The 225,214-nt window shown below is 70.7% G+C and carries 207 protein-coding genes, 1 pseudogene and 2 riboswitches (2 of these 210 cut by a window edge); of the genes and pseudogenes, 83 read left to right on the forward strand and 125 right to left on the reverse strand.

Translation table 11 applies throughout. From position 1 onward, the window contains the following. From ACFXJ8_RS00545 to ACFXJ8_RS00555, 3 genes are all read left to right on the forward strand, one after another. Positions 1-1,272, forward strand: the 3' portion of a protein-coding gene (locus ACFXJ8_RS00545; protein WP_379641651.1) for a UDP-glucose dehydrogenase family protein. Its footprint begins 42 nt before the window's first position; only the last 1,272 of its 1,314 coding nucleotides appear in the window; its start codon lies off the left edge, out of view; it ends in the stop codon at positions 1,270-1,272. A 278-nt stretch (positions 1,273-1,550) separates the two neighbouring features. After that, positions 1,551-2,171: a DUF2975 domain-containing protein gene (locus ACFXJ8_RS00550; protein ID WP_379641652.1), complete on the forward strand. Its 621-nt coding sequence runs from the start codon at positions 1,551-1,553 to the stop codon at positions 2,169-2,171. Continuing rightward, positions 2,171-2,392 carry a helix-turn-helix domain-containing protein gene (locus tag ACFXJ8_RS00555; protein WP_379641653.1) on the forward strand — a complete coding sequence of 74 codons (222 nt, stop codon included), beginning with the start codon at positions 2,171-2,173 and terminating at the stop codon, positions 2,390-2,392. The genes ACFXJ8_RS00550 and ACFXJ8_RS00555 overlap by 1 nt, the downstream gene beginning before the upstream one ends. A 40-nt stretch (positions 2,393-2,432) precedes the next feature. Here ACFXJ8_RS00555 and purE read toward each other — a convergent pair whose 3' ends face one another. Together purE and ACFXJ8_RS00565 are read right to left on the reverse strand one after the other, a co-directional pair. Further along, entirely contained in the window at positions 2,433-2,915 is a 483-nt protein-coding gene (purE, locus tag ACFXJ8_RS00560) for a 5-(carboxyamino)imidazole ribonucleotide mutase (protein ID WP_379642051.1), read from the reverse strand. A gap of 11 nt (positions 2,916-2,926) precedes the next feature. Next, a complete protein-coding gene (locus ACFXJ8_RS00565) occupies positions 2,927-4,078 on the reverse strand; it encodes a 5-(carboxyamino)imidazole ribonucleotide synthase (protein ID WP_379641654.1) in 1,152 nt (383 codons plus the stop codon). 170 nt (positions 4,079-4,248) lie between these two features. Here ACFXJ8_RS00565 and ACFXJ8_RS00570 point away from each other — a divergent pair, with 170 nt between their 5' ends. Next, complete coding sequence (locus ACFXJ8_RS00570; RefSeq protein WP_379641655.1) at positions 4,249-4,740, forward strand: GtrA family protein; 492 nt, start codon at positions 4,249-4,251, stop codon at positions 4,738-4,740. On the opposite strand, the gene ACFXJ8_RS00575 is transcribed toward ACFXJ8_RS00570, so the two are convergent. From ACFXJ8_RS00575 to ACFXJ8_RS00595, 5 genes are all read right to left on the reverse strand, one after another. Beyond that, entirely contained in the window at positions 4,737-5,390 is a 654-nt protein-coding gene (locus tag ACFXJ8_RS00575) for a maleylpyruvate isomerase family mycothiol-dependent enzyme (protein WP_379641656.1), read from the reverse strand. The genes ACFXJ8_RS00570 and ACFXJ8_RS00575 overlap by 4 nt on opposite strands. A 201-nt stretch (positions 5,391-5,591) precedes the next feature. Further along, a complete protein-coding gene (locus ACFXJ8_RS00580; RefSeq protein ID WP_379641657.1) occupies positions 5,592-6,866 on the reverse strand; it encodes an ATP-binding protein in 1,275 nt (424 codons plus the stop codon). A gap of 3 nt (positions 6,867-6,869) precedes the next feature. Continuing rightward, entirely contained in the window at positions 6,870-7,538 is a 669-nt protein-coding gene (locus ACFXJ8_RS00585; RefSeq protein ID WP_043620820.1) for a response regulator transcription factor, read from the reverse strand. A gap of 403 nt (positions 7,539-7,941) precedes the next feature. Then, positions 7,942-8,352, reverse strand: a complete 411-nt coding sequence (locus ACFXJ8_RS00590; protein WP_379641658.1) for a DUF2871 domain-containing protein — start codon at positions 8,350-8,352, stop codon at positions 7,942-7,944. Further along, positions 8,349-8,591 (reverse strand): DUF4267 domain-containing protein, encoded by a 243-nt coding sequence (locus ACFXJ8_RS00595; protein ID WP_379641659.1) that lies wholly within the window; start codon positions 8,589-8,591, stop codon positions 8,349-8,351. Before ACFXJ8_RS00595 ends, ACFXJ8_RS00590 begins: the two co-directional genes overlap by 4 nt. A 212-nt stretch (positions 8,592-8,803) precedes the next feature. On the opposite strand from ACFXJ8_RS00595, the gene ACFXJ8_RS00600 reads away from it, so the two are divergent. Beyond that, entirely contained in the window at positions 8,804-9,997 is a 1,194-nt protein-coding gene (locus tag ACFXJ8_RS00600; RefSeq protein ID WP_379641660.1) for a sensor histidine kinase, read from the forward strand. Next, positions 9,994-10,674, forward strand: a complete 681-nt coding sequence (locus tag ACFXJ8_RS00605) for a response regulator (RefSeq protein ID WP_379641661.1) — start codon at positions 9,994-9,996, stop codon at positions 10,672-10,674. Before ACFXJ8_RS00600 ends, ACFXJ8_RS00605 begins: the two co-directional genes overlap by 4 nt. Before the next feature lie 147 nt (positions 10,675-10,821). On the opposite strand, the gene ACFXJ8_RS00610 is transcribed toward ACFXJ8_RS00605, so the two are convergent. From ACFXJ8_RS00610 to ACFXJ8_RS00645, 8 genes are all read right to left on the reverse strand, one after another. Beyond that, entirely contained in the window at positions 10,822-10,953 is a 132-nt protein-coding gene (locus ACFXJ8_RS00610) for an excalibur calcium-binding domain-containing protein (protein ID WP_379641662.1), read from the reverse strand. Positions 10,954-11,309: 356 nt separating this feature from the next. Then, entirely contained in the window at positions 11,310-11,789 is a 480-nt protein-coding gene (bfr, locus tag ACFXJ8_RS00615) for a bacterioferritin (RefSeq protein WP_379641663.1), read from the reverse strand. Positions 11,790-11,806: 17 nt separating this feature from the next. Then, a complete protein-coding gene (locus tag ACFXJ8_RS00620; protein ID WP_379641664.1) occupies positions 11,807-11,986 on the reverse strand; it encodes a bacterioferritin-associated ferredoxin in 180 nt (59 codons plus the stop codon). A gap of 186 nt (positions 11,987-12,172) precedes the next feature. Continuing rightward, positions 12,173-12,769 carry an MBL fold metallo-hydrolase gene (locus ACFXJ8_RS00625; RefSeq protein WP_379641665.1) on the reverse strand — a complete coding sequence of 199 codons (597 nt, stop codon included), beginning with the start codon at positions 12,767-12,769 and terminating at the stop codon, positions 12,173-12,175. After that, the gene (locus ACFXJ8_RS00630) at positions 12,766-13,851 is read right to left on the reverse strand and encodes an S-(hydroxymethyl)mycothiol dehydrogenase (protein WP_379641666.1); all 1,086 of its coding nucleotides are present in this window, start codon (positions 13,849-13,851) and stop codon (positions 12,766-12,768) included. The genes ACFXJ8_RS00625 and ACFXJ8_RS00630 overlap by 4 nt, the downstream gene beginning before the upstream one ends. A gap of 16 nt (positions 13,852-13,867) precedes the next feature. Next, positions 13,868-14,824 carry an adenylate/guanylate cyclase domain-containing protein gene (locus ACFXJ8_RS00635; protein ID WP_379641667.1) on the reverse strand — a complete coding sequence of 319 codons (957 nt, stop codon included), beginning with the start codon at positions 14,822-14,824 and terminating at the stop codon, positions 13,868-13,870. 13 nt (positions 14,825-14,837) lie between these two features. After that, positions 14,838-15,350, reverse strand: a complete 513-nt coding sequence (locus tag ACFXJ8_RS00640) for a PH domain-containing protein (protein ID WP_379641668.1) — start codon at positions 15,348-15,350, stop codon at positions 14,838-14,840. 33 nt (positions 15,351-15,383) lie between these two features. Continuing rightward, a complete protein-coding gene (locus tag ACFXJ8_RS00645) occupies positions 15,384-16,259 on the reverse strand; it encodes a biotin--[acetyl-CoA-carboxylase] ligase (RefSeq protein ID WP_379641669.1) in 876 nt (291 codons plus the stop codon). Between the two features lie 275 nt (positions 16,260-16,534). Between ACFXJ8_RS00645 and ACFXJ8_RS00650 the strand changes: the two genes are divergently transcribed. The 5 genes from ACFXJ8_RS00650 (at position 16,535) to ACFXJ8_RS00670 (ending at position 22,686) form a co-directional block, all read left to right on the forward strand. Continuing rightward, the gene (locus ACFXJ8_RS00650) at positions 16,535-18,760 is read left to right on the forward strand and encodes an FdhF/YdeP family oxidoreductase (protein WP_379641670.1); all 2,226 of its coding nucleotides are present in this window, start codon (positions 16,535-16,537) and stop codon (positions 18,758-18,760) included. Positions 18,761-18,770: 10 nt separating this feature from the next. Beyond that, positions 18,771-19,598: a formate dehydrogenase accessory sulfurtransferase FdhD gene (gene fdhD, locus ACFXJ8_RS00655; RefSeq protein ID WP_379641671.1), complete on the forward strand. Its 828-nt coding sequence runs from the start codon at positions 18,771-18,773 to the stop codon at positions 19,596-19,598. Positions 19,599-19,683: 85 nt separating this feature from the next. Beyond that, positions 19,684-20,097, forward strand: a complete 414-nt coding sequence (locus ACFXJ8_RS00660) for a peptidase inhibitor family I36 protein (RefSeq protein WP_379641672.1) — start codon at positions 19,684-19,686, stop codon at positions 20,095-20,097. A gap of 137 nt (positions 20,098-20,234) precedes the next feature. Next, positions 20,235-21,347 (forward strand): epoxide hydrolase family protein, encoded by a 1,113-nt coding sequence (locus tag ACFXJ8_RS00665; protein WP_379641673.1) that lies wholly within the window; start codon positions 20,235-20,237, stop codon positions 21,345-21,347. A gap of 196 nt (positions 21,348-21,543) precedes the next feature. Then, positions 21,544-22,686, forward strand: a complete 1,143-nt coding sequence (locus ACFXJ8_RS00670) for a DUF418 domain-containing protein (protein WP_379641674.1) — start codon at positions 21,544-21,546, stop codon at positions 22,684-22,686. Between the two features lie 19 nt (positions 22,687-22,705). Here ACFXJ8_RS00670 and ACFXJ8_RS00675 read toward each other — a convergent pair whose 3' ends face one another. From ACFXJ8_RS00675 to ACFXJ8_RS00690, 4 genes are all read right to left on the reverse strand, one after another. Continuing rightward, complete coding sequence (locus ACFXJ8_RS00675) at positions 22,706-23,137, reverse strand: GNAT family N-acetyltransferase (protein WP_379641675.1); 432 nt, start codon at positions 23,135-23,137, stop codon at positions 22,706-22,708. Next, positions 23,134-25,758 (reverse strand): phosphoenolpyruvate carboxylase, encoded by a 2,625-nt coding sequence (locus ACFXJ8_RS00680; RefSeq protein WP_379641676.1) that lies wholly within the window; start codon positions 25,756-25,758, stop codon positions 23,134-23,136. Before ACFXJ8_RS00680 ends, ACFXJ8_RS00675 begins: the two co-directional genes overlap by 4 nt. A gap of 64 nt (positions 25,759-25,822) precedes the next feature. Further along, positions 25,823-27,382, reverse strand: coding sequence for a hypothetical protein (locus ACFXJ8_RS00685; protein WP_379641677.1), 1,560 nt, complete (start codon positions 27,380-27,382; stop codon positions 25,823-25,825). After that, positions 27,358-28,128 (reverse strand): ABC transporter ATP-binding protein, encoded by a 771-nt coding sequence (locus ACFXJ8_RS00690; protein WP_379641678.1) that lies wholly within the window; start codon positions 28,126-28,128, stop codon positions 27,358-27,360. The genes ACFXJ8_RS00685 and ACFXJ8_RS00690 overlap by 25 nt, the downstream gene beginning before the upstream one ends. An 85-nt stretch (positions 28,129-28,213) precedes the next feature. Here ACFXJ8_RS00690 and ACFXJ8_RS00695 point away from each other — a divergent pair, with 85 nt between their 5' ends. The 3 genes from ACFXJ8_RS00695 (at position 28,214) to ACFXJ8_RS00705 (ending at position 31,059) form a co-directional block, all read left to right on the forward strand. Continuing rightward, complete coding sequence (locus ACFXJ8_RS00695; RefSeq protein ID WP_379641679.1) at positions 28,214-29,812, forward strand: acyl-CoA carboxylase subunit beta; 1,599 nt, start codon at positions 28,214-28,216, stop codon at positions 29,810-29,812. After that, the gene (locus ACFXJ8_RS00700) at positions 29,809-30,009 is read left to right on the forward strand and encodes an acyl-CoA carboxylase subunit epsilon (RefSeq protein ID WP_379641680.1); all 201 of its coding nucleotides are present in this window, start codon (positions 29,809-29,811) and stop codon (positions 30,007-30,009) included. The genes ACFXJ8_RS00695 and ACFXJ8_RS00700 overlap by 4 nt, the downstream gene beginning before the upstream one ends. 105 nt (positions 30,010-30,114) lie before the next feature. Next, positions 30,115-31,059, forward strand: coding sequence for an NYN domain-containing protein (locus ACFXJ8_RS00705; protein ID WP_379641681.1), 945 nt, complete (start codon positions 30,115-30,117; stop codon positions 31,057-31,059). Between the two features lie 143 nt (positions 31,060-31,202). On the opposite strand, the gene ACFXJ8_RS00710 is transcribed toward ACFXJ8_RS00705, so the two are convergent. Beyond that, positions 31,203-34,634 carry a BTAD domain-containing putative transcriptional regulator gene (locus ACFXJ8_RS00710; protein ID WP_379641682.1) on the reverse strand — a complete coding sequence of 1,144 codons (3,432 nt, stop codon included), beginning with the start codon at positions 34,632-34,634 and terminating at the stop codon, positions 31,203-31,205. 65 nt (positions 34,635-34,699) lie between these two features. Between ACFXJ8_RS00710 and ACFXJ8_RS00715 the strand changes: the two genes are divergently transcribed. Next, positions 34,700-35,119 carry an NADPH-dependent FMN reductase gene (locus ACFXJ8_RS00715; protein WP_379641683.1) on the forward strand — a complete coding sequence of 140 codons (420 nt, stop codon included), beginning with the start codon at positions 34,700-34,702 and terminating at the stop codon, positions 35,117-35,119. 2 nt (positions 35,120-35,121) lie between these two features. Next, positions 35,122-36,660 (forward strand): MFS transporter, encoded by a 1,539-nt coding sequence (locus tag ACFXJ8_RS00720; protein WP_379641684.1) that lies wholly within the window; start codon positions 35,122-35,124, stop codon positions 36,658-36,660. 348 nt (positions 36,661-37,008) lie between these two features. Here ACFXJ8_RS00720 and ACFXJ8_RS00725 read toward each other — a convergent pair whose 3' ends face one another. Beyond that, positions 37,009-37,878 (reverse strand): DUF5937 family protein, encoded by an 870-nt coding sequence (locus tag ACFXJ8_RS00725; protein ID WP_379641685.1) that lies wholly within the window; start codon positions 37,876-37,878, stop codon positions 37,009-37,011. A gap of 143 nt (positions 37,879-38,021) precedes the next feature. Between ACFXJ8_RS00725 and ACFXJ8_RS00730 the strand changes: the two genes are divergently transcribed. Genes ACFXJ8_RS00730 through ACFXJ8_RS00745 form a run of 4 tightly spaced genes read left to right on the forward strand, consistent with a single transcriptional unit; the run spans position 38,022 to position 41,746 of the window. Further along, positions 38,022-39,230, forward strand: coding sequence for an MFS transporter (locus ACFXJ8_RS00730; protein ID WP_379641686.1), 1,209 nt, complete (start codon positions 38,022-38,024; stop codon positions 39,228-39,230). Between the two features lie 10 nt (positions 39,231-39,240). Then, positions 39,241-40,608, forward strand: coding sequence for an AlkA N-terminal domain-containing protein (locus tag ACFXJ8_RS00735; RefSeq protein ID WP_379641687.1), 1,368 nt, complete (start codon positions 39,241-39,243; stop codon positions 40,606-40,608). Continuing rightward, positions 40,605-41,105: a methylated-DNA--[protein]-cysteine S-methyltransferase gene (locus tag ACFXJ8_RS00740; RefSeq protein ID WP_379641688.1), complete on the forward strand. Its 501-nt coding sequence runs from the start codon at positions 40,605-40,607 to the stop codon at positions 41,103-41,105. The genes ACFXJ8_RS00735 and ACFXJ8_RS00740 overlap by 4 nt, the downstream gene beginning before the upstream one ends. A 20-nt stretch (positions 41,106-41,125) precedes the next feature. Beyond that, complete coding sequence (locus ACFXJ8_RS00745; RefSeq protein WP_379641689.1) at positions 41,126-41,746, forward strand: AAA family ATPase; 621 nt, start codon at positions 41,126-41,128, stop codon at positions 41,744-41,746. Here ACFXJ8_RS00745 and ACFXJ8_RS00750 read toward each other — a convergent pair. The 12 genes from ACFXJ8_RS00750 to ACFXJ8_RS00805 form a co-directional block, all read right to left on the reverse strand. Further along, a complete protein-coding gene (locus tag ACFXJ8_RS00750; protein ID WP_379641690.1) occupies positions 41,733-42,653 on the reverse strand; it encodes a hypothetical protein in 921 nt (306 codons plus the stop codon). The two genes, ACFXJ8_RS00745 and ACFXJ8_RS00750, sit on opposite strands and share 14 nt — an antisense overlap. Beyond that, the gene (locus ACFXJ8_RS00755; protein WP_379641691.1) at positions 42,650-43,267 is read right to left on the reverse strand and encodes a hypothetical protein; all 618 of its coding nucleotides are present in this window, start codon (positions 43,265-43,267) and stop codon (positions 42,650-42,652) included. Before ACFXJ8_RS00755 ends, ACFXJ8_RS00750 begins: the two co-directional genes overlap by 4 nt. Beyond that, positions 43,264-46,134: a BTAD domain-containing putative transcriptional regulator gene (locus tag ACFXJ8_RS00760; protein WP_379641692.1), complete on the reverse strand. Its 2,871-nt coding sequence runs from the start codon at positions 46,132-46,134 to the stop codon at positions 43,264-43,266. The genes ACFXJ8_RS00755 and ACFXJ8_RS00760 overlap by 4 nt, the downstream gene beginning before the upstream one ends. Positions 46,135-46,358: 224 nt before the next feature. Beyond that, the gene (locus ACFXJ8_RS00765) at positions 46,359-46,778 is read right to left on the reverse strand and encodes a pilus assembly protein TadG-related protein (RefSeq protein WP_379641693.1); all 420 of its coding nucleotides are present in this window, start codon (positions 46,776-46,778) and stop codon (positions 46,359-46,361) included. Beyond that, positions 46,775-47,164, reverse strand: coding sequence for a TadE/TadG family type IV pilus assembly protein (locus ACFXJ8_RS00770; protein WP_379641694.1), 390 nt, complete (start codon positions 47,162-47,164; stop codon positions 46,775-46,777). The genes ACFXJ8_RS00765 and ACFXJ8_RS00770 overlap by 4 nt, the downstream gene beginning before the upstream one ends. Continuing rightward, positions 47,161-47,583, reverse strand: a complete 423-nt coding sequence (locus ACFXJ8_RS00775) for a TadE/TadG family type IV pilus assembly protein (protein ID WP_379641695.1) — start codon at positions 47,581-47,583, stop codon at positions 47,161-47,163. Before ACFXJ8_RS00775 ends, ACFXJ8_RS00770 begins: the two co-directional genes overlap by 4 nt. Next, entirely contained in the window at positions 47,580-47,813 is a 234-nt protein-coding gene (locus ACFXJ8_RS00780; RefSeq protein ID WP_379641696.1) for a hypothetical protein, read from the reverse strand. The genes ACFXJ8_RS00775 and ACFXJ8_RS00780 overlap by 4 nt, the downstream gene beginning before the upstream one ends. Then, entirely contained in the window at positions 47,813-48,733 is a 921-nt protein-coding gene (locus tag ACFXJ8_RS00785) for a type II secretion system F family protein (protein WP_379641697.1), read from the reverse strand. The genes ACFXJ8_RS00780 and ACFXJ8_RS00785 overlap by 1 nt, the downstream gene beginning before the upstream one ends. After that, the gene (locus ACFXJ8_RS00790; RefSeq protein ID WP_379641698.1) at positions 48,726-49,583 is read right to left on the reverse strand and encodes a type II secretion system F family protein; all 858 of its coding nucleotides are present in this window, start codon (positions 49,581-49,583) and stop codon (positions 48,726-48,728) included. Before ACFXJ8_RS00790 ends, ACFXJ8_RS00785 begins: the two co-directional genes overlap by 8 nt. Continuing rightward, positions 49,583-50,881 carry a CpaF family protein gene (locus ACFXJ8_RS00795; RefSeq protein WP_379641699.1) on the reverse strand — a complete coding sequence of 433 codons (1,299 nt, stop codon included), beginning with the start codon at positions 50,879-50,881 and terminating at the stop codon, positions 49,583-49,585. Before ACFXJ8_RS00795 ends, ACFXJ8_RS00790 begins: the two co-directional genes overlap by 1 nt. Beyond that, positions 50,878-51,612, reverse strand: a complete 735-nt coding sequence (locus tag ACFXJ8_RS00800; protein ID WP_379641700.1) for a hypothetical protein — start codon at positions 51,610-51,612, stop codon at positions 50,878-50,880. The genes ACFXJ8_RS00795 and ACFXJ8_RS00800 overlap by 4 nt, the downstream gene beginning before the upstream one ends. Before the next feature lies 1 nt (position 51,613). Beyond that, complete coding sequence (locus ACFXJ8_RS00805) at positions 51,614-52,291, reverse strand: hypothetical protein (RefSeq protein WP_379641701.1); 678 nt, start codon at positions 52,289-52,291, stop codon at positions 51,614-51,616. Between the two features lie 352 nt (positions 52,292-52,643). Here ACFXJ8_RS00805 and ACFXJ8_RS00810 point away from each other — a divergent pair, with 352 nt between their 5' ends. Continuing rightward, positions 52,644-57,128, forward strand: coding sequence for an FtsK/SpoIIIE domain-containing protein (locus ACFXJ8_RS00810; RefSeq protein ID WP_379641702.1), 4,485 nt, complete (start codon positions 52,644-52,646; stop codon positions 57,126-57,128). Between the two features lie 24 nt (positions 57,129-57,152). Here ACFXJ8_RS00810 and ACFXJ8_RS00815 read toward each other — a convergent pair whose 3' ends face one another. Together ACFXJ8_RS00815 and ACFXJ8_RS00820 are read right to left on the reverse strand one after the other, a co-directional pair. Further along, on the reverse strand, positions 57,153-58,490 hold the full coding sequence (locus ACFXJ8_RS00815; protein ID WP_379641703.1) for a hypothetical protein: 1,338 nt from the start codon (positions 58,488-58,490) through the stop codon (positions 57,153-57,155). Continuing rightward, the gene (locus ACFXJ8_RS00820; RefSeq protein ID WP_379641704.1) at positions 58,490-58,852 is read right to left on the reverse strand and encodes a hypothetical protein; all 363 of its coding nucleotides are present in this window, start codon (positions 58,850-58,852) and stop codon (positions 58,490-58,492) included. The genes ACFXJ8_RS00815 and ACFXJ8_RS00820 overlap by 1 nt, the downstream gene beginning before the upstream one ends. A gap of 109 nt (positions 58,853-58,961) precedes the next feature. On the opposite strand from ACFXJ8_RS00820, the gene eccB reads away from it, so the two are divergent. Then, positions 58,962-60,383, forward strand: a complete 1,422-nt coding sequence (gene eccB, locus ACFXJ8_RS00825) for a type VII secretion protein EccB (RefSeq protein WP_379641705.1) — start codon at positions 58,962-58,964, stop codon at positions 60,381-60,383. Beyond that, positions 60,367-61,302: a TAXI family TRAP transporter solute-binding subunit gene (locus ACFXJ8_RS00830; protein WP_379641706.1), complete on the forward strand. Its 936-nt coding sequence runs from the start codon at positions 60,367-60,369 to the stop codon at positions 61,300-61,302. The genes eccB and ACFXJ8_RS00830 overlap by 17 nt, the downstream gene beginning before the upstream one ends. Here ACFXJ8_RS00830 and ACFXJ8_RS00835 read toward each other — a convergent pair. Both ACFXJ8_RS00835 and ACFXJ8_RS00840 read right to left on the reverse strand, forming a co-directional pair. Beyond that, complete coding sequence (locus tag ACFXJ8_RS00835; protein WP_379641707.1) at positions 61,226-62,620, reverse strand: sensor histidine kinase; 1,395 nt, start codon at positions 62,618-62,620, stop codon at positions 61,226-61,228. The two genes, ACFXJ8_RS00830 and ACFXJ8_RS00835, sit on opposite strands and share 77 nt — an antisense overlap. Before the next feature lies 1 nt (position 62,621). Then, on the reverse strand, positions 62,622-63,293 hold the full coding sequence (locus ACFXJ8_RS00840; RefSeq protein WP_379641708.1) for a response regulator transcription factor: 672 nt from the start codon (positions 63,291-63,293) through the stop codon (positions 62,622-62,624). An 87-nt stretch (positions 63,294-63,380) separates the two neighbouring features. Between ACFXJ8_RS00840 and ACFXJ8_RS00845 the strand changes: the two genes are divergently transcribed. Beyond that, complete coding sequence (locus ACFXJ8_RS00845) at positions 63,381-63,686, forward strand: hypothetical protein (RefSeq protein ID WP_379641709.1); 306 nt, start codon at positions 63,381-63,383, stop codon at positions 63,684-63,686. Beyond that, positions 63,683-65,002 (forward strand): LysM peptidoglycan-binding domain-containing protein, encoded by a 1,320-nt coding sequence (locus tag ACFXJ8_RS00850; RefSeq protein ID WP_379641710.1) that lies wholly within the window; start codon positions 63,683-63,685, stop codon positions 65,000-65,002. Before ACFXJ8_RS00845 ends, ACFXJ8_RS00850 begins: the two co-directional genes overlap by 4 nt. Here the strand turns inward: ACFXJ8_RS00850 and ACFXJ8_RS00855 are convergent. The 6 genes from ACFXJ8_RS00855 to ACFXJ8_RS00880 form a co-directional block, all read right to left on the reverse strand. Next, on the reverse strand, positions 64,999-65,760 hold the full coding sequence (locus tag ACFXJ8_RS00855; protein ID WP_379641711.1) for a hypothetical protein: 762 nt from the start codon (positions 65,758-65,760) through the stop codon (positions 64,999-65,001). The two genes, ACFXJ8_RS00850 and ACFXJ8_RS00855, sit on opposite strands and share 4 nt — an antisense overlap. Positions 65,761-65,762: 2 nt before the next feature. Then, the gene (locus ACFXJ8_RS00860) at positions 65,763-66,926 is read right to left on the reverse strand and encodes a hypothetical protein (protein ID WP_379641712.1); all 1,164 of its coding nucleotides are present in this window, start codon (positions 66,924-66,926) and stop codon (positions 65,763-65,765) included. A 50-nt stretch (positions 66,927-66,976) separates the two neighbouring features. After that, on the reverse strand, positions 66,977-68,416 hold the full coding sequence (locus ACFXJ8_RS00865) for a WXG100 family type VII secretion target (protein WP_379641713.1): 1,440 nt from the start codon (positions 68,414-68,416) through the stop codon (positions 66,977-66,979). 26 nt (positions 68,417-68,442) lie between these two features. Beyond that, positions 68,443-68,865, reverse strand: coding sequence for a hypothetical protein (locus tag ACFXJ8_RS00870; protein ID WP_379641714.1), 423 nt, complete (start codon positions 68,863-68,865; stop codon positions 68,443-68,445). 74 nt (positions 68,866-68,939) lie between these two features. Further along, a complete protein-coding gene (locus ACFXJ8_RS00875; RefSeq protein ID WP_379641715.1) occupies positions 68,940-69,290 on the reverse strand; it encodes a WXG100 family type VII secretion target in 351 nt (116 codons plus the stop codon). Between the two features lie 11 nt (positions 69,291-69,301). After that, positions 69,302-69,616, reverse strand: a complete 315-nt coding sequence (locus tag ACFXJ8_RS00880) for a WXG100 family type VII secretion target (protein WP_379641716.1) — start codon at positions 69,614-69,616, stop codon at positions 69,302-69,304. A 624-nt stretch (positions 69,617-70,240) separates the two neighbouring features. On the opposite strand from ACFXJ8_RS00880, the gene ACFXJ8_RS00885 reads away from it, so the two are divergent. Both ACFXJ8_RS00885 and ACFXJ8_RS00890 read left to right on the forward strand, forming a co-directional pair. After that, positions 70,241-71,329, forward strand: coding sequence for a hypothetical protein (locus ACFXJ8_RS00885; protein WP_379641717.1), 1,089 nt, complete (start codon positions 70,241-70,243; stop codon positions 71,327-71,329). A gap of 4 nt (positions 71,330-71,333) precedes the next feature. Then, the gene (locus ACFXJ8_RS00890; protein WP_379641718.1) at positions 71,334-72,050 is read left to right on the forward strand and encodes a hypothetical protein; all 717 of its coding nucleotides are present in this window, start codon (positions 71,334-71,336) and stop codon (positions 72,048-72,050) included. 98 nt (positions 72,051-72,148) lie between these two features. Here ACFXJ8_RS00890 and ACFXJ8_RS00895 read toward each other — a convergent pair whose 3' ends face one another. From ACFXJ8_RS00895 to ACFXJ8_RS00910, 4 genes and pseudogenes are all read right to left on the reverse strand, one after another. Continuing rightward, entirely contained in the window at positions 72,149-72,592 is a 444-nt protein-coding gene (locus tag ACFXJ8_RS00895) for a YbaB/EbfC family nucleoid-associated protein (RefSeq protein ID WP_379641719.1), read from the reverse strand. Positions 72,593-72,667: 75 nt separating this feature from the next. Further along, the gene (gene eccD, locus ACFXJ8_RS00900; RefSeq protein ID WP_379641720.1) at positions 72,668-74,104 is read right to left on the reverse strand and encodes a type VII secretion integral membrane protein EccD; all 1,437 of its coding nucleotides are present in this window, start codon (positions 74,102-74,104) and stop codon (positions 72,668-72,670) included. 100 nt (positions 74,105-74,204) lie between these two features. Then, complete coding sequence (locus tag ACFXJ8_RS00905; protein WP_379641721.1) at positions 74,205-75,056, reverse strand: RNA-guided endonuclease InsQ/TnpB family protein; 852 nt, start codon at positions 75,054-75,056, stop codon at positions 74,205-74,207. A gap of 145 nt (positions 75,057-75,201) precedes the next feature. Beyond that, positions 75,202-75,354, reverse strand: a pseudogene (locus ACFXJ8_RS00910) (helix-turn-helix domain-containing protein); the annotation flags it as partial. Positions 75,355-75,404: 50 nt separating this feature from the next. On the opposite strand from ACFXJ8_RS00910, the gene eccCa reads away from it, so the two are divergent. Next, complete coding sequence (gene eccCa / locus ACFXJ8_RS00915; RefSeq protein WP_379641722.1) at positions 75,405-79,376, forward strand: type VII secretion protein EccCa; 3,972 nt, start codon at positions 75,405-75,407, stop codon at positions 79,374-79,376. Here the strand turns inward: eccCa and ACFXJ8_RS00920 are convergent. The 5 genes from ACFXJ8_RS00920 to ACFXJ8_RS00940 are packed head-to-tail and all read right to left on the reverse strand — an operon-like array spanning position 79,364 to position 84,595. Continuing rightward, positions 79,364-79,621, reverse strand: coding sequence for a hypothetical protein (locus ACFXJ8_RS00920; protein ID WP_379641723.1), 258 nt, complete (start codon positions 79,619-79,621; stop codon positions 79,364-79,366). The genes eccCa and ACFXJ8_RS00920 overlap by 13 nt on opposite strands. Next, positions 79,618-81,813, reverse strand: coding sequence for a DUF3626 domain-containing protein (locus ACFXJ8_RS00925; protein ID WP_379642052.1), 2,196 nt, complete (start codon positions 81,811-81,813; stop codon positions 79,618-79,620). Before ACFXJ8_RS00925 ends, ACFXJ8_RS00920 begins: the two co-directional genes overlap by 4 nt. A 37-nt stretch (positions 81,814-81,850) precedes the next feature. Beyond that, the gene (locus tag ACFXJ8_RS00930) at positions 81,851-84,115 is read right to left on the reverse strand and encodes a hypothetical protein (protein ID WP_379641724.1); all 2,265 of its coding nucleotides are present in this window, start codon (positions 84,113-84,115) and stop codon (positions 81,851-81,853) included. Continuing rightward, the gene (locus ACFXJ8_RS00935; RefSeq protein WP_379641725.1) at positions 84,112-84,402 is read right to left on the reverse strand and encodes a hypothetical protein; all 291 of its coding nucleotides are present in this window, start codon (positions 84,400-84,402) and stop codon (positions 84,112-84,114) included. The genes ACFXJ8_RS00930 and ACFXJ8_RS00935 overlap by 4 nt, the downstream gene beginning before the upstream one ends. A 28-nt stretch (positions 84,403-84,430) precedes the next feature. Next, on the reverse strand, positions 84,431-84,595 hold the full coding sequence (locus ACFXJ8_RS00940) for a hypothetical protein (RefSeq protein WP_379641726.1): 165 nt from the start codon (positions 84,593-84,595) through the stop codon (positions 84,431-84,433). Between the two features lie 68 nt (positions 84,596-84,663). Between ACFXJ8_RS00940 and ACFXJ8_RS00945 the strand changes: the two genes are divergently transcribed. Beyond that, complete coding sequence (locus ACFXJ8_RS00945; protein ID WP_379641727.1) at positions 84,664-84,975, forward strand: hypothetical protein; 312 nt, start codon at positions 84,664-84,666, stop codon at positions 84,973-84,975. Further along, entirely contained in the window at positions 84,972-86,108 is a 1,137-nt protein-coding gene (locus ACFXJ8_RS00950) for a WXG100 family type VII secretion target (RefSeq protein ID WP_379641728.1), read from the forward strand. The genes ACFXJ8_RS00945 and ACFXJ8_RS00950 overlap by 4 nt, the downstream gene beginning before the upstream one ends. Here the strand turns inward: ACFXJ8_RS00950 and ACFXJ8_RS00955 are convergent. The 5 genes from ACFXJ8_RS00955 to ACFXJ8_RS00975 all read right to left on the reverse strand — a co-directional run bounded on the left by ACFXJ8_RS00955 (position 86,105) and on the right by ACFXJ8_RS00975 (position 91,378). Then, the gene (locus ACFXJ8_RS00955) at positions 86,105-87,064 is read right to left on the reverse strand and encodes a hypothetical protein (protein WP_379641729.1); all 960 of its coding nucleotides are present in this window, start codon (positions 87,062-87,064) and stop codon (positions 86,105-86,107) included. The genes ACFXJ8_RS00950 and ACFXJ8_RS00955 overlap by 4 nt on opposite strands. Beyond that, positions 87,061-87,438 carry a hypothetical protein gene (locus ACFXJ8_RS00960; protein WP_379641730.1) on the reverse strand — a complete coding sequence of 126 codons (378 nt, stop codon included), beginning with the start codon at positions 87,436-87,438 and terminating at the stop codon, positions 87,061-87,063. Before ACFXJ8_RS00960 ends, ACFXJ8_RS00955 begins: the two co-directional genes overlap by 4 nt. Before the next feature lie 105 nt (positions 87,439-87,543). After that, positions 87,544-89,694 carry a protein kinase gene (locus ACFXJ8_RS00965; protein WP_379641731.1) on the reverse strand — a complete coding sequence of 717 codons (2,151 nt, stop codon included), beginning with the start codon at positions 89,692-89,694 and terminating at the stop codon, positions 87,544-87,546. Positions 89,695-89,802: 108 nt separating this feature from the next. Beyond that, complete coding sequence (gene mycP, locus ACFXJ8_RS00970; RefSeq protein WP_379641732.1) at positions 89,803-90,945, reverse strand: type VII secretion-associated serine protease mycosin; 1,143 nt, start codon at positions 90,943-90,945, stop codon at positions 89,803-89,805. Between the two features lie 160 nt (positions 90,946-91,105). Next, entirely contained in the window at positions 91,106-91,378 is a 273-nt protein-coding gene (locus ACFXJ8_RS00975; protein WP_379641733.1) for a WXG100 family type VII secretion target, read from the reverse strand. 122 nt (positions 91,379-91,500) lie between these two features. Between ACFXJ8_RS00975 and ACFXJ8_RS00980 the strand changes: the two genes are divergently transcribed. From ACFXJ8_RS00980 to ACFXJ8_RS00995, 4 genes are all read left to right on the forward strand, one after another. Then, entirely contained in the window at positions 91,501-92,220 is a 720-nt protein-coding gene (locus ACFXJ8_RS00980; protein ID WP_379641734.1) for an SDR family oxidoreductase, read from the forward strand. A gap of 45 nt (positions 92,221-92,265) precedes the next feature. Further along, positions 92,266-94,011, forward strand: a complete 1,746-nt coding sequence (locus tag ACFXJ8_RS00985) for an acetyl/propionyl/methylcrotonyl-CoA carboxylase subunit alpha (RefSeq protein WP_379641735.1) — start codon at positions 92,266-92,268, stop codon at positions 94,009-94,011. Between the two features lie 73 nt (positions 94,012-94,084). Then, positions 94,085-95,461 (forward strand): hypothetical protein, encoded by a 1,377-nt coding sequence (locus tag ACFXJ8_RS00990; protein WP_379641736.1) that lies wholly within the window; start codon positions 94,085-94,087, stop codon positions 95,459-95,461. 333 nt (positions 95,462-95,794) lie between these two features. Then, positions 95,795-96,751, forward strand: coding sequence for a pentapeptide repeat-containing protein (locus ACFXJ8_RS00995; RefSeq protein WP_379641737.1), 957 nt, complete (start codon positions 95,795-95,797; stop codon positions 96,749-96,751). 43 nt (positions 96,752-96,794) lie between these two features. Here the strand turns inward: ACFXJ8_RS00995 and ACFXJ8_RS01000 are convergent, their stop codons facing one another. After that, positions 96,795-98,189: an NAD(P)H-quinone dehydrogenase gene (locus ACFXJ8_RS01000; RefSeq protein ID WP_379641738.1), complete on the reverse strand. Its 1,395-nt coding sequence runs from the start codon at positions 98,187-98,189 to the stop codon at positions 96,795-96,797. Positions 98,190-98,247: 58 nt separating this feature from the next. On the opposite strand from ACFXJ8_RS01000, the gene ACFXJ8_RS01005 reads away from it, so the two are divergent. After that, on the forward strand, positions 98,248-98,700 hold the full coding sequence (locus ACFXJ8_RS01005; protein ID WP_379641739.1) for a gamma-glutamylcyclotransferase: 453 nt from the start codon (positions 98,248-98,250) through the stop codon (positions 98,698-98,700). Positions 98,701-98,704: 4 nt separating this feature from the next. On the opposite strand, the gene ACFXJ8_RS01010 is transcribed toward ACFXJ8_RS01005, so the two are convergent. Next, positions 98,705-100,006, reverse strand: a complete 1,302-nt coding sequence (locus tag ACFXJ8_RS01010; protein ID WP_379641740.1) for an MFS transporter — start codon at positions 100,004-100,006, stop codon at positions 98,705-98,707. Positions 100,007-100,115: 109 nt separating this feature from the next. On the opposite strand from ACFXJ8_RS01010, the gene ACFXJ8_RS01015 reads away from it, so the two are divergent. Genes ACFXJ8_RS01015 through ACFXJ8_RS01030 form a run of 4 tightly spaced genes read left to right on the forward strand, consistent with a single transcriptional unit; the run spans position 100,116 to position 104,842 of the window. Then, positions 100,116-101,081 (forward strand): Lrp/AsnC family transcriptional regulator, encoded by a 966-nt coding sequence (locus ACFXJ8_RS01015; RefSeq protein WP_379641741.1) that lies wholly within the window; start codon positions 100,116-100,118, stop codon positions 101,079-101,081. Continuing rightward, positions 101,078-102,382, forward strand: a complete 1,305-nt coding sequence (locus tag ACFXJ8_RS01020; RefSeq protein ID WP_379641742.1) for a M20/M25/M40 family metallo-hydrolase — start codon at positions 101,078-101,080, stop codon at positions 102,380-102,382. Before ACFXJ8_RS01015 ends, ACFXJ8_RS01020 begins: the two co-directional genes overlap by 4 nt. A gap of 1 nt (position 102,383) precedes the next feature. Beyond that, on the forward strand, positions 102,384-103,178 hold the full coding sequence (locus ACFXJ8_RS01025) for a purine-nucleoside phosphorylase (protein ID WP_379641743.1): 795 nt from the start codon (positions 102,384-102,386) through the stop codon (positions 103,176-103,178). Between the two features lie 41 nt (positions 103,179-103,219). Further along, positions 103,220-104,842, forward strand: coding sequence for a phospho-sugar mutase (locus ACFXJ8_RS01030; RefSeq protein ID WP_379642053.1), 1,623 nt, complete (start codon positions 103,220-103,222; stop codon positions 104,840-104,842). 6 nt (positions 104,843-104,848) lie between these two features. Here the strand turns inward: ACFXJ8_RS01030 and ACFXJ8_RS01035 are convergent, their stop codons facing one another. From ACFXJ8_RS01035 to ACFXJ8_RS01065, 7 genes are all read right to left on the reverse strand, one after another. Further along, the gene (locus ACFXJ8_RS01035; RefSeq protein ID WP_379641744.1) at positions 104,849-105,682 is read right to left on the reverse strand and encodes a MerR family transcriptional regulator; all 834 of its coding nucleotides are present in this window, start codon (positions 105,680-105,682) and stop codon (positions 104,849-104,851) included. Between the two features lie 47 nt (positions 105,683-105,729). Then, positions 105,730-106,335, reverse strand: a complete 606-nt coding sequence (locus ACFXJ8_RS01040) for a PH domain-containing protein (RefSeq protein ID WP_379641745.1) — start codon at positions 106,333-106,335, stop codon at positions 105,730-105,732. Next, the gene (locus tag ACFXJ8_RS01045; protein WP_379641746.1) at positions 106,332-107,402 is read right to left on the reverse strand and encodes an adenosine deaminase; all 1,071 of its coding nucleotides are present in this window, start codon (positions 107,400-107,402) and stop codon (positions 106,332-106,334) included. The genes ACFXJ8_RS01040 and ACFXJ8_RS01045 overlap by 4 nt, the downstream gene beginning before the upstream one ends. A 50-nt stretch (positions 107,403-107,452) precedes the next feature. After that, on the reverse strand, positions 107,453-107,806 hold the full coding sequence (locus ACFXJ8_RS01050) for a cupin domain-containing protein (RefSeq protein WP_379641747.1): 354 nt from the start codon (positions 107,804-107,806) through the stop codon (positions 107,453-107,455). A 5-nt stretch (positions 107,807-107,811) separates the two neighbouring features. Then, on the reverse strand, positions 107,812-108,414 hold the full coding sequence (locus ACFXJ8_RS01055) for a hypothetical protein (protein WP_379641748.1): 603 nt from the start codon (positions 108,412-108,414) through the stop codon (positions 107,812-107,814). Between the two features lie 19 nt (positions 108,415-108,433). Continuing rightward, a complete protein-coding gene (locus tag ACFXJ8_RS01060) occupies positions 108,434-109,459 on the reverse strand; it encodes an NAD(P)H-dependent flavin oxidoreductase (protein WP_379641749.1) in 1,026 nt (341 codons plus the stop codon). Between the two features lie 65 nt (positions 109,460-109,524). Next, positions 109,525-110,943 carry an MFS transporter gene (locus ACFXJ8_RS01065; RefSeq protein WP_379641750.1) on the reverse strand — a complete coding sequence of 473 codons (1,419 nt, stop codon included), beginning with the start codon at positions 110,941-110,943 and terminating at the stop codon, positions 109,525-109,527. An 87-nt stretch (positions 110,944-111,030) separates the two neighbouring features. Here ACFXJ8_RS01065 and ACFXJ8_RS01070 point away from each other — a divergent pair, with 87 nt between their 5' ends. Both ACFXJ8_RS01070 and ACFXJ8_RS01075 read left to right on the forward strand, forming a co-directional pair. Next, a complete protein-coding gene (locus tag ACFXJ8_RS01070; RefSeq protein WP_379641751.1) occupies positions 111,031-111,405 on the forward strand; it encodes a MarR family winged helix-turn-helix transcriptional regulator in 375 nt (124 codons plus the stop codon). Positions 111,406-111,481: 76 nt separating this feature from the next. Continuing rightward, the gene (locus tag ACFXJ8_RS01075) at positions 111,482-112,300 is read left to right on the forward strand and encodes an NAD(P)H-binding protein (protein WP_379641752.1); all 819 of its coding nucleotides are present in this window, start codon (positions 111,482-111,484) and stop codon (positions 112,298-112,300) included. Between the two features lie 59 nt (positions 112,301-112,359). Here ACFXJ8_RS01075 and ACFXJ8_RS01080 read toward each other — a convergent pair whose 3' ends face one another. From ACFXJ8_RS01080 to ACFXJ8_RS01105, 6 genes are all read right to left on the reverse strand, one after another. Continuing rightward, positions 112,360-113,637, reverse strand: a complete 1,278-nt coding sequence (locus ACFXJ8_RS01080; protein ID WP_379642054.1) for a thymidine phosphorylase — start codon at positions 113,635-113,637, stop codon at positions 112,360-112,362. Positions 113,638-113,639: 2 nt separating this feature from the next. Further along, on the reverse strand, positions 113,640-114,035 hold the full coding sequence (locus tag ACFXJ8_RS01085) for a cytidine deaminase (protein ID WP_379641753.1): 396 nt from the start codon (positions 114,033-114,035) through the stop codon (positions 113,640-113,642). Then, positions 114,032-115,330: an ABC transporter permease gene (locus ACFXJ8_RS01090; RefSeq protein ID WP_379641754.1), complete on the reverse strand. Its 1,299-nt coding sequence runs from the start codon at positions 115,328-115,330 to the stop codon at positions 114,032-114,034. The genes ACFXJ8_RS01085 and ACFXJ8_RS01090 overlap by 4 nt, the downstream gene beginning before the upstream one ends. Next, on the reverse strand, positions 115,327-116,469 hold the full coding sequence (locus tag ACFXJ8_RS01095) for an ABC transporter permease (RefSeq protein WP_379641755.1): 1,143 nt from the start codon (positions 116,467-116,469) through the stop codon (positions 115,327-115,329). Before ACFXJ8_RS01095 ends, ACFXJ8_RS01090 begins: the two co-directional genes overlap by 4 nt. Continuing rightward, positions 116,466-118,058: an ABC transporter ATP-binding protein gene (locus ACFXJ8_RS01100; protein WP_379641756.1), complete on the reverse strand. Its 1,593-nt coding sequence runs from the start codon at positions 118,056-118,058 to the stop codon at positions 116,466-116,468. The genes ACFXJ8_RS01095 and ACFXJ8_RS01100 overlap by 4 nt, the downstream gene beginning before the upstream one ends. Positions 118,059-118,140: 82 nt before the next feature. Next, positions 118,141-119,214 (reverse strand): BMP family protein, encoded by a 1,074-nt coding sequence (locus ACFXJ8_RS01105; protein WP_379641757.1) that lies wholly within the window; start codon positions 119,212-119,214, stop codon positions 118,141-118,143. A 292-nt stretch (positions 119,215-119,506) separates the two neighbouring features. Here ACFXJ8_RS01105 and ACFXJ8_RS01110 point away from each other — a divergent pair, with 292 nt between their 5' ends. Next, complete coding sequence (locus tag ACFXJ8_RS01110) at positions 119,507-121,372, forward strand: Xaa-Pro dipeptidyl-peptidase (RefSeq protein WP_379641758.1); 1,866 nt, start codon at positions 119,507-119,509, stop codon at positions 121,370-121,372. A gap of 122 nt (positions 121,373-121,494) precedes the next feature. Further along, on the forward strand, positions 121,495-123,540 hold the full coding sequence (locus ACFXJ8_RS01115; RefSeq protein WP_379641759.1) for a beta-galactosidase: 2,046 nt from the start codon (positions 121,495-121,497) through the stop codon (positions 123,538-123,540). Positions 123,541-123,590: 50 nt separating this feature from the next. Here ACFXJ8_RS01115 and ACFXJ8_RS01120 read toward each other — a convergent pair whose 3' ends face one another. Genes ACFXJ8_RS01120 through ACFXJ8_RS01130 form a run of 3 tightly spaced genes read right to left on the reverse strand, consistent with a single transcriptional unit; the run spans position 123,591 to position 126,810 of the window. Then, entirely contained in the window at positions 123,591-124,949 is a 1,359-nt protein-coding gene (locus ACFXJ8_RS01120; RefSeq protein ID WP_379641760.1) for an ABC transporter substrate-binding protein, read from the reverse strand. A 53-nt stretch (positions 124,950-125,002) separates the two neighbouring features. Next, the gene (locus ACFXJ8_RS01125; protein ID WP_379641761.1) at positions 125,003-125,917 is read right to left on the reverse strand and encodes a carbohydrate ABC transporter permease; all 915 of its coding nucleotides are present in this window, start codon (positions 125,915-125,917) and stop codon (positions 125,003-125,005) included. A gap of 2 nt (positions 125,918-125,919) precedes the next feature. Continuing rightward, on the reverse strand, positions 125,920-126,810 hold the full coding sequence (locus ACFXJ8_RS01130; protein ID WP_379641762.1) for a carbohydrate ABC transporter permease: 891 nt from the start codon (positions 126,808-126,810) through the stop codon (positions 125,920-125,922). Between the two features lie 175 nt (positions 126,811-126,985). Between ACFXJ8_RS01130 and ACFXJ8_RS01135 the strand changes: the two genes are divergently transcribed. Next, on the forward strand, positions 126,986-128,122 hold the full coding sequence (locus ACFXJ8_RS01135; RefSeq protein ID WP_379641763.1) for a LacI family DNA-binding transcriptional regulator: 1,137 nt from the start codon (positions 126,986-126,988) through the stop codon (positions 128,120-128,122). 56 nt (positions 128,123-128,178) lie between these two features. On the opposite strand, the gene ACFXJ8_RS01140 is transcribed toward ACFXJ8_RS01135, so the two are convergent. Continuing rightward, complete coding sequence (locus ACFXJ8_RS01140) at positions 128,179-128,466, reverse strand: type II toxin-antitoxin system Phd/YefM family antitoxin (RefSeq protein WP_379641764.1); 288 nt, start codon at positions 128,464-128,466, stop codon at positions 128,179-128,181. 176 nt (positions 128,467-128,642) lie between these two features. Between ACFXJ8_RS01140 and ACFXJ8_RS01145 the strand changes: the two genes are divergently transcribed. The 4 genes from ACFXJ8_RS01145 (at position 128,643) to ACFXJ8_RS01160 (ending at position 129,944) form a co-directional block, all read left to right on the forward strand. Then, a complete protein-coding gene (locus ACFXJ8_RS01145) occupies positions 128,643-128,765 on the forward strand; it encodes a hypothetical protein (RefSeq protein ID WP_379641765.1) in 123 nt (40 codons plus the stop codon). Positions 128,766-128,810: 45 nt separating this feature from the next. Next, positions 128,811-128,918 (forward strand): hypothetical protein, encoded by a 108-nt coding sequence (locus tag ACFXJ8_RS01150; protein WP_379641766.1) that lies wholly within the window; start codon positions 128,811-128,813, stop codon positions 128,916-128,918. 310 nt (positions 128,919-129,228) lie between these two features. Then, the gene (locus tag ACFXJ8_RS01155) at positions 129,229-129,615 is read left to right on the forward strand and encodes a type II toxin-antitoxin system RelE/ParE family toxin (RefSeq protein ID WP_379641767.1); all 387 of its coding nucleotides are present in this window, start codon (positions 129,229-129,231) and stop codon (positions 129,613-129,615) included. Beyond that, the gene (locus ACFXJ8_RS01160) at positions 129,612-129,944 is read left to right on the forward strand and encodes a helix-turn-helix domain-containing protein (RefSeq protein ID WP_379641768.1); all 333 of its coding nucleotides are present in this window, start codon (positions 129,612-129,614) and stop codon (positions 129,942-129,944) included. The genes ACFXJ8_RS01155 and ACFXJ8_RS01160 overlap by 4 nt, the downstream gene beginning before the upstream one ends. A gap of 284 nt (positions 129,945-130,228) precedes the next feature. On the opposite strand, the gene ACFXJ8_RS01165 is transcribed toward ACFXJ8_RS01160, so the two are convergent. Beyond that, positions 130,229-131,464 (reverse strand): amidohydrolase, encoded by a 1,236-nt coding sequence (locus ACFXJ8_RS01165; RefSeq protein WP_379641769.1) that lies wholly within the window; start codon positions 131,462-131,464, stop codon positions 130,229-130,231. A 461-nt stretch (positions 131,465-131,925) separates the two neighbouring features. On the opposite strand from ACFXJ8_RS01165, the gene ACFXJ8_RS01170 reads away from it, so the two are divergent. Then, a complete protein-coding gene (locus ACFXJ8_RS01170; protein WP_379641770.1) occupies positions 131,926-133,269 on the forward strand; it encodes a peptide ligase PGM1-related protein in 1,344 nt (447 codons plus the stop codon). Here the strand turns inward: ACFXJ8_RS01170 and ACFXJ8_RS01175 are convergent. Beyond that, the gene (locus ACFXJ8_RS01175) at positions 133,244-134,308 is read right to left on the reverse strand and encodes a class I SAM-dependent methyltransferase (protein ID WP_379641771.1); all 1,065 of its coding nucleotides are present in this window, start codon (positions 134,306-134,308) and stop codon (positions 133,244-133,246) included. The genes ACFXJ8_RS01170 and ACFXJ8_RS01175 overlap by 26 nt on opposite strands. A 61-nt stretch (positions 134,309-134,369) precedes the next feature. After that, positions 134,370-134,579 carry an SCO4848 family membrane protein gene (locus ACFXJ8_RS01180; protein ID WP_379641772.1) on the reverse strand — a complete coding sequence of 70 codons (210 nt, stop codon included), beginning with the start codon at positions 134,577-134,579 and terminating at the stop codon, positions 134,370-134,372. A 71-nt stretch (positions 134,580-134,650) separates the two neighbouring features. Here ACFXJ8_RS01180 and ACFXJ8_RS01185 point away from each other — a divergent pair, with 71 nt between their 5' ends. Beyond that, positions 134,651-135,802 (forward strand): D-alanyl-D-alanine carboxypeptidase family protein, encoded by a 1,152-nt coding sequence (locus ACFXJ8_RS01185; protein WP_379641773.1) that lies wholly within the window; start codon positions 134,651-134,653, stop codon positions 135,800-135,802. A gap of 107 nt (positions 135,803-135,909) precedes the next feature. Here ACFXJ8_RS01185 and ACFXJ8_RS01190 read toward each other — a convergent pair whose 3' ends face one another. Both ACFXJ8_RS01190 and ACFXJ8_RS01195 read right to left on the reverse strand, forming a co-directional pair. Further along, entirely contained in the window at positions 135,910-136,851 is a 942-nt protein-coding gene (locus ACFXJ8_RS01190) for a YihY/virulence factor BrkB family protein (protein ID WP_379641774.1), read from the reverse strand. A gap of 151 nt (positions 136,852-137,002) precedes the next feature. Continuing rightward, positions 137,003-138,223, reverse strand: coding sequence for an amidohydrolase family protein (locus ACFXJ8_RS01195; RefSeq protein WP_379641775.1), 1,221 nt, complete (start codon positions 138,221-138,223; stop codon positions 137,003-137,005). A gap of 59 nt (positions 138,224-138,282) precedes the next feature. Here ACFXJ8_RS01195 and ACFXJ8_RS01200 point away from each other — a divergent pair, with 59 nt between their 5' ends. Beyond that, a complete protein-coding gene (locus ACFXJ8_RS01200; RefSeq protein ID WP_379641776.1) occupies positions 138,283-138,786 on the forward strand; it encodes a MarR family winged helix-turn-helix transcriptional regulator in 504 nt (167 codons plus the stop codon). A gap of 72 nt (positions 138,787-138,858) precedes the next feature. Here the strand turns inward: ACFXJ8_RS01200 and trpS are convergent, their stop codons facing one another. Next, positions 138,859-139,866: a tryptophan--tRNA ligase gene (trpS, locus tag ACFXJ8_RS01205; RefSeq protein ID WP_379641777.1), complete on the reverse strand. Its 1,008-nt coding sequence runs from the start codon at positions 139,864-139,866 to the stop codon at positions 138,859-138,861. Positions 139,867-139,880: 14 nt separating this feature from the next. Next, complete coding sequence (locus ACFXJ8_RS01210) at positions 139,881-141,191, reverse strand: hemolysin family protein (RefSeq protein WP_379641778.1); 1,311 nt, start codon at positions 141,189-141,191, stop codon at positions 139,881-139,883. A 105-nt stretch (positions 141,192-141,296) separates the two neighbouring features. Here ACFXJ8_RS01210 and galE point away from each other — a divergent pair, with 105 nt between their 5' ends. After that, positions 141,297-142,256, forward strand: coding sequence for a UDP-glucose 4-epimerase GalE (gene galE, locus ACFXJ8_RS01215; protein ID WP_379641779.1), 960 nt, complete (start codon positions 141,297-141,299; stop codon positions 142,254-142,256). A gap of 197 nt (positions 142,257-142,453) precedes the next feature. Further along, on the forward strand, positions 142,454-143,701 hold the full coding sequence (locus tag ACFXJ8_RS01220) for an MFS transporter (RefSeq protein WP_379641780.1): 1,248 nt from the start codon (positions 142,454-142,456) through the stop codon (positions 143,699-143,701). On the opposite strand, the gene ACFXJ8_RS01225 is transcribed toward ACFXJ8_RS01220, so the two are convergent. The 3 genes from ACFXJ8_RS01225 to ACFXJ8_RS01235 all read right to left on the reverse strand — a co-directional run bounded on the left by ACFXJ8_RS01225 (position 143,639) and on the right by ACFXJ8_RS01235 (position 148,678). After that, a complete protein-coding gene (locus ACFXJ8_RS01225; protein WP_379641781.1) occupies positions 143,639-144,817 on the reverse strand; it encodes a hypothetical protein in 1,179 nt (392 codons plus the stop codon). The two genes, ACFXJ8_RS01220 and ACFXJ8_RS01225, sit on opposite strands and share 63 nt — an antisense overlap. A 770-nt stretch (positions 144,818-145,587) precedes the next feature. Further along, positions 145,588-146,562: a malate dehydrogenase gene (locus ACFXJ8_RS01230; RefSeq protein WP_379641782.1), complete on the reverse strand. Its 975-nt coding sequence runs from the start codon at positions 146,560-146,562 to the stop codon at positions 145,588-145,590. Between the two features lie 55 nt (positions 146,563-146,617). Next, entirely contained in the window at positions 146,618-148,678 is a 2,061-nt protein-coding gene (locus tag ACFXJ8_RS01235) for a protein kinase (RefSeq protein WP_379641783.1), read from the reverse strand. A gap of 143 nt (positions 148,679-148,821) precedes the next feature. On the opposite strand from ACFXJ8_RS01235, the gene ACFXJ8_RS01240 reads away from it, so the two are divergent. Next, positions 148,822-149,985 carry a saccharopine dehydrogenase family protein gene (locus ACFXJ8_RS01240; protein WP_379641784.1) on the forward strand — a complete coding sequence of 388 codons (1,164 nt, stop codon included), beginning with the start codon at positions 148,822-148,824 and terminating at the stop codon, positions 149,983-149,985. On the opposite strand, the gene ACFXJ8_RS01245 is transcribed toward ACFXJ8_RS01240, so the two are convergent. The 4 genes from ACFXJ8_RS01245 to ACFXJ8_RS01260 all read right to left on the reverse strand — a co-directional run bounded on the left by ACFXJ8_RS01245 (position 149,982) and on the right by ACFXJ8_RS01260 (position 154,103). Further along, a complete protein-coding gene (locus ACFXJ8_RS01245; protein ID WP_379641785.1) occupies positions 149,982-151,022 on the reverse strand; it encodes a polysaccharide deacetylase family protein in 1,041 nt (346 codons plus the stop codon). The genes ACFXJ8_RS01240 and ACFXJ8_RS01245 overlap by 4 nt on opposite strands. A gap of 360 nt (positions 151,023-151,382) precedes the next feature. Continuing rightward, positions 151,383-152,600 (reverse strand): NADP-dependent isocitrate dehydrogenase, encoded by a 1,218-nt coding sequence (locus ACFXJ8_RS01250; protein ID WP_379641786.1) that lies wholly within the window; start codon positions 152,598-152,600, stop codon positions 151,383-151,385. 52 nt (positions 152,601-152,652) lie between these two features. After that, positions 152,653-152,985 (reverse strand): DUF3017 domain-containing protein, encoded by a 333-nt coding sequence (locus tag ACFXJ8_RS01255; protein ID WP_379641787.1) that lies wholly within the window; start codon positions 152,983-152,985, stop codon positions 152,653-152,655. Next, on the reverse strand, positions 152,982-154,103 hold the full coding sequence (locus ACFXJ8_RS01260) for a citrate/2-methylcitrate synthase (protein WP_379641788.1): 1,122 nt from the start codon (positions 154,101-154,103) through the stop codon (positions 152,982-152,984). Before ACFXJ8_RS01260 ends, ACFXJ8_RS01255 begins: the two co-directional genes overlap by 4 nt. Positions 154,104-154,284: 181 nt before the next feature. Between ACFXJ8_RS01260 and ACFXJ8_RS01265 the strand changes: the two genes are divergently transcribed. After that, on the forward strand, positions 154,285-154,926 hold the full coding sequence (locus ACFXJ8_RS01265; protein WP_379641789.1) for an FHA domain-containing protein: 642 nt from the start codon (positions 154,285-154,287) through the stop codon (positions 154,924-154,926). Here the strand turns inward: ACFXJ8_RS01265 and ACFXJ8_RS01270 are convergent. Next, the gene (locus ACFXJ8_RS01270) at positions 154,847-156,010 is read right to left on the reverse strand and encodes an anhydro-N-acetylmuramic acid kinase (protein ID WP_379641790.1); all 1,164 of its coding nucleotides are present in this window, start codon (positions 156,008-156,010) and stop codon (positions 154,847-154,849) included. The two genes, ACFXJ8_RS01265 and ACFXJ8_RS01270, sit on opposite strands and share 80 nt — an antisense overlap. A gap of 5 nt (positions 156,011-156,015) precedes the next feature. Next, positions 156,016-157,539, reverse strand: a complete 1,524-nt coding sequence (locus tag ACFXJ8_RS01275) for a glycoside hydrolase family 10 protein (protein WP_379641791.1) — start codon at positions 157,537-157,539, stop codon at positions 156,016-156,018. Between the two features lie 144 nt (positions 157,540-157,683). Here ACFXJ8_RS01275 and ACFXJ8_RS01280 point away from each other — a divergent pair, with 144 nt between their 5' ends. The 3 genes from ACFXJ8_RS01280 (at position 157,684) to murQ (ending at position 160,932) form a co-directional block, all read left to right on the forward strand. Next, positions 157,684-159,099, forward strand: a complete 1,416-nt coding sequence (locus ACFXJ8_RS01280) for a glycoside hydrolase family 3 protein (RefSeq protein ID WP_379641792.1) — start codon at positions 157,684-157,686, stop codon at positions 159,097-159,099. After that, a complete protein-coding gene (locus ACFXJ8_RS01285; RefSeq protein ID WP_379641793.1) occupies positions 159,084-159,956 on the forward strand; it encodes a MurR/RpiR family transcriptional regulator in 873 nt (290 codons plus the stop codon). The genes ACFXJ8_RS01280 and ACFXJ8_RS01285 overlap by 16 nt, the downstream gene beginning before the upstream one ends. 70 nt (positions 159,957-160,026) lie before the next feature. Further along, a complete protein-coding gene (gene murQ, locus ACFXJ8_RS01290) occupies positions 160,027-160,932 on the forward strand; it encodes an N-acetylmuramic acid 6-phosphate etherase (RefSeq protein ID WP_379641794.1) in 906 nt (301 codons plus the stop codon). Positions 160,933-161,087: 155 nt separating this feature from the next. On the opposite strand, the gene ACFXJ8_RS01295 is transcribed toward murQ, so the two are convergent. Then, positions 161,088-161,939 (reverse strand): bifunctional methylenetetrahydrofolate dehydrogenase/methenyltetrahydrofolate cyclohydrolase, encoded by an 852-nt coding sequence (locus tag ACFXJ8_RS01295; RefSeq protein WP_379641795.1) that lies wholly within the window; start codon positions 161,937-161,939, stop codon positions 161,088-161,090. A 110-nt stretch (positions 161,940-162,049) separates the two neighbouring features. On the opposite strand from ACFXJ8_RS01295, the gene ACFXJ8_RS01300 reads away from it, so the two are divergent. The 4 genes from ACFXJ8_RS01300 to ACFXJ8_RS01315 are packed head-to-tail and all read left to right on the forward strand — an operon-like array spanning position 162,050 to position 165,124. Beyond that, positions 162,050-162,439, forward strand: coding sequence for a pyridoxamine 5'-phosphate oxidase family protein (locus tag ACFXJ8_RS01300; protein ID WP_379641796.1), 390 nt, complete (start codon positions 162,050-162,052; stop codon positions 162,437-162,439). Then, on the forward strand, positions 162,436-163,638 hold the full coding sequence (gene cbiE / locus ACFXJ8_RS01305) for a precorrin-6y C5,15-methyltransferase (decarboxylating) subunit CbiE (RefSeq protein ID WP_379641797.1): 1,203 nt from the start codon (positions 162,436-162,438) through the stop codon (positions 163,636-163,638). The genes ACFXJ8_RS01300 and cbiE overlap by 4 nt, the downstream gene beginning before the upstream one ends. Then, the gene (gene cobM / locus ACFXJ8_RS01310; RefSeq protein ID WP_379641798.1) at positions 163,635-164,378 is read left to right on the forward strand and encodes a precorrin-4 C(11)-methyltransferase; all 744 of its coding nucleotides are present in this window, start codon (positions 163,635-163,637) and stop codon (positions 164,376-164,378) included. Before cbiE ends, cobM begins: the two co-directional genes overlap by 4 nt. A 5-nt stretch (positions 164,379-164,383) precedes the next feature. Continuing rightward, positions 164,384-165,124, forward strand: a complete 741-nt coding sequence (locus ACFXJ8_RS01315; protein ID WP_379641799.1) for a cobalt-precorrin-6A reductase — start codon at positions 164,384-164,386, stop codon at positions 165,122-165,124. Here ACFXJ8_RS01315 and ACFXJ8_RS01320 read toward each other — a convergent pair. From ACFXJ8_RS01320 to cobG, 3 genes are read right to left on the reverse strand one after another with little or no spacing between them, the layout of a single operon-like run. Continuing rightward, the gene (locus ACFXJ8_RS01320) at positions 165,112-166,575 is read right to left on the reverse strand and encodes a precorrin-2 C(20)-methyltransferase (RefSeq protein ID WP_379642055.1); all 1,464 of its coding nucleotides are present in this window, start codon (positions 166,573-166,575) and stop codon (positions 165,112-165,114) included. The genes ACFXJ8_RS01315 and ACFXJ8_RS01320 overlap by 13 nt on opposite strands. 5 nt (positions 166,576-166,580) lie before the next feature. Beyond that, positions 166,581-167,201 (reverse strand): precorrin-8X methylmutase, encoded by a 621-nt coding sequence (locus ACFXJ8_RS01325; RefSeq protein WP_379641800.1) that lies wholly within the window; start codon positions 167,199-167,201, stop codon positions 166,581-166,583. Beyond that, positions 167,198-168,379, reverse strand: coding sequence for a precorrin-3B synthase (gene cobG, locus ACFXJ8_RS01330; RefSeq protein WP_379641801.1), 1,182 nt, complete (start codon positions 168,377-168,379; stop codon positions 167,198-167,200). The genes ACFXJ8_RS01325 and cobG overlap by 4 nt, the downstream gene beginning before the upstream one ends. Positions 168,380-168,396: 17 nt before the next feature. After that, positions 168,397-168,577, forward strand: a riboswitch (cobalamin riboswitch). A 37-nt stretch (positions 168,578-168,614) separates the two neighbouring features. Between cobG and cobN the strand changes: the two genes are divergently transcribed. After that, complete coding sequence (cobN, locus tag ACFXJ8_RS01335) at positions 168,615-172,214, forward strand: cobaltochelatase subunit CobN (RefSeq protein WP_379641802.1); 3,600 nt, start codon at positions 168,615-168,617, stop codon at positions 172,212-172,214. On the opposite strand, the gene ACFXJ8_RS01340 is transcribed toward cobN, so the two are convergent. The 6 genes from ACFXJ8_RS01340 to ACFXJ8_RS01365 are packed head-to-tail and all read right to left on the reverse strand — an operon-like array spanning position 172,169 to position 177,986. Continuing rightward, positions 172,169-173,503 carry a cobyrinate a,c-diamide synthase gene (locus ACFXJ8_RS01340; RefSeq protein ID WP_379642056.1) on the reverse strand — a complete coding sequence of 445 codons (1,335 nt, stop codon included), beginning with the start codon at positions 173,501-173,503 and terminating at the stop codon, positions 172,169-172,171. The genes cobN and ACFXJ8_RS01340 overlap by 46 nt on opposite strands. Positions 173,504-173,511: 8 nt before the next feature. Continuing rightward, the gene (gene cobO / locus ACFXJ8_RS01345) at positions 173,512-174,114 is read right to left on the reverse strand and encodes a cob(I)yrinic acid a,c-diamide adenosyltransferase (protein ID WP_379641803.1); all 603 of its coding nucleotides are present in this window, start codon (positions 174,112-174,114) and stop codon (positions 173,512-173,514) included. Between the two features lies 1 nt (position 174,115). Beyond that, positions 174,116-176,278: a VWA domain-containing protein gene (locus ACFXJ8_RS01350; protein ID WP_379641804.1), complete on the reverse strand. Its 2,163-nt coding sequence runs from the start codon at positions 176,276-176,278 to the stop codon at positions 174,116-174,118. Beyond that, complete coding sequence (locus tag ACFXJ8_RS01355; protein ID WP_379641805.1) at positions 176,275-177,033, reverse strand: histidine phosphatase family protein; 759 nt, start codon at positions 177,031-177,033, stop codon at positions 176,275-176,277. Before ACFXJ8_RS01355 ends, ACFXJ8_RS01350 begins: the two co-directional genes overlap by 4 nt. 5 nt (positions 177,034-177,038) lie before the next feature. Continuing rightward, on the reverse strand, positions 177,039-177,785 hold the full coding sequence (locus ACFXJ8_RS01360; protein WP_379641806.1) for a CbtA family protein: 747 nt from the start codon (positions 177,783-177,785) through the stop codon (positions 177,039-177,041). A gap of 9 nt (positions 177,786-177,794) precedes the next feature. Continuing rightward, entirely contained in the window at positions 177,795-177,986 is a 192-nt protein-coding gene (locus ACFXJ8_RS01365) for a CbtB-domain containing protein (RefSeq protein ID WP_379641807.1), read from the reverse strand. Between the two features lie 30 nt (positions 177,987-178,016). After that, positions 178,017-178,147, reverse strand: a riboswitch (cobalamin riboswitch). 117 nt (positions 178,148-178,264) lie between these two features. Here ACFXJ8_RS01365 and ACFXJ8_RS01370 point away from each other — a divergent pair. From ACFXJ8_RS01370 to ACFXJ8_RS01380, 3 genes are read left to right on the forward strand one after another with little or no spacing between them, the layout of a single operon-like run. Next, the gene (locus tag ACFXJ8_RS01370) at positions 178,265-182,365 is read left to right on the forward strand and encodes an NEW3 domain-containing protein (protein WP_379641808.1); all 4,101 of its coding nucleotides are present in this window, start codon (positions 178,265-178,267) and stop codon (positions 182,363-182,365) included. Beyond that, a complete protein-coding gene (locus tag ACFXJ8_RS01375) occupies positions 182,362-183,126 on the forward strand; it encodes a hypothetical protein (RefSeq protein WP_379641809.1) in 765 nt (254 codons plus the stop codon). The genes ACFXJ8_RS01370 and ACFXJ8_RS01375 overlap by 4 nt, the downstream gene beginning before the upstream one ends. Next, on the forward strand, positions 183,126-184,139 hold the full coding sequence (locus tag ACFXJ8_RS01380) for an ROK family protein (RefSeq protein ID WP_379641810.1): 1,014 nt from the start codon (positions 183,126-183,128) through the stop codon (positions 184,137-184,139). Before ACFXJ8_RS01375 ends, ACFXJ8_RS01380 begins: the two co-directional genes overlap by 1 nt. A gap of 37 nt (positions 184,140-184,176) precedes the next feature. On the opposite strand, the gene ACFXJ8_RS01385 is transcribed toward ACFXJ8_RS01380, so the two are convergent. The 3 genes from ACFXJ8_RS01385 to purN form a co-directional block, all read right to left on the reverse strand. Beyond that, positions 184,177-184,359 (reverse strand): hypothetical protein, encoded by a 183-nt coding sequence (locus ACFXJ8_RS01385; protein ID WP_379641811.1) that lies wholly within the window; start codon positions 184,357-184,359, stop codon positions 184,177-184,179. Between the two features lie 207 nt (positions 184,360-184,566). Next, entirely contained in the window at positions 184,567-186,129 is a 1,563-nt protein-coding gene (purH, locus tag ACFXJ8_RS01390) for a bifunctional phosphoribosylaminoimidazolecarboxamide formyltransferase/IMP cyclohydrolase (protein ID WP_379641812.1), read from the reverse strand. Continuing rightward, positions 186,126-186,749 (reverse strand): phosphoribosylglycinamide formyltransferase, encoded by a 624-nt coding sequence (purN, locus tag ACFXJ8_RS01395; protein ID WP_379641813.1) that lies wholly within the window; start codon positions 186,747-186,749, stop codon positions 186,126-186,128. Before purN ends, purH begins: the two co-directional genes overlap by 4 nt. A gap of 76 nt (positions 186,750-186,825) precedes the next feature. Between purN and ACFXJ8_RS01400 the strand changes: the two genes are divergently transcribed. Next, complete coding sequence (locus ACFXJ8_RS01400; RefSeq protein ID WP_379641814.1) at positions 186,826-187,242, forward strand: hypothetical protein; 417 nt, start codon at positions 186,826-186,828, stop codon at positions 187,240-187,242. On the opposite strand, the gene ACFXJ8_RS01405 is transcribed toward ACFXJ8_RS01400, so the two are convergent. From ACFXJ8_RS01405 to sucC, 3 genes are all read right to left on the reverse strand, one after another. Beyond that, positions 187,239-188,867 (reverse strand): DUF6350 family protein, encoded by a 1,629-nt coding sequence (locus tag ACFXJ8_RS01405; RefSeq protein WP_379641815.1) that lies wholly within the window; start codon positions 188,865-188,867, stop codon positions 187,239-187,241. The two genes, ACFXJ8_RS01400 and ACFXJ8_RS01405, sit on opposite strands and share 4 nt — an antisense overlap. Before the next feature lie 248 nt (positions 188,868-189,115). After that, on the reverse strand, positions 189,116-189,991 hold the full coding sequence (gene sucD, locus ACFXJ8_RS01410; RefSeq protein ID WP_379641816.1) for a succinate--CoA ligase subunit alpha: 876 nt from the start codon (positions 189,989-189,991) through the stop codon (positions 189,116-189,118). After that, the gene (sucC, locus tag ACFXJ8_RS01415; protein ID WP_379641817.1) at positions 189,991-191,172 is read right to left on the reverse strand and encodes an ADP-forming succinate--CoA ligase subunit beta; all 1,182 of its coding nucleotides are present in this window, start codon (positions 191,170-191,172) and stop codon (positions 189,991-189,993) included. Before sucC ends, sucD begins: the two co-directional genes overlap by 1 nt. 217 nt (positions 191,173-191,389) lie before the next feature. Here sucC and ACFXJ8_RS01420 point away from each other — a divergent pair, with 217 nt between their 5' ends. From ACFXJ8_RS01420 to ACFXJ8_RS01430, 3 genes are all read left to right on the forward strand, one after another. Beyond that, a complete protein-coding gene (locus ACFXJ8_RS01420; RefSeq protein ID WP_379641818.1) occupies positions 191,390-192,214 on the forward strand; it encodes a hypothetical protein in 825 nt (274 codons plus the stop codon). 259 nt (positions 192,215-192,473) lie between these two features. Beyond that, entirely contained in the window at positions 192,474-193,319 is an 846-nt protein-coding gene (locus tag ACFXJ8_RS01425) for a hypothetical protein (RefSeq protein WP_379641819.1), read from the forward strand. Between the two features lie 76 nt (positions 193,320-193,395). Then, on the forward strand, positions 193,396-194,193 hold the full coding sequence (locus ACFXJ8_RS01430; RefSeq protein WP_379641820.1) for a hypothetical protein: 798 nt from the start codon (positions 193,396-193,398) through the stop codon (positions 194,191-194,193). Here the strand turns inward: ACFXJ8_RS01430 and ACFXJ8_RS01435 are convergent. Continuing rightward, a complete protein-coding gene (locus ACFXJ8_RS01435; RefSeq protein WP_379641821.1) occupies positions 194,177-194,662 on the reverse strand; it encodes a pyridoxamine 5'-phosphate oxidase family protein in 486 nt (161 codons plus the stop codon). The two genes, ACFXJ8_RS01430 and ACFXJ8_RS01435, sit on opposite strands and share 17 nt — an antisense overlap. Before the next feature lie 157 nt (positions 194,663-194,819). Here ACFXJ8_RS01435 and ACFXJ8_RS01440 point away from each other — a divergent pair, with 157 nt between their 5' ends. Together ACFXJ8_RS01440 and ACFXJ8_RS01445 are read left to right on the forward strand one after the other, a co-directional pair. Beyond that, a complete protein-coding gene (locus ACFXJ8_RS01440; RefSeq protein ID WP_379641822.1) occupies positions 194,820-195,155 on the forward strand; it encodes a type II toxin-antitoxin system RelE/ParE family toxin in 336 nt (111 codons plus the stop codon). Positions 195,156-195,182: 27 nt separating this feature from the next. After that, a complete protein-coding gene (locus ACFXJ8_RS01445; RefSeq protein WP_379641823.1) occupies positions 195,183-195,518 on the forward strand; it encodes a helix-turn-helix domain-containing protein in 336 nt (111 codons plus the stop codon). Positions 195,519-195,771: 253 nt separating this feature from the next. Here the strand turns inward: ACFXJ8_RS01445 and ACFXJ8_RS01450 are convergent, their stop codons facing one another. The 4 genes from ACFXJ8_RS01450 to ACFXJ8_RS01465 form a co-directional block, all read right to left on the reverse strand. After that, positions 195,772-196,161, reverse strand: coding sequence for a nuclear transport factor 2 family protein (locus ACFXJ8_RS01450; RefSeq protein WP_379641824.1), 390 nt, complete (start codon positions 196,159-196,161; stop codon positions 195,772-195,774). Positions 196,162-196,170: 9 nt separating this feature from the next. Beyond that, positions 196,171-196,596: a hypothetical protein gene (locus tag ACFXJ8_RS01455; RefSeq protein WP_379641825.1), complete on the reverse strand. Its 426-nt coding sequence runs from the start codon at positions 196,594-196,596 to the stop codon at positions 196,171-196,173. A 287-nt stretch (positions 196,597-196,883) separates the two neighbouring features. Further along, complete coding sequence (locus ACFXJ8_RS01460; protein ID WP_379641826.1) at positions 196,884-197,333, reverse strand: iron chaperone; 450 nt, start codon at positions 197,331-197,333, stop codon at positions 196,884-196,886. 64 nt (positions 197,334-197,397) lie between these two features. Beyond that, positions 197,398-197,853 (reverse strand): carboxymuconolactone decarboxylase family protein, encoded by a 456-nt coding sequence (locus ACFXJ8_RS01465; protein WP_379641827.1) that lies wholly within the window; start codon positions 197,851-197,853, stop codon positions 197,398-197,400. A 181-nt stretch (positions 197,854-198,034) separates the two neighbouring features. Here ACFXJ8_RS01465 and ACFXJ8_RS01470 point away from each other — a divergent pair, with 181 nt between their 5' ends. Further along, positions 198,035-200,500 carry a tetratricopeptide repeat protein gene (locus tag ACFXJ8_RS01470; protein ID WP_379641828.1) on the forward strand — a complete coding sequence of 822 codons (2,466 nt, stop codon included), beginning with the start codon at positions 198,035-198,037 and terminating at the stop codon, positions 200,498-200,500. Here the strand turns inward: ACFXJ8_RS01470 and ACFXJ8_RS01475 are convergent. Continuing rightward, positions 200,497-200,757 (reverse strand): hypothetical protein, encoded by a 261-nt coding sequence (locus tag ACFXJ8_RS01475; RefSeq protein ID WP_379641829.1) that lies wholly within the window; start codon positions 200,755-200,757, stop codon positions 200,497-200,499. The genes ACFXJ8_RS01470 and ACFXJ8_RS01475 overlap by 4 nt on opposite strands. Positions 200,758-200,811: 54 nt before the next feature. Continuing rightward, the gene (gene pcrA / locus ACFXJ8_RS01480) at positions 200,812-203,064 is read right to left on the reverse strand and encodes a DNA helicase PcrA (RefSeq protein WP_379641830.1); all 2,253 of its coding nucleotides are present in this window, start codon (positions 203,062-203,064) and stop codon (positions 200,812-200,814) included. A gap of 96 nt (positions 203,065-203,160) precedes the next feature. Between pcrA and ACFXJ8_RS01485 the strand changes: the two genes are divergently transcribed. Beyond that, a complete protein-coding gene (locus ACFXJ8_RS01485) occupies positions 203,161-203,862 on the forward strand; it encodes a PIG-L deacetylase family protein (protein WP_379641831.1) in 702 nt (233 codons plus the stop codon). A 170-nt stretch (positions 203,863-204,032) separates the two neighbouring features. After that, positions 204,033-204,779 carry an ABC transporter permease gene (locus ACFXJ8_RS01490; protein ID WP_379641832.1) on the forward strand — a complete coding sequence of 249 codons (747 nt, stop codon included), beginning with the start codon at positions 204,033-204,035 and terminating at the stop codon, positions 204,777-204,779. Here ACFXJ8_RS01490 and ACFXJ8_RS01495 read toward each other — a convergent pair. From ACFXJ8_RS01495 to ACFXJ8_RS01525, 7 genes are all read right to left on the reverse strand, one after another. After that, positions 204,721-205,464, reverse strand: coding sequence for a CPBP family intramembrane glutamic endopeptidase (locus ACFXJ8_RS01495; RefSeq protein WP_379641833.1), 744 nt, complete (start codon positions 205,462-205,464; stop codon positions 204,721-204,723). The two genes, ACFXJ8_RS01490 and ACFXJ8_RS01495, sit on opposite strands and share 59 nt — an antisense overlap. A gap of 9 nt (positions 205,465-205,473) precedes the next feature. Then, positions 205,474-205,737 (reverse strand): WhiB family transcriptional regulator, encoded by a 264-nt coding sequence (locus ACFXJ8_RS01500; protein WP_379641834.1) that lies wholly within the window; start codon positions 205,735-205,737, stop codon positions 205,474-205,476. A gap of 119 nt (positions 205,738-205,856) precedes the next feature. Then, positions 205,857-206,513 carry a neutral zinc metallopeptidase gene (locus ACFXJ8_RS01505; protein WP_379641835.1) on the reverse strand — a complete coding sequence of 219 codons (657 nt, stop codon included), beginning with the start codon at positions 206,511-206,513 and terminating at the stop codon, positions 205,857-205,859. Positions 206,514-206,598: 85 nt separating this feature from the next. Further along, positions 206,599-207,999, reverse strand: a complete 1,401-nt coding sequence (locus ACFXJ8_RS01510) for a glutamate--cysteine ligase (RefSeq protein WP_379641836.1) — start codon at positions 207,997-207,999, stop codon at positions 206,599-206,601. Between the two features lie 83 nt (positions 208,000-208,082). Next, on the reverse strand, positions 208,083-209,219 hold the full coding sequence (locus ACFXJ8_RS01515; protein ID WP_379641837.1) for an FAD-dependent monooxygenase: 1,137 nt from the start codon (positions 209,217-209,219) through the stop codon (positions 208,083-208,085). Between the two features lie 57 nt (positions 209,220-209,276). Beyond that, entirely contained in the window at positions 209,277-209,909 is a 633-nt protein-coding gene (locus ACFXJ8_RS01520) for a response regulator (RefSeq protein WP_379641838.1), read from the reverse strand. Continuing rightward, the gene (locus ACFXJ8_RS01525; RefSeq protein ID WP_379641839.1) at positions 209,906-211,108 is read right to left on the reverse strand and encodes a PspC domain-containing protein; all 1,203 of its coding nucleotides are present in this window, start codon (positions 211,106-211,108) and stop codon (positions 209,906-209,908) included. The genes ACFXJ8_RS01520 and ACFXJ8_RS01525 overlap by 4 nt, the downstream gene beginning before the upstream one ends. 125 nt (positions 211,109-211,233) lie before the next feature. Here ACFXJ8_RS01525 and ACFXJ8_RS01530 point away from each other — a divergent pair, with 125 nt between their 5' ends. The 8 genes from ACFXJ8_RS01530 to ACFXJ8_RS01565 all read left to right on the forward strand — a co-directional run bounded on the left by ACFXJ8_RS01530 (position 211,234) and on the right by ACFXJ8_RS01565 (position 221,530). Continuing rightward, positions 211,234-212,754, forward strand: coding sequence for a PspC domain-containing protein (locus ACFXJ8_RS01530; RefSeq protein WP_379641840.1), 1,521 nt, complete (start codon positions 211,234-211,236; stop codon positions 212,752-212,754). After that, positions 212,744-212,962, forward strand: a complete 219-nt coding sequence (locus ACFXJ8_RS01535; protein ID WP_379641841.1) for a hypothetical protein — start codon at positions 212,744-212,746, stop codon at positions 212,960-212,962. Before ACFXJ8_RS01530 ends, ACFXJ8_RS01535 begins: the two co-directional genes overlap by 11 nt. 136 nt (positions 212,963-213,098) lie before the next feature. Continuing rightward, complete coding sequence (locus tag ACFXJ8_RS01540) at positions 213,099-213,566, forward strand: (2Fe-2S)-binding protein (protein WP_379641842.1); 468 nt, start codon at positions 213,099-213,101, stop codon at positions 213,564-213,566. After that, a complete protein-coding gene (locus ACFXJ8_RS01545) occupies positions 213,563-215,953 on the forward strand; it encodes a xanthine dehydrogenase family protein molybdopterin-binding subunit (RefSeq protein WP_379641843.1) in 2,391 nt (796 codons plus the stop codon). The genes ACFXJ8_RS01540 and ACFXJ8_RS01545 overlap by 4 nt, the downstream gene beginning before the upstream one ends. Continuing rightward, positions 215,950-216,792: an FAD binding domain-containing protein gene (locus tag ACFXJ8_RS01550; protein ID WP_379642057.1), complete on the forward strand. Its 843-nt coding sequence runs from the start codon at positions 215,950-215,952 to the stop codon at positions 216,790-216,792. The genes ACFXJ8_RS01545 and ACFXJ8_RS01550 overlap by 4 nt, the downstream gene beginning before the upstream one ends. 266 nt (positions 216,793-217,058) lie before the next feature. Beyond that, positions 217,059-217,724, forward strand: coding sequence for an SRPBCC family protein (locus ACFXJ8_RS01555; RefSeq protein ID WP_379641844.1), 666 nt, complete (start codon positions 217,059-217,061; stop codon positions 217,722-217,724). A gap of 90 nt (positions 217,725-217,814) precedes the next feature. Further along, the gene (locus tag ACFXJ8_RS01560) at positions 217,815-220,487 is read left to right on the forward strand and encodes a CDP-glycerol glycerophosphotransferase family protein (protein WP_379641845.1); all 2,673 of its coding nucleotides are present in this window, start codon (positions 217,815-217,817) and stop codon (positions 220,485-220,487) included. Beyond that, positions 220,484-221,530 carry a glycosyltransferase gene (locus ACFXJ8_RS01565; protein ID WP_379641846.1) on the forward strand — a complete coding sequence of 349 codons (1,047 nt, stop codon included), beginning with the start codon at positions 220,484-220,486 and terminating at the stop codon, positions 221,528-221,530. The genes ACFXJ8_RS01560 and ACFXJ8_RS01565 overlap by 4 nt, the downstream gene beginning before the upstream one ends. Positions 221,531-221,688: 158 nt before the next feature. On the opposite strand, the gene ACFXJ8_RS01570 is transcribed toward ACFXJ8_RS01565, so the two are convergent. The 3 genes in view from ACFXJ8_RS01570 to ACFXJ8_RS01580 are tightly spaced (at most 35 nt apart) and all read right to left on the reverse strand, a layout consistent with a single transcriptional unit that may run on beyond the window. Further along, positions 221,689-222,735: a sulfotransferase family protein gene (locus ACFXJ8_RS01570; protein WP_379641847.1), complete on the reverse strand. Its 1,047-nt coding sequence runs from the start codon at positions 222,733-222,735 to the stop codon at positions 221,689-221,691. Then, positions 222,728-223,786 carry a CDP-alcohol phosphatidyltransferase family protein gene (locus ACFXJ8_RS01575; protein WP_379641848.1) on the reverse strand — a complete coding sequence of 353 codons (1,059 nt, stop codon included), beginning with the start codon at positions 223,784-223,786 and terminating at the stop codon, positions 222,728-222,730. Before ACFXJ8_RS01575 ends, ACFXJ8_RS01570 begins: the two co-directional genes overlap by 8 nt. 35 nt (positions 223,787-223,821) lie before the next feature. Continuing rightward, positions 223,822-225,214 carry the 3' portion of a glycosyltransferase family 2 protein gene (locus tag ACFXJ8_RS01580; protein ID WP_379641849.1) on the reverse strand. 107 nt of this gene lie beyond the right edge of the window, so the window shows 1,393 of its 1,500 coding nt (coding positions 108-1,500); its start codon lies beyond the right edge, outside the window; its stop codon occupies positions 223,822-223,824.

A 225,214-nucleotide genomic window follows, 5' to 3' on the forward strand; every position in this document is an offset into this window, starting at 1 on the left:
ATCACTCACGCGGCCTGTATGGCGGACCTTGGCTTCGACGTTCTCGGCCTCGACATCGACGCCGACAAGATCCGACGTTTGCAGAACGGTGAGCTGCCGATCCACGAACCCGGGCTGGAAGAGATCCTGAGGCGAGGTCTCGCGTCGGGACGGCTGCGCTTCACCACCTCCTACGAGGAGGCGGCCGCGTTCGGCGACGTCCATTTCCTGTGCCTGGGGACACCGCAGAAGCAGGGCGAGTACGCCGCGGACGTCTCCTACCTCGACGCGGCCGTCGAGTCGCTCGCGCCGTACCTCGACAGAGAGTGCCTGGTCGTCGGCAAGTCGACCGTCCCCGTCGGCACCGCGGCCCGCCTGGCGGCCAAGCTGGCACGACTGGCGCCGGTCAACGCGGCGGCCGAGCTGGCGTGGAACCCCGAGTTCCTGCGCGAGGGCTTCGCCGTCCAGGATACGCTCAAGCCCGACCGCATCGTGATCGGCGTCGCCTCCGAGCACGCGGAGAAGATCCTGCGCGAGGTCTACGAGCCGCTCGGCGACATTCCGATGGTGGTGACCGACTACCCGACGTCCGAGCTGGTCAAGAGCGCGGCGAACGCCTTCCTCGCGACCAAGATCTCCTTCATCAACGCGATGGCGGAGGTGTGTGAGGCTTCCCACGCGGACGTGCAGCAGCTGTCCAGGGCGCTGTCGTTCGACGACAGGATCGGCGGGCGTTTCCTCAACCCGGGGCTCGGGTTCGGCGGCGGGTGCCTGCCCAAGGACATCCGCGCGTTCATGGCGCGGGCGGGCGAGCTGGGCGCCGACCAGGCATTGACGTTCCTGCGCGAGGTCGACGCGATCAACATGCGGCGGCGGGCGCGGATGGTGGACCTGGCCAGGGAGCTGGCGGGCGGCTCGTTCCGCGGGTGCACGGTCGGCGTGCTCGGCGCGGCGTTCAAGCCGAACTCGGACGACATCCGCGACTCCCCCGCGCTCGACGTCGCCGTGACGATCGGGCAGCAGGGCGGGCAGGTCACCGTCTACGACCCGATCGCGCTGGACAACGCGCGCAAGGCGCATCCGGAGCTTGCCTACGGCACGTCGGCGCTCGACGCGGTTCGCGGGGCGCACGTGGTGCTGCTGCTGACGGAGTGGCAGGAGTTCGTGGAGCTGGACCCGGAGGAGCTGGGCGCCGCGGTCGCCACCCGGAAGATCGTCGACGGGCGCAACGCCCTGAACTCCGAGGCCTGGCGGTCGGCCGGCTGGCACTACCGGGCGCTCGGCCGCCCGTAGCTCACACCTTCCCCCGCGCGCCGGCGCCCTGTCCGTCGCCGCGCGGGGACGACCCATGCACGCCTCTCGACAGGCGGCGGGCGCGCGCAGAAGCCGGGCGCGGGCGTTCGATGCGAATCCATCCCGTACGGCAAGCCTCCCCGGCCCTCCCGTGGTCACGTGGCCGGCGCCTGTCCTTCACGCTACTCCAGCGGAACTTCGCTTCCCGCCGTTACATCGCCCCTCTTATCGTTTATCGTTGTTATCGATAGACGATATCTCCCCCGAGGAGGCCGGTCATGCCCCGCGCGAAGCAATCAACCTGGGCCCTCGAAGCCGTCCTGTGGTGCGGCATCCTCTTCGCCGTCGCATTCCTCGTCCTGGGAGTCGTCCAGGTCGTCAGCAGCGACGGCATCGACACACGGGCGGTCTGGTTCAACCCGTACTCCACATCCACCCCCGCCGACGATCCACTCCAAACGTCGGCAGCGGCCGCCCCCGGCACGGTCAGCATGGTCACGCCGAGCTTCAACAGGACGATCGTCGTCGCCTCCCCCACCTTCTACCAGCGCTTCCTGCTCGCCGTCCCCGATCTGCTCACCGCGTTGATCCTCGGCGCCGTGGCCGTGGTGTTCCTGCGGGTGGTCAGGACCGTGCGCACCGACGACCCGTTCGTGATGGCGAACGTCCGCAGGCTCAATATCATCGGAGCGCTGCTGATCGCGCCGATGGTGGCCGTGCCGTTGGTGGAGAAGGTGGCCATGGCTCTGCTGGTCGACGGCAGCCCGTTGGACGGCACGACGTTCAGCGGCATGGACGAGTTCAGATGGGCGGGGGTCGTGGGCATCGCCGTACTGACGCTCGGCCAGGTGTTCAAGCACGGCGCCAGGCTGCGCGCTGACACCGAGGGTCTGGTCTGATGCCGCCGGAGGAAGCGCACCACATCTCGGTGCGGCTCGACAAGCTCCTGCTCGACAGGGGCATGACGCTCACGGAGCTCGCCGACAGGGTGGGCGTGACGATCGTGAACCTGTCCATCCTGAAGAACGGCAAGGCCAAGGCCATCCGCTTCTCGACGTTGAGCGCGATCTGCCGGGAGTTGCGCTGCCAGCCCGGTGACCTGCTCGGCTACGACCGCTGAGCCAGCACCCTTGAGGTCGTCCGGCTCGGCGGCGGCTGGGTCAGCGGCCCAGGTCGGCGGCCTCGGCGCGGAGCCTTTCGCCCTTGGCGTGGGCCTGGTCGCGCAGCGTCTCCTGGAAGGCCTCCATGCGCCGCAGCAGCCCCTCGTCGGAGGCGGCGAGGATGCGGATCGCCAGCAGCCCCGCGTTGCGCGCCCCGCCGACCGCGACGGTCGCCACCGGCACTCCGGCGGGCATCTGCACGATGGACAGCAGGGAGTCCATGCCGTCGAGGTACTTCAGCGGCACGGGCACGCCGATCACCGGCAGCGGGGTGACCGAGGCCAGCATGCCGGGCAGGTGCGCCGCGCCACCGGCGCCCGCGATGATCACCTTGACGCCGCGGGACGCGGCCTGCCTGCCGTACTCGATCATCTCGGTCGGCATGCGGTGCGCGGAGACCACGTCGGCCTCGAACGGCACGCCGAACTCGGCCACCGCCTCCGCCGCCTGCTTCATGACCGGCCAGTCGGAGTCGCTGCCCATCACGATGCCGATCACGTGTACTCCCCTGTGGTGAGGTAGACGGCCGCGTGCCTGGCACGGGCCCTGGCGTCGTCGAGGTCGTCGCCGAGCACGGTCACGTGACCGATCTTGCGGCCTGGGCGCACTTCCTTGCCGTAGAAGTGCACCTTGACGCCCGGGTCGTGGGCCATCACGTGCTCGTAGCGCTTGAAGATGGCGGGGTCGTCGCCGCCGAGGAGGTTGGCCATGACGACGTACGGCGCGGCGAGCGAGGGCGAGCCGAGCGGCAGGTCGAGCACGGCGCGCAGGTGCTGCTCGAACTGGGAGGTACGGGCGCCCTCGATGGTCCAGTGGCCGCTGTTGTGCGGGCGCATGGCCAGCTCGTTGACCACGAGACCGCTGCTGGTCTCGAACATCTCCACCGCCAGCAGCCCGGTCACGCCCAGCTCGTCGGCGATCTTCAGGGCGACGCGCTGGGCCTGGGCGGCGAGCTCGGGGTCGAGGTTCGGCGCGGGGGCCAGGACCTCGACACAGATGCCGTTCTCCTGGACGGTCTCCACCACCGGGTAGCTGACGCCCTGGCCGTGGGGCGAGCGGACGACCAGCACGGCCAGCTCACGCTCGAACGGCACGAACGCCTCGGCCAGCAGCGGGATGCCGGTCGCGACCACCTCGGCGGCCTCGGCCGCGTCGTCGCACACCCAGACGCCGCGGCCGTCGTAGCCGCCCCTGATCGCCTTCAGCACGACGGGCCAGCCGTTGTCCGCGGCGAACGCCTCGACGTCGGCGACCGTCTCCACCGTCCGCCAGGCCGGGCACGGCGCGCCGAACTCGGTCAGCCGCCTGCGCATCTCCGCCTTGTCCTGGGCGTGGACCAGCGCGTCGGCGCCGGGGTGGACCTCGATGCCCTCGTCGGCCAGCGCCTTGATGTGCTCGGTCGGGACGTGCTCGTGGTCGAAGGTGACGGCGTCACAGCCGGAGGCGAACTCGCGCAGGACCGTGAGGTCGCGGTAGTCGCCCAGCCTGGTGTCGACGATCACCTTGGCGGCGCTCTCGTCCGGCGCGTTGGCCAGGACTCGCAGCTCGATGCCGAGCGGGATGGCGGCCTGCTGCATCATGCGGGCCAACTGGCCCGCTCCGACAACGCCCACCACGGGGCCGACATGCGAAGAGGTGCTGCTCACATGCCCGAAGCATACCGGCAGCCACGCGCCCGCCGTCCGGCCGGATGGGGGTGGGGTACGGCTTCGCGGGGTCGTCGCGCCCGGCCGTACCCCGTGGCCGGTAGCCTGGTGGCGTCGGGCCTGCTCGAGGGGGTGCGGCAGGCGAACCCGGAAAGGACCGTGCAGGAGACGTGGAGTTCCTCAAAGGTGCCTACCACCGGTTCGTCCACCTGATTCGCGAGCTGGCGAAGTTCGGGACGATCGGCGGCATCGCCTTCTTCATCGACATGGGGGCGACGAACCTCTTCCGGTTCGGGTTCGGCTGGGGCGCGATGATCTCGGCGGTGCTGGCCACCTGCGTCGCGGCGACGTTCGCGTACGTGGGCAACCGCTTCTGGACCTTCCGCCACCGGGAGCAGAGCGGGCTGGCCAGGGAGTACGCGTTGTTCTTCCTGCTCAACGGGATCGGGCTGCTGATCTCGCTGATCTTCATCGGGCTCACGACCTACACACTGGGCCTGCAGGACCCGCTCAGCTACAACATCGCCAAGATCATCGGTGTGGGGTTCGGCACGCTGTTCCGGTACTGGTCGTACAAGCGGTGGGTCTTCCTGGCCCCCGAGGACCCGCCCGTCGAGCCCGCCACCGGCCTGCCCGAGGCCGTCTCCTCGCCCAGGCGCTAAGTCGCGGGGTTCCCGTCGGCCGGGGACAGACGGGACTGAAGGTCGGCAAGACCAGGTCCGGACAGTTGAGCCAGGGCGGCCCGTCGCCCGGTCAACAGCAGCAGCATGGCCGCGATCGGCCCCTCCACCTGCTTTCCCTGCCCTGCCGTCCAGGAGCAGTCGGTGGCGACGAGTTCGAGCCCGTCCAGCTTCCGCCGCGCGTGGAAGGGCGCTCCCATCGTCCAGACCCTGGTCGCGGCGGCGGCAGCGGGCCGGGCGGGCATGGGCCGGTCACGGCGGAGGGGAATGGCGATGTCCTGCCCGTGAACGAGGATGTCGATGAGCGGCTCGAAGTCGCTGATCATGGGCGCCTTCGCGCGTGATCCGACCATCGCCCGCAGCAGGACGCCGTACTCCCGCACGGGCAGCTCCGCCTGCCGGACGGCGGTGTCGTGGATCATGCGGTTCAGGTTGCCGCGCGCCCTCAGCACCGCTACCAGCGCGGGCAGCAGGCGGAAGTGGGCGAGCGTCAGGTGGGCCGCGACCTCGCGCACCCGCCAGCCCTCGCACAGGCTCGGGGTCGCCCACTCCTGGTCGCACAGGTCGTCGAAGAGGTCCGCGAGGCTGGCGCGTTCGTGGTCGATGGCCTGCCACACCTCATCGCGATCCATTCCAGCCTCCGCCAGCTTGGTCGACCCCGCCGCGCGATGGCGGGCGTCGACGACACTACTCCCGGGCGGGGCCCGGGTGTCCCGGCGGATCTACCCGAACGGCACGCGGGCCCGTGATCACGCGGCGGCCCGCCGTACGGCGGCGCGGACGTCGGTCGGGCCGGGGCGCCAGGCGGCGGCCCCGCCGTACGAGGAGAAGGGTCAGGCGGGGCCGGTGACCACGCGGCGGCCCGGGCTGTCGGCCGGGCGGAGGAAGATGGCGAACACCGCGGGCCTGCGGCGCACGAGTTCGAGCCGCCCGCCGTCGGCCGCGGTCAGCGCGCGGGAGAGCGTGAGGCCGAGCCCGGTGCCGCCGCCGCCGCTCACGTTGCGTTCGAACACCTTCGGCGCGATGTCGTCGGAGATGCCGGGCCCTTCGTCGGACACCTCGATGACGATGTAGTTGTCGCTGCTGCTGGTCGACACCGAGACGGCGCCGCCGCCGTGCTGGATGGAGTTCTCCAGGAGGGAGCCGATCACCTGGCCGAGGCTGCCGCCGGTGGCCAGGGCCTTGAGGCCGCGGGCGCCGTCGAGGGAGACGGAACGGCCGGCGCGGCGGAAGGCGGGCTCCCATTCGGTGACCTGCTGGACCAGGACGTCGTCGACGGAGATCGGCTCGGCCTGGGCGACGCGCTGGCGGCGGGCGGCGGCGAGGAGTTCGTCGATGACCGCGGTGAGGCGTTCGGCCTGGACGATGGCGGCCTCGCCCTCCTCGCGGACGACATCGGGATCGTCGGAAGCGGCGACGATCTCCTCCAGGCGCATGGTGAGCCCGGTAAGCGGGGTGCGCAGCTGGTGGGAGGCGTCGGTGGCGAACTCGCGTTCGCGCGTGATCAGGTCGGAGATGCGGGTGGCGCTGCGGTCGAGCACCTCGGCGACGCGGTCGAGCTCGGGTATGCCGTAGCGGTGTTTGCTGGGTCTGGCGTCCCCTGAGCCGAGTCGATCCGCGATCTTGGCGAGGTCCTGGAGGGGGAGGGTGAGCCGGCGGGACTGCACGATGGCAAGACCCACCGCGACCGCGAGAGCCGCGGCGGCCAGTGCCACGATGAGGAGCAGGCGAGCACGTACCTCTCGCTCGACCTGGTCCCGGTCGCGGCTCACCCTGACGTAGATGCCGCTGTCCGACTTGGCCTCCTCGTGCATGGAGTGGCCGGACGGCGGGGAGGCGCCGACGACGGTCGCCGTCGGCGGGTTGCCGTTCACATAGATCTGGATGTATCGGTCCGGATACTTCTGTTTCAGCTGTTGCGGATCGAGTGGTGTCTCCTGGATGCGGGCGTACTCCACCTCACCCACGAGGCGGGTCGCGTCCGACCTCAGCTGCTTGGTGGCATCCTCGACGATCAGGCGGCTGACCACCACGCCCAGGGGCACCCCGAGCAGGAGGACGGCGATGACCGCGACGACCAGGGTGGAGGAGAGCAGGCGGCGGCGCACTGCCTACTCTCGCTCGAATCGGAAGCCGACTCCCCTGACCGTGGTGATGTAGCGCGGCTTGGCGGCATCGTCGCCGAGCTTGCGCCTGAGCCAGGAGATGTGCATGTCGAGGGTCTTGGTCGACCCCCACCAGTTGGTGTCCCAGACCTCGCGCATGATCTGCTCGCGAGTGACGACCTTGCCGGCGTCGCGCACGAGGACGCGCAGCAGGTCGAACTCCTTGGTCGTGAGGTGGAGCTCCTTCTCGCCCATCCACGCGCGACGGGAGTCGGCGTCGATGCGGACACCCTGGACCACGGGGGTCTCTGAGGTGCCGCGCCGTAGCAGCGCCCGGACGCGGGCGAGGAGTTCGGCGAGGCGGAACGGCTTGGTGACGTAGTCGTCGGCGCCGGCGTCGAGCCCGACGACGGTGTCGACCTCGTCGACGCGTGCGGTGAGGATGAGAACCGGGGTTCCGTGCCCTTCGGCACGGATCCGGCGGGCGACCTCGAGGCCATCCATCTCCGGCAGGCCTAGGTCGAGAACGATGAGGTCGATGCCCCCCGACAGAGCCCTCTCAAGGGCCTGCGGGCCGTCGGGGCTCACCTCAACCTGGTAGCCCTCGCGGCGCAGAGCGCGCGCGAGTGGCTCGGAAATCGAGGTGTCATCCTCGGCGAGAAGTACGCAGGTCATGAAGCGATCGTAGGACCTTAAGCGATCGTTTCCCGGTCACAGCGCGCGGTTTGACTCGCGTTTGACCTATCTATTGACCTGGGCAAACGCTGATAAATGATGGCTAGTGCGAATTTAATGCCCCACACATTACCCGGCCCTCAGCGTCCGCTCTTTCCTCTTGTACGGCAAGCCCCCGCCAGCCACCATGGTCATCCGAGTGCGGCCTCCCGCGCGGCTGTCCAGCCCGGCGTGTCGCGGATTCTCCCCCAAAGCGGACGCCTCGCCCACCACCGCGGCTTCACCGGCATCGCCTCACGGCGTGCGCTCGCGTTGAAGACGATATCCACGGGCACGGCGGGACAACGTCCACGCGGCGCCTTCCGGCCAATGCCGTGGCCCGTTCTTGGATGCGTGGAGCCGGTCAGCCGGTTCTGGCGGCCAGTCGCTTGCTGAGGTTGGTGAACAGCAGAATCAGGCCGACGGTCAGCAGGATGTGGCCAAGTCCGGCGATACCGGAGATCGCCGCACTCGTCGTGGCGCCGAGCACGGTCTGAGTGCCGTGGACGGTCAGCATGAGCACGGTGAGCGCGAGCCCTGTGTTGTAGATCCAGAAGAACCAGGGGAAGAGTCTGCTGGCAGTCAGGGTGAACGCGTTCTCCAGCATCAGCACGATGAGGAAGAACAACATGCCGAGCGCGAGCAGATGCGTATGCACGACCCCGAGCTGGGTGTCGCCGGTGAAGTCGTTCAGCTTGGTGATCTCGCGGTAGTACAGGCCGCTGAGCACGCCGACAATCATGTAGATGTGGGCCGTGTACAGAATCTTCTTCATGGCGTGAGGCGCCCTTCCTCGCGTGATGGTGGGACCTGGCCGATCACGTCGGCGTCGGCGGAGCGGATCTGCTTGCTGGTTTCTCTCAGGACGAGGCACCCGGTAGCCAGCACGACCGCCGCGGTGGCCCCGTGGATGCCGATCGCGGCAGACGTCGACCCGTCGTGCGCCAGAATCGTGATCATGTCCGCTGCCGGGGTGCAGGCCTGGATCAGGAGGACCCAGGCGAGGGGGGACATGGTGCGTCTACTCCCGGGGTGGGGGTGAGATGGCGGGCGCACGACCGTCGGCGGCGCGGTGATGTTGCCGGTGTCATGGCAGATGAACCTAGAATCCCGGCGATTGGCGCCGCATCAGACCGAGGCTGACACTTGCTGCCACGCCGGCCGACTGTGGGTGTACACCCGGGGTCCGATCCGGTGAGCTCTGGCCAGCTCGCTAACCTCGCGTCATGCACCTCACACCACCCCCGCCCCTGTTGAAACGGGTGCCACCCGGCGCCTGGACGACACTGGCGTGGTGTGGGGGCCTGGCGTTCACGCTCTTGATCCGCGTCAGGCTGCCCGGCGAGACGGAGCCCGCCGTGAAGGCCGGAGTCCTGCTGTACCGGTGGGACGGCTTAACGTATTTGGCGGTGGCCACGGCTCTGGCGACAGCCGGCAGCGTTCTGCTGCGCCGGCGACCGCTGCCGGCCGTGGCCTTGCTCCTCGGTGCCTCTGTCGTCGCGACCCTGCCACTGGGCGTGGGCGAGATTCCCCTGGCCCAGTTCCTGGCGGTTGACGTCGCACTGTACGTCGTCGCGGCCGGCCAGCCGCGCCGCACGGGAATCATCGCCGCCGTCGCGGCCCTGGCCGTCCTGTCCGGATACGTGGGCACGCGGATGCTGTACGGCTTGTGCGTCGGAACCTCGGCAGAGCTGGCCGTGGCGATGACGGTGATCATCGCCTGGCTGGTCGGCTATGTCGCACACCAGGCCCACAACCACGCCGAGCGGCTGCACGCCCAGGCGGCGACCCAGGCGGTCACCGACGAACGCCTCCGGATCGCCCGTGAGCTGCACGACATGGTCGCCCACAGCATCGGCATCATCGCCTTGCAGGCCGGCGCGGCACGGCGGGTCATCGACACCCAGCCGGCCAGGGCTCAGGGCGCGCTGGCCGAGATCGAGAACGCCGGCCGGCAGACCTTGTCGGGGCTGCGCCGGATGCTCGGCGCGCTTCGCCAGCCGCAAGCGCCCCTCGATCCCACACTGGGGCTGGCCGACGTCGACCAGCTCGCCGCAACGACAACACAGGCAGGCGTCCGCGTCGACGTGGAGTGGCGGGGAGAGCGGCGTCCGCTGCCCGTGGACCTCGACATGTCCGCCTACCGCATCATTCAGGAGGCGCTCACCAACGTGGTCCGCCATGCCGGCTCCCGCTCCTGCCTGGTGTCCATCGACTACCGCGAAAGGGAACTGTCCATCGAGATCCTCGACAGCGGCTCAGGCGGCTCCAGCGGTGCCGGCGCTGAGGGCAGCGGATACGGCCTGGCCGGGATGCGCGAGCGGGTCAACCTCCTGCGCGGCACATTCTCCGCCGAAGCACGTCCTGAAGGCGGTTTCCGCGTCGCGGCGCTCTTGCCGGTACCGGCGGAAGCACGATGACCGTCCGCATCGTGCTGGCCGACGACCAGCCCTTGATCCGTGCCGCAGTGGAGATGGTCATCAGCAACGATCCCGACCTCGAGGTCGTGGCAGAGGCCGGAACGGGCGCCGAGGCGGTCGCCTTGACAGAGGAGCTCCTGCCCGATGTCGTGGTCATGGACATCCGCATGCCCGGCATGGACGGCATCGAGGCCACCCGGCTGATCTCCGAGGGCTCCAGCGGAGCACACGTCATCATCTTGACCACGTTCGACGATGACGACTACGTCTACGGCGCGCTGCGCGCCGGAGCCTCCGGATTCCTCGTCAAGGACATGGCCCTGGACGACATTCTCGCGGCGATCCGCGTCGTCGCCGCAGGCGACGCCCTGATCGCACCCAGTGTCACCCGCCGTCTGATCAGCGAATTCGCCGGCCGCCCTCCATCGACTCCGCGACCACGTCCACTCAACGGCATCACCGAGCGGGAACGCGAGGTACTGACCCTCGTCGGGCGCGGCCTGTCCAACGCCGAGATCGCCGCCGCCATGGTGATCAGTGTCGCCACCGTCAAGACGTATGTGACCCGCCTGCTGGCCAAGCTGGACGCCCGCGACCGGGTCCACCTCGTCATCCTCGCCTACGAGACCGGCCTGGCGGCGCCTGGCGGTGGGCATCCGAGCTCCGGCCCGTCGTAAGTCTCGCGCTGATCCACTCCAGGGAATGACCAGCGCCCCCGTCCCAGCGGTAACGAGCCGGCCGCCGACCGGCCAGGCACACCGGTCGACCATTTCAGCGTCACCATCACCGCCCGTGGAAGCAGAGGTGCGCCGGGTCTCGCGCCGCTAGCAGACCCGCCCGTCGCCGTCGCGGTCCTGATACCAGTCGTACTCCTCGTCGACGCCCCGCTGGTAGGGGCCGAGACCGTGGGCGTTGGCCTCACCGCACGTCCTGTACCTCGGGTCGGTGTCGTTCACCGGCTCCGGGGAGGGCTGCTCGTCGTCCTGGGCAGGCTGCTGCGACTTCCTCGGTTCCTTCCTTGGCTGGTCATCCTGGGCAGGCTCCTGCGGCTTCTTCGGTTCCTTCCTTGGCTGGTCATCCTGGGCAGGCTCCTGCGGCTTCTTCGCCTCGGCGCGGCGGCCACGGCGGGCGGGCAGGCGGATAGCTCACTGGAACGCCTCGCCCCCGAGGTCGACGTGTGTCTCGACACCGTATGTCGCCACCACCGACATGTCTGCCGCTTGCGTATCGGTTCCGTCACAGGGAGCGAGGACACGCCCCGGGCAGCGAGACGCCCGCCGGACGGAGGTCACGGCGGGCGTCTTCAGGGTCGTTATTCGGAGGGAGGCTCGGCGTAGCGGGCGAGGTACAGCTGCTCGCCCAGGCTCTGGATGAGCCCCAGCTCCGTCTCCAGGTAGTCGATGTGGTGCTCCTCGTCGGCGAGGATGTCCTCGAAGAGACGCGCGGAGGTCGTGTCGCCCTTCTCGCGCATCAGCTGGATGCCAGGCTTGAGCCGCTGCACCACGCTCAGCTCGACCTCGAGGTCGGCCCTGAGCTGCTCCTCGACGGTCTGGCCGATGTGGAGGGTGCCGAGCCGCTGGTAGTTGGGCAGTCCTTCGAGAAAGAGGATACGGTCCGTGAGCCGCTCGGCGTGGCGCATCTCGTCGATCGACTCGTCGCGCGTGTGCTTGGCCAGTCGGGTGTAGCCCCAGTTCTCCTGCATCTTCGCGTGGAGGAAGTACTGGTTGATAGCGGTGAGCTCCGCGGTCAGCTGCTCGTTGAGCAACTCGATGATCTGCTTGTCGCCCTGCATTGAACGGGCCCCTCGTGCTATGCGGTCGGAATCAGGTCCTCGGACCGCTTCAGCATCGCACAGATCTTACGGACACAAGAGGCACAGTCCCCCCCGGCGCCGGTGGTGTCGCGGATTTGCCGCGCACTCTTGGCGCCTGCGGCAATGCAGTCGTGGACCTCGTTCTCGGTCACGGCTCGGCAGACGCATACGTACATCGGGGGACAAACCTCTCGCGGGAAACGGAACCTTAAGGTTAGGCACACCTAAGATAACCCACGTTGGTAAGGCTTGCCTATGTGGAGTGCGACACAGGCACGAAACCCCCCAGAGAGGACATTCCTCCCCCAGAATAGGTTTCGTTGCGTAGTGGACCGGCCACGGCCGTCCCCGCGAGGATCTCCCTAGAAGGCGGAGCTTTCCGCGCCGATCGTGGTGGAGTCGCCATGACCGGTGTGGACGACCGTCTCGCGCGGCAGCGGCAGCAGCCTGGTCCTGATCGACTCCTCCAGCGTCTCCCTGGAGGAGAACGACCGGCCCGTCGCGCCGGGCCCGCCCTGGAACAGGGTGTCGCCAGTGAACACCGCGCCCAGCTCCGGCGCGTAGAGGCACACCGCGCCAGGCGCGTGGCCCGGCGTGTGGATGACCTGGAGCTCCACGCCGCCCGTCTGCAGCTTCTGACCGTCCTCCAGCGGTGAGTACGGCACCGCGTCGCCGTACTCCATTTCCCACAGCACCTGGTCGGCGGGGTGCAGCAGGATCGGCGCCCCGGTCAGCTTCGACAGTTCGGCGGCCGCGTTGATGTGGTCGTTGTGCGCGTGGGTGCAGACGATCGCGGTGACGGACCTGCCGCCGACCCGCTCGGCGATCTTCTCGGCGGAGTGGGCGGCGTCGATGACGATCACCGAACGCGCGTCGCCGACCAGCCAGACGTTGTTGTCGACCTCCCACGTTCCGCCGTCGAGGGAGAACGTGCCCGAGGTGACGACCCTGTCGATCACAGCGTCACCACCGAACGCAGGACCTCGCCCCTGTGCATCCTGGCGAAGGCCTCCTCGACCCCGTCGAGCGGGATCGTCTCCGACACGAACCTGTCGAGCGGGAGCCTGCCCTGCAGGAACAGGTCGATCAGCAGGGGGAAGTCGCGGGAGGGCAGGCAGTCGCCGTACCAGGAGGACTTCAGCGCGCCGCCGCGGCCGAAGACGTCGAGCAGCGGCAGCTCCAGCCGCATGTCGGGGGTGGGCACGCCGACCAGGACGACGACGCCGGCCAGGTCGCGGGCGTAGAAGGCCTGCTTGTAGGTCTCGGGGCGGCCGACCGCCTCGATGACGACGTCGGCGCCGTAGCCGCCGGTCAGCGCCTGGATGGCGGCGACGGGATCCTCCGAGCCGGAGTTCACGACGTCGGTGGCGCCGAACTCGCGGGCCCAGGTCAGCTTGCGGTCGTCGACGTCCACCGCGATGATCTTCGCGGCGCCCGCGAGCGAGGCGCCGAGGATGGCCGCATCGCCGACGCCGCCGCAGCCGATGACGGCCACGGTGTCGCCGCGCGAGACGTTGCCGGTGTTGAGCGCCGCGCCGAGTCCGGCCATCACGCCGCAGCCGAGCAGGCCCGCGACCTCGGGCGGGGCGTCGGCCGAGACCTTGGTGCACTGTCCGGCGGCGACCAGCGTCTTTTCGGCGAACGCGCCGATGCCGAGCGCGGGGCTGAGCTCGGTGCCGTCCTTCAGCGTCATCTTCTGCGTGGCGTTGTGGGTGGCGAAGCAGTACCAGGGCCGCCCGCGCAGGCAGGCGCGGCAGTTGCCGCAGACCGCGCGCCAGTTGAGGATCACGTAGTCGCCCGGCTCGAGGTCGGTGACACCGTCGCCGACCGCCTCGACCACGCCCGCCGCCTCATGGCCGAGCAGGAACGGGAAGTCGTCGCTGATCCCGCCCTCCCGGTAGTGGAGGTCGGTGTGGCAGACGCCGCACGCCTTCACGGCCACGACCGCCTCGCCCGGTCCCGGGTCCGGCACGAGTATGGTCTCGACGGAGACTTCCTGGCCCTTACCTCGGGCGATGACGCCCTGGACTTCGTACGGCATGCCGTTCATCATGTGCTCAGGACGATGATCTCCGCAAGACATACGGCTGCACCACGCCGAGACCTCTGGCGGGTCGGCGCCGAATTTTACGCAGCTCGAAGTCTTCGCCGGTCAGCCCCTCGGCCAGCTCCGCGTCGATGACGATCGTGCGCGGCCTGGCGATGGCCGTCAGCCTGGCTGCCAGGTTGACGGTCGTGCCGAACACGTCGCCCATGATCGGCAGCACGGGGCCGTAGGCCATGCCGATGCGCAGCTCGCCCGTCTCGACGAGAGCAAGCGCGATCTCGGCCGCCTGCGCCTGGGTGGGCGCGGTGAACAGCACCTCGTCGCCCAGCGTCTTGACGAGCCTGGCGCCGTGGGCGGCGACCACGTCGGCGGCGCGCGACTCGAACCCCTCCACGAGCTCGGCCAGCTCCCGCTCCGACAGCTCCCTCGACCGCCTGGTGAAGGAGACGAGGTCGGCGAAGCCCACCGCGATCGACACGCGGCCCGGCACCCGCTCGTCGTTGATGTCGGCCATCGCCAGCAGGCGGGTGCCCGCGGCGGCGAGCTGGGCCCGCCAGACGTGGACGAGCACGTGCTCGAAGTCGGGAAGCAGTTGCTGTGACGTCTCCAGGATCCTGGCGAGATCGTCGTCGGACGCCTCCTCGCCCGGCAGCATCGCCCCGATCATGATCTCGGCCTGCCACTGGGCCAGCCGCGCGGTGGTCTGGCCGAGCGCCCTGGCCAGGCGGATGACGGTGGGCTCGTCCAGCAGCCTGCTGTCGAGCATCGTGCGTACCCTACGCAGCGCCGCCACGTCCGCGTCGGAGAAGGCCACCGCGTCGTCGGCGTGCGTGGCGAACCCCAGAGCGCGCCAGATCCGCTCGGCGAGCTCCTGCGACACGCCCGCTCCCGCGGCGACCTCCGCCCTGGTGTAGCGGGCCGTGGTGCCGACCAGCAACCGTTCGATCTCCTCCGCCGTGGGTCTCATGCTCGTGCTCCGGCTACTTCCCGTCGACCGCGCCGTCGGAGATGTCCTCGACGGCGCGGAACAGGTCGGCGCGCACATCGTGGATCTTGGGGATGTCGCGCAGCGCGAGCTGCCCCTGCTCGCTGGCCGACTCGACGGTCAGCGTGCCGCAGCCGAGCATCCGCTCGGTGACCGACTGGTCGGAGCTGACCGAGTTGATCTTGGTGAGGGGGATCTCGTCGGTGGACTTGTTCAGCACGCCGGTGCTGATCGTGAAGCGGTGCGTGGTGAGCACGTAGCCGGTGTTCTTCCACTGCAGGTAGGGGATGAACGACCAGATGGTCAGCAGGATGACCGCGATCACGATGACCGCGGCCCTGCCGTACAGGGCGAACTCCCAGTCACCTGGGATCAGGTACAGCCCCGCGCCGGTGGCGGCGAGGATGAGGACGAGCGCGACCGCGGGCCCGATGAGCCGCTTCCAGTGCGGGTGGAACGACCGGATGCGCCGTTCGCCCTGCGTCAGGTGATGATCCGGGAGAGTCATGGCAGAAATCGTGGCACGGACCCTCGTCGAACGCTACGACGAAGGACGAACGTGGACCACGTCGCCCGCGCTGAGCGTCTGCCCCGCGACCTGGAGGTGCCCCAACGGGTCGATGCCCGTCGCGGTGCCGGTCAGGATCCGCTCGCCCGGCAGCTCCACCCTGACCTCGCGGCCGATCGTGGCGCTGGCGGCCTGGTAGGCGGCGCGCAGGCCGCAGGCGTCGGCGTCGCCGTCGGCCGCGATCCACTCACGGTAGTGGCTCTCGATCTCCCGCAGGATGGCCCTGATCAGCGGGTCCCTGTCGGTGCCATGCGCGCGCTCGCGGTCGGGGTCGGCGTCGGTGCCGGTGTCGGCGTCGGTGCCGGTGCCGGTGTCGGCGAGCTCGATGGCGATCGAGGTGGCGGTGTCTACGGGCAGCTCGGCGGCGCGCAACGACACGTTCAGCCCCACGCCGACCACGACGCTGCCGTTCTCGACGCGCTCGGCGAGGACGCCCGCCAGCTTCTTCTCTCCCACCAGCAGGTCGTTCGGCCACTTCAGCCGGACGTCCAGCTCGGCGACCCGCCGTACGGCCGAGGCCGCGGCGACGCCGAACAGCAACGGCAGCCAGCCCTGGCGGACGGGCGGCACCTGGGGGCGCAGCAGCACGGAGAAGGTGAGACCCGAGCGGGGTGGCGCGTTCCAGATGCGGCCGAGCCTGCCGCGGCCCGCGAACTGGCTCTCGGCGATCAGCACCGTCCCCTCCCTCGCACCGGCTCTGGCCTGCTGGGCGAGGTCGGCGTTGGTGGATCCGGTACGGTCCACGATGGTGAGGTCCGTCCACAGGCCGCCGGGCCTGACCAGGGCGCGGGTGAGCGCCGCCTGGTTGAGGGGCGGGCGGTCGAGGTCGGCGAAGCGAGAATCGGACACCTGACCATCTTCCCCCAGATTGACACCGCTTGGTGCGCGATTCGGCCGACCCAAAACCCTCTCTCACGGGAGGGCGCCCTGTCAGGTCTCTGGGAGAGCTTCAGGTCAGCGCCGGGCTGGCGTCTCTTGGAAGGAGCCGGGGAGGCTTAAGGTCAGCGGCTGGCTGGCGTCTCTTTGGAGAGGCGAAGAGTCGGTGCCCGGAGGGGGCGAGGGCTGTCGGCGAGTCGTGGCGTTCGGGTGGGTCGCAGGGCTTCCATCAGGAGGAGGATGGGGGTATGAGCAGACGTCTCGACCCGCGGAACTGGGCCAGCCTGCGGCCGTTCGGGCTCGGCCTGCGCAAGCCGAACAACTACCTGGAGCTGTGGAAGGCGTTCAGGTCCGTCAAGGGCAACAGGCGCTACGCCTGGCGCATCCTCAGGCAGGGCACGTGCGACGGGTGCGCGCTCGGCACGAAAGGCATGCGCGACTGGACGATGGACGAGGTCCATCTGTGCAACATCAGGCTCAGGCTGCTGCCGATGAACACCATGCCGGCGCTGGACGTGCGGGTCCTGTCGGACGTCTCCGCCCTGGCGGGTAGGACCAGCGCGGAGCTGCGCGAGCTGGGCCGCCTGCCGTACCCGATGATCAGGGGGGCGGGTGAGAAGGGGTTCACCAGGATCTCGTGGGACCAGGCGCTGCGTACGGCGGCGACGGCCCTCAGCGACGCGCGCTTCGGCGTCTACCTGACCAGCAGGGGCATGCCGAACGAGAACTACTACGCGGCGCAGAAGGCCGTGCGGGCGCTCGGCTCCAACAACATCGACAACGCCGCGCGGGTGTGCCACTCACCCTCGACGGTCGCGCTCAAGCAGACGATCGGCGCCGCCGCCACCACCTGCTCCTACACCGACTGGATCGGCTCCGACCTGATCGTGTTCGTCGGCTCGAACCCGTCGAACAACCAGCCCGTGGCGATGAAGTACCTCTACCACGCCAAGAAGGAGGGCACCCGGATCGCGATGGTCAACGCCTACCGCGAGCCGGGGATGGAGCGCTACTGGGTGCCGTCCAACGTGGAGTCCGCGCTGTTCGGCACGAAGATCACCGATGAGTTCTTCGGGGTCAACGTGGGCGGCGACATCGGTTTCCTGAACGGCGTGCTCAAGCACCTCATAGAGAACGACTGGATCGACGGGGAGTTCGTCGAGGCGCGCACGAACGGCTTCGACGACGTACGGCAGGCGGTGGCCGGACAGTCGTGGGAGGCACTGGAGGCGCTGTCGGGCTCGACCCGCCAGGAGATGTACCGCCTGGCCGAGCTGCTGGGCCGGGCCCGCTCGGCCGTCCTGGTGTGGTCGATGGGCATCACCCAGCACAGCTTCGGCGAGGACAACGTGCGCGCGATCGTCAACCTGGCGCTGGCCCGCGGGTTCGTCGGGCGCGACCACTGCGGCCTGATGCCGATCAGGGGGCACAGCGGCGTCCAGGGCGGCGCCGAGATGGGCGCGTACGCCACGGGCTTCCCCGGCGGCCTGCCGATCACCGAGGAGAACGCGGCGCGCTTCACCGAGCTGTGGGGTTTCGAGGTGCCGGGCGCGCCCGGCCTCACCGTGACCGACATGATCGACGCCGCGCACGCGGGCGAGCTCGACGTGCTGATCTCCTCGGGCGGCAACTTCCTGGAGGTGCTGCCCGACCCCGCCTACTCACGCCGGGCGCTGCGGCGGTTGCGGCTGCGGGCGCACATCGACATCGTGCTGTCGTCGCAGATGCTGGCCGACTGCGACGGCGACGTGCTGCTGCTGCCCGCGCAGACCCGTTACGAGATGGTCGGCGGCGTCACCGAGACCTCCACCGAGCGGCGGATCATCTTCTCCCCCGAGGTCGAGGGCCCGCGCGTCGGCGAGGCGTGGCCGGAGTGGAAGATCTTCACGTCGCTGGCCCGGCTGGTGCGGCCCGACCTGCCGCTGGGGTTCACCGGGACGCCCGAGATCAGGGCGGACATCGAGCGGGCGGTGCCGTTCTACGAGGGCATCGCGGGCCTGCGCCGCTTCGGCGACAACGTGCAGTACGGCGGGCGCCACCTCGGCTTCAGGACGCCTGACGGGCGCGGCAGGTTCTCCGTCGTGGCGCTTCCCGCGCTCGAACGTCCCGACGGGGCGTTCATGGTGGCGACGCGGCGGGGCAAGCAGTTCAACAGCATGGTCCACGAGCGGCTCGACAGGTTCAACGGCGCCACGAGGGAGGCGGTGCTGATGAGCCCCTACGACGCCGACCGGCTCGGCCTGCCCGACGGCACGCCCGTCGAGCTTGTCAACGCGGGCCCGTCTAAGAAGCGGACCTTCAGGGGGAAGGTGCTGCGCGCTCCCCTCATGCCGGGCAACCTGCAGATCCACTGGCCGGAGGGCAACGTCCTGATCGACGAGTCGCGCCACTCGCCCGATGCCCGCATCCCCGACTTCAACGCCGTCGCCACGCTGCGCAGGCTCGACCGCGGGGAGGTGACGACCTCTGCGTAATGTACAGAACGTGACAACCCCTACCACCCGCGCCCACATCATGGAAGTCTCCGGCGGCAGCGCCAGAGATCGGCGGGACTACCTGGCCACCGAAGAGCCCATGGAGATCCGCCTCACCGCGCCGGGCGGCGAGCGCAGAACCGTGGCCATCACCATGCGCACGCCGGGCCACGACTTCGAGCTGGCGGCCGGGTTCCTGCACGGCGAGGGGCTGGCCAGGCGCGGCGAGATCAAGGCGATCGGCTACTGCACCGACGAGGACGTCCCGCCCGAGGCCCGCTACAACACGGTCACGGTGGCGCTGAACCGCCCGCTACCCGACCTGCCCGCTCTCGACCGGCACTTCGTCACCTCCAGCGCGTGCGGGGTCTGCGGTTCGGCCAGCCTCGACGCGCTGCGCGACCGCTGCCACCCCCTGCCGCAGGGCGAGCTGTCGATCACCCCCGAGATCCTGTACGGCATGCCGTACCGGCTGAGGGAGGCGCAGGGCGGCTTCGGCAAGACCGGCGGCCTGCACGCGGCGGGGCTGTTCGGAGCCGACGGCTCCCTGGTGGCGCTCAGAGAGGACGTCGGCCGGCACAACGCGGTCGACAAGCTGGTCGGCTGGGCGTCGCTGTCCGAGACGGAGATCGCCGGGCACGTGCTCATGGTGAGCGGCAGGGCCAGCTACGAGATCATGCAGAAGGCCCTGGCGGCGGGCATCCCGATGGTGTGCGCGGTGTCGGCGCCGTCGTCGCTGGCGGTGGACCTGGCCAGGGAGTTCGGGATGACGCTGGTCGGGTTCCTGCGCGAGGAGCGCTGCAACATCTACGCGGGCAGGGAGCGCATCGCCCTGTAACCCGTTCACGACCTCTTCACCGGCAAGATCGAGTCATGTATCTTCGTAAAGTCCGTCGAAGAAAAGTTTCATCGAAGGAGAGGTAGTGGACAAGAAGCTTCACATGCTGGCGTTACCTGTCGCGGCCGTCGCACTGTCCATCCTGCCGACCACTCCCGCCCAGGCGGCCGACGGCTACGACCGTTGCCGCGCCGGCTACTACTGCCTGTTCTCCGGTCTCAACGGCACCGGCGACATCGTCGAGATCCAGGCCAGCACGGGCGACCTCGCCGCGCTGAACATGGACGACCGGGCCAAGTCCGACTGGAACCGGACGAGTTCCTACATCCACCTCTACTCCGAAGCCGACTTCGGCGGTTGTTCCGCCGTGACCACCCCGGGTGGCAAGGGCAACTTCTTCTCCACCTATCGGGACTTCTTCAGCTCCGTCCGTATCGGCGGGCCGAACGGTCCGTCGTGCGGCACCACCGATCCGGAGTTCCGGGTCAAGGCTCACTGACGCAGGCAGGAGGCGGCCCGGCATCGTGCGATGCCGGGCCGTTTTTCTTTGACTAATTATGGAATGAAGTGTTCCGTTCTGATAGTCTGGAACAGAACAAGCCGTTCCGCTTCTGCATAGCGATGAAAGGACTTGAGATGATTCACCCCTTCCGCATCGAGATCCCCCAGGCCGACGTCGACGACCTGCGCGAGCGGCTGCGCCGTACCCGATGGAGCGGGGAGATCCCCGGCCAGGGCTGGAGCCGCGGAGTACCCGTCGACTATCTCAAGCAGCTGGCCGCCTACTGGGCCGATGGCTTCGACTGGCGGGCGCAGGAGGCGCGGCTGAACGCCTTCCCGCAGTTCACCACCGAGATCGATGGACAGAGCTTCCACTTCGCGCACGTCCGCTCGGCCAACCCCGACGCCACGCCGCTGCTGCTCCTGCACGACTGGCCCGCCTCGTTCACGGTGTTCGCCGAGGTGATCGAGGAGCTGTCGCGCGACTTCCACGTGGTCGCGGCCAACGCCCCGGGTGTCGGCTTCTCGGGACCGCTGAGCGCCCCAGGCTGGAGCACCGGCAAGATCGCGACCGCGTTCGTCGAGCTGATGGACCGGCTCGGCTACGACAGGTACGGCGTGCAGGGCCAGGGTGGCGGTGCATGGTACGCGATCGAGATGGGGCGCCAGGCCCCCCAGCACGTGATCGGCGCCCACGTCAACGGGTACGTCACCTTCCCCAGCGGCGACGCGCAGGACTTCGCGGGGCTGACGAAGGATGAGGAGGAGCGGCTGGCCAGGCTGCAGCACTTCCGCGACGACATGATGGGCTTCAACGTCCAGCAGTCGACCAGGCCGCAGACCGTGGCCTACGGGCTGCACGACTCGCCGGTGGGGCAGCTCGCCTGGATCGTCGAGAAGTTCAAGGAGTGGACGGACCCGGCGGCTGAGCTGCCCGAGGACGCGGTCGGGCTGGACAACCTGCTGACCAACGTCAGCGTGTACTGGTTCACGGGAACGGCGGGCTCGTCGGCGAACCTGTACTACGAGAACGCGCACGACCCTGCCGCGTGGGGGCCGAAGGAGCGCAGCACCGTCCCGACGGGGGTGGCGCTGGCGAAGGGCACCGACATCACGATCCGCAGGTTCGCCGAGCGGGACGCCCCTGTGGTGCGGTGGACCGAGCTGGAGCGGGGCGGGAACTTCCTGCCGCTTGAGCAGCCCGAGGCGTTCGTCGAGGACGTGCGGGCGTTCTTCGCCGCCCTCTGACCTTTCCTTCGAGACCCCGGGCACCGGTCCTTCGAGACCCCGGGCACCGGCCGACGGTGCCCGGGGTCCTCCGTCTTCCCGGGGTCCTGGGCCTGCGAGACCGGTCCAGAGAACGAGCGCGAAAGCGACTTTGGTCGGATGCGTAAGCGTCCGAGGTTCGATGTGCGGGGCGTGGACGATCTCTAGCGTCGAGGTCATGACGCAGACCCTGGCTCCCCCGACCAGCCGCATCCACGAGATAGACGCCGTCCGCGGCTTCGCCCTCGCCGGGATCCTGGTGGCGAACATCGGCTTCTTCGCCGACCCCGGCTACGCGGCGGGCAACGGCGCGATGCCGATCACCGAGGGCCCCGTCGCCTTCCTCGTCAGCACCCTGGTCCTCACGAAGTTCTACGTGATCTTCTCGTTCCTGTTCGGCTACTCCTTCACGCTGCAGATGCGCTCGTGGGGCGACAAGGTCAAGGGGCGGATGCTGCGCCGCTGTCTCGGGCTGTTCGCGCTGGGCGTGGCACAGGGCTTCCTGCTGTGGATCGGCGACATCCTCACCCTCTACGCCGCCCTCGGCCTGATCCTGCTGGCGATGCGCAACGTCCGCCCGCGGACCGCCGTCATCACCGGCTCGGTGATCATCGGGGTGCTGACGGTGGTCTGGCTGGCGCTGGCCGGGCTGACCCTGCTCGACCCCGCCGCGGGTACGGCCGCCGCCGTCGACCACGCGGCCGTCGCCAGGGCGGAGGCGCTGGTCACCGGGAGCCCGCTGGACTTCCTCACCTACCAGGTCGAGACCTACCCGATGCTCGCCATGTTCGTCTGGCTCGGGCAGGGTCCGATGGCGATGGCGCTGTTCCTGTTCGGGATGGCGGCGGGCAAGTCGCGCCTGTTCGAGGAGCGCGAGCGCTGGGCGCATCTCGTGCCGCACATCCAGGTGCTCGGCTTCGGCCTCGGCCTGCCCGCCGCGGTGTTCTTCACCTGGTCGAACACCGCCTCGGGCGCCTGGCAGCTGGTCGGCCTCGCGGTCAACGACGTCACCTCGCTGCTGCTGTCGGCCGCCTACGTCGTCACGCTGCTCCAGCTGGTCAGGCGTTTTCCCGCGGTCGGCTCGGTGCTGTCCAGCCCCGGCCGGGTGGCCGCGTCCAACTACATCGGCCAGTCGGTGCTGATGTGCCTGGTCTTCACCGGGTACGGCCTGGCGCTCGGCGGCAAGCTCGCGCCGATCGCGGTGATGGGCGTGGCCGTGGCGATCTACGCGGTGCTGGCGGCGTTGAGCGCGTGGTGGCTGAGGAGCCACCGTTACGGCCCCGTCGAGTACGCCCTGCGCGGCCTGACGAACCTGAGGTGACCAGGCCGCGCGGACCGAGCTACAGCTCCTTGCGCATGAAGACCACCTCGCGCCCGCCGATCGGCTCCACCGTGGTGACGGTGTAGCCGAGCCGCTGGTAGAGCGCGATGTTGGGGGTCATCTTGGCGTTGGTGATGAGCCGCAGCGCGGGCAGGCCCAGCTCGGCCGCCCGCGCCTCGGCGAAGGCGAGCAGCCGCCTGCCCAGGCCCTGGCCGTGCTGGTCGGGCCGGACCGCCACGTTGTCCACGTACAGAACGCCGTCCTCGGGCACCAGCACGATCAGCCCGCGCAGGTCGTCGAGTACGAAGATGTGCCCGGCGGCCAGGTGTGCGGCGTAGTCGTCGTCCATCGGCTTGGGGCGGATGCCGATGACCTCCGCCCACGGCTGGTACGCGTCAGCGACGATCTTCTCGACGGTGGACAGGTCGTCGGGGTGAGCTGGTCTGATCATCCGGTGTTCTGCAATCCCGCGGCGACGCCGTTCACCGACAGCAGCAGCAGCGTCGACAGGCGTTCGCGTTCGTTCTCGGTCAGGTCCTCGGTGGTCCGCAGCGCGGTGAGCGCCCGAAGCTGCAGGTGGGACAGGGCGTCCACGTAGGGGTCGCGGAGCTGGACGGCCCGCGAGAGCACCTTTCTGTTCTCCAACAGCCTGGAGTGGCCGGTCACCGTCAGCACGAGCCGCCTGGTCCTGTCGTACTCCTCCAGCACCTGCGCCTCGAAGTCGGGCCGGCCGCCGAGGGCGAGGTAGCGGGCGGCGATGGACCTGTCGGTCTTGGCCAGCGACATCTCGACGTTGTCGAGCAGCGAGGCGAACAGCGGCCACTCCTTGTAGGCCGCCTGCAGCTCGTCGAGGTCCTCGACGGCGGCCAGGCCGCTGCCCAGGCCGTACCAGCCGGGCAGGTTGACCCGCGTCTGCGCCCACGCGAACACCCACGGGATGGCGCGCAGGTCGTCGAGGGAGCGCGGGGCGCCGAGCCCGCGCCGCGCGGGCCTGGAGCCGAGACGCAGCGAGCCGATCTCCTCCAGCGGGCTGACCAGCGCGAACCACTCGGGGAAGCCGGGTGCCTCGGTGAGCCCGCGGTAGGCCCGCTCGGAGGCGGCGGCCACCTGCGAGGCCAGGCCGCGGAAGCGGGCGGCGGCGGCCGCCGTGCGCTCGCCGACGACCGGGGAGGAGGCGAGCAGCACCGCGTTGGCCACCTGCTCCATGTGGCGGCGGGCGATGGCCTGGTGGCCGTAGCGGGCGAAGATGACCTCGCCCTGCTCGGTCACCTTGAACCGGCCGGCGACCGAGCCGGGCGCCTGGGCGAGGACCGCCCTGTTGGCGGGCCCGCCGCCGCGGCCGAGCGCGCCGCCGCGGCCGTGGAAGAGCCTGAGCTTGACGTCGTTGGCCAGCGCCCAGGCGGTCATCCGCTCCTGCGCCTCGTACAGCTTCATCGTCGCCGCCGCGGGGCCGAGCTCCTTGGCGGAGTCGGAGTAGCCGAGCATGACCTCCATGCGGCGGTCGTTGCCGGCCAGGCGGCGCCGCACCTGGGGCAGTTCGAGCATGCCGGCGAGCACGTCGGCCGAGTTGTCGAGGTCCTGGCCCGACTCGAACAGCGGCACCACGTCGAGGACGGGCGCGCGCTCGCCGAGCGCGTGGAAGGCCAGCTCGTGGACGGCGGCGATGTCGTCGGCGCTGCGGGTGAAGGACACGACGTAGCGGGAGCAGGCGGTGACGCCGAAGCGCTCCTGGATCCAGGCGATCACCCTGATCGTGGCCAGGACCTCCTCGGTCCGCTCCGACGGTGTCCGGCCCGCGCGCAGCTCCTCCAGCGCCGCGGCGTGCACCTGGGAGTGCTGGCGCACCTCCAGCTCGGCCAGGTGGAAGCCGAACGTCTCCACCTGCCAGATGAGGTGCTGCAGCTCGCCGTAGGCCTGCCGGGCGGCGCCCGCCCCGGCCAGCGACTCCTGCGCCAGGCGCAGGTCGGCCAGCAGGTCGGACGGCGCGCGGTAGGCCAGGTCGAGGTCGCGCCGGTGGGTGGCGCCGATGCGGGCGGCGACGAACAGCAGCCACTGCCGGTGCGGCTCGCCCGGCGAGCGGGTGGCCAGCTCGGAGACCAGGTCGGGGTGGGCGTCCTGGGCGGCGGCCAGCTCCTTGCGCAGGTCTGCGGACGGCGGTGTGATCTGGGCGGCCGCGGTGAGCGTGCGGGCGATGCGGGTGGTGGCGGTCTCCAGCGCGGCCAGCACGTGCTCGGCCTGGATGAGGACGGCCTCGCGGGTGACCTTGGCGGTGACGTTGGGGTTGCCGTCGCGGTCGCCGCCGATCCAAGACCCGTAGCGGATGAACGGCCTGGCCAGCGGGGGGCGGGTGCCGGTGCCCTCGCCGAGTGCGGCGTCGAGCGAGCGGTAGACCTGCGGCACCACGCGGAAGAGCGTCTCGTCGAAGGCGGCCATCGCGGTGCGGACCTCGTCGAGCGGGTCGAGCTTGGTGTTGCGCAGCTGGGCCGTACGCCAGAGGAGGTCGATCTCCTCCAGCAGCCTGCGCCTGCTCTCGGCCCGCTCGGACGAGCCGCGGCCCGGCAGGTTGTACTCGGTCAGCTGGCCGCTGACGCGCTGGATCGCGGTGACGATCGCGCGCCTGCGCGCCTCGGTGGGGTGCGCGGTCAGCACCGGGTGCAGTTCGAGCCCGTCGACCAGTTCGGCGACGCGTTCCCTGCCGAGCTCCTCGACGGCGGAGGCCAGCGACTCGCGCTGGACGGCGTCGCCCGCGTCGCGCTCGCGCAGGGTGCGGATGCGGTAGTGCTCCTCGGCCAGGTTGGCCAGGTGGAAGTAGCAGGTGAACGCCCGGGCGATCTGCACCGCCCGCTCGATCTCCCACTCCCCCACCATCTCCTCGACCTGTTCGTGCGACACCTCGCCGCGGCGCGCGCCGATGACCGCTTTGCGCAGGCGTTCGACGTCCTCCAGGAGCCCGGGACCGCCCTGTTCGGCGATCACCTGGCCCAGCAGCTCGCCGAGCAGCCGCACGTCGCGGCGGAGCTCGTCGGGCATCTCGCTGACGGCACTGTGGCGCGGGATGGCCTGGTCAATCATGTCTCGCACGATATCTACTCGTCTCGCATGACTGGAGACCGGTCTCACCAAATGGACTAGACCATTACGTGGGCCTGGAGACGGCGGCGACCAGCTCGGGCATGCGCGAGGCGCCCACCCTGCCCGCCAGCAGCCTGCCCGCCCATGCCATCGTGAGGCCGTACGGCAGCGCCACCACGCTCATCCAGCCGACCCCGAGAAGGACCGGCAGTGCGACGGGCAGCGCCAGCACGGCGGTGGCGATCACCGCGCCGAAGGAGGCGACGAAGGCCACCCCGCCCTGTCCAGGCGCCGCGCCGGTGAAGGCGTTGAGCCGGTCCGGCACCGTGTACGGCACCAGCACGCTGGTCACCGCGCCGACGCCGAGCCCGACGCCGAGCACGCCCCACGCCGTCAGCACGGCGGGCAGCACCCATGCGAGGCTGCCGGCGAACAGTCCGCCGATCACGCCGAGCACCACCAGGACCGGGACCGCGATGATCGCCACCGCCAGGTGCCGCCCCGCCAGGTCGGAGCGCAGGTCACGGCTGTCGCCGTAGACGACGGCGTTCATCCACAGGGAGCGGCCGTCGATGCCGAAGGTGTTGCACTGCTGCATGCCGATCATCAGCGCGCCGACGCAGGCGGGGCCGATCGCGGCGGCGGCGCCGCCAGCCGAGCCGTCCCCGTTGATGGAGAAGGCCAGCACGCCCGTCACCGCCAGGGAGGCGAACCAGCCGATGCGACCGCGCGGGTCGCGCCTGGCGTACTTCAGCTCCTTCGACACCACCGCGGCGACCCGGCCGTCGGGCAGGAGGCGGTCGAGCAGACCGCTCGACCTGCGCACCGAGGCGGCCTGGGTGGAGGCGTCGGGCGTGACGAGGGCACGGCCGAGCGCCTTGATCCACAGCCAGCCGAGCGCCAGGACGAGCAGGGCGAGCGCGGCCAGTTCGAGCGCGCCGGTCAGCCCGCCGTCGGCGATGGCGTGGGCGGCCCAGCCGGACGGCGTCCAGCGCAGCACGGAAGCGAGGCTGTGGAGCATCGCGAGCGGGTCGCCGGTCAGACCGCGATTGATGATCAGGTTGGGCAGCTGGGCCAGCAGCACGAAGACGATGACGGCCACGGCCAGCAGGTCGCGGCCCCTGCGCGAGCGCAGCAGCCCCGACAGCGCGGTGGTGATCAGCCTGGAGGTGACGATGCAGAGCGCGAACTGCAGGGCCACCGCGACGACGCCGAGCAGGAAGCCGCCCGCGCCTCGCGCGAGGCCTACCAGCACGCCGGCCGTCACGATGAGCGAGACGGTCGGCCACACGCCGGTGACGGCGGCGGCGAACATGCCGGTCGCCAGCTGTCTCGTGCGCAGCGGGAAGAGGGAGAGCCTGGACGGGTCGAGCGTGTCGTCGAGGCCGAAGGCCAGCAGCGGCACGGTCGCCCAGCAGACCAGCAGGCCGGTGTAGGCGATCACGCCGACGTCGGCGGCGACCTGCGGTGGCGCCGCCCTGAGCAGCGCCAGCAGCAGGAAGCCGCCCAACGCCACGGCGAGCGCGGCGATCAGGGAGAAGGCGAAGCCGAGGATGCGCTGGGTGTCGCCGCGCATGCCTCCGGCGATCAGCCTGATCTTCAGTTTGACGAAGAGCCCAACCACGACAGCCCCTCCTCTCCCTCTCCGCCGTGCCGTACGCCGACGAGGTCGAGGAAGGCCTGGTTGAGGCTGCGCCCCGCGCGGACCTCGTCGGTCGGGCCCTGGGCGACGATGTGGCCGCCGCTCATCACCGACACCCAGTCGCACAGCCGCTCGACCAGGTCCATGACGTGGCTGGAGAAGATGACGGTGGAGCCGGAGGCGGTGTAGCGGCGCAGCACCTCGGTGAGGGTGTTGGCGCTGACGGGGTCGACGCCCTCGAAGGGCTCGTCGAGGAAGAGCACGGACGGGTTGTGGAGCAGCGCGGCGGCCAGGCCGATCTTCTTGCGCATGCCGGTGGAGTAGTCGACGACGAGCTTGTCGGCCGAGCCCACCAGGTCCATGACGCGCAGCAGTTCCTCGGCGCGCTGCTCGACGTCGGCCTTGGGGATGCCGCGCAGGCGGCCGTTGTAGTGGAGCAGTTCGCGGCCCGACAGCCGCTCGAACAGCCGCAGGCCCTCGGGCAGCACCCCGATGCGGGCCTTGACCTGGACCGGGTCGCGCCACACGTCGACGCCGCCGATCCGGGCGAGGCCGCCGTCGGGTCGCAGCAGGCCGGTGATCATGCTGAGCGTGGTCGTCTTGCCCGCGCCGTTGGGGCCGACCAGGCCCGCGAAGCTGCCGGCGGGCACGGTGAAGTTCACCCCCGCCACCGCCACCTGCTGGCCGAACCGCTTGAACAGGCCCTCTGTTTGCACTGCCTCCGTCATGAGGACCAGTCTGGTGCCTTTGGGCAATCTTGCGCGCGGCCGGGACCGCTAGGGACCCCTTCGTCCCACGACTAGTCTTGCGGACATGAGTGCAGCACTGCCGTCCGAGCCGCCAGAGATCGACATCCACACCACCGCGGGCAAGCTCGCCGACTTCGAGCGGCGGCAGGACGAGGCGGTGCACGCCGGCTCGGCCCGCGCCGTGGAGAAGCAGCACGCCAAGGGCAAGATGACCGCGCGCGAGCGGCTGGCGGCCTTCCTCGATGAGGGGTCGTTCGTCGAGTTCGACGAGTTCGCCAGGCACCGCGCCACGGCCTTCGGGATCGAGGCCAACCGGCCCTACGGCGACGGCGTGGTCACCGGCCACGGCACCGTGGACGGCCGTCCCGTCGCCGTCTACAGCCAGGACTTCACCGTCTTCGGCGGCTCGCTCGGCGAGGTCTACGGCGAGAAGATCGTCAAGGTCATGGACCACGCGCTCAAGGTCGGCTGCCCGATCGTCGGCATCAACGACGGCGGCGGGGCCAGGATCCAGGAGGGCGTGGTCGCGCTCGGCCTGTTCGCCGAGATCTTCAAGCGCAACGTGCACGCCTCGGGCGTGGTCCCGCAGATCTCGCTGGTCATGGGGCCGTGCGCGGGCGGTGCCGTCTACTCCCCCGCCCTGACCGACTTCATCCTGATGGTTCAGGAGAAGTCGCACATGTTCATCACCGGGCCCGACGTGATCAAGACGGTTACCGGTGAGGAGGTGAGCTTCGAGGAGCTCGGCGGCGCCCACACGCACAACTCCAAGTCGGGTGTCGCGCACTTCGAGGCCGCCGACGAGGCCGACTGCCTCGACCTGGCCAGGGCGCTGCTGTCCTACCTGCCGTCCAACAACCTGGACGAGGCGCCGGTCTACGACGCCGACGCCTACCTGGCCGTCACCGACGAGGACCGCGAGCTCGACACGCTCATCCCCGACTCGGCCAACCAGCCCTACGACATGCACACCGTGATCGAGCACGTGCTCGACGACGGCGAGTTCCTCGAGGTCCACGCCAAGTTCGCGCCGAACATCGTGGTGGGTTTCGGCAGGGTCGAGGGACACTCGGTGGGGATCGTGGCCAACCAGCCGATGAGTTTCGCCGGGACGCTCGATATTGCCGCCTCCGAAAAGGCCGCAAGATTCGTACGGACTTGTGATGCTTTCAATATCCCAGTGTTGACATTTGTGGATGTCCCGGGATTCCTGCCCGGCACCGACCAGGAATGGAACGGAATCATCAGGCGCGGCGCCAAGCTGCTGTACGCCTACGCCGAGGCCACCGTTCCGCTGGTCACGGTCATCACCCGCAAGGCCTACGGCGGCGCCTACGACGTCATGGGCTCCAAGCACCTCGGCGCGGACATCAACCTGGCCTGGCCGACCGCGCAGATCGCGGTCATGGGCGCCCAGGGCGCGGTCAACATCCTCTACCGGCGCGAGCTGGCCGGGGCCGACGACCCCGACGCCGAGCGGGCCAAGCTGGTCACCGAGTACGAGGACACTCTGGCCAATCCGTTCCTCGCCGCCGAGCGCGGGTACGTCGACGCCGTGATCCGGCCGTCCGATACCCGGGTTCAGGTCGTCAGGGCGCTGCGCGCGCTGCGGAACAAGCGGGCGTCGCTGCCCCCGAAGAAGCATGGAAACATCCCGCTATGACCCCTCATCTGCGCATTATTCGCGGTAACGCGACCGACGAGGAGATCGCCGCTCTGGTGGCGGTTCTCGCCTCGCGACACGCCGAACCTGATCGTCCGGCGAAGTCGACACGCGAAACATGGCGAAACCCGGCCAGAGCCATGCGTAAACCTCTCGTACCTGGGAAGTCGGCGTGGCAAAACAGCGCCTTGCCCTAGAGGATCCTGAGAATCGGGTGTCAAGTTCGCCGGGAGTTGGGACTATCTAGAAAAGTAGGCGTATATAGTCAGCCGATCAACGAGCACCGCGGCCTGGAGGACGACATGGCCATCCCAGACCTCACGCCGCACCCTGTCGCGGCGAAGTACGCCGTCCTTGTGGACGTCGGTTATCTCTATGCCGCGGCAGGTGAAGTACTGCTCGGCGCCAAGGAGCGCAAGGAATACCGGGTTGCCGCCGATGAGCTCATCCAATCCTTGCAGAAGCATGCTGAGCAACGCATTTCCGGCGAACTCCTGCGGATCTATTGGTATGACGCCGCCCGTGACCGCGTGCCCACCGTGGACCAGCGGGTCATCGCCCAGCTCCCCTGGGTCAAGGTACGGCTTGGCAACCTGAACGCGCGTGGCCAGCAGAAGGGCGTGGACGCCCAGATCAGGAGCGACCTCGAGGCGCTGGCCAGGCACCACGCCGTGACCGACACGATCCTGCTGGCGGGCGATGAGGACATGGTGCCCGCGGTCGAGGCCGCCCAGGCCTACGGCGTGCGGATCCACCTGTGGGGCGTCGAGCCGCCGTACGGCACCAACCAGGCCGAGCGCCTGGTGTGGGAGTCCGACACCGTCGAAGTGATCTCCGCTGAGTTCCTGAGGCCGTTTTTCAGCCGTGCGCCGCAGCCCGTGGCGGTGGTGCCGCCGGTCACGGCCCCGTCGCCCGCGCAGGTCTTCGCCGGCCGTACGGCGGTGCCGAAGCCGCACGTCAAGCCGGGCCCGGTGGCCAAGCTCGGGCCGTCCAGGCCCAGGGTGGAGGACGTCGGCGAGCACGTGGCGCAGAAGTGGATACTCACCCGCGGCCGCGACAACATCAGAGACCTGCTGCCTGGGCCGATCCTGCCGACGGTCATCGACACCGAGCTGCTCATCGAGGCGGAGAAGGAGCTCGGCCACTCGCTGCGGCCCTACCCCGAGGCGCGGGTGTGGCTGCGCGACGGGTTCTGGGCGCGCGTCTACCGCGAGTTCGACCTGGGCGTGGGGGTCTCCTCGAAGTAGGGGCCTGTGAGAGGGCAGCGCGGGTGACGCGCTGGCGTGGGTGACGCGCTCAGGCCTTCGCGCCCCCGGGCGACGAGCTCGTGCTCGGTGACGCACTCAGGCCTTCGCGTCCCCGGGTGACGAGGTCGTGCTCGGTGGCGCGCTCAGGCGTTCGCGCCGCGGGCGACGAGGTCGTGCTCGCCCGTCAGCGCCTCGGGAAGCCTGGCGTGTGAGGTGTCGAACTCGGTCTGGAAGCGCTCCTGGCCGAGTGCTGCCACCGCGGCGGCGGTGATCCGGTCGACGTCGCCGCGCTCGGCGGGCGGGAGCGGCGCGCCCTCCGACTCCCTGATCGCGGCGGCGGCGCCGAGCAGGCGCGCGGCCTCGGCGGCGCGACCCTGCGCCGCGTGCGCGCCCGCCAGCCCCTCGTAGGCGAGGGCGACGCTGCGCGAGCTGCCGCTCTCCCGCGCCGCGGCCAGCCCCTGCCGGTGCAGGTCGAGCGCCGAGTCGGCGTCGCCGCGCAGCTCGGCGACGAAGCCGAGCTCGGCCAGGATCAGCGCCATGGCGATGGGCGCGCCCAACTGGCGGTTCCACTCCAGCCAGACGCGCAGGTGCGCCTCCGCCGCCTCCAGCCTGCCCTGGCGGCGGGCGCTGAGGGCCAGGCCGATCCCGGCGTACTCCTCCCCGAGCGTGTAGCCCTGCTCCCTGGCCAGGCGCGCGGCCCGCTCGTGCAGCTCGTCGGCCCTGGCATGCTCGCCCTCCAGCAGCGCGATCCGGCCGAGCTCCGACAGCTTGTCGGCGACCTCGCTCCACAGGCCGAGCTCCTCGGCGATGCGCAGGCCGTCCCTGTGCGTGCTCGCCGCGCGCGGGTAGTCGCCGACGAACTCGGCGTGCGCGCCCAGCGTCAGCGTGTTGTGCAGCTGGCCCCACCGGTCGCCGAGCGCGGTGAACATGGCCATGCTCCGCCTGCCGTCCGCCTCCATCGCCCGCAGGTCACCGCGCACGAGCGCCTGCCTGGAGCGGGTGCCGAGCGCCGCCGCCACGCCCCACTCGTCGCCGATGGCGCGAAACAGCTCCAGGATGCGTTCGAGCTCGTCCTCGGCCTGCTTGGCGTCGCCCACGCCGAGCCTGCTCAGCGCCAGGAACCACTCCGCCCTGGCCCGCCTGGCCAGCCCATCGAGGTCGCCCGGCTGTTCGCTCGCCTGCCCGTGGAGGTCGCCCGGCTGCTCGCCGGGCGCGCCGTTCAGCACCTCGCCCATGCGCAACGTGAACGCGCTCAGCCAGACCCGGGCCGTGCCCACCTCGTCGTCGGGCCCACCCGCCGCCACCGCCGCCGTCAGCTGCCTGCGGCCCTCGCCCAGCCGGCCGCGCAGCACCCAGTACCAGGCCAGGGCGGTGGCCAGGCGGGGCGCGCCGCCGTGCCGTACCGCGGCGTCGAGGGCCAGGCGCAGGTTGGCGCTCTCCGCGTCCAGCCTGGCCAGCCACTCCCGCTGCTCGGGCCCCCTCAGGTACGGCTCGGCGGAGACGGCCAGGTCGGTGTAGTGGCGCAGATGCCGCCGCTCGATCTCCTCCAGCTCGCCCGCCTCGGCCAGCCGTTCGCGGCAGTAGGCGGCCACCGACTCCAGGAGCTGGTACCGCGGTTCGGCCCCGGACGAGACGGTGACCAGCGAGTGGTCGACCAGCCCTGCCACCAGGTCCACGACGTCCAGCCCCTCGCCACCGCCGACGGCCTCGGCGGCGCGCAGCGTGCAGCCGCCCGCGTGGACGGCCAGCCTGCGCAGCACCGCCCGCTCGGCCTCGCCCAGCAGCTCCCAGCTCCAGTCGATGACCGCGCGCAACGTCCGCTGCCTGGCGGGCGCGTCGTTCCCGCCCTCGGCCAGCACCTTGAACCCGTCGAGAGTCGTCGGGGCCGCGCCGTCCTCCCCTGGCGCGGACACGCCCAGGCGGGCGGCCAGCTCGTGGACGCCGAGCGCGCGCACCCTGGTGGCCGCCAGCTCCAGCGCCAGCGGGATCCCGTCCAGCCGCTCGCAGATGGCCGCGATCGCCTTCTCGTTGCCCTCGTCGACGGCGAAGCCCGGCGTCCGCGCCATCGCCCGCGCCTCGAACAGCCGCACCGCGCTGGGCGTGGCCAGCGGCGGTACCTGCCACAGCCGCTCCCCCGCGACGCCGAGCGGCCGCCTGCTGGTGGCCACGATCCGCAGCTCGGGAACGGCTCGCAGCAGGGCCGCCGCCACCTCGGCGACGTGGCCGAGCACGTGCTCGCAGTTGTCGAGGACGAGCAGCACGTGCTTGCCGCGCAGCGACTCGGCCAGGCTGAGCGTGCCGCTCTCGTCGCGGACGCCGAGCACGGCGGCCACCGCCTCCTCGACCTGACGCGAGCCGGACGCCTCCGCAGTGGTGAGCTCGGGCAGCGAGCCTGGCCCCTCCGGTGTCGTGGGCGCGGGCAGCGGACTGGGCGCCTCCGCCGCGGTGAGCGCAGTCATGGAGCCGGATGCCTCCGCCGCGGTGGGCGCGGGCGGCGAGCCTGACGCCTCCGCCGCGGTGAGCGCGGGCGGCGAGCCTGACGCCTCCGCCGCCGGGGACGCGGGTGGCGAGCCTGACGCCTTCGCTGTCGTGGGTGCGGGCAGGGGGCCGAGCTCGATCAGCCAGGCGCCGTCGGCGAAGGACCCGGCCTGCCGCCGTGCCACCTCCAGCGCGAGGCTCGTCTTGCCGACGCCTCCCGGCCCCGTCAGCGTCACCAGGCGGCTCGCGTCGAGCAGGGCCGTCACCTCCGCGAGTGCCTCGTCGCGGCCGACGAGATCGCTCATCGGGGCGGGCAGGTTGGTGGGCGGTGGGGCGGCGGGCGCGGCGTCCAGCGACGGGTCCTGCCTGAGCATCGCCTCGTGGAGCGCGGCCAGCTCGCGGCTCGGGTCGACGCCCAGCTCGTCGGCGAGGCGCTCGCGCAGGTCGCGGAAGCCGTCCAGCGCCTCGCTCTGCCGTCCTGACCGGTAGAGGGCGCGCAGGTGGGCGGCGCGCAGGCGCTCCCGCAAGGGATGGCGGGCCACCAGGTCGCCGAGTTCGCCCGCCAGCACGGCGTGCTCGCCCAGCTCCAGCCTGGCCTCGGCCCGCTCCTCCATGGCCGTCAGGCGCAGCTCGTCCAGCCTGGCGATCTCCGGCGCGGCGAACTCCTCGTCGGCGAACTCGATCAGCGCCGGGCCCCGCCACAGCGCGAGCGCGTCGCCCAGCAGGTCGGCGCGGGCGCGCGGGGTGCCTGCCGTACGGGACTGGTCGAGCAGCGCGTGGAACCGGCCGGTGTCGACGGCGTCGGACGGGACGTCGAGCAGATAGCCGGGCGCGCGCGAGACCACCAGCCGCCGCGCCCCCTCCTCGGCGTCCTCCAGCACCCTGCGCAGCTGGGAGACCCTGGTCTGCAGCGACGCCGAGGGGTTGACGGGCAGGCTCTCGCCCCACAGGTGGTCGATCAGCCGGTCGGCGGGCACCACCCGGCCCGCCGACACGATCAGCTCGGCCAGCAGGGCGCGGACCTTCACCTCGGGGATCCTGACCGGCCTGCTCTCTGACGTCCATACGGCCAGCGGACCGAGCACCCCGAAACGCATGCGGCACAGAGTACCCAAAGCCGGTCCGAAGAGTTTCTGGAGTCCTCCCCCGCAAGGTGTGGGACATGCGACTCGCGTTCATCATCGGCGGCGGGGCCGACGGCCTGAAGGTGGCCGACTGGCTGTGGCATATCGCCTGCCCCCACGGTTTGGAGGTCGACCTGCTCGACCTCGAAGCGGCGGGGCTGCCGGAGGTGTGCTCGTCCGAGGTGCCGACGCCGCCCGCCGTCCACGACCTGCGGCCGTGGCTGGCCGCGGCCGACGCGTTCGTGGTGGTGCGTCCCGCGTGCTTCCCCGACTCGCTGGCCGACTGGTACGCGCCGCAGTGGCGGACCAGGCCCGCTGCCTTCGCCGGGCTCGGTGACGACGATGACGCCGTCGCCCGGCTGCGGCCCTTCTTCGCGACGACCGTCGCGGAGGTCATCAGGTACGGCCGGCGTGGCTCGGCCGATCGCGTGTTGTCCCTTCTGAAGAAAGAGAAATGATCATGTCTGTGGCCACCCCCCGCGCGGGAGCCAGAGAGTGGCTCGGCCTGGCCGTCCTGCTCCTGCCCACCGTGCTGTTGTTCCTGGCGATGACCGTGCTGTTCCTCGCCACCCCGCACATCGCGGCCGATCTCCAGCCGAGCGGCGCCCAACTGCTGTGGATCAACGACATCTACGGGTTCATGATGGCCGGACTGCTGGTGGCCATGGGCACCGTCGGCGACCGGATCGGGCGGCGCAGGGTGCTGCTGTTCGGCGCCGCCGCCTTCGGAATCGCCTCGGTGGGGGCGGCGTTCGCGTCCAACGCCGACCTGTTGATCGCCGCCCGCGCGGTGATGGGCATCGGCGCGGCGGCGGTCATGCCGTCCACGCTGTCGCTGATCAGCAACATGTTCCGCGACGACCGTCAGCGAGCCAGCGCGATCGGCATGTGGGCGGCCTCCATCTCGGTCGGCGTGGCGATCGGCCCGCTGGTCGGCGGGCTGCTGCTGGAGTCGTTCTGGTGGGGAGCGGCTCTGCTGGCGGGCGTGCCCGTCATGGCGCTGGTGTTGATCGCTGCGCCCGTGCTGGTGCCTGAGTACCGGGCGCCCCAGGCAGGCGGCGTGGACGTGCTGAGCGTGCTGCTGTCGATGGCGACACTGCTGCCCATCGTCTACGGCGTCAAGGAGCTGGCCAAGAGCGGCCTGTCGGTGGTCGCCGTGGGGGCGATCGTCGCCGGCCTGGTGCTCGGCACGCTGTTCGTCCGCCGTCAGCTGCGCCTGGAGCACCCGCTGCTCGACGTGAGGCTGTTCGCCAACCGCACCTTCAGCGGCGCGCTCGGCGTCTTCCTTCTCTCGGCGATCGCGCTCGGCGGCGTCTACCTGCTGTTCACGCAGTACCTCCAGCTCGTGGCCGGGCTGTCGCCGCTGGAGTCGGGGCTGTGGATCCTGCCCGCCGCGCTCATGCTGGTCGCGGTCTCCACGTTCTCACCCGCTCTGGCCCGCAGGGTACGGCCCGCGTACGTGGTGGCGGCGGGAACGACGCTGTCGGTGGTGGGTTACGTGGTGCTGACCCAGGTGGGCAGCGTGTCGGGGCTGCCGCTGCTGCTGACCGGCTTCTACATCCTCTACCCGGGCATCGCCCCGACGATGGCGCTCACCACGAACCTGGTGCTCGCCTCGACGCCGCAGGAGAAGGCGGGCGCCGCGTCCGCGGTGAACACCACGGCCAGTGACCTGGGTGTCTCGCTCGGCATCGCCCTGCTCGGCACCATCGGGACCGTCGTCTACCGGGGCGCGATGCCCGCCGGATCGGCGGACACGCTCGCGGGGGAGCTGGCGCTCGCCGAGAAGCTGCCCGCGGCGCAGGCGGAGGTCGTGGTGGCGGCGGCACGGTCGGCCTTCACCGACGGGCTGAACGTTGCGTCGGTGGCGGCGGCGGTGCTGGCGGCGGTGGCGGCACTGCTGGCCGTGACGCTGCTGCGGCGGGTGCCCGCGTCGGGGACTCCCGCTCCTGCGGCCCCTGAGGCTCCGCAGAGGGAGGAGGCACTGACGAACGCCTGACGAGCTTCCCGGCCGGGATCGGAGGACACACCGGACCCCGGCCGGGATTCCGCCTTTCTCCGGAAGAACCCCGGCCGACCTCCCCCTCCCAAAGAACCCCAGCCGGAGTCCCACCTCACCCGCTCAGCCGACCTCCCCGTGCGACTTCGGTTTGGGTTCTTCGGGGGGACGGATGACGGCGCCGTGTGAGAGTCACCCGGCCGACCTCCCCATCCCTCCGCCCCTCCCGCCCATCCCTCCGCCCCTCCCGGCTCTCCCCAAAAACCCCCGCCGAAGTCCCACCTCGCCTACTCGACCGACCTCCCCATGCGACTTCGGCTGGGGTTCTTCGAGGGGACGGATGACCGGTCATGCCGGGTTCAGGAGGGTCTCGGCGACGGCCGTGCGGGCGTAGAGGACGTAGCGGCCCGTGCGGTGCGCGCTGCACAGCCCCGCCTTCCGCAACGCCGTCAGGTGCTGGTTGGCTCCCGGCTCCGACAGCCCCACCCGCACCGCCAGATCCCGGGTCGAGGCGGGCTGGTCGAGCTCGGCCAGCAGGCGGGCCCTGGTCGCCCCCAGCACCGCGGCCAACGCCGCGGGCGGGTCCCTCCGCTCGCTCTCCCACAGCGTCGCGATCCCCCGTGGCGGATAGCGCAGCGTCGGCTGGAACGGCGGCACCGTGATCGAGAAGATCCGCGGCCACACGAAGACGGAGGGCACCAGCAGCAGCCCGCGTCCGTCGAGCGGCCTGACGCCCTGGCAGAGGCGGTGGGCCAGGTGCAGTCGCTCCCCCTGCCAGCTCACGTTCGCGTCGAGGTCGGCCAGCATCCCGTGGACCCCGCCCTCGGCCAGCATGCGAGCCCGGTAGAGCAGGTCGCCTTCCAGGAGCGTGCGGATGCGCGGCCAGTACGGCTCGATCGCGGCCTGCCAGTACGCCCTGATCTCTTCGGCCAGCCGTTCGAGCCCCCCGGAAGGGTCGTCGTGGAGGCCCCGCAACCGCGCGGTGGGTGTGACCCCCCACGCGTCGAGCTCGGCGCGCACGTCCGCGGCGCGCGAGAGCATGCCCGCCAGCTCCAGCTCCAGGTCGGGCAGCGACGTGGTGGGCGGCGGGGCGATGAAGGCGACGAGGGAGATCGTGGGCACCGGCACGAGGTCGGACAGCAGCCGCCAGTCGACGTCCGCCAGGCGGCGGCGCACCTGCTCGGCCCACGGGCGGTTGATCCCCGAGGCCTCCTTCACCACCCTGACACTGGCGACGACCTCCCACAGCGGCGAGATCGCGAAGCGTGTGTTGGCGATGTCCTGGACGGTAAAGGTGAGTTCGATTAGCTCTCTCCTTAATTCATCGCCATTAGACCATCGCGACCGGCATCGTGCCAGGCATGGATCGCGACTTCCGGCGGCTGTACGTGGCCGCGTTCGGCAGCCAGTTCGGCACGCAGCTCTCCCAGGTGGCACTGCCCCTGCTGGCCGTGACCGCGCTCGAGGCGAGCCCGGGCGAGGTCGGCCTGCTCAGCTCGCTGTCGACGCTGGTCGTGCTGGTCATGGGCCTGCCCGCGGGGGTGTGGGTCGACAGGGTACGGCGGCGCCCCGTCATGGTGACGATGGACGCGGTGCGCGCGGCGGCGCTGGCCTCCGTCACGGCGGCATGGTGGCTGGACGCGCTGACGATGGAGCAGCTCTACCTGGTCGCGGTCGTCTCGGGCGTCGGCACCCTCTTCTTCGACGTGGCCTCGCACAGCATGGTCCCCGCGCTGGTCGGGCGCGACCGGCTGACCTCGGCCAACTCGCTGCTCGTCGGGACGAACTCGGCGATGTACATCTCGGGCCGCAGCGTCTCGGGGGTGCTCACCCAGGTGTTCGGCGCTCCGCTGGTGCTGCTGCTCGACGCGGTGACGTACGTGTGGTCGGCGCTGTGGCTGCGCGGGATCAGGGCGGTGGAGCCGCCGCCTGCCGTACGGGAGCCGGTTGGACGGCAGTTGCGCGAAGGGGTGCAGTTCCTGTTCGGCAACAGGGTGCTGGTGTCGATCGCGGCGCAGGGCGCGATGGTGAACCTGGGGTTCCCGCTGGCCACGGTGCTGCTGCCGGTGCTGCTGGTGCGGGAGCTGGCCCTGCCCGAGTGGGTGTTCGGCGCGTTCCTCGCCGCCAGCGGTGCCGGGTCGCTGGTGGGGTCGGCGGGCGCGCACCTGGTCGCCAGGTGGCTCGGGCAGGGCCGCGCGGTGTGGCTGCTCGGGGTGCTGACCGCGCCGTTCTCCCTGCTGGTGCCGCTGCTGGACCAGGGCGTCTGGATCTGGCTGTCGGCCGCTGGCTTCTTCGTCCAGTCCGTGCGGACGGGCGTGAACAACGTGCTGCTGGTGAGCTTCAGGCAGCAGCTCACGCCCGACCACATGCTCGGCCGGATGACCTCGATCATGCAGGTGATCCTGATGGGCGCGGTGGGCGTCGGCGGGCTGCTGGCGGCGGGCATCGGCGAGCTGTGGGGGGTGCGCGCGACGCTGTGGGCGGGCGCGATCCTGATGGCGATGTCGTGGGCGCCGCTGATCACGGTGAGGTCCGAAATCCGCCAGTTGGGGGTACCCAGCAGGAGATAGCGTCGTGGCCATGGAAACGTTGGACTTCGACGCCTGCTACCGGGCGGTGTCCGCCCGCGACGCCAGGTTCGACGGGCGCTTCTACACGGCGGTGAAGACCACCGGCATCTACTGCAGGCCGATCTGCCCGGCGCGCACCCCCGCCTCGCGCAACGTGCGCTTCTACCGGCACGCCGCCTCGGCGGAGGCAGCGGGGTTCAGGCCGTGCAAGCGGTGCCGCCCCGAGCTGTCCCCCGGCGACCCCGGCTGGGACGTGCGCGGCGACCTGGTCGGGCGGGCGCTGCGGCTGATCGACGACGGCGCGGCCGACGACCACGGCGTCGCGGGGCTGGCCACCAGGCTGCACATCACCGAACGGCACCTGCACCGGCTGTTCGTCGGCGAGCTGGGCGTCGGGCCGCTGGCGGTGGCCCGCACCAAGCGGCTGCTGCTAGCCAAGCAACTGCTGACCGAGACCGCGCTGCCGGTGACGGAGGTGGCGTTCGCGTCGGGGTTCGGCAGCGTGCGCCAGTTCAACGCCACCATGCAGGAGACCTACGGCTTCACGCCGTCGGAGATGCGGGCCACCGCGCACCGGCCCGGGGTCCCCGCCGCGCTCAGGCTCAGGCTGAACTGGCGGGAGCCGTACGACGTGGACGGGTTGTTCGCCTTCCTGGCCGCGCGCGCGATCCCCGGCCTCGAACGCGTCGAGAACGGCTCCTACCACCGGGTGGTGCGCGGCGGCTCGATCACGTTGACGCCCGGCCAGGGACACGTCCTGCTGGAGGCCTCCCTCGACGACACCAGGCACCTGGCCAGGGTCGTGGCGCGCTGCCGCAGGCTGCTCGACCTCGACGCCGACCCCGCCGCGATCAGCGAGGCGCTCGGCTCGACGTCGCTGGCCCCGCTGGTGGCCGCCAGGCCGGGGCTGCGGGTGCCCGGCGCGTTCGACGGGTTCGAGCTGGCCGTACGGGCCGTCGTCGGCCAGCAGATCTCGGTCGCGGGCGCCCGGACACTGCTCGGCCGGATCGTGGACAGGGCGGGCGGCTTCCCCACGGCGGCGCGGCTGGCGGAGCTGGACCTGACCGGGCTCGGCATGACGACCAGGCGCGTGGCCACGCTGCGCGACCTGGCGGGCCGTGTCGCCGCGGGCGACATCGACCTCGACGGCGGTCAGGACCCGGCCGAGGCGGTCGCCGCCCTGCTCGCGGTGCCCGGCATCGGCCCGTGGACCGCCGGATACATCTCGCTGCGCGCGCTGCGCGACCCCGACGCGTGGCCCACCGGCGACCTCGTCCTGGTCAAGCGCATGGCCGCGCTCGGCATCCCCCACGACCACCTGGAGCGGTGGCGGCCCTGGCGGGCCTACGCCGCCCTTCACCTCTGGAGCTCATCATGATCGAAGCGCAGCTGCTGCCCACCCCCGCGGGCCCCCTCGCGCTGCTGGCCCGCGACGGCGTGATCGTGGCCGCGGGATTCACCGCCGACCCCACCGAGATGTTCGTACGGCTCTCGCCCGCGCTGCAGGCACTCGGCCTCGACGTCGTGGAGGATCTCGGCGCCCCCGCCGAGGCGGTGCGCGCCTACCTGGCGGGCGACCTCGACGCGCTCGACACCGTGCCCGTCGAGCAGCCGGGCACCCCCACCCGCAAGCGGCTGCATCAGGCGCTGCGCGAGGTCAAGGCCGGGACCACGGTGTCGTACGCGGAGCTGGCCGAACGGGCAGGCATGCCGAGGACCGCGGCGCGGGCGGCGGGCTCGGCCTGCGCGCAGAACCTGATCGCGCCGTTCGTGCCCTGCCACAGGGTGCTGCCGACCGCCGGCGGGTTCGGCGGCTACTACTACGGCGTGCCGGTCAAGCAGTGGCTGCTGGAGCACGAGTCCGCCAGAGCCTGAGCGGACGTATGCTGGCGCGCATGTCCGTCCGAGGGGCGATCGAGACCCTGCGCTATCCCGACAACTCACTGGTGATCGTCACCGGCCTTCCCGGCGCGGGCAAGACGACCCTCCTACGCCGCCTGTACGGCATGGACGGCACCGAACGCGTCCCCTTCACCGCCGGACACGTGACGGTGATCGACTCCCAGCAGTCCCGCGTCCGATGGACCGGCAGGCTGCGCTGGGCGCCCAAGCCGGTGCGCACCGGCGTGGTGTTCGTCACGCACGTGTGGCGGATCAGGCGCGGCCTGCGCGTGGGCGGCCCCGTGATCGCGCACAACAGGGGCTGCGGGCCCCGGGTGCTGCGGGCGTTCGCGTGGCTGGCCCGGCGCCACCGCGCGGAGCTGCACCTGCTGCTGCTCGACGCGCCGCCGGAGGTCGCCATCGCCGGGCAGCACGCCAGGGGCAGGGTGGTGGCGGCCACGACCTTCACCCGGCACCGCCGCCACTGGCACGCGCTGCTCGGCCAGGTGCGCGCGGGCGACCCGAACCCCGCGGCGGGCGCGCGCGTGCTCGACCGAGCGGGCGCCGACCGGCTGGTCCGCATCCACTTCGGCGACCATCGGGGGATGGTGGCCGACCTGGTCAGCGACGCCTGACCGTGCTCTGCACCTCGCCGACCGGCACGTCACGGGTGGCGCCCACCTCGACGGGGTCGTAGGCGAACGGCACCACATCGTCCTCCACCTCTACCGGCCAGACGGTGGTGACCGTCAGCACGTACACCTCGCGCGGCTGGTCGACGCTCGCCCGCAGGTACCTGACCCCGCAGGTGAACTGCCCGCCCTTCTGGTACGGCCGGCCCGACGTCCCGCAGTCCTCACGCACTTCCGCTCGGTCCGGCGACGTGCCCGCGTCGATCTTGATGTCCTGGAGCGAGGCGGTGACGGTCGCGCTCATGACGCCCGGGATGGACGCGGTGACCGAGCGCCTCGCCTCGCCGACGCCGCCGAGCCACACCCAGGTGGGCAGGTTGACGTAGCTCTTCGCGTCGGGGTTCAGCCGCACCTGCGGCTCTGGCACGGTCAGCGCGGCCCTGGCGATCTCCACCAGCTCGGCCAGCGTGATGCCCGCGGGCGGCGTGGTGCCCGGCGGCACCCACACGAACTGGTCGAGCCCGCCCCAGCAGGCCCTGCCCCGCGGGTCCGCCTCGTTGTAGGCGGGGACCCACCAGCGGCCCGGCTTGCCGATCCGGTCCTTGAACTGCTTGAGGAAGGCCTGGAACTGCTCCTCCGTGCCGTCCGGGTGCATCCTGAACCAGTAGTCCCTGACGTCCTCCTGGGTCCTGAGCATCTCCGTGGCGTCCGGTCCCGGCTCGTACCAGCAGGGGCGGTTGAGCTGGTAGCCGTCGCCTCTGCCGCCCTTCACGCCGTTGCCGGTGATCACGATCTTGGAGTTCTCGAGGCGGACGCCCGCCGTACGGCCGTCCTGGAAGCCGTCGCCGCGCGGGCCGCCGGGGTCGAGCAGCAGCAGGCCGGTGACCGCGGCCGAGAGGAGGCGGTTCATCGGGCACACCCTTCCTTGCCGTGTCTGAAGTCCTTGACCCGCCAGACGCCGTCCTCGCCCTCGGCGAGGACCATGGCCTGCAGGTAGGCGGCGCGCGTCCACGCCGGTTGGGTGGGTACGGCGGTGCCGCCCCTGCTCTTCAGCACCCGCATGCGCGTCTCGTCCACGCAGGCGCCCACCTCGGCGCCCCCGTCCATGACGGCGGTGACGTTCATCGCGTAGATCCGCGCGGTGCCGCGCACCGAGAGACCCTTGAAGCCCAGCACCCAGTCGACGGCCTCGCGGCCCCCCGGGTCGACCGACATGGCGAGATAGGAGTCGTCGCCGGTGACGACGGCCTTCCACATGCCCGCGTAGATGTCGGTGAACGCCCTGAGCAGCGCGGCCTGCCGCGCATCGGTGGTGGCGGGCCGTTCGACGAGCACCTTCGTCCTCGGCCCGACGAGGATCGTCTCGGTCGAGGGCGGGCGCGTGGTGCCTGACGTCGCGGACGCGGGCGCGGCGGCCTGGCGCGGCGTGAAGGGCCGGTCGGCGGCGGTGCTCGCGCAACCGGCGCCGAGCAGGGCGACGGCCAGCGCCGCGATCAGCCCTCGCGTCCTTTTTGTATGAATCATGCGGAGGACTCCCTGACCACGTGGATCCGCCAGGACGGCAGCAGGTCGTCGATGAGCGCCTCGGTCTCTGGGGCCATGCCGCCGCCGTACGGATGCGAGGCCGACCTGCGGGTCAGGCCCTCGACGACGGCGCGCAGCCGTACCTGGTCGCCGGTGGCGTGGGTGGCGCGCAGCAGGTCACGCCACAGACCCTCGTCGTCGGTGGCCAGCAGCAGGCCCGCGCGGACCGCCGACACCGCCGCGTCCGCCTCGCCGTGGGCCAGCCTGATCTCGCACAACCGGTGGGCGGCGTCGGCGACGGCCGCCGCCACGTCGTACTCCAGCTCGTCGGCGGCCAGCCACGCGTACCTGCCGCCCGGCCTGCCCGCCAGCAGCGGCCCCCTGACCAGGCCGAGCGCCCTCTCCAACAGGACAGCCCGCGCGGCCGGGTCATCGTGCGAACGCCTGACCAGCTCGCGGAAGAGCACCCAGTCGGTCCGCACCCCCGGGCCGAGCCTGAGCCGTCCCGCCTCGTCGGTGCGCAGATGCTCCTCGCCGAGCCAGCGCGCCGCCCGCGCGATCGTCGCGTCGCGCACCAGCGCCTGCACGCCGCGCGGCCACAGCACGCCGCCGAGCACGACCGGATGGACGCCGCCCGGATGCGTGGCCAGGTAGACCAGCAGTTCGGTGGCCAGCTCCATCCGCCCCTCCTCCATCGCCTCGGGGCCGCTGACCTCGATCGGGCCGAGCAGTCTGATCTCGACGGCGGGCGGGTGGAGCTCCTCCAGCGGTTCGGGGTCGGGCATGGCCTCGCCCTCGTGGCGTTCCGCCGTCTCGAACAGGTCAAGCAGCGCCTGGTAGTGGCGGCGTGGCAGCAGTTGCGCGGTCACCTCGAAGCCCAGCTCGGGGACGCGCGCGCGACCGTCCTCGGTGACCTCCAGGGTCCAGGTGGCGTGCGGCACCTCCCCTGCGACGACGAACCCCGCCGTGTCCCTCCTGGCCAGCAGCGCCAGGCGGCGGGCCTCCTCCTGGGTGGGCGCGACGGCGCTGAGCAGGTAGTGGGCCAGGTGGGAGCGGCCGTTGACCCGCCCGGTCAGCACCTCCTGGCGGGGCGCGGCGAGCCTCTCCAGCTCGGGCAGCGCCTCCGACAGGCTGCCCACCGACCTGACCCGGCCCGGCGCGATCGCGGTCAGCTCCTCGCCGAACCCGACCAGCGTGATCCGCATCTCGTCCGACCACCTGTTGGTGGCCAGCTCGACCGCCAGGGCGGCGAGCGCGGCGGTGGTGTGCGGGCCGCGGATGTTGATCAGGCCGTGGGCGGCCTCCAGGTCGACGAGGACGCGGCCGCCGCCGTCCGTGCCCAGCGAGACCAGCCCCGGGTACGGCGCGCCGCCCGCCTGCTCCTCCAGCAGCCTGCCCTCGTGGGCGGCCAGCCGCCAGACCTGCCCGCCGTCCTGCGCCTGCCACGGCGCGGGGGCGTCGGGGCTGGGCGGATGGATCCACAGGTCGAGGGTCCTGGCCGACAGGTGGGCGGCGTAGACGGTGGGAGGGACGCGCTGCTGGGCGGCCAGCTCGGCGCCCAGCACGCGCAGGCCGATGTCGAGCATGCGGGCGCCGGGGGCGTCGGCGCCGAGCCTGAGCGCGACCTCGGCCTTGGCGGCGTCGTCGCGGGGGCGGGCGATCCGGTGGCCGAAGGCGCGCCGCCAGAGCTGACGCCGCCGCCTGCCGCCGAGAGCGACGAGCAGGCCCGCGGCGGCCAGGGAGGCGCCCGCGAGATAGTCGACAAGATCGAGCCCCGGGTTCTCCTCGACCTGCCCGCCGCCCTCGCGCTGCTCGGCGCTCTCGATCTGCTTGGTTGCCTCGGCCTGCCGGGCGCTCTCGGCCTGTTCGGCGGCCTCGGCCCGCTCGGTCTCTTCGGCGCGCTTGGCCTCCTCGACCCGCTTCGTCTCCTCGGCCCGCTGCGCCTCCTCGGCCCGCTCGGCCTTCTCCTCAGCCCGCTTGGCTTCCTCCGCCCGCTCGGCCTTCTCCTCAGCCCGCTTGGCTTCCTCCGCCCGCTTGGCCTGCTCGGCGCGCTTCGCCTCCTGCCCTCGTGTGGCCTCCTCGGTGGGTTTGGCCGTCTCCCTCTCGCTCGCCTGCTCCGACGCCTGCGGCGGCCCTGGGTGCTCTTTGAGGATTTTCTCCCTCGACTGACCCGCGGGCACGATGTGCACGTTGACCGCGTCGTCCGGCATGTCCAGCACCCATCCCGGTCTGATCAGGTCGGCCATCCGCAGCCGGGACCCGTCGGGCTGCTCCTTGTGCTGGTTCAGCCGGAAGATCTCCGGATATCTCCGCCCATCGCCCAGGCACTTCTCCGCGATCTCCCACAGGCTCTCGTGGTGCCTGCCGTGCGGAGGCTGCACGGTGTAGACCTTCCTGGCCTTGTAGGTGGTCGCCTCCTCCTCGAACACCGGCGCCGCGTACGCCACCGCCGTCATCGCGGGCCGCGCGGGCGGCGCGCTCATCCCCGCGATCGGCACGGCCACCGCCCCCGCCGTGAACAGCAGCAACACCGCCGACACCAGCCGGTTGGCCAGCGCCTGCGTCGCCCCCGACAGCGGCACGCGGGCGGGCATCCCCACCCGGCGGATCCCGCCGTAGACCTCGACGACCACGCACACGAACAGCTGGAGCCAGGCCAGCCACACCAGCAGCACCAGCAGCGCGACCACGGTGCTCGCGCCGACCCGGCTGGTGACGAGGTCCAGGTCGAGAAGCTCGGCCGAGATCGGTGGCCCGGCCAGCGTGAGCAGCGCGTACGGCACGCCGCCCACGAGCGCGACCAGCACCACGAGCGCGCCGAGCCCGGCGAGGATGTCACCGGCGGTCCGCTGCGGGGCAATCCGCACAGGACCAGGCCGCGCCCGACCCCCGGGCCCACCCGGAGCCCGCCCAGCGGGTTGCTTCGCCGGTCCACCAGTGCGGCGGGCCGTACCGCCTGCGGGGTGTGCGGGACCGTCCGCGCGCGCGGGTTCTCGCGTCGGCATGGCCTCTCCCTCCTTCACCTCAAGCGTCGTCACCCGCCGCAGGCCGAGCCAGCGAGTGACGTGATTCGGTCTGGATTCCGCCCGGCTCAGCGGGCGTCGGGCGCGGCGGTGGCCTGCCCCTCCATCTCCGCGCCGGGGAATCCGAGCGCGCCGAGGAAGTACGCCGTCCAGCGCACCCGGACCGAGACCGTCACCTGCGTCTGCGCGTCGGCGACCCGGCAGTCGGCGGGCCGTACGTCATCAGAGGAGCCGGAGGAGTAGGCGTCGATCACCTCCGTGGCCCGCGCGCACACCTCGTCCTGACCGAGCAGGCGGGCCAGCCCGGTCTGGCGCAGGTGTTCCACGTCGATCCGGTCCGCGCCCGCCCTGGCCGCCTGCTCGGCGACGTCGGCCGCCCGCAGCCTGGCGTTGATCGCCGCGCCGCCGTCCACGAGCAGCCCGGCCAGCAGGAACACCACCACCGAGAACAGCACGGTGAACACCGACATCGACCCGCGCTCGGTCAATCGACCCTCCTGAACTGCTCCAGCGGGACGACCGCGGTGCCCGTCATCAGCCTGGTCGCGCCGAAGCCCAGGAACCCCAGGTCGAGCTCGCAGGTGACCGCCGCCCTGACCTGGCCGCCCTCCTCCCACCTGGTGCCCGACAGCGAGACCCGCGGCGCGGCGCACTGCCCGTCCAGCGCCGACCGCGCGCCGTCCCCGGCGGCGGCCTGCGCGGCGTCGAGCGTGCGCTGCACGGAGGCGGCCCGCGCCGCGTCCATGGCCGCGCCGTTCACCTCGCCCTGGGCCTCGACCAGCCGCCCAGCCCCCGCCAGGAACAGCAGGAAGAGCAGGAAGACCGGGGCCAGCATCACGGTCTCGACGGCCATCGAGCCTCGGTCGGCGTTCATTGACAGTCGTCGCCTCCGTTGTCGGGGCGGAAGCACTCCACCGGCCCTCCCGACGTCGCCGTGATCATGAACGTCAGGTCGGGCAGCAGCGGGATCACCTGTACGGCGCTGCCCGTCACCGTCACCCAGCGCTCGTCGCTTCCCCTGGATACGGCTGACGCGACCGCGCCGCCGAGGATGCGGGGGCCGATGGCGCGGGCGACGTCCTCGGCCCTGGAGACGGCCTCGTCCTGCCAGTTCGCCGAGTCGAACGGGGCCGACCTGGCGACCCTCGCCCCTTCCCTGGCCGCCGCGTCGGCCACCTGCCGCCCGTGGAACCACAGCGCGACCTGCACGATGAGCAGGACCACGGCCAGGACGACCGGCATGATGAGCGCCAGCTCGACGACCGTCGCCCCGCGCTGCCGGGCCGGGTTCACTCGTTCCCGCCGCCGGAGCCGCCGCCTCCGCCGAAGCTGTTCTGGAGGTCTGTCTGCTTCTGCTCGACCAGCGTCTTGATGAGCGTCGCGAGCCCGAGTGCCACCCCCGCGATGATCGCGGTGATGATCACCCACTCGACGGCGGAGGCCCCGCGCGACGGGGCGGTGCGGGCGCGGTGGAGGCGGACTCCGAGGTACGCCGTCAGGTACACGATCCACGGATGGTTCATCAGGACCCCAACATCTTCATAGCGGCGGGAAAACTGAGAAAGATCACGAACCCGGCGCACAGCAGGAGCTGGGCGACGAGCATCGACTGCGACCGCTCCCCCGCCCGACCCTCGATCTCGGCCAGTTCGCGGCGGCGCAGGGTCGCGGCGCGGGCGGTCAGCGAGGCGCGCACCTTCGCGCCGTCGTCGGCCACGAGCCCGAGCGCCGCCGACAGGTCGCGCAGCTCGTCGACGTCGATCTCCTCGCCGAGCTGGCCGAGCGCCTGCCACGGGGTGATGCCGACGATCCTCGCCCCGCTCAGCGCCTCCCTGATGCGGGACATGGCCCAGTTCGGGGCGTCGCCGCTGACCGAGACGGCCATCATGAGCGCCTCTGGCACGCCGCGCCCGCCTGCCAGGTTCATCGCGACCAGGTCGAGGAAGGCGCCGACGACGTGCCGGAAGTCGCGCCGCTTGGCCGCCGCGTCGCGCCTGATCTGCAGGTCGGGCAGCAGGAAGAACACCAGTGACACGGCCAGCGCCGCCCAGAACGGGATGGTCAGCGAGACGCCCCACTCCATCAGGACCAGCCAGCCGGCGAACACGGGGAAGGCGAGCAGCCCCGAGGCGGCCAGCAGCGCCTTGGTGGCCAGGAACCCCTCGAACGAGCGTCCGGCCAGCGCGAGGTCGGCCCTGATCGAGCGGGCCTGCCAGCCTCTGGCGGCGTAGAGCCTGGCCAGCCGTACCCCGAGACCGCGTCTGAGCGCGCCGACCTCCTCGTCCGGCAGGACCAGCTGGAGGCGGGGGGCGTCGGTGTCCTGCCTGGCGGCGTCGAGCGCCATGAGCCGGGCGACGAGCCCGGGCCTGGCGGGGAAGAGCGCCCGCGTCAGGAGGAAGACCCCGAGCCCCAGGAGCGCTCCCGCCAGCACGCTCTCAACCATGGGCACCTCCCGCGGGCGGGTCGGGCGCGAGTAGGCGGGTCGGCTGGTCGAAGCGGGCCAGCCGCCGCATCCAGGCGAACCCGGCCCCGAACAGCCCGGCCACCACCACCAGGACGGCCTGGCCCAGCCACGGCCGGTACTCGGCCACGTAGGACGGGTTGAAGACCACCAGCGCCGCCGCGAAGCCGAGCGCGGTGAGCACGACGATCTGCACCGATCTGCGGGTGGAGCGGCGCTCCGCCTCGACGCGGCGGCGCATGTCCAGCTCTTCCCTGGCCGAGACCGCCAGCGCGCCCAGCACGTCGCGCAGCCCAGGCCCGCGCAGCTTGGCGTTGAGGATGAGGGCCGCGACGACCAGGTCCGCGGACGGGTCGGCGAGCTCGTCGGCGAACAGCCGCAGCGCGTCGGGCAGCGCCATCCTCGTGTGGAGCCGGTCGACCATGGCCCGCAGGTGCGGGCGCAGCGTCGGCGCGGCGGCGCGGATCGACGAGGGGATGGCCTGCTCCAGGCCCGCCGCACCGGCGATCGTGTCGCGCAACGACTCGGTCCACGCGGCGAGCGCTTCGAGCCGCGCCATGGCCGCCCGTTCGGCGGCCGCCCCGCCTGACAGCCCGCGCCAGGCGAAGACGAGCAGCGCGGCCCCGACCGCCATCACCGGCCACTGGGTCACGACGAGGATCAGCGTGGACAGGATCGCCGCCACCGCCGTGCGCGTGGACAGGGTGCGCAGCAGGCGGCGAGGCGCGGCGGCGGGGCGGGGGCGCATGCCGTACCAGGAAAGGAAGAGCAGGAAGAGGCCGCCGCCGACGGCGGCGCCCGTCAGCAGGGCCAGCGGGTCGAGGCCGGTCATCACCAGGCTCCAGGGAGGTAGCCGTGCGGGGTGAGCTCGTCGAGGCAGGAGACGGGCGCGTGCGGTACGGCGCAGCCGTCGGGCCCCGGCGCGAAGATCTCGCTGGACAGGACGCGCCCGTCGACGCCGTTCACCTCCCTGACGCTGGAGACGAAGCGCCGCAGCGTGCCGCCCGAGGCGTAGTCGTTGCGCTTCTCGACGAAGACGACGAAGTCGATGGCACCGGCGATGAGCATGTGGGTGGCATCGACCGGCAGCCGCTCGGCGGCCTGCAGCGCGTAGGTGGCGATGCGGTTGAAGACCTCCATGCTGGAGTTGGCATGGATGGTCGACAGGGAGCCGTCGTTGCCCTGCGTCATGGCGTTGAGCATGGTGACGATCTCGTCGCCGAGGACCTCGCCGACGATCACGCGGGACGGGTTCATCCGCAGCGACCTGCGCACCAGCTCGGCCATGGTGATCTCGCCCCGGCCCTCGGAGTTGGGCAGGCGCTGCTCGAAGGCGACGACGTTCGGGTGCAGCTCGGGGAACTGGTCGAGGCCGAGCTCCAGCGCCCGTTCGACGGTGATCAGGCGCTCGTCGGCGGGGATCTCGTTGGCCAGCGCCCGCAGCAGCGTCGTCTTGCCCGCGTTGGTCGACCCGGCGATCATGATGTTCTTGCGGGCGACGACGGCGGCGGTCAGGAAGCGGGCCAGGTTCGGGCTGGCAGTGCCGTTGCCCACCAGGTCGGACAGGAAGACCTTGCCGAGCCTGGCGCGGCGGATCGACACGGCGGGCCTGACCGTCACGTCCATGACGGCCGACAGCCGGGAGCCGTCGGGCAGGCGCAGGTCGAGCTGCGGGTTGGCGGTGTCGAACGGCCTGCTGGACAGGCCCGAGTAGGCGGCCAGGATCTGGATCAGCTCGATCAGCTCCTCGTCGGACTCGGCGACGGGCTCGTGGGCGAGCTCCTGCCCGTCGGCGTAGCCCACGAAGACGCGGTCGCAGCCGTTGATGTCGATGTTCTCGACGTCGGCGTCGTCGAGCAGCGGCTGGAGGCGGCCGACCCCGAACAGCGCGGCGTGGATCCCGGCCGCGAGCGCCTCCTCCTCTTCCAGCGTCGGAGGAGTACGGCCGGAGCCGATCTCGCCGCGCGCGAACTCCTCCAGCACCTGGGAGATCAACGCCCTGGCGAACTGCCGCTCGTCCTCGCCGGTCATCGCGGGCATGCCGTTGGCCTGGTCGAGGCGGCGCTGGTGGGCCAGGCGGTCGCCGACGTCCTGCCGGAAGCGCTTCACCAGCGAGTGGTCGAGTGTCATGGCACCCTCACCTGGGCCGACAGGCGTCCGGCGAGCTCGCGGGCCGTACGGATGAGCAGGGAGCGGTCGAGCCGCCCGCCCCATTGGCCGCGCAGCAGCTCGGCGCCCTTGGGGTCGTGCGCGAGCCCCGCCACGAACGCCGCCCGGTCGCCCACGATCCTGCGGACCTCGTCGACGGAGGCGCGGTAGGCGCGCGGATCGGCGATCACGACCACCCCGACCCGCGGCTCCCGAGGCAGGATCGAGAGGCGTTCGCGCAGGTGGGCGACGTGGTCGAGGCTGGCCCTGGTGAACAGCACGAGCAGCTCGGCCTCCGCGATCAGCTCGCTCACCTGCGGATGTGCGCCGAGCCTGCCGCAGTCGGCCAGCACGTCGGCATGCGGCAGCCCGGACAGCGCGCGGCCGAGCGGCCCCCACATCCAGGTGAGCCCCGCCGCCTGCTCGCCGTGGGTCAGGCCCGCCAGGACGTCGAGCCCGCCGATGATCTTCTGGGTGTGCTCGTGGAGCTGGCCCGGTTCGAGGCCGCGCCTGGCGGTGGCTCCGAGCGTGAGCAGGCCCCTGCCCGGGTTGAGCATCCCGCCGTCGGCGGCGGGCAGCCGGTAGGCGAGGTCGCCGCCCGCGGGATCGCATTCGGCCAGCAGGACGGCGCGGGGCCAGACGGCGCCGAGCGCGGTCGCCGCGGTGGTGACACCCGGCGCGCCCTTGTCGGCGGCCAGCACGATCAGCGCCACGTCAGCGCGCTCCCGGTAGCTCGGCGACGGCGATCTCGCCGCTGGAGGCGTAGGCGGCGATCTGCGGCGACACGGTCGCGTCGACGATCACCGTGATCAGGCCGGCCGATCCCGACCTGGTGGGCTCGCCGACGATATGGACGAGGGCGTTGGGCGCCAGCACCCTGCTCTGCGCGGTCGCCGACCGTCCTGGCACGTGGATGACCTGCACGCGGTCGCCCTCCCTCAGGCCCGCGGGCGCCTGGCCCGGCTTGAGCGCGAGCCCGACCTTGGCCTTGCCGGGGCCGAGCTCCTGGCTGGCGGTGACGGTCATCTCCTCGGTGAGGAGGGTGCCGGGCAGGAGGGTCACGCTCGCGTACGTCTCGACCACCGCCAACCGGCGCGACCATGCCACATATCCGATGCCGGTATCGGCTATCTGCACTTCTTCCAATGCATTCGGGGAGATCTTCTGCCCCGCCCCGATCTGTTCGACGACTCTGATCGCGGAAATGCGGTCGCCGCTGCGCATGACGAGCAGGGTGGTGGCCAGCGCGCCACCGAGAATGAGGAGGACGGCGAGCGCGGCGAGCGCGGGTTTCCGCTCGCGGGGCGGCACGGGGAGCTTGCGGGATGCGCTGCTGGAGAGCACGCCTGCGGGCCCCGCCGCGTTGACGGCAGGCTTTTCGCTGGTCCTCATAGGTGGGGGGCTCCCATGATGAATTTGCGGGAATTCAGGCCATTATGTGCATCTGCTGGCCTGGCGCGGGGCCCGAATGCGAGGACTAATGCTCGTTTCGCAGGTAGGAGGCTGTCAACCAGACCTGTTGATTAAAGCCGCTTGAAATATCTGCTTATTCGGTGATAGCGACCACATTCGTCTCAGAATTCACACGCAACAACCCCCCTTTCACGCCCCCCGTTGTCTCGGGCGGGCTCTGCAGAGGGGGTGCGGGTTTCGTGTGTGATCGATGCCGGTGTGGTCATCTGGGCGGCGGGGACGGGAGGCAGGCGTTAGCGTGGCGGCCGGTCCGACCCCGAGGAGACGGCACATGCGGATCATGCTCACCGTGCTCGACGAGCGCGGCGACCGTGACGTCGTGATCGAGGGCGACGATGCCACCACGGTCGCCCAGGTGGCCGTGCTCCTCGCCGAGCCGTCCGAGGAGCCGCTGGCCACGGTGGTCCGTCTGCCCAGGAGCCGCGCGCCGTACGGCCTCGGCGGCCCGCCCCGCGCCCCCCTGCAGCGCGCCGAGCCCCGCCCGCCGACGCCCCCGATGAGCGAGAACGGCTGGGCGGCGGGGTCGGGGCTGGGGTTCGAGGGGCCGACGGTGTGGCGGGACGGCAGGCCCGTCGACCCGCGGGCGCCCGCGCGAGCCGTCCTGCGTGACGGCGACACGATCACCCTGCACCCCCGGCTGGCCGGCCTCACCGTGGTCGAGGAGCCTGGCGGGGTGGCCGAGGTCAGGGTCGTGGGCGGCCCCGACGCGGGCTCCGTCCACCGCCTGGGCCTGGGCGTCCACGTGATCGGCGGCGACCTGACGTGCGCGATAGCCGTACGGGATCCCGCTCTGGCGCCGGAGGCCGCGATCGTCAGGGTCACGCCCGGGGCGATCACCGTCGAACCCCCGCCCGCCAGGCACAAGGAGCCGCCGAGGAGGAAGGCGAAGGGCAGGTACGCCGAGGAGCTCGACGAGCTGGCGCTGCGGGACACGCCCCCGATGGGCGAGCCGTCCGAGATCCTCATGGACGGCGAGCCCGTCACCGCTCCCGCCGACTGGCCCGAGCACGCCTTCCTCACCGCGGGCTGCTCGATCTTCACGCTGACCGCGATCGAGCCCGCCGACGCGCACCTGGCGCCGCAACCAGGCGGCGGACTGGCCTACAACCGTCCGCCGCGGCTGAAGCGTCCAGGCACGGCGCGCAGGTTCGAGGTGCCGCAGGAGCCCAAGCGCGCGGAGGCCATGCGGCTGCACCTGCTGGCCGCGTTCCTGCCCGCTGTGCTCGGCGTGACGATGATGCTGGTCACCGGCCAGTGGTACTACCTGCTCATCGCGCTCATGACCCCGCTCATCATGGTCGGCCAGTGGTGGAGCGACCGCCGCCACGGCCGCAAGCAGCACAAGCGCTCGACCAGGCAGTACAGGGAGGACCTCGCGCTGTTCCACGAGGAGGTCGAGCGGGCGCGCAGGAACGACCAGCTGGCCAGGAGGGCCGCGGCCCCCGACCCGGCCGAGGTGCTGCTGACCGCGACGGGCCCGCGCAGGCGGCTGTGGGAGCGCAGGATCCACGACGCCGACGCGCTCAGGCTCCGCGTCGGGCTCGCCGACCTGCCGGCCGAGCTGGAGTTCGACGGCCCCTACGAAGCTCCGGTCTGCGAGCGGGTGCCGGTGGCGCTGCCGATGCGCAGGCTCGGCGTCGCGGGCGTGACGGGCCCGCGCGAGGACGCCGCGGGCCTGGTGGCGTGGCTGCTGGCCCAGGCGGCCACCCTCCACAGCCCGCGCGACCTGGCGATCGTGGTGCTCTCGGCGAGCGGCGACGCGCGGGAGCGGTGGGGCTGGGTGCGCTGGCTGCCGCACTGCGCGCCGCGCCGCGGCGAGGACTGCGTGGCACTGGTCGGCGCCGACCCCGAGTCGGCGGCCAGGCGGGTGGCGGAGCTGACCGCGCTGATCGACGAACGGCTGAGCACCTCGATCCCCGAGTTCGGGAAGGTGCCGACCGGCTGGGACGACCTGGGCGGCCCGCAGGCGGCCGACGGGCCTCCCTCCTACGACGAGCGCCCCTACGACGTACTGGTGCTGCTCGACGGCGCGCAGGCGCTGCGCGGGCTGCCCGGCATGCCGCAGGTGCTGCGGCAGGGCCCGCGCGCGGGCGTCTACACGCTGGCCGTCGACGAGGAGCAGCGGCTGCTGCCCGAGGAGTGCGAGACCGTGGCCGCCTGCGGCCTCGACGGTCTGGTACGGCTGCGCGGCGGCGGCCTCGACGCGCTCGGCGCCGCCCTGGCCGACCGGGTGCCGCCATCGTGGTGCGAGCGCCTGGCCAGGGCGCTGGCGCCGCTCCTCGACGTCTCCCGCGACGATCCCTCGGGCAGCCTGCCGGAGTCCGCGCGCCTGCTCGACCTGCTGCACCCGCCCGTCCAGTGGAACGGTCCGAGCACGCGGGCGCTGCTCGGCGTCGGCCCCGAAGGACCGTTCACCGTCGACCTGGCCGAGGACGGCCCCCACACGCTGATCGCCGGCACCACGGGAGCGGGCAAGTCGGAGCTGCTCCAGACCCTCATCTGCGCGCTGGCCGCGCGCAACCGGCCGGACCAGCTGACGTTCGTGCTGATCGACTACAAGGGCGGGGCGGCGTTCAAGGACTGCGCCACGCTCCCGCACACGGTCGGCATGGTCAGCGACCTCGACGGCCATCTCACCCAGCGCGCGCTCACCTCGCTGGCCGCCGAGATCAGGCGCAGGGAACGGCTGCTGCTGGAGGCGGGGGCCAAGGACATCGACGAGTACGAGGGCACGCTCCCCCGGCTGGTGCTGATCATCGACGAGTTCGCCGCGCTGGTCGCCGAGCTGCCCGACTTCGTGGCGGGGCTCGTCGACATCGCCCGCAGGGGGCGCTCGCTCGGCATCCACCTGGTCCTGGCAACGCAGCGCCCGGCGGGTGTGGTGACGGCCGACATCCAGGCGAACACCTCGCTGCGGATCGCGCTCAGGGTGACCGAGGCGGCCGAGTCGGCCGACGTGATCGGCGTTCCCGACGCCGCGCACCTGTCCAAGGCGACTCCTGGCCGGTGCTACGTCAGATCGGGGGCGGGGGCGGCGGTCGCCGTACAGACGGCGAGGGTGGGCGGGCGGGCCCCCGGTGACACGCGGGCGCGGCTGCGGGCGGTGGAGGTGGGCTGGTCCGCGCTGGCCAGGCCGCTGCCGTCGCCGCCCGAGTCCCTCGACGGGCAGGCGGTCACCGATCTGGCGATCCTGGCCGACACGATCGCGGTGGCGGCGTTGAGGGCCGAGGTGCCCGAGCAGCCGAGCCCGTGGCTGCCGCCACTGCCTGCGCAGGTGGTGCTCGACCCGCCCGAAGACCTGGCGTTCGGGGTGAGCGACCTGCCGTGGGCGCAGGCGCGGCGGCCGCTGACGCTCGACCTCGAGCGGGGCGGTCACCTGCTGATCGCGGGCGCGGCGCGCAGCGGCAGGTCCACGGCGCTGCGCACGATCGCCGGCGCCATCGCCGCCGCGTGCTCTCCCGCCGACGTGCACCTGCACGCCATCGACTGCGGTTCGGGCGCGCTGCTGCCGCTGGTGGCGATGCCGCACTGCGGCGCGGTCGTCACGCGCGACCAGCTCGACCGGGTCGAACGACTGCTCACCAGGCTGCGGGAGGAGGTCGGCCGCAGGCAGCAGCTGCTGGCCGAGGCGGGGCACGCCTCACTGGCGGAGTACCGCGCGGCGGGCCACCGGCTGCCGTGGCTGGTGCTGATGCTCGACAGGTGGGAGGGCTACGTCGCCGCGTTCGAGGGCTACGACTACGGCAGGCTCACCGAGGCGCTGCTCCAACTGCTGAGGGAGGGCCCCGCAGTGGGGCTGCGCGCGGTGGTGACCGGCGACCGTTCGGCGCTGCTCGGCCAGGTGTCGACGGTGTTCGACGAGCGGCTGATCCTGCGTCTGGCCGATCCCGCCGACTACGGCCTAGCGGGGCTGCCGGTGAAGGACCTGCCCGCCTCGATGCCGCCTGGCCGTACGCTCGCGATGAAGGAGCAGGGCGTCGTGGAGAGCCAGATCGCGCTGCTCGACCCGGACCCCTCGGGTCCCGCCCAGGTGGCCGCGCTCCAGGCGCTGGCCCGCACCCGCGAGCCCGAAGGGGAGCCGCCGCTGCGCGTGGACGCGCTCCCGATGCGCGTCACCGCCAGCCAGGCCGTCGAGCTCGCTCCCGTGCCGAAGGGGCCGCTGTGGGCGCTGCTCGGGGTGGGCGGCGACGCGCTGGCCCCCGTCGGCGTCGACCTGCTGGCCCACGGACCCGGCGCCGTCGTGGCAGGGCCGCCCCGCTCCGGCCGCTCCTCGGCGTTGCTGACCGCCGCCAGATCTCTGATCGCGTACGGCACGCCGGTGGTCGCCGTCGTCCCCCGCCGCAGCCCGCTGCGCGACCTGGAGGGCGCGCTGGCGGTCGTCGACGGCACCGCCACGGACCTGCGCGAACTGCTCGACGGCCGCGAACGCTACGTCCTGGTCGTCGACGACGCCGAGCTGATCGACCCCGACTCGCCGCTCGGCCGGCTCTTGGAGGAGACGCTCCGAACCGGCAGGGACGGCGAACGCGGGCTGATCATCGCGGGCGCGACCGGCGACCTGGCGACCGCCTACCGCGGCTTCGTCGCCGAGACCCGCAAGTCACGCACGGGGCTGCTGCTGTCGGTGCAGAGCCCCGCCGACGGCGACCTGTTCACCGTACGGCTGCCGCGTGGCGCGGTCGGCGGGCCGCCCGGGCGGGGGTTGCTGGTGACGCTCGGCACCGTGACCCCCGTCCAGGCCGCTCTGCCTGACTAGACCTGCCCGACTAGGCCTGCCCGACTAGGCCTGGCCGAGCGTGGGGTTGATGGCGTTGTCGTCGGCGCCGCCCCACACGCTGTCCTCCTCGAGCAGCCAGGTGGAGCCCTCCTTCTTCTGCTCTTCCTGACCGGCGGCGGGGCTCGCGCCCATCGGCATCATCGGCATGCCCATGCCGGAGCCGTTCAGGCCCTTCGCACTGGCCTGGGTGACCGACCCGTAGCCGCCGGCCCCGCCCGCGCTCGTGCCCGTGCTTGTGCCCGTGCTTGGGCTCGTGCTTGGGCTCGTGCTCGTGCCGGAGTTCGGGCCGGTGGTGGTCGGCAGCCCGGTCCTGGGGTCGATGGACTGGTTGTTCGGCAGGTTGTCGTAGTTCGGGTTCTGGAAGCTGGCCAGGTCCGTCTGGGGCTTTTCGGGGGTGTCCAGACCGGCGGTCGTGACCCTCGGGCCGTTGACGCCCGCCCCACCCGGCGGAACGTTCGGATTCTGGGAGCCGTCGCCCGAGCCGGGGAAGTCGGGGAACTTCGGGCGGGTGCCATCGGGGAAGGTCCCGTCCGGGTATTTGCCGTCCGGGTATTTGCCGTCCGGGTACTTGCCGTCCGGGTACTTGTCTTCCGGGTACTTGTCGTCTGGGTATTTGCCGTCCGGGTACTTGCCATCCGGCCAGTTCCCCCCTCCAGAGGGTCCGCCGTTCCCTGGCCCGGCGTTGCCGGTGTACGGGTCGTAGGTAGGGGGGTTGAAGGGCGGGGTCTTGGGCCCGCCGGTGGGGATCTTGATCTCGGGAGGCGGCACGTGCTGCTGCGTGATGTCGGGCAGGTCTTCCCGCACCGTCGCCGGCAGCAGATCGTGAATGATCTTGAGCTCTTTCTGGAAGTTCTTGAGGTGCTCCTTGGCCGCGGTGTTGTCGGAGGCGAACCACATCCCCCCGTCACCCTTGGTGTTGACCCAGAGGTCCGGGATGCCATGCGTCCACGAAGGACCCTCGGACCAGGAGTAGTCCCCGCCGTAGTCACGAAACGCAGGAATCACGGTCTTGCCGAGCGATTCGAGCTGGCGTCCTATCTGGTTGCAGGAGCCCGCGAGGTTCTTCATCGTGATGTAGATCGCGCGCAGGGACTGCTGGGCCTCGGCGGACGACTTGTCCCCCCAGATCTTGGCCATCGCGAAGGCGGCGTCCTCGATCGTCTTCATGACCTGAACCAGCATGGAACCGGCGTTGAGGTAGGCCGCCCCCGCCTTCTCGATGCCCCGCGCGTCGAGCCCCTCGATGATGTTCTTGACCTTCTCCACCGGCTGGTCGCCGTGAACGTCGAAGTCGGCGCCCGGCACCCTGACGGGGTATTCCTTCGACCTGATTTCCACCATCAGATCGCCGTCCCCCCCTTGTTCGCATCGTCGATGCTCATGAGGAGGCCCTCCCCATTAATGATCTTCTCAAGTGCCGCGCGATACTTGTAGTTGATCCTCTCGTATATGCCGTTGACGTAGAGATGGGCCTGGTCGGTCGCCTCGAAGAAGTCGTCACCCGCCGGCCAGTCCCCCATGATGACCGGCTTCATGAGCTTGGCACGCCGGTACAGGTCGGGTTGCGAGCCGATCTCCATGCCTTCCAGGCGCTCCAGCCCGTAGGCCAGATCCTTCAGGATGCCAACGAGCTGGTCCTTGGACTTCAGATCGATCTCACCGGGCTTCGGGTCGAGACCAGGCCACTTGTCCTCAACGGCCACCGGTTCTCTTGGCTCTGGCATATGCCCACCTCCGTATCGTGATCTCGACCTTAGTCGAACGTGACCAAGCCGTGTGGAAGTTGGACATAAGCCTCCTATGCTGGCCTCCATGCAGACCCGGAAGGATCTCTACCAGGCTCACCGGCTGATGATGCAGCGCATGAGCATGGCCCTGCTCCAGGCAGAGCCGGACGTTCCCGAGTCGCCGATGCGCCGGCAGAACGTCGCGATGTTCTGCGGGCTGCTCATCGCGGTGCTGGTCGTCGCGGGGTTCGGGATCTGGGGTCTGATCAAGCCGGGCAACGCCACCAACCTCACCGACGCGGGACAGCTGCTGGTCGAGGAGGACACCGGCGCCGTCTTCGTCTACAGCCAGGAGCAGAGCAAGCTGCTGCCCGTCGCCAACTACGTGTCGGCGCGGCTGCTGCTCGACAGCACCGACGTCAAGGTCCGCAACGTGACCGCCGCCTCGCTGGCGCGCTACGACCGCGGCGCGATGGTCGGGATCCCCGGCCTGCCCTCCTCCCTGCCGCCCAAGGAGAAGCTGGTCAAGGGGCCGTGGTCGGCCTGCGTCATGGACAACCCGAGCCTGTCGAGCGAGCGCAAGCAGTTCGTGTCGCTGCTGGGCGGCATCGACGTCGGGGGCAGGCCGGTCGGCGGGGACGCGATGGTAGTCATGAGCGACCCGAACAGCGCCTATGTGATCATGAACAACACGAAGATGCGGGTGTACCGCGAGGGCGTCCAGGCGCTGCGGGCGGGCAGGCCCAGGAAGGTGCCGGCCTCGTGGCTGAACGCCATCCCCGACGGCCCCGACTTCCGCATGCGGGACGTCCCCGACCTGGGCAAGCGGGTGAAGGGGCCGGACGGCAGGAAAGCGCGGGTGGGCCAGATCTTCACCACCCCTGGCATCGCCGGCACCCCTGACAGCTGGTACGTCCTGTACCCCGACGGCCTGGCGCCCATCACCCCGACCCAGGCGATCCTGTCGCTCGGCGACCCGCGGATCAAAACGGCCTATGGCAACGGCACGTCCAAGCCGCTCACGATCGACGCCGCCACGGCCGCCGCCAACCAGTCGGACATGCAGCCCAGGCCGTACGGCGGCGGCCTGCCCAACACGCTGCCCAAGGTCATCACGGTGCCGGGATCGACGCCGCTGTGCGCGGTCTACTCGGACACCGCCAAGGGGTCGGCCAAGGCGACGCTGACGGTCGGCAGCACGATCACCATCCAGCCGCCTTCGGCGACGGGCAGCGACCAGTACTTCGACCAGGTGATCCTGCCGGCGGGCGGGGCCGCGCTGGCGGGCCTGCTGCCGGGCGAGGGCCAGCTGAAGTCCATCAACACCTACGAGCTCATCACCGACCAGGGCCGCAGGTTCCCGCTGCAGTCGGGCGAGCAGATCGGCAAGCTGGGCTTCGACGCCGCCGACGTGACGCCGGTGCCCACCCATCTGCTCCACGCCATCCAGCCGGGGCCCACGCTCGATCCGGTCAAGGCGCGGAACCCTCTTGCCGTCGGCCAGTAGCCGCAGGGCGGTGCTGGCCGCCCTGCTCATGGCCGCGACCGGCTGCGGACGGGCGCGCAGGACGGCTCCGCTGGTGATCGCCACGGGCCAGCGCGGCGGCGTCTACTTCGATTACGGCGAGGGCCTGGCCGCGGCGGTCTCCGCGGAGGATCCCGGCCTGCGCCCGAGGGTGATCGCCACGGGCGCGTCGCTGGACAACCTCAGGCTCGTCGCGGACGGCGGGGCCGATGTGGCGTTCACGCTGGCCGACTCGGCCGCCCTGGCCGTCGCGGGTCAGGCGCCCTTCCTCGAACCGCAACCGGTGCGGGCGCTGGCCAGGCTCTACGACAACTACGTCCACCTGGTCGTACGCGCCGGCTCCGGCATCGTCATGCTCGACGACCTGCGGGGCAAGCGGGTCTCCTGCGGGGCCGCGGGGTCGGGCACCGAGATCATCGCCAGGCGGTTGCTGGCCTTGGCCAGGCGCGGACCCGCCGCCGTCGAACGGCTCGACCTGGCCGGGTCGGCGGCGGCGCTGTCGGCGGGGTCGATCGACGCCTTCTTCTTCTCCGGCGGGCTGCCCACGCAGACGATCAGCGAGCTGGCCGCGCGACGCCTGATCCGCCTGGTCGACCTACGCGACCACGCCGAGCCGATGCGGCGCAGGCACGGCGAGTTCTACAGCCCGCGCACCATCCCCGCCTCCGCGTACGGCCTGCCCGCGTGCGGTTCGATCGGCGTGCCCGACTACCTCGTCGTACGGCAGGACATGGCCGAGGACCTCGCCTACGAGCTGACCGGCCTGCTGTTCAGCGACAGGGACGCGCTGGAGCGCGCGCACCCCGAGGCGCGCAGGCTCAACGTCAGGTCCGCCTTCGCCACCCATCCCGTGCCGCTGCACCAGGGGGCGATCCGGTACTACAGGGAAAGCCGATCCTGACGTCGAGGCCCGTGGGCTCGCGGCCCAGCAGGTCGATGGTGCCGCCCGAGGCGGCCACCAGCACGGCCACGATCGACAGGCCGAGGCCGGTGCCGTCGACGTTCTGGTGCCTGGGCGAGCGCCAGAAGCGTTCCGTGGCCCGCGCGAGCTCCTCCTCCGGCAGGCCCGGCCCGTCGTCCATCACGTGGATCACGCCCAGCTCCTCGACCTGCTCCAGGTGGACGGTGACCGTACCGGCGCCGAACTTCAGCGCGTTGTCGATCAGCGCGTCGAGGATCTGGTCCATCGCATCGGGCAGCGCCAGCACCGGCGCGTCCAGCCCGCCCGTACGGCGCAGCGCCGCGCCCTGCCCCTGCCAGGCCGCCACCCGCCCGTCCACGACGTCCTCGGCGTCGACCTCGACGCGTCCGGGGTCGTCGTGCCGCTCGGCCGTGGCCAGCGCCAGCAGGCCCTCCAGGATGCGGGCGAGTCTGTCGGTCTCCTCCACGGTGAGCGCGTGCTCGCGCCGCCCGCTCTCGTCCAGGTGGTCGGCCAGGTTCTCCACCCGCAGCCGCAGCACGCCCAGCGGGGTGCGCAGCTGGTGGCTGGCGTCGGAGACGAAGGCCCGCTGGCGTTCGAGCAGGTCGGTGACGGTGTCGGCCATGTGGTTGAACGAGCGGGCCAGCCGTCTGAGCTCGGGCGGACCCTCCCTCGTCGCGGCCCTGGCGTCGAGCCTGCCGCTGGTGATGTCGTGGGTGACGGCGTCGAGTTCGAGCACCGGGCGGAGCGTCCACCGGGCCAGCCATCTGGCCGCCAGCCAGGTCAGCACCATGGCGAGCAGATAGCCGGCGAACAGCACCGCCCAGTTGCGCGCGATCCTCATGCGCAGCGGGCCCGTCGGCGCGATCGTCAGGGCGGCGCCCACTACCTCGCCCTCCTGGATCACCGGCACCGCGACGATCAGGTCGGCGGACTGCCACGGCCAGATCGTCTCGGGCTGCGACTGGTCGGCCGACAGCGCCCGCTCGATCGGCCGGCTCGCGGCGCGCAGCGACAGCGTGGGCGGGGCGACCGCGACGATCTTCCCCTCTCCGTCGATTACGGCGGCGCCGATGCCGAACAGCTCGTGGTAGCGGACCAGTTCGGCGCGCAACCGCAGGTTCTTGGCCGGGCCGAGCGCCGGGTCCGCCTGCGAGGCGAAGCGCTGGGTGTCGCCCTGCTGCGCGATGAACGACTCGTGCGTCTCGCGCACGGCGAGGTTGACCGACAGCGGCACCATGAGCGTGAGTAAAGACAGCGCGAGCAGCGACATGTAGCTGATCAGCAGGCGGCGGCGCATGTCAGGGCGTTCGCATGCGGTAGCCCATGCCGCGGACGGTCTCGATCAGGCCGGGGTCGCCGAGCTTGGCGCGCAGGCTGGCGACGTGCACCTCCAGCGTGCGCGCCCCGCCCTGCCAGGTGGTCTGCCAGACCTCGGCCAGCAGGCCGTCTCGGCCGATCACCGCTCCCTCGGCCCTGACCAGGGCGTTCAGCAGGTCGAACTCCTTGCGCGTGAGACGGACCTCGGCGCCGTCCAGCCTGACCGAGCGGCCGACCTCGTCCACGTCGAGCGGGCCGTACGAGCGGGTGCCTCGCGCGGAGTGGCGGTGGCTGCGCACCCTGCGCATGACGGCCTCCATGCGCGCCTCCAGTTCGGCGACGCCGAACGGCTTGACGAGGTAGTCGTCGGCTCCCGCGCGCAGGCCGCGTACCCGCTGCGCCTCCTCGCCTCTCGCGGTCACCACGATGATCCCGATCTGGGAGTCGGCGCGCAGGCGGCGCAGGAGGTCGACGCCGTCCAGGTCGGGCAGGCCGAGGTCGAGCAGGACGAGCTCGGCCCGCGCCGCGCAGTCGGGTACGGCCTGCGCCTCGGCCGCCGACCTGGCGCGCTCGACGTGGTGTCCGTGCCGCCGTAACGCGGTCGCCAAGGCGTCGGCGAACCTGTCGTCGTCCTCGACGAGCAGGATCCGCATGCTCAACAACTCCTCAAATTTGACAGCAAATATTTCACCACTGTTAACCCGAGTTCCTATCCTCCCCCCTAAAGCGGATAAGGAGTGATGGTGGGGCAGGATTCGCAAGGGTTCGGCTACGTCCCGGACTCGCTCCGCAAGGCCATGCGGGCCTGCGCCGACCAGGTGGACGACGTGGCCACCATGCGGCACGCCTTCGCCCCCGCGGCGCTGACCCGCCGCGACTTCGGGCTCGCCCCGGGCGCCGAGGAGGTGGCGAACGCCTACTGCGGCGACCCCGGACGCTACGAGAGCGTCGTCACCTACCTCAACGACCTCCAGCAGGCGCTGAACTACATCGCCGTCGCGCTCGACACGTCCGAGACCGTCTACGCGAAGGCGGAGCCCAGGTGACGAGAGAAGCCAGCATCAACCCGGCGACGTGGAACTGGAATCCCGCCTCGTGGGGCTGGGACTTCGACCCCGGCACGGTGCTCAACCCCGGCCCGCTGTTCAGCACGCTCTCCTCCATGTGGCACGCGCTGCCGCTGATGTTCAGCGACAGCATCGAACTCCGTCTCATGGGCGCCGCCGCCGCGCACCGCAAGCTCGACAGCGACCTGGACAAGCTGCACCAGGCGATCGACCCGGCCGTGCTCAAGATCGTCGAGGGGTGGCAGGGCGGGGCCGCCGAACAGTTCAGAATCGCGTGGGGCAAGGTGGTCGACCCGAAGGCCCGCGCCGCCCTCCGGCAGAGCTGCGTCGGTGTCGCCGAGGTCCTCGAGGCCGTCCTCAACGCCACGAACATGACCAAGCAGGCCATCATCGAACTGGTCAGGACGGCCGTGCTGTGGGCCGCGCTGTTCTTCGCGTTACGGTTCGCCGCCTCCATCTGGGCCGCCTATCTCGCCTACCTCAAGACCACCAGGCTCGTCATGGCCGCGCTGGCGTTGCTCCAGCGGCTCGCGGCCCTGTTCAGGACGGCAGGGACGCTCCTGGCGAGGCTGCCGCTCGCCGGCCGCCTCACGGTCGTGCCGAAGATCGGCAACGTGCTCAAGACGGCCGCCCTGCGGCCCTTCGACATCACGACCATGACCAAGCTGGCCTCGGCGAGCTTCAAGTCCTATGCCAAGACCTCCGCCTGGGTCTACGGAGGCGTCATCGGCACCCAGATGGCCGCGCAGGGGATGAAGGGCGAGAGCATCTTCAACCTCAACCCCATGACGTTCGCGCAGGCGGGCCGGATCACCACCGCCGCCACGCTGGCGGGCGTCTTCCTGCCCCTCGCGGGGCCGTTCAGCAAGGGCCTGCTCCAGGGCGGCTCCGCCGCCTCGTGGGCGGCCACCCTCACCAAGAGCGGTACGGCGGTCGCCGAGTCGGGCATGGCCTTCGGCGGCTTCGTCGCGGCCCGCAACTTCGTCACCTCGAAGCTGCCGTGGCTGGCCAAGCTCGGGCCTGACGCGCAGAAGCAGGCGCTCGGCTTCGCGCCGACGGCCGCGTTCAGGGTGTGGCGCCCGCTGCAGACGTCCGAGGTGCCCGAGCAGCTGCCGGCGTGGGACCGTCCGGCCGTGGAGCAGTGGTCGGTGAACGAGGGCTCGCTGTGGGAGGTCGCCGACAAGGTGTGGGGCGACGGGTCGAGGTGGCGGGAGATCTACGACGCCAACCGCGACCTGATCGGCCCCGACCCCAAGGTCCTCAGGGTCGGCCAGGTCCTCACCATCCCCGGCTAGGTCGCCACACCGGGGAAGGAATCGGGAAGATCCATCCCACCGGGCATGCCCTTGGTGTCCGGCATCTTCGGCGTGAAGCGGCCCGAGTTCTTGTCGTACTGGAGGCCGAGGCCGTCGAAGGCCGGCATCGCCTTCATGTCCTGGAACTTGGCCGCCTGCTGCTGGCTGAGCATCGTGACGCCCATGTAGATGCCGCTGATCGCGAAGCCGGCGATCATCAGCTTCTTGAGCGACATGGTGGAGGCTCGGCCGATCTGCGGGCCGACGGTGCTCGCGGCGATTTCTCCGGTCGCCCCGCCCGCCGGTCCGGCCAACCACGCGCTCTTCATGAGAATGGCGAGAGCGAGCATCGCCTGACTGACGGCCACGGCCAGGTAGGACCCGGCTTCGACCAACCCCTTGGGTGCGCCGGCCGCATCGCCCATGGCGTTGCGGTGCTCGCCCATCTTCTCGCACTCCGCGACGAACTTGTTGAGATGCTCCTCGAAGAGGTCCTTGTTCTCCCCCTCGTACTCAACACGTTCGTTCAGGTTTCGCTTGAGCTCGGTCAGCGACTCGCGCAGGGCGGCGATCTCCGTTGTCAGACCGCCCTTGTCGTCCGTCTGCCAGGACTGCTTGCACGCGTCCATGTCCTCCGTGTCGCCGGCGCATGCCGCGAATGCCAGCGGGACCGCACCTGCCCACAAGCGCCTGATCCAGATGGCGCAGAGGGTCTGGACAATGATCGCTCCGACGTACCGCTCCAGCGTAGGTCCCATGGTCACGCCTCGTGGGTCAGTGTCGGCGGAGCGATGCCGTCAGGATCCATCCAGACGCTCTCGTCCTCGCGCAGCTCGTAGGTGTCCTTGTCCCGCTCCTTGTCCTCCGTCTGACCGCCGCCGCCCATCGGCGGCATCATCGGCATCATCGGCATGCCGTTCGCGCCGTTGACGCCGCGCGCGCTCAGACCCGCGGCTGTCGCGCCACCGAGCCCCGGCCCTGTTCCCATGCCGGTGCCGGTACCCGTGCCGGTGCCCGCCCTGCCGTACGTGCTGGGGTCGCCCGTGTAGGTGGTTGGTATCTCCGGGGTGCGCACGTTCGGCGTCTGCAGGTTCGGTGTCTGCAGGTTCGAGGGGTCGTAGTTCGCCAGGCCCGTCGATCCGGGGTCGGGGGTGTTCAGCTCGGGAGTCTTGAGATCCGCGGTGTTGAGGTTGGGGGTCCTCAGGCTGGGATTGTCGAGGCTCGGGCTGTTGAGGTTTGGATTCTTGAAGTCAGGAGGCCGGTAGTCGGGGTTGTTCGGATCCGGGTACTTGAGATCGGGGTACTTGAGATCAGGGTTGGGCCGATTGGGATTCTTGAGGTGCGAATCGTCGAATTCCGGCATCTTCGGCCCCTGGAGATCCTGCCGATCGAGCCCAGACGTGTTGAGGCCGGAGCCGGTCAGATCGGTGTTGGGCAAGGACGGGCCGCCGCCCAGACCGCCCAGATTGCCCAGGCCGCCCAGACCGCCCAGGTTGCTGAGCCCCGTGGGAACGATCCCACCGGGCGGCTTGTACTCGCTGCCTTCCTCTGCCTTGCGATAGTTGTCATGTGCCGCGATCGCCGCGGACCGGAATGACTTGAGCACCTCTCCGGCCACCTTGCCGGTCTCGACGTCCTGGTCGCGGGTCTGGTCGTGGGCCTTGCCCACGTCCCTGATGGCCAGGGGGTAGTAGACGCTGATGCCGCCCGTCCGACTGGCGAGCTTTTCCGTGGTCTCCGCGTCGGTCTCAAGGCTGCTCGTCGTCGGATTGAGCTGGTCATTGACGAATCGGAAGCCTGAGGAGGGCGGGAGGTTCGCGGTCGACATGTTCGGAATGCCGGCCAAGGGATTGGTCGAACCCCCGTAAAGGGCGTTGGTCGTCCCGTCGGTCTGCGTCTGCGCCCCGGACTGGGGGGTGGTCACTCCGTCGGTCTGGGCCCCCGTGTTGGAGGGACCCGTGTTGGAGGGATCTGTCACTCCTCAGCCCTCCTGCCGATGCAATCCGTGGTCACCTCGTGCACCGAACTCCACGGGCCGCGGTCCTCTCGCAGGTTCGTCGAGCACGTGTTCTCCTCGTTCTCAGCGCCGCCGATGGGGCCGCCGAGGGTGCCCATCGGCAGGTACGGCGCGCCCGCGCCGAACCCGCCACGGGCGGCCGCCGAGGTCAGCCCGCCGGGGCCGCCGAGGGTGCCGCCGCCGATCACCGAGGGAACGCCCGGCGAACCGTTCGACGGCCCGACGAACGTGTTGGGCAGCCCCGGCGTGGTGATCGTCGGCGTCGTGGTCGTCGGGATCTGCCATGACGGCGTCGAGGTCGTCGGCATCGTGGTGGGCGTGGTGGTGGTCTGGGTCGGCTGGTACGACGCCGTCTCAGTCTGACGGGAACCGTCCTGTCCGATCACCGGTGGCGCGGTGCCGTCACCTCTGCCGTCGCCCGTGCCGTTGCCGGGACTCGCGCCAGGGCTCCCGGTCCCGCTCCCGTTGCCGCCCGGCGGGTTCGGGTCGGTTCCTGGTGGGGTGTCCGTACCCGGATTCGTCCCCGGAGGCTGAGGAGAAGGAGAGGGCCCGTCGCCGCCGGGGCGCGTCGGGTCCGTACCGCCCGAGCCGGGTCGCGAGCCGGGGTCCGACCCCGGGCTCTGTCCCGCCCCGCCGCCGCCCGGCCCACCGGCACCCCCGCCAGGCGCGTCGTCGCCGGTGTAGAAGGTGGGCATGCCGGGCGAACCGCCCCTGAAGGAGGACTGGCGACGCGCCGAGGCTGAGTGGCTGGTCTGCTGGTAGTCGCCGTCACTGGGCGGGGACGGGATTTCCAGATCGTAGGAGACGTCGGTCGGCAGCAGGCTGTAGAGACCGGCGATCTGCAGGTTGAGATCCTCGAGGACCTTCCGCGCTCGCTGGTTCTGCAGTTCCTTGAAGACTGCCGTGTTGGAGTCCTCGCCGAGGGTGAGGGGTGGCCGGGCGGGCGTGGTGCTGGACGAGGTCGTCGGCGTGGTGTCGGTCGTAGGGATCTGGTACGGCGAGAGCAAGGAGCCCGTGTTGATGGCCTCCGCCTTCTTGACGGCGTCAGGAAGGTGCGTCGCGCCGTAGGCGTTCAGCTGGGTCGACACCTGCTTCATCTTGGTGGCCAGCTCGTCGCCCGTGCTGTCGAGCTTCTGCAACCCCGCCTGGAAGAGCGCGGCGGTGGGACCGCCCCAGAACTCGCTCAGCGCCTTGGCCGCCGAGAGCAGCGAATCCCTTGCCTGGCCGACCAACGAGGCCGCGTTGGCGTAGGAGGCGGCGGCGTTCACGACGGCGGCGGCGTCGGTGTCGTTCAGCCACCTCTTGATCTGCTCGGCGGACGCGCCCCCCGCGCTGATGGCGAGAGTTTCGCACTTGTCGGCTGATTTGATCTGATAGGTGTTCGACTCGCTGGCCACACTGACCTTCCAAATGCGCGCGGGCGTCAGCCGCCGTTGAAGATGTTGGTCTTCTCGTACTCTGTCGCGTGATCCTCGAGAGCCTGCACGACCTTCTCGAACGTCGAGACGAACTTCGCGTAGACGATCTCGAAGCCACGGGAATTGCCTTCGAGGCTGATCACGCCACCGGGGTCGGGGTCGGTCGAGCCGGCCGCGTGGGCGAACGTGGCCGCCGCGGGCCAGCTGCCGATCTCGTTGTGGCTGATCCTGGTGTGCTGGTTGACGCTCGAGAGCGCACCGGTCGTGACCCTTTCACCGGGGTACGCCGGGCCGGTCGTGCCCCCGCCGTTCATGGCGGTGAGAACGCCGCGCATCTCCTTGGCGACCGCGCGCATCTTGCTGACGCTGAAGTCCACGGTGTTCTCGTCACCGTGGAGCCCCGGCCACCCACCGTCAGGTCCTGCCATGATGCCCTTCCGTCCTCATGACGACGACAAATCCGGCCACCACGCGAAGCGGTGACCGGTAAGCCGACCTACCCTCAGGACTGCCACGCGTTCACGTTGGCCCGCTCGGCGATCTGGTAGTTCTCGTTGGCGACGCGGACATGCTGCTTGGCAGCCTCCAGCTCCGCCCTCATCTGCGCGGCCTGGCCCATCCACTTGACCTTCTTCTCCTCGAAGAAGGTCTTCGCGCCACCGCCCCAGGCGTCCTCGTCGCCGGCCTGGTCCTGGCCGTCCCCGGTCCCCAGGATCAGCTGGAGGTCCTTCAGGAGGTCGCCGATTCTGGTCTCGAACCTCCTGACGATCGCGTCCAGGTCGCCGACCGTGAGGTCCATCTGCTGGAAGTTGACCGATACACGGTCGCTGTAGTGCTGCGGAGCAACAGCCATGCTGATCTCTCCTAGTGGTCGTTGATCTGGGACTGGATGAAGTTCGCGCCCTTTTGCTCGTCGTCGACCCGCTGGTAGACCTGAGCGTTCGCGCCGAGCGTCTCGGAGACCCTGAAGAGGTCGTTGAGGACGATCTTCATGTTGTCGTCCCAGCCGATCATGGCCTGGCCGAAGGAGGCCGCCGCCCCACCTCTCCAGGTCCTGGCGAGCGTCTCACCCGTCATGATGACGGCCTGGCGCATGCCTTCGATCTCCTCATGCGCTTCCACCACCTTCAGCGCGGCCCGGTCCAGCTGGGATTTGCTCGCGTTGTAGAACTCCGCCACCAGTACCTCCTGTGCCGTGTGGCCCTGTCGAAGCGCAGCGCCTCCCCCGTACGGCCTCAGCCGTCAGAAGACGGGGAGCGATCACCGCATCCAACATCAAAGGGCACATAGGTCCCTTGCCGCAACATAACTAACAAGCATGTAGATCACAGATCAATAACATCAGCGTGGCCGGAAGGCAAACTCGCAGGTAGTTGAATTGAGCACCGTTGACCCCGGCTGTCGATTCGGAGTCAACGACAACCAGGAGCGCCGTCAGCGTCTGCCCGGAGTGCCCTGAGTTGGGCTACTGTTGCGGATCACTATGTGCCGGGGGACGGAGGCCTGGTGAGCGAGCAGAGCAGCATGGACAGCCTTCTCAACTGGGGGCTGACCGCCGAGTCCGATCGCTTACGCGACATCGACGACGCGCCGCGAGGCGGAGGTGACGGTGTCGTGCCGTTCACCACCTCCGGCGACTCCTCGGTCGCGCCGATCGGTGATATGCGCGACCAACCCGTTGACACGCCCGTCACGGGGCCCCCCGAGGGGAGCGACCCGCAGGCGTCGGATGCCGCCGACACGGAGCTGGTCACCGTCGATCCCGGCGAGTCCGATGAGCCCGTCGACACCGAGCCCGGGCTCGTGGAGCCCGAGGCCGCCGAGGGCGACCCCGACTGGGACCCGTCCGGCAGCGACGTCGGCGCCGATCCCTCCGCCGACGAGGCGGCGGACGCGGAGGCCGAGGAGGGGCTGGTCGCCGAGCAGGTCGAGGGCAGCGGCGACGCCGACATGGCCGACCTCGAGGGCGGCCTGAACGACATCGACGACCCCAACACCGGCAGCGACGGCAACCAGAACGACGGCGACGGCCAGGGCAACCAGAACGGCAACGACTCGGGCGACAACGGCCAGAACGGGTCGGACCCGGGCGGCTCAGGTGGCGACGGCTCGAACCAGGATCCGGGCGAGGTGCCCGGCCAGGACGGCAGCGGGAACCCGACGCCGCCGGGCGGCGACCAGGGCGACGGCGGCGAAAAGCCGGGCGAGGAAAAGCCAGGCGAAGAGAAGCCGGGTGAAGAGAAACCGGGTGAAGAGAAACCGGGTGAAGAGAAACCGGGTGAAGAGAAACCGGGCGAGGAAAAGCCAGGCGAAGAGAAGCCCGGTGAAGAGAAACCCGGCGAGGAAAAGCCCGGTGACGAAAAGCCTGGCGAAGAGAAGCCCGGCGAGGGCGACGGGGCCGGTGACATCCCGACGCCGGATTCGCCCACCATCCCCACCGGTGGCGGCGGCAGCCCGAGTGGAGGTGGCGGGCCCAGCGGTGGCGGAGGGCCCAGCGGCATCCCCTCAGGGACGGGAAATCCCGACGGAAAGAACGACAACCAGAAGAACGGCAAGCAGAACAAGGACGACGGCAAGAACAACGGGAGCTCGGACGGCAAGACCAAAGTCGCTTCCAAGGAGGCCTACAACAATGTGGCCAACTTCGTGATCAACGACATCACTCCCAAGATGAAGAAGGTCCATGAAACGCTCACCGGCAATGATGTCGGCTTCTGGACGTTCGGGCCCGCGGGCGCACCCATGCGGTGGGAGCACGACCGCTCGCGCGACGCGGCGGCTCGCTACACGAATTCGGGCGTCGAGCTCCTCGGCCGCTGGAACAGCGTATTGAAGAAGTCGGGCCTGGTCTGGGAGAACGCCGACGACGCCAGCAAGTACAAGAAGGGCTGAGCGGATGAGTCTCAACGTGTATCTCACGGCAGGCACCATGGCAGTTGCTGCCGCCGCCATCAGCACGAAATTGGGGGGCGGAAAGCTCGCGTACATCATTCCGGCCAGCATCATGGCAGTGACTTGCGACACCGACGACCAGGATGCACTGGTCAAGAAATGGGAAAAGGCCCGGGACGAGCTAAAGCAGGTCAGGGAGGCATTGACGAATGCCGCGGACAAAACACTGCCGACAGACTGGAGCAACGAGGACAAGGAAGAATTCAAAAAGAACGTCGCGACGTTTATCAAGGATATCGATAAGGATTGCGAGATCGTCGACAGCAGGTCTAAAACTGTCGATCAGTGCAAGATCGAGGGCAATGTCGTGGCCGGTTTATCACTTGCCATCGCGACCGCCAGCCTTGCCATCGCCGTGGCTATGCTGGTCTTCACCATGTTGCCCGGAGGCGCGGCGGCGGGCAGGCTCAGTAACTTCCTCGCCACAATGACCCTCGCCCAAACGTCCAAGACGATGCTCGAAAGAAGGGCGATTCTTATAACCGCAGCCCTGGCGATCTTCGTCGTCGGTCAGGGTTGGCATGACATCAATGCCCTACTGCTCGACACCAAGGTCAGCGATCCCCACGGCGGCGGCACGGCCACGTTCAAGCAGCCTGAGACGAACTGGGAGAAGAAGCTGAACGAGAAGGCGACGACGCAGGCGCAGGCGCAGGCGTAACACCCCGCCAGCCCCCGAGACGCAGCGAGAAGGGTGTTGAGATCCGCCTTCGCGAGCTGATCGTCAACACCCCAGGTCGTTCCCCACCCCGCACGGCTCTAGAGGTCGAGGCGGCGGCGGATCTTGTCGAGTTCGCCCATCACGTCCTCGAACGTCCTGTTGTAGGCGGCCTCCGCGTTCTTGACCTGCTCCAAGGCGGCGTCCGGGTTGTTGATGAACTTCATCGGGTTCTCGTCCTCGCCGAACACCTCCCCCATCGTCTCGTTGACCTGACGCTGCAGGTCGGCCGTCGCGTCCTGGACGACGGCCTTGACCTTCTCCGCCAGCTCGCCCGAGCTCAGCCGCATCGCCTTCGGGTGGAATTCGAGCCCGGTCAGGCCGGCGCTGGTGTACTCCGCGCTGACCAGGCCGTCCTCGTCCTGCGCCCGGCCGACGAGCTCGCCCATGGTCTTCTGCAGCTCCTCGACGCGCGCGAACTGCTCGTCGGCGGTCTTGAGGAGCTTGTCGATGTCGAGGTTCGCGAAGTCCCCGAAGTCCTGCACTGGCTACTCCATCCTGGAGGGGGAAACGTCCAGCAACGTATCGGTTGCCGGTTTACTCCGCAATCATGGAAACGCTCAGCCCGAGAGGCCGCGCACCCACGTATAGACGTCGAGGACGCCGAGCGCGAGCGGGAACAGCGCCGCGATCAGCATGAGGTCCACGATGTCTCCCGCGCGCCCCCAGAACGGCGAGGGCTTGCCCGTGGGCAGCCACGTCCCGAGGCCGGCCGCGATCAGCGCCACCCACAGCAGGCCCACGCCGACGGCGACGGCGGCGATGTCGCCCCTGCCGGCGCTCAGCGACAGCCCCAGGGCGGCCAGGCCGCCCAGGCCGGCCACGAGCAGCCAGATCCGCTGACCCAGCCCGTGGAAGACCCTGGCCCGCATGATCAGCGTGATCGCGAGGACCGCGACCATGATCCGGGCGGCCCAGCCGCCATGCAGGACCAGGAGGAACTGCGCGCCGGCCGCCACCAGGCACACTCCGGCGATCAGGCTGGTCAGGTAGGACTGCGCCTTGACGGTGCGTTCCTTGACCTGCGCGGCGTCGACGCGCTGGTCGTCGCTGCGCAGTTCGTCGGCGCTGGTCGGCATGGTGGGCAGCGGCAGCTTGGCCATCCTGAACGCCAGCGTGGGGACCAGCGGCGTGAAGGCCAGCAGCACGGTGGCCGCCACCGCCGCCACACCGGCGGGCGCGGCGTCCCAGATCATGACGACCGCCGCCGCAATCGACCCGGTGACCGAGGCGATGGCCGTACCGAGGAATCCCGGTAGCCCGTCGGAGGTCAGCGTGCCGCCGAAGGCGGCCACCAGCGCCGTGCAGGCGAAGGCCGCGAGCAGGTTCGGCGCCGCGAAGCCCGCGCCTCCCGGGGCGAGCAGGCCCGCCAGGAACCCGTACGGCAGCGCGGCCCACCCGATCGGCGCGCCCACCGACGAGTCACCGATCGCCCTCGACATGACCGCGCCGGTCACCAACAGCAGCAGCGCGAGCACGCCCGCGACGATCGCCCTGATCGTCCATGGCGGCCCCGCGAAGTACAGCGCGAGCGCGCCCATGACCAGCAGCCCGCACGCGGACGCGGTGCCCGCCAGGCGGGTGTGGTCGGGCGTCCATTTGCCCGAGCCGTCCTTGACGCCGCCGGCCACCACGTCGGCCACGTCGTCGTAGAGTGCGGGCGGCAGGATCGCCTCGCGCGGCCGCAGGTAGAGCACCTCGCCGTCCAGCACGCCCAGCGTGCCGAGGCTCTGGCCGATGTCGAGCGGGGGTCCGCCGAGACGCTGCAGCATCCAGCCCGAGGCCGACGTGGCCTCACCGCCCACTTCGTCCATCGCGCGCAGCAGCCCGGGCAGGACGTGCGGCAGCGGGATGTCGGCGGGCAGCGCGAGATCGGCTCTTTTGCGCGGTCCCACGATGGTGACGTGGCACAGGGCGGGAATCGGAGCGGGGATCTGCGCGAGGGCGCCCTGCTGCATCGGGCCTTGAGGGGATGGTCCATGAGCCAGCGACTTCACAAAGGAAACATATCGGGCGAGCGGAACCACCGGGGTTGATGGTAAGAAATTGCCGTTTGACATCCTCCCCCTCGTGAACGAGGGGGATTCCAACCCGTTCCTACGCAGGCAGGAGGACAGGTTGAGGTTCGCGGTTCATCCGCCCCGGCAACCCGGAGCGTCCCCGCGCAGCCACCGCATGCCCTGCGGCGGTATCACGCATGTTCTTGGCCGCGTTCACGTCGGCATGGTCCAGCCACCCGCAGGCCACGCACAGGAAGAGGGCTTGGCTCTCGCGGCTCTCCCCGGCGATGTGCTTGCAGGCGTTGCAGGTCTGCGACGTGTAACGCGGATTGATCTTCTGGACGCGGTCGGGAGCCTTGTGCTCCAGCCGCTCGCCGAGGTGGCCCCAGCCGGCGGCGAGGATGCCTCGGTTCAGGCCCGCCTTCTGCCGGACGTTCCTCCCCGGCGCCTCGATGCTGCCCTTCGCCGAACGGGTCATGTTGCCGATGTTGAGGTCTTCGACGGCGATCACGTCGAACCGTCGCGCCAGATCGGTGCTGGTCTTCTCCACCCAGTCCTTGCGCCGGTCGCTCTCGCGCGCCTTCAGCTTCGCGATCGCGGCCTTGATCTTGCCGCGCCGGTTGGAGCCGCGTCTGGCGCGGGCGAGCTTGCGCTCCAGACGTCGCAGCCGGGCGGCTTCGTTCTCGCGCAGGCCGGGCGCGTTCAGCAGTTCGCCCGTGGACAGCGCCGCGCTCACGGTCACGCCACGGTCGACGCCCACCGCTGCGCCCGTGCCCGGTCCGGCGATCGGCTCGGGGATGGCGGCGAAGGCGACATGCCATCGGCCCGCCCGATCGCGGGTGACCCGGTAGGACTTCACCCCTTCGGGCACGGCACGCGACCAGCGGAACCGCACCCACCCCACCTTGGGGATCTTCACCTCGCCCACATGCCGGGAGACGCGACGCACATCTGCGGGCTTGACGGCGACGATCCGGAACCCCTCGCCTTGGCCCCGCTTGCGCCACGTCGGGCGACGATGGGTCGGTCAACTGACGGCACTGCTCGGCAAACCCCGGTGCGCTCTTGCGGCCCGGAGCCCAATGCGCGTGCTGCTCGACGGCCAGATTCCACACGAACCGGGCATGCCCGCAATGCTCGGCCAACGCCGCCTCCTGGGCGGGCGTCGGCTGGAGCCGGTAGCGGGACACGCCGATCAACCTACCGACCGCCACCGACGAAATCAGGAGATCACAGTGACCCACCATTCCGCGTTTCCTCCCCGCCAAGGACGGGGCCTCCACGCTGTAGGTGTTCGGTGAGCATCGTGATCGTGCGGCGGCCCGAACGCCGCGCCAGCCCCAAGCCACCGCGTGGCGAGGTCCTGCTCGAATCGCCACCCGAAATCCCCGAAGTCCAGGGCCAGGGCTTCATGATGATCCTGACCTACCTGCCCATGGTCGCCGGCGGCGCGGCCATGGGCCTGATGTTCACCGCGGGCGGCAACTCCAACCCGCTCATGTACGTCGCCAGCGGCCTGTTCGCCTTCTCCATGATGGGCATGACCATCGGCCAGCTCGGCAGGCAGTCGGGCGAGCGCAAGCAACGGCTCAACGGCCTGCGCCGCGACTACTTCCGCTACCTGTCGCAGGTGCGCAGGAAGGCCCGCAGGGCCGCCAAGCAGCAGCGGGAGGCCCTGGAGTGGAGCGGCCCCGCGCCGGTCTCGCTGTGGTGGATCGCGATGAGCCCCCGCCTGTGGGAGCGCAGGCCGCGCGACCCCGACTTCGGCACCGTACGGCTCGGCACCGGCGTGCAGAAGCTGGCCATCCAGCTCATCCCGCCGGACACCAAGCCCGTCGAGGACCTCGACGCGCTGACGGCGGGCGCGCTGCGCAGGTTCGTGCGGGCGCACGCGACGGTCTCCGAACTGCCCGTCTCCGTGGCGCTCGGCTCCTTCGCCCGCATCAAGCTGTCGGGCGACCGCCAGGCGGTCCGCGAGCTGGTCAGGGCGATGATCGCGCAGATGGTCGTCTTCCACTCGCCCGACGACCTGCGGATCATGATCTGCGCGGGCAAGGAGTCCATGCCGCACTGGGACTGGGTCAAGTGGCTCCCCCACGCCCTGCACCCCGAGCAGTCCGACCTGGCGGGCCAGGTGCGGCTGATGGCGGAGAACCTCTCCGAGCTCGACCGGCTGGTCGGCGGCGAGCTGAAGGAGCGGGCCAGGTTCAAGCCCGGCGCGCCCGCGGACGCGCTGCCGTACCACGTGGTGGTCGTCGACGGCGGGTACGTCCCGCACGACTCCCAGCTCGGCATGGACGCCATCCAGGGCGTGACCGTGATCGACCTGTCCGACGCCGCGGGGCTGGTGGAGGAGAAGGCGATGCTGCGGCTGGACATCCAGCCCGACGGCTTCCACATGATCAAGCTCGACCACGCAGGAAAGACCAGCAGCACCCGCCTCGGCGACGCCGACGGGCTCGACTACCTGATGAGCGAGGGCCTGGCCAGGCAACTGGCCCCGCTCAGGCTGTCGTCCGGCGCAGGCGGCGGCGAGGCGCAGGACGTGCTCTCGCTCAACACCACGCTCACCGACCTGCTCGGCGTGGGCGACCCGACCAGGCTCGACACCGAGCAGACGTGGCGTCCCCGCGCGGGCCGCAACCGGCTGCGGGTGCCGATCGGGCTGGGCGCCGACGGCCGCATGGTCGAGCTCGACATCAAGGAGTCGGCGCAGGGCGGCATGGGCCCGCACGGCCTGGTCATCGGCGCCACGGGTTCGGGCAAGAGCGAGCTGCTGCGCACACTGGTGCTCGGCCTGGCCGTCACCCACTCCTCTGAGATCCTCAATTTCGTCCTGGTCGACTTCAAGGGTGGCGCGACCTTCCTCGGCCTGGAGTCGCTCTCGCACGTCTCCGCGGTCATCACCAACCTCGAGGACGAGCTGCCGCTGGTCGACCGTATGCACGACGCGCTGCACGGCGAGATGGTCCGCCGCCAGGAGCTGCTGCGCTCGGCGGGCAACTACGCCTCGCTGCGCGACTACGAGCGGGCCAGGGAGCAGGGCGCGGACCTGGCGCCGATGCCCACGCTGTTCGTCGTGCTCGACGAGTTCAGCGAGCTGCTGTCGGCCAAGCCCGAGTTCATCGACCTGTTCGTGATGATCGGACGGCTCGGCCGGTCGCTCGGCGTCCACCTGCTGCTGGCCTCGCAGCGGCTGGAGGAGGGACGGCTGCGCGGCCTGGACACCCACCTGTCGTACCGGATCGGCCTGCGCACCTTCTCCGCGATGGAGAGCCGGGTCGTGCTGGGCGTCGCCGACGCCTACGAGCTGCCGTCCGCGCCCGGAAACGGCTACCTCAAGTTCGACACCACCGGCATGACGCGGTTCAAGGCCGCCTACGTCTCCGGCCCCTACGTGGCCGACCCGTACCAGGCGGCCGCCTCCTCAGGCGGCGGCCCCGTCCGCGAGGTCGTGGAGTACGGCCCCGCCTTCGCCCCCATCCCCGTGGTCGAGAAGCCGGCCAAGGAGCTGGAACCGGCAGAGGACAAGACGCCGCAGACCAGCCTGCTCGACATCATGGTGGGCCGGCTGCGCGACCGCGGCCCCGCCGCCCACCGCATCTGGCTGCCGCCACTCGGCCAGCCGCCGACGCTGGCGCAACTGCTGCCGCCGCTGACGGTCACGCCCGAGCTCGGCCTGACGACCACCGGCTGGGCCGGACGCGGCAGGCTGCACGCCGTCATCGGCATCATCGACAAGCCGTTCGAGCAGCGGCGTGACCCGTTCTGGCTGGACCTGTCGGGCGCGTCAGGACACGTCGCCGTAGCGGGCGGCACGCAGAGCGGCAAGAGCACGGTGCTCCGTACGATGATCACCAGCATGGCGCTCACCCACACGCCGCGCGAGGTGCAGTTCTACTGCCTCGACTTCGGTGGTGGCGCGCTCGCCGGCCTCGACGGGCTGCCGCACGTCGGCGGCGTGGCCAGCCGCCTCGACACCGACAGGGTCCGCCGTACGGTCGCCGAGGTCGCCACCCTCCTCCAGCAGCGCGAGCGCATGTTCAGCGAGAGCGGCATCGACTCGATCGGCTCCTACCGCAGGATGGTGGCCGAGGGCGAGATCGAGGGCGACGGCTGGGGCGACGTGTTCCTCGTCGTGGACGGCTGGCTGACCATCAGGCAGGAGTACGACTCGCTGGAGCCGACGATCACCGACCTGGCGGCGCGCGGCCTCGGCTACGGCATCCACATCGTGGCCGCCACCAACAAGTGGTCGGAGTTCAGGCCCGCCATCCGCGACCTGTTCGGCACCAGGATCGAGCTCAAGCTCGGTGACGCCTACGAGTCGGAGGTCAACCGCAAGACGGCGCTGGCCGTACCCGAGGGAACGCCAGGACGCGGGCTCACCAAGGAAGGCATGCACTTCCTGTCCGCGCTGCCGAGGATCGACGGCGTGCAGAGCGCCGAGGACGTCTCGGTGGGTCTGCGCGCGCTGGTGCAGACGGTCAGGGACGCGTGGCAGGGCCCCCCGGCGCCGGGCGTACGGCTGCTGCCCTCGGTGCTGCCCGCCGAGCTGCTGCCCGGCCCCGACGAGACCGGACGGAAGGTCATCCCGATCGGCATCGACGAGGCGACGCTCTCGCCGGTGATGCTCGACCTGGAGGCCGACCCGCACTTCATCGTCATCGGCGACACCGAGAGCGGCAAGTCGAACCTGCTGCGCCTCATCGCCGAGAGCGTGGTGGCCAGGCAGACGCCGCGCGAGGCGATGATAATCGTGATCGACTACCGCAGGTCGCTGCTCGACTCGGCGGCCACCGAGCACCGGATCGGCTACGCGGCGTCGAGCGCCGCCGCCGCCGACCTGATCAACGACGCCCGGCAGGCGCTGCTGAAGCGCCTGCCGCCGGCCGACCTGACCCCCGACCAGCTGCGCTCGCGCAGCTGGTGGAAGGGGTCCGACCTCTACATCGTGGTCGACGACTACGACCTGGTCGCCACCTCCAACAACCCGCTGCAGCCGCTGGCCGAGCTGCTCCCGCAGGCCCGCGACATCGGCCTGCACCTGATCATGTCGCGACAGATGGGCGGCGTCGGCAGGGCGATGTTCGACCCGGTCATCACCAAGATCAAGGACATGGCCAGCCCCGCGCTGGTCATGTCGGGCAACAAGGACGAGGGGTTCGTCTTCGGCAACATCCGTCCGCAGCCGCTGCCGGTCGGCCGTGGCTACTTCGTCGACAGGAGGTCGGGCGCGCGGCTGTCGCAGACCGCCTACCTGCCCTGAGCGCGCCGTTCCATCAGCTCCCTGAGGAAGGGGCTGATGGCCTCGCGCAGCTCCCCGTCCTTCCTCCTGAGCGCCTCGACCAGGTGCTCGGGAAGGGCGGGGGGCTCCTCGTCGACCGGCTCCCACCTCGCATGGGCCAGCGCGCTGGCCAGCGGCAGCACCCGCGCGTACGGCAGGATGACCGCCGCCTCACCCAGCGCCACCAGGACGGCGCCGTCGGACCTGCGGCCCACTGTCCTGATCATTGCTGACTCCTGGGATAGACGTAGTACCAGGGAATTCCGGCCGTCTCCAGCGCGGCGACCAGGTCGGGCCCCGGCTCGTGGGTGAACACCACATGGTCGATGTCGCCGGCCCGGACTCCGCCGTGGATCTGCGCCTCGACGTACACCGCGCGCAGAAACCTCTCGTCGGTGTAGTCGCGCAACGGGCCGCCCAACGGGTCGTCCTGGCCGAATGCGCCCGGCCCCGGCACATTGTAGGACTCGGGGCGGGGGTCGTTGATCGGGCTGGGCACGACGGCCCTTGAGCCTTCGTAGGAGTCGCCCACACAGAAGGTGGTCCTGTCCCTGATCTCCGGGCGGAGGGTGATCTGCGCCTCTCCGTACTGGGCGACGCGGCCCGCCGTGTCGATCCCGATCCTGGTGGGGTCGGAGGCCTGCTCGAAGAGGTTCACGTAGCCGTAGATCGGCCGCTGCTCAGGCGGCAGGTCCGCCGGATAGCCGAACCAGCCCTCCTCCAAGGCGGACCTCCGGAGGGTGTCGAGCGCGCCTCCGGACCAGGCGACCTCGAACTGCGTCTTGAACCGGCCCTCGGTCAGCACGGCGAGCAGGTGCTCGGGGTCGATCCGCAACGCCACGGGCCGGTCGTCGAGCAGGTCCACCAGCTCGTCGCGCAGGTGCGCGCGCAGCCGCCCGCCCTCCACCCCCAGGTCGTCGGCCAGCGCCAGGATCTGCTCGGCGATGCCGGCGTGGGTGTACAGATAGTCGGCCTCCGCGAGGTCGGGCGTGCGCTCCTCCAGCCGCGCCTTCAGCACGTCGCGTTCGGCGACAGCACTGGCGTATGCGGCGCTGTAGGTGTCGCCCAAGAACTCCATGTTCTCCACGGCGATCGTCAGTTCCCGCAGCGGGACGTACTCGGCGACCAGCCGGGGATCGGGGACCGCCCGCACCTGGAGCGCGCCCTCCGGCGGCCGGACGTCCGGCCGGGCGAGAGCGGACGGCTCACCCGCCGTGGCGGCGGGTGGCTCGCTCTCCGGCAGGAAGATCTTCGCGGCGCCGTCCGTCGACCCTGCCGGGGCGCGGTGGTCGAAGGCGATCACGGGACGGCCCGTCAGGTCGGCCACCTGCTGGATGATCAGGCTGTGGCGGACGGCGTGCGGCCCCCTGAGCAGGATCGCCGCGTCGGGATCGGCCACCAGCCGCGGATCCATGGCGAGGACCGCCGCCAGGTCCATGGGCTTGGCGGACCGCTCCTCCAGCCGAAACTCGTTGAAGGTGGTGCCGACGCTGACCGTGACCGCGCCCTCCACCCGCGTGGACACGGCGGCGTCCGACGCGCCGAGCTCAGCGGCCAGGCGCTCGTGCCCGACGCTCAGCACGCGCCGGCTCAGGTCGGGAACCCGCGCCCCGGCGGGAGTCTCGGCCAGGTAGAGCCTGATGCCCTGCCTGCCGTCGGGCGTGCGGAAGGCGTCGCGCTCCACGGCGACGACCCTGATCTCGGCGCCCGGCGGCAGCGTGTCACCCGAGCGGGTACGGATCACGGTCTCCACCGGCACACCGTCACCGGCCGGGAGGCTGTCCTGGCGCGTGGACCGGCCGGAGACGCCCTCCGCGGCGAACCTGGCGACGAGGGCGTCGACGTCGCCGTCAGGCAGCTCGTCGTGGCGGTAGACCGTGCGTGACACGTTCCGCGAGGCCGCCGCGTCCCAGTCGACGACCCGAAGGCTCTGGGCGTGGACGTCGGCCCAGCTCGCCGCGAAACCGGGGTGCAGGTTCCGGTTGGCCAGGTCGTCCAGCCGTACCCACTGGATGTTCTGCGCATCCCGGGAGACAGGCCTGATCTCCACGGGCTCGCCGACGGTGGCGATGACCGTCTCGTAGGACCAGCGTCCGTGGTCGTCGACATGGCGACCGTGGATCTGGACGGCGGACGGGTCCAGCGTGCTCTGTTCGGCCGCCTCCCGCAGAGCGGCGGCCACACCGCCCTCCTTCAGGTCCCTGACACCGCCGGGCAGTGACCACGTGTCCCCGCCGTCCGAGGCGACGTGCCGCATGAGGACGTAGACCTCGCCGTCCGCGTCCTTGCTCAGCAGCAGCAGACCCGCGGCCCCGTTGGTGCCCCGGTGGCGTCCTGCCTCGCACGCGCAGAAGACCCAGCCATCGCCCGATCTGGTCACCTCGCTCACGTAGACCGTGTCGCCGTCGACCCGGTCCACGCGGAACTCGGTGTCCGGCCGGAAGATCAGCCGTCCTTCACCGGGATATCCGGTCGCGACACTGATGTCCTGCGCCGTCCGCGACGTGACGACGAAGTTGACCGCGCCGGGCTTCGCGACGGCCTGGCCCGGTTCGCGGAATGCGACGGTGAACCTGGGACTGGAGAACGTCGCGCCCGGCACGAAGGCCGCTCGACGTGCCTCGGACACCATCGCGCTGACGTGTGCCTGCCCCGCGAACGGCGCCTGGTGCTCGGCCAAGCTGTCCAGCGCGGCGAGGACGCCCCGCACGTGTGCCTCGAACCGAAGCCAGGTGTTCGGCGTCGCGCATCTCCGTGGTGGCGGTCTCCTTGACGACCGCCGATCCCCCGTCGGTCAGCGTGACGCGTTCGACCTTGACCGACTCGGTGCCGTTGGACAGCCGGACGGGCTCGCCGACCGTCCCCTTGGCGGACAGCGCGGCGAACTCGTCGTGTGTCATGCCCTGCCGTGACGGCGGCTCGGAGCGGGTCGTGCCCCAGTTGATCAGGCCCTCGATCCTGTTGCCCGGCTCGGGCGTGCGCTCGCCCGCCAGGCTCGTGGGGGGCGGCTCACCGGCACGCGACGCCGGACCCTCGGCACGCGAGGCCGGGGCGTCCACGCGCGGGCCCGGGACCTCGGCACGCGAGCCCGCGTCGTCGGTGCGGGCCGCGGAGGTGTCGGCCCGCGAACCTGGGGCGAGGGCGCGCGTGCCCGCGTCGTCGGCGCGCGGGGCCGCGTCGTCGGCGCGCGGGGCCGGGGCGTCTGTGCGCGCGGTGGAGGCGTCGGCATGCGGGGCCACCGTGTCCCCGGCCTTTCCGCCGTCCCCGGGCCTTCCGCCCGTTGCCGACTCTGGCGCGGTGCCGCGGGTCCGGTCGCCGCCCGCTTCCGCGAGCTCCCTCGGCGAGCCGCTGCGATCCAACGACCCGTGGTGCGCGAACGCCCGCTCCGCCCTGCCCGTCCACTCGGGGTGGGCCTCCGGCCTGCCTGTCCGTTCGGGGCGGGTGCCCGGCCTGCCACCGGGGTCGGGCTCGGAGTCCGGACGATGGGCCCGCTCGTGGGTCACCTCGCCCCTGACGCCCCGCTGGGGCACCGCCGCGGCCCCCGCCTGTGTGCTGTCGTCCGCGCGAGTCCCGCCGGTCCTGACCTCGTCCGGTACGGCCCGCGCCACGTCCGCCACCTGGTGGGCCGTCTGGTCGGCCATCTGGTCGGCCGAGGCCCTCGCCAGGCTGGTCACGTCGTGGTGCCCTACGCCGGTCATGTCGTGGCGGGTGCCCGTGTGGATCCCGTCCGGCAGGAGGCCGGAGGCGGACGTCGGGGTGGTCGAGAAATCGCCGGGAAGACCCTTGCCCGCCCCGTCGAACGGGCTCTTGGTCGGCGTCGCCGTACCATCCGCGGGAACGAGGTGGACGTCCGGCCTGCCGGGAACGGGCAGTGCGCCGCCGCCAAGGCCGTTACGGTCGATGCCGCCCACGAAGCCGGAGGTGATCCCCTCCGCCACCAGCTTCCAGTTGATGGGCCGCCCGGTGGAGGCCGCCGCCCACACCTCGGACACCAGGGCGGTGATGCCGCCGACCACCCCCGACTGGGCCATGAAGACCAGCATCGACTTGCTCGGCAGCAGCCCGGTTCCCAGACCCAGGAGCGCCCCGGACAGCGCGCCCGTGCCCGCCGACATGAAGACCTGGCCGAAGTCGACGTTGTCCCTGCGTGACTGGCTCGCCTGGACGGCGTAGTCCATCGCGCCCATGATCGTGCCGAAGAGCCCGCAGTAGAGCAGCAGCCGCTTGGCCAGTTGCGCGATCATGGCGCGGCTGAACAGGGCGCGGAAGCCGATCCAGGTGAGAGCGGGTCCGGCCAGGAGGGTGCCGCGCAGCAGGAGCACTCCCCCGATCTGCACGACGAGCAGCGCCACCGTCAGCTTGATCATCCGCTTGGTGTACTCGACCTGGACCCCGAGGTCGTTCAGGGCGAGGGCCATGGCGGCCAGGCGGTTGACGGCGTCGGCCTGGTGCCCGGTGGTCGTGGTCAGGACGTGCCTGACGAAGGCTTTCAGCGCCTCGCCGTCCCACTCGTCCTGGTCGGGTGGCGGGGATCCGAGCAGGCCCCTCGACGGATCGCCGTCAGGGCCGCCGACCACCTCGCGCAACGCGGTCACGAGCGTGTCGGCGAGCCGGAACAGGGCCTTCTCGTCGCCCTGCGGCCAGTCCATGCCGACGACCCAGCCGATCCACGGTCGGGCGAACGCGGGGATGGGCACGCCGTCGAGCAGACCACCGATCAAGCGTCTGGCCGTTCGACCGTTTCGTAGGTGTTCGCGGTGCCCTTCAGGCCGTCGCCCACCCGGTCCAGCTCGTCGGCGTACTTCTGGAGCGCGTCGAGGATGCCGTCACGCATCGCGGGATAGGCCTTCTCCAGTTCGGCCCCGTACATGTCGCTGCCCATCGGCCGACCGGCGTCGGTGAAGGCGGCGACCACTCTCTCCCTGACGCCCCTGACGAACCTGGCTTCCTCGCGTGCGTCGGAGCCGCGTCGCCCGACACCCTTCCAGCGAACGGTGAAGCCTGTCACATGCGCCTTTCTGGCCCCAGAACTTCCATTAACGCGAAATATTGCCAGATTCCCGGCGAAGCTCGTCCAGGATCGCGAACTCCTCCGCGGTGAGGTCCGCGGCGACGGTGAGCTCGCCCTGCGAGGTGTGCAGGACGATCGGCTCGGCGTGCTCGGCGGGGACGACCTCGAACAGCGGGTTCTCTGAGCTCATGCCTCCGAAACTACCTGGCCGCTATGCTCGATCTTGTCCTTTTTGAGCATCTCCGGGAGGCGCGGCCGGTGGCTGGTCTTGATGTCCACTTCCAAGCACTGGACGAGTGCGCCAGAGCGGCGAACAACGCGAGCAAGGCGCTCGTTCCCGGCGCCATGATGTCGGCCGAGAAGCTGCCGGCACCTCCGAAGCCGGGCACGCCGACCGACTCCACCGCCTTCGGCAGGCTCGGCAACTCCCAGAGCCTGGCGAAGGACATCGACACGATCTGGCACGACATCCTCGAAACAGATCTCGGGCTGGCCAGGGACAAGCTGGCAGGCGTCGAGCGCGCGCTCGACAAGGTCGAGGCGAACGTCCGCGCGGCGGACAAGCCATGAGCGGCCAGAACCCGACGCCGGGTGTCGACCGGCTCGACGTGCTGATCCATCAGGTCAACAGCGATCCCGGCGCCATCCGCACGATGGCCAAGCAGTGGCGGGCGGTCGCGAGCGGGGTCCTCGACGAGACCGGCAAGCTCGGCAAGGCCGTCATCGAGGTGGGCAGGACCTGGCACGGCGAGTCGGCGGAGTCCTTCCAGAGCTACATGCAGAATTACGGCAGGGCGGGCGACGGCCTGCACGACGCGCTGGCGGGGTGCGCGAACGCGGTGGACACGCTGGCGACCACCCTGGAAACCTCGGAGAGCAAGGTCAGGTGGATCCGTGAGGATCTCATCACGCGCGCCGGGCAGTATCAGAGGGACTGGGCCAAGCTGAACCCCGACGACCCGCAGGGAGTCAACAAGGGGCTGAAGGAGATGGGCGACAAGGCCGTCGCCGATGCCGAACGCGAGGTCTCCAAGGCCAACACCGCCCTCAGCGACGCCAAAACGGCCATCGCGGACGCTCTGAAGCTGAGGACGGTCACGTACAAGAGCATCCCTGACCCGCTCCCGCGTGACTTCGTCCCTGACGACAAGCACGCCAAGACCCAGTGGACGCCTACCGATCTCACCAAGACCACCGAGCTGGCGGGAACGACCACGATGGGCGGGGGCGCGGGCGGCGGCGGTGGCGGTGGGTACGGCGGCGGCGGGGTCTCCTCGGCGGGCGACGTGCCGGCCCCCCGCGCCCAGGTGGTCGAGTGGATCAAGGAGGCGCTGAAGATCATCAGATCGCCGGAGATGGCCGGGATCATGCGCTCGCGCGGCATCGACGTGAGCGACCTCGACCCCAACGACCCCAAGGACATCGAGCGGATCTGGACGATCATCCATCACGAGTCGGGCGGTAACCCGAGCGCGATCAACAACTGGGACATCAACGCCAAGAACGGCGTGCCGTCGCAGGGCCTCATGCAGACGATCCCGCCCACCTTCAACACCCACAGCCTGCCGGGGCACAAGCAGATCCTCGAGCCGGTCGACAACATCATCGCCGGCGTGCTCTACACCTACAAGCGCTACGGGGACCTGGGCCAGCACCCCGGCATCGCGTCCCTGGAACGCGGCGGCGGCTACCGGCCGTACTAGCGACCGGGCAGCCAGCCCGGCGGGAAGATCAGCGCGCGCAGGCCGTGCCCTTCGAGCTTGCCCGCCCATTCCTCGGGTGTGGTGGCGATCGGGCCGTCCACGCCGTCGGACAGGTTGTAGGCGGGCGTGTAGCCCAGGCCGGAGCCGGCCAGCCTGGCGTACAGCTCGGTGAGACGGCTGGACGGCAGGTTCCGCAGGGGGAACTTGGCGGCGTCGTATCCCAGGACGTAGCCGGTGTTGCCCGCCCAGATCCGCGCGAACTCGGCGCCGTTCTCCTTCGCCGAACCGACCGGCTGCCCGTGGGCGAGGTTGACCATGGCCTTGATGCCGACGGAGCCGCTCGCGTAGGCGATGCCGTCCACCGTCGCGTAGACGAGCGTGGTCAGCGCGTACGAGGGGAACCCGGCGCTGAAGATCTTGGCCGCGTTCGCCCCGAAGAGGGCCTTGAGCAGCCGGGCCGTCTTGATCAGCTTGACGATCCTGACGGTGGCCACGGCGTACAGCCAGGTGGTCATCGGCTGGAACATGACCATCCACACCAGCTGCAGCAGCTCGTTCTCGATCTCGGCGAAGCGGCGGCGCACGTCGTCGACGATCTTGGCGTAGGCCGTACAGACGATGGACACGACCCGCAGATCGGCCACGAAGGCGGCGGGCAGCGGCCTGATGTTGGTGTTGTAGACGGTGGAGAAGGAGTCGATCCCCGCGCCCGTGTTGTCCTTGACCACGGAGGCGTAGGCCTGGTCGGCCCGGTAGGCGAGCCCGCTCTTCGGGTCGTCGCCTCCGTCGATCGCGTCGGCTAGCTTGTCGAAGATCTGCGCGGCGCGGCGCAGCTTGTCCGGCGAGGCCTCGGGGGCGACGACTCCCGCCCACACGCGCAGGCCCACCAGCGTGCCGGCGGTGCCCGCCATGAACGTCATCATCAGGCGGTTGACGGGGAAGGCGGCGGCGATCACGGCAGCGGACCCTTCGGCATGAAGTCTCGCAGGTCCGGCAGCTCGTAGACGGGGATGTCCTTGACCGTCATGTCGTCGGCGCTGGCCCAGTCGGCCACCGCCACGTTGTCCCGCATGATGGTCAGCTTGTCGCCGACGTCGCCGTAGGCGAGGCCGAACTGGCCGAGCAGCTTCATCATCTCCACGCGCTTGGGCGCGTACCACTCGGCGAACTTCCGGTCCGACTCCTCCTCGATCGGCCAGTTGCCGAGCTCCTCCAGCTCCCTGACGGCGTGCTTCACGGCCGCGTCGAGGTCGGCGCCGATGTCACGGAAGGCGGTTGCGGCGACGGTGTGCTGGGATAAGTGCGCGTTCAGCTGCGGCGGCTCGCTCATAGGGTCTCCCAGGAAATGAATCGGGCGGATCACGCCTTTCGGTCATGATCCGCCCGGTTCATTTCGCGGAAGTCGAGCTCTGATTACTTACATGTATCGAGCGGTTCACCCGCAGTTGGCGAAACCGGAGCTGGTGCTGCCCTGGTCCGTGCTGCCGGAGAACTTCACACAGCTGCCCTTCCCGTACGCCTTGGCGACCGCGTAGTACTTGTACGAGCCGCTGTCGGTGACGGGAGACTTGCCCTGGATCTCCAGGGTGGCAGTGACACTGCTCAGCTGGCCGATCTTGGCGGTCTTCATCGTGACCACGCAGTTGTAGCCGCTGCTGCTGTTGTACAGCTGGTAGGTCGTGCCACCGGCGAAGCTCGCCTGACGCTGAACGTAGAACCCGCCGCCGCAGGCCTGGGCCGGCGTGTACGGGTTGGTCGTCTCGGCGGGCGGCTCCGAAGGCTTCGTCGGAGTCGGCTTGGGTTCCGCGGGCTTGGTCGGGGTCGGCTTCGGCTCCGTGGGGGTCGGTCTGGGCTGCGTCGGGGTCGGCTTCGGCTCCGTGGGAGTCGGCTTCGGCTGCGTCGGGGTCGGCTTCGGCTGCGTGGGGGTCGGCTCGGCGGACTTGGTCGGTGTCGGCTCGACCGGGTCTGTCGGCTTCGTCTGCGTCGGGGTCGGCGTCGGCTCGGCGGGCTCGGTCGGCTTCTGCTTGGTGGGCGTGGGCTCCGGCTCCTGCGTCGGCTTCTCCTTCGGCGGAGCCTCGGGCTCGCCCTCCTTCGTCTTGGTGGGCTTCGGGTCCGGCTTGTTCGTCGGCTCGGCCGTCACCGTCACGGTGGGGGCAGGCGAGGGCACCGGCGGGGCCGTCGTCGGCGGCACCGCGATGTTCTGCGTCGGCACCGGCTGCGGCGAGCTGACCGAGGTCAGCTCGGGCTCGGGCAGCGGGCTGCTCGGGTCGTCGGTCGGCAGCTCGAACGGCATGACGTCGGTCGACTCGGGCACCGGCGTCTGGGCCCACGGCACCGCCACCTTGCCCTGGCCCTGCTGCGTGCCCTGCGGCTGGGGCTGCGCCTGCGTGACGCCGTTGCCCGTGCCGGTGGTCGAGGTCTCGCCGTTGGGGCTCGGCACGGCGTCGGAGACCCGCTTGCCCTCGGCGGCCACGGTGTTCGCGTTCAGGGTCGCCGTGCCCGCGTACTGGTTGGCGCCCCACAGGCCGACGGCGGAGATCGCCACGACCGCCGCCATCGCCGCGACCAGCCCCACGGGGAACGGCCTGCGGGCGGGCGGCGGCGCCTGCGCGGGCACCGAGACGATCGGGTGAGGGTGAGGGTGAGGGCCAGGCTGCGGCTCCTGCGGCGGCTCGGCCGGCGGCGGGCCCCACGCCTGGGGAGCGGCCGGCACGGGCGCTGTCTGGACGGGGTCGAGCTCGGGCTCGGGCGTCCGGTACATCGGCAGCCTGAGCGTGCCCTCCAGCGGCGGCGCGGGGTCGGGGACGATCACCGCGGGCGCGCCGGCGACGAGCTTGTCGGCGTTCTTGTCGCCGAGCAGCTGCAGCAGCGCGGTGTAGGTGGTCGGCCGCTTCGCGACCTCCTTCGACAGCGCCGCCACCACGACCCTGCGCAACGGCTGGGGCAGCGGGCCGACATCGGGCTTCTCGTCGAGTACGGCCCGCGCCTCGTGCTCGAAGGGAGCGCGTCCCGTGGCGGCGTACACCACGATCGCCGCCCACGAGAAGACGTCGGAGGGCGGGCCGTACCGCAATTCCTTCAGCTGCTCGGGCGAGCGGTAGCCGAGCTCGCCCACGGGCTCGCCGATCGCCGCGTCGGTCACCCTCGGGCCGTCCGCGCCGAGGATCACGTTGTGCGGGGTGAGGCCCCTGTGGGTGACGCCCGCCAGGTGCGCGGAGGTCAGCGCGGTCAGCACGCCGACGGCGACGCGCTCGAGCGCGTCGCCGTCGAGCGGCCCGTCGGCCTCGACGGTCTCCGCCAGGCTGCGGCCCTCGACGTGCTCACGCACGACGTACGGCATGCCGTCCGCGACGCCGACATCGAACACGCGGGCCACATAGGAGCTGGAGACGCGCTTGACACTGCGCAGCCGGTCCAGGGTCTCGCTGTCTTCCGCGGACTCGCCCGTCAGCGGCTTGATGGCGCGTGTTTCTCCGTCATCGGAGTCACGCCCCAGATAGACCACGCCGCGCGGGCCCTCGCCCAGGCGTCCGACGATGGCGTAGTCACCAAAGCGCTCAGGGTCTCCTGACGACAAGGCGTCCATGACCCACCTTTCGACGACAAATCATGATCAGAGCACATTGAACCAAATCTGCCCCACCCGTAACGAGCGTTTCGCGGCAGATCCTGACAGTTCACCGTTAAGTCGTAATCATTTGGGGCGTCCAGCCCGCCATCCCCTGCGCTTGCCCATCGGTGCGACCAGCCGCGTGACCAGGATCACACCCGCGAGAACCAGCGCCGACGCCGCCACGATCGCCGCGATGGTGATCGCCCGCCAGTTGACGGCCGGCGCCTTGGCGATCGCGCTGTCCGGCAGCGGCGGCGGCAGCGGAGGGGCCAACTCCACCTGCTCGTTCGGCAGCACCGAGGTCACCGCGAGCAGCGGGTTGACCACACCCGCTCCCGTGCCGGCGCCGAGCGCGCCGTCGGCGGTCACCTCGATGCGCCGCCGTACCTGCTCCTGGGTGAGCTTGGGGTAGCGGGAGCGCACCAGCGCGGCCACGCCCGCCACGTACGGCGCCGCGTAGCTCGTCCCGTTCAGCCCCTCCATGAACAGCCCGCCCGGCCACGTGCTCGTAACGGCCTGTCCCGGTGCCATGACGGCCACGTTGGACTTGGTGTTGGAGAAGACCGAACGCTGACCCTCCGGTCCCACCGAGCCCACCGAAAGCACGCCGTCGTAGGCGGCTGGGTACTCCAGCTGCTCCTTGTCCTTGGGGTCGGAGTTGCCCGCGGCCGCGACGATCACGATGTCCTTGGCCAGCGCGTACTGCACGGCCGCCCTCAGGGCGGGCATGTCGCCGGTCTGGGTGGAGATGTTGATCACGTCGACGTTCATATCGGCCGCCCTGGTGATGGCCGCCACGAGGATGGCGGGGTCGCCCCTCTCTTTGTTCGTCTGCTTGAGCGACACGAGCGTGACGGCGGGGGCGACACCGTAGAAGGGGAGGTCGCTGCGGTACCTGCCCGCGATGATGCCCGCCACCGCGGTGCCGTGGCCCACGCAGTCGCCGTTGCCGGTGGAGGTGAGGTCTTCCTCCGTGCGGAGCGGGACCAGCGGATGCTTGGAGTCGACGCCGCTGTCGATCACCGCCACGGTGACGCCTTCGCCCCTGGTGAGCGGCCACACCCGCCGCGTGTCCATGCGGGTCTGCGCCCACAGCGTGGGAGAGAGCTCGGTCAGGCCCGGCTCGGGCTGAGGATCGCACTTGGCGGGGGCGGCCTCGGCGGCGAGCGGCACGAGCGTGACCGTCATCGCCAGGCTGACGGCGAGAAGAACCCTTCCGACCATGGAGCCAGAGCCTAGCCCGCCCCATATATCCGGATGAACCGGAATCGCCGCGAAACCCCGGCCTCGCCGTACCGGCTGAGGGACCCGCACCCACCACCCGGCCCCGGCCTGGAAGGCCCCGGCCCGGCACCCACCTGATGCCGGGCCGGGGCTTCAGAGGTCAGCGGGTCGCCGACTCGATGTTGCCGCGGTAGGTGTTGATCACCCGAGCCGCCTCCTGCAGCTCCTCAGCCATCCGCTGGAACGAGGCCCGGTAGTTCTGCCAGGCCCCGCCGAACCGCTCGGCTCCCGGCCCCGTCCAGGCGGTGCCGACCTTGGCCGCCTCCCGATCCAGCGCCGCCATCGTGCTGCGCACCGCCTCGGCCTGCTGGGTGAACTGGGTGGCCATCTGCTGCATCTCCGCGGGGTTGCCACCGAGCAAGTTGTGCGTCATGCGCTCCTCCAGGGTCGACCGACGGGCGCCCTCACGATAGGCAGGCAACCCCGCCATCGCCCCCGGTTATGCCGAGCGGCTATGGTCCCTCCGGAGGATTGTTCGGACATAGGGGGTCAACCATGCGCGAGGTCGTGGTCACCGGCGGCGGGACCGGCATCGGCTACGCCGTAGCGGCCGCGTTCGCCGCACAGGGCGACAAGGTCACGATCACCGGCCGCCGCGAGCAGGTGCTGCGCGAGGCCGCCGAGAAGCTGGGCGCCTCCTTCGTCGCCTTCAACGCCGCCAGCCCCGTCGCCGTGCAGGAGGCGCTCGCCCACCTGCCCAGGAGCGTCGACGTGCTGGTCAACAACGCGGGCGGCAACACCAACCTCGACCGGCAGAAGCGCGAGGACGACCTGATGGACCTGGCGGAGGCGTGGTGGGCCAACCTCAACGCCAACCTCCTGTCGGCGGTCCTCGTCACCACCGCGCTGCTGCCCCGCCTGGCCAAGGGCGGCAGGATCATCTCCATCGGCTCCATCGCGGCCCGCGGCACCGGCTCCGGCTCGTACGGCGCGGCCAAGGCCGCCCTCGAGTCGTGGACCGCCGACCTGGCCGCCGAACTGGGTTCCAGGGGCACCGCCAACGTCGTGTCGCCCGGACTCATCCTCGACACGGAGTTCTTCAGGGGCCGCCTGACCCCCGAGGGCGTCAAGCACCGGGTCGACAGCACCCGCAACGGCCGCGCCGGAACCCCCGACGACATCGCGGAAACCGTCCTGTTCCTCGCCTCTCCCGGCGCCGGCCACTTCACCGGACAGGTCCTTCACGTGAACGGCGGCGCATACCTGGGCAGGTGACCGCCCCTAGACTCCTTTGCAGTGGTGGAGAAAGGAAAGACGTCGGTGCGGAAAGTTCTGATCGCCAACCGGGGCGAGATCGCCGTCCGGATCGCCAGGGCGTGCGAGGACGCCGGCCTGGCCAGCGTCGCCGTCTACGCCGAGCAGGATCTTGACGCGCTCCACGTCAAGGTGGCCGGCGAGGCCCACGCGCTGGGCGGCCAGTCGCCCGCCGAGACCTACCTCAACGTCGACAAGCTGCTGCGCGTGGCCGCTGAGACGGGCGCCGACGCCGTCCACCCCGGCTACGGCTTCCTCGCCGAGAACGCCGGCTTCGCCCAGGCCGTCATCGACGCCGGGCTGACCTGGATCGGCCCGCCCCCCGCCGCCATCGCGGCGCTCGGCGACAAGGTGCAGGCCAGGCACATCGCGCAGAAGGTGGGCGCGCCCCTGGTCGCGGGCACCAAGGACCCCGTGTCGGGGGTCGAGGAGGTCGTGGCGTTCGCGCGCGAGCACGGCCTGCCCGTCGCGATCAAGGCGGCGTACGGCGGCGGCGGCCGTGGCCTGAAGGTCGCCAGGACGATCGAGGAGATTCCCGACCTGTACGACTCGGCGGTCCGCGAGGCCGTCACGGCGTTCGGCCGCGGCGAGTGCTTCGTCGAGCGCTACCTCGACCGTCCCCGCCACGTCGAGACCCAGTGCCTGGCCGACACCCACGGCAACGTCGTCGTGGTCAGCACCCGCGACTGCTCGCTCCAGCGCCGCCACCAGAAGCTCGTGGAGGAGGCGCCCGCGCCGTTCCTCTCCCAGGAGCAGGTCGACCTGCTCTACACCAGCTCCAAGGCGATCCTGCGCGAGGCGGGCTACGTCGGGGCCGGCACCTGCGAGTTCCTCGTCGGTCAGGACGGCACGATCTCCTTCCTCGAGGTCAACACCCGCCTCCAGGTCGAGCACCCGGTGACCGAGGAGGTCGCGGGCGTCGACCTGGTGCGCGAGATGTTCCGCATCGCCGCCGGCGAGGCCATCGGCTACGACGACCCCGCCCTGCGCGGCCACTCGATCGAGTTCCGCATCAACGCCGAAGACCCGGGCCTGAACTTCCTGCCCGCCCCCGGCACGCTGACCGTCATGCGCGCCCCCTCCGGCCCCGGCGTACGGCTCGACGCGGGCTACGAGGAGGGCATGACCGTCCCGCAGACCTTCGACTCGCTCGTCGCCAAGCTCATCGTCACCGGGCGCACCCGTGCCGAGGCCATCGAGCGTTCGCGCCGGGCGCTTGCCGAGTTCGAGATCGACGGCATGCCGACCGTGCTGCCCTTCCACCGCGCGGTGGTCGCCGACCCCGCCTTCACCGCCGAGCCGTTCGCCGTCCACACCCGGTGGATCGAGACCGAGTGGGAGGGCGGCATCCCGCCGTACTCGGGGGCGGTCGACGCCGCCGAGCCGGCCGCCAGGGAGAGCGTGACCGTGGAGGTCGGCGGCAAGCGGCTGGAGGTCGTGCTGCCCGCGGGGTTCGCGTCCGCCAGCCGTACGGCGGCGCCCGCCAAGCCGTCGCGCAGAGGATCGGGCGGCGCCAAGAAGGCGGCGGCGAGCGGAGACGCGCTGGTCAGCCCCATGCAGGGCACGATCGTCAAGATCGTGGCCGCCGACGGCGACACGGTGGCCGAGGGTGACACCGTCGTGGTGCTCGAGGCGATGAAGATGGAGCAGCCGCTGGCCGCGCACAAGGCGGGCACCATCACCGGGCTGTCCGCCACCGTCGGGCAGACCGTCACCGCGGGCGCGACCATCTGCGAGATCAAGGACGCTTAGCGGGTAGGTTTCACGGTAGAGGAACTTTGCCGACTGCTCATTCGTCCTGAAGGACGAAGGAGGCTTGCTGCCCATGACCCATTCGCTGCGCCGGACGACGGCCGCGATCGCGGCTCTGATCGCCGGTCTGTTCGCCGTTTTCGCGCTTTCGCCCGCCGCGCACGCCGCGGCCCCACCCGACGCCGCCACGGTGCTCGCCACGTGGAAGGGCGGAGACCATCTGTTCGTGCAGTCCGGCTCGCCGCTCAGCTCCGATGAGCAGTCGGGCATCCGTGACGCGCTCAAGGGCGCCGACAACAAGATCTACGCTGTGGCGCTGCCCGACAACTCCGTGCAGGAGTCGCAGCTCGGCACCTACTTCACCGAGCTCGGCAAGGCGCTCGACCAGGCCGGCCGGCCGATGGCCACCATCGCGGTCATCGACGGCAAGACCCTGTACGCCGCTTCGAGCCAGGTGAAGCAGTCCGTCGTCACCCGGATCACCAGCCTCTCCACCAACGCCAACCCCGGCGACATCGTGGCGGGCATGGAGGACTTCACCAACCGCATCGACCTGGCCGCCTCGGGCAAGCGCACCGCGCTCGACACCGGCAGCAAGGCCGACGGCGGCTCCGGCACCGGCGCCCTGGTCGGCCTCGGCGTGCTGGCGCTCGTCGGCGGTGGCGGCTACTTCCTCTACTCCAAGAACAGGAAGAAGAAGCTCGAGGCGCAGCGCGCCGCCGAGCTGGCCGCGGTCAAGACGACCGTCGAGGAGGACGTCACCACGTTCGGTGAGGAGATCACCGCGCTCGACACCGACGTCAAGCTCGCCGGCGCGGGCGGCCAGAACATCACCGAGTGGCAGACCGCCCTCGACTCCTACGAGAAGGCCAAGACCCAGCTCGACTCGATCACGCAGGCCGAGCAGGTCCGCGACGTCACCACGACGCTCGAGGACGGCCGCTACGCGCTTGCCGTGGTGAAGGCCAGGGTCAACAACCAGCCCGTCCCCGAGCGGCGGGCGCCCTGCTTCTTCAACCCGCAGCACGGCCCCTCGGTGCGTGACGTGCGCTGGGCCCCGCCCGGCGGCGCTCCGCGCGAGGTCCCGGCCTGCGCGGCCGACGCCACGGCGGTGGAGAGCGGCTACGACCCGCAGACCCGCCAGGTCATGGTCAACGGCCAGTACCGCCCCTACTACGACGCCGGTCCCGCCTACCAGCCCTACGCCTACGGCTACTACGGCGGCTTCGGCGACATCATGACCATGATGTTCGTCGGCACCATGATGGGCAGCATGCTCGGCGGCGGCTTTGGCATGGGCGGCTACGGCGCAGGCTACGCGGAGGGCTACTCCGACGCCGGTGCCGGAGGTGACTTCGGCGGCGGCGACCTCGGTGGTGGCGGCGGCTGGGGTGACTTCGGCGGCGGCGGCGACTTCGGTGGTGGCGACTTCGGCGGCGGCGACTGGTAACAGGCTCCGCCTCCTGACCTGACGACGAGGGCCCCGGTGAGCGTTTCACCGGGGCCCTCACGCATGCGCGGGAGCACGCCCACTGCCCACCGCTCGGTACGGCGCGGCATGCGGTCCGGGGCTGCGGTCTCGGCGCTGCGGTCCGGGGACGCACGGTCCCCAGGGAGTGCGGTCCCCGGGGGTGCGGTCCCCGGGGGTGCGGTCCGGCGCGGTGCGGCGGCTTGCGGTACGGGGGCGTGGCCAGGGCGCTGCCCGCGAATGGGGGCAAGTTTGTAAAATGGCGGCAAAGTGATCCGCCTGGCAGATCTCGGGGCCAGTGTCTAGGAGGCCCTGTTGCGCCGTCTGATCCCCCTCGCGCTCCTCGCCGCGCTCGTGGCCCTGTCCTCGGCCGTGGCCCTGCCCACGGCTTCCGCGAACGCCCAGGCGGGCCCGTGCCGTCCCGCCGACCGGGTGAACCTCCGCAAGGTGGACTTCACCAAGGGCCGCGCGCTCCCCCGGTCGTTGCGATGCGCCGACCTCACGGGCGCCAAGCTCGACAGCGTCGACCTCACCCAGAAGGACATGACGGGCGCGATCCTGCGCAAGGCCTCGTTGAAGCAGGCGAACTTCACCCAGGTCACCGCGAAGTACGCCGACTTCCGGCAGGCGAACCTGACCGAGGCCGACCTGGGGCAGCTGCACGCCGACTACGCGGACCTGCGCGGCGCGATCCTCGTGGACGTGGGCGCCACCCAGGCGCAGTTCCCCCGGGCGAACCTCAGCGGCGCGCGGCTCACCAGGGCCGTGCTCGGCCAGTCGAACCTCACGCTGGCCAAGCTCGTCGGCGCCGACCTCATCGACGCCAGGCTCGGCCAGGCCAACGCCCGCAAGGCGGACTTCTCCAAGGCCAAGCTGCACGAGGCCGAGATGGGCTCGCTGCAGGCGCCCAACGCCGTCTTCCGCGACGCCGACCTGCGCGAGGCGGTGTTCAGCTCGGCGGAGCTCGACGGGGCCGATCTGCACGGCGCCAACGTCCAGGACGCCGACTTCACCTTCGCCGACGACCTCGACCTGACGGGCGCCGTGGGCAAACCGAAGACCCTGCCGGACGTCGTAAAGGGCTGGTCCACCCCGTCGCCGACCGCCGCCGAGGAACGCGTGGTCAGCCTGGAGATCGGGACGCAGCCCCCTGCGGCCGGCCGGGGCATCTCCGTCGGGCTCGTGCTGGTGGTCGTCGGCTCACTCGGCCTGGCCGTCACCCTCACCCTGTGGGCGAGCGCCGCCCGCCGCCCCCGCATCCACCGCGCCTGAAGGCAGCCGACTGCGTCCAACGGGCTGACCCCGGCGGATCAGGTCAGATGCCGATGGCGGCCATCGGTTGCATCAGTCTGCGCGCCGCCTCGGTGATCGACCCGGACAGCGACGGGTAGACCGCGAAGGTGTGGGCGAGCTGGTCGACGGTGAGCCGCTGCTGCACGGCGACCGACACCGCGAGGATCAGCTCAGAGGCCCGGGGCGCCACCACGACGCCGCCCAGCACGATGCCGGTGTGCGGCCGGCAGAAGAGCTTGACGAAGCCGTCGTTGAAGCCCTGCATCTTGGCCCTGGCGTTGGTCGACAACGGCAGCTTGACGACGTTGGCCTCGATCTCGCCCGCCTCGATCTGCTTCTGCGACACGCCGACGGAGGCGATCTCGGGGTCGGTGAAGATGTTGGAGGCGACGGTCGCCAGCCGTAGCGGCTGCACGGCCTCGCCGAGCGCGTGCCAGACGGCGATGCGGCCCTGCATGGCCGCGACGGAGGCCAGCATGAGCACGCCCGTGCAGTCGCCGGCGGCGTAGACGCCGGGGGCGGAGGTGCGCGAGACCTTGTCGACCTGGATGAACCCGCCCTTGTCAAGGGTCACGCCCGCCTCTTCGAGCCCAAGGCCCGAGGTGTTGGGGACCATGCCGACCGTCATCAGCGCGTGGGAGCCCTCGGCGGTGCGTCCGTCCTCCAGCGTGACCACGACCCCGTCGGCGGTGCGCTTGACGGAGGAGGCGCGGGAGCGGCCCATGACGTTCATGCCACGCCGCCGGTAGACCTCTTCGAGCACCTCGGCCGCGTCGGCGTCCTCGTTGGGCATCATGCGGTCGCGGGAGGAGACCAGCGTGACCTCGCAGCCGAGCGAGCGGTAGGCGCCCGCGAACTCGGCTCCTGTGACACCGGAGCCGACGACGATGAGGTGCTCGGGCAGCTCGTCGAGGTCGTAGAGCTGCCGCCAGGTGAGGATGCGCTCCCCGTCGGGCTCGGCGCCGCGCAGGATGCGCGGGGTGGCGCCGGTCGCCACGATCACCACATCGGCCCTGATCGTACGGTCACCCGCCCGCACCACCTGGGGGTCGACGAGCCGCCCGCGCGCCTTGATGATCTCGACACCCTCGGCCGCGACCCGCGTCCCGATGTCGGCCGACTGCGCCTGGGCCAGTTCCTTGACCCGTTTGTTGACCAGCGGCAGGTCGACCTCGGCGACCCCGACGTCGCCGTCGGCCCCGCCGTTGTAGTGGATGCCGAGGGACGGCGCGTCGTGCAGCGCCTGCTTGCGGACCGAGGTCGCGATCAAGGTCTTGGACGGCACGCAGTCGGTCAGCACGCAGGCGCCGCCGGGGCCGTCCTCCTCGACCATCGTGACCTGCGCGCCGAGTTGCGCGGCCACCAGGGCCGCTTCGTAGCCGCCTGGGCCGCCACCGATGATCACGATCCTTGTCACGTGTCCTATTGTCCCGCATATCGCGACGCGCCGACGAACGGGGCTACCCTTGGTGGCTGTGCCTGTCTACGCCGCCTATGGCTCCAACATGGACTCCAAGCAGATGGCCATGCGCGCCCCTCACTCGCCGATGCGCGGTGTCGGCTGGTTGCAGGGCTGGCGCCTGACGTTCGGCGGGGAGGACATCGGCTGGGAGGGGGCGCTCTCCACGATCGTGGAGAACCCCGAGGAGCAGGTCTTCGTCGTGCTCTACGACGTCCCCGAGTGGGACGAGAACTCCCTCGACCAGTGGGAGGGCGCCAGCCGCGGCCTCTACCACAAGGTGCGGCTGCGGGTGCAGACACTCGACGGCGAGGTCGTCGCCTGGTTCTACGTCCTCGACAGCTACGAGGGCGGCCTGCCCTCCGCGCGCTACCTCGGCATCCTGGCCGAGGCGGCGGAGAGGGCAGGCGCTCCCGACGACTACGTGAAGGAACTGCGCGGCAGGCCCTGCACGTCCGTGAGCAGCTAGCCGGCTACGACAGCGGCTGGTCCTTGGTCTCCTTCAGCGCGAAGACGTAGACCAGGGTGGAGACCAGCGCCAGCGCCGACATGTACCAGGGGAACAGCCCCGAGTTGCCCGCGTCCTTCAGCGCGGTGCCGATCAGCGGCGCCGTACCGCCGAAGATGGCGACGGTCAGTGAGTACGGGAAGCCCGCGCCCGAGGCCCGCACGCGGGTCGGGAACAGCTCGGAGTTGACCGCGGCCGAGATCGAGGTGAAGCAGCCGAGGAAGACCATGCCGATGAGCTGGATGATCAGCAGGCTGGAGAAGGAGTTCGACAGCGCGCCGAGCAGCGGCACCGGCAGCAGTGTGAAGGCCAGGCCGAAGGCGATGAGCATCGGCCGGCGGCCGACCTTGTCCGACAGCATGCCGAGCAGCGGCTGCAGCACCATGAAGAACAGCAGCGAGATCGTGCCGACCTGCAGCGACATGGCCTTGTCGAAGCCGACGTTCTGCTGGGCGTAGGTGGGCAGGAAGGTCGTCCACGTGTAGTAGGCGACGGTTCCCGCCACGGTGATGCCGACGATCAGGGCGGCCTTGCTCGGGTAGCGGATCAGGAACTCGAAGAGCTTGGGCCGCTCGACCTTGCCCTCCTGGATCTCCTGCGACACGGCGGAGGTCTCGTCGGCACCCCTGCGGATCCACAGGCCGACGAGGCTGAGCACGGCGCCGATGAGGAACGGGAGGCGCCAGCCGTAGGAGTCCATGTCGGGCTTGGACAGCATCGTGGCCAGCAGGGCGGCCAAGCCCAAGGCGAGGAGCTGGCCGATGGTGGTGCTGACGTACTGGAAGCTCGAGAACAGTCCCCTGCGCCCTGGAGGGGCCGACTCCACCAGGAAGGTGGTGGCGGCGGCGAACTCGCCGCCGACCGACAGTCCCTGGATGAGCCTGGCGAGGGTCAGGATGATCGGCGCAAGCACGCCCGCGGCAGCGTAGGTCGGGGTGACGGCCAGCAGGAGCGAGCCGCCGCCCATGAGCATGATGGTGAACGTCATGGCCGCCTTGCGGCCGAACCTGTCGGCGAAGGAGCCGACGAGCAGGCCACCGAGCGGCCGCATGAAGAAGCCCACGGCGAAGATCGCGAACGCGCTCAGCACGGGAACGAGGGGGTTGTCGTTCTGGGGGAATACCTGCGAGGAGAAGTAGACGGCCAGGAAGCTGTAGGCGTACCAGTCGTACCACTCGACCACGTTGCCGACGTTGGCCGCCAGGAGCTGGCGGCTGCGGCTTCGGGGGATGCCGAGTGGCGAATGCTCGAGGGAGGGGGTTGCCACTGGGGCTCCTTTGCTTCGCGTGCGGAGATGGCTTACTGTGCATCCGAACGACCGAAACAGTCAAACATCTGGTCACGAATTTACAAACCCGACATGGAGACAGCCCTCGGTGGACGTTCTCGACCGGCGCCTGGTCGCCGCGTTGCAGGTCAGCCCGCGCGCGTCATGGGGCGAGATCGGCCGGGTGGTGGGCGAGCACGAGCGCACGGTCGCCCGGCGGCTGCAGCGGCTGATCTCCGAGGGCGCGGTCCAGGTCACCGCCATCTACGACGACCTGCGCTCGGGCCACGGCCGCCCCGTCCACCTGCACGTCCAGGTACGGCCAGGCACCGCCCCCGCGGTCGCCGACGCGCTGGCCGGTAGGGCCGACACCCGCTCGGTCTACTCCGTGACGGGCGCGGCCGACATCGGCGCCGAGCTGGTCGCCCCCACCAGGGCCGCGCTGCACGAGATCCTCAACGTCGAGGTGCACGGCATCGACGGCGTCGCCGGCACCCAGACCCAGGTCGTGCTGCACACCTTCCGCACGGTGGCCGAGTGGCACGCGCCGTACCTCACCGACGAGGAGGTCGGCCTCCTGCGCCCCGCGGCGGCGCCGGTGGACCTGCCCGACCACGACGGCCTGTCGCCGTTGGAGAGCGAGATCGCCGAGCTCCTGGTCGCCGACGGCCGCATCGGGTTCACCGCGATCGCCGAGCAGCTCGGCATCTCCCTGCCGACCGCCAGGCGCAGGGTGGCCTCGCTGCTGGAGCGGCGGCTGCTGATGCTGCGCGCGGAGGTGGAGCCCTCGCTGCTCGGCCTGGAGGTCGAGGCGCAGCTGTGGCTGCGTGTGCGCCCGCACGGCCTCGACCAGGTGGGTGAGAGACTCACCAAGGATCCCGGGGTCCGCTACTGCGCGGCCACCTCGGGCACCTACACGATGCTCGTCCAGGTGGCGGTCGCTCACGAGGCCGACCTCTACCGCTTCCTGACGGAGGTCGTCGGCCCCCTGGACGACGTGACCGACGTCAACGTCACCCTCATCACCCGTGCCTACAAGCGCGGATTCCTGCGCAAGAGCCTGGAGTTCTCATGACCCCCGCCGAACTGGAAGTCGCCGAGCTGACCGCCGAGCTGATCCGCGTCGACAGCAGCAACTACGGCGACGGGAGCGGTCCAGGCGAGCGCGCCGCCGCCGAGGTCGTCATGGCGCGGCTGGCAGAGGTCGGCGTCGAGGCCCACTACAGCGAGAGCGCTCCCGGCAGGGGCAACGTGGTCACCAGGATCGAGGGCAGCGACCCCTCGCTGCCCGCCCTGCTGGTCCACGGCCACCTCGACGTGGTGCCAGCCAACGCCGCCGACTGGAGCGTCGACCCGTTCGCCGGGGAGATCCGCGACGGCTACATCTGGGGCCGCGGCGCCGTCGACATGAAGGACATGGACGCGATGATGCTCGCCGTCCTGCGCCAGATGGTGCGCGAGGGCAGGCGGCCGAGGCGCGACCTGGTCTTCGCGTGGGTGGCCGACGAGGAGGCGGGCGGCGTCTACGGCGCCAAGTATCTCACCGCCAACCACCGCGACCTGTTCGACGGCGTCACCGAGTCGATCAGCGAGGTGGGCGGCTACTCACTGGAGGTCGACCCGTCGCTGCGCCTCTACCTCATCGAGACCGCGCAGAAGGGCCTGTCCTGGATGAAGCTGGTCGCCGACGGCACGGCGGGCCACGGCTCGATGCTCAACCCGAGCAACGCGGTGACCGAGGTGGCCAAGGCGGTGGCGCGGCTCGGCGGCCACGAGTGGCCGATCACGCTCACCCCGACCGTGCGGCGGTTCCTGACCGAGGTGTCCGACGCGTTCGGCCTGCCGTTCGACCCTGAGGACCCGGGCCCCGTGCTGGAGAAGCTGGGCCCGCTGGTCCGCTTCGTCGGCGCGACGCTGCACCACACCACCAACCCGACGATGCTGGAGGCCGGGTACAAGGCCAACGTCATCCCCGGCCAGGCCAGCGCGGTCGTCGACGGCCGGTTCCTGCCCGGCTACGAGGACGACTTCTTCAAGACCGTCGACGAGCTGCTGGGGCCGAACGTGCGCCGCGAGTTCGTGCAGCACGACATCGCGCTGGAGACGACGTTCGACGGCGCGCTGGTCGAGTCGATGATCGCGGCGCTGAAGGCGGAGGACCCGACGGCGCGGGCGGTGCCGTACTGCATGTCGGGCGGGACCGACAACAAGACCTTCTTCGCCGACCTCGGCGTGCGCGGGTTCGGGTTCGTTCCGCTCCGTTTGCCGAAGGACATGGACTTCGCGGGGATGTTCCACGGTGTGGATGAGCGTGTCCCGGTTGAGTCGCTCCAGTTCGGAGTGCGGGTGCTCGACCGGCTCCTCCTAAACTACTGAGATGACCTATGTTCACGCCCAGGAGGCCGCTGCCGCCCTGAGGAAGGCCACCGGGCTCGACGTCTTCGACGTGGCGCTCGTCATGGGATCGGGCTGGGTGCCAGCCGCCGACGCGATCGGCGAGACGCTCGTCGAGCTCCCCGTGACCGACCTGCCGGGATTCAACCCGCCCGCCGTGGCCGGCCACGCGGGCAGGATCCGCGTCGTGCGCACCCCCTCGGGGCGCCACGCGCTGATCTTCCTCGGCCGCACCCACCTGTACGAGGGCCTCGGCGTCGAGCCGGTCGTCCACGGCGTGCGTACGGCGCTCGCGGCGGGCGTGCGCACGGTGGTGCTGACCAACGCGGCCGGTGGTCTGCGTCCCGAGACGCAGAGCGTCGGCGAGCCCGTCCTGATCAGCGACCACATCAACCTGACCGGCGCCAACCCGCTGACCGGCGCCACCTTCATCGACCTGACCGAGGTCTACTCCAAGCGGCTGCGCGCGCTGGCCCGCGAGGTCGACTCCTCGCTGGCCGAGGGCGTCTACGTCGCCTTCCGCGGACCGACCTACGAGACGCCCGCCGAGATCAGGATGCTGCGCACGCTCGGCGGTGACATGGTGGGCATGTCCACGGTCCTGGAGGCGATCGCGGCCCGCGAGGGCGGCGCCGAGGTGCTCGGCATCTCGCTGGTCACCAACCCGGGCGCGGGCCTGGTCGGCGAGCCCCTCAACCACGAGGAGGTCCTCGAGGTGGGCCGCGCGACGGCCACGCGGATGGGCACGCTGCTGGCCAGGGTGGTCGACAAGCTGTGAACCCAAGCGCGGGGGCGACGGGCGGCGAGGCGGGCGCGGCCATGAACCCGAGTGGACTGCGGGAGGCGGCGCTGGCCTGGCTCGCCCAGGATCCCGACCCTGACACCAGGGCCGAGCTGGCGGGCCTGCTCGACGATCCCGCGGCGCTCGCCGACCGCTTCGGCGCCAAGCTGGAGTTCGGTACGGCGGGCCTGCGCGGCGAGCTCGGCGCGGGCCCGAACCGGATGAACCGCGTCACCGTGATGCGCGCCGCGGCCGGCCTGGCCGCCGTGCTCGGCCCCGGCAAGCACGTGGTGATCGGCTACGACGCCCGCCACAAGTCCGACGTGTTCGCCAGGGACACCGCGGCCGTGCTGACGGGTGCGGGGCTGCGCGCCTCGCTGCTGCCGGAGCCGCTGCCCACGCCCGTCCTCGCCTTCGCCGTACGGCACCTGGGCGCCGACGCGGGCGTGACGGTCACGGCGAGCCACAACCCGCCGCGCGACAACGGCTACAAGGTCTACTGGGGCGACGGTTCGCAGATCGTGCCGCCGGTCGACGGCCTGATCTCGGCCGCGATCGACGCGGTGGGCCCGGTCGACGGGCTTTCGCTCGGCGAGGGCGAGGTGCTCGACGGCTCCATCGTCGAGGCCTATCTGGCGGCCGTCGCCCAGCTGCCGTTGGGCCAGGAGCGTGACCTGCGCGTCGCCTACACCCCGATGCACGGCGTCGGTCACGCCACGCTCGTCGGCGCCTTCCGCGCGGCGGGCTTCGACGAGCCCGTGACGGTCGAGCAGCAGCGCGACCCCGACCCCGACTTCCCCACCGTCGCCTTCCCCAACCCGGAGGAGCCCGGCGCGATGGACCTGGCGCTGGCGCTGGCCACCAAGGTCGAGGCGGACCTGGTGCTGGCCAACGACCCCGACGCCGACCGTTGCGCGGTGGGCGTGCCGCTGGGCGACGGCACGTTCAGGATGCTGACGGGCGACGAGGTGGGCGCGCTGCTCGGCGAGCACGTGATCACCCATACGGCGGGCGACCGGCTGGTGGCCACCACGATCGTGTCCTCGACGCTGCTCGGCAAGATCGCGCAGACCCACGGCGTGCGCTACACGGAGACGCTCACCGGGTTCAAGTGGATCATGCGGGCGGGCGAGGGGCTGGTCTACGGCTACGAGGAGGCGCTCGGCTACAGCGTGGGCGGCGAGCACGGTCTGCCCGTCCACGACAAGGACGGCATCGGCGCCGCGCTCACCGTCGCCGGCATCGCCGCCGCGGCCAAGCGCGCCGGGCGCACGCTGCTCGACCTGCTCGACGAGCAGGCCAGGCGGTACGGCCTGCACGCCACCTCGCAGCTGTCCTTCCGCGTCGCGGACCTGTCGCTCATCGCCGGAGCCATGGCCAGGCTGCGGGCCACGCCACCCGCGACGCTGGGCGGCAAGGCCGTGGAGTCCTGGGACGACCTGTCGGCAGGCGAGGGCGGGCTGCCGCCGACCGACGGCCTGCGCTACCGCCTGGCGGGCGGCGCACGCGTCGTCGTGCGTCCCTCGGGCACCGAGCCGAAGCTGAAGTGCTACCTGGAGGTCGTCGTCCCGGTGACCGGTGAGATCGCCGAGGCCCGGGCCACCGCGGCCGCGGACCTCGACGCGCTCAAGGCGGACCTGCGCGCGGTCATGGGGCTCTGAGGGGCCTCAGGCCTTGGCGATCTCCATCTGGAGTTCGTGCACCCACTCGTTCAGGTCGGGCGGGCAGTGCAGGGACACCTCGCGGGCCAGGCCGAGCGCCTGGTAGCCGTTGTCCTCGATCCAGTGGGCGAGCGTCTGGAAGGTGGGGCCGACGTTCTCCATCGGCCCCCGGTGGATGATGGTGGCCGCCGTCTCGATGCCGGGCAGGTCCACGACCTCGAAGTCGTGGACCTGGCCCGAGTCGAGGTTGACGGGGTCGAGGTTGACGGGGAACGTCGCATGGACCATGACGGTGCCGTCGTCCTCGGGCAGGTAGTAGGCGATGCCGGGCCCCTGCATCGGCACGCCCGCCGCCTCCAGCCGCTCGCACATCTGCTGGTAGAGCGGTTTGATGACGGGGCCGATGTCCTCGGTCTCGTAGCTGGCGGCCCGCGCGGCGAGCTGGGCCACCCTGACCGGCGCGACCTTCTTGACCACGACGTCGTCGGTGCTCATGAAGCCCTCCTTCTCGATCGTCCGGAGCCTCGCCTCCACTCCGCGCAGCCTGGACAGGTCGGCGCTGATCTGCGCGGCGAGCTGGGCGCGGCGCAGCCGTACCATGCCGTGCAGTTCTTCCGCGCTGACCTTGTCGTCGAGGATCGCGCCCACCTGGTCGAGGGTGAAGCCGAGATCCTTGAGCGCGACGACGCGGTTGAGCCTGGCCAGCTGACCGGCCTGGTAGGAGCGGTAGCCGGTGACCGGGTCGACGTGGGCGGGGCGTAGCAGGCCGATGGCGTCGTAGTGGCGCAACATGCGCACCGACACGAGGCCGAGCCTGGCGAAGTCTCCGATGCTGAACATGACTCCTCCAGGTCTAGGACCTCACACGGTGTCAGGGTCAACCAGTGTCAGAGCAGGATGGCGACCGCGATCAGGACCAGCGCGGCCACGCAGGCGGCGAGCGCGTCGGGGGCCCAGACCGCGCGGACCTGGCCCGGCGACTCGTCGCGGCGCCTGGCGCTCTCGGCGCGTTCGGCGATCTGCTCGGCCACCCAGTCGGCGTGCGTCTTGCCCGCCATGGCCTCCTGGGCGGCCTGCTCCCCCTTCGACAGGACGGGCTCGGTGCGGTAGCGCCCGCGCTGCTCGCGCGGCGCGCCACGGCGGTTGGCCCTGGCCCGTTCCCTCGCCGAGGCCTGGGGGGTCCAGGCCCGCAGCACCTTGTCGTCGTGGGTGATGTTGATGGTGTGGGAGACCTGCACGTCGTCGATGGCCGACCACGGCAGGAACGTGGTGCGCAGCGGGTTGCGCACCCGCAGCCCCTCACCTTCGACGACCGTGGCGGGCCGCAGCGCGGTCACGTAGACGAGCGCGGTCAGCACGCCCAGGACCGCCGCCGCCACCAGCGACGGCTTGCCGCTGTAGCGGAGGGTCAGGTCGACGGCGTTGAACACGACGAACGCCACCCAGATCCAGCCGAGGACGAAGGCGGTCGTCGAGCGGTAGGTCTGCTTCATGCCTGCCACTTGAGCTGCGCGAATCCCGGTTTGATGACGCCGTTGATGAGCGAGAGCCGCTCGTCGAAGGGGATGAACGCCGACTTCATCGCGTTGACCGTGAACCACTGCAGGTCGTCCCAGCCGTAGCCGAAGGCCTCGACCAGCTTGGCGAACTCCTGCGAGACCGTGGTGGAGCTCATCAGCCTGTTGTCGGTGTTGACGGTCACCCTGAAGTGGAGGCGGCGCAGCAGCCCGATCGGGTGCTCGGCGATCGAGGCGGCGGCCCCCGTCTGCAGGTTGGAGGTCGGGCACATCTCCAGCGGGATGCGCTTGTCGCGGACGTAGGCGGCCAGCCGGCCGAGCTTGGCCGTGCCGTCCTCGGCGACCGAGATGTCGTCGATGATCCGCACGCCGTGGCCGAGCCGGTCGGCGCCGCACCACTGGATGGCCTGCCAGATCGACGGCAGGCCGAAGGCCTCGCCGGCGTGGATGGTGAAGTGCTCGTTCTCCCGCTGGAGGTACTCGAACGCGTCGAGGTGCCTGGTGGGCGGGTAGCCGGCCTCGGCGCCGGCGATGTCGAAGCCGACCACGCCGACGTCGCGGTAGCGGACGGCGAGCTCGGCGATCTCCATGGAGCGCGCCTGGTGCCGCATCGCGGTCAGCAGCGTGCCGACCTTGATGCCGGGCACCTGCCGGAAGCCTTCGAGCACCGCCTCCACCACCTGGTCGAGGCTGAGCCCCGTGGTGGTGTGCTGCTCGGGGGCGTAGCGGACCTCGGCGTAGACGACGCCGTCGGCCGCGAGGTCCGCGGCGCACTCGGCGGCCACCCTGACCAGCGACTCGCGGGTCTGCATGACCCCGACCGTGTGGTCGAAGGTCTCCAGGTAGCGCACCAGCGAGCCGGAGTCGGAAGCCTCCTCGAACCACTGCCTGAGGTTGTCGGGGTCGGTGGTGGGCAGCCGGTCGTAGCCCGACTCGCGGGCCAGATCGACGATCGTCTCCGCCCGCAGACCACCGTCGAGATGGTCGTGGAGGAGCACCTTCGGCGCCCGGCGGATCTCGTCAAGACTGGGTCGCTGGCTCATTTCGCCATCCTATGACCAGGAAGGAGCGAGCGCCCGTGGCCGGCGAGGCGCTATTCGTCGCGGTTGACGGTGTCGGGTGAGAAGGCGGGCAGGCAGACCGCCACGTACTCGGCGCCCTCGGGGCCGACGCGGTAGCGGATCTTCTCGCCGGGCTCGGTGACGAACGACTGGCCCGCCGTCACCTCGGTGGCGCCCTCGGCGTGGTCGATCACGACGGTGCCCCGCAGCACGACCGTGTACTCGGCGAACTCGGGCGTCTGGGCGGGCTCCTCCCACCCCGGCGGCGCCGTCATGTGCGCGATGGAGACGGCCTCGTCGCCGCTGTTGACGCGGCCGATGTGCTCGTCGATCACCTTGCCGCCGGGCACCGGGATGCGGGTCGCCCCTTCGATCTTTCTCACCACGTCTGTCAGTGTGCCACGTCTATCACCAGGCGGTTCGGCCCGGTCAGCTCCTTCACCGAGAACGGGGCCCGGTGGTCGAGCACCAGGCCGACGCCGACCACGCCCTCGAAGTCGCCGGTCTTGACGACGTTCTGCACGTTGCCGAGCTCGGTCTGGAAGATCGGCCCGCCGGTCCAGGTGGGTTTGCCCTCGTCGGTGTGGGCGTTGGCGGGCCTGAGCGTGACCTGCAGGTAGGCGCCGCCCTTCACCTCGATCGGCTCGCCCGAGCCGTCCTGGACCAGCTCGTCGACCCACCGGACGCTGTAGCTGGTGACGTCGCCGTCGAGGTCGATAACGACCCTGTCGAAGGATCCCTGGTCGGCGAACCTGACCGTCTTGACCAGGACCGCCTCGCCGAGATCGCCCTCGACCTCGACCTCCTTGGTGCTGGTCGGCGCGGGAAGGGCCGCGCTCGGGGTGGCCGACGAGGCTGGCGCCCCCGTGGCCGGGGCCGTGGAAGCCGAGGGCGCGGCGCTGGGCGCGACCGAGACGGCCGGGGGCGCGCTGGTGCCGCACCCGGCCAGTACGGCCAGCCCGACCACGAGAGCGCCAATGCGCGAAGACCGCATACCCCCTAGATGCCCTGGGTCACTCCCCCGTAAGCCCCGCCAGATCGGCCAGGTATTCGGCCGCCTTCCGCCGCCTGACGAGCGGCGCCGCCTGTCCCGACCACAGGTTGATGTGATCGGCGCCGCCTGCCCTGCGGATGGGCAGCATGAGCTGGTTCTGCACGGGATAGGGCGGCACAGCGTCCTCGAATCCGGCCATCTCCCTGACGAACGCGTTGGGGATGGCGCGTGCCGTACGGCCGGAGAAGAGCCTGGTCAGGACGGTCACCTTGGCCTCCTCCCCCAGCAGCGCCCGCAGGTGGGCCTCGCCCACCGCCGACTCCTCGGTGACGAGGAAGCCGGTGCCGACCTGGACGCCGTCGGCGCCGAGGGCCAGCGCCGCCACGACGCCCCGCCGGTCGGCGATGCCGCCCGCGGCCACGACCGGCGCCGACACCTTGTCGGCCACCTGCGGCACCAGGGAGAACGTGCCCACCAGCGACTCGCGCGCCGGGCGCAGGAACGCTCCCCTGTGCCCGCCCGCGTCGCTGCCCGAGGCGACGACGACATCGAGGCCGGCCTCGTCGAGCGCGATCGCCTCGTCCACGGTCGTGGCGGTGCCGATCGTCACGATGCCCTTCCGCCTGGCCTGCGCGAGCACGTCGGCGGGCGGGACGCCCATCACGAAGCTGATCGCGGGCGGCTCGGCGGCCAGCAGGGCGGCGGCCTGGTCGGCGAAGTCGAGCGGGGGCACCAGGGTGGGAGGGGTGAGTCCGAGCGCGTCGTAGTAGGGCCGCAGCCGCTCCACGTCGGCCTCGGTCGCGACCGCGTCCTGCTCCTCGGGCTGCGGCACCCAGAGGTTGACGGCGAACGACCGGCTCGTCGCCGCCTTCAGCTCGGCGACGAGGTCGGTGAGCCGGTCGGGCGGCAGGGCGTTCCCGCCGTACGAGCCGAGACCTCCGGCGTCGGAGACGGCGGCGGTCAGCGCCACCGACGACATCCCGGCGCCGAAGGGGCCCAGGACGATGGGGTGGTCGAGGCCGAGCAGATCTTCCAGGCGTCCCATGACCCGATTGTGTCAGTCGAAAAACGGCCTCCCCGTCGAGGGGAGGCCGTTCTCGGTGAGGAGGATCAGACGGTCTCGTAGACCTTGGCCTCCTTGGCCTCGACCGCGGGAGCCTTGCGGAAGTTCAGCCCCGTGGCCGAGATCAGCAGGCCCACCACCGCCAGGATCAGCGGCACGGTGATCGAGGTCTTCAGCGACTCGATGGTCAGGCCCGCCTCCGAGCCCGAGGTCAGCACCGCGGTGACCACGGCCAGCACGATCGCGCCGCCGACCTGGCCCGAGGTGTTCAGCAGGCCGGAGGCCAGACCCTGCTCGTCGTCGTGCACGCCGTTGGTGGCCTGGATGTTGAGCGAGGGGAAGGACAGCGCGAACGCGATGCCGAGCAGCACCATGCCGGGGATGACCAGGCCGCCCAGGCTCGGGCTCTCGTCGATCCCGAGGAAGATGGCGTAGCCGCCGGCCAGCGCGGCCGAGCCGATGACGATGAGCTTGGCGGTGCCGAACCTGTCGGCGAAGTCGCCCATCTTGGTCGAGGTGACGGCCACGAGCAGACCGGCGGGCAGGAACGCCAGCGCGGTCTGCATGGCCGACCAGTGCAGCAGGTTCTGGAAGTACTGCATGGCCACGAACTGGAAGCCGACGTAGGAGCCGAACAGGATGACCAGGCCCAGGTTGGCCCTGACGATCGGCGCCGAGCGGAGCAGGCCGAGCCGTACGAGCGGGTGCTTGACCCTCAGTTCGGCGAAGACGAACAGGCCCAGCAGGGCGAACGACACCACGAGCGAGCCGAGCGTGCGCAGCGACAGCCAGCCCGCCTCGGGCGCCTGGACGACGGTGAACACCAGCAGCAGCATCGAGGCGGTGATCAGGAACGCGCCGATCAGGTCGTAGCCGCCCTCGGCGCGCTCCTCCTGGCCCTTGGGCAGTACCTTGATCGCGGCGACCAGCGCGATGATCGCGACCGGCACCGGCATCAGGAACGTGGCCCGCCAGTCGAGCTCGGTGAGCAGACCGGACAGCACCAGGCCGAGCGAGAAACCGCTGGCGCCGGAGGCGGTGAACACGCTCAGCGCGCGGTTGCGCTCCGGCCCTTCGGGAAACGACGTCGTGATGATCGACAAAGCGGCCGGGGCGGTGAACGCCGCGCTCATGCCCTTGACGAACCGGGCCGCGATCAGCAAGGTGCCGTCGTCGACGATGCCACCGAGCAACGAGGCCACCGCGAAGACGCCAAGAGCGGCCAGGAACACCCTGCGCCGCCCCAGCAGGTCGGCGGTCCTGCCCCCGAGCAGCAGAAGACCGCCGTATCCCAGCACGTAGCCACTGACCACCCACTGCAGCGAGGACGGCGAGAGCCCCAGATCGGTCTGGATGGCGGGCAGGGCGACCCCGACCATCGATACGTCAAGCGCGTCAAGGAAGATCACAGCGCAGAGCACGGCGAGCGCGCCCCACCCCGCGGTACGAGCAGAAGTGGAGGACATGAAGACAGAGACTACATGCATCTGCATTTAATGCAACAGAATTTAATGCGGTTGCATAGATGTTTACCTGATGGTATTCTCCGCGTCATGGACGAGGAGGCCGTGGTCGCGGCCTGGCACGATGTGCTGGCCAAACACGCGAAGACGCTGTGCGCGCTGGAGCGCGCGCTGGGCGAGAAGCATGATCTCGGCGCCAGCGAGTTCGAGGTGCTCGACCGCATCGTGGCCGGCGACTACAAGAAGTTCCGCGTGCAGGAGCTCGCCGACGAGGTGCACCTGAGCCAGAGCGCCCTCTCGCGCGTCGTGGCCCGCCTGGAGAAGGCAGGGCTCGTCACCCGTGGCGCCTGCGACATGGACCGGCGAGGCGTCTTCGTCTGCATCACCGACGAGGGGCGCGACCGTCACGCGGCCGCGCGGCCCACCCATCGGGCGGTTCTGGCCGACGTTTTCGTCTCCGCGTGAATTGCGGAACCAACTCTTCCGCATTGCTTCCTACTGTTGCTCCTGACACCGCAACCAAGCGTCAAGGGAGCACCTGATGACCATCCTCGTGACCGGAGCCACCGGGACCGTCGGCCGCCACATCGTGGCGCAGCTCGCCGAGGCCGGCCACCCCGTGCGCGCCCTGACCCGCAACCCCGGCAAGGCATCCTTCCCCGAGGGCGTGGAGGTCGTGGCCGGCGACCTGGCCAAGACCGACACCCTGCACGCAGCCTTCGAGGGCGTGACGGCGGTGCACCTGATCAACTTCGGTGGTGACGACTACGCGCCGCTGCCGAACGGCCAGGACATCGTCGATCTGGCCCGCAAGGCGGGGGTGCGCAGGGTGACCTTGCTGGCCGGCTGGGACGAGAGCACCCTGGAGCCCGCGCTCAGGGAGAGCGACCTGGCCTGGACGCAGGTGAGCCCGACGGAGTTCATGGCGAACTCGCTGCAGTGGGCCGACGCCGTACGCACCGAGGGCGTGATCCGCGAGCCGTTCGGCGACGCCACCACCGCGCTGGTGCACGAGGCCGACATCGCGGCCGTCGCGGCCACCGCGCTGGTCGAGGACGGCCACGGCGGCAAGGTCTACGGCCTCACCGGGCCGGAGCGGCTGACCATCCGCGACAAGGTCCGCCTCATCGGGGAGGCGATCGGCAAGGAGATCGAGTTCGTCGAGCTGACGCCGGAGCAGGCCCGCGAGCGGATGGCCGCCGAGGGGACGCCGCAGGAGATGATCGACTTCATGATCGACGTCTTCGGCAACGTGCCCGAGGAGGCCAACACCGTCAACTCCGTGGTGTTCGACGTCACCGGGCGCGCCCCGCGCACGTTCGCCCAGTGGGCCGCGGAGCACGCCGACAGCTTCCGCTGACGCGAAGACCGCGCCGCCCTCCCCCGGTGATCCTTCCGGGAAGGGCGGCGTGGGATGGGTCAGGCGGTGATGCGGTCGATGACCAGCGGGAGCAGGTCAGGGTTCGAGGCGGGTCCCACCTCGTAGGCCCCCTCCAACGCCTCCATCGCTCGCGAGAACCTGGCCGTCTCGTCCGCGTGCAGGGTCAGCAGCGGCTGTCCCTCCCGCACCAGGTCGCCCGGCTTGGCGTGCAGCGTGATGCCCGCCCCGAACGACACCAGGTCCTCCTTGCGCGCCCTGCCCGCCCCCAGGCGCCAGGCGGCCAGCCCGATCCCGTAGGCGTCCAGGCGGGTCAGCACGCCCGACGCAGGACATGACACGGTCATCGTCTCGGCCGCCCTGGGCAGCACCCCGTCGGGGTCCCCGCCCTGCGCGCCGATCATGCGACGCCAGGCGTCCATCGCCGAGCCGTCCTTCAACGCCTCAGCGGGGTCCTTGCCCGACACGCCGGCGGCCTCCAGCATCTCCCTGGCCAGCCGTACCGTCAGCTCCACCACGTCGGACGGCCCGCCACCGGCCAGGACCTCGACCGACTCGGCGACCTCCAGCGCGTTGCCCACGGCCAGGCCCAGCGGCCGGTCCATCGCGGTGAGCAGCGCGACGGTGCGCACGCCCGCGTCGGCGCCGAGCGACACCATGGTCTCGGCGAGCTCGCGGGCCGATCCGACGTCCTTCATGAACGCGCCCGAGCCGACCTTGACGTCGAGGACCAGCGACCCGGTCCCCTCCGCGATCTTCTTCGACATGATCGACGAGGCGATCAGCGGGATCGACTCGACGGTCCCTGTCACGTCGCGCAGCGCGTAGAGCTTCTTGTCGGCGGGGGCCAGGCCCGAGCCCGCCGCGCAGACCACCGCGCCCGCCCCGCGCAGCACGGAGAGCATCTCGTCGTTGGACAGTGAGGCCCGCCAGCCGGGGATGGACTCCAGCTTGTCCAGGGTGCCGCCGGTGTGGCCGAGGCCGCGACCCGACAGCTGGGGGACGTAGGCCCCGCACGCCGCCACGAGCGGCGCGAGCGGCAGGGTGATCTTGTCGCCGACGCCGCCGGTGGAGTGCTTGTCCGCGGTCGGGCGGTCGAGCATCGACCAGTCCATGCGCTCGCCGGTGCGGATCATCGCCTGGGTCCAGTCGGCGATCTCGCGCCGGTCCATGCCGTTGAGCAGGATCGCCATGGCCAGGGCGGACATCTGCTCGTCGGCCACCTCGCCGCGGGTGTAGGCGTCGATCACCCAGTCGATCTGGGCGGTCGTCAGCGCGCCACGGCCGCGCTTGGTGACGATGACGTCGATGACGTCCATGCTCATGCCCCCCTGGACAGGTCGTCGGGCCCGAAGGCGTACGGCAGGATGTCGGCCATCCGCCTGGGCCCGTCGGGCGTCTCGACGAGCAGCTCCTCGCCGCCGAACTCGAACAGCAGCTGGCGGCAGCGTCCACACGGCATGAGCAGCTCGCCGTGGCCGTCCACGCAGGTGAAGGCGACCAGCCGGCCGCCGCCGGTGGCGTGCAGCGCCGAGACGAGGCCGCACTCAGCGCACAGGCCCAGGCCGTAGGAGGCGTTCTCCACGTTGCAGCCGGTGACGACGCGACCGTCGTCGACCACGGCCGCCGCGCCCACGGGGAACTTGGAGTAGGGCGCGTAGGCGTTCTGCATCGCCCGCTCCGCCTCACCCCTGAGGGCGTCCCAATCGATGCTCAATGCTGCTCCCCGCGGCGGTAGCGCACGCCGTCCGCCTTGGGCATCCGCAGGCGCTGGGAGGCGACCAGGAGCACAAGGAGGGTCAGGACGTGCGGGGTGATGAAGACGAACTCGTTCGGCAGGCGGTCGACGGTCATCCACAGCCAGATGAGCACGACCGCGCCGCCTGCGGCGAACGCCATGACGGTGTAGTCCTTGGCTCCCGCGACGGCCGCGGCGGGCGTCTCGCGGCCGGACAGGAACAGCTGCCTGATCCGGTAGGCGACGTAGATGAACAGCAGGATCGCGCCGAACAGGAAGAACCCGGTCACCGCTGCCGAGCTGCGCAGCTGCAGGCCGTCGGCGTAGCCGAACAGCGAGGCGCCCGCTGCCAACCCGCCGGGCCGCCAGTTACCGAAGATCATGGCGGCCAGGCCGATGAAGCCGCGGCCATTCGTCTGGCCCTCGACGTATTTGGTGGTGAAGAAGACCAGGAACACGCCGCCGAGCCCGGCCAGCGCGCCCGAGATGACGGTGGCGATGTACTTGGTGAGGTAGACGTTCACGCCGAGCGACTCGGCCGCCCACGGGTTCTCGCCCGCCGAGCGCAGCCGCAGGCCGAACGCCGTGCGCCAGAGCACGAAGTAGGTCAGCGGGATCAGCGCGACGGCCACGATGACCAGGAGGCCCACGTCGTGGGTGAGCCCGCGCAGGATGCCCGCGATGTCGGAGATGAGGAACCAGTGCGTGTTCTCCAGCGTGCCGAGCAGGTCGGGCCCCGAGGAGAACAGCGGCAGGCTCGTCTCGGGCGGCTTGGAGGACAGCGCTGGCGAGGTGGTAATGCCCGCTCCCGCCTCCGCCGCCGCGGTGCCCTCGGTGTACAGGACCTCCGACAGGAACCTGGTGACGCCGGGACCCAGCAGGTTGATCGCGACGCCGCTGATGATGTGGTCGACGCCGAAGCCGACGGTGGCGATCGCGTGCAGCAGCCCGCCGGCGGCGCCCGCCACGAGCCCCGCCACCAGGGCCGCCTGCCAGCCCCACTGGTAGCCCGCCCACCCGGCGAACCAGGTGCCGAGCACCATCATGCCTTCGAGACCGATGTTGACCACACCGGCCCGCTCCGCCCACAAGCCGCCCAGACCGGCCAGTCCGATGGGTACGGCCAGCACCAGCGCCGCCGCGAAGGTACCGGACGAGGTGATCTCGACCTTGCCGGTGATGACCCTCACCAGGGAGAGCAGCAGGATGAGCACCGCGACGCCGATCAGCGCGAGGTGGTACTTCCTGACCTTGCGTGCCCCGACGGCGCTCATGCGGTCACCTCTACGCGGTTAGTCGTGGCGAGTTCGCGCGCGGCCCGCCGTTCCTCCTGGCGGAGCGCCATCCGGCCGGTGATCTCGTTGGCGATGACCACCAGCAGCACGATCGTGCCCTGCATGATCATGATGACCGAGGGCGGCACGTCCGCGAACTGCAGCGGCCCCTGCGCCCGGTCGAGGAAGCCGAACAGCAGCGCCGCGATCGCGATGCCGACCGGCTTGTTCCGGCCGAGCAGCGCGACGGCGATGCCGAGGAAGCCGAGACCCGCCGTGAAGCTGGTGCCGTAGTTGTGGGTGCGGCCGAGGATCTCCGGCAGGCCGATGAGGCCCGCGATCGCGCCGGACAGCACCATCGCCGAGATGACCATCTTCTTCGGCTTGACGCCGGAGGCGAGGGCTGCGATCGAGTTGAGGCCGCTGGCCTTGACGTCGAAGCCGAAGCGGGTGCGTTCGAGCACCACCCACAGCACGATGCCGAGCACGACCGCCACGCCGAGGAAGCCCCACAGGCCCGCGCCACGCGGGGCGGGCAGCCCGAACATCGTGAACAGGAAGTTGAAGTTCGGGAACCAGCCGGACTGCGGGATGTCGGCCGTCTGCACGGTCAGCTGGCCCTCGGGCCGCGGCCCCTGGAAGGGCCCGCGCAGCAGGAAGGCGGCCAGGTTGATCGCGATGTAGTTGAGCATGATGGTCGAGATGACCTCGTTGACGCCCCTGCCGACCTTCATCAGGGCCGGGATCAGCGCGTAGAGGCCGCCGACGGCCGCGGCCACGACGACGATGACCGCGATCTGGATCGGCGCGGGGGCGCTGAAGGTCGCGCCCACGTAGGCGGCGCAGATGGCCGCGATGCGATACTGCCCCTCGACGCCGATGTTGAAGAGGTTCATCCGGAAGCCGACCGCCACCGCCAGACCGGCGATGAACAGCGGGACCGCCCGGTTGATCACCGTGGCGATGCCGTTGACCAGGGCGTTCTCGGTCTCGCCGAAGTCGAAGAACGCGCCGAACGCGGCCAGCGGATCCGCTCCGGCGGCGAGGATGGCCACGCTGGAGATCACCATGGCCAGCACGATGGCCACGACGGCGCCGCCCACCGTCAGCAACAAGCGATTGAGGCCTGCGGGCATCATGACCCTTCCTCGGTGATGGCGCCTGTCATGTAGCCGCCGAGCTCTTCGGGCGTCACACGGGCCGGGTCGAGCTTGGCCACCAGCCGGCCCCGGTAGATCACGAACAGGGTGTCGGACAGGCCGATCAGCTCGTCGAGGTCGGCCGAGATCAGCAGCACGGCCAGGCCCGCGGCCCTGGCGTTGCGCAGGTGGTCCCAGATGGAGGCCTGAGCGCCGACGTCCACGCCTCTGGTCGGGTGCGCGGCGATGAGGAACGACGGCTCGCCGCTCATCTCCCTGCCGACGATCAGCTTCTGCTGGTTGCCGCCCGACAGGGCCAGCGCGAGGGTGTCGACGCTGGGCGTGCGCACGTCGTAGTCCTTGACGATGCGCTCGGTGTCGGCCTTGGCGGCCTTCCTGTCGATCCAGATGCCCTTGCGGGCGGGCTTCCTGGTCTGGTGGCCGAGGACCCTGTTCTCCCAGAGCGAGGCCTCCAGCAGCAGGCCCTGGCGGTGGCGGTCCTCGGGGATGTAGCCGATGCCCGCCTCGCGGCGCCTGAGCGTGGACCACTCGCTGATGTCCTCGGCGCCGAGCGTGATCTGGCCGAGCGCCTCGCGCATGCCCATGATCGCCTCGATCAGCTCCGACTGGCCGTTGCCCTCGACGCCCGCGATGCCGACGATCTCGCCCTTGCGGATCTCGAAGGACACGTCGTTGAGCAGCAGTCGCCTGCCGCGCGTGAACTCCTGGACGGACACGCCCTTGGGCAGCGGGCGGTAGCCGTCGGCCTCGATGGTCAGGCCGGAGATCGCGAGCTCGACGGTGTCGGTGACCGTGGACTCGCGGGTCTCGGGGGTCGGCAGCTCGCTGCCGACCATCAGCTCGGCGAGCTGGCGGGCGCTGGTGACCTGGCTGCGCGGCAGGCTCGAGACGGTGGTGCCGCGACGGATCACGGTGATCTCGTCGGCGATGCTCAGCACCTCGTCGAGCTTGTGCGAGATGAAGATGACGGTGAGGCCCTCGGCCTTGAGCTCGCGCAGGTTGTCGAACAGCTCCTCGACCTCCTGCGGCACGAGGACCGCGGTGGGCTCGTCGAGGATGAGGATGCGGGCGCCGCGGTAGAGCACCTTGAGGATCTCCACGCGCTGGCGGTCGCCGACGCCGAGGTCCTCGACCAGGCGGTCGGGGTCGACGCGCAGGCCGTGGGCCTCGGCCAGCTCCCTGATGCGCCTGCGCGCGCCGGCCACGTCGAGGAATCCGACGTTCGTCGGCTCCGCGCCGAGGACGATGTTCTCCAGCACGGTCAGGTTGTCGGCCAGCATGAAGTGCTGGTGGACCATGCCGATGCCGGCCGCGATCGCGTCACTCGGGGTGCGGAAGCTGACGTCCTGGCCGTTCACCCTGATCTGGCCCTCGTCCGGCTTCTGCATGCCGTAGAGGATCTTCATCAGGGTCGACTTGCCCGCGCCGTTCTCACCGCAGATGGCATGAACGGTGCCCGCCGCGATGGTGATGCGGATGTCATGGTTGGCGACGACGCCGGGAAAACGCTTGGTGATGCCCTCCAGCTCGACGGCGGGTTTCGCCGGGGCGAGGGTGTCCGAGCTCATACGGTCTCCTGGAGAGCCGGGATAGAGCGAAGGCCCGGGGCATGCCCCGGGCCTTCCATGGCCTCTTGGGTGTCTACCCAGATTACGGCTTGCTCGGAACGGTGATTTCGCCGTCCACGATCTTCTTCTTGGCGGCCTCGACCTGGTCCTTGATGTCGTCGATCTCGCCACCGGTGGTGGACAGGCCCACACCGTCGACCTTCAGGTCGTAGGTGTCGTTCTTGCCGCCCTTGGCGCCACCCTGGAACGCCTTGATGAACTGGAACACGCCGACATCGACGCGCTTGATCATCGAGGTCATGATGACCGGCTGCAGCGCGGCGTCCTTGACGGTCAGCCGCTGGTCGGAGTCGACGCCGATGGCCAGCTTCTTGGCCTCGGCGGCGGCCTGGAAGACGCCGGTGCCCGAGTCGCCGGAGGCGTGGTAGACGATGTCCGCGCCGTCCTGGTACATCTTCTCGGCGGCGATCTTGCCCTTGTCCGGGGCCTTGAAGCCGCTGAAGTCACCGTCGGGGGTGAGGTACTTCACGTCGACCTTGGTCTCGGGCTTGGTGGCCTTGACACCGGCGGCGAAGCCCGCCTCGAACTTCTTGATCAGGTCGTTCTCGACGCCGCCGACGAAGCCGACGTGGCCCGACTTGCTCTTCAGCGCGGCGGCCACGCCCGCCAGGTAGGAGCCCTGCTCCTCGGCGAACAGCAGACCCGTCACGTTCGGGGCGTTGGAGGCGGAGTCGACGACCGCGAACTCGATGTCGGTGTACTCCTGAGCCGCCTTCTTGATGTCCTCGCCGTAGGCGAAGCCGACGCCGATGATCGGGTTGTAGCCCGCCTCGGCCAGCTGGCGCAGCAGCTCACCACGGTTGGAGCCGTCGGCGGCGGGGCTCAGCTCCTTGATCTCCGCGCCGAGCTCCTTCTGAGCCTGCTCGAGGCCCGCGTAGGCGGCGTCGTTGAAGGACTTGTCACCGCGGCCGCCGACGTCGAAGGCGAGACCGACCTTCAGGCCGCTGGCCTTGGCGGGCTCGCTGGCCGCGCCCGCGCTCGGAGCGGCGGAGCTGGTCGCGCCCGTGCTCCCGCCACCACCACACGCCGCGGCCGCCATGAGCATGGCACCAGCGACGGTGCCGACCGCAATCCTGCCGAATCGCTTGCTGAGCAAGGCGACTCCTTCCATTTCCCCGCCGGCTGACTTTCATCGCACGCGCGAAGAAACGCACGGCAACCCTGCACGGAAGATAGTTGTTCGGCCATGACAGTCCAAACCGGCACACAGGTCCGCAACCGCTCCGTTATCGACATCAGTCGCGTCTGTGACCTGAGAGCGGGCTCGCGCATCTGACCTGCGGCTTGTGCGGCCTCCCCCCAACTTTGCCATAAGTCAAGATCTTGCCGTCAAGCCGGAGATTTCGTTGGATGGCTAGAAATTTCACATACCACCTGGAGCACCCCCCATGCGCACCCGAAGGACGATCGCGGTCCCGCTGACCGCCGTGCTGATCGCGGCGGCGGGCGCGAGCCCCGCCTTATCCGAAACAGGGCCTACCCAGCCCATCTACTCTCGCGCCGACGCCGTCAAGCAGACGGTCTTCGTCGAGGTCGAAGGCGTCGACAGCGACCGCGACGGACAGAACGACAGGGTGGCGGCCGACTTCCTGCGTCCGAAGGAGACCGACGCGGGACTCAAGGTCCCGATCATCATGGAGTCCAGCCCCTACTACGCGGGCATCGACGGCAGCATCCCCAACCACAAGGTCGACGTCGACGAGAACGGCAACCCGCTGCCCGGTTTCCGCGCCGCCGAGACCAAGGCCGCGGTCGAGACCTTCCCCGGCTACTACGACAACTACTTCGTCCCCCGCGGCTACGCCGTCGCCAGGGTCGAGAGCCTCGGCAGCGGCAGGTCCACCGGCTGCCCCACCACCGGCGACGCCCAGGAGAGCGCGGGGCCCAAGGCCGTCATCGACTGGCTGAACGGCAGAGCCAAGGGCTTCGATGCGGCCGGAAACCCCGTCACCGCCTCCTGGTCCACGGGCAACGTCGGCATGATCGGCGTCTCCTACAACGGCACCCTCCCCAACCAGGTCGCCGCCACCGGCGTCGAGGGGCTCAAGACGATCGTCCCGATCGCGGCCATCTCCTCCTGGTACGACTACTACCGCGCCAATGGCGGCGTCATCGCGCCCGGCGGCTACCAGGGCGAGGACGCCGACGTCATGGCCAAGGCCGTACTCACCAGGGCGGGCAAGGAGATCTGCGCCCCCGTGATGGACGAGTTCACCGCCGCCCAGGACAGGATCACCGGCGACTACAGCGACTTCTGGGCCGCCCGCGACTTCCTCGTCAACGTCGACAAGGTCAAGGCGAGCGTCTTCCTCGTCCACGGGCTCAACGACTGGAACGTCAAGACCAAGCAGGCCGCGCAGTGGTGGGAGGCGCTGGCCAAGCGGCACGTCCCCCGCAAGATCTGGCTGCACCAGGGCGCGCACGCCGACCCGTTCAACGTCAGGACCGTCGAGTGGCTGCGGCAGCTCCACCTGTGGTTCGACCACTGGCTCTACGGCATCGACACCGGCATCATGAGCGAACCGCAGGCCGACGTCGAGATCGGTCCTGGCCAGTGGGGACAGCACGCCGCCTGGCCGCTGCCCGGCGCGCTTCCCGTCCGGCTGTGGCTGGGCTCCTCCGCCAAGCTCGGCCTGCTGCCGCGCCCGCTGTCCGGACGTGAGTCCTACGTCGACCAGAACACGCGCACGGCCGAGCAGCTCGTCGAGACCGCCCCCGCCGCCGACCCCAACAGGCTCGCCTACCTGACCGGCCCGCTGCGGACCGACGTCAGGATCTCCGGCACGCCCAAGATCTCGGTGCGGGCGTCGTTCAGGGACGGGGCGTCGCCGTACCTGACCGCGCTGCTCGTCGACTACGGCACCGACACCAGGGCCAACGGGCGGCTGGTGAACACCGGCCAGCGGTACTGCTACGGCGAGGCGGTGCCGGGGACGAACGAGAGCGGCTGCACGTCCATCTACCAGCACGGGACCGCCGCGGAGCCCTACAAGATCGTGTCCAGGGGATGGCTGGACGTGCGCAACCGTCACGGCGCGGACCGGACCGACCCGATCAGGCCGGGCAAGGCGTACACGTTCCGCTGGGACTTCCAGCCGCAGGACTACCTCTTCAAGAAGGGACACAAGATCGGGCTCGTGCTGACGTCCACGGACTACGACTTCACGCTGCGGTACCCGGCGGGGACCAAGGTGGAGCTCTCACCGGGGGTCTCGTCGCTGGAACTGCCGGTCGTGTTCGGCCGGATCTCCTAGCCTCCCGTACGGCGAGCGCCTCGCTGAGGCGCTCGCCGTACCACTCCGGACATGTTTACGTAACCACTCCAGGGCTCTAGCCTATGTTTACGTAACCATCAGTGCGGGTTCTAGGAGTGGCTTTGACTGTTGATCACGGTGGTCGCTGGCTTCGGTGGCCGTCGGAAGGCTCGGAGAGGCGACTGGCCTTCGGCGCGGACTACAACCCGGAGCAGTGGCCTCGGGAGGTGTGGCAGGAGGACGTGCGCGCCATGCGCCAGGCCGGAGTGAACATCGTCTCGCTGGCGATCTTCTCCTGGGCGCGGCTTCAGCCGTACGAGGACGTGTGGACCTTCGACTGGCTGGACGAGGTCATGGACCTGCTGCACGCTCACGGCATCGCCGTCGACCTGGCCACCGCGACCGCGTCCCCGCCGCCATGGCTGACCACGAAGCACCCCGAGATCCTGCCCGTCGACCATGACGGCCGCACGCTGTGGCCTGGCGCCCGCCAGCACTGGCGGCCGACCTCGCGGGTCTTCCGCGAGCACGCGCTGCGCCTGGTCCGCGCGATGGCCGAACGGTACGGAACACACCCCGCCCTGGCCGCCTGGCACGTCTCCAACGAGCTCGGCTGCCACAACGTCCACGACTACTCCGACGACGCCGCCCGAGCCTTCCGCGCCTGGCTGCGCGACAGGTACGGCACGCTGCAGGAGCTGAACCGGGCGTGGGCCACCGCCTTCTGGTCCCAGGGCTACGGCGACTGGGACGAGATCCTGCCGCCCCGGCTCGCGGCCTCCTACCCCAACCCGACACAGCAGCTCGACTTCAAGCGCTTCTCCTCCGACGCGCTCAAGGACCACCTGCGGGCCGAGCGCGATCTGCTGCGCGAGCTGACGCCCGCCATCCCGGTCACCACCAACTTCATGGTCATGGGCGAGACCAAGGGCATGAACTACGCCGACTGGGTGCCCGAGCTCGACTTCGTCTCCAACGACCACTACCTGCTGACCGGCCCTCAGGCGCAGGACGAGCTGTCGTTCTCGGCCAACCTCACCGGTTCGCTGGCCGGGGGCGCCCCCTGGTTCCTGATGGAGAGCTCGACGAGCGCGGTCAACTGGCAGCCCGTCAACCTGGCCAAGCGGCCCGGCGGCCTCGCGCGCGACTCGCTGACCCACGTCGCGTACGGGGCGGACGCGGTCTGCTTCTTCCAGTGGCGGCAGTCGGCGGGTGGAGCCGAGAAGTACCACTCGGCGATGGTCCCGCACGCGGGCACCGACAGCGAGGTCTTCCGCTCGGTCGCCGACCTCGGCGCGACTCTGGAGGCGCTCGCCCCGGTCGCGGGCGCCCGCCGTTGCCGGGCCCAGGCCGCGATCGTCTTCGACTGGGACTCGTGGTGGGCAGGCGAGCTGGACTCCCATCCCACGTCCCGGCTGCGGTACCGGCAGGAGGCGCTCGACTGGTACTCGGCGTTCCTCCAGGCGGGCGTACGGGTGGACGTCATCAGCGCGACGGACTCGTTCGCCGGCTACGACCTGCTCGTCGCCCCGATCCTGCACGTCGTCCCGCGGGCGCTCGCCGACCGTCTCGACGCGTACGTGGCGGACGGCGGCCACCTGGTCACCACGTACTTCTCCGGCATCGTCGACGAGCACGACCACGTGTGGCTCGGCGGCTACCCGGGCGCGCTGCGCGACCTGCTCGGCATCAGGATCGAGGAGTTCGGCCCGCTGCTGGACGACGACCGGGTCGGCCTCGACCTCGGCGTGACCGGCACGCTGTGGACCGACCGGATCGACGTCGTCGGCCCCGACGTCAAGGTCGTCTCCAGCTACACCTCCGGCGACCACGCGGGCCGTCCCGCGATCACGACCTGCCTGGTCGGCGGCGGCTCGGCGTCGTACGTCTCGACGCGGCTCGGGCCCGACGGGCTGGCGCCGGTGCTGGAGCAGTTCCTGGCCACCAGCGGGGTACGGCCCGAGCTTCCGGCCGCCGTCGGCGGGGTGGTCGAGCTGGCGATCCGCACCGGCGACGACGCCGCGTACTGGTTCCTGATCAACCGCACCGACCACACCGTCGAGGTCGGCGACGTCGCGGGCGAGGTCATCCGGGCCCCCTCCCTCGCCGCGGGCCGTACCCTGGGCCCCCGCCAGGTCTGCGTCCTGCGCCGCCCGCACGCCTCCTGACCTGCCAAAGGCCGGTCACGCGAGCGCGTGACCGGCCTTTCTCGTCGGGTCTACCCGATGCTGAAGCCCTGCTCCTGGCCGTACTTGACCGACGCGTCCTGCCAGGCCTTCAGGCCGTCCTGCAGGGTGACGGATCCGTCCACGTACGCCTTGCCGACGGTGTCGTTGAAGACGCTGTTGGCGTACACCTGGTAGGGCAGGTAGGACCAACCGCTGACGACCTGGCTCGCCGACTCGGCCAGCACCTCGTTCACCTTCTGGCCGCCGAAGTACGGGAACTCCTTGCCGGTGAAGGCCGGGGCGTTGAGCTGGGCTGTGGTGGCAGGGAAAGCGCCGCCGTCCACGCGCGTCTGCACGCCCTCGTCCACATTCGCGTACTTGGCGAAGGCGTACGCGAGCTTCTTGTTGGCGCCGGCCTCGGGGATGGCCAGCGAGCTGCCACCGTTCTCGGCGGTGGCCTTGCCGCCGCTCTCCCACTGCGGCATCGGGGCGACCCGCCACTTGCCGGCCCCCGCCTTGACGCCCGACTCGAGGTTGGCGGGCATCCAGGCGCCGATCACGAGCGTCGCGATGGTGCCGTCGCCGAGGCCCTTGTACCAGGCGTCGCTCCACGAGCTGATCGGCGCGACCAGCTTGCCGCTGACGAGCTGCTGCCAGGCGGCGGTGAACTTCTGGGTCCCGGGGTCGGCGGCGAAGTCGACGCCGACCTTGGTCCCGTCGACCTGGTACGGCTTGCCGCCCGCCTGCCAGATCATGCTGGTGGTGAACCCGGCCTCACCGGTGTCGTTGGTGATGTACGCCTTCGGGTCCGCCTCGTGCAGCTTCTTGGCCGCCGCGATGTACTCCTCCCAGGTGGTCGGGACCGCGATCTTGTGCTTGTCGAAGACGTCCTTGTTGTAGAACAACGCCATCGGCCCTGAGTCCATCGGGAGGCCGTAGATGCCGCTGCCGGAACGGACCGCGTTCCACGGGCCTGGGGTGAAGGTCGCGTCGAGCTTGCCGGCGCCATAGGCCGCCAGGTCGGTGACGGACTTGCCGAGCGTGAACTGCGGCAGCGCGTAGTACTCGATCTGCGCGACGTCGGGAACGCCAGACCCGGCCTTGATCGCGTTCTGCAGCGCGGTGTACTGGTCGTTGCCGGTTCCGGCGTTGACCAGGTTGACCTTCACCTTCGGGTACTTGGCCTGGAAGTCGCCGACCACCTGCTTCAGCGTCGGCTCCCACGCCCAGACCGTGATGCTGCCACCGGCGTCCAGGGCGGCCTGGAGGTCGGCGTCCGAAACCGCCGCGCTCTGGGCGGCGGTGGCGCCGGCGCCGCTCTCGCCGCCGGACGAGCCGCAGGCCGTGGTGACGAGCGAGACAGACAGTGCCGCGCCCAGCAGCAAGGCGCTGCGACGGGTTATCGTCATGGGACTTCCCTTTCGTGGGTCTATCTGGGGAGGGTTGGGGCGGCCCCGGCCGGTCATTCCTTCACGCTTCCGGCGGCCAGGCCCGACTGCCAGTACCGCTGGAGCAGCAGGAAAGCCACGATCAGCGGGACGATGGTGAGCAGGGAACCGGTGATCACGAGGTTGAAGATCGCCTCGCCGCCCGCGGTGGACGCCTGGTCGTTCCAGCTGTCGAGGCCCAGCGTGAGCGGATACCAGTCGGGGTCCTTCAGCATGATCAGCGGCAGGAAGTAGTTGTTCCACGTCGCGACCACGGAGAAGAGCAGGACGGTGACGATTCCGGGCGCCAGCAGCGGGAGACTGATGCGGAAGAAGGTGCGGAACTCCCCCGCCCCGTCGACCCGCGCCGATTCGAGGATCTCAAGGGGTACGGCGTCGGCGGCGTACGTCCACATGAGGTAGAGCCCGAACGGCGTGATCAGCGACGGGATGATGATCGCCCACGGGGTGTTGGTCAGGCCCAGGTTGGAGAACATCAGGAAGGTCGGGACGGCCAGCGCCGTGCCGGGCACCGCGACCGCGCCGATCACGACCGCGAAGACGGCCTTCTTGCCGGGGAAGTCGTACTTGGCCAGCCCGTAACCCGCGACCGTGGCGAGCAGGGTGGCACCACCCGCGCCGACGACCACGTACAGCACGGTGTTGAGCAGCCAGCGGGTGAAGATGCCGCCGTCGTAGGTGAAGGTGTCGGCGATGTTGCCGAAGAGCGCGAAGTCGTCGGCGAACCACAGGCCGAAGGAGTTGAACAGCCCTTCCTGCGTCTTGGTGGCGTTGATCAGCAGCCAGGCCAGCGGGAGCAGCGTGTAGACCAGCATGATCGCGGTCAGCGCGGTCAGTGTGGCGCTGCGCCGCCTGCGCCGGGCCTGGCGGCGATGCCGGATCACGAGCGGCTTGGCCTGACGGGACGTCGTGGGCGTGGTGACCGCCATGGTCAGGCTCCCTTCCGCATACCGCGCAGCTGGACGACGTAGGCGATGATCATGGTGATCACGCCCATGACGATGGCGACGGTGGCCGAGTAGTCGAACTGCTGGCCCGCGAAGGACAGCGAGTAGGCGTAGAGGTTGGGCGTGAAGAACGTCGTGATCGCGTTCGGCGCCAGGCTCTTGAGGATGGCCGGCTCGTTGAACAGCTGGAAGCTGCCGATGATGGAGAAGATCGTCGCGATCAGCAGCGCGCCGCGCAGCGCGGGCAGCTTGATCGCCCAGACGATCCGCACCTGGCCAGCGCCGTCGATCGTGGCGGCCTCGTACAGGGACGGGTTCACCACCCGGAGCGCGGAGTAGAGGATGAGCATGTTGTAGCCGACGAACTCCCAGGTCACGATGTTGCCGATGGAGGCGAGGATCCAGTCGGGCGCCAGCGGCTCGGGCAGCGTGATTCCGAACGTCTCGTTGATGTTGCCGACGAGGCCGAACCGTGTGCCGTACATGAAACCCCACATCAGCGCGGCGACGACCGCGGGCACCGCGTAGGGCAGGAAGACGGAGATCCGGAAGAAGCTCGAGCCGTACAACCGGCCGCTGTCGATCGCGAGCGCCAGGAGCAGCGCCAGCAGCAGCATGATCGGTACCTGCACGACCAGGAAGAGCGCGACCCGGCCGAAGGCCGACCAGAACTGCTCGTCGCTCAGCGCCTTCACGTAGTTGTCCAGGCCGACGAAGGACGTGCCGCCGATGAGCCGGGTGCGGAAGAGGCTCAGGTAGACCGAGTACGCGATCGGAGCGAGGAAGACGAGGGCGAACACCGCCATGAACGGGCCGACGAACCGCCAGCCCGTCCATGACCGCCGCCGCCAGGCTGCCGGTCTCCGACCGCTCATGTGCTTCTCCTCGTCGACTCGCTGTTTACGTAAACATTTCAGGCGAAGGCGTCGGCCGCGAAGGGGGCGGGTGGGAATGTTTACGTAAACTTGGTGTGCGGTATGGTGGCATCGCGCACACGGATCGTCAAGGTTTCCATCGCGGTGACGCGCTGACGGACGGAAGTGAGAAGGGATGGCCCTGGAGACTCAGGAACAGCCGGACGCCGCCCCCAAGGGAGGCGCGCAGCGCGGCGGGTCAGGCATCCCCGGCGGACGGCGCAAACAGCGCGTCTCCATGGCCGACGTCGCCAAGCTGGCAGGCGTCTCCTCGCAGACCGTGTCTCGGGTCGCGAACGGACACCCCGGCGTCATCGGCTCCACCCGCGAGCACGTGCTCGCCGCCATGCGCGAGCTCGGCTACCGGCCCAACAGCGCGGCACGCGCCCTGCGGTACGGGCAGTTCAACACCATCGGCGTGATCCTCTTCAGCCTGGCCTCCACCGGCAACAGCCGGACCGTCGAAGCCATCGCCACCCACGCCGCCGCCGAGGGGTACGCGACCACGCTGATCCCCATCGACGTCCCGACACAGGACAACGTGCTCGGCGCCTTCACCCGGATGGGTGAGCTCGCCGTCGACGCGGTCATCGTCATCATGGAGATCCATCTGCTGGACGCGGGTACGGTGGCCCTGCCCCCCGGCGTACACGTCGTGGTCGTCGACTCCGACGCCGGAGACCGCTACAGCGTCGTCGACACCGACCAGGCCGACGGCGCCCGGCGAGCCGTTCACCACCTGCTCGGCCTCGGCCACCGGACCGTCTGGCACGTCACCGGCCCGCAGTCGTCCTACGCCGGCCAACGCCGCACCGAGGCCTGGCGGGCCGCCCTTGAGGAAGCCGGACGCCCGGTGCCCCCGCCTCTGCACGGCGACTGGTCCGCCGACTCCGGTTACGCGGCGGGGCTCGCCCTCGCCGACGAGCCCGACTGCACAGCCGTGTTCGCCTCGAACGACCAGATGGCCCTCGGGCTGCTGCGCGCCTTCCACGAGCGGGGCAGGTCCGTGCCTGGCCAGATCAGCGTGGTCGGCTTCGACGACATCCCCGACTCGGCCCACTTCGTGCCCCCGCTGACCACCGTCCACCAGGACTTCGCCGAGGTCGGCCGCCGGTGCGTGCAACGCGTGCTGCGCCAGATCCGCGAAGGCCAGGCCAGCGAGCCCGGCACCGACCTCGTCCCGGCCCACCTGGTGACCCGATCCAGCACAGCGCCGCCCCCGCAGGACGCGCCTCCCGGTCGAACGGTTCCCGGCCCCTGGCCGCGCGGCTAACCGCCGCCACGGACTGGGGGAGACCGGAGGTGAGCGGAGAATGGTGTAGCGGTCGGTCACCCGCTTGCCTTGCCGAGGCGGGCCGCCATGATGGCGGACATCTCCTCCTCAGTGGTCACATCGCTTCGCGCTTCGGCGGCTGCGGCTTCGACCAGGTCTGCACGCATTTCCGGATCGGCAAGGATCTCCAACGTCTCCTGCAGAGACTCCCATTCCGCCACGGAAACGATGACGGCATGCGGCCGACCGTTCCGGGTGAGCGTAAAGCGATCATGCTCGCGAGCGGCCCTGTCGGCAAGCTCGGTCAGCCAGTCCTTCGCTTCGCTGATGGGAATGATCTCCATAGGTCCATGATGCCGCTCTGGCCTGAATATCGGCCAAGGTTCCGGCTACGGATCATGCCGCTCACCGTGTTCTACAAGGCGAGAAGGCGGGATGATCGAGAGGTTGAGCGGGCTCGGCGAGCAATGCGGCGCTGTGTCGCGCTGGCACACTCCGTCGACGAGGAAGAAGGAGGGGAATGAGCAAGCGGGACAGCTGGCAAGAGCTCAAAGATCACCGGATGTCCGAGCCGGGCGCGGCCGAAGCCTACGAAGCGGCGCGTTTCGCCTACGAGCTGGGGAAGGCAGTCCGAGCGTTGTGAGAGGGCCGCGGATGGTCCCAGAACGACCTGGCTCTTAGGGCTGGCATGACTCAGTCTGCCGTGGCCCGACTCGAGGCAGGTGGGACCATTCCCCACTGCCGGACCTGGTGCGTCTGGCTCGGGCCTTGGACGCCGATGCCGAGATCCGCCTGACGCCGCGGGCCCCAGCAGCTTGACGCTGAGGGCTTGCACTCCTTGACGAGGGAGCTTGCACGGGCAATGCTCCAGGGCGTGTCCACTGGTCACGTGCCTGACGACCGGGGGTCTGGGGGCCGGAAGGCCACCAGCGAGGGGGCGCGGGGGAACTCGCTCCCTCGTCAGCGGAGTCCGAGCCACACTGCGCGCAGCGCGGCCGGGCGAAGGCCTTCGCACCGGTCGCCTTCCGAGGCGCCGCGCATGGGGCAGAGCGTGATCGAGTGGGCTTTACGGTGCGCCCATGTAAAGGCTACCCTATACTCAGAATGTGCCGTATGAGATCCGACTCACCGACGAGGTCGATGACTGGCTCGACGAGCTGGCCTACGCCGACACGCCCGCCTACCGGCTCGCCATCGAGTACATCAACATGCTGGAAGAATCCGGTCCAGGTCTCGGTAGGCCCCACGTCGGAAAGATCGACGGCTCGGCTATCGTGAACCTCAAGGAGCTACGACCTCGCTCCACTGGCGCCAGCGCGCTGCGTATCTTGTTTGTCTTCGATCCGTGGCGTAGCGCCATCCTGCTTGTCGCCGGAGACAAGGTCCGCGAGCAACCCGCAGCCCCAGATCGCTGGTACGACAAAGCGATCAGGCACGCCGAAGAGCTGTACCAGAGCTACCTGACCGTACGCGCCGAGGAGGAGAGACAATGACCACCTTCAAGAAGTGGTCGGACATTCGCGACAAGCACGTTCAGCGCGCGGGAGGCGAAGCGGCGCTGTCCGAGACCCGGCGCATGATCGATGCCTACGTGCACGCCTGGCACCTGTCCGAGCGGCGCAAGAACGCGGGGCTCACCCAATCCGACGTCGCCGAGAGGATGGGGGTCACCAAGATGCGCGTCTCCCAGATCGAGCGTGGCGAGGTCGCCTCCGTTGAGGTGCTCGCTCGCTATATCGAGGCGATCGGCGGACGCCTGGAGTTGACCGCCTCGTTCGACGACGGCACCTACCGCATGGGGGATGCCACCGCGGCGATGTGACCTCTGGTCCCACACGCGAAGCGCGCCAGGGCGATGAGATGAACTCGGACGCCAGATCTCGCGCCGGCAAACAGTTGGTCATGCGGTCATCGCAGGCGATCCGGGTAGCTCACTCGGCGATGCTCCACGGCGTGTCCGCTGGTCACGTGCGTGACGACCGGGGGTCTGGGGGCCGGAAGGCCACCAGCGAGGGGGCTCGGGGGAGCTCGGCTCCACCGTCAGAGGAGCCCGAGCTCACCCGCGCGCAGCGCGCCCGGGCGAAGGCCCATGCCGTTGAAGGCCGTTCAGATGAGCTCGACGACCGTCTGCTCGGCCACCTGGCCGGGACGGTGACCGTCCCAGAGAGCTGTCAGCGCCGTGGCCGCCATGAAGCGCACCCCGCTGCCGATCGCGCTCTCGTCGACGTCGAAGGTGCCCTGGTGGATGTCGTAGTCGAGCCCGCCGGGCGAGCGTGTGCCGAGTCTGGCGAACGCGCCGGGGATCGACTCCAGGTACCACGCGAAATCCTCCCCGCCCAGCGACTGCTGGGTGGAGACGACGGCGCCGGGCCCGAGCGCCCGCTCGGCCGCCTCGGCGAGCATCTGGACGCTGTCCTCGTCGTTGACGACCGGCGGGACGCCGCGCGTGTAGTCCATGGTCGCCTCGACGCCGTAGGCGCCCGCGACCGACTCCAGCAGCGCCTTGATGAGGTCGGGGGCGGCGTGCCAGGCCCCCTCGTCGAGGCAGCGGACGGTGCCCTCCGCGATGCCGTCGTCGGGGATGGCGTTGGCGGCCGAGCCCGCCTCGACGCGCCCCCACACCAGCGACAGCGACGAGCGGGGGTCGACCCTGCGGGAGAGCGCGGCGGGCAGCTCGGTGAGAATCTTGGCGAGGGCGAAGACGAGGTCGGCGGTCAGGTGGGGCCTGGCGGTGTGGCCGCCGGGGCCGCTGACGCGGATGGCGAGCTTGTCGCAGGCGGAGGTGATGGGGCCGGCCTTGAGGCCGACCTGGCCGACGTCGACGCGGGGGTCGCAGTGGAGGCCGAAGATGCGCTCGACGCCGCTGATGCCGCCGTGGGCCATGATCTCGAGCGCGCCGCCCGGCAGCTCCTCGGCGGGCTGGAACAGCAGGCGCACCCGCCCGGGCAGCAGGCCTTCGGCGGCCTGGCGGGCCAGGAAGAGGGAGGTGCCGAGCAGGATGGTGGTGTGCACGTCGTGGCCGCAGGCGTGGCAGACGCCAGGGACGGTGGACCGGTACGGCACGTCCTTCTCGTCCGGCAGGGCGAGCGCGTCGATGTCGGCGCGCAGCGCGATGGTGGGACCGTCGCCGCTGCCGACCTCGCAGATCAGACCTGAGCCTCGCGGGAGCACGGACGGGTTGAGACCCGCGGCGGTGAGCCGATCGGCGATCTTCTGGGTCGTGCGGTACTCGGCGAAGGCGATCTCTGGGTGCATGTGCAGGTCTCGCCGGAAGGCCACCAGATCCCGCTCGTTCTCCGCCAGGAACGCGTCGAGTTCTCCCCGCAGCTCACGTCCCTGCATCAGTCACCGTCCTGTCACGTGCGACAACGCCGTCGCACGGCCGATTGCGCCGTTTCCTCCTGCGATCACGCGATTCAGCCGCCCGATTGGGGAAGCTGCCCGGTGAAACGAATGCCACACACCCGAGCGATGAGCGGGGTTGGCCGTAAGCCCGATGGCGATGCCATCGACTTTATCTCCACTGCCGACCTTCTCGCGGACAACTACACCAAAAGTTGGGTCGGGGCATGCCCGTAACCGCAGGTCGTCACAGTGTGTGAGAGCTTACGTGGTCCGGAAATAGTCACATCGGATCAGTAAATTGTCACCCGTTGTGGCCACCGCCAAACGTTGGCCGTGTTCCAAATCCTGTCACCTTCCGTCCTGGTGATCATACTGCGGCGATGCATGCCAATGAGAAGAATGCGTGTTTCACTCGCAATATGATCACTAATATCCCGTTCGGGGGGAAGCATGCACGGTTGAGCATCTTCGAGCCGAGCGAGGGGACCCTGGTGGTCGTGCCCTCGCTCTCCCTGCCGCAGGACGAGCTCCGCCGCATCAAGGCAGCAAGGTGTTACGAGGAGCGCCTGCTCTTCCTCCTGCTGACCCTGCGCGAGCCGGGGATCTCGGTGGTCTACCTCTCCTCGATGCCGATCGACCAGGAGATCGTCGACTACTACTTCGGCTTCCTTCCCGATCCGGACGACGCGGCCAGGCGGCTGCACCTGATCACCGTGAACGATCCCGACAGCCAGCCCCTGACCAGGACCCTGCTCGACCGACCCGAGGTGATCGACCGGGTACGGAGCGTCATCGGGGACGACGCCTGGCTGGTGCCGTTCGTGATGAGCGACCTGGAGGAGCAGCTCGCCGCGTCACTCAACGTCCCCATCTACGGACCGGCCATGTCGCTGGCCCACTACGGCTCCAAGAGCGGATCGCGCACCATCGGCGCGGAGGCGGGCGTCCCGATGGCGCGCGGCTTCGGCGACCTCTACACGATGGCGCAGATCGAGGACGCCGTGCTGTCGCTGCCCGGCGAGCGCGTCATGGTCAAGCTGAACGACGGCTACTCCGGCCTCGGCAACGCCATCGTGCGCAAGGGCGACTGGACCCGCACCGAGTTCTCCGCGGGCGCGGACGAGACCTGGACGGGCTTCGCGGCCAAGCTCGCCGAGCGGGGCGGGGTGGTCGAGGAGTTCATCGAGCACCGTCCGCTCTACTGCCCCAGCGCGCTGGCCAGGATCACCCCCGGCGGCCATTACGACGTCGTCGCCACCCACGACCAGGTGCTCGACGGTCCCGTCTACCAGGGCTGCACGTTCCCCGCCAGGCCCGAGTACCGGCAGGAGGTCGCCGCCTCCGCCACGAAGATCGCCAAGCTGTTGGCGGAGCGCGGCGTGGTCGGCCTGTTCGGCATGGACTTCTTCGCGATGAAGACCGACGCGGGCTACGCGGCGCTGCTGTGCGAGGTGAACCTGCGCATCGGCGGCACCACCCACCCGTTCGGGGCGGCGCTGCTCACCACGGACGCCGTCTACGACCCCGCGACGGGGTTGCTGATGAGCGGGGGCCGGCCGAAGTACTACACCGCCACCGACAACTGCTCGGCAGGCTGCCTGCGCGGCCGTACGCCGGGCCAGGTGGTGCGGACGGTCGAGCGGCTCGGGCTCGGCTTCGACGGGCGGCGACGTACCGGAAACGTGTTGCACCTGCTCGGCGCCGTCCCGGAGCACGGCAAGCTGGGCTTCACCACCATCGGCGACTCACCGGAGGAAGCGGAGGAGCTGCACCGGATCACCCGGAGGGCGCTGTGCGGCTGAGCTCGTAGACGTTGTTGAACGGGTCGTCGAGCGGTAGCCGCCTGACCTGCGCGAAGTCGATCCCGAGCGCCATCTCGCGCAACCGGCTCTCCGGCAGGCCGCAGGTGCCCAGGCCCAGGCCGCCTTCGGCCAGCGAGACCGGCAGGCAGTAGGCCAGGCTGAGGCCGTACAGGACGGTCCCGATGGGACCGGCGTTGTCCTGGACGCGGTCGGCGCAGTTGATCTCGACGCAGATGTACCTGCCGTCCGGCGCGAGGCTGTCGTGGATGGCGGTCAGCAGCCCGACGGGATCGACCGAGTCGTGCAGCACGTCGAACGTGGTGATCACGTCGAAGCTGCCAGGCAGGCCCTCGGCCGCGTCGTGCAGCTCGAACCGCAGGCGGTCGCCCACCCCCGCCGCGCGGGCCTGCTCGGCCGCGGCCTCGATCGACGGCTCGTACAGGTCGATGCCGACCAGCTCGCAGCGCGGGAAGGCCTGCGCGAGCTTGAGCAGCGCGCGACCGCGCCCGCAGCCGACGTCGCAGACCCGCGCGCCCGCCTCCAGCTTGGCCTGCACCTCGGGCATGAGCGGCAGCCAGACGGGGATGAGCTGGTGCTCGAACCACGGCGCGGTGAACCGGTCGATGGACTCGGCCGACTCGGGCCCGTACAGCTCCTGCGAGACGCCGCCCCCGGAGCGGAAGGCCTTCAGCAGCTCGTGGAAGGTGTCGCCGAAGACGGTGGAGTAGGTGAAGAACGCGTTGCCCAGGAACATCGTGCCCGCCTCTTCGGCGAGCACGGGGACGTGGTGGGCGGGCAGGGCGTAGCGTTCGCCGTCGTCGCTGGTCAGGTAGCCGGCGGCGGCCATCCCCACCAGCCACTCCCGCACGTAGCGCTCGACCAGGCCGGTACGGCCGGCCAGCTCGGCGGCGGAGGCGGGCCCGCGGTTCGCCAGGTCCTTGAACAACCCCAGACGGTCGCCGATCGCCGCCATGAAGACCGCGTTCGCCCCCACGAAGTCGGCGAACGCCTTGTCCATGAACTCTTCGGCCTGGCCCATCTCACGCCCCCTCGTCGTGCCGCCGGGGGGCGTCAGGGTATGTGCCCGAGTCGTTCCCTTATCAACCCTTGTGACCGGCGGGGCGCCTGAAACCGCGCCAGCCGATCACGGCGAGCACGACGCCCAGGACCACGTTCACCGCGATGAGTATGCCGTGGACCACGTAGAAGCTGGTCGGATGCCCATCAGCGAGGTTGAAACCAAGGTTGATCCACTCGAACACCATGAACGCGCCAATGATGATCAGGAATCCGGCGATCTTTCGTGACATGCCCATCTCTCTGCTGCTCGGCGGGTAGTGACGCGTCATGCGCTATGTCACGAAGCTACGCTGAGGTCGCTATGGGGACGAAACTGGTGCCGGTCGTGGCACTTCTCGCCGCGGTCGCCCTGACCGCCGGCCCTGCCTTGGCCGTACCGCCGGCCGTCCGCCCTGCCTCGGCCGTACCGGCCCAATCGGCCGAACCACCGGCCGCCGAAGGCGCGCTGGGCGGCGACAGGCTCGCGAGCAAGGGGCTGGTCGCGCCCAAGGGCGTGAAGACGCCGCCGAAGACGAAGGCCACCTCCTTCGTCATCGCCGACGCCGAGACCGGCAAGGTGCTCGCCGCCAAGAACGCCCACGGCCGGTTCCTGCCCGCGAGCACGCTCAAGACGCTCACCGCGCTCGCGCTCATCCCCAAGCTCGACAGGAACCTCAAGGTCAAGCCCAGTAGAACGGCCGTCAACCAGGAGGGCAGCGCGGTCGGCCTGTCGACCAAGCCCATCTACAAGGTCGACGACCTGTTCAAGGCGCTCATGCTCACCTCGGGCAACGACGCGGCGATGGCGCTGGCCGAGGCGAACGGCGGGCTCGGCGCGACCCTCGCCGACATGAACGCCGAGGCCAAGCGCCTGCAGGCCAACGACACGGTGGCCAAGACACCCAGCGGCCTGGACAAACCCGGTCAGAGCAGCTCGGCCTACGACCTGGCGCTGATCGCCCGCGCGGGGCTGGCCAACCCGGAGTTCCGCAGGTACGTCAGCCTCAAGACCTCGCGCTTCCCCGCGCCCAAGGGCTACTACGAGATCGGCAACCACAACAAGCTGCTGTGGCGCTACAAGGGCATGGTCGGCGTCAAGAACGGCTGGACCTCCAAGGCGCTCGGCAGCTTCGTCGGCGCGGCCAAGCGTGACGGGCACACGATCATCGTGACGATCATGCGGCACGAGGGCTACTTCTGGGAGGAGGTCGAGCAGCTGCTCGACTGGGGCTTCGCGGTGCGCGGCAAGGCCACGCCCGTGGGCACGCTGGTGGACCCGCTGCCCGCACAGCCGAAGGTGGAGCAGGCGAAGGCGCCTGCCGTACCCGCCGCTCCGGCCGCCGACCCGGTGCGGGACACCGCCGCTGAGCCCGCCACGGGCTACGCGATCGGCGCGCTGGTGATCGGCGCGGCCGTGCTCGGCGGCGCGGGCTGGCTGTTCTACGGCATCCGCAGGCGCCGAACCGCGCGTTGATCATCTTGTACGGCAGGCCGGGTCAAGACCACCGTGGTCACCGCTGACCGCCCGTCCATCACGCCACCCCAGCAGGACTCCGGCGGGCCGCCGTCACGTCGCGCGGTTCAGTAACCGCGTGGCAGGCTCCCGTCGGAGGGCACGGGGGTCGGGTCGGGTGGCGGATGCAGGCCCGCGGTGGCGGTCCAGGCGGCCACGTACATCGTCAACCGCGCCGAGAAGTTGATCCACAGCAGCAACCCCGCCGTCACGGCGAACGTCCCGTACACGGGGTTGCTCAGCGTGCCCGCCAGCAGAAGCGTGGCCACCTGCTTCAGCACGCCGAACCCGATCGCCCCCAGCACCGCGCCCCTGGCCAGGACCTTGAACGGCCTGGTCGGCTTGGCCACCCAGCCGAGGACGATGAGGAAGAGCACCCAGTCGGCGCCCACGCTGGCCGCGAGACCGACCAAGGTCAGCGTGACCTTGGCGGCCTCCGACGTCTCCACGCCGAGGAACGTCGCCACGGTCGTCGTCGCCTGGGTGGCGAACCCGCCGAGCAGTGCCGAGACGACGAGCGTGACGCCGAGCATGACGAGCGTGACCAGGTCGCGGGCCTTGCCGACGAGGAAGCTGAGCGGAGGCGTCGTGGCCATCGACATCTCGCGCAACGCCCCACGCAGGGCGTCGACCGCGCCGAGCCCCGCATACAGCAGACCGACCAGGCCGATCACTCCCGCGCTCGTCCGCGCCTGAGCGATCCCGTCCAGGTCGATGAGGTCGGCGAGGCCGGGGAGCTGCTCGGCGATGGACTTCTGCAGCGCCTCCCGGATCTCGGTCCGCTCCTGCAGGACGAAGCCGAACACCGCGAAGGCCAGCGCGATGATCGGGAAGAGCGACAGGAACGCGAAGTAGGTGACGGCCCCGGCCAGCCGGTCGCCGCTCTGCAGTTGGTACCGCTGCACGGTCCTGATCAGGTGGTCGACCGGGTGCCATCGCACCCTGGATCGCGCGGTCGTCCTGCGACCCCATTCCTTGACCGCGCCGATCCGGTCGGCCCAAGTGCTCATGAGAAATGCTTCTACCCGATCTCGCCCGAATACAGCCAGCGACCAGGGCCCTTGCCGCCCGAATCCTGACGCCTCCGACGCCCACCGAGCCACCCCGCCTTCGGACACGCTCCCCGCTCCTCACTCCCCGACCCGGTCTGGGGCACGGGTGTCACATGGACACCAGGCGGCCCGCACGCTTCAGGACGCGTCCCGACACCAGCACGGTGTCGACCGCGCTGGTGTCCGCGTTGAGCACGACCGCGCCGATCACGTCCTGCGCGCCGGCCATCGAGGGCGTGTCGGCCCGCAGGAGCTGCAGGTCGGCCTGCTTGCCGACACGCAGCGATCCGGTGACGTCCGCCAGCCCCACCACCTCGGCCCCCTCGATCGTCGCGATCCGCAGCGCGTCACGGGTGGTGAACCCCAGTCCCGCGCCCCCGGGCCTGCCCCGCTCCAGGGCGTGGGCGGCCCGCATCATCCCGAACATGTCGCCGGGGCAGCTGGTCACCGCGTCGGCGCTGAACGAGGCGGGGATGCCGAACTCCCTCGCCCTGCCGGTGACCGGGTATCCGATCGCCAGCGCCATCTCGCTGAACGGCGAGACCGACACGCTGCCGCCGCTGTCCGCGATCCGCTTGAGGTGCTCGTCGGTGTAGTGGTTGGCGTGGATGTAGGTGGTACGAGGGCCGCCCATGAAGCCGTGCGCGTCGAGGAAGGCCAGGCCGCGTTCGGCGCTCTCGGCCCCGAGGCCGCCCATGTGGACGCTCACCGCGAGGTCGAGCTCCTGGGCGAGCCGCCATTCGCCCGCCGCCCGTTCGAGGTCGCCGAACTCGGGGCCGAAGGCGGCGACGGCCATGGTCACCAGGTCTCCGGTGAGCGCCTCGCGGACCCGCCGCCCCTCGGGCGCCATCTGGTCCTGGTCCGTCCCGCCGTGGCAGAAGCCGAAGACGGCCCTGATGCCGGAGGCGCTGAGCGCGTCCACGGCGGCGTCGGTGTGCTCCGGCGTGAACTGCACCTGCGACCAGTCGAGCATGGTCGTGATCCCGCCGTCGAGGCATTCGCGCACGCCCGCGGCGATCCCCGCGTGGACGTCGTCGGGGCCGAAGCGCGGCCCCAGCTCGCCGAGTACATGGGCCACGTAGCCGCCCAGCGTGGTGTCGGGGGCGACCGCCCTGATCGTCGACTGCCAGGTGTGCCGGTGGCTGTCGACGAACCCCGGCAGCACGATCATGCCGGTCGCGTCGATCTCCGCGACTCCTTCCGCGGCCAGGTCAGGCCCGACCGCGGCGATCCTTCCCTCCCTGACGAGCACGTCTACCTCGCCGAGCACGACAGGCTGCGGCTCGGTGTCGATGACGAGGCCGTTCTTGATGATCCATGAATTGCTCATGTGAAAAGCTTATAGAGAAGCTTTTTAGAAAGCAATATGCCTGCGAGTATCCTCGGAGCGTGAACCAGGACGAGGTCGATGGGCTGGTGCCCCGCTGGCGGGAGGCAGGGCTCGCGGAGTCGCTCATCGCCAGCCTGGAGCTGAGCAAGCGGATGTCCCGCCTCCACGGGCTGTTCGAGCAGGCGGTGAAGGCCGAACTGGCCGAGCTCGGGCTGACCTACGCGGAGTTCGACGTGCTCGCCGCGCTGGCCCGCACCGGGCCTCCGCACCGGCTGAAGCCGAGCGAGCTGGCCCGCGCGCTGTTCCTGACCTCGGGCGGCACGAGCAACGTCCTGCAACGGCTGACCGCCGCCGGATATGTCGAACGGGAGGCCAACCCGGGCGACGCCCGCAGCCGCTGGGTCCAGCTCACCCCCGAGGGGCTGCGCGTGGCGAACCTGGCCCTCGAAGGCTCCAGCCGCGCCCACACCGAGGCGATGGCCGGCGTCCCCGAGGCCACGCTGCGCCACGCGGCCGACGCCCTGCGCGAGCTCACCCTCGCCCTGGGCCGCCGCGCCCGCTGACCCCCGACCCCGCACACGGCGAAGGCCCTCGCGGCGGTGGTGACCGTACGGGAGGGCCTTCGAGGGTGATGATCAGAAGGCGCGCGGCAGGAAGCCCACCCGGTCGCGGACCTGGGCCATCGTCTCCCTGGCCACCGCACCGGCGCGCTCGGCCCCGATGGACAGCAGCCGGTCGAGCTCGGCCTCGTCGGCCAGCAGCTTCTCCGTGCGCTCGCGGATCGGCGCGAACGCCTCCACGACCACCTCGGCGACGTCCTTCTTGAACGTCCCGTAGCCCTGCCCCTCGTAGCGTGCCGTCAGCTCGGGGATCGGCGTGCCCGTCAGCGCCGACTGGATGCGCAGCAGGTTGGAGATGCCCGGCTTGTTCTCCTCGTCGAACAGCACCTCGGACCCCGTGTCGGTCACCGCGCGCATGACCTTCTTGCGCAGCGGCCCCGGCTGCTCCAGCACGTCGAGGATGCCCGCGGGCGACGAGGACGACTTCGACATCTTCGCGGACGGGTCCTGGAGGTCGGTGATCTTCTCGACCTCCTTGAGGATGTGCGGCTCGGGGAGGGTGAAGGTGTCGCCGAAGCGGTGGTTGAAGCGCTGCCCGAGGTCGCGGGTCAGCTCCAGGTGCTGCTTCTGGTCGGCGCCGACCGGCACCCTGTTGGCCTGGTAGAGCAGGATGTCGGCGGCCTGCAGGATCGGGTAGGTGAACAGGCCGACGCTGGCCGCGCTCTCGCCGAACTTGGCCGACTTGTCCTTGAACTGCGTCATGCGCGACGCCTCGCCCATGCCGGTGAGGCAGTTCAGCACCCAGGCCAGCTCGCTGTGCTCGCGCACGTGCGACTGGACGAAGACGGTGGAGCGCTCGGGGTCGAGCCCCGCGGCGAACAGCTGCGCGACGGCCACGCGCGTACGGCGGCGCAGGTCGGCGGCCTCGGTGGGCACGGTGATCGCGTGCAGGTCGACCACGCAGTAGAACGCGTCGTGCGTCTCCTGCAACGTCACCCACTGGCGGACCGCACCCAGGTAGTTGCCCAGGTGGAAGGAGTCCGCGGTGGGCTGGATGCCGGAGAGTACACGAGGTCTGGCCATAGCCCGCAATTGTGTCAGGAATCCGGCTCGGGCGGCGACTCGATCAGCAGACGGCGTTTCACCCTGATGCGGGAGATTCGCCGCCCGTCGAGCTCGGTGACGGTGAACTCGAAGCCGGGGATCTCCACACGTTCGCCGACCGTGGCCAGGTGGCCGAGACCGGCCAGCACGAAGCCGCCGAGCGTCTCGTAGGGACCGTCGGGGAGCCTGATGCCGGTCTGGGCGGCGAAGTCGTTGAGGTGGGTCAGTCCGTCGATCTCCAGCTCGCCCGCGGGCAGGAGGACCTCCTCCTCCTCGATGTCGTACTCGTCCCTGATGTCGCCGACGAGCTCCTCGACCAGGTCCTCCATGGTGACGATACCCGCGGTCCCGCCGTACTCGTCGACCACGATGGCCAGGTGGTGGCCCTCGTCGCGCATCTCCCCCAGCGTGGTGAGCACCCGTTTGGAGGCGGGCACGAGCTTGACGGGCCTGATGGGCACGAGCTGGCTGATCGGCTCGATCCGGCCGGTGAGCACGGGGTCGAGCAGGTCCCTGACGTGGACGAATCCCAGGATCTCGTCGTAGGAGGAGCGGTAGACGGGGAAACGGGAGTGCGGCATCGTGGCGGCCAGCACGGCGGCCTCGGCCAGCGGCGTGTCTGCTTCCATGAACTCCACCTCGGTGCGCGGCAGCATCACCTCGCGCAGTTGCCGCTTTCCCGCGGAGAACACCTCGCCGATCAGGTGCCGTTCGTCGGCGGTCAGGTCGGTGTGGCCGACCACCATGTCGCGCAGCTCCTCTGTGGTCATCTCCTCGCGGTCGGCCTCGGGGTCGCCGCCGAGCAGTTTGACCACGCCGTCGGTCGACTTCGACAGCGCCCAGATGACCGGCCGCGACAGACTGGCCAGCCGGTCGAGGAAGGGCGCGACGACGAGCGAGAGTCCTTCGGCGCGCTGCCTGGCCAGGCGTTTGGGGGCAAGCTCGCCGAGCACGAGGGAGACGTAGGAGATGGCGAGCGTCACCAGCACCAGCGCGGTGGGTTCGGCGAAGCCTCCAGGAAGTCCCCAGGCCACCAGGGTAGGTTCGAGCTCGCCGGCTAGCCGGTCGGCGCCGAAGGCGGCCGACAGCATGGTCGCGACCGTGACGCCGATCTGGACGGCCGACAGGAAACGATTCGGGTCCTGGGCCAGTTTCGCGACTCTGGCGCCTCTGCGTCCCAGCTGTTCGAGCTTGCGGATCTGGCTTTCCCGCAGGGAGACCATGGCCATCTCCGCCGCGGCGAAGAAGCCGCCGATCAGGATGAAGAGCAGGACGATGGCGATGTTGGCCGCAACGCTGTTCAACGCAGGTGCTTTCGACGTAGTGGCCTGCCAGATTACCCGGCCCTGCTATGGGGGCAGAGTATGCTGGTGCCGTACAAAATCAAACACGAATAAACAGAGGTGAACATGAGGCTGCTCGTCACCGGAGGCGCCGGGTACATCGGCAGCGTCGTCGCCGCCCAGCTCGTCGAGGCGGGGCACGAGGTGACGGTGCTGGACGACCTGTCGACTGGCCACGCCGACGCGGTGCCCGCGGGGGCCAGGTTCGTGAACCGGCCCATCACCGAGCCGGGCGACGCGCTCGACGGGGTCGACGGCGTGCTCCACTTCGCGGCGAGGTCGCTGGTCGGCGAGTCGGTGGAGCAGCCCGGCCGCTACTGGGCCGGCAACCTGGGCGGCACGCTGGCGCTGCTGGAGGCCATGCGGGTCGCGGGCGTGCGCAGGATCGTCTTCTCCTCCACCGCCGCGACGTACGGCGAGCCCGAGCGCTCCCCCATCCTGGAGACCGACCCGACCCGCCCGACCAACCCGTACGGCGCCTCCAAGCTGGCCGTCGACACCGCGCTGACCGCCTACGCCGGCCTGCACGGCCTCGGCGCGGTCAGCCTGCGCTACTTCAACGTGGCCGGTGCCTACACCGCCCCCGACGGCCGCGTCTACCGCGAGCGCCACACCGTCGAGACGCACCTCATCCCGAACGTCCTCAAGGTCGCCACCGGCGAGCGCGAGTCGGTCAGCGTGTTCGGCACCGACTACCCGACGCCCGACGGCACCTGCGTGCGCGACTACATCCACGTCGCCGACCTGGCCCGCGCCCACCTGCTCGCCCTCGACGCGACCACGCCGGGCGAGCACAAGATCTACAACCTGGGCAACGGCACAGGTTTCTCCGTCCAGGAGGTGATCGAGGTCTGCCGCGAGGTGACGGGCCACCCGATCCCCGCCGTCGTCGGGCCGCGCCGCGCGGGCGACCCCGCCGTGCTGGTCGCCTCGTCCGACAAGATCCAGCACGAGCTGGGCTGGAAGGCCGAACGCGCCGCCATCCGCGACATCGTGGCGGATGCCTGGAATGCCACCACCCGGTAGGCAAAAGTGTGCTGAGATAGCGAAATGTGAGGACCTTTTCACAGAAGGTGCTGTTCGCTCTCGCGATCGTTCTCGGCAGCAGCGTGACCGCCGCCGGGGTGGTGTTCGCCACGGCGGAACCCACCTCGGCGACCCAGCCGGCGCCCGGGTGCACGCCCAAAGCCAGCTAAAGAGGGACGACCGATAATCTTTCGGCCGTGCTCCTCCCCGAACCCGGTCCCGTGCGCTCCCTCGCCTTCTCCGTCCTCCTGCGCGCGACGGGTCGCGGCCTGTTCATCACGGTCAGCGTCATCTTCTTCCTCAGCTCGGTGGGCCTGTCGGCCACGCAGGTCGGCGTCGGCATGACGATCGCGGGCGTCGTCAGCCTCGCCGCGGGACTCCCGTCAGGACGCCTGTGCGACGTGCTCGGCCCGCGCGCCGTCTCCGTCGCCTTCGCCGGGTTCGGCGGCCTCGCCGTCCTCGGCTACGCCTTCGTCGACTCCTTCTGGGGCTTCGCGGCCGTCGCCGCGCTGGCCAAGTTCTCCGACGCGGGAGACAGCGTCGCCCGCGCCACGCTCGTCGGCGGCATCGCACCTCCCGGCGAGCGGGTGCGGGTCCGCGCCTACATCCGCGCCGTCACCAACGTCGGCTGGTCCATCGGCGGCCTGGCCGCCGGCGCGGCCCTCGCCGTCGACACCAGGCCCGCCTACCTCGCCATGGTGTACGGCTGCGCCGCCTGCTACGTCGGCGCGGGGGCGCTGACCCTGCGCATCCCCCACGTCGGCCCCGCCCCGCGCGTCGCCGACGGCGGACCGACGTGGATCGTGCTGCGCGACCGCCCCTACGTCGTGCTCGCCCTGCTCAACATGGTGCTCGTCATGCACCTGTCACTGCTCACCACGATCATCCCGATGTGGATCAAGCACATCGGCGCGCCGGGCGTGATGGTCGCCGCCGTCGGCCTGATCAACACCGTCACCGTCACCCTCCTCCAGGTACGGCTCAGCCGCGGCACCGGCGAACTCGCCACCGCCGCCCGCGCCCAGCGCCGAGCCGGTGCACTCCTGCTGCTGGCCTGCGTGCTGTTCGCGCTCGCGGCAGGACGGCCGATCTGGGCCATGGTCGCCGCCCTGGTCGGCGGCGCGCTCCTGCACGTGTTCGGCGAGCTGCTGCAGTCGGCGGGCTCGTGGGGCCTGTCCTACGAACTGGCTCCCTCGCACGCGCTCGGCCAGTACCAGGGCCTCTACAACACCGGGTGGCAGGCCGCCGAGGTCGTCGCGCCCGTCCTGCTGACGACCGTGGTCATCGGCTGGGGCTGGCCGGGCTGGCTGCTGGTCGGCGCGCTGTTCCTGCTGGCGGGCCTGGCCGTGCCACCCGCCGCCCGCTGGGCCGCCAGAACCAGGTCAGCGTACGGCGACGCGCAGGGCGACCTCGTTGTCGGCAGGCCGGCGATCGCCGAAGCGTGACGAACGGACCGTGCCCTTGACGTTCACGGCGTCACGAGAGGCGGCGTCACGAGAGGCGGCGTCACGAGAGGCGGCGTCACGAGAGGCGGCGTCACGAGAGGCGGCGTCACGAGAGGCGGCGAAGAACAGCTCGAAGCGCACCTTGTCGCCGGGGGCCACCTTGGCCGGTTCGCACACAACCTGCCCGGCCCTCCGCCTGCACGCAGCGTCTCCGGCCACCCGCACGCCACCGCTCCCCACACGCCCCGAATCCTCCGCGCCGCTCCCCAGGCTTCCAGCAGCCCGCGCGGCGCCGCCCGCAGTCCATGGGCTCCCTGGGACTCGCGCGACGCCGCCCCCCGCACGCCCCGGACCCTCGGCGACCCGCACTGCACCGCTTCCCGCGATCCCCGGGACCTGTGCGACGCCGCTCCCTGCAGTCCTCGGCTTCCCTGGGACTCGCGCGACGCCGCTCCCCGCACGCCCCGGACCCTCCGCGGTCGTCGCGGTCGCCGGGGGCTTCGGGGTCGCAACGCCCGCCGGGTCTCCAGAGGTCGCCGACGTCCGCACGCCTGCCAGGTCTGCGGGGGTGGCCACGCTCGCCAGGTTGCCGACGCCGCCCGCGCTGCCCTCGTTCAGCAGACGGGCCCCGTCCGTTCTGAGCTCGACCCGGGCGTCCCTGACGACGTGCGGCCCCCTGTTGCGCACCGTCGCCATGAGCATGAAGACGCCGTCGCGCACCTGCCGCGCCTTGAGCCGCAGCCCGAGGTCGGCGCCTGAGTCGACGGTGGTGGCGAGGGTGGCGCTGTTGTCGGTGCTGTCGACATCTCCCCCGTGCGCCGTCATGCTCGCCACCAGCCGCAACGGGCCGACCGCGTCACGCCGCACGGTCCCGTTGATCGTCACCCCGCCCGAGCCGCCCGCGACCACGTGCTCCGTCGAGGGACAGACCACCTCGCGCAGCGTACGGCCAGGGCGGCAGGTGGCCACGTCCACGCCGACGACGTCGACGCCCTCGGGGACGGCCACCGTGAGGACGGGAAGCACGGCGTCCCCTGGGCCCGCGTTGCGGACGTCCACCCGGTAGCTGATCGGCCGGCCCGGCTGGGCGACCGCGGGAGTGGACGACACTTTCACCGACAGATCAGCCTGCCCCGGCACCGTCCCCGGTCTCTGCCCCTGCCCCGGAACCGTCCCCGGCCCCTGCCCCTGCCCCGGCCCCGGCGCCGTCCCCGGTCTCTGCCCCTGCCCTGGCCCCTGCCCTGGCCCCTGCCCCGGCACCGGCACCGGTCCGTGCCCCGGCACCGGCGCCGTCCCCGGTCCGTGCCCCGGCGCGGTCCCCGCCGCCGCCACCGAACCGCTCATCATCGCAAGAGCCACCGAACCGGCGACCATCGTCCTCGCCACGCGCCCCATACTCACCCTGCCCCCTCGTCGGCCATCCATCTTCCCCGTTGACCTGCGCGAACCCGCTGACCGACACGCCCTGGCACAGGCCCGGAGGCGCGGGTCCCGGGGCCGGAGGGGTTCAGCTGCGCAAAGGGCAGGGGTTCGCTGGGTCAATGCCCGGGGAGGCGCGGTATCCGGAAGACGCGGGATGCCGGGCGCGAAGAAGGTCCAGGCATCAAAGGACAGGTCCCCGAGGCACGGTCACGAAGACGCGAGACCTCTGGGCACGACCATGGAGACGGGAGATCCCGGGGCACGGTCACGAAGACGTGCGGCCCCGGTCACGGCCATGGAGACGCGAGGCCCCGGGCGCGAAGGGGTTCAGGTGTCGAAAGAATCTTCGGTGTGGGGGCGATGTGACGGCGGCCGGCCGAAGTCCTGCTGGAGTACGCGTGAAAGACAGACGGCCACCGGTGACCCCGGTGGCCGTGACCCTGCCTTGCCGTACTAAATGATGATCAGATCAGGCCCAGCTCGCGCACCGCGTCGCGCTCCTCGGCGAGCTCGGCGACGGAGGCGTCGATGCGCTCGCGGGAGAACGCGTCGATCTCCAGCCCCTGGATGATCTCCCAGCGCCCGCCCACCGAGCGGACCGGGAACGACGAGATGAGCCCCTCGGGCACCCCGTACGAGCCGTCAGACGGAATCGCGGCAGAGGTCCACTCCGTGCCGTTCACCCAGTCGTAGACGTGGTCGACGGCCGCGTTCGCCGCCGACGCGGCGGAGGAGGCGCCGCGGGCCTCGATGATGGCCGCGCCGCGCTTGGCGACGGTCGGGATGAAGGTCTCGCGCAGCCACTCGGCGTCGACCTGCTCGGCGGCGATCTTCCCGCCGACCTCGGCGTGGAACAGGTCGGGGTACTGGGTGGCCGAGTGGTTGCCCCAGATCGTCATGTTCTTGATCTCGGTGACCGGCACCTGCAGCTTGGCGGCCAGCTGGGAAAGCGCGCGGTTGTGGTCGAGGCGGGTCATCGCGGTGAAGCGCTCGGCCGGCACGTCCGGCGCGTTCTGCTGGGCGATGAGCGCGTTGGTGTTGGCCGGGTTGCCGACCACCAGAACCCTGATGTCGTCGGCGGCGTGCTCGTTGATCGCCTTGCCCTGCGGGCCGAAGATGCCGCCGTTGGCGCCGAGCAGGTCGCCACGCTCCATGCCGGCCTTGCGGGGCATGGCGCCGACCAGGAGGGCGACGTTGGCGCCGTTGAAGGCGACGTTGGGGTCGTCGGTGATCTCGATCCCGGACAGCAGCGGGAACGCGCAGTCGTCGAGCTCCATCGCGGTGCCCTCGGCCGCCTTCACCGCCTGCGGGATCTCCAGCAGGCTCAGCTTGACCGGGACGTCGGCGCCCAGCAGCTGGCCCGAGGCGATGCGGAACAGCAGGGCATAACCGATCTGTCCGGCGGCTCCGGTGACGGTTACCTTGACGGGCGCGGCCATGGCCTTCCCCTAACTCAGAAGAATGGAATCGTGACGTCTGGATGCTACTCGCTCGTCATCGGCAGGCTTCCATCACGGGTACCTTCAGGTCGGCGCGGAAGTCGACGTTCGGGAAATGGGTGGCCACGAACTGCCCGATCGCGTTGCTCGCGATCATGTTGGAGATCGCGCCCTTGACCGCCTCGCAGGTGCGCGCGTCGCCCTTCTTGATGCCGACGGCGTAGCGCTCGTCGCTCAGCGTGGCGTTCAGGATCCGGTAGCGGGCGTTCTCCCTGTTGGCGAAGCCCGCGAGGATCAGGTCGTCGCCCGCCACGGCGTCGACCTTGCCGGCGGCCAGCAGCCTGATGCAGTCGGCGTAGTTGTTGGCGCTGACGGTGGCCATGTCGACCATCTTCTGCACCTTGCTGACCGCCGAGCTGCGCTGGTCGCACAGCCGCTTGCCCTTGAGATCGGCGGGCTTGGAGAGCTTCGTGTCTCCGTCGCGGACCAGCAGCGCCTGGTGGGCCAGGATGTACGGCCCGGCGAACTGCACGTCGCTGTCGTCGACCGAGTAGGTCGACACGATCAGGTCGACCTCGCCGTCGGCCAGCGCCTGCTCCCGCCGCGCCGGGGGGACGAGGACGAAGGTGATGCCGCTCTCCGGGACGCCCAGCTCCTTCGCGATGCGCTTGGCGACGTCGATGTCGAAGCCGGAGAACCCGCCGTCGCGGTCGCGGTAGCCGACGCCGGGAACGTCGCCTCTCACCCCGATCGTGAGCTTGCCCGTGGTGGCCGCCCTGTCGACGACCGAGTCGCTCGCGGGAGCGGGCTCGTGGCTCTGCTCGCTGACCAGTGCGAGGGGCCAGCCGTACTGGAGGGCGGCCAGCGCGAGCGCGACGACCAGCAGCACGGCCACGCCCAGCGCCACCCACGGCGTCACCGACCTGCGCCGCCTCACGTCGGGCGACGCTGCGGGCAGCACAGCGGGCGACACTGCGGGCGGCATGAGGTGCTGGGCGGGCCCCGGCTGGTCGGGCGGCATCGTGTGGAGCGGCACGGGCGGCAGGGTGGGCGGCTGACCCCCCGACTGGCCAGGCCCCGGTCGGCCGGGCCCCGGCTGGTCCGGCGGCATCGTGTGGACGGGCGCCTGGCCGCCCGGCTGCGCGGGAAAGCCCGCATACGCCGAGCCCCCCGACGTCGAGCCACCCGAAGCCCCCGCGGTCGCCGGGTGAGCCATGGCAGGGCGCAGCCGCGCCATCGGTGTCGTGTCGTCGCTGGCGATCTTCACGCCCTGGCTGAGCACCGCCGTGGACGCGCCCGCCGTACGCGGAGGATGGCCGAGCAGCCGCAGCAGGATCTCGTCGGCGGAGGGCCGCTCCCTCGGGTCCTTGGCCAGCGCGGCGGCGGCCACCCCGCGCAGCGGCTCGGGCAGCGTGCTGACGTCGACGACGTGGTTGAGGATGCGGTTCAGCACGACCGCGATCGAGTTGCCCTCGAAGACGGTCACGCCCGTCGCCGCGTAGGCGATCGTGGCCCCCCAGGCGAACACGTCGGTGTAGGGCCCGATGTCGTCGCCCGCGATCTGCTCGGGCGCCATGTAGGCGGGCGTGCCGATGGCCCTGCTGGTGATCGTGCCGGTCGAGTCGATGATGCGGGCGATGCCGAAGTCGACGACGCGCGGCCCGTCGGCGGCGATGAGCACGTTGTCCGGTTTGAAGTCGCGGTGGATGATCGAGGCCTGGTGGATGGCGGTGAGCGCGGTCGCGGTGCCGATCGCCAGCCGTTCCAGCGCCTGGCCAGACAGCGGCCCGTCGCTCTCCACGACGTCCCTCAGGGAGAGCCCGTCGATGTACTCGCTGGCGATGTAGGGGGTGTCGCCCTCGAGGTCGGCCTCGATCACCCGGGCCGTGCAGAACGAGGCGACGCGCTGGGCCGCCTTCAGTTCCCTGGCGAAGCGTGACCTGGCGATCGTGTCGCCGCTGAACTTCACGTGCAGCAGCTTGATCGCCGCACGTTCGCCCTGGTTGTCAGCCCCCAGGTAGACGATCCCCTGACCGCCCTCCCCGATGCGTCCGGACAGCGTGAACGAGCCCAGGTGGCTGGGGTCGCCCGCTATCAACGGCGCGATCTGCGGCATTCGTCTTCCCCACGTTGGCTTCAGCCCGACCACGCAAACTTTACGACGCTCAGGAAGCTCCCAGGGATCCGTTAACCGTTCGTGACGTCACAGTTCCTTACTCCCTGAGTGAGATTTCTCGGCAGAATGTCATTCTGGTAGGCGTGTACGACATCGTGCTGCTCGGAGCGACCGGCTTCACCGGCGCCCTCACCGCGGAATACCTTGCCGGAGCCGTGCCCCCGGGCTGCCGGTGGGCGCTGGCCGGCCGTGATCGCGCCAAGCTGGAGGCGCTGGGCCTGGACGTCCCCCTCCTGCACGCCGACGTCACCGACCCCGCCTCCCTCGACGCCCTCGCGGGACAGGCGCGCGTGGTCGCCACCACCGTCGGCCCCTATCTCCGGTACGGCGAGCCGCTCGTCAAGGCGTGCGCCCAGGCGGGCACGCACTACGTCGACCTGACAGGGGAGCCCGAGTTCGTCGACCGGATGTTCGTCCGCTACGACGGCCTCGCCGCACGCACGGGAGCCAAGATCGTGCACGCGTGCGGGTTCGAGTCCATCCCCTACGACCTCGGCGTCCTGCACACGGTCGATCTGCTGCCCTCGGGCGTACCGCTCAAGGTCAGCGGTTTCCTGCGGGGCAGCGGCAGGCCGTCGGGCGGCACCCTGCGCTCGGCGGTGACCGCCATGTCGCGGGCGCGGCAGATGGCCGAGGCCGCCACGCAGCGCAGGTCCGCCGAGATCAGGCCGAAGGGCCGCAAGGTGAGCGCGCTGCCCGGCGGCCTGCGCCACGTCGGCGGCTGGGCGCTGCCGATGCCCACCATCGACCCCCAGATCGTCGGCCGGTCCGCCCGCGCGCTCGACAGCTACGGTCCCGACTTCACCTACCGCCAGTACTTCGCCGTCAGGCGGCTGCCCTCGGCGCTGGCGGTGGCGGCGGGAGCGGGAGCAGTGGCGGTCCTCGCCCAGATCCCTGCGGGCCGCGACTGGCTGCTCGGCAGGATCGCGCCCGGCGATGGACCGTCAGCGGAGCAGCGGGCGCGCGGCTGGTTCAGGCTCACCCTGCTCGGCGAGGGCGGCGGTGAGCGCGTCGTCACCGAGGTCTCGGGCGGCGACCCCGGCTACTCCGAGACCGCGAAGATGCTGGCTGAGTCGGCGCTGTGCCTGGCCTTCGACGACCTGCCCGACGTGGCGGGACAGCTCACCACGGCGGTCGCCATGGGCAGGCCGCTCATCGACCGCCTCCAGGCGGCGGGCATCCGCTTCACCACGCGCCCGGGATCGAGCCGCTCGATCCCGGGGCGATCGTCCTTCCAGGAGGGCTAGTACGGCAGCGCGCGCTGCGCGAAGGTCTTACGCAGGAAGGGCGCCTTGAACTTGGGGAAGGCCACCGTCTGCGGGTCCCCGTCGGAGGTGTAGCGCTGGTCGGGGTTGGACTTCAGCCAGTCGAACCACGCCGTCGAGCAGAACTGCGAGCAGTCGCCCTTCTTGTCCATGGCCCTGATGCGCGGGATGCCGAGCGGGTCGAAGTTCTTGTTGAACGGCGCCGCCGCCGGCGTGTACCCGGCCAGGAACACCCCCGCGTGGTTGTAGGCGGTCGATCCGCTCTTCCCGTTGGCCGCCCAGCTCTTCTTGCTGGGCTGGTTCCCGTACGGCAGGGCCAGCGTGATCGGCGCCGCGCCGTCGAGGTCGGTGACCAGGCGCTGACCCGCCGCGATCTCGGCGGCCACCTGCTTGTGCGATTTGCCCAGCAGGTTGAGGTGGTCGCGGGTGTGGTTGCCGATGTCGAAGCCGTTCTGCTTCAGCCACAGCAGCATCTGCGCCTGCTCCTCCGGCGTGGTCTTGCCGAACATGTCGCGGGTCACGTAGAAGGTGGCGACCGGGCGGAAGCCGGGGTTCTTCCTGGCGACGTCCTGCAGGATGGCGACGGCGGTGTCCGGTTTCACCTGGCCCAGCTCGTCCATCGAGAGCTGGGAGGGCGAGGAGTCGTCGAAGGTGAGGACGACGGCGTGCTTGCCGGCCGGGATGTCGATCTTGCCGGTGACGAACTCGGCGGCGGTGATCGGCACGTAGCCGTCCTTGGCCATGCGTTCGAGGTCGGCGCGGAACTGCTTAGGGGTGCGGTCGTCCTGGGTGGTCGGCTTCTCGATCACCCGGTGGAACATGATGACTGGGATCTGGCCCAGCTCGTTGGCCTTGACCTTGGCGGCGTTGGCCACCTTGGCGGCCTTGGCGGCCTGCGCCTGTCGTTGCATGGCGGCCTGGTCCAGCTGCGGCTTGGCGACGTTCGCCGCGGTGTTCGCGCCGCCGCAGCCGGCGGTCAACGCGCCTATCACAATCAGCCCTGCACCCAGCATCCGCATGGGAACCCCCCGGTAGATCGACTACAGGGGGCTCTTACCCATCTACGGTCCGTGAATGGACCGTGCGTCGGTATGGAATCGACCAGGAAACCTGCGACGGCGTGATCGGCGCCGTTTCTCGGGTAGGCGGCCTCGCGCGGGGGTTCGGCGGGCCGTACCGGGCTCCCGGGCCTTGGCGATCACTTTGCCGCCGCGGGGCGGGTTGCCGGTGGGGCCGGTCCGGGGGCCGGGTCCGGCGGAGACTGGTCCCCCGGGAAGCCGGTCTGGCGAGGGGGCAGGCCGCCGGTGGGGCGGTGCGCCGGTCTCGGGCAGACGCGAGAGGGCCGCCCGTGGGCGGCCCTCAGCGATCGGGGAAGAGGGTCAGACGGCCATCTTCTTCTTCAGGTTCTCGTCCAGCGCCGCCAGGAAGTCCTGGGTGGTCAGCCACTTGGCGTCGCCGCCGACCAGCAGCGCGAGGTCCTTGGTCATCTGACCGCTCTCGACGGTCTCGACGCAGACCTGCTCCAGCTTCTCGGCGAACTCGGTCACCGCGGGGGTGTTGTCGAGCTTGCCGCGGTGCTGCAGACCGCGCGTCCACGCGAAGATCGAGGCGATCGGGTTCGTGGAGGTCGGGTTGCCCTTCTGGTGCTCACGGTAGTGACGGGTCACCGTGCCGTGAGCGGCCTCGGCCTCGACGGTCTGGCCGTCGGGGGTCATGAGGACAGAGGTCATCAGGCCGAGCGAGCCGAAGCCCTGCGCGACGGTGTCGGACTGGACGTCGCCGTCGTAGTTCTTGGCCGCCCAGACGTAGCCGCCCTCCCACTTCAGCGCCGCGGCGACCATGTCGTCGATGAGGCGGTGCTCGTAGGTGATGCCGGCCTTCTCGAAGTCGGACTTGAACTCGGTCTCGAACACCTCGGCGAACAGGTCCTTGAAGCGGCCGTCGTAGGCCTTGAGGATCGTGTTCTTCGTCGAGAGGTAGACCGGGTAGTTGCGCGCCAGGCCGTAGCGCATGGAGGCGCGGGCGAAGTCGCGGATCGAGTCGTCCAGGTTGTACATCGCCATCGCGACGCCGCTGCCGGGGAAGTCGTACACGTCCAGCTCGATCGGCTCGGAGCCGTCCTTGGGGGTGTACGTCAGCGTGAGCGTGCCCTCGCCGGGGATCTTCAGGTCGGTGGCGCGGTACTGGTCGCCGAAGGCGTGACGGCCGACGACGATCGGCTTGGTCCAGCCGGGCACCAGGCGCGGCACGTTCGACATGATGATCGGCTCGCGGAAGATGACGCCGCCGAGGATGTTACGGATGGTCCCGTTCGGGGACTTCCACATCTTCTTGAGGCCGAACTCCTCGACCCGCGCCTCGTCGGGCGTGATGGTGGCGCACTTGACGCCGACGCCGTACTTCTTGATGGCGTTGGCGGCATCGATGGTGACCTGGTCGTCCGTGGCGTCGCGGTGCTCGATGCCGAGGTCGTAGTACTTCAGGTCGACGTCGAGGTAGGGAAGGATCAGCTGGTCCTTGATGAACTGCCAGATGATCCGGGTCATCTCGTCGCCGTCAAGCTCGACGACGGGGCCCTCTACCTTGATCTTGGGCATGCGTATGGTTCCCCTTCGTGACAAATAATGATTGAGGTTATCGGAGGCGTGGTCACCGGCCGAAAAGGGCCAGGATCTGCGCCTTCAGTTCGGGGTACTCGAGGAACAGCGCGGTGACCACCAGCGCGGCTCCGAGCACCGCCATCGTCCAGACGTCGACGCCCTTCGCCCGTACGGCAAGCGCCCCGCCGTACCCGGCGAATCGGACGGCGGCCGCGACCAGGAGCACCGCTCCGAGCGCGAACCCGCCCCATTCGGCGTCCACCAGGAAGAGTACGAGCACGCCAAGAGCCGCACCCGCCAGAACCAGCGGGTACGGTCCCCAACCCTCGTCGCTCGGACGCCCGTTGACGTGGGCGCCCTCGCCCTCTTCCACTTGGCTCATCTCTCGTCGATGGGCTTCCATTTCTGGTCACGCTCGCCGATGTACTCACTGTCCGGCCTGATCAGCCTGTTGTCCGCGTGCTGCTCGATCACGTGCGCGGTCCATCCGGACATGCGGCTGATCGAGAAGACCGGGGTGAACAGGTCGGTCGGAATGCCAAGGTAGTGGTAGACCGTGGCGGCGTAGAAGTCGACGTTGGGATAGAGGCCCTTCGTCTCGAGGACGACCTCCTCCATCTCCTTCGACATTCGATAGTAGGTGTCGTCGCCGGACGCCGTGGCCAGTTCCTCCGACATCCTGCGCAGGTGCGTGGCGCGCGGGTCCTCGGTCTTGTAGACGCGGTGACCGAAGCCCATGATCTTCTCGTGCGCGGCCAGCTTGTCGCGCACCGACTGCGCCACCCGTGACGGGTCGAGCGACTCCAGCGTCTTCATGACCTGCTCGTTCGCGCCGCCGTGCAGCGGGCCCTTCAGCGTGCCGATGGCGGCGACGATGGCCGAGTGCATGTCGGACAGCGTCGCGGCGCACACGCGGGCGGCGAACGTGGAGGCGTTCATGGTGTGGTCGGCGTGCAGGACCAGGCAGGTGTCGAACAGCTCGACCTCGCGCTGCGTCGGCGTACGCCCCGTGACCTGCAGGAGGAAGTTTCCCGCGATGCTGAGGGAGTCGTCGGCGTCGGGCAGGGCCTTGCCGGTGCGAGCGGCGTGGTACCTGGCCACGAGCAGCGGCTGCTGGGCGGTCAGCCTGGCGGCCTTGCGCAGGTTGGCGTCGGGTTCGATGGAGTCCTTGTCGGGATCGTCGGCTCCGGAGAGGGAGACCATCGAGCGCAGCGCCTCCATGGGCTTCTGCTTCTCGGCGATCTCGGCGATGTTGGCCGAGACCAGCGCGCCCAGCTCGCGTCCTGCGACGAGCTCGTCGCCGTACTCGCCCAGCTCCTGGCGTGTGGGCAGCTTGCCGCGCTGCAGGAGGTGGGCGGTTTCTTCGAACGTCACGCGGCCGGCCAGGTCATGGATGTCGTATCCACGATAGAAGAGGCGACCGGCCTTCCCGTCGATGTCGCTCAGCGCTGTGGACGCGGCGACGACATCGGCCAGGCCTTTTGTGGGCTTGTCCGCCATGTGTGTTTCCTCCGCTTATCTTGGTCCGAAGTCTACCCGTGAGCAGGTAAAACCGGCCGCAGAGGTCCAGACCAATTTCAGGCCGGATTCTCCTTATGGCAAAGGCGATTCCGCATCCCTTCGTTTGGGTAAGCCGGAGCTGTAGTAACAGTAACGGCGGGCTACCTGGGGAGGAACTGCCGTGGAGGGGCCCTTCATACGCATCGAGGACACCGGCGAGGTGGTCCCGTTGCGTCCCGAGATCACGACTGTGGGAAGGGGCCGCGGTGTCGACATCCGGCTGACCGACCCGAGCGTGTCTCGGCTCCACGCTGAGTTCGTACGGCGCGGACCGTACCTGTATGTCGTTGACCTGGGCCTGTCCCGCAACGGCACACGGGTGAACGGGAGGCCGATCGCCCGGAGGGTCCTTGACGACGGCGACGTCGTCTCCTTCGGTGCCGCGCGCGGGCGCATCGGTGGCGTGCCGCGCGAGGACTTCGCGCCAGAGGTCGAGCTGCGCAGGGCCGCCGCGCCCGAGCTGACCAGGCGTGAGGTCGACGTGCTCACGTCGCTGTGCAGGCCCGCGCTGTCGGATGAGGCGTTCGTCGCCCCCGCGACGGCGCGCGAGATCGCCGACGACCTGGTGGTCACCGAGGCAGCGGTGAAACAGCACCTGCTGCGGCTCTACCAGAAGTTCAGGATCCCCGAGGGCACCAACCGGCGCACCAGGCTGGCCAACGAGGTGGTCGCGCTCGGTCTGGTCAGGCCGACACCGGTGGTTCCCCCACAGCGCTCCGGCTCGGCACAGGAGAGCCAGCCGGCGGGGCGCCGCGCCAGCTGATCCGCAGGGCGACCGGTGCTTCGGCGAGGGGTTCCGGCAGTCTGAGCGGTCCGGATCCCGGAGTGATCGTGCCGAGTATGCGCGGGCCTGTCGCGCCCGTGCATGCCGGCACGGTGGCGGGCAGGCCGTGCGCGGTCAGCCAGCCGAACAGCGAGAAGGCGACGGCTTCCTTCGCGTCGGAGGGGATGCCCAGGTCGTCACTCGGGATCAGGCGTGCCCGTGTCAGCGACGCGAGAATCCGCATGAGCGTGGGGTTGCACGTGCCGCCACCCGAGACGATCACGGTGTCGAGGTCGTGCCTGGCGATCTCGTCGGCGACCGTCCTGGCCGTCAGCGCGGTCAGGGTCGCCACGAGGTCGGCCTGCGGCAGGTCCGAGGTGACGTAGCCGGGGGTGAACAACTCCTTGCCGGTGGTCTTGGGCGGATCGAGCCGGTAGTAGGGCTCGGCCAGCAGTTCGGCCAAGAGCTTCTCGTCGACCGTGCCCGCCGCCCCCAGCGCCCCGTCCCTGTCGTACGGCGGGGCCGCCGCGTCGATGAGCGCGCACGCGGGCCCGGTGTCGTAGGCGTACTCGGCGGTCGTCAGGTTGGCGATCCCGCCGAGGTTGAGCGCGCCCGCCCGGCCCGGCAGACCGCCGATCAGCAGCCGGTCGAGGTAGGAGACGAGGGGCGCGCCCTGCCCTCCGGCCGCCACGTCGCGCACCCGCAGGTCGGAGACGACGGGCAGGCCGGTGCGCTCGGCGATCCAGGCGGGCTGGCCGAGTTGCAGCGTGCCGTACACGTGGCCGTCGGCGACCCAGTGGTAGAGCGTCTGGCCGTGGGAGCAGATCAGGTCGGCCTCGCCCGCGGCGTGGGCGGCCTCGGCGAAGGCCTGGCCGATGAGGGTGTCGAGCGCGCAGACCTCGCCCATCGTGACGGGCGCGGGGGGCAGCGCGGCCAGGAGGCGGGCTCTCAGCTCGGCCGGGTAGGGCCGCTCGCCGGTGTGGGTGATCTCACCGGTGAGGGTCCCGTCCTCCATCGACCAGTCGACGATCGCGCTGTCGATCCCGTCGTGGGAGGTGCCGGACATCAAGCCGAGAACCCGCATGTCTCCTACCAGACCCTTCGGCCGTGGCTGGGCCTGCTGGTCCTGCTGACCCGGTCGACGGCCATGACGTAGTAGTGGTCGCCCTTCTTGCCCTCGGCGTCCGTCCAGCGTACGTGCCGGTCGCCGGGGATGACCGCCACCAGGTTGCGGGCGTCGTCGAAGTTCTCGATCTCGCCGGCCGACCTGAAGATCGCGAACTGGAACGGCTCGTGTCTGCCGGTCGCGACCACGTTGAGCTCGACGCCCCCGTTGACCCTGCGCGCGAAGGCGAGGACAGGCCGCCTGGGCTTCTCGCCGTCGGCGAGCCTGGGCAGCAGGGGCGGCAGCGCGGGCCGCTGGTAGTGGTCCTTGACCGCGGTGCTGATCGAGCCGATCCGGTCGACGCGCAGGTCGTTGGCGTTGTACCAGATGTCGCCGCCGATCTGCGGGTGCGACCGGTTGAGCGTCAGGTGCTTGGACAGCTCGGCGGGGTCCTGCCACTCAGGGGCCTGCCCCGCAGTGCCCGCCTTATAGGCGGCCTGGCCGATCCACAGCATCGTGCCGGTGCCGTCGGCCACGTCGGACCACCAGGGCACGAGCTTGCTGTAGTCGGCGGGCGGCTGCCCGATGTACCAGTAGAGCTGGGGCGCGATGTAGTCGAGCCACCCCTTCTTGACCCAGCCGCGGGTGTCGGCGTGCAGGTTGTCGTAGGACTGGCCGCCGTTGGTGTCGGAGCCGAGCGGGTCGGTGCCCTTGTTGCGCCAGATGCCCGACGGGCTGATGCCCCACGCCACCTCGGGCTTGGCCTCGCGCACCCGCTGCTGCATCTCCGAGACCATCAGGTCCACGTTGTGGCGCCGCCAGGTGGCCAGGTCGGGGAAGCCCGCGCCGTACTGGGCGAAGGTGGCGGCGTCGTCGAAGGCCGTGGTGTTGGTCGGGTAGAAGTAGTCGTCGAAGTGCAGGCCGTCGATGTCGTAGCGGGTCAGCGCGTCGAGCATCGCGTCCTGGCAGAACTTGCGCACCTCGGGGATGCCGGGGTTGTAGTAGAGCTTGCCGCCGAACGGCAGGATCCACTCGGGGTGCACGCGCCCGGGGTGCGAGGGGTGCAGCTTGGTGGGGTCGGTCTGCATCGAGACGCGGTACGGGTTGAACCACGCGTGGAAGGTGAGGCCGCGCTTGTGGGTCTCCTCGACGGCGAAGCCGAGCGGGTCGTAGCCGGGGTCCTGCCCCTGCACGCCGGTGAGCCAGTGCGACCAGGGCTCGAACGGCGACGGCCAGAACGCGTCGGCCGTGGGCCTGATCTGCACGAACACCGAGTTGAGCTTGCGCTGGACCGCCAGGTCGAGCCAGGCGATGAACTCCGCCTTCTGCTCGTCGGCGCTCAGGCCCTGCTTCGACGGCCAGTTGATGTTGACGACGGAGGCGATCCACATGCCCCGCATCTGGCGCAGCGGCGGCACGTAGTCGGGCTCGGCGAAGGCGGGCAGCGGCACGACGGAGGCGGCCGCGGCGAGGGCCAGACCCTTCAGAACGGTCCTTCTAGTGGGCATGGGGGGTGCCTCTCGGGGGAGGTGGTTGTGTTCGAGGGCGACGATGGCAGAAAATTACCTTCAGATCAACATTTGTGAAGGAAAATGCCGCCTTGGCCGAGTGGCGACCAGCCGCTCGGTCGTGAGGCCGACCGAGGAGATCTCGTGACCGCTGATCTGCACCGACTCGCCCTGACCGTCCTGCAGCCGGGGTTCGAGGGCGTCACCGCCCCCGACTGGCTGCGGAAGGCCCTGGGCGAGGGGCTGGGCGGCGCCGTGCTCTTCGCACGCAACGTCTCGGACGGCACGGCAGGGCTGGTCGCCGCGCTGCGCGCGGAGAACCCCGGCGTGGTGGTCGCCATCGACGAGGAGGGCGGCGTCGTCACCCGCCTGGAGACGCGTGAGGGCAGCTCCTTTCCCGGCAACAGGGCGCTCGGCGTGGTCGACGACGTGGCGCTGACCGAGCGGGTGGGCCGGCAGATCGGGCGGATGCTCGCGGAGCTGGACATCACCCTCGACTACGCCCCTTCCGTCGACGTCAACGCCAACCCGGCCAACCCGGTGATCGGCGTGCGCTCCTTCGGGCCGAGCGCCGACCTGGTCGCCCGCCACTCCGTCGCCTACATCCAGGGCGTGCAGGGGGCGGGCGTGGCCGCGTGCGCCAAGCACTTCCCCGGGCACGGCGACACCGTCACCGACTCGCACCTGGCGCTGCCGACCGTCCACGCCTCCCTCGCCGAGCTTCGCGAACGCGACCTGCCGCCGTTCGAGGCGGCCATCAAGGCGGGCGTGCGCTCCGTCATGTGCGGGCACCTGCTGGTCCCCTCGCTCGACCCGGCGATGCCCGCGACGCTGAGCCGTACGATCCTGACCGGGTTGCTGCGGGAGGAGCTCGGCTTCGACGGGATGCTGGTCACCGACGCGATCGAGATGCGGGCGGTCGCGGCGATGTACTCGCCGGGCGAGATCGCCGTACGGGCGCTGGCCGCGGGTGTGGACGCGATCTGCGCGGGGGTGGTCACCGCCGAGAGCCTCTACGAGCTGCGCGACGCGATCGTGGCCGCCGTCCTCGACGGGTCGCTGCCGGAGGAGCGCCTGGCCGAGGCCGCCGGACGGGTGCGGGCCCTGTCCGACTGGTACGGCAGGCAGCCCCGCGACGCCGAGCCCGACGACACGGCCGGAACGGAGGCCGCCGAGAGGGCGCTCACCATCACCGGTTCGGCCCGGCTGACCGCCGCCCCGCTCGTCGTCGAGGTCAACACCCGGCACAGCCAGGCGATCGACCCGGACACCCCGACAGGGCTGGCCGCCGCGCTCGGCGAGGTGCTGCCGGGCACCGCGCGGACCGCCACGCCCGACCTCTCCTCCGTCCCGGACGAGCGGCCCGTGGTGCTGGTCGTCCACGACGCGGCCCGGCATCCGTGGGTGCGCGAGACGGTGGCGGACGCCGTACATCAGCGCCCCGATGTGATCGTCGTCGAGACCGGCATCCCCGGCGAGCCGTCGGGCACGGCCCACATCGCCACGCACGGCATCTCCAAGGTCTCGGCGAAGGCGGTGGCCCGATGGCTGACCAGGTGAACGAGCCGGTCAACCCGGTCTCGGCGGTGCGGGCGGTGCTGCCGTCCCTCACCCCCGCGGCGCAGGCCATCGCCAGGATCATCCTGGAGGACCCCGGCGTGGTTGTGCGCAGCACGATCACCGAGTTCAGCGCCGTGTCGGGCACCAGCGAGGCGACCATCGTGCGCACCGCCCGCGCCCTGGGCTACTCCGGCTATTCCCAGCTCCGTTTCGCGCTGGCGGGCGCCGTCGCGAGAGAGACGCCCGAACGGCTGGTGCCCGGCGACCTCGGCCCCGACGACCCGCTCACCGACGTGATCGCCAAGGTGACGCGGGCGGAGATGGACGCGCTGTCCGACACCGCCGAACAGCTCGTGCCCGACCAGCTCGGCGAGGTGGTGGCGGCCGTCGCGAGCGCTCGCAGGATCAACGTCTACGGCGTCGGCGCCTCGGGGCTGGTGGCGGCCGACCTCGCGCACAAGCTGATGCGCATAGGCCTGTCCAGCCACCCGTTCAACGACGCGCACCTCGCGCTGACCAGCGCCGCACTGCTGCGCGAGGGCGACGTCGTGGTGGCGGTGAGCTGCTCGGGCGAGACGACCGACGTCATCGAGCCCACCAGGACAGCGAAGGAGGCGGGCGCGCTGGCCATCGCCATCACCAACAACCCGCGCTCCTCGCTGGCCCAGACGGTCGACCACGTGCTGGTGTCGGCGGGGCGGGAGACGGCGTTCCGGCCGGGGGCGCTGGCCAGCAGGATCAGCCAGCTGCTGATCGTCGACTGCATCTTCGTCGGGCTGGCGCAGCGCACGTTCGACAGCTCGGAGACGGCGCTGCGGGCGACGAGGGAGGCGCTGGAGGTCTTCAGGACCCGATAAGGGGTTGGATGAAGGAAATTTTCACATATAGTCGTCGGTAGCTAGCTTTTCTCCATCCTGCGGGGGGACCATGACGCGCGGCATCTCCGATCTCGTCACCGAGCAGCGCCTGCCCGGCCTCGACGACCTCGACATGCTGCCCACGATCGACCTGGTCAGGCGCATGAGCGAACAAGACTCCCTGGTGCCGGCAGCGGTCGCGGGGCAGTCCGAGCAGATCGCCGCCGCCGTCGACGCCGTCTCCGCGCGCCTGCGGCAGGGCGGCAGGCTCATCTACCTCGGAGCCGGTACGGCAGGCCGCATCGGCATGCTCGACGCCAGCGAGTGCGGGCCCACCTTCGGCACCACGCCGTCGGAGGTGTTCGCGCTCATCGCGGGCGGCCCCTCGGCCTTCACGGTCGCCGTCGAAGGCGCCGAAGACTCGGCCGCGCTGGCCGTCGCCGACCTCACAGCGGTGGAGGTGTCGGCCGCCGACGCGGTGGTGGGCATCTCGGCCAGCGGGCGGACACCGTACGCGGTGGGAGGCGTACGGCACGCCCGCGCCGCCGGCGCGCTGACCGTCGGGGTCGCGTGCAACGCGGGCTCGGCGCTCGGCGCGGCGGCGGACCTCGCCATCGAGGTGGTGGTCGGCCCCGAGTTCCTCACCGGGTCGACCAGGCTGAAGGCGGGAACGGCGCAGAAGCTGGTCTGCAACATGATCTCGACGCTGACCATGGTGCGGCTCGGCCGCACGCACGGCAACCTGATGACGCACCTGGTGGCCTCGAACGAGAAGCTGTGGGCCCGCGCCCAGGACATGGTGTCGTCGATCACCGGGCTGCCGGACACGGAGGTCGCCCCCGCCCTGCGCGCCGCCGACGGTTCGGTCCCCGCGGCGGTCATCATGCTCCTCACAGGGGCTGACCCCGCCGAGGCCCGCGCCGCCCTGGAGCGCACCTCCGGCAACCTCCGCGAGGCCCTCCGCTCCTTCGCCTGAGCCCGCCCGGCAGACCTGAGCCCGCCGGGCAGACGTGAGCCCGCCGGGTGAAGCGGCCCCTCCCCCTCGTCACGGCCCCACTCCTTAAAGAAGAGCACCCCGTGACCACGGAGAGCGGCTCGATCACGTTCCCGGGTGACCGCCTCCCCAAGGGGTCAGCCGAGGGCGTGTTCGGCAGCCTCCACCACGTTGGACAGCAGCAGCGCCCGCGTCATCGGCCCCACGCCACCCGGGTTGGGCGTGAGGAACCCGGCCACCTCGGCCACGTCCGGCGCCACGTCGCCCGCGATCTTCCCGTCCACCCGCGACACGCCCACGTCGAGCACCGCCGCGCCCGGCTTCACCATGTCGGCGGTGATCAGCCCCGGCACGCCCGCCGCCGCCACCACGACGTCCGCACGCCGCACGTGCGCGGCCAGGTCGGCCGTACCGGTGTGGCAGAGCGTCACGGTCGCGTTCTCGCTGCGCCTGGTCAGCAGCAGCCCGAGCGAGCGCCCGACCGTGATGCCGCGCCCGACCACCACGACGTCGGCGCCCTTCAGCGGCACGCCGTACTCCTGCAGCAGCAGGACGATGCCGTGCGGCGTGCACGGAAGGGGCGCGTCGACCATGTGGACGAGGCGGCCGAGGTTGACGGGGTGCAGGCCGTCGGCGTCCTTGGCCGGGTCCATGCGCTCCAGCAGCGCCATCGTGTCGAGGTGCTTGGGCAGCGGGAGCTGGACGATGTAACCGGTGCAGGACGGCGAGGCGTTGAGCTCGTCGACGGCGGCCTCGAGGTCGGCCTGGGTGGCGGTCTCCGGCAGGTCGACGCGGAGGGAGGCGATGCCGACCTCCGCGCAGTCGCGGTGCTTGCCCGCGACGTAGATCTGGCTGCCGGGGTCGTCGCCGACCAGCACGGTGCCGAGACCGGGGACGACGCCCCGCTCCTTGAGCGCGGTCACCCGCGCGGTGAGGTCCGCCTTGATCCTGGCCGCGGTCGCCTTGCCGTCGAGTTTCACAGCGCTCATGCCCACATCCTTGCAGAGCCCCCTCTGCGGTCCGCAAGCCCCGCCCCGACCGTCCCGGCAGTTGGCACGGCTACGCTGACCGTGCACAACCAGGCAAAGGGGGGCGAAGGGTGGATCTGGCCGCGAGGGGAGCGGAGTTCGCCGAGTTCTGGCGGGAGCGGCACCTGTGCACGCTGACCACGGTCAGGCCGGACGGCAGGCCGCACGTGGTGCCGGTGGGCGCGACGCTCGACCTCGAGTCGGGCATCGCCAGGGTCATCACCTCGGGCGCCTCGCACAAGGCCCGCCTGCTCGCCGGCGGCGACGGCACGCCGGTCGCGCTGTGCCAGGTCGACGGCCGCCGCTGGTCCACGCTGGAGGGCATCGCGGTGGTGCGCACCGAGCCGGAGCAGGTCGCCGACGCCGTGGCCCGCTACACCGCCCGCTACAAGCCGCCGCGGCCGAACCCCCTCAGGGTGGTCATCGAGATCAGCGTCACCAGAGCCATGGGCACGGTGTGATCACCGTCGTCGGCATCGGCGCCGACGGCTGGGACGGCCTGGCCGCCCGGTCGCGGCAGGCCGTACAGGACGCGGAGGTGCTGCTGGGCTCGGCCCGTCAGCTCGACCTGATCCCTGAGTCGGGGGCGCGCAGGGTGCGCTGGCCCTCGCCGCTGCTGCCCGCGCTGCCGGGGCTGCTGGCCGAGTACGGCGACGCCGCGCTGTGCGTGCTGGCCAGCGGCGACCCGATGTTCTTCGGGATCGGCTCCACGCTGGCCAGGCTGGTGGGTGCGGAGAAGCTGCGCGTGCTGCCGCATCCGTCGAGCCTGTCGCTGGCGTGCGCGCGCCTCGGCTGGCCGGTCGAGGAGACGGCAGTGGTCAGCCTGGTCGGCAGGCCGCTCGACGCGCTGCGGCGGGCCGTACTGCCGGGGCGTCGGCTGCTGGTGCTGGCGGCCGACGCGAGCGGGCCCGCCCGCGTGGCGGAGCTGCTGACAGAGCACGGGTACGGCGCCAGCGTCCTGCACGCCCTGTCGGACCTCGGTTCGGCGGCCGAGACGCACGTCCAGGGCACGGCGGCCACCTGGGATCGGGCGAGCTCGAACCTGACCGTGGTCGCGGTCGAGTGCGTGGCCGACGAGGGCACGGTGCCCCGCCCGCTGGTGCCGGGGCTGCCCGACGACGCCTTCGAGCACGACGGGCAGCTCACCAAGCGGGAGGTGCGCGCGGTCAGCCTCGCCCGCCTGGCCCCGCTGCCCGGCCACCTGCTGTGGGACGTCGGCGCGGGCGCGGGCAGCATCGCCATCGAATGGATGCGCGCCCACGCCACGTGCGCGGCGATCGCCGTCGAGAGCCACCCCGAGCGCGCGGCCAGGATCGGGCGCAACGCGGCAGCGCTCGGCGTCCCCGCGCTGCAGGTCGTCACGGGCCGGGCGCCCGAGGCGCTGGACGGGCTACCGGTCCCCGACGCGGTGTTCGTCGGCGGCGGGGCGACCGTCCCCGGCCTGCTGGAGGCGTGCTGGCGGGCCCTGCCGCCCGGCGGCAGGCTGGTGGCCAACGCGGTCACGCTGGAGTCGGAGTCCGTCCTGACCACCTGGTACGGCAGGCACGGCGGCGACCTGGTCCGCCTGTCGGTCGCCCGGGCCGCTCCCGTGGGCGGCTTCACCGGCTGGCGGACGGCGATGCCGGTGACCATCTGGACAGCGACCAAGGAGCATGGGTGACCGTCCACTTCATCGGCGCCGGGCCAGGCGCGGCCGACCTGATCACGCTGCGCGGGCTGCGCCTGATCGAGAGCTCGCCCGTGTGCCTCTACGCGGGCTCGCTCGTGCCCGAGGAGCTGCTGGAGTCGTGCCCGCCCGGCGCCCGCCTGGTCGACACCGCGAACCTCACGCTCGACGAGATCGTCGCCGAGCTGGCCGACGCCCACGCCAAGGGTCTCGACGTGGCGAGACTGCACTCGGGCGACCCGTCGGTGTTCAGCGCGATGGCCGAGCAGATGCGGCGGCTGGACGCGATCGGCGTGCCGTACGAGGTGGTGCCGGGAGTGCCCGCGTTCGCGGCGGCGGCCGCCTCGCTCGGCAGGGAGCTGACCGTGCCGGGCGTCGGCCAGACGATCATCCTGACCAGGACCTCGGCACGGGCGACGCCGATGCCCGAGGGCGAGGACCTGGCCACGCTGTCGGCGAGCAGGGCCACGATGGTCCTGCACCTGGCCGTGCAGCGGATCGCGGAGGTGGCGGCCGAGCTGGTCCCCGCCTACGGGGCCGACTGCCCGGTGGCGGTCGTCGCCAGGGCCAGCCGCGACGACGAGCTGGTCATCAAGGGGACCCTGGCCGACATCGCCGACCAGGTGAAGGCGGCGGGCGTGGTGCGGACCGCGGTGATCGTGGTGGGCAGGGTGCTGGCGGCCACGCAGTTCCCCGACAGCCATCTGTACTCGGCGCAGCGGTGCCGACCGTGAAAAGGGTGCGGCGGCTCCTGATCCTCGGTGGCACGGCGGAGGCGCGGGCGCTGGCGGCGGCCCTCGACGGCGCGGTCCACGTGGTGTCGTCGCTGGCCGGGCGGGTGCGTAACCCCAGGCTGCCGGTGGGCGAGGTCCACATCGGCGGGTTCGGCGGCGCTGAGGGGCTGGCCGCCTGGGTGTCGGCCAACGGGGTCGACGCGGTGGTGGACGCCACCCACCCGTTCGCGCGGCGGATGACGGCCTCGGCCGTGGAGGCGTGCCGTACCGCGGGGGTGCCGCTGCTGGTGCTGCGACGGCCAGGATGGCCACCGCGGCCGGGATGGGTGTTGGTCGACTCCCTGGAGGAGGCCGCGCGCGTGCTGCCGTCGCTGGGCCGCCGCGTGTTCCTGACGACGGGCCGCAGGAGCCTGCCGGTGTTCGCCGGGCTGGACGACCTGTGGTTCCTGGCCAGGTCGGTGGACCCGCCCGAGCCGCCGGTGCCGTCCAACGTCCACGTGGTGCTGGCGCGCGGGCCGTACACCGTCGAGGGCGAGCGGGCGCTGATCCGCGAGCACCGCCTCGACGTGCTGGTCACCAAGGACAGCGGCGGCGAGATGACCACCGCGAAACTGACCGCCGCCGACGAGCTCGGGCTGCCCGTGGTGGTCGTGCGACGGCCGCCGCTGCCCGAGGGGGCGGTGCTGGTCGACGCGGTGCTGGTCGACAGCGTGGCGGCGGCCGTGGCGTGGGTTCAGGCCGGGTAGCGCCTCGGGGTGTAGACGACGCCGTCGGCCGTGACGCGCGTGGTGGAGGAGCCGATGATCAGCAGGCAGCGCATGTCCACCCGCGCCGGGTCGAGCTCGCCGAGCGTGGTGACGGTGACCGTCTCCTGCGGCCCGCCGACGTCACGGCCGATCACCACGGGCGTGGCCGGGTCGCGGTGCTCCAGCAGCACGTCTCGGGCGGCGCCCACCTGCCAGGTACGGCTGCGCGAGGCCGGGTTGTAGATCGCCAGCACCAGGTCGGCCACGGCGGCGGCCCGCAGCCGTTCGGCGACGATCTCCCACGGCTTGAGCAGGTCGGACAGCGAGATCACGCAGTAGTCGTGCCCGAGCGGCGCGCCCGCCTTGCTCGCCACGGCATGCGCGGCCGTCAGACCGGGCACGATCCGCACGGGCACGTCGGGGAAGTCCTCGGCCGCCTCCAGCACCGCGCTGGCCATCGCGAACACGCCGGGATCTCCGGAGGAGACCACCGCCACCCTGCGACCCTCGCGCGCCAGCTCCAGCGCGTGCGCGGCGCGCTCGGCCTCGACCCTGTTGTCGGTGCGGTGCCTGATCTGGCCCGCCCGCTGCGGCACCCGGTCGACGTAGGGGCCGTAGCCGACCAGGTCGGTCGCCTCGGCCAGCACCTGCCGCGCCTCGGGCGTGAGCCACTGCGACCCCGCGGGCCCGAGTCCGACGACCGCGACCCCGGGCTCCAGCCGCTCGCTGTCGCGCCCGCCGCCGCTGGGCAGCATCGCCAGCGAGAAGTACGGCACGCTCGCCGGGTCCACGTCCTTCAGCGGCTCGATCCGCTGGTTCGCCGTGGTCGCCCGCTCGACGTACCAGGCCTCGTCCAGGCGGCCCGCCTCGGCCAGCGCGTCACGGACCTTCTCGAAGGTCCTGCCGAGCTTGAGCACCGCCACCGAGTCGGCGTTCCTCAGCTTCTCGGTGATGACGTCGGCCGGGAGCGTGCCCGGCAGCACGGTCAGCGTCTCCTCGTGCTCCACCAGCGGACGTCCGAGCACGGCCGCCGCGCCCGCCACCGAGGTGACGCCCGGCACGACCTCCGTCTCGTAGCGGTGGGCCAGCCGCTTGTGCATGTGCATGTAGGAGCCGTAGAAGAGCGGGTCGCCCTCGCACAGCACCACCACGTCCCTGCCCTGGTCCAGGTGGGCCGCCAGGCGCAGGGCGCACTCGGCGTAGAAGTCCTCGAGCGCGCCCTGGTAGCCGCCCGGGTGGTCGGTGGTCTCCGTGGTCAGCGGGTACTTCAGCAGCTCCTCGACCTGCCCCTCCCGCAGGTACGGCAGCGCGATCGAGCGCGCGATGCTCCTGCCGTGCCTGGCGCTGTGGTAGGCGATGACGTCCGCCTCGCCGATCAGCCTGGCCGCCTTGACCGTCACCAGCTCGGGGTCGCCGGGACCCAGCCCCACCCCGAACAGCCGTCCCGCCACGTCGCTCACTCCCGCTCGCTCGCGATCGCGTTGACCGCGGCCGCCGCCATCGCACTGCCGCCCCTGCGACCGTGCACCACCAGGTACTCCAGGTCGCTGTCGGCCAGCGCCTGCTTCGACTCCGCCGCGCCGATGAAGCCCACGGGGATGCCGAGCACCGCCGCCGGGCGTCCGGCACCCTCCTCGACCAGCTCCAGCAGCCTGAACAGGGCGGTCGGCGCGTTGCCCACGGCGACGACGGCGCCCTCCAGCCGGTCGCGCCACAGCTCCAGGGCCGCGGCGCTGCGCGTGGTGCCCATCCGCTCGGCCAGCTCCCGCACGCCCGGCTCGCCGAGGGTGCAGATCACCTCGTTGTCCTTCGGCAGGCGGGCCCTGGTCACGCCGGAGGCGACCATCATGGCGTCGCACAGGATCGGCGCGCCCGCGCGCAGCGCTCTTCTCGCCTCCGCGACCACTCCCTGCGAGTAGGCCAGGTCGGCGACGAGGTCGGTCATGCCACAGGCGTGGATCATGCGGACGGCCACCTGGGCGACGTCGTCCGGCAGCCCCGCGAGGTCGCTCTCCGCGCGGATGGTGGCGAACGAACGCCGGTAGATCTCCGCGCCGTCGCGGATGTAGTCGGTCATGCTCCCTCTTCTTCGGTACGGCCCGCGACCCGGTAGCCGGTCGGGGTGGCGACGACGTCGACCACCTCGCCCGCCGGACGGCCGCATCGGCGCTCGCACCCGGCCCAGTGGACGGGGCGGTCTCCTGGTTCTTGACCGGGCTGCTCCGCCCAGCTTCTTGCGTCGAGCTGGACGTCGGCCAGGGACTTCGCGCACCCCGGACGGCCCGTGCAGGCGGTCAGCCCGGCCCACGGGGTGCCCGGCACGGTGACCAGGCCCGCCTCGGCGAGCCGGTCCGCGACCGGCTGGACGTCGTCGGGGGTCAGGTCGGGCAGCACAACGGTACGCCACGGGGTGACGCGGGCCTCGGGGGCGGCGTCGGCGAGCACGGCGGCCTGGTCGGCGGTCAGCCGGCCGAGCGGGACCACCACCTCGAGCGCGACCCTGCCGTCACGCTGCTCGACCGTTCCCGCATCACGTACCCCCACGCCTTGCGGGACCGTCCCCGCGCCTTCCGGGGTTGGACCGGTGTGGGGCAGGTGGGCGGCCAGCAGGGCGGGGCCGTCGGGGAGGTCGGTGACGCGCCACGCGGTGCCGTCGCTCAGCTCCACGAAGGCGCGGGCGGCGACGAGCATCAGCGGGACCACGTCGGCGACGCCCACGGGCAGGCCGGGCCGTACCCCGCCGAGCAGCAGCACTCCGCCGGACGGCGAGGTGGCCAGGAAGGCCACGTCGGCCCCGCAGGACAGCACGTCGCCGGTGCCGTCGTCCAGCGCGAAGAGGAAGCGGCCTGACAGCGCGGCCAGCTCGGGCGCGGCGCACAGCCCGCGGTCCAGGGCGGCGACCAGTGGCCGGACGTCCACCAGGGACGAGGGGGCGCGGCCCGCCAGAGGGGAGGCGAGGATGTTGCGCACCCGCTCGTGGGTTTCGGACGGCAGCAAGCCCGCCGCCGCCATCCGCGCCGCGAACTCCGAGGGCGCGCGCAGGCCACGGACCTGGACGTTCGCCCGGGAGGTCAGCTCGATCACGCCGGATCCGAGCGTGGCGGCGCAGTCCGCCAGCTCCCTGAGCTGGGCGGAGGTGAGCGCGCCGCCCGGGATGCGGACCCTGGCCAGGGCCCCGTCGGCGGCGGTGTGGACCTGCAGCGCCCCAGGACACGCATCAAGGCGTGCTTGTCCCGAAAAGTCATTTATGTCCACGCGGAGGATGGTAACCCGTCCAAAACCCTCTAGTCTGATCGCAGACGAGGGCGACGGAGGAAGCCGGTGCGAAGCCGGCGCGGTCCCGCCACTGTGACCGGGGAGCGAACCCCACCGCAGGCCACTGTCCGGCGACGGATGGGAAGGCCGGGGTGAGCGTCGATCCGGGAGCCAGGAGACTCCCGCTCTCGTGACACCCGCGACCGGGGCGAGGACCCCGAGGGAGGAGTTCCCTGTGCCCGAGAGCACGGCCGTTCTGCTGCTGTCGACCTCCGACACCGACCTGCTCAGCGCGAGGGCGAGCGGCGCGCCGTACCGGCTGGGAAACCCCGCCAGGCTCACGGTCGACGACCTGCCCGCGCTGGTCGAGGGTACGGACCTGGTGGTGGTGCGGCTCCTCGGCGGGCGCAGGGCCTGGGAGGACGGGCTCGACCACCTGCTGGCGGGCCCGCGTCCCGTGGTGGTGCTGGGCGGCGAGCAGGCGCCCGACGCCGAGCTGATGGAGCTGTCCACGGTCAGCGGCGGCGTCTGCGCCGAGGCGCACGCCTACCTCGCCCACGGCGGCCCGTCGAACCTGGCCGAGCTGCACTCCTTCCTGTCCGACACGGTGCTGCTGACCGGGCACGGGTTCGCCGCGCCCGAGCCGACCCCGACCTGGGGGCTGCTCGACATGGAGGGCGCCGTCTCCGAGGGCCCCGTCGTCGGGGTGCTCTACTACCGGGCCCACCACATGGCGGGCAACACCGGGTTCGTCCGGACGCTCTGCGAAGCGATCGGGGAGGCGGGCGGGCGCGCGCTGCCGATCTTCTGCTCCTCGCTCCGTACGGCCGAGCCCGAGCTGCTCGACACGCTGCGGACCGCCGACGCGCTCGTGGTAACCGTCCTGGCCGCCGGGGGCACCAAGCCCGCGACCGCGGGAGCGGGCGGCGACGACGCGGCCTGGGACGTGGGCGCGCTGGCCGAGCTCGACGTGCCGATCCTGCAGGGGCTCTGCCTCACCACGAGCAGGCAGGCGTGGGAGGAGAACGACGACGGCCTGTCGCCGCTCGACGCGGCCTCGCAGGTGGCGATCCCCGAGTTCGACGGGCGGATCATCACGGTGCCGTTCTCGTTCAAGGAGGTCGACGAGGACGGGCTGACCGTCTACGCGGCCGACCCCGAGCGCGCGGCCCGCGTGGCGGGCACCGCCGTACGGCACGCGCGGCTCAGGCACGTCCCGAACGCCGAGAAGAAGCTCGTGGTGATGCTCTCGGCCTACCCGACCAAGCACTCGCGCGTCGGCAACGCGGTCGGCCTCGACACGCCCGCGAGCACGGTGAAGCTGCTGGCCAGGCTCGCCGAGGAGGGCTACGACCTGGGCGAGGGCCTGCCCGGCGTCGCCGACGGCGACGGCGACGCGCTCATCCACGCGCTCATCGCGGCGGGCGGCCAGGACCAGGAGTGGCTGACCGAGGACCAGCTCGCCGCCAACCCGGTGCGCATCTCCGCCGACGCCTACCTCGCCTGGTACGGCACGCTGCCCGAGGAGCTGCGCGAGGCGATGGAGCGGCACTGGGGGCCGCCGCCCGGCGAGCTGTTCGTCCACGAGGGCGACATCGTGCTCGCCGCGCTCCGGGCGGGCAACGTCGTGGTGATGGTGCAGCCGCCGCGCGGCTTCGGCGAGAACCCGATCGCGATCTACCACGACCCCGACCTGCCGCCCAGCCACCACTACCTGGCCGCCTACCGCTGGCTTTCGGCCGAGTTCGGCGCGCACGCGATGGTGCACGTGGGCAAGCACGGCAACCTGGAGTGGCTGCCGGGCAAGTCGGCGGGCCTGTCGGCGGCGTGCGGGCCCGACGCGGCGCTGGGCGACCTGCCGCTGGTCTACCCGTTCCTGGTGAACGACCCCGGCGAGGGCACGCAGGCCAAGCGGCGGGCGCATGCCGTCCTGGTGGACCACATGGTGCCGCCGATGGCGCGGGCCGACACCTACGGCGACATCGCCCGCCTGGAGCAGCTCCTCGACGAGCACGCCTCCATCGCGGCGATGGACCCGGCGAAGCTGCCCGCGATCAGGGCGCAGATCTGGACGCTGATCCAGGCGGCACGGCTCGACCACGACCTGGGGCTGGCCGACCGGCCGCACGACACGGAGTTCGACGACTTCCTGCTGCACGTGGACGGCTGGCTGTGCGAGGTGAAGGACGCGCAGATCCGCGACGGGCTGCACGTGCTGGGCGCGGCGCCCGAGGGGGCGGTGCGGGTCGACCTGGTGCTGGCGATGCTGCGGGCCAGGCAGATGTGGGCGGGCGCGCAGACGCTGCCCGGCCTGCGGGAGGCGCTGGGGCTGTCGGAGGACGGTACGGCGGGCCTGGCGGCAGTGGACGCGGCCGAGTCGACGGCCAGGGCGCTGGTGGAGGGCATGGAGGCCCGCGACTGGGACCCGACCGCCGCCCGCGCGGTCGCGCACTCGGCCGGTCTTCCCGAAGAGCGGCTGGAGCAGGTGGTGCGGATTCTGGAGTTCGCCGCCACCGAGGTCGTCCCCCGGCTCGCCAGGACCAGTGACGAGCTCGACCACCTCCTGCACGCGCTCAACGGCGGCTACGTCCCCGCGGGCCCCAGCGGCTCCCCGCTGCGCGGCCTGATCAACGTGCTGCCGACCGGCAGGAACTTCTACTCGGTCGACCCGCGTGCCGTACCCAGCAAGCTGGCCTGGGAGACCGGCCAGGCGATGGCCGACTCCCTCCTGGCCCGCTACCGGACCGACACCGGGGAGTGGCCGCGCTCGGTGGGCCTGTCGGTGTGGGGCACCAGCGCCATGCGTACGGCAGGCGACGACGTCGCCGAGGTCCTCGCGCTGCTGGGCGCCAGGCCCGTATGGGACGACGCGTCCAGGAGGGTCACCCGCCTGGAGCCGATCCCGCTCGCCGAGCTCGCCAGGCCGCGCATCGACGTCACGGTCCGCATCAGCGGCTTCTTCCGCGACGCCTTCCCGCACGTCGTGGCCATGCTGGACGACGCCGTGCGGATGATCGCCGCCCTGGACGAGCCGGACGAGGACAACTACGTCCGCGCCCACGTCGCCGCCGACCTCGGCGCTCACGGCGACGAGCGCAGGGCCACGATGCGCGTCTTCGGCTCCCGTCCGGGCGCGTACGGCGCGGGCCTGCTCCCGCTGATCGACAGCCGCAACTGGCGCGACGACGCCGACCTGGCCGAGGTGTACGCGGTGTGGGGCGGCTTCGCCTACGGCCGCGACCTGGACGGCGTGCCCGCCCGCCAGGACATGGAGAGTGCCTACCGGCGGATCGCCGTCGCGGCGAAGAACATCGACACCCGCGAGCACGACATCGCCGACTCCGACGACTACTTCCAGTACCACGGCGGGATGGTGGCCACCGTACGGGCGCTGACGGGGCGCGCACCCGCCGCCTACGTGGGCGACAGCACCCGCCCCGACGCGGTGCGCACGCGCACGCTGTCGGAGGAGACGTCCCGGATCTTCAGGGCCAGGGTGGTGAACCCGAACTGGCTGGCCGCGATGCGGCGGCACGGCTACAAGGGCGCGTTCGAGCTGGCCGCGACCGTGGACTACCTGTTCGGCTACGACGCCACGACGGGTGTGATCGCGGACTGGATGTACGACAAGCTCACGCAGGCGTACGTGCTCGACCCCGTGAACAGGGAGTTCATGGAGAAGTCGAACCCGTGGGCGCTGCACGGCATCGCCGAGCGGCTGCTGGAGGCGGCCGAGCGGGGGATGTGGGAGCACCCCGACCCCGACGTGCTGCGCGAGCTCCAGGAGGCCTATCTCAAGGCGGAGGGCGACCTGGAGGACGACACCAGCCGCTGAGCGAGCAGCGGGCTGCCCGCCCAGTGAAGGTGCAGGTAGGAGGCGGTCACCAGCGGGTTTCCGTGGCCGTCTCCCCCGCCCTCCCATCGGAAGAGGGGCTCGTCGGCGCCGGTCACGGCGGTCCGGTGGAACTCGTGGCCCCGGTAGCGCTCGCCGGTGCGGGTGAGCAGGGAGTCGCGGGTGGCGGTGGCGTCGCGGTAGCCGAGCGTGAGCCTGGGGGTCATCGCCGCCTTCGCCGGGATTTTTCCGCACATGGGGTGGTCGTCGAGGCTCTCGCACAGGTACAGCAGGCCCGCGCACTCGGCGGCGACCGGTCCGCCGAAGGCGCCGATCTCGCGTTTGAGCGGCTCGTTGGCGGCCAGGTCGGCCGCGTACATCTCGGGGAAACCGCCGCCGATCACGACGGCCGCCGCGCCCTCGGGCAGCGCCTCGTCGCGCAGCGGATCGAACGTCACCACCTCGGCGCCCGCCGCCCCGAGCAGCTCGGCGTGCTCGGCGTACCCGAACGTGAACGCCGCTCCCCCCGCCACCGCCACCACCGGCCGCTCCCCACCCGGGCCTGCCTGGGAACCGAGGAGGGCATCGTCCGGGGTCCAGGGTCGTTCGCGGAGCGCGGGGGCGGTGCGCGACAGCCGTACCAACCCCTCCAGGTCGCACGAGCGGGCCACCAGCTCGCCCAGCCGATCCACGGCGCTCACCGCCTCGCGCCCCCGTTCGGCGGCCGGGATCAGCCCCAGGTGGCGCGAGGGCGTCGCCACCGCGTCGTCCCGCCTGATCGCCCCGAGCACCGGCACGCCCGCCGCCGCCAGAGCCGACCGGCACAGCTCCTCGTGCCGGTCGGAGCCCACCCGGTTGAGGATGACCCCGCCGACCCGCACCCGAGGGTCGAACGTGGCGAACCCATGCACGACAGCCGCCACCGACCTGCTCTGCCGCGCCGCGTCCACCACCAGGACGACGGGCGCGTCCAGCAGCCTGGCGACGTGCGCGGTCGAGGCGAGATCGGTGTCCCCCCTGCCGTCGAACAGGCCCATCACCCCCTCGACCACCGCCAGGTCCGCGCCCGCCGCCCCGTGCAGGAACAGCGGTGCCACGAGCTCCTCACTGGTCAGCCACGGGTCCAGGTTGCGTCCGGGAAGGCCCGTGGCCAGCGCGTGGTAGCCGGGGTCGATGTAGTCGGGGCCGACCTTGTGCGGCGAGACGCGCAGCCCGCGCGCCCGCAGCGCCGCCATCAGCCCCGTCGCCACGGTCGTCTTGCCGCTCCCCGAGGAGGGCGCGGCGATCACCAGGCGCGGAACTACCACTCGATGCCCTTCTGCCCCTTCTGCCCCGCGTCCATGGGGTGCTTGACCTTGCCCATCTCCGTCACCAGATCGGCCGCCGCGAGCAGTTTCTCCGGCGCGTCCCTGCCGGTGATCACCACATGCTGGTTCCCGGTACGGCCGGTCAGCGTCTCCACCACGTCGTCCAGGTCCAGCCAGCCCCACTTGAGCGGGTAGGTGAACTCGTCGAGCACGTAGAAGCGGTAGACCTCCGCCGCCAGGTCGCGCTTGATCTGCTCCCAGCCTTCGCGGGCGTCGGCGGCGTGGTCCTCCTCCGTGCCGGGCCGCTGGATCCACGACCAGCCTTCGCCCATCTTGTGCCAGGTCACAGGACCGCCCTCGCCCGAGTCGCCGAGCACGCGCAGCGCCCGCTCCTCGCCGATGCGCCACTTGGCCGACTTCACGAACTGGAACACGCCGATCGGCCAGCCCTGGTTCCACGCCCGCAGCGCCATCCCGAACGCGGCCGTCGACTTGCCCTTCCCCGGACCCGTGTGGACCATCAGCAGCGGCCTGTTCCTGCGCTGCCTGGTGGTGAGGCCGTCGTCGGGGACGACCTCGGGCTTGCCCTGCGGCATGTCAGCTCGCCCTTCTGTAGTCGCGGATGAGGTCGTCCATCCCGTCGAGCGGGATGAGCTGGGCGCGCAGCCTCGACGCCAGGCGTCCGGCCAGGCCGAGCCGTACCGGGCCGGACTCGCAGTCGACGACGACGCTCGCCGTACCGGTGAGCAGCGCAGCCGCCCGCTCCACGTCGCCGCCCGAGGTGGCGCGGCCGTCGGTCACCACCACCAGCAGCGGCCTGCGGTCGGGGTCGCGCATGCGCTCGACGCGCAGCACCTCGGCGGCCCTGGCCAGCCCCGCCGCCAGCGGCGTGCGTCCCCCGGTCGGCATCGAACGGAGCCGCGCCGCGCCCGCCTCCACCGACGAGGTCGGCGGCAGCGCCACCTCGGCGGCGCTGCCCCTGAAGGTGACCATGCCGACCTTGTCCCGCCGCTGGTAGGCGTCGAGCAGCAGGCTCAGCACCGCGGTCTTCACGGCGGTCATCCGCTTGCGCGCGGCCATCGAGCCGCTGGCGTCGACGACGAACAGCACCAGGTTGCCCTCCCTGCCCTCCTTCACGGCCTCGCGCAGGTCCCCCTCGCGGATGAGCAGGCCGGGGGCGGTGCGACCGCGTTCCTTCTGGTACGGCGCGGCGGCGACGAGCGTGGCGGTGAGGTGGACCGAGCGCAGGGGGCCTTCGGGAGCGCAGGAGCCGGTGGTGCGGCCGTGCGGGGTGCGGGCGCGGGACCGCCTGCCGGACGCGCCGTTGCCCAGCCCCTGCACCTTCAACCACGGCACCCGGTACGGCGCCGCCACCCCGGCCACCTGGACCCGGCCTTCCTGGTCCGCGGCGTCGCCTTGCGGGCTGTCGTGCGGCTGTCGTGCGTCCTGCGGGAGCCCGCCATCACGACTCCACGGCGAGGAAGCCCCGTCCGCCGCCCTGGCGTCGTCGCCCCGCCCGCCATCGCGACCCTCCGGCCAAGGACCCCCATCGGCGGCCTGGGCATCGCGATCCCGCCCGCCATCTGTCCGCGCGCCTTCGCCGCGTTCGCTGGAATCTCCATCGCCGGAACCACCATCGCCTTGGTCGTCCCCACCGGGGCCGTCGCCTTCGGGGTCGTCGCCGGTGGGGTCGTCGGCGGCCGGGGGCGGGGTGTCAGGGTCGGTGTCGTCGTCGGGGTGCTCGTCCTCCGAGGTCCTGGCGAGCAGGTCCTCCAGCAACCGCTCATCGAGCCCCGGCGCGTCGAACGGGTCACGCCGCCGCCGGTGCGGCAGCGACAGCCTGGCCGCCACCCGCACGTCCTCCGTCGTCACCACCCGCGAACCCCGCCACGCCGCGTGCGCGACGGCGGCGTTCGCCGTGACCAGGTCGGCCCGCAGGCCGTCCACCTCGAACGCCGCGCACACCTCCGCGATCTGGCGCAACCGCGCGTCCGGCAGCTCGACCGCTCCCAGCCGCTCTCTGGCCGCCGCGATCCCGGCCGCCAACTCCGCTTCCTGACCCGTCCACCTCGCCGCGAACGCCTGCGGGTCGGCGTCGTGCGCCATGCGCCGCCGTACCACCTCGGCCCGTTCCGCCGGGTCGCGCGAGGCGCGCACCTCCACCGTCAGCCCGAACCGGTCGAGGAGCTGGGGCCGCAGCTCCCCCTCTTCCGGGTTCATGGTCCCGACCAGCAGGAACCTGGCCGCGTGCCGTACGGAGACGGCCTCCCGCTCGACGTAGCAGGTGCCGAGCGCGGCCGCGTCGAGCAGCAGATCCACCAGATGGTCGTGCAGCAGGTTGACCTCGTCGACGTAGAGCACGCCCCGGTGGGCGGCGGCCAGCAGTCCGGGCTCGAACGCCTTGACCCCCTCCGTCAGCGCCCGCTCCAGGTCGAGCGAGCCCACCAGCCGGTCCTCCGACGCGCCCACCGGCAGCTCCACCAGCGCGGCCGCCCTGGTCACCACCTGCTCGCCCGGCTCGTGCGGCCCCTCGGGACACTCGGGGTCCGGCGCGGACGGCTCACAGGCGAACCTGCACGCGGCCAGCACGTCCACCGGTGGGAGCTGCGCGGCCAGCGCCCTGACGATCGTCGACTTGGCCGTGCCCTTCTCGCCCCTGACGAGCACGCCGCCCACGCGTGGAGAGACGGCGTTGAGCACCAGCGCCAGCTTGAGGTCGTCCAGGCCGACGACGGCGCTGAAGGGATAGGTGGCGGTCACGGTGAGGCCTTCCGGTTGACGTACCCGATCCGCCAGCCCTCCCGGGCGGCGGACACCTGCGTGAGAGAAAGGGGGGCGAGATCGAAACGGGCGGCGACAAGTGGGTCTGTCCCGAGCGCGTGCCCCAACACCGCCCGCACCACCCCCACATCGCACACGACGACGATCCGTTCGGGAGAACCACCGGCGCGTGAAATGCCAGGAGCACCCCCGGCCGGCCTCGGACCGGCCGCGACTGAGCTTTGGTCGGACGCAGCCGAACCCCGACCGGACACGGCCGGACCCCGACCGGACGAGGCTGGGCTCGGGTCGGAGGCGGCGGGGCTCGGGTCGTGCGGGTGGTCGTCCTGGCGGGGGGCGTCGCGGAGGGTTTCCAGCCAGCCGACGACCCGGGCGGCCGCGTCGGCGTGCGACTCGCCGCCGTGGGGTGCCGCGCCGGGGTCGGTGAGCCAGCGCGCGAAGGACTCCGGGTCGGCCTGCGCGACCTCCTCGTACGGCAGGCCGCGCCACCTGCCGTGGTCCGGCTCGGCCAGCTCGGGCACGACCACCGGCTCGAACCCGAGCGCGACGGCCGTTTCCCAGGCGGCCGGACCCGGCGCGGCGAACGCCGCTCGCCCGGCGAACACCGTTCCCGCAGTGAACATCGGGGCCAGGCGGCGGGCCTTGTCGAGGCTTGACGGGTCGGCGCGTTCCTCCCCCGTGGGGAAGCGCGCGCCACGCATGCCCGCCGTCAGAGCATGCCGTACGAACAGCACGCTGGTCAGCTGACCCGCACCTTCGCGCGTTCGCCGGCCACCGCGAAGAACACCCCGAACGCCGCCCAGAACACCAGTTGGGTGCCGAGGGAGGCCACGCGGAAGTCCCAGAGCAACGTGGCGGGGAAGCCCTCGGGCACCTCGTCCACGCGCGGAAGGAGCGCCCAGGCGGCGATCACCGGCACCAGGAAGGTGGCGCCGCCCACCAGGCCCTTCGCCCAGACGCCGGGCACGGTGACCCTGCGGGTGGCCGCGACGGCGATCGCGATCGAGGCGAGGCCGACCAGGACCATCACGACGTAGAGGAGCGTCCTGGAGTTGATCGTTTCAGGATCGCCCACGGCGGGTGGATTGGCTGGATATTTCAGGAAGGGGACAAGGATGATCGCCCCGAATGCGGCTGCCGCGGCGGCGACGGCCAACGCAGGTTCCGACCGGGGGCCGACTCTGCCGCGCAGTCCGGCGAAGACGAGGGCGAAGATGCCGCCCACGGCCACGCCGTACAGGCCGGTGGCGAGGAAGAGCCCGGCCTTCTGCACCGGTCTGCTGACCACGGCCTCTTCGCCGTGGTCGTGTGGGGCGGCCTCGGCGTCGTGACTGTTCGACTCCGATGGCGCGGCGGCGGCCGCGGCCTCCTCCAGGGCGATCGCCGCGTCGACGCGCGGCTCCCCCACGAAGAAGGCGAAGGCGCCCGCGATGAGTCCGGCCAGGAGCCCTACGAGCAGGCCCCTGACCACCAGGGTTTTGACCATGACCGTGCCTCAGTGGCAGGGCACGCCGAGCAGGTGACGCCCGTCGTGCATCAGCTCGTGCAGGAAGGTGCCGGTCTGCGAGATCGCACCGTTGTCCATCAGGACGAGGTACGCGAGCAGCATCAGAACGGGCACCGCCAGCAGCCAGCGCGTGAGACGGTGAAGCGGAATGGCGGTTGCGGACGTGGACAGACCACTCATGTGAAGCCTCCTCAGGGATGACGCGTCCCGCTGGTCGAGGTCGCGGCGGTCAGGTGACCTGGCTCCCGGGGTTGGTATTCCCGGATACAGTGGCGCGTCCGCACCGGCATCTCACCGGATTTCCCCTGAGTCGCCGCGAAATCTACCGGAACGTATCCCTTTCTGGGCATTTCGTCAACATCTCCCGTTCCCGGCGACCGGGTATGACAACGTTGCCATTGATCTTGATAGGTCCTAAGGTGACGGCGTCAGCCCCCTGGAACGCCGAGGGAGACCCCGTGCCCGTTCGCCTGTTGTCCGCCGAGTCGACCGATCTGTTCGTAGGAACGGAGGCGCAGCCGTACCAGGTCCTCAGAGTCACCGCCGAGCAGGGTGAGCGTGACGCCGACCTCGAGGTGCGCGGTGAGGGGATCGCGGGCTGCGCGGTCGTGCCCGCGGGTGACGGCACGGTCGTGGTGGAGGTCCCTCTGGAGGTGAGCGCGCCGGTGGGCAGCACCCTCGCCTGCCGCGTGAGCGCCGACGGCGGTGAGCTCGCCGCCGAGGTGACCGTCGAGGAGCCCGGCTGGACGATGCACATGGTGTCGCACTTCCACTACGACCCCGTCTGGTGGAACACGCAGGCCGCCTACACCAGCCCGTGGGAGCTGCTGTCGGGCGACGCGACGACCAGGCCGCTGTGGGAGCGCAACGCGTTCGCGCTGGTGGAGGCCCATCTGGCGCTGGCCTCACGGGACCCCGACTACAAGTTCGTGCTCGCCGAGATCGACTATCTGAAGCCGTTCTTCGACACCCACCCCGAGCGCAGGGCCGAGCTGCGCCGCCTCATGGCCGAGGGCAGGGTCGAGCTGATGGGCGGCACCTACAACGAGCCCAACACCAACCTCACGGGCGCCGAGACCACGATCCGCAACATCGTGTACGGCATCGGCTACCAGCGCGACATCCTCGGCGGCGAGCCCCGTACGGCCTGGCAGCTCGACGCGTTCGGCCACGACCCGCAGTTCCCCGGCTACCTGGCCGCCGCGGGCCTGACGGGCAGCGCGTGGGCGCGCGGGCCGTTCCACCAGTGGGGCCCGATCAGCAAGAACTTCAAGCAGGCCAAGAACGACGCCACGCTGATGCAGTTCCCGAGCGAGTTCGAGTGGATCTCGCCGTCGGGGCTGGGCGTCGTGACGCACTACATGCCCGCGCACTACTCGGCGGGCTGGTGGATGGACTCCTCGGCGACGCTGGAGGAGGCGATGACGGCCGTGTACGAGCTGTTCGCGAGCCTGAAGCCGGTCGCCGCCACCAGGAACGTGCTGCTGCCCGTCGGCACCGACTACACCCCGCCGAACAAGTGGGTGACGGAGATCCACCGGGAGTGGGCCGCCCACTACGTGTGGCCGAAGTTCGTCTGCGCGGTGCCGCACGACTTCTTCGAGGCGGTCAGGGCCGAGACGGCGACGTTCAGCCCGCAGACGCGCGACATGAACCCCGTCTACACCGGCAAGGACGTCTCCTACATCGACACCAAGCAGGCCCAGCGCGCCGCCGAGGTGGCCGCGCTGGACGCCGAACGGCTGGCCGCGTTCGCGTCGGCGCTGGGCCTGGGCCGCTATCCGCACGCGGCGCTGGACAAGGTCTGGCGGCAGCTCGCCTACGGCGCCCACCACGACGCGATCACCGGCTCCGAGTCCGACCAGGTCTACATCGACCTGCTCACCGGCTGGCGCGAGGCCTACGACCTGGCCGCCGACGCCCGCGACCGCGCGCTCGACGCGCTGCTCGGCCAGGTGGCCGTGGACGGCCGTTCGGTCGTCGTCACCAACACGCTGTCCTTCGCCCGCGACGGCCTGGTCAGGGTACGGCTGGAGCCCGGGCTGCGGGTGGACGCCCCCTCGGTCGTCGAGGACGGCACGCACGTCTTCCTCGCCAAGGACGTCCCGGCGCTCGGCTGGCGGGCCTACCCGGTGGTCGAGGGCGAGGCCGAGCCGTGGCGGCCCGTCGAGGGTCACACCATCGAGAGCGGGCGCTGGCGCGTCACCGCCGATCCCGCCCAGGGCGGCGGCCTGACCTCCCTCACCCGCGACGGCCGCGAGCTGCTGACCGGCCTCGGCAACGAGCTGCGGCTCTACGAGGAGTACCCGCAGCACCCCGACATGGGCGAGGGCCCGTGGCACCTGCTGCCCACCGGAGCGGTCACCGGCTCGGGCGCGACCACCGCCACCGTCAGAGCCGAGACCAGCCCGCTCGGTGCCCGCCTGATCGTCACCGGCGAGGTCGGCGACCTGTCCTACGAGCAGATCGTCACGCTCAGGGACGAGCGGGTCGAGTTCGCCACCCGCGTCCTCGACTACTCCGGCGCCGACCGGCTTGCCAGGGTTCGTTTCCCCGCCCAGGTGCGGGGCGGGCTGCCCGTCTCCGACGTCGCGGGCGCGGTCGTCGGGCGCGGCTTCGCCCTGCCCGACGTGGACAGCGCCGAGCACCCGTGGACCCTCGACAACCCCGCCAACACCTGGTTCGGCCTGTCGTCCACCGCCCGCGTCGACCTCGGCGAGGCCGGTGCCCGCGCGATCGGCGTGGCCGAGATCGTCGTCCCCTCCCACGCGGAGGCGCCCGCAGCCCGCGACCTGGTCGTGGCGCTGGCCAGGGTGGGCGTGACCGCCACCACCTCCTCGGCCTCCGGCTCCAGGTACGGCTGGCTCGACGTCGACTCCAACCTGCCCGACGTGCGCATCATCCTCGGCGGCCCCGACACCAACCCGCTGGCCGCCGAACTGCTGGCGCGCAGCGACCCCGCCTTCCTCGACGCGCTCACCTCAGGCGCGGGCCGGGTGTGGGTGCCCGCGGACAAGCCGCTGGCCGAGGTCTGGCAGCCCAGCGCCGACCTGCGCGACGTGCGCGCCCTGCCCGCGCTGATCGTGACCGACCCTGCCGACCTGCTGCTGGACGGCGCGGTCATCCACGCCACCTGCCCCGTGGGGGGCGAGGAGCTGGAGGACAGAACGGTCGCGCTGCTCACGTACGGCCTGCCGGGCTTCGCCGTCGACCCTTCGGGGGCGCTGCACCTGTCGCTGATGCGCTCGTGCACCGGCTGGCCGTCCGGCGTGTGGCTGGATCCGCCTCGCCGTACGACGCCTGACGGGTCGGGGTTCCAGCTGCAGCACTGGACGCACGAGTTCTCCTACGCGCTGGCGGCCGGCGACGGCGACTGGCGCGCGCTCGGCCTGCCCGCGGCGGGACAGGAGTTCAGCACGCCGCTGCTGTCCCGCGTGCTGGCCGCGCAGGACGGCGACCTGCCTCCGCTGCACTCGCTGCTGCGCGTGGATCCGCCGCGTGAAGTGCTGTTCAGCACGGTGAAGGCCACGGGCAACCCGCTCGCGCACGGGATCTCCGAGGCGTACGACGGGGTGACGATCAGGCTCGCGGAGTCGACGGGGCTGGGCGCGGCTGCCTCGCTGCACTCGCCCGTGCTCGACCTGGACGGCCTGGTCCGCTCGGACCTGCTCGAAGTCCTGCGCCCGCTTGACGGCCCGGTTGGACTCGACCTGGCGGGGGCCGAGGTCGCCACGTTCGTGGCCCCCGCGCCGCTCGACCGGTCGGACGCGGTGCTCGGCGTGACCGCCGAGCTCGCCCAGCCGGTCTACAGCCGCTACTGGCTGCACAACAAGGGGCCCGCCCCGCTCGGCTACCTGCCCGTCAGCCTGGCCGCCTCCCCCGGCCTCGTCACTCCCGAGGGCCCGTTCGAGGTGGACGTCGTCGTCTCCTCCCACCTCGTGGACGCCCCCCACGAGGGCGTGGTCACGATGGAGCTGCCCGAGGGCTGGAGCGCCGAGCCGTCCCAGCGGGTCTTCCGCCTCGAACCGGGCGGCCACGCCCGCTTCCCCTTCACCGTCACCCCCGGCCAGGGCGACGGTCTGCACTTCGTGACCGCCCGCACCCAGGTGGACGGCCAGGTGATCGAGGACGCCGTCACCGTCGCGCTCGGCGAGGCTCCCGAACTGCCCGCGCCCATCGAGTCCGTGCCCGACGACGGCACCGCGGCCCAGGGCACCAGGGCCGCCACAGCCAGGCCGACCGGGCTGTCGATCACCGCCGTCACCGACGAGCTCTCCCTGCGTCCCGGCGACCAGGCGGTCCTGACCGTACGGCTGGCCAACACCACCGCGGGAACCATCCGCGGCGAGGCCCAGCTCGCCTCCCCGTGGGGCACCTGGGAGCTGCTCCCCTCGGTCATCCAGGGCTTCGAGGTCGCTCCGGGCGGCGAGGCGGACGTCTCCTTCCCCGTCACGGTCCCGCCCGACGCTCCCGAGGTCCGCTCGTGGGCGCTGGCCAAGATCATGTGGTACGGCAGGTGCCAGTACGCGCCCGCCGTCCAGGTGGAGGTGAAGCGATGACCCACGTCCACGCGCCGGTGATCGGACGGGTCGACGGGCACGCCGTACCCCGCGAACTCCTCGACGCCCGCCTGCGCGACCTGCGCGAAGGGCCGCTCAGCGCGGCCCTGCCGACCCCTGGCAGCTCCGAGGACAGGCAGATGGCCCGCTGGGTGACGCAGGTCGTCCTGACCGAGGTGCTGTGCGAGCGGGAGGCGCTGGCCAGGGGGCTGGCGCCGCTCGAAGGCCCGCCGCTCGACCGCCTGGCCGCCGTCGAACTGGGCTCCATCAACGCCTCCGCCTACAACGGCAGCCCGTGGGTCCGCGCCGTCCACCGGTCCGTGGCCGCCTCGGCGCGGGTGCCGTCCGCGTGGTCGCCCGCCTCGCCCGCGCCTTCCTCGCCCCTCCATCTGGTACGGCACGCGCTGTTCGCCGACGAGCGGGCCGCCGCCTCGGCCACCGCCGACGACCTCGAACCGCTCGGCGCGATCTCCCTTGACACGCTGCCTGCCGCGATCGCCTCGGCGCTGCGCGGCCTGCCGTACGGGATGGTGGCCGGACCGATCCGCGACGCGCTCGGCTGGCACGTGGCCATCGCCGAACCCGCACCCGCCCCGTCAGATAGCACGCCGGGTCCCTCGGATGCCGCGCTCGTGGCGGCGGCCGGGCGGCGGGCCTTCGCCAGGTGGCTGGACGTGCAGCGGGCGGCGCGGGTGGAGCTCGTCCCCGGCCTCGAACATCCTGGCGACCCCCGCCAGCCCGACAACCACCACAAACACTGATGACCTGCGTACTCGCCATTGACATCGGCGGCACCAAGCTCGCCGCGGCCCTCGTCGACCGCTCAGGAACCGTCCTGCGGTCGGCCACCCGTCCCACGCCCCGCGAGGACGTCTTCGACGCTCTGGCCAGGCTCATCACCGAGGTGATGGCCGAGGGCCCGGCACCCGTCGCGGTCGGGATCGGCTGCGCGGGCCCGCTCGACCTGGCCGCCGGAACCGTCAGCCCGGTCAACATCGTCACCTGGCGCGGCTTCCCGCTGAGAGAACGGGTGCGGGAGCTCACCGGGCTGCCGACCGTGCTGGCGGGCGACGCGCAGTGCTTCGCGCTGGGCGAGCACTGGCTCGGCACCGGCGGGGAGAGCCGGTCGATGCTGGGCATCGTGGTGTCGACGGGCATCGGCGGCGGGCTGGTGATCGACGGGGCGCCGCTGCTCGGCCCCACCGGCAACGCCGGACATGTCGGGCACATGACCGTCAACCCCGACGGCGACCCCTGCGCGTGCGGCAGCCGGGGCTGCGTCGAACGGTACGCCAGCGGCCCCAACCTGGTCCGCTGGGCCACCGAAAACGGCTGGACCCCCGCGCCCCCCGACTCCACCAACCCGCGGTCCGGAGTGCCGAGGGCTGGAGAGGCGGGGTCAGGAGGGGCCGGAGCCGGAAAGGCGGCGTCGGGCCGGGCCGGGGCCGGGGGCGGCGTGGTGCCGGATGGGGCGATGTTGGCCAGGGATGCGGCGGCCGGTCACCCTGTGGCGGTGGCGGCGTTCGAGCGGGGTGCCCGCGCGCTGGCCGCGATGATCGTCTCAACGGCGGCGGCGGTCGAGGTGACGCACGTGGTCATCGGTGGCGGCGTTGCCAACGCGGGCCCCATCCTCTTCGACCCGCTCCAGCGCGCGATGAACGAGCTGGCCGGACTCGACTTCGTCAAACGCGTCGAGATCCGCCGCTCCCGGCTGGGCGTCCAGGCCGCGCTGGCCGGAGCCGCCAAGCTGGCATGGACAACAGAGCGGGCGTGAACGACAGAGCGGGCGACCGAGGGGGCGGCGGAACGCCCTACTGCCGCTCCGCCGCCTGAGCCTCACGACGCTCGATGATCCGCCGGGTGTAGGGGATGACCTCTACGATCTTCGTGCCCAGGTAGGCGCCGACGAAGGCCAGCACCAGGAGAACGACCGGGCTCGTGGAGAACCCGTTCATGGCCACGAACACCTGCAGGATCATGTCGAGCATCGGCATATGCGGACTCCGAGGGAAGAACCAGACAGAGGACACACCTTAACCGGCGGCCGAGCATGGTCGTCGCGGTTGACGTCTGTCCCTCCCGCCACTGTCCCCTGCCCACGCGCCTTCACCTCCCCTCCCGTCGGCCGCGGCGAGAGGAGGGGAAGAGCTTCCGCGAACGGCTACCGCTGCCCGCCGGGGAGCGGTAGCCGTACCAGCGGATCAGTGGAAGAAGTGCCGCGTCCCCGTGAAGTACAGGGTCACGCCCGCCTTCTCGCACGCCGCGATGACCTCGTCGTCCCTGATCGACCCGCCGGGCTCGACGATCGCCTTCACACCCGCCGCGATGAGCACCTCCGGCCCGTCGGCGAACGGGAAGAAGGCGTCGGAGGCCGCCACCGACCCCGCCGCCCTGTCCGCCGCGCGGGTGACCGCGAGACGGCAGGAGTCGACCCGGTTGACCTGCCCCATGCCGACGCCGACCGTCGCGCCCCCGGCGGCCAGCACGATCGCGTTGGACTTCACCGACCTGGAGGCCCGCCACGCGAAGTCGAGCTCGGCCAGCAGCTCGGGCGAGGCCGCGGCGCCCGCCTTGAGCTCCCAGTTCGCCGGCGCGTCGCCCTGCGCGTCGATCCTGTCGGCGCTCTGCACGAGCAGGCCGCCGTCGATCCTGCGGAACTCGGTGGCGTTGCCCGGCTGCTGCCCGCAGCGCAGCAGGCGCAGGTTCTTCTTCTCGGTGAGTACGGCCAGCGCCTCAGGAGCGAACGCGGGCGCGACCACCACCTCGGTGAACACCTCCGCGATCTGCCTGGCCAGCTCGACGGTCACCTCCCCGTTGACCGCGATGACCCCGCCGTAGGCCGACACGGGGTCGCACGCGTGGGCCTTGCGGTGGGCGTCGGCGACGTCGGCGCCGACGGCGATGCCGCACGGGTTCTGGTGCTTGATGATCGCCACGCAGGGGGCGTCGAAGTCCCAGGCGGCCCGCCACGCGGCGTCGGCGTCGAGGTAGTTGTTGTAGGACATCTCCTTGCCGTGCAGCTGCTCGGCGTTGGCGAGGCCGCCTTCCTCCGTGACGTACAGGGAGGCCCGCTGGTGGGGGTTCTCGCCGTAGCGCAGGACGCTCTTGAGCTGCCCGGCGGTGCCGGTGAAGCGCTGGTCGCCGGTGTAGGCCGAGGCGAACCAGTTGGCCACGGCCACGTCGTAGGCGGCGGTGTGCGCGTAGGCGTCTCCCGCCAGGCGCCTGCGCTCGTCGAGGGTGAAGCCGCCCTGGTCGAGCGCCTGGTAGATCTCGCCGTAGGAGCCGGTGTCGACGACGACGGCGCAGGTGGCGTGGTTCTTGGCGGCGCCGCGGATCATGGCGGGCCCGCCGATGTCGATCTGCTCGACGCACTCGGCGTCGGACGCCCCCGAGGCCACGGTCTGCTGGAACGGGTAGAGGTTGACCACGACCAGCTGGAACGGGTCGATCTCCAGCTCGGCGAGCTGGGCGACGTGGTGCTCCTTGGTCAGGTCGGCCAGCAGGCCCGCGTGGACGCGCGGGTGGAGGGTCTTGACCCTGCCGTCCAGGCACTCGGGGAAGCCGGTCAGCTGCTCGACCTTGGTGACCGCCACGCCGAAGGAGGCGATCGCGGCCGCCGTGCCGCCGGTCGAGACGATCTCCACTCCCGCGGCGTCGAGCGCGCGGGCCAGCTCTTCGAGCCCGGACTTGTCGTACACCGCGATCAACGCGCGCCTGATGGCGATGCGGGTGTCGGGCTGGAAAGCGCCCTCGCTGCCGGTCACTTCTGTTCTCCTCCTGATCCGAGGCGGACGGTACGGCCGGCGACGGTCCAGCCCTCGCGGACCATCCTGCCGACGGTGTCGACGAGCAGCCCTCGTTCGACGGTCTTGATGCGCTCGTGGAGCAGGTGCTCGTCGTCTTCGTCGAAGACGCGCACCGCCTCCTGAGCGATGATGGGCCCGGTGTCGACGCCCGCGTCGGCCAGCATCACCGTGCAGCCGGTCACTTTGACGCCGTGGGCGAGCGCGTCGCGCACGCCGTGGGCTCCGGGGAAGGACGGCAACAGCGCGGGGTGGGTGTTGAGCACGGGGAAGGCGCCGAGCGAAGGCTCACCGAGGATCTTCATGAATCCCGCCGAGACCACCAGGTCGGGCTGGTAGGCGGCGATGCGGGCGGCGATGGCGGTGTCCCAGTCGGCGCGGGAGCCGTACGAGGAGAGCTTCTCCACGAACGTCGGCACGCCCGCACGCTCGGCCCTGGCCAGCCCTTCGATGCCGTCGCGGTCCGCGCCGACCGCCACGACCGTCGCACCGTACGACGGGTCTGCTGAGGCATCCAGAAGGGCCTGTAGGTTGGTTCCAGAGCCGGAGACGAGAACCACTAGCCGACCTGCCTGGGACACAGGCGCACTCCATTCACATGCTCGGGTGGGGCTGCCAGGGTATCTGTTCCTCGTCCGGCAACGTTGAGGAGGTCAGGTGACGACACCGGTGCAGGCGCCGGGCGACCAGCAGCTCGTGGACTCCGCGAGCCGCAGGGCGATATGGCTGGCCATCGCGGCGCTGGCTATGACGTTCATGCTCCCGCTCGCCGGCCTGGTCATGGCGATCTTCGCCTTGGTCGCGGGATTCAGGGCGCTGCCGCTGCTGCGCGGCGCCGGCAGGTCCACAGGAGTGGTGGTGGGCGGCATCGTGGTCGCCACGATTTCGCTGCTGCTCTCGGCCGCCGCCACGGCGATGCAGCTCTATCTGATGGACGAATACTCCGTCTACCAGGAGTGCCTCAAGGGCGCGGGCACGAACTCGGCGAAGAGCGCGTGCTTCGCCGAGTTCAGGGACGCGGCCGCGGCCAAGCTCCCGCCCGGCGTGCTCGACTTCCTTGGCACGGTGGGCTAACTCTCGTCGCGGTCCCACGCGTAGGGGTCGAGGTAGATGACTTTGCCGCCGCGGTCGTCGGATTCGTCCACGATGTCGCGGCGGGGCGGTCGCGGCGGCTCCGGCCGCCGCGGTTCGGCCTGTGACAGGGTCTCGGCCGCCGCCGAGGCGTGCTCGTCCTGCCAGTCGTCGCGGATGACCGGGATGGGCTGGGTGTCGGCCTCCGTGGCGTCCATCCAGTGGCCCGGTAGGGCGCGCCCTTCTGACTCGGCGAACCCGACCTTGCTGGCCGCCTTCGCGATCACCGCGCCGGCTTTGCGCGCCGTGTCGAGCTTGCGCGCGATCGGGCCCTTGCCGCGCGCGCCCTGGTAGAGCAGCCACCAGTTGGCCAGCCCCGCCGAGATCCCGGCGGCGACGCCGACCTCCAGGCAGACCGACAGCGCCACCTCCCACGGCGAAGGACCGACGACGGCCAACCTGGCCCCGCCGATCGGCCCGCCCGACAGCGCCGCGAGCAGCCCGGCGGCGAGCCCGGTGGTGATACCGGTGACGAACCCCCACAGCGGCGCCGCCTCGTACGACGGCGAGGGCGCGACCCTGGCGACGACCACTCCCGCGACGGCGCCCGCCGCGAACGGCAGCGCGATCACCGCCATCATGGGGCCTGGCACGGGCCCACTGTCGGGCAGCGCGCCCAGCAGCGGCAGCGTCGGCACGTAGCCGAGCTGCACGCCCGTCGGCGCGACCAGCGTGCCGGTGCCGACCGCGAAGCCGGGCCCCGCGATGTAGGCCAGCCCCCAGATGACGGCGTTCAGCAGATACAGGAGCTGGACCAGCAGGAGCAGCAGCCCGCCGACGAACCCCGGGGTCAGGCCGTCGGTCAGCTCGCGCACCTGCGGGAAGTTGATCGCGATCGCCACCAGCACCAGCGCCAGGCCCGCCACCAGCAGCAGGGCGACGGCGACGGCCGTGCCGACCGTGACGGCGCGCACCCGCTCGGGCAGCAGCCGCAGCATCGACCGCCAGGGGCCGATCGTGCGCGCGGTGGCCAGCGCGCCCGCGACGAACGCCAGCAGGAAGTGGCTGAGCAGCGCCTCGCCGATGAAGGGCTGGGTGATCTCGTTCCTGGCCACCAGCGCGATCAGCCCGGCCAGCAGCGCGTACGGCGCCGCCAGCGAGACCCCCGCCTGCGCGACCAGCACGAGCTGGGCCTTGCGCCGAGCGCCCGCCTGCTCCTTGGGGCTGTTCTTCGGCAGCCGCGCGGGCAGCCGCAACCGCAGGTCGGCGTCGCGCGCCATCCACATGGCCGCCTTGAACAGCAGCACGGCCGGCAGCACCATGAGCCCCAGCGGCAGCAGCCCGAGCTGCCCGCCCGACCAGGAGAACCCGGCGTGGTGCGCGGCCAGCCAGATCTGCGCGGCCGTGCGGAACACGCCTGGCAGGCCCGCGCCGAGCGCGCCCCTGGGGGCGGCGATCCAGCCGACCAGGGTGAGGGTGATGAGCACCGCCAGCCCGACGCCCAGCGTGGCCGCCGCCGCGAGCATCCCTGAGACGGGCAGCGGCCGCCTCGTCTCGTCGTCATCTCCGGAGATCTTGCTCAGAACCGTCCGGGGGGCTGTCCGCAGGTGGTCGAGAAGGGCCGTCACAGTGCTCGATGTTCTCAAGTTTTCGGTCAAGAACCCCACAGCCGCGCCGGGAGTCGTCATTCATCCTGTACACGTGCCCGCGGAAAGAGCCCGCGGGGACGGCGACCACACGTCTCGAAGAAGTCGGCCAAGAACCCTGACGTAACGGCGAGCACCGAAGTCGGCTCGCGTGCCGTGGAAGACGGAACGGCCACCAGGTGACCCCGGTGGCCGTTCCGTGTCTTGCCGTACAGGATGAAAACGGAGATCTAGCGGGACTGCATGATCTCGCGCATCAGCCGGGCGGTCTCGGAGGGCGTCTTGCCGACGCGGACGCCGACCTTCTCCAGCGCCTCCTTCTTCGCCTGCGCGGTGCCGGCCGAGCCGGACACGATCGCGCCCGCGTGGCCCATCGTCTTGCCCTCGGGGGCGGTGAAGCCCGCCACGTAGGCCACGACCGGCTTGGTCACGTGCTGCTCGATGTAGGCCGCGGCCCGCTCCTCGGCGTCGCCGCCGATCTCGCCGATCATCACGATCGCGTCGGTGCCCGGGTCCTCCTGGAAGGACTGGAGCGCGTCGATGTGCGTGGTGCCGATGACCGGGTCGCCACCGATGCCGACGGCGGTGGAGAAGCCGAAGTCGCGCAGCTCGTACATGAGCTGGTAGGTCAGCGTGCCCGACTTCGACACCAGGCCGATGCGGCCCGCGGTGGTGATGTCGGCCGGGATGATGCCCGCGTTGGACGCGCCGGGCGAGGCGATGCCGGGGCAGTTCGGGCCGATGATGCGGGTCTTGTTGCCCTTGGCGACCGCGTGGGCCCAGAAGGCGGTCGTGTCGTGGACGGGCACGCCCTCGGTGATGACCACGCAGAGCGGGATGCCCGCGTCGACGGCCTCGATGACCGCGTCCTTGGTGAAGGCCGGGGGCACGAAGACGACGGAGACGTCGGCTCCGGTCTGCTCCATGGCCTCCTTGACGGTGCCGAAGACCGGCAGGTCGAGGTGGGTGGTGCCGGCCTTGCGAGCGTTGACGCCGCCGACGACCCTGGCGCCGGAGGCGAGCATGCGCTTGGCGTGCTTGGTGCCCTCACCGCCGGTCATGCCCTGAACAATGATCTTGCTGTTCTCGGTCAGCCAGATAGCCATTACGCACCTACCGCAGCGAGTTCGGCGGCGCGCTTGGCCGCGTCGTCCATCGTGTCAACCAGCTCGACGCCCTTCAGCGCGGCGTCGTGCAGGATCTGGCGCCCCAGCAGGGCGTTGTTGCCGTCGAGGCGGACGACCAGCGGGCGGGTCACGGCCTCGCCGCGCTCCTCCAGCAGCTTGAACGCCGAGACGATGCCGTTGGCGACCGCGTCGCAGGCGGTGATGCCGCCGAAGACGTTCACGAAGATCGACTTCACGGCGGGGTCGGAGATGATGATCTCCAGGCCCGCGGCCATGACCTCGGCGCTGGCGCCGCCGCCGATGTCGAGGAAGTTGGCGGGCTTGGGCTTGCCGGGGAAGGCCTCACCCGCGTAGGCGACGACGTCGAGGGTGGACATGACCAGGCCCGCGCCGTTGCCGATGATGCCGACGTTGCCGTCGAGCTTGACGTAGTTGAGGTCCTTCGCCTTGGCCGCGGCCTCGAGCGGGTCCTCGGCGGCCTTGTCGGCGAACTTCTCGTGGTCGGTCTGGCGGAAGGAGGCGTTCTCGTCGAGCGTGACCTTGCCGTCGAGGGCCTTCACCTGGCCGTCGGCCGACAGGATCATCGGGTTGACCTCGACGAGGGAGGCGTCCTCGTCGACGAAGCAGCACCACAGCTTCTCGATGAGCTCGGCCGCGCCGTCCAGCGACTGCTCGGGCAGGCCGCCGGCGACGGCGATCTCGCGCGCCTTGGCGCGGTCGACGCCGGTCAGCGCCGAGACCGGCACCTTGGCGACCTTCTCGGGCGCGCTGTGAGCGACCTCTTCGATGTCCATGCCGCCGGCGGCGGAGCAGATCGCCAGGAAGGTACGGTTCGCACGGTCGAGCAGGAAGGAGAAGTAGTACTCCTCGGCGATCGCGCTGGCCTCCTCCACGAGCACCCTGTGGACCGTGTGGCCCTTGATGTCCATGCCGAGGATGTCGGTGGCCTTCGCGACGGCGTCGGCCGCGTCGTCGGCGACCTTGACGCCGCCGGCCTTGCCGCGACCCCCGGTCTTGACCTGGGCCTTGACGACAACCCGGCCGGTCAGCTGCTCGGCAGCCGCACGCACCTCCTCCACGGTGTGCGCGACGATGCCGCGCGGCACCGGGATGCCGTAGTCCGCGAAGAGTTCCTTCGCCTGATGTTCGAACAGGTCCACGAGGGTCCGTCCTTCTCCTGGGTATGTACGACGGCCCGGGCCCACCCCGTGTGCCGGGCGTTTCCGCCATGGAAGCCTAGTCCCAAGCTTGACCTGCCCAGGTCATTGGGTCATAGATATCGCTTGCGAGCCATACCAATGTGTGGCAAACCGCCCGATTGTCCCCTTTAGCGATCTAGGATGTCCCGCACATCTGACCGAAGGGGCACACACAGACATGAGGCGTTTGATCGCCGCCACCGCGCTCACCGTATCCGCGGTCGCGGTCGCCACCCCCGCATTCGCGTTCTCCGCCGCGCCGAAGAACCCGGTCGAGGCGCTGAAGAAGCAGTTCGTCGCCGGCAAGGGCGTCAAGGTCTCCGAGACCACCACCATGCTCACGGACGGCAAGCCGACCGGCGGCGTCGGCCGCATGACCGGCGTGCTCGCGTTCGGCAAGAAGGGCGTCGTCGCCTCCGACCTGACCCGCCGTACCAAGGGCGGCCCGAAGGTCTCGGACGACGACGAGTTCGCCGCCCTGTTCAGCCCCACCAGGTACATCAGCGTCAACGGCCAGACCTACGCCAAGGGCGGCCTCTACGGCCGCGACCTGCCCGAGGGCAAGAAGTGGGTACGCGTCGTCGGCGCGCCCGACGCCACCCTGTCAGGCAGCCAGCTGATCAACATCTTCGACGGGTCGGTGCTCAAGACCGTCCTGAAGGGGGCCAAGAGCGTCCGCGGCGGCGTCTACAAGGGCGCGATCAGCCTCAACGACCTCAGCAGGGCCTCCGGCGGCGTCAAGCTGCCCGGCAAGATCGGCAAGGTGAAGGTCGCCTACGCGATCACCGTGAACTCCAAGCAGCTCGTGACCCGGGTGACGAGCGTGGCGAAGCTGGACTTCGGGCTGCTGGGCGTGATGAGCATGACCGCCGACACCAGGTTCAGTGACTGGGGTTCCAAGGTCACCATCACGGCTCCGCCGGAGGAGGAGGTCGTCGACGCGGCCGACCTCGACACCGAGGTGCCCGAGCTGCCCAGCGTCCTCACCGAGGCCGCCAGCTAGCTCATCGTTGTCAGCCCGGCACCCCGCTGTGGGTGCCGGGCTTCTTGCTGCCTGCACCGAACCTTCACCAACCGTGCGCACCGCCTCCCGCTTTTCGTGATCTTCGACTGGGAGGCTCGCCGGCATGCTCGTCCTGTCGGCGGCCTCCGCCGACCAGGTGATCGATCTCGATAACGTTCCGCCCGACAATCCCGCATTGCGAGATGGGCTCGTGACCTCCAGGTGAGAAGATCTTCGCCCCCTCTTAAAGGAAACACACATGAAGCGAACCATCATCGGCCTCGCCTTAACGACAGGCGTCGCGCTGATCACCGCCGTCCCCGCTCAGGCGGCAGCGCCCAAGGCCGACCCGGTCAAGGCGCTCAAGGCCCAGTTCGTCTCCGGCAAGGGCGTCACGTTCTCCAGCATCGTCCGCATGGGCGGCTCGGGAGAGACGCTGATCACCACGCGGGAGAACGGCAAGATCGGCTTCGACCGGAGCGGTCCTGCGGCCTCCGACAGCAGCTTCAAGGTGCAGATCGACCCCACCCTGAAGTCGCTGCTCGACGATGAGACCCGGACCATGTACGCGGCCCTGGCCAAGCCCACCCGGGCGATCAGCGTCAAGGGCAAGACCTACCTGTCCGGCAGCATGGTGGCCGACGTCCTGCCCGACGGTAAGACGTGGGTGCGTTACCCGGGCGCCACCACCGCCAACAGCGGCGACGGGACGTTCGTCAACATCTTCGAGCCCGCCACGCTCAAGACGCTCCTGGCCGGCGCCTCCTCCTACCGCAACGGTGTGGCGAAGGGCACGATCAGCGCCGCGAAGCTGCGCTCGGTTTCGCGCACCTTCCGCGCGGGCGGCAACGTCATCGACGCCAAGAAGATCACCTGGGCGCTCTGGATCAACTCCAAGGGGCTGGTGACCAGGGTCAGCGCCAAGATGGCCGTCCCGATGCGGGGAGTGACCCTGGAGATGTCCCAGGAATCCCGGTTCAGCGGGTGGGGCGCCAAGGTCTCCATCGTCGCTCCGCCGTCGGCCCAGGTGGTCGATGCCAAGGAGCTGGGTGAGGACGCGCCCACTCCCGGCATCCCCGATGTCCTCACCGAGGTCAAGCCCTAACCGCGTGTCCTGACCGGCCTGCGGGGTTGTCCGCCGCAGGCCGGTCGACGTCCTCTCCACCCAGCAAGGACCCCTCGTGCAGCCGTTCCTCATCGCTCTCGCACTCGCCATCGCCGGCCCCGCCCAGCCGGCTCCCACGCCCGATCCGGTCAGAGCCCTCGAGGCGCAGGTCATGCCCGGCAGAGGCGTCACGGTCTCGTCGACCACCCGGCTGTTGGGCGACGGCAAGCTCTTCGCCACCATCCGGGCCGACGGCGTCACCGGGTTCCGCAAGGGGTGGCTCACGGACGTCGACGACACCATCAGGTTCCACATTGCGATGGCCGTCCCCGAGGCCCTGACCGAGGACTTTCGCTTTCCTACCCTGTTCACCAGGGTCAAGGGCGTGACGTACACCTCGGGCGGTCAGCTCGTCGGCAGGCTTCCGCTGGACAAGAAGTGGGTTCGCCACGAGTGGCCCGGGGACCATCCCGGGGCTCTCGAGGTCGATCTCTTCCGGCCCGGCACGCTGGAAGCGCTGCTCGCCACCGCCTCCTCCCGGAGCCCCCGTGCGGCCAAGGGCGTCATCTACAGCTCCAAGATCCCTGGCTCGTCTTCCCGCTTGACCGGAGATCGGGGCGAGAAGGTCACCTGGGCGCTGTGGTTCGACGCCAAGGGCAGGGTGACCCGGCTGACCACCAGGGCCTCGCAGCAGACGAACGACAACTACGAGCTGGGCATCAGCTCCGACCAGCGGTTCACCGGCTGGGGTGCCAGGGTGACCGTCGAGCCACCGCCGCAGGATCTGGTCATGCCGGAATCCGACCTTCCCGAGATCGACCTCCTCGGGGAGTCGGCCGAGAAGCTCACCGAGGCTGTCACGAAGGGAAACTGAGCCCAGGTTCTGGAGTGCCGAGCCACCTGCCGTCGATCATGAGATCGCGCTCGGCGAGCTCGTTCACCTCGCGCCAGGCCTGCACCTGGAGCGGGACGATACGGAAGTAGGGGTACGCGCCCCGCTGCTTGCGCGGGTCGAAGCCCGCCTTGGCCGCGAAGGCATCGCCGACCTCGACCGGGATCTCGGCGGCCGGTATCACCTCGCGCACCTCGGCGTCGATCAGGACGACGTCGCGGGTGGGGCCGAGCGCCACCCTGACCTTGCCGGTGGCTTCCAGGAACCTGGCCGTCGGGTTGGTCCTGGCGGTGGAGATGAGCATGGCCTGGCCGTCCCACAGGAACGACAGCGGCACCAGGTACGGCAGGCCGTCCGGGTCGGCGGTGGCGAACCAGGCGTCGACGTCGCGCTCCAGCCGGTCAAGGGTGTCGCGGATGCGCCGCTCGAGGGCGCGGGCGGGAGGATTCACGGTGGTCAGGGTAGCGCTCATCGGTCAGCCCCATTCCCACCCAGTCGACGCCCGATCCGATCGAGGTGCTCGCCACCGGCTCCGCCCCTGGACGGAGTCCCGCGCCGCCGCACTCGTCACCACTTGCCGAGGTGAAGGATTTGCTACACTTCCGATTGTGGACGAGTGGGAGATCCGAGTCACCAACGAGATCCGCCAATGGATCTACGCCCTGGACGAGCCGTCCCGGATCCAGGTCGTCGACGCCATCGACCGACTGGCCGAGGCCGGTCCCGGATTGGGTCGCCCGCTGGTGGACAAGCTCGAAGCCTCGCGAATCCACAACCTCAAGGAACTCCGTCCCGGCTCGGCTGGCCGCTCGGAGATTCGGATCTTGTTCGTTTTCGATCCATGGCGCTCGGCCATCCTGCTGATCGGCGGCGACAAGTCCGGCGACTGGTCCGGCTGGTATCGCAGAGCCATCCCCCGCGCGGAAGAGTTGCGGAGTACCTGACAGAACGCGAGGCCGAGGAGAAGACCGGTGACTAACTTTCCCAAGTGGAGCGACATCCGCGCCGACATCGTCGCGAATTCCGGCGGTGAGGAAGCCGTAATCGAGACGCGACGGCACACTCAGGCCTATATCGACGGCTACCGGCTGGCTGAGCGTCGCAAGACCCTAGGCCTGACTCAGACGGACGTGGCCGACCGCATGGGCGTGACCAAGAGTCGGGTCTCGCAGATCGAGCGCGGCGAGGTATCCACCATCGAGGCCATCGCCCGCTACGTGCAGGCACTGGGCGGACAGATCCAGGTTTCAGCAGTGTTCGGGGACGACCTGTATATCTTGCGCGGCACGGACACTCACGCCGCGTAACTTGATCGCTCCGCCCAAGGCGCCTGCATGCCACAAACGCGCCGAGCGGCACCGCGCCCCCTACACGCAACACTCGCCGAGTGAACCGCCGGGTTTACTCTGATCACGCACCTGGGTGCGCGATTTCTCAGTCGGATGCTCGCGACCCTCGTCTCCTGCATATGAATATCTGAGTTCCCGAGCAGCTCTCAGGTCATCCAGCAGACGTGTGAGAGCACAGGCCACCGCGTGGTCGTCCGGATGACGCCGGGGATCACGCGGGGGCCGCGGCCGTGATCTGGCTCAGGACGCACAACCAGCGCCCATCCCGCTTCACGAACACGTCGGTCGTCCACTCGTCGGCGTCGTAGCGTCGGCCCAGGTGGTGGGCCGTGTTCGTGATCCGTCCCGTGAGAATCGCGGTGTCGCCGTAGACCCTGACCCTGGGCTGGTTCACGAGAGTCATGGCCGAGTGCGTCAGCTCTCCCGACTCGACGAGCGAGAGGAAGTCCCGCTTCGAGGTGAGGCCCGACTCCGAGACGATCACCCATTCGTCGGCCATGAAGGCGGCGATCCGGGCGGCGTCGTTGGAGACGATCGCGGCCGCCCACTCGTCGGCGACGGCCACGAGCTGGGCGTGCACCGGTGCGGTGTCGTCGTCCACCACCCGATCTTAACCGTCACACAGGGAGTGGCTGGCGTACGTCCACAACACGCTGTGAATGGTGACGTTGAAATACCACGACCTCTCGCCGTCCCATGGCCTGTCTGGTGTGGCGACATGGAAACAGTCGGTGCGATTGTAGTTCTTGCCTTCGTAACGGTAGGTGTAGTTCGCCAGCACGTGGTCTCTCCCACCCTCCGTGCCGTTGTTGAACACGGACCGGATGTTTCCGATCCCGGTTGAGTTGTAGTTCCAGTTCCCTTCCCAGAGCATGACCCGGTTGACCTGCCCGACACTGGAATAGATGCAGAAATAGCCGATGGGGCAGTTGTGCAGGTTACTTCCGGCATCAGCGGCGGCGGGCGAGCCTGAGCCGACGACCCCGGTGGCGAGGGTCAATGCGGCCAACGTGGCGGCGACTTTCCGGCGGACCATCCGACCTCATTCCGTAGCAGGTGGTGTCGACCTCGGGCGCGAGGTTCCGACGCACCCACCGTAGGAGGCCGCTGTTGGGCTGGTGTTGGGTCCGTGTTGGGAAAACGGCTCAGCGCCCCCGATTCATCGGGGGCGCTGAGCCGTGAGTCCGCAGACTGAATTCGTGTGGTCATTATCCGGTCCCATTTCGGCCGGAGGGGCGGTTCCGCCGGCCCACTCGGCGCTGACGGTGACGGCGAACCCCGCACCTGGAACAGCGGGGTTCTGCCATGACGGCCAGCGAGCGGTCAGCCTGCCGCGCGCTTCACGAGTTCGGCGATCCTCGCCTCGTCGTCGGCGGTCAACTCCGTCACAGCGAAGGCGGTCGGCCACATGGTGCCGTCGTCGAGGCTCGCCGAGTCGTTGAAGCCGAGGGTCGCGTACCTCGCCTTGAACTTCTCCGCGCTCTGGAAGAAGCAGACGACCTTGCCGTCCCTGGCATACGACGGCATGCCGTACCAGAGCTTCGGTGACAGGGTCGGCGCGCTCTCCTTGACGATGGCGTGGATCCGCTCGGCCAGGACGCGGTCCTCTTCCTTCATCTCGGCGATCTTCTCGAGCACGTCCCGCTCCGCGTCGGCCTTGGTCGCGTCGCGGCGCGCGGCCTTCTTCAGCTCCTTGGAGTGCTCCTTCATCGCGGCTCGCTCGTCGTCGGAGAATCCGTCGAACTTCTGGGCGGCCTTCTGCGTCTCGGTCATGGTGAAATCTCCTTGTTTGCGAGTCTTGGTAGGGATGACAGTCTTTACCAGAGGCGGGCTCTGCTCAGCCCCAGGCGCCGGCGATCTGCCGGGTGGTGGCGTTGAGCCGGTTGAACAGGTTGGTGACACCGATCATCAGAACGATCGCGGCCAGCTGCTTCTCGTCGTAGTAGGTGGCGGCCCTGTCCCAGACCTCGTCGCTCACCGCGTCGGCCCGGTCGGCCAGCCGCGTCGCGGCCTCGGCCAGCTCGAGCGCCGCCCGCTCCTCCTCGGTGAAGTACGGGGTCACCCGCCAGGCGACGACCGTGGCCAGCCGCTCCTCGCTCACCCCGGCCTTGCGAGCGGACTTGGCGCCCGCGTCGACGCAGGAGCTGCAGCCGTTGATCTGGCTGACCCGCAGATGCACCAGCTCCATCGTCTGACCGTCGACCCCACCGGCGTGCACTGCCTTGAAGAGCTCCTGGATGGACTGCATCGCGTTCGGCAGGATGAACGCGGGGTTCTGCATACGGCTCTGCATGGTGGTTGCTCCTCTTATTTTCTGTTCGGCGCCCCGTCCCTCAGGGCGTGACTCAATAACAGCCGAACGGGCTTGCCATGACGATGGAGATGGGACACCGTGGGACAGTTGCAATGGCTATGGCCTGCGATGATGCGTCCCGATATGTTTCTTCCCCGACGGGACAGAGAGGCGCGACACAGTGACGAAGGCAGACCCCCAAGACGAACTGGCCGCCCGGCTCCGGCTGCTCCAGGAGCTGTCCGGGCGCGGCGTGCGGGCCCTCGCGCGGGACACGGGCCTCAGCTCGTCGTCGCTGTCGCGCTACCTCAGCGGCCAGTCGGTGCCACCCTGGTCCGCGGTGATCGAGCTCTGCCGCCTCGTCAAGCGCGACCCCCGCCCACTGCGCCCCCTGTGGGAACGAGCGACGAACCCCCTGCCGGCGCCCCCGAAGACGAGCCGCCAGGTCCAGCCCCCGTCGCCGCCCGCCGGCGCCCCGCGCCCGCCCCGCAACGATCTGCCGCGCGACGTGCCCGACTTCACCGGACGTCAGGATCAGCTCGCCGCCGTCCTCGCCGCGGTGGACAGCAGCCGGATGGTCGCCGTCGACGGTATGGCGGGCGTCGGCAAGACCTGTCTGGCGGTGCACGCCGCGCACCAGCTCGCCGCCGAATACCCGGACGCCCAGCTCTATCTGGACCTGCACGGGTTCACCGACGGGCGGGAACCGCTCGATCCCGATCCCGCGCTACGGGCACTGCTCGCCGCGCTCGACGTCCCGTCGGAGAAGATCCCGCAGGAGGGTGGCATCGAACCGCTGGCCGCCTGCTGGCGGTCGGAACTGGCCGGCCGGCGGGCCGTCGTGGTCCTCGACAATGTCGCCAGCGCTGACCAGGTCCGCCCGCTGCTACCCGGCGCAGGCGCCTCCGTCGCCCTGATCACCAGCCGCAACCGGCTGCTGGGCCTGGAGGAGGTGCCGCCGGTGTCGCTGGACGTGCTGACCCCGCAGGAAAGTGCGGAACTGCTGGCCCGCGCCAGCGGCGATCCCAGCGGCCCGGACGGCCGGCTGGCCCGCGACCCGGAGTCCACGGCCGAGGTGCTGCGGTTGTGCGGCCACCTTCCGCTGGCCCTGCGGCTGGCCGGGGCGCGGTTGCGGCACCGGCCGGGATGGACCGTGGGCATCCTCGTCGAGCGTATGGCGGAGGGCGCGAGCGAGTTCGACACCGCGTTCGCCATGTCCGTCCGGCAGCTCGACCGGGCCGAGCGCCGGTTGTTCCGGTTGCTGGGGCTGCTGTCCGGATCGTCCTTCGACGAGTACGTGGCCGCGGCGCTGGCGGACGTGCCGCTGCGCAGCGCCCGGGCGATGCTGGAGGACCTGCTCGACGCGCACCTCGTCCAGCAGCCGTCGGCCGGTCGCTACACGCTGCACGACCTGGTGCACCAGCACGCGCGCCGAGCCTCGGCGGAAGAGGACTCCCCGGCGGAGCGGGATCAGGCGCTGGGCCGGGTGCTCGACTACTACGTGCACGCGGCGGCGGCCGCCGACGCCGCCATGCCGTACGAGTCAGGCAGCCGCGCGGCCTCCGCGGGCCGGCCGCCTGCCGAGCTGCCGCGGTTCCCCAGCAAGCATGCGGCGCTCTACTGGTTCGTCACCGAGTACACCAACCTGATGGGCGCCTTCGAGGTGGCGATCGCCACCGGAGCCGACGCGCACGCGTGCGAACTGCCGCGTTTCATGCGGGCGTTCTTCGCGCGGCGCTGCGGCACGACGCACCTCAACGTCCTGTTCGAGCGATCGCTGGCGGCCGCCCAGCGCCTGGGTGATCCGTGGCAACTGGCCGAGGCGCACAGCGACCTCGGCTTCGCCCGCTACAACGCGGGCCGGATGATGGAGGCCGGCGCCGCGTACGCGGCGGCGGCACCGCTGATCTCCCAGGCCGGGGACACCCGCTCCGAGGCGGATCTGACCATGCGCCGCGGCTACCTGAGGTGGGACGAGGGCTATGTGGAGGAGCCACTCGACCTCTTCAGGCTGGCGGGGAGGCTGTACGCGGACGCCGACTGCCCCATGGGCGCGGCCCATGCGACCGCCGACGAGGCTTGGGCGATGCTGCAGCTGGGACACCGCGAAGAGGCGGCGCGGCTGTCCCGCGAGGTGCTGGACATCGCGCACGCCGACCCGTCCTGGCCTGCCGTACTGACTGCTCGGATCACCCTTGGCATGGCCATCGCCGACGAGCAACCCGACGAGGCCGCGGAGCACCTGCACCAAGCCCTGGAGCTCGCCCGCGAGGACGGCCACAAACACAACGAGGCGTGGGGTCTCAACTGCCTGGGCGTCGCCCTACGCCAGATGGGCCGCTACGAGGAGGCGCTGGCAAGCCACCGGCAGGCGTTCGCGCTCCTGGACGAGCTGTTCGAGGAACACTGGAAGATTCACTTCCTCAACGGGTACGGCGAGACCTGCCGCCTGGCCGGCCTGCCCGACGAGGCCCTGCGCCTGCACCGTGAGGCACTCGAGCTGGCCCCGAAGATGGGCTACCGGCACCAGGAGGCACTGGCCCACGAGGGCATCGCGGCCGTGCTCGACGAGACGGACCCGGCCGCCGCCGCCGAGCACCGCGCGGCGGGGCAGGCCATCCGACAGGAGCTCAACCCAGTCGCCTAGCCACCGCCGTCGGAGTCCGCACCGGCCGCGGGCTTGGTGCCGGTGCGGCCCTTTGGCGAAAGCCAGAACACCAGGTGGGCAACGCCCCCGCACAGGCAGAAGAAGCCGAACCCGATGGCGACGTGCTTGCCGTGGTCGGTCAGGCCGTCGATCTCCAAGGGAGGCCCGTTGATCGTCAGGTAGATCATCCCGACAGGACCGACCACGAACAACAGGACGCCCGCCACGACCTCGAAGACGATCTGGAGCCGGGTCACAGGACCTGGCTACCAGACCCGGAGCTCCCGCGACCATCCCCCGCCCGGATACACCTAGAGTTTCTCCAACGGGGCGTAGGCCAGCAGGAGCGTCTTCTCGCCGCCGCTGCCGAAATCGATTTTGACCTTGGTCTTCTCGGCCACGCCGTCGACGGACACCACGGTGCCCAGGCCGAAAGCGTCATGGGTGACGCGGTCGCCGGGCGCCAGCGACGGCATCTGCCTGCCTCCGGTCTTCCTGGCCGCCGGTGCCGGGCTCTCCTTGCGGGCCGTGGCCGCGCTCCACGCCGACTTCTCCGGATCGGTGCGCCACTCGATGAGTTTGGCGGGCACCTCGTTCACGAAGCGGGAGGCCGGGTTGAACGACGGCGAGCCCCACGAGCTGCGCACCGCCGCCCGCGTGATGTAGAGACGCTGCTCGGCCCTGGTGATGCCGACGTAGGCCAGGCGCCGCTCCTCCTCCAGCTCCTTCGGCTCGCCGAGCGAGCGGATGTGGGGGAAGACGCCGTCCTCCATCGCGGTGAGGAAGACGACGGGGAACTCCAGGCCCTTGGCCGTGTGGAGGGTCATGAGCGTCACCACGCCCTGGCCGCCGTCGCCCTCGGGGATCTGGTCGGCGTCGGCCACCAGCGAGACCTGCTCCAGGAACTCCACCAGCGTGCCCTCGGGGTTGGCCTCCTCGAACTCGGAGGCGACCGAGACGAGCTCGTTGAGGTTTTCCAGGCGCGATTCGTCCTGCGGGTCTTCGGAGGCCTCCAGCTCGGCGCGGTAGCCGGTCGCCACCAGGATCTCCTCGGCCAGCGCCGAGGGCGGCATCCCCTCGCCCTTGCCGATCAGATCCTCGATGAGCGCGACGAACTCGCGGATGGCGTTGAGCGACCTGGTGGCCATGCCGTACGCCTCGTCGGCCCTGCGCAGCGCGTCCCAGAAGGAGATGCGCTCGCGCGAGGACAGCGCCTCGACCAGCGCCTCGGCGCGGTCGCCGATGCCGCGCTTGGGCACGTTGAGGATGCGGCGCAGGGAGACCACATCGTTGGGGTTGGCCAGCACCCGCAGGTAGGCCAGCAGGTCCTTGACCTCCTTGCGCTCATAGAAGCGCACCCCACCGACCACCTTGTACGGCAGGCCGGTGCGGATGAAGATCTCCTCGAACACGCGGGAGGCCGCGTTGGTGCGGTAGAAGACGGCCACGTCGCCGGGCCGCACGCCCTCCTCGTCGGTGAGCTTGTCGACCTCCTGGGCGACGAACATGGCCTCGTCGTGCTCGTTGTCGGCCACGTATCCGACGATCTTCGGCCCGTCGCCCTGGTCGGACCACAGGTTCTTCGGCTTGCGCGACTCGTTGCGCGAGATGACCGAGTTGGCGGCGGCCAGGATGTTCTGGGTGGAGCGGTAGTTCTGCTCCAGCAGGATCGTGCGCGCGTCGGGGTAGTCGCGCTCGAACTCCAGGATGTTGCGGATCGTCGCGCCGCGGAAGGCGTAGATCGACTGGTCGGCGTCGCCGACGACGCACAGCTCGGACTGATCGGAGCCCGATCGCACGGGCTCGCCGTCGACGGTCGTCAGCTGCGGCCGCCCGACCAGCTCCCTGATCAGGATGTACTGGGCGTGGTTGGTGTCCTGGTACTCGTCGACGAGCACGTGCCTGAAGCGCATCCGGTAGTGCTCGGCCACCTCGGGGAAGAGCTGGAACAGCACCACGGTGTTCATGATGATGTCGTCGAAGTCCATCGCGCCGGACTCGGTCAGCTTGAGTTGATAGGCCTTGTAGGCCTGCGCGAGCGTCTTCTCCAGGTGGGAGCCCGCCCTGTCGATGGCGCTCTCGTAGTCGATCAGCTCGTTCTTGAAGTTGCTGACCTGAGCGGAGAACGAACGCGGCGGGTAGCGCTTGGGGTCGAGGTCCATCTCGCGGCAGACCATCGCCATGAGCCGCTGGGAGTCGGCCTGGTCGTAGATGGAGAAGCTGGACGGGTAGCCCAGGCGCTTGGCCTCCCTGCGCAGGATGCGCATGCAGGCGCTGTGGAAGGTCATCACCCACATGGCCTTGGAGCGCGGGCCGATCAGCTTGTCGATGCGCTCCTTCATCTCCTTGGCGGCCTTGTTGGTGAACGTGATCGCCAGGATCTCGCCGGGATGGACCTGGCGCTCGGCCAGGAGATAGGCGATGCGATGGGTGAGCACCCGCGTCTTGCCTGACCCCGCCCCCGCGACGATGAGCAGGGGGCTGCCGTGATGGATCACGGCCTCGCGCTGCTGCGGGTTGAGGCCGTCGAGCAAGGGGTGGTCAACAGAGACTTGGGTGGGCACGGACCTAGGGTAAAGCGCGCCACCGACAAACGCGTCCAGGAATGCGCCACCGCCCGTCAGGGTTGCCTGATTGGACCCCCTTCCGAAGGAGAGATCATGGAGATCACCCGCGTCCTGGTGGTGACCGCGCACCCCGACGACGTCGACTTCGGCGCGGCCGGAACGATCGCGCAGTTCGTCGACAAGGGCATCGAGGTGACCTACCTGCTCGTCACGTCAGGAGACGCGGGCGGCCACGAGCGCGATCTCGACGGCGAGGGCATGGCCGAGCTGCGCAGGACCGAGCAGGCCATGGCGGCCAAGGCGGTCGGTGTCACGGACGTGCGTTTCCTGTCGGGCTACCGCGACGGCAGGGTGGAGCCCACGATCGAGCTGCGCCGTGACATCGCCAGGGTGATCCGCCAGGTGCGTCCCGATGTGGTGATCACGAGCACGCCCGAGCGCAACTACCAGTTCATCGGCCCCAGCCACCCCGACCACCGCGCGGTCGGCGCGGCCACGCTCGACGCCGTCTACCCCGACGCGCGCAACCCCTACGCCTACGAGGAACTGGCCGACCTCGAGGCATGGACGGTCGGCGAGGTGTGGTTGATCGGCGGCACCGACCCCAACCACTGGGTCGACATCACCGACACCATCGACCGCAAGATCACCGCGCTGTCGGCGCACGTGAGCCAGGTCGGCCACCACGAGGGCTTCGAGGACTTCGTCCGCGAGCGCTGGGCGGGCATCGCGCTGAAGGGCGGCCTGGGCGAGGGCCGCTACGCCGAGGCCTTCCAGGTGGTCCCCACCGCCTGATCGACGCGAACCTCCGCCCCCGTCCACGGGCGTCCCCCCACTCACACGAGCCCCCAACCCCCGATCCACGCGGGCCTCCCGCTCCCTGATCCACGCGGGTCGCCACTCCGATCCGCGCGGGTCAGGGCGGCATCACGCGGGCGAGCCCTGGTCCCAGGTAGAACCTCTGCATGGGACTCACGCTCACCCCCGCGCTCGTCGCCGTCGTCGTGCTGCTCGCCGTGGGCGGCGCCGCCGTGGCGGGGCTGGGCGGGCTCGGCCACGCCCGCGCCGTCCTCACCGCGAGCCTGCGCGCCGCCCTCCAGCTGGGCGCCGTCTCCCTGGTGATCGCGTGGGTGGTCGGCGCACCACCCGCCGTCGCCGCCTTCCTGCTGGTCATGTACGGCGTGGCGGCCATCACCGCGGGCCGCCGCATCGCCAAGGACCGCCCCTGGCCCGCCGCACTCCCCATCGCAGCGGGCACCCTGCCCGTCCTGGTCGCGCTGTTCGGCACCGGCGTTGCCCCCATGCGCGGCATCACCGTCATCCCGATCGCCGGGATCCTGCTCGGCGGCTGCCTCACCGCCACCGCGCTGGCGGGCAAACGCGCCCTCGACGAGCTGCGTCAGCGCAAGGGCGAGGTCGAGGCGGCGCTGTCGCTCGGCTTCCTCGACAGGGACGCCAACCTGGAGATCTGCCGTCCCGCCGCCGCCCAGGCGCTGATCCCCGTGCTCGACCAGACCAGGACCGTCGGGCTGGTGACGCTGCCGGGCGCGTTCGTGGGAATGCTGCTGGGCGGGGCCGAGCCGCTGGAGGCGGGCGTGGTGCAGCTCGTGGTGCTGGTCTCGCTGATCGCGGCGGAGGCGGTCGCGGTGCTCGTCACCGTCGAGCTGGTGGCGCGGGGGCGATTCGGGCGAACAGATACCCCAGCGAGTTAGTGGCCAGGTGCAGCAGCGAGGGGGCCAGTAGCCCGCCCCTGCGGCGCAGCTCGCAGAACAGCACGCCCGCCGCTGCCGTGGACAGGACGCCGCCGACGACGACCTTGACCACATCGGCACCACCCGAGACCGGCACGCTGGAGGTGCCATCCGAGGCCAACGCGATCGCCGCGCCGGTGGCGCCGCCCGAGGTCAGTTCGCCGAGCGCGGGGTTGGCGCGGGCCAGCTCTATCGCGGGCAGGATGTGCCACAGCCCGAACAACGCCGACGAGACCGCCGTGGCCGTCACCGTGCCGTGCTCGCGGCGCAGCATGCCGTACAGAGCGCCCCTGAAGCCGACCTCCTCCAGCAGGACCGTGCCGACGGGCACCTGCAGCAGCGCCGCCTCGACCACCTCCGCCTTCGACAGCGACAGCGCCCGCTCGTCGTGGAACAGCGCGCGCGTGTGCGGCACGGCGATGCCCACGGTGTATCCGGCCGCGACGACGGCGGCCAGCGCGGCGCCCGCCTTGGCGCCGCGCAGCCCGTGGGTGAAGCCGATCTCCTCCCACGACAGGCCCGACCTCCTCGCCATCGCGACCAGCGCGCCGGTGGCCAGGGCCGAGGTGAGGGGCGCGAGCCTGGGGGCGACGCGGTTGTTCATGATGTTGGCCGCGACGAGGACGGCGAGGGATCGAAGCAGCACCCTTGCAGGTTATGCGCTCCGCTGCCGCCATCCGGCGGGAAAGCGCAGCCGTCTGCGCTCATCTGGGGTGAGGCCGCCCCAGATGCCCTCCGACTCCCCCGCCCGCAGCGCGTAGGCCCGGCACTCGGCGAGCACCTGACAACCCGAGCAGACCGCCTTGGCCTGCGCCTCCTGCGCCGGTGACGGCGCCGGAGGGAAGAAGAGATCGGGATCGCTGGTCCTGCAGGCTCCCCGCCGCAACCAGCCGATCTCCCAGAGGTTCCCCAGTGGCATGCGCTCACGCTAGACCGCCGGAGCGCCGCCCGCATCACCCTTGCGGCGTACTCCCGCCTACGTCAGCAGGCGCCTTCCGCCTACGTCGGCAGGCGGTTCCGCCTGCATCAGCAGACGGCTCAGCAGGCGCCGACGCCGTTGGCGTAGCCGTTGGTGAACGCCCGCTGGCGCTGCTGCGCGGTGCCGTGGGCGTCGGGCCTGAACCAGTCGTCGCTGGGGTCGCCCGCGGCCTCCAGGTTGGCCATCAGCTCCGTGTCGTCGCCTTCCTCCGGGTTCAGCACGTTGGCCTTCACCAGCCCGGCCAGCGCCGCGCCCGCGTAGCAGTCCGCCTGGAGCTCCCGCTCCACGTTGAGCCGGAACTCCGTCCCCTGCTGCGCCTGTACGGCGTGCCCGATCTCGTGCAGGATGATCAGATAGGTGGAGCCGTCGCCGAGCTTCTCCCAGAACGAGTCCAGCCAGTCGCGGTCGTAGGCGATGAAGTGGCCGTCGGGGCAGTAGAACGCGTTCTCCGGCGTGGAGGGCTCGCCGCCGCAAGAAGGCCCGTCCTCGCCCCGGTAGGGGATGAACTCCGTCACCGGCTCGTAGGTACGGCCGAGCGCCTCGAACTGCGCTTTCCAGAACTGCTCGCCGTAGACCTTGGCGAGCTGGACATCCTCCTCGAAGGTGTCGCCCCTGACGACGTCGGTGGAACGGGCGGAGCCCGAGCCGCCTGCCGTACCGCCGCACGCGGTGAGCACGAGGGCCAGCAGGGCGGCGAGCAGAAGGCGCGCGGTCATGTCTCCATCCTGCCCCGCCCGCCCGGGACCCGCGCCTGGGCGGATCCGTTCGCCGGGACCCGCGCCCGGGGGGCCTCGGGGAACGTCAAAGGGTCCAGCTGTGCACGGGCTCGTTGCTGTGCATGCGCTCGATGTACTCCAGCGTCATCCTGCGCAGCCCCTCCCGCCGGTCGCCGCCGTATGCCTCGACCGCCTCCACCTGCCACGTCGCCCCCGTACGCTCCAGCAGGCAGCGGCCCTCGATCACCCCGAGCAGCCGGTCGGCGACGGGCCCGTCGACGCCCCACTGGGCGAGCCCTTCGGCCGCCATCGGCAGCAGCCTGCGCAGGATCAGCTCGGCCGCGGGCACGTCGCCGAGCCCCGGCCAGTAGAGCCGGGCGTCGAGCCCGTGCCTGGCCGCGCTCGCCAGGTTCTCCTCGGCGGCGGCGAACGACATCTGGCTCCACACGGGCCGTCCGGCGTTGGGCAGCATGCGCATGAGCCCGTAGTAGAAGGCCGCGTTCGCCGCGATGTCGAGGACCGAGGGCCCCGCGGGCAGGACGCGGTTCTCCACCCGCAGGTGCGGGGTGCCTTCGACGACCGCGTACACGGGCCGGTTCCACCGGTAGATGGTGCCGTTGTGCAGGGTGAGCTCGTCGAGGGACGGGATGCGCCCCGCCTGCAGTTCCTCGCGGGGGTCCTCGTCGGAGCAGATCGGCAGGAGCGCGGGGAAGTAGCGGACGTTCTCCTCGAACAGGTCGAAGACGCTGGTGATCCAACGCTCGCCGAACCACACGCGGGGCCGTACCCCCTGGCTCTTGAGCTCGGTGGGACGGGTGTCGGTGGCCTGCTCGAACAGCGTGATCCTGGTCTCGCTGTGCAGCTGCCTGCCGAACAGGTAGGGCGAGTTGGCGGCGACGGCCACCTGGGGCCCCGCGATGGCCTGGGCGGCGTTCCAGTGGGCGGCGAACGCCTCGGGGCTGATCTGCAGGTGCAGCTGGACGCTGGTGCAGGCGGCCTCGGGGGTGATGCTGTCGGCGTAGGTGTCGAGCCGTTCGACGCCCTCGATGAGCAGGTGCAGGTCCTCGCCCCTGGCGGCGAAGATCTGCTCGTTGAGCAGCTTGTAGCGGGGGTTGGCCGACAGCGTGCCCTCGTGGGTGTCCTCCTGGCGCAGCGTCGGCAGGATGCCGATCAGGACCAGGTGGCCGCCTTCGGAGCGGGCGCGTTCCTCGGCGTGGTTGAGCCTGGCGCGCACCGACTCCTCCAGGACGCGCGCGCCGTCGCCGTCCAGGCGCTGGGGCGCGATGTTGATCTCGACGTTGAACTGGCCGAGCTCGGTCGCCCAGTCGGGCTGGGCGATGGCGGCGAGGACCTCCGCGTTGCGCATCGCGGGCTCGCCGCGCTCGTCGACCAGGTTGAGTTCGATCTCCAGCCCTGCTCGGGGGTGGTCGAACGCGAAGCGCGACTCCCGCAACATCTGGGCAAAGGTGTCCAGATTTCGCCGCACTTTGTCACGATAATTCCGTCGATCGTCTCGACTGAACACGACAACTGGCACGTCTCTGCCCATAACCGAAATGTCGCATGAGACTAGTAGTCCTTCAAGGTCAGGCCCCCTGCGACCTCGGCGAAGTCCTCCCCGTCGAACTCCACCCCCGCCTGTTCGGCCTCCATTCTCGCCTTGTTGGTGTAGGCGAGTTCCTGGTTGCGCCTGACGTACTCGCGCAGCTCCCGCTCGTAGGCCGCGAAGGCGGCCACGTGGTCGCCCCCTGCCCCGGCCAGCTCGCCCGCCAGCACATAGGCGCCCACCATCGCCATGCTCGTGCCCTGACCCGACAGCGGCGAGCCGCAGTAGCCCGCGTCGCCGAGCAGCACGACCCTGCCGCTCGACCAGCGGTCCATGTGGATCTGCGACATCGAGTCGAGGTGGAAGTCCGCGGCCTCCCACATGTGCCCGAGCAGCTCGGGCAGCACCCATCCCGCGCCGCCGAACCGCTGCTGCAGGATGCGCTTCTGCGCGGCGACGTCGCGGTGGTCGTAGTCGAGCGGCTCCGACTCGAACCCCATGTAGACGCGTGCCTCGCTGTTGCCGCGCACGCTCATCACGCCGCCGCCCCACTCGCCGCCCGGCACCTGGTGGAAGACCTGCCAGCGGTCGAGGCCGAGGATGTTGGGCGCGGTCCACACCGCCAGGTAGGTGCCGAGGTGACGGCTGAAGCGGGACTCGGGGCCGAAGACCAGCCTGCGGGTGTTGGAGTGGAGCCCGTCGGCGCCCACCACGATGTCGAAGGTACGGCGCAGCCCGCTGTCGAAGGTGACGTGCGCGCCGTCGGCGTCCTGGACGATCTCCCGGATGGAGTCGCCGAAAAGGTACTCCACGCCTTGCGCCGCCCCGGCCATGATCCGGCTCAGGTCGTCGCGGAGGATCTCGATGTCGGGGCTGGAGAGATCGCCGCCGGTGACCGTGCGCTCCTCGGAGCGGTAGATCTCGGTGCCGTCGGCGTCGACCATGGACATGCCGCGCATGTCCACCTTGACGGCGCGGATCTCCTCCAGCAGGCCCATCCGCGCGGCCACGTCGAGGGCAGGACCGCGCACGTCGATCGCCTGCCCACCGGGCCTGAGGCCCTGCGACAGCTCCACGATCGTGACGTCGAAGCCGTACTTGCTGAGCCAGAAGGCGAGGGCGGGGCCGGCGATGCTCGCGCCGGAAACCAGAATGTTCATGAGAGGTACGGTGGCCGAGCCCACGCACCGCTCACGCACCGGACGCTGACGAGCGGCTCACACGAGGCGTCTGGCGGTGGCCCAGCGCGACAGCTCGTGCCTGTTGGACAGCTGCAGCTTGCGCAGCACCGACGACACGTGGGTCTCCACGGTCTTGACGGAGATGAACAGCTCCTTGGCGATCTCCTTGTAGGCGTAGCCGCGCGCGATCAGCCGCAGGACCTCCCTCTCGCGCTGGGTGAGCGAGTCGAGCTCGGGGTCGATGGAGGGCGCCTCGGTCGAGGCGAACGCGTCGAGCACGAAGCCCGCCAGTCGGGGCGAGAACACCGCGTCGCCGTCCGAGACGCGGCGGATGGCGTCGGTCAGCTCGCGGCCGCTGATGTTCTTGGTGACGTAGCCGCGCGCCCCTCCCCTGATCACGCCGATCACGTCTTCGGCGGCGTCGGAGACCGACAGGGCCAGGAACCGCACCTGCGAGCCCGCGCCGAGCACCCTGCGCAGCACCTCCTGGCCGCCGCCGCCGGGCATGTGCACGTCGAGCAGCACCACGTCGGGTTCGAGCGCGGCGATCGCCTTCACCGCCGACTCGACGTCCTCGGCCTCGCCCACGACCTGGATCGAGTCGCCCAGCTCGGCGCGCACGCCGGAACGGAACAACCGATGGTCATCGACGATCAGCACGCGAATCATTTCTCCACCTTCATCGTCAACATCACTTCCGTGCCCTCCCCGGGCTCGGTGCGCACCCTGGCGCTGCCGCCGTGGCGCTCCATCCTTCCGATGATGGACTCCCTGATCCCCATGCGGTCCAGAGGCACCTCACCCAGATCGAAGCCCTTGCCCCGATCCTTCACGAAAATGGTGACTTCTTCACCCTCTACCTCCGCATAGACGGAGATGACCGGGCTTTCAGAGTATTTCGCGGCGTTGACCATCGCCTGCCGCGACGCCTTGAGCATCGCCCCCAGCCTGCCGCCCGAGTCGAGCTCCATGTCGCCCACGCAGACGACCTCGATGGGCACGCCGTGCGCGTCCTCCTCCTCGGCCGCGATCCGCCGTACGGCGGCGGCGAGCGTGGCGTCGGCGTCCTGGGCCGGCTGGTACAGCCAGTTGCGCAGGTCGCGTTCCTGCGCCCGGGCCAGCCTGGTGACCTCGCGCGGGTCGTGGGCGACGCGCTGGATCAGGGTCAGCGTGTGCAGCACCGAGTCGTGCACCATCGCGGCGACCTCGGCGCGCTCTTCCTGCCTGATGCGCTCGCGCCGTTCGAGCTGCAGTTCCTTCCACATGCCCGCCAGCCACGGCGCGGCGATGACCGCCAGGCCGCCGACGACGACGGCCGTGTAGAGCAGCCCTGGCCTGGCGGCGTCCAGCTCTCCCTGGAGGGCCAGGAAGCCGATCGCGCCGACGACCACGAGGATCACGCCGAGCAGCGTGCGCACGCGGTTCTTGCGCATGCCCTTGGTGGCGCCGCTGACCCAGCTCTTGCGCCGTTCGGGATCGGCCTGCTGCCAGAGGATGAGCATGCCGATGCCGCCGACGGCGAACGGCAACATGCCGAGCCCGCCCTTGGACGCGCCGGTCAGCCACCCGAACGCGAACAGCGCCACGCCGATCGCGATGAAGGCGGACAACTGGCTCCAGTCGCGCGCGGGAACCGGGCCCTCGGCCTGCCTGCGCGGCGTGATCATCCACAGGACGGCGTAGGCGGCGATGCCCACGCCGTCCACGACGCTGAGCAGCACGAAGCTCAGCCTGATCACGATGGGGTCCAGCCGCAGCTGGTCGGCGAGCCCCTGGGCGACGCCGCCCACCAGCCGCGCCTCCATCGGACGGGTCAGGCGGGGAAAGGGCGCGTCGTCCGTCTCGCGCAGAGTCTGTTGGTCAGCCATAACACCGCAATAGTCACACGTCGCGGTCGTGCCGGACATCAGGGGAGAGCCCTGGTTCCCCTTCTCGGGGTCGCCTCAGGGGAGTCCCGGATGCGGCCGAGAGCCGCGCACGCCACGATGGTGCCATGACCGAAGCACCGCCCACCGACCAGTCAGCCCCACCTCGCGTGCTCAGACGCAGTGACGAGGGCAGGATGGTCACCGGCGTGTGCGCGGGCCTCGGCCGTTACACGCGGATCGACCCGGTGGTCTTCCGCGTCGGTTTCGCCCTGCTGGTGCTGGGTTCCGGCATCGGCCTGTTCCTCTACATCGCGGCCTTCCTGCTGATGAAGGAGTTCAACGGCCGCCCCGGCTACGTCGAGCAGTGGACGCGCCGCGACTTCGACGCCGAGGCGGTGTTCGCGCTGCTGACGGGCATCGCGGGGTTCGGGCTCATCGTCAACCTGGCCACGGTCTGGTTCGGCACCGGCACGCTGGTGGTGGCCACGCTCATGGCGATCGTGCTGCTGACCGCGCACGCCAGGGGGGTCGACCTGCCCGCGCTCGCGCGGTCGCTGCCCGAGCGGCTCAACCGCAGGACCGAGCCGATCGCTCCCGAGGACATCGGCTACGAGCCCGCGCCCGCCGCCTTCCGCAGGGAGCCCGCTCCGGTACGGCGCGAGGCCCCGCCGACGGCGGCTTTCGAGACCGCGTCCTTCCGCACCACCGCACAGGCCCCCGTGGAGCCGCGACCCGCCGAGGCTCCGGAGACGCCATCGCAGGAGACCCGCGAAACCCCCGAGACTCAGGAGACCCCTGCGCCGACGAGGGTCAACGAGGTCCCCGAGGCGCCGCCGTACCAGCCGACGCCGCCCAGGCCGCCCGCACCCGGGCAGCCCGCGGCGCCGCAGCGGCAGCCCGCCTTCTCCTACGGCGAGCCGTTCGCCCCGCACGGCCCCTACCAGCCGCTCGACCCGCGCAGACGGGCCGGCCACTCCCCCTACGACCTGGGCCGTTACGGCGAGCAGGTCACCGCTCCGCGCCCGAGGCGACGCAGGTCGTTCACCGGTGCGGTCACCGTCCTGCTGGCATTGATCGTTGGAGGGATCGTCGTGGCCGCCCAAGCCACCTCAGGATCCACCGTCCCGAGCCTCACCGCCGTGGGCGGCGCCATGCTCATCACCATCGGCGCAGGCCTGCTGGTGGCCACCTGGCTCGGCCGTGGGGCCGGGCTCGTCGCTCTCGGCACCGTCCTGATCATGGTCATCAGCGCGAGCCTGATGCTCGGCGACGTGCCCAGGCAGATCGGCACCGCCACGTGGACGCCGACGACCATGGCCGAGGCCGAGCGCGCCTACGAGGTGGGCATCGGCGACGGCACGCTGGACCTGTCGGAGCTGACGCTCTCCCCCGGAGCGAACGTGACGTTCAACGCCAAGGTGGCGGTCGGGGAACTCGTGGTGATCGTGCCGCCGACGGCGCGGGTGGAGGTCCACGCCAAATCGCGGGTGGGCGACATCACGGTCGGCCAGGCCTTCGAGGGCGGCACCGACGTGGAGATCGACAAGGTGCTGGAGCCTGAGACGCCGCCGAAGGGCGCGGTCCCGACCATCGTGCTGAACCTCAAGGGCGGCATCGGCGACATGGAGGTGCGCGTTGCGGCCTGACGTGACCCACCAGCAGGCTCCCCGGCAGCGCCTGCTCCACCGGACCGACTGGATGGCCCTGCTCAGCGGCCTGCTGTTCGTGGTCGTCGGCATCCTTCTGGTCACCGGCGTCATCGACGACTTCGTGCTCCTGCTGTCGCTGCTGATCGGCGGTCTGGGTCTCGCCGGGGTGGTCGCGATCGTGGCGAGGTCTATCCGCCGCTCTTGACCTGGCGTTTGTTAGGCGTACGTTCCACTTATCAATGAGAAACCGCCCCCGGACCGCCGCCCTCGCTCCGAGCGGGCGACGCGGCGGGCCGGGCCCGCACCTTTCTCGTTGAACCTCAGGAATCGAGGGAGGACGTATGCCTCGCATCGCCGTCACCGTCGACGGAATCCGCTACGAGGAGGATGTGGAGCCGCGGCTCCTCCTCGTGCACCTGCTCCGAGATCGGCTGGGCAAGACCGGCACTCCTGTCGGGTGCGACACGAGCAACTGCGGCGCCTGCACCGTCATGCTCGATGGCAAGAGCGTGAAGAGCTGTTCCGTGCTCGCCGTCCAGGCCGACGGCGGCGACGTGGTCACCATCGAGGGCCTGGCGACCAACGGCGCCATGCACCCGATGCAGCAGGCCTTCCACGAGGAGCACGCGCTGCAGTGCGGCTACTGCACCCCCGGCATGGTCATGGCCGCCATCGACCTGCTCAGGCAGAACCCCGACCCGTCGGAGGAGGCCATCAGGGAGGGCCTTGAGGGCAACCTCTGCCGGTGCACGGGCTACTGCAACATCGTCAGAGCGGTACGGCGAGGCGCGGCGGTGAAGACACCATGACCGAAGAACTCGACGCGGGCCTGGTGGCCCAGCAGGTGGCCGAGAGCGGCGCGCTGTCCGAGCCGGGCGAGGGCAGGGAGGTCGGCAGGGCGCGCAGGCGCAAGGAGGACGCCCGGCTGCTGACCGGCCGTACCCAGTGGACCGACAACATTCAGCTGCCCGGCATGCTGTACGTCGCCTTCAAGCGCAGCCCGATGGCGCACGCCAGGATCACCGGCGTCGACGTGTCGGGCGCCAAGGGCATGCCTGGCGTGGTGGCCGCCTTCAGCGGCCAGGACTTCGCCGACGAACAGGGCAGCCTGCCGTGCGCGTGGCCGGTGAGCGACGACGTCGTCATCCCCGACCACCCGCCGATGGCCGTCAGCGAGGTGCGCTACCCGGGCGAGGCCGTCGCCTGCGTGGTGGCCACCGACAGATACCTGGCCGCCGACGCGCTCGACGCGATCGACGTCGACTACGAGCCGCTGCCGCCCGTCATGGACATGACGGAGGCGTTGACCGACGCCAGCCCAAAGGTGCACGAGGCCGGCAACAAGGCGTTCACGTGGACGTTCGCCCAGGGCGACCTGGAGGCCGCGTTCAGGGACGCGCCGGTGCTCATCGACCGCACCTACGTCCAGCAGCGCCTCATCCCGTCGGCGATGGAGCCACGCGCGGTCGTCGCGACGACCGACGGCGACGGCATCACGATGTGGACGGCGACGCAGGTCCCGCACGTGCTGAGGGTGATGCTGGCGCTGACCACCGGCGTGCCCGAGCACAAGCTGCGGATCATCGCGCCCGACGTGGGCGGCGGGTTCGGCTCCAAGCTGCAGGTCACCGCGGAGGAGGTGCTCTGCCTGCTGCTGACCAGGAAGCTCGGCAAGCCGGTCAAGTGGACCGAGTCGCGCTCGGAGGGCAACCTGACCGTGCACCACGGTCGCGACCAGATCCAGCACATCACGCTGGCCGCCGAGGCCGACGGCAGGATCAGGGGGGTGAAGGTCGACCTGCTGGCCGACATGGGCGCCTATCTCATGCTGGTCACGCCGGGCGTGCCGCTGCTGGGCGCGTTCATGTTCAACGGCATCTACAAGATGGACGCCTACCGCTTCGACTGCACGGGCGTCTTCACCACGAAGATGCCGACCGACGCCTACCGCGGCGCCGGCCGTCCCGAGGCCACCTACGCCATCGAGCGGGTCATGGACGAGCTCGCGGCCGAGCTGAACCTCGACCCCATCGAGGTGCGCAGGCGCAACTGGATCAGGCACGAGGAGTTCCCGTACACCACGATCGCGGGGCTCACCTACGACTCCGGCAACTACGAGGCGGCCACCGAGAAGGCGCTGGCGCTGTTCGGCTACGACAAGCTGCGCGCCGAACAGGCCGACCGGCGCGACAGGGGCGACCCGGTCCAGCTCGGCATCGGCGTCAGCACCTACACCGAGATGTGCGGCCTGGCGCCCAGCAGGGTGCTCGGCTCGCTCAGCTACGGAGCGGGCGGTTGGGAGCACGGGTCGGTGCGCATGCTGCCCACCGGCAAGGTCGAGGTCGTCACCGGCACCTCGCCGCACGGCCAGGGCCACGAGACCGCGTGGAGCCAGATCGTGGCCGACTCGCTCGGCGTGCCGTTCGAGGACATCGCGGTCATGCACGGCGACACCGCGATCTCGCACAAGGGCATGGACACCTACGGCTCGCGCTCGCTGGTCGTCGGCGGCATGGCCGTCCTGCAGGCGTGCGAGAAGGTGAAGGACAAGGCCAGGAAACTGGCCGCGCACGCGCTCGAGTGCTCGCCCGACGACCTCGACTTCGTCCAGGGCTCGTTCACGGTGAAGGGGACCACGTCGAGCAAGACGATCCAGGAGCTGGCGCTGGCCGCGTTCGCCGCGCACGACCTGCCCGACGGCGTGGAGCCACGGCTCGACGCCGACGCCACGTTCGATCCGGAGAACTTCTCCTTCCCGCACGGCACGCACCTGTGCGCGGTCGAGGTCGACACCGAGACCGGCATGGTGAAGATCCGCAAGTACGTGGCGGTCGACGACGTCGGCCGGGTCGTCAACCCGCTGATCGTCGAGGGTCAGGTGCACGGCGGGCTCGCGCAGGGCATCGCGCAGGCGCTGTTCGAGGAGGCCGTCCACGACGCCGACGGCAACCTGCTGACCACGACCATGGCCGACTACCTGCTGCCCTCGGCCGCAGATCTGCCCGACTTCGTCACCGACAGGACCGAGACGCCGGCGACGTCCAACCCGCTCGGCGTCAAGGGCGTCGGCGAGGCCGGCACGATCGCCTCCACCCCCGCCGTCGTCAACGCCGTCGTGGACGCGCTGCGGCCGCGCGGCGTCCACGACATCCAGATGCCATGCACGCCCGAACGGATCTGGAGGGCCATCCGATGATCCCGGCCCAGTTCGACTACCTGCGGCCCGCCTCCCTGCAGGAGGCGAGCGAGGCGCTGGCCGCCGACGAGGACGCGAAGGTCCTGGCCGGCGGGCAGTCGCTGCTGCCGCTGCTGCGCCTGCGGCTGGCCTACCCGTCGCTGCTGGTGGACGTCAGCGGGCTCAGCGAGCTCAACGGCATCCGCGACGAGGGCGAGCACGTCTTCATCGGCGCGACCGCCACGCACGACGAGGTGATGCGCTCGCCCGAGGTCACCGCGGGCTGCCCGCTCGTGGCCCTGGCCGCCGCCACCGTCGCCGACCCCGCGGTACGGCACCGCGGCACCTTCGGCGGCTCCCTCGCCCACGCCGACCCGGCGGGCGACCTGCCCGCGGTGGCGCTGGCGCTGGAGTGCGTGATGGTGACCTCGTCGAGGGAGATCCCCGCCGCGGACTTCTTCCTCGACTACCTGGAGACGGCGCTCGGGCCGGGAGAGATCCTGCTCGGCGTCAGGGTGCCCAAGCTGGGGCCGGGGTGGGGCTTCCACTACGAGAAGTTCCACCGTACGGCGCAGGCCTGGGCGATCGTCGGCGTGGCGGCGGCGGTCCGCCGGTCGAACGGTTCGATCGAGGAGGCGAGGATCGGCCTGACGAACATGGGGCCGACTCCGCTGCGGGCGTCGGCGACGGAGGCGGCGCTGCGCGGGGCGGAGCTCGGCGACGCGGTCGCGCGGGCGTGTTCGGAGGCGGCGGAGGGCACCTCGCCCACGGCCGACCTGCACGCCCAGCCCGACTACCGGCGGCATCTGGCCCAGGTGCTGACGCAGCGGGCGATCCGCGCGGCGGCCGGCTCGCCCTGACCCGCGAGGTGTTGTGGGAGGGGGCCTGCCCGGCCCTCTCCCACCGCCCTTGGTGCGGTTCTCCCAGGGTCGCGCGCAGGGCGCAGACCTGCGGGAGGCGGCGGGCGCCAGAAGGAGCGGCGCGGCGCGGCCCCGAGGGAGGCGGCGGGCGCCGGGAGGAGGAAGCGGTGCGGGATGGGGCTGAGGGCCCGCACCGGGGGTAGTCAGCGGGGGTCCCAAGGACGAGGCTGGGAGAGCGCGACCAGTCAGGTGGAAGGAGCGGATCGATGGCGATGCGGTTCGAGCACGAGTTCACGGTTCCTGTTCCGATCGAGCAGGCTTGGGCGGCGCTGCTCGACGTCGAGCGGGTGGCGCCGTGCCTGCCGGGGGCGACGCTCGACATCGTCGAGGGAGAGGAGTTCACCGGCAGGATGAAGGTGAAGGTCGGCCCGATCACCGTCACCTACCGGGGAACGGCCAGGCTCGAGGACGTCGACAAGGACGCCTACGCCCTCACACTCGCGGCCTCGGGCAAGGAGGCCCGTGGTTCGGGCACCGCCAGCGCCACGGTCACCGCCCGGCTGACTCCTTCCGACGAGGTCACCTCGGTGAAGGTCGAGACGGCGTTCAACGTCACGGGAAGGCCCGCGCAGTTCGGCAGGGGCGTCATGGCGGAGGTGGGCGCCAAGCTCATCGACACGTTCGCGGCGAACCTGGCCGACCTGCTGGGCGAGTCGCAGGCCGAGGAGCGGCACCTGGCCGCGGTGCCCGAGGTCGAGGAGGAGGACGTCAGGCCGAGCGGCACGCTGCGCACCTCCCGCACACCCGACGAGGAGGCGCTCGACCTGCTGGAGATCGCGGGTGCGCCGCTGCTCAAGAGGATCGCGCCGATCGTGGGAGCGATCGCCGGAATAGCGCTGCTGGTGTGGCTCATCCGACGAATCCTCCGATAAATCCGGGCAAAAAGGCCATCAAGTCGGGACACATGGTGAATCGGTGGGGAATGTCTGCCTTCGAGCATCGGGACTCGGGGGAGAACAGGCATGCCGGACTGCACCGTTGTCGTGATCACCTACAACGACGCCGGACGCCTCCCGAGGGCGGTCCACTCGGTGCTCGAGCAGACGCTGCGCGGCCTCGAAGTGATCATCTCGGACGACGCGAGCACCGACGACACCCCTCGCGTGGCCCATGAGCTCATGCGGGCCGACCCGCGCGTCCGCTACATCCGCAGGGAGGTCAACTCGGGCGGGTGCGGGGCGCCGCGCAATGACGGGCTCGACGCGGCGCTCTCGCCGTACGTCATGTTCCTGGACAGCGACGACACGCTGCCCCGGCACGCGTGCAAGAGCATGCTGGCCGAGATCGAGCGGACCGGCGCCGACTTCGTCTCAGGGCAGATCTCGCGGCTGCACGAGCCGACCGGCAGGACCGAGCGCTACTACCCGCAGCTGTTCGGGCGGCGGCGGGTGGTCGAGGGCATCCGCGAGGAGCCCGAGCTGTTCCTCGACTGCTTCAGCACCAACAAGCTGTTCGACGTCTCCTTCCTGCGCCGTCACGCGCTGCGCTTCCCCGAGGACATCCACTACGAGGACCACGTCTTCGGCGCCGAGCTGTACTGCGCGGCGCGCAGGTTCGCGGTGGTGCCGTGGGTGGTCTACCTCTGGCGCAGGTCCCCCGAGCACGTGTCGATCTCGATGAGCACCAAGGAACTGGACAACGTCCGCCACCGGCTCGAGGCGGCCAGGCGCAGCGACGCGATCCTGCGCGCGCACGGCTTCGGCGACCTGGTGCCCGACCGGCAGTACCGTTTCGTCCGCCACGACCTGCGGGTCTATCTCAACCCGATGCCCTCGCGCGACGTGGTGTGGGCCAAGGAGTTCGCCGCGCTGGTCAGGCCGTACCTGGAGCAGGTGCCGCGCGAGGTGATCGAGCGGATGCACCCGACGGTGCGGGTGTGCTGCCGGCTGATCCTCGCCGACCGGGCCGAGGACCTGCGGGTGGCGGCCCGATCGCTGAACGGCCCGCAGCCCCCGCCGCGCGAGGTGGTCAGGCGCGAGGGGCGCACGTACTGGGGCGCCACGCCCGAGCCCGGCCTGGACATCACCGCGCTGCGCCTGGCCGAGCTGCCCTACACCGCCTCCCGGCTGCGGCACGAGGTCGTGGCGCTCGCGACGGACGGCACGCGGCTGCGGATGAGAGTGCGCACCTACGACCCCTTCGCGGCCCTCACCGAGTGGACCGCGTTCCTTCGGTGCGGCCCCGTCACAGTGCCGCTCGATACTGTCGCGTGTCCCGACGGCGGCCTGGTCAGCGAGGTCGTCCTCGACCTGGCGAAGGTGCGGGAGCGCTGCGACCCGCGCATCGGGTTCACCAGGCCCGACGGTCTCACCACGACGGACACCCTGCTCGCCGACCCCGGCATGGCGCCGTTCGACGTCGGCCCCCTGACGGTCAGCGCCGAGGGCAGCGCCGGTCAGCTGCGGCTGAGACCGCGACGCACCCCCCGGGTGGTGCTCTCCAGGCTGAAACGCGGAGTGCTGCGCCGGCTGAGCACGCCCAGGCTGAAGCTCGGGGCCTACAAGGCGATCATCAAGGTGCTCCCGCCCCGCGCCGACCTGGCGCTGTTCGAGGCCGACTGCGGCAAGAGCTACACCGGCAGCCCTCGCGCCGTCTACGAGGAGGTACGGCGCCGCCGCCTGCCCGTCCGCGTCGTCTGGTCGGTGGCCCGCGGTCGCGCCAACTTCCCCGCGGGCGTCCCCCTCGTCCGGCGCGGCAGCTGGCGCTACGTCTGGACCATGGCCCGCGCCGGCGTCTGGGTCGACAGCCACGGCTTCCCGCTCGACTACCCCAAGCCGCACGGCACCCGCTACCTGCAGACCTGGCACGGCCAGGGCATCAAGTCGGTCGGCTTCGACGCCCCCGACCTGCGTGCCGACCTGCCGGGGCCGCGCGAGCAGTGGCGCGCGGCCGTCGCCCGATGGGACGCGCTGATCTCACCGAGCGCCGCGTTCTCCCGCTACTTCGTGCCCGCCCTCGGCTACGAGGGCCGCGTCCTGCGGTACGGCACGCCGCGCTGCGACGCGCTGGTGCGCGGCGTTCCGCCCAAAGGCCTGCGCGAACGGCTGGAGATCCCGCCGGGCCGCCGGATCCTCCTCTACGCGCCCACCTACCGCGACAGCGCCAAGGGCTCGGGCGTGTCGGTCAGGGTGGACCTGGAGGAGCTGGCGGAGGCGGTGTCGGACGAATGGGTGCTGATCCTGCGCACCCACCCGGTCGAGCGCTACAAGGTGCCCCAGCACCTGCTCCATTTCGTCCGGCCGGCGGGCTCCTATCCCGAGATCAACGACCTGCTCCTGGTCTCCGACGCGCTGCTGACGGACTATTCCTCCGTGATGTGCGACTACGCGGTGACGGGCAAGCCGATGCTGTTCTTCGTCGACGACTGGGACGAGTACCGGCTGACCGAGCGCGGCGTCAACACCGACCTGCCCGCCATCGCTCCGGGCCCGTGCCTCACCACGACCGCCGAACTCGTCGAGTGCCTGCGTGACCTGCCCGCCGTGCACGCCTCCTTCGCCGCCAAGTACGCCGCGGCGCGGCGGCTGTGGTGCGAGGAGGAGCGGGGCGACGCCGCCGCCAGGGTCGTGGCCGACTTCTTCGGCGCGTCTGCCACACCGGTGCGGGAACGGCCACAGCTGCGGAGCGCTTCGTGAGCGGGGTCGTCTTCGCCTGCCTGGACGCCGACACCCTCGGCGGGATCCAGCAGGTCACCCACCGGCTCGCCCAGGGGCTGGCGGGGCGCGGCCACGAGGTGCACGTCGTCGGCCTGCACCGGGCGCAGGACCCCTTCGGGTACGGCGGGCGGCCCCGCTACCCGCGACACGTGATCAGCGGATCCCCGCGCTGGTCCGTCTTCGACAAGCGGCGCGCCCGCAGGCTGCTGGCCGGGATCGGGCCCCGCTTCGCCGTACTGACCTCGCCGGGGGTGGTGACGCGGCTGTCGGGGCTGCTTCCCGCGCGGACGCGCACCATCGGCCAGTACCACGGCTCCTACCAGCACGCCCGCGGCTGCTCGCACCTCGGCTCCATCAGGCGCCACTACGGCGCGCTCGACCAGGCGGTCTTCCTCAGCGAGGACGACGCGTGGCTGTTCTCCGAGCACGCCCTGCTGCCCAACGCCTGGTCGCTGCCCAACCCGTTGCAGAGCTGGCCCGAGGCTCGGGCGGAGCTGACCGCCACGAGGGTGCTGGGCGTGGGCAGGCTGGCGGGCGTGAAGCGGTTCGACAGGCTGATCAGCGCCTTCGCCAAGGCGTCCGCGCCACCGTGGGAGCTGCACCTGGTCGGCGACGGGCCGGAGGAGCCACGGCTGCGCGCGTGGGCGCGGCAGGAGGGTGTGGCCGACCGGGTGGTGTTCAGGGGACGCGTGGACTCGGGCGCCATGGAACGGGAGTATCTCGCCGCTTCGATCGTCGCGCTGTCCAGCGAGCACGAGGGCCTGCCGCTGGTGCTGATGGAGTCGGCCGCGCACGGGCTGCCGTCGGTCGCCTTCGACGTCTCGGGAGGGGTGCGCTCGATCGGCGGGCTGCTCGCGCCGCCCGGTGACGTGCCCGCCTTCGCCGAACGGCTCGCCGTCCTCATGGAGTCGGCGGACGAGCGGCGGCGACTGGGCGCCGCCGCTCGCGCCAGGGCCGAGGGGTTCCGCATGGAACCCGTGCTCGACCGCTGGGAAGAGCTCTTCGCTCACCTGATGCGCTGAGGCCTCACCTGTTGCGCTGAGACCTCACCTGATGCGCTGAGACCTCACCTGTTGCGCTGAGACCTCATCTGGCGCGCTGAGGAGACGCCACGTGACGCGATGGAAAGACGCCACGTGACGCACTGCGGAAACCTCCTCCGGCGCGCCGACGAGGGCACTCACATGACGTGCTGCGGAAGCTCCATCTCGACCCGCTGCGGGGGAAGCCCGGCGAGCGCGCGCTGACCCGAGGTGAGCAGCGCCGGCACGGGACCGGGCTCGCGCAGCCGGTTGAACCGGTCACGCATGGCCTTGCGCATCCGCGACCCCCGCCGCTTCTGCATGACCTTCTGCAGGCGGACGAGGTGCTCCCTGGACGCCTTGGGGGCGCCGCTCAGCTCGTAGCCGTTGGCCTCGAGCCGCTCGCCGAGCACCTGCTCGCACAGCCTGAGCTCCCAGTTCTCCAGGCGCGTCGCCCAGCTGCCCACCCGCGACCTGAGGACCTCGCCGTGCGTGTTGCTGTGCCACACCTTGTGGACGGGCACCGCGACGCTGGCCGCCTCGCGCGGCGAGCACATCGCGGGCTCGAAGTCCTCGTCGAGGAAGTGGCAGAGCTTCTTCAGCTCGGTCGACGGGTCGTCGGTCAGATCCTCGTAGCGCAGCTCGTAGTAGCTGTCCTCCGGCATGATCTTGCGCAGCCGCCGGCCGGCGTCGATCGCCTCCGCCCAGGTGGACATCGCGTGGAAGGAGCTGTGGGTGAACCACGGCATCTCCTTCAGCGAGGAGACGCAGTCGCGGCCGTCCCTGATCAGGTGCACGAACTGCGCGTCGGGGAACAGCCTGACGAGCATGTCCACCTGCTTGACGTAGCTCGGCCGCTTGTCGCCCCACCGGGCCTTGCCGAAGCGGTCGGCGTACATCTTGAACGCGGTGCCGATCACCGAGCCGAGCGAGCCAGGGCCGTCGACGACCTGCCTGATGAAGTCGTCCCTGTCGAGGCCCAGCTCGTGGAACTTGGTGGTGCGGTCGCTGGACATCCACTCGGCCAGCGCGAGCCGCTTGGCGGCCTGCCGCATGTCGCCGAACGAGCGGCGCTTCTGGTAGATGGGGACCAGGAACCTGGTCTCCGGCGGCACCGAGAGCCGCGGGTGCGAGTGGAGCATCAGCTGCAGCATCGTGGTGCCCGAGCGCGGGCAGCCGACGACGAATACCGGCCTGTCAGACATTTGGTGAACCCCCGATTAGCACGTGCTCGCGGCTCTCCTCCGGCATGGGGACCGCGCTGTTGCGGCGGGTGAAGAGCCACATCCGATAGACAAGGAAGATCTCGTTGGCCAGGAGCAGCACGCTGACCACCGACGTGATGGGGATCAGCGCCCCCTGCCCCAGCACCGGCGCGATCACGAAGACCGCGGCGTGGAACTCGATGCCGCTGATCAGGTGGGATCTGACCCTCCGCTTGGCCAGGGCCCGGTTGAGCCTGCGCAGCAGGCGGCGGCGCGACGCCGACGACCGCGGTGGCCGCGAGGGCGGCTCCCCCGTCACGTACGGTCGCGGAGCCTCCGCCCCCGGGTGCGGCACCGGCTGGTGCGGCACCGGATGATGCGGTGCAGGATGATGCGGTGCAGGATGATGCGGTGCAGGATGATGCGGGCGCGGCTGGTCCGGCAGCGGCTGCCGGGGCAAGGGCTGCCGGGGCAGCGGCTGCCTGGGTAGGGGCTGCTGCGGCAACGGCTGCTGCGGCAGCGGCTGGTGCGGTCTCGGCGCGGGCAGCTGCGGAGCGCTCGCGGCGATGCCTTCCCTGATGGTCTCCCTGACCCGCTTCATCTGCGGCGCGTTGACGTACCTGAACAGGTCGAGTACGGCCACGGCGGCGCCGAGCAGGATGAAGTCGACGCTCCCCGTGGCCGCGTACTGGCCGTAGGCGAGACCGGCGGCGCAGCACACCACCCTGATCCTGTCGCCCACGTAGTCGAGCCACAGTCCGAACGGCGTCCCCGTGCCCTTGAGCCTGGCGACCTTGCCGTCCACGCAGTCGATCATGAAGCTCAGGTAGAACAGCACCGCCCCCGCGACGAGATCACCGGCCGCGAGGAACCCGGCCGACGTCATGCCGACGAGAAGCGAGAAGACCGTGAGCGCGTTCGGCGTGATGCGGGTGCGGTTCGCCACGACCAGCGCGACCCGGCAGGCGACCGGATCCACGAAGTACACGGTCCACCAGGAGTCTCTCCGCTTACGTGTCGCGTAGACGTCAGCGAGCGAATAGGTCCTCATGGATTCCAGCATGACGACAGACCGTGGTTCTTCGACTACTCTCTGGAACTACTGGAGAATGTCCATGCCGCTTCTTGACCATCCCGGCACGCACCAGGCCCTTGGGTAGATTGACCCGGGTCCATGTCATCGTCGTCCGCGCCCTCGGATTGTCCGGCCATGGGCGCGGGCCGAAGGTAGCCGTCCTTGATCAGGTCGCGATACTCCGCTCGCACGCCGATCCGCCACGTTCCGTGAGCGAGCGCGCCCGCGTCGATCTCGGCGGTGAACGTGCGGCGCTTCTTCCACCGGGCCTTCAAGGGGATCGCGCTCTCGCCCTGCTCCAGCCAGAGCGCGACCTTGACCCTGCGGCCCTCCAGCCGCCTGATGAAGACCTCGCCCGTCACCCTGAGGCGGCCGCCGTCCAGGACGGCCTCGCCGACCCTGGCGACGAGCTTGAGCTCCTCGCTGATCTCGTAGACCTTGTAGGGGATCTGCAGCCGCTTGTTGCCGAGATAGGGGAAGTCGCCGTACCAGCCCTTCGCCTTGCGGCGGAGCTGGACCGCGCGCGGCTCCCCTGCCGCCTGGACCCGGTACTTGCGGACCTTGGCGAGCTCCTTGGCCAGCCCGCGGCGGAGCAGGTGGAGTTCGAGCCGGCGCAGCGCGGGCGCTTCCTTCACCACCGAGCGGTGCATCTCGGTCAGCCAGCTGCCGCCGAGCTCCAGCAGGCCCATCCGGTCCCCTGGGCTGCTGTCGGCGACGGCCTGCAGCAGGAACGCGGTGTCCTTCTCCAGCACCAGGCGGTCGAACGGCACGATGAGCCGCGGCGCGGCCTCGGCCATGAACGCGCGCACCTGCCTGATCGCCGCGTGCCGGGCGCGCAGGTTGGGCAGTTCCTCGCGGCGCTGCGTGATCGAGGGCTCCCCCGAGTCTCGCTCCCGCCACTGGTAGACGATCTCGGACAGCACGTCGACCTGTTCGGCCATGACGTGGGCCCTGATGGCGACGGGCAGATCCTCGTAGATCCCCTCGGCGAACTCCAGCCCCCGGGCCTCCCAGAAGGAGCGCCGGTAGACCTTGTTCCATACCGTGCGGTCCCTGACGAGGATCCGCTTGCGGCTGATGTGGGTGCGCTCCACGCTGCGCCTGAACACCTTGGCGTGCAGCGTGGACAGCGACGTCTCGCCCGACCGCAGCCGTTCGACGCCGCCGCAGGCCAGGTCGGAGCCGGTCGTCTCCAGCGAGCCGACGAGCAGCTCGTAGGCGTTGGGCGGCACCACGTCGTCGCTGTCGGCGAAGGCGAGGTAGGCGCCGCGCGCGTGCCGTACACCGGTGTTGCGGGCGGGGCCTGGGCCCTGCCGCTTCTGGGTGAGCAGCACGAATCGGTCGTCTCTCGAGACGAAGTCCTCGGCGACCTCGCGGCTGCCGTCGATGGACCCGTCGTCCACG

The sequence above is a fragment of the Nonomuraea sp. NPDC059194 genome (assembly GCF_042754765.1).
GTDB lineage: Bacteria > Actinomycetota > Actinomycetes > Streptosporangiales > Streptosporangiaceae > Nonomuraea.

What these genes read in the sequence shown, in the direction of transcription:
- murQ (WP_379641794.1), top strand. Translation starts at nt 160,027, where the DNA reads ATGACGCGCGGCATCTCCGATCTCGTCACCGAGCAGCGCCTGCCCGGC.
- ACFXJ8_RS01160 (WP_379641768.1), top strand. Translation starts at nt 129,612, where the DNA reads ATGACCACCTTCAAGAAGTGGTCGGACATTCGCGACAAGCACGTTCAG.
- ACFXJ8_RS01230 (WP_379641782.1), bottom strand. Translation starts at nt 146,562, where the DNA reads ATGGCCGCGCCCGTCAAGGTAACCGTCACCGGAGCCGCCGGACAGATC.
- ACFXJ8_RS00790 (WP_379641698.1), bottom strand. Translation starts at nt 49,583, where the DNA reads ATGACCGGCCTCGACCCGCTGGCCCTGCTGACGGGCGCCGCCGTCGGC.
- ACFXJ8_RS00975 (WP_379641733.1), bottom strand. Translation starts at nt 91,378, where the DNA reads ATGACGCACAACTTGCTCGGTGGCAACCCCGCGGAGATGCAGCAGATG.
- ACFXJ8_RS00950 (WP_379641728.1), top strand. Translation starts at nt 84,972, where the DNA reads ATGAGCGGCCAGAACCCGACGCCGGGTGTCGACCGGCTCGACGTGCTG.
- ACFXJ8_RS00715 (WP_379641683.1), top strand. Translation starts at nt 34,700, where the DNA reads ATGCGACTCGCGTTCATCATCGGCGGCGGGGCCGACGGCCTGAAGGTG.
- ACFXJ8_RS01500 (WP_379641834.1), bottom strand. Translation starts at nt 205,737, where the DNA reads ATGCCACTGGGGAACCTCTGGGAGATCGGCTGGTTGCGGCGGGGAGCC.
- ACFXJ8_RS00585 (WP_043620820.1), bottom strand. Translation starts at nt 7,538, where the DNA reads ATGACCTGCGTACTTCTCGCCGAGGATGACACCTCGATTTCCGAGCCA.
- ACFXJ8_RS00630 (WP_379641666.1), bottom strand. Translation starts at nt 13,851, where the DNA reads ATGCCGTACGAAGTCCAGGGCGTCATCGCCCGAGGTAAGGGCCAGGAA.
- ACFXJ8_RS00740 (WP_379641688.1), top strand. Translation starts at nt 40,605, where the DNA reads ATGATCGAAGCGCAGCTGCTGCCCACCCCCGCGGGCCCCCTCGCGCTG.
- cobO (WP_379641803.1), bottom strand. Translation starts at nt 174,114, where the DNA reads ATGCCGCAGGGCAAGCCCGAGGTCGTCCCCGACGACGGCCTCACCACC.
- ACFXJ8_RS01100 (WP_379641756.1), bottom strand. Translation starts at nt 118,058, where the DNA reads ATGAGCTCGGACACCCTCGCCCCGGCGAAACCCGCCGTCGAGCTGGAG.
- ACFXJ8_RS01490 (WP_379641832.1), top strand. Translation starts at nt 204,033, where the DNA reads ATGGGACTCACGCTCACCCCCGCGCTCGTCGCCGTCGTCGTGCTGCTC.
- ACFXJ8_RS00745 (WP_379641689.1), top strand. Translation starts at nt 41,126, where the DNA reads ATGTCCGTCCGAGGGGCGATCGAGACCCTGCGCTATCCCGACAACTCA.
- ACFXJ8_RS01530 (WP_379641840.1), top strand. Translation starts at nt 211,234, where the DNA reads ATGACCGAAGCACCGCCCACCGACCAGTCAGCCCCACCTCGCGTGCTC.
- ACFXJ8_RS01025 (WP_379641743.1), top strand. Translation starts at nt 102,384, where the DNA reads ATGACCTATGTTCACGCCCAGGAGGCCGCTGCCGCCCTGAGGAAGGCC.
- ACFXJ8_RS01135 (WP_379641763.1), top strand. Translation starts at nt 126,986, where the DNA reads ATGGCCCTGGAGACTCAGGAACAGCCGGACGCCGCCCCCAAGGGAGGC.
- ACFXJ8_RS01245 (WP_379641785.1), bottom strand. Translation starts at nt 151,022, where the DNA reads ATGCGGATGCTGGGTGCAGGGCTGATTGTGATAGGCGCGTTGACCGCC.
- ACFXJ8_RS00670 (WP_379641674.1), top strand. Translation starts at nt 21,544, where the DNA reads ATGACGCAGACCCTGGCTCCCCCGACCAGCCGCATCCACGAGATAGAC.
- ACFXJ8_RS01080 (WP_379642054.1), bottom strand. Translation starts at nt 113,637, where the DNA reads ATGGACGTCATCGACGTCATCGTCACCAAGCGCGGCCGTGGCGCGCTG.
- ACFXJ8_RS00785 (WP_379641697.1), bottom strand. Translation starts at nt 48,733, where the DNA reads ATGGTTGAGAGCGTGCTGGCGGGAGCGCTCCTGGGGCTCGGGGTCTTC.
- ACFXJ8_RS00695 (WP_379641679.1), top strand. Translation starts at nt 28,214, where the DNA reads ATGAGTGCAGCACTGCCGTCCGAGCCGCCAGAGATCGACATCCACACC.
- ACFXJ8_RS00965 (WP_379641731.1), bottom strand. Translation starts at nt 89,694, where the DNA reads ATGGACGCCTTGTCGTCAGGAGACCCTGAGCGCTTTGGTGACTACGCC.
- ACFXJ8_RS01030 (WP_379642053.1), top strand. Translation starts at nt 103,220, where the DNA reads ATGAACCCGAGTGGACTGCGGGAGGCGGCGCTGGCCTGGCTCGCCCAG.
- ACFXJ8_RS00845 (WP_379641709.1), top strand. Translation starts at nt 63,381, where the DNA reads ATGGTGGGGCAGGATTCGCAAGGGTTCGGCTACGTCCCGGACTCGCTC.
- ACFXJ8_RS01295 (WP_379641795.1), bottom strand. Translation starts at nt 161,939, where the DNA reads ATGAGCGCTGTGAAACTCGACGGCAAGGCGACCGCGGCCAGGATCAAG.
- ACFXJ8_RS01150 (WP_379641766.1), top strand. Translation starts at nt 128,811, where the DNA reads ATGACTCAGTCTGCCGTGGCCCGACTCGAGGCAGGTGGGACCATTCCC.
- ACFXJ8_RS00605 (WP_379641661.1), top strand. Translation starts at nt 9,994, where the DNA reads ATGACCGTCCGCATCGTGCTGGCCGACGACCAGCCCTTGATCCGTGCC.
- sucD (WP_379641816.1), bottom strand. Translation starts at nt 189,991, where the DNA reads ATGGCTATCTGGCTGACCGAGAACAGCAAGATCATTGTTCAGGGCATG.
- ACFXJ8_RS01385 (WP_379641811.1), bottom strand. Translation starts at nt 184,359, where the DNA reads ATGCCGATGCTCGACATGATCCTGCAGGTGTTCGTGGCCATGAACGGG.
- ACFXJ8_RS01420 (WP_379641818.1), top strand. Translation starts at nt 191,390, where the DNA reads ATGAGGCGTTTGATCGCCGCCACCGCGCTCACCGTATCCGCGGTCGCG.
- ACFXJ8_RS00990 (WP_379641736.1), top strand. Translation starts at nt 94,085, where the DNA reads ATGACCCATTCGCTGCGCCGGACGACGGCCGCGATCGCGGCTCTGATC.
- ACFXJ8_RS00720 (WP_379641684.1), top strand. Translation starts at nt 35,122, where the DNA reads ATGTCTGTGGCCACCCCCCGCGCGGGAGCCAGAGAGTGGCTCGGCCTG.
- ACFXJ8_RS00805 (WP_379641701.1), bottom strand. Translation starts at nt 52,291, where the DNA reads ATGAGGACCAGCGAAAAGCCTGCCGTCAACGCGGCGGGGCCCGCAGGC.
- ACFXJ8_RS01020 (WP_379641742.1), top strand. Translation starts at nt 101,078, where the DNA reads ATGACCCCCGCCGAACTGGAAGTCGCCGAGCTGACCGCCGAGCTGATC.
- ACFXJ8_RS01185 (WP_379641773.1), top strand. Translation starts at nt 134,651, where the DNA reads ATGGGGACGAAACTGGTGCCGGTCGTGGCACTTCTCGCCGCGGTCGCC.
- ACFXJ8_RS01065 (WP_379641750.1), bottom strand. Translation starts at nt 110,943, where the DNA reads ATGTCCTCCACTTCTGCTCGTACCGCGGGGTGGGGCGCGCTCGCCGTG.
- ACFXJ8_RS01130 (WP_379641762.1), bottom strand. Translation starts at nt 126,810, where the DNA reads ATGAGCGGTCGGAGACCGGCAGCCTGGCGGCGGCGGTCATGGACGGGC.
- ACFXJ8_RS01380 (WP_379641810.1), top strand. Translation starts at nt 183,126, where the DNA reads ATGACCTGCGTACTCGCCATTGACATCGGCGGCACCAAGCTCGCCGCG.
- ACFXJ8_RS00590 (WP_379641658.1), bottom strand. Translation starts at nt 8,352, where the DNA reads ATGAAGAAGATTCTGTACACGGCCCACATCTACATGATTGTCGGCGTG.
- eccB (WP_379641705.1), top strand. Translation starts at nt 58,962, where the DNA reads ATGCAGACCCGGAAGGATCTCTACCAGGCTCACCGGCTGATGATGCAG.
- ACFXJ8_RS00600 (WP_379641660.1), top strand. Translation starts at nt 8,804, where the DNA reads ATGCACCTCACACCACCCCCGCCCCTGTTGAAACGGGTGCCACCCGGC.
- ACFXJ8_RS01505 (WP_379641835.1), bottom strand. Translation starts at nt 206,513, where the DNA reads ATGACCGCGCGCCTTCTGCTCGCCGCCCTGCTGGCCCTCGTGCTCACC.
- ACFXJ8_RS01145 (WP_379641765.1), top strand. Translation starts at nt 128,643, where the DNA reads ATGAGCAAGCGGGACAGCTGGCAAGAGCTCAAAGATCACCGGATGTCC.
- ACFXJ8_RS01520 (WP_379641838.1), bottom strand. Translation starts at nt 209,909, where the DNA reads ATGATTCGCGTGCTGATCGTCGATGACCATCGGTTGTTCCGTTCCGGC.
- ACFXJ8_RS00795 (WP_379641699.1), bottom strand. Translation starts at nt 50,881, where the DNA reads ATGACACTCGACCACTCGCTGGTGAAGCGCTTCCGGCAGGACGTCGGC.
- ACFXJ8_RS01165 (WP_379641769.1), bottom strand. Translation starts at nt 131,464, where the DNA reads ATGCAGGGACGTGAGCTGCGGGGAGAACTCGACGCGTTCCTGGCGGAG.
- ACFXJ8_RS01180 (WP_379641772.1), bottom strand. Translation starts at nt 134,579, where the DNA reads ATGTCACGAAAGATCGCCGGATTCCTGATCATCATTGGCGCGTTCATG.
- ACFXJ8_RS00770 (WP_379641694.1), bottom strand. Translation starts at nt 47,164, where the DNA reads ATGAACGCCGACCGAGGCTCGATGGCCGTCGAGACCGTGATGCTGGCC.
- ACFXJ8_RS01555 (WP_379641844.1), top strand. Translation starts at nt 217,059, where the DNA reads ATGGCGATGCGGTTCGAGCACGAGTTCACGGTTCCTGTTCCGATCGAG.
- ACFXJ8_RS00640 (WP_379641668.1), bottom strand. Translation starts at nt 15,350, where the DNA reads ATGACTCTCCCGGATCATCACCTGACGCAGGGCGAACGGCGCATCCGG.
- ACFXJ8_RS00700 (WP_379641680.1), top strand. Translation starts at nt 29,809, where the DNA reads ATGACCCCTCATCTGCGCATTATTCGCGGTAACGCGACCGACGAGGAG.
- ACFXJ8_RS00730 (WP_379641686.1), top strand. Translation starts at nt 38,022, where the DNA reads ATGGATCGCGACTTCCGGCGGCTGTACGTGGCCGCGTTCGGCAGCCAG.
- ACFXJ8_RS01195 (WP_379641775.1), bottom strand. Translation starts at nt 138,223, where the DNA reads ATGAGCAATTCATGGATCATCAAGAACGGCCTCGTCATCGACACCGAG.
- ACFXJ8_RS01545 (WP_379641843.1), top strand. Translation starts at nt 213,563, where the DNA reads ATGACCGAAGAACTCGACGCGGGCCTGGTGGCCCAGCAGGTGGCCGAG.
- ACFXJ8_RS01275 (WP_379641791.1), bottom strand. Translation starts at nt 157,539, where the DNA reads ATGCCCACTAGAAGGACCGTTCTGAAGGGTCTGGCCCTCGCCGCGGCC.
- ACFXJ8_RS00870 (WP_379641714.1), bottom strand. Translation starts at nt 68,865, where the DNA reads ATGGCAGGACCTGACGGTGGGTGGCCGGGGCTCCACGGTGACGAGAAC.
- ACFXJ8_RS00595 (WP_379641659.1), bottom strand. Translation starts at nt 8,591, where the DNA reads ATGTCCCCCCTCGCCTGGGTCCTCCTGATCCAGGCCTGCACCCCGGCA.
- ACFXJ8_RS01055 (WP_379641748.1), bottom strand. Translation starts at nt 108,414, where the DNA reads ATGCGGTCTTCGCGCATTGGCGCTCTCGTGGTCGGGCTGGCCGTACTG.
- trpS (WP_379641777.1), bottom strand. Translation starts at nt 139,866, where the DNA reads ATGGCCAGACCTCGTGTACTCTCCGGCATCCAGCCCACCGCGGACTCC.
- ACFXJ8_RS00710 (WP_379641682.1), bottom strand. Translation starts at nt 34,634, where the DNA reads ATGCGTTTCGGGGTGCTCGGTCCGCTGGCCGTATGGACGTCAGAGAGC.
- ACFXJ8_RS01485 (WP_379641831.1), top strand. Translation starts at nt 203,161, where the DNA reads ATGGAGATCACCCGCGTCCTGGTGGTGACCGCGCACCCCGACGACGTC.
- ACFXJ8_RS01070 (WP_379641751.1), top strand. Translation starts at nt 111,031, where the DNA reads ATGGACGAGGAGGCCGTGGTCGCGGCCTGGCACGATGTGCTGGCCAAA.
- ACFXJ8_RS00755 (WP_379641691.1), bottom strand. Translation starts at nt 43,267, where the DNA reads ATGATTCATACAAAAAGGACGCGAGGGCTGATCGCGGCGCTGGCCGTC.
- ACFXJ8_RS00665 (WP_379641673.1), top strand. Translation starts at nt 20,235, where the DNA reads ATGATTCACCCCTTCCGCATCGAGATCCCCCAGGCCGACGTCGACGAC.
- ACFXJ8_RS01270 (WP_379641790.1), bottom strand. Translation starts at nt 156,010, where the DNA reads ATGCGGGTTCTCGGCTTGATGTCCGGCACCTCCCACGACGGGATCGAC.
- ACFXJ8_RS00980 (WP_379641734.1), top strand. Translation starts at nt 91,501, where the DNA reads ATGCGCGAGGTCGTGGTCACCGGCGGCGGGACCGGCATCGGCTACGCC.
- ACFXJ8_RS01570 (WP_379641847.1), bottom strand. Translation starts at nt 222,735, where the DNA reads ATGTCTGACAGGCCGGTATTCGTCGTCGGCTGCCCGCGCTCGGGCACC.
- ACFXJ8_RS01375 (WP_379641809.1), top strand. Translation starts at nt 182,362, where the DNA reads ATGACCCACGTCCACGCGCCGGTGATCGGACGGGTCGACGGGCACGCC.
- ACFXJ8_RS01190 (WP_379641774.1), bottom strand. Translation starts at nt 136,851, where the DNA reads ATGAGCACTTGGGCCGACCGGATCGGCGCGGTCAAGGAATGGGGTCGC.
- ACFXJ8_RS00840 (WP_379641708.1), bottom strand. Translation starts at nt 63,293, where the DNA reads ATGCGGATCCTGCTCGTCGAGGACGACGACAGGTTCGCCGACGCCTTG.
- ACFXJ8_RS00735 (WP_379641687.1), top strand. Translation starts at nt 39,241, where the DNA reads ATGGAAACGTTGGACTTCGACGCCTGCTACCGGGCGGTGTCCGCCCGC.
- ACFXJ8_RS01250 (WP_379641786.1), bottom strand. Translation starts at nt 152,600, where the DNA reads ATGCCCAAGATCAAGGTAGAGGGCCCCGTCGTCGAGCTTGACGGCGAC.
- ACFXJ8_RS00780 (WP_379641696.1), bottom strand. Translation starts at nt 47,813, where the DNA reads ATGAACCATCCGTGGATCGTGTACCTGACGGCGTACCTCGGAGTCCGC.
- ACFXJ8_RS01125 (WP_379641761.1), bottom strand. Translation starts at nt 125,917, where the DNA reads ATGGCGGTCACCACGCCCACGACGTCCCGTCAGGCCAAGCCGCTCGTG.
- ACFXJ8_RS01455 (WP_379641825.1), bottom strand. Translation starts at nt 196,596, where the DNA reads ATGGTCCGCCGGAAAGTCGCCGCCACGTTGGCCGCATTGACCCTCGCC.
- ACFXJ8_RS01095 (WP_379641755.1), bottom strand. Translation starts at nt 116,469, where the DNA reads ATGATGCCCGCAGGCCTCAATCGCTTGTTGCTGACGGTGGGCGGCGCC.
- ACFXJ8_RS00890 (WP_379641718.1), top strand. Translation starts at nt 71,334, where the DNA reads ATGAGTCTCAACGTGTATCTCACGGCAGGCACCATGGCAGTTGCTGCC.
- ACFXJ8_RS00835 (WP_379641707.1), bottom strand. Translation starts at nt 62,620, where the DNA reads ATGCGCCGCCGCCTGCTGATCAGCTACATGTCGCTGCTCGCGCTGTCT.
- ACFXJ8_RS01045 (WP_379641746.1), bottom strand. Translation starts at nt 107,402, where the DNA reads ATGAGCCAGCGACCCAGTCTTGACGAGATCCGCCGGGCGCCGAAGGTG.
- ACFXJ8_RS01540 (WP_379641842.1), top strand. Translation starts at nt 213,099, where the DNA reads ATGCCTCGCATCGCCGTCACCGTCGACGGAATCCGCTACGAGGAGGAT.
- ACFXJ8_RS00815 (WP_379641703.1), bottom strand. Translation starts at nt 58,490, where the DNA reads ATGGTGGAAATCAGGTCGAAGGAATACCCCGTCAGGGTGCCGGGCGCC.
- ACFXJ8_RS00810 (WP_379641702.1), top strand. Translation starts at nt 52,644, where the DNA reads ATGCGGATCATGCTCACCGTGCTCGACGAGCGCGGCGACCGTGACGTC.
- ACFXJ8_RS00705 (WP_379641681.1), top strand. Translation starts at nt 30,115, where the DNA reads ATGGCCATCCCAGACCTCACGCCGCACCCTGTCGCGGCGAAGTACGCC.
- ACFXJ8_RS01365 (WP_379641807.1), bottom strand. Translation starts at nt 177,986, where the DNA reads ATGAGTGGTCTGTCCACGTCCGCAACCGCCATTCCGCTTCACCGTCTC.
- ACFXJ8_RS01550 (WP_379642057.1), top strand. Translation starts at nt 215,950, where the DNA reads ATGATCCCGGCCCAGTTCGACTACCTGCGGCCCGCCTCCCTGCAGGAG.
- ACFXJ8_RS01425 (WP_379641819.1), top strand. Translation starts at nt 192,474, where the DNA reads ATGAAGCGAACCATCATCGGCCTCGCCTTAACGACAGGCGTCGCGCTG.
- ACFXJ8_RS00940 (WP_379641726.1), bottom strand. Translation starts at nt 84,595, where the DNA reads ATGAGCTCAGAGAACCCGCTGTTCGAGGTCGTCCCCGCCGAGCACGCC.
- ACFXJ8_RS01235 (WP_379641783.1), bottom strand. Translation starts at nt 148,678, where the DNA reads ATGCCGCAGATCGCGCCGTTGATAGCGGGCGACCCCAGCCACCTGGGC.
- ACFXJ8_RS01560 (WP_379641845.1), top strand. Translation starts at nt 217,815, where the DNA reads ATGCCGGACTGCACCGTTGTCGTGATCACCTACAACGACGCCGGACGC.
- ACFXJ8_RS01575 (WP_379641848.1), bottom strand. Translation starts at nt 223,786, where the DNA reads ATGAGGACCTATTCGCTCGCTGACGTCTACGCGACACGTAAGCGGAGA.
- ACFXJ8_RS01075 (WP_379641752.1), top strand. Translation starts at nt 111,482, where the DNA reads ATGACCATCCTCGTGACCGGAGCCACCGGGACCGTCGGCCGCCACATC.
- ACFXJ8_RS00550 (WP_379641652.1), top strand. Translation starts at nt 1,551, where the DNA reads ATGCCCCGCGCGAAGCAATCAACCTGGGCCCTCGAAGCCGTCCTGTGG.
- ACFXJ8_RS00575 (WP_379641656.1), bottom strand. Translation starts at nt 5,390, where the DNA reads ATGGATCGCGATGAGGTGTGGCAGGCCATCGACCACGAACGCGCCAGC.
- ACFXJ8_RS01525 (WP_379641839.1), bottom strand. Translation starts at nt 211,108, where the DNA reads ATGGCTGACCAACAGACTCTGCGCGAGACGGACGACGCGCCCTTTCCC.
- ACFXJ8_RS00960 (WP_379641730.1), bottom strand. Translation starts at nt 87,438, where the DNA reads ATGAGCGAGCCGCCGCAGCTGAACGCGCACTTATCCCAGCACACCGTC.
- ACFXJ8_RS01515 (WP_379641837.1), bottom strand. Translation starts at nt 209,219, where the DNA reads ATGAACATTCTGGTTTCCGGCGCGAGCATCGCCGGCCCCGCCCTCGCC.
- ACFXJ8_RS01325 (WP_379641800.1), bottom strand. Translation starts at nt 167,201, where the DNA reads ATGACCGACTACATCCGCGACGGCGCGGAGATCTACCGGCGTTCGTTC.
- purE (WP_379642051.1), bottom strand. Translation starts at nt 2,915, where the DNA reads ATGGGCAGCGACTCCGACTGGCCGGTCATGAAGCAGGCGGCGGAGGCG.
- ACFXJ8_RS01175 (WP_379641771.1), bottom strand. Translation starts at nt 134,308, where the DNA reads ATGGGCCAGGCCGAAGAGTTCATGGACAAGGCGTTCGCCGACTTCGTG.
- ACFXJ8_RS00855 (WP_379641711.1), bottom strand. Translation starts at nt 65,760, where the DNA reads ATGGGACCTACGCTGGAGCGGTACGTCGGAGCGATCATTGTCCAGACC.
- ACFXJ8_RS01460 (WP_379641826.1), bottom strand. Translation starts at nt 197,333, where the DNA reads ATGACCGAGACGCAGAAGGCCGCCCAGAAGTTCGACGGATTCTCCGAC.
- ACFXJ8_RS01090 (WP_379641754.1), bottom strand. Translation starts at nt 115,330, where the DNA reads ATGAGCGCCGTCGGGGCACGCAAGGTCAGGAAGTACCACCTCGCGCTG.
- ACFXJ8_RS01140 (WP_379641764.1), bottom strand. Translation starts at nt 128,466, where the DNA reads ATGGAGATCATTCCCATCAGCGAAGCGAAGGACTGGCTGACCGAGCTT.
- bfr (WP_379641663.1), bottom strand. Translation starts at nt 11,789, where the DNA reads ATGCAGGGCGACAAGCAGATCATCGAGTTGCTCAACGAGCAGCTGACC.
- ACFXJ8_RS00750 (WP_379641690.1), bottom strand. Translation starts at nt 42,653, where the DNA reads ATGAACCGCCTCCTCTCGGCCGCGGTCACCGGCCTGCTGCTGCTCGAC.
- ACFXJ8_RS01060 (WP_379641749.1), bottom strand. Translation starts at nt 109,459, where the DNA reads ATGGGACGCCTGGAAGATCTGCTCGGCCTCGACCACCCCATCGTCCTG.
- ACFXJ8_RS00875 (WP_379641715.1), bottom strand. Translation starts at nt 69,290, where the DNA reads ATGGCTGTTGCTCCGCAGCACTACAGCGACCGTGTATCGGTCAACTTC.
- ACFXJ8_RS00680 (WP_379641676.1), bottom strand. Translation starts at nt 25,758, where the DNA reads ATGATTGACCAGGCCATCCCGCGCCACAGTGCCGTCAGCGAGATGCCC.
- ACFXJ8_RS01360 (WP_379641806.1), bottom strand. Translation starts at nt 177,785, where the DNA reads ATGGTCAAAACCCTGGTGGTCAGGGGCCTGCTCGTAGGGCTCCTGGCC.
- ACFXJ8_RS01285 (WP_379641793.1), top strand. Translation starts at nt 159,084, where the DNA reads ATGGCTGACCAGGTGAACGAGCCGGTCAACCCGGTCTCGGCGGTGCGG.
- ACFXJ8_RS00675 (WP_379641675.1), bottom strand. Translation starts at nt 23,137, where the DNA reads ATGATCAGACCAGCTCACCCCGACGACCTGTCCACCGTCGAGAAGATC.
- ACFXJ8_RS00620 (WP_379641664.1), bottom strand. Translation starts at nt 11,986, where the DNA reads ATGTACGTATGCGTCTGCCGAGCCGTGACCGAGAACGAGGTCCACGAC.
- ACFXJ8_RS00635 (WP_379641667.1), bottom strand. Translation starts at nt 14,824, where the DNA reads ATGAGACCCACGGCGGAGGAGATCGAACGGTTGCTGGTCGGCACCACG.
- ACFXJ8_RS01120 (WP_379641760.1), bottom strand. Translation starts at nt 124,949, where the DNA reads ATGACGATAACCCGTCGCAGCGCCTTGCTGCTGGGCGCGGCACTGTCT.
- ACFXJ8_RS01110 (WP_379641758.1), top strand. Translation starts at nt 119,507, where the DNA reads ATGCGCACCCGAAGGACGATCGCGGTCCCGCTGACCGCCGTGCTGATC.
- ACFXJ8_RS01040 (WP_379641745.1), bottom strand. Translation starts at nt 106,335, where the DNA reads ATGAAGCAGACCTACCGCTCGACGACCGCCTTCGTCCTCGGCTGGATC.
- ACFXJ8_RS01465 (WP_379641827.1), bottom strand. Translation starts at nt 197,853, where the DNA reads ATGCAGAGCCGTATGCAGAACCCCGCGTTCATCCTGCCGAACGCGATG.
- mycP (WP_379641732.1), bottom strand. Translation starts at nt 90,945, where the DNA reads ATGGTCGGAAGGGTTCTTCTCGCCGTCAGCCTGGCGATGACGGTCACG.
- ACFXJ8_RS01255 (WP_379641787.1), bottom strand. Translation starts at nt 152,985, where the DNA reads ATGAGCCAAGTGGAAGAGGGCGAGGGCGCCCACGTCAACGGGCGTCCG.
- ACFXJ8_RS00555 (WP_379641653.1), top strand. Translation starts at nt 2,171, where the DNA reads ATGCCGCCGGAGGAAGCGCACCACATCTCGGTGCGGCTCGACAAGCTC.
- ACFXJ8_RS00690 (WP_379641678.1), bottom strand. Translation starts at nt 28,128, where the DNA reads ATGACGGAGGCAGTGCAAACAGAGGGCCTGTTCAAGCGGTTCGGCCAG.
- ACFXJ8_RS00650 (WP_379641670.1), top strand. Translation starts at nt 16,535, where the DNA reads ATGAGCAGACGTCTCGACCCGCGGAACTGGGCCAGCCTGCGGCCGTTC.
- ACFXJ8_RS01035 (WP_379641744.1), bottom strand. Translation starts at nt 105,682, where the DNA reads ATGTTCAGCATCGGAGACTTCGCCAGGCTCGGCCTCGTGTCGGTGCGC.
- ACFXJ8_RS00920 (WP_379641723.1), bottom strand. Translation starts at nt 79,621, where the DNA reads ATGATCAGGACAGTGGGCCGCAGGTCCGACGGCGCCGTCCTGGTGGCG.
- galE (WP_379641779.1), top strand. Translation starts at nt 141,297, where the DNA reads ATGAGGCTGCTCGTCACCGGAGGCGCCGGGTACATCGGCAGCGTCGTC.
- ACFXJ8_RS01260 (WP_379641788.1), bottom strand. Translation starts at nt 154,103, where the DNA reads ATGGCGGACAAGCCCACAAAAGGCCTGGCCGATGTCGTCGCCGCGTCC.